This is a genomic window from Streptosporangium sp. NBC_01469, assembly GCF_036227305.1.
GTDB lineage: Bacteria > Actinomycetota > Actinomycetes > Streptosporangiales > Streptosporangiaceae > Streptosporangium.
Window position 1 is genome coordinate 1,379,727 of sequence record NZ_CP109465.1, and the last position, 230,686, is coordinate 1,610,412.

Here is a 230,686-nt window from a genome sequence, read left to right on the forward strand (position 1 = left end):
ATGCGCCGCACCTGCCTGCGCACCGCCGCTGCCCCGGCCAAAGCCGAGGTCGAGGTCGAGGTCGAGGTCGAGCAGCGCCGATTGAGTGACTACGATGCACTGCTCGGCGTCGAGGGGGTGGCGTGATGGCCACCGCCCAAACCCAGCCGAGCAGTGGACGTAACGTCGCGGCCGAGTTGGCCTATCTGACCCGGGTGCTCAAGGCCCCGTCCCTGGCCGCGGCCATCGATCGGCTGGCTGAGCGGGCCAGGGCCGAGTCGTGGACGCATGAGGAGTTTCTGGCCGCGTGTCTGCAACGCGAGGTCGCCGCCCGGGAATCACACGGCGGCGAGGCCCGGATCCGCTTCGCCCGCTTTCCGGCCCGCAAGGCGTTGGAAGACTTCGACTACGACCACCAGCGTTCTCTTAAACGCGAGGTCATCGCACATCTGGGCACGCTGGACTTCGTCACCGCCAAGGACAACGTGGTCTTCCTCGGGCCGCCCGGAACCGGCAAGACCCATCTGTCCATCGGGTTGGGCATCCGGGCCTGTCAAGCCGGCCACCGAGTCGCCTTCGCCACCGCCGCCCAATGGGTCGCCCGGCTGGCCGACGCCCACGCCGCCGGCACGCTGCAGGGCGAGCTCATCAAGCTGTCTCGGATCCCGGTGCTGATCGTGGACGAGGTCGGCTACATCCCCTTCGAACCCGAGGCGGCCAACCTGTTCTTCCAGCTGGTCTCCAGCCGCTACGAGCGGGCAAGTCTGATCGTCACCAGCAACAAACCCTTCGGACGCTGGGGAGAAGTGTTCGGCGACGATGTCGTGGCCGCCGCCATGATCGACCGCCTGGTCCACCACGCCGAAGTCATCAGCTTGAAGGGAGACAGCTACCGCCTCAAAAATCGTGACCTTGGCCGCGTGCCAGCGGCCAATCCCAGCAATGACCAGTAACAATCAAGTACACGACAGGGGTCAGCTTTCAGACGCCGATAGGGGGTCACGGTTCGGACGACGTCGACACCCGATCCCCCTGCGTCGCAGGTCGCAACACCTATGTGCTCCCCGCGCCCGCGGGGATGGTCCTCAGGCAAGGGGATCCTCCTCGGGAACGGTGACGTGCTCCCCGCGCCTGCGGGGATGGTCCCCAGCTGCACCAGGAGTTCGGGGTCGCGAAAAAGTGCTCCCCGCGCCCGCAGGGATGGTCCCCGGCATCACCGCCAAGACACACGCCGGATCACGTGCTCCTCGCGCCCGCGGGGATGGTCCCCGCTCGAACAGCAGGCCGTGTTCCAGGGGGTCGTGCTCCCCGCGCCCGCGGGGATGGTCCCGTCTTGGCGTCAGCTACGAGCTCCTCAGGTCCGTGCTCCCCGCGCCCGCGGGGATGGTCCCCACGAGGGCGAAGCGGCACCGTGGGAGTTCTTGTGCTCCCCGCGCCCGCGGGGATGGTCCCCACAGCAGCCTCAACTGTCATCCTCAGCCCCAGTGCTCCCCGCGCCCGCGGGGATTCCCACCCGTCACACCCGTCCGTACGGTATTGATAGGTGCTCCCCGCGCCCGCGGGGATGGTCCCCATGGCTACGGTCCGCATGACCATTCAGGGCGGTGCTCCCCGCGCCCGCGGGGATGGTCCCGCCACGTCGAACGCCGTACGGCCAGCCGCCTTGTGCTCCCCGCGCCCGCGGGGATGGTCCCACTCCGCCGGGTTTATGTGCCAGTGAGGTTCGGTGCTCCCCGCGCCCGCGGGGATGGTCCCGGGCAACGGTCCGTGGGTCAACCTGCCAGTAGGTGCTCCCCGCGCCCGCGGGGATGATCCCGGCCCCGACCTCTGGGACAAGCTCAGGCTCTCGTGCTCCCCGCGCCCGCGGGGATGGTCCCCCCGACCTGCAGAAGGTGGTGAAGCGCCGTAAGTGCTCCCCGCGCCCGCGGGGATGGTCCCCAAGGAGAGAAAGAATGGCAGTGAACGGAGTCGTGCTCCCCGCGCCCGCGGGGATGGTCCCGCGTGGCCCGTACCTCGGCCGAGTACCTCGCGTGCTCCCCGCGCCCGCGGGGATGGTCCCCGGTCGACGTCAAGGAAGGCACGAGTGGGGGCGTGCTCCCCGCGCCCGCGGGGATGGTCCCGGTCAGGCGAGGCTCCAAAGAGCCTGGCGACCGTGCTCCCCGCGCCCGCGGGGATGGTCCCGTGGCCAGGTAGACAACCCGCTCGGTGCCGCCGTGCTCCCCACGCCCGCGGGGATGGTCCCGCGCCGGACTGGCCGTGCCAGCCAATCTGACGGTGCTCCCCGCGCCCGCGGGGATGGTCCCTTCTGGCGGCCGCAGCCCGGGTTTCCCGCGCCGTGCTCCCCGCGCCCGCGGGGATGGTCCCATCGGCCAGTCCGTGATGAACTCAAGGACGTTGTGCTCCCCGCGCCCGCGGGGATGGTCCCGGTCCCCCACCCCCAGACGCTTATGCTCCTCCGTGCTCCCCGCGCCCGTGGGGATGGTCCCAACGGGGCGAGGCTGGCAACGCCGAAGTCTGGGTGCTCCCCGCGCCCGCGGGGATGGTCCCCACCTAGGACTCAATGAGCGTCGCGCCTTTGAGTGCTCCCCGCGCCCGCGGGGATGGTCCTCTGGTCGCCATGATCACGTCGATGCGCTTCCCGTGCTCCCCGCGCCCGCGGGGATGGTCCCTTGCTATCCCCCTTTGCGGGGGCGAGCGTCTTGTGCTCCCCGCGCCCGCGGGGATGGTCCCCAGCAGCTTGGCGTCACTATGAACGCCCTGGAGTGCTCCCCGCGCCCGCGGGGATGGTCCCCGGCGTTCAGGCCAATCAGGATGGCGAGCGCGGTGCTCCCCGCGCCCGCGGGGATGGTCCCTGCCGCTCGTCCTCGGCCGTCAGGTCAGCCTTGTGCTCCCCGCGCCCGCGGGGATGGTCCCTCACCGTCGACTACATCGCCACCCGGCTCCGCGTGCTCCCCGCGCCCGCGGGGATGGTCCCGTGGGGACGAATGAGCCCCGCACGCTTAGCCTGTGCTCCCCGCGCCCGCGGGGATGGTCCCCACATGGCCGACGTCAGCTTTGCGGTGACCAGGTGCTCCCCGCGCCCGCGGGGATGTTCCCCAGGCCGACATCGCCAGCCGACGTCTCCGCGCGTGCTCCCCGCGCCCGCGGGGATGGTCCCGGAGTGTTCCAGGTGGGTGTGTCCGGGGTGGAGTGCTCCCCGCGCCCGCGGGGATGGTCCCCAAGGCCAAGCCCAACACCCACGTTCGGCGCAGTGCTCCCCGCGCCCGCGGGGATGGTCCCCACCTCGACGAGGACCGGCTCCTTTCCGCGCTGTGCTCCCCGCGCCCGCGGGGATGGTCCCCACGAGGGCGAAGCGGCACCGTGGGAGTTCTTGTGCTCCCCGCGCCCGCGGGGATTCCCACCCGTCACACCCGTCCGTACGGTATTGATAGGTGCTCCCCGCGCCCGCGGGGATGGTCCCATCCGAGCCGCCATGTCGAGCCCGGCCGGAGAGTGCTCCCCGCGCCCGCGGGGATGGTCCCCGGCCTCGGCCAGACGTCTAGACGTCCAAGAAGCGCTCCCCGCGCCCGCGGGGATGGTCCCTTCGGCCTGGCGGGTGTCAGCGCCGTAGCGCCGTGCTCCCCGCGCCCGCAGGGATGGTCCCTTGGAGGGGCGGCCCCCGGTGAAGGCTTTCGTGTGCTCCCCGCGCCCGCGGGGATGGTCCCGGGCGCCCTCAGTTGTGCATTCCACACGATTCGTGCTCCCCGCGCCCGCGGGGATGGCCCCACCTCGCCCCCTGGCGCAGATGTTGTGACCAGGTGCTCCCCGCGCCCGCGGGGATGATCCCGAGCTCATCACGGTGACCTGCGTGCTGATCTGGTGCTCCCCGCGCCCGCGGGGATGGTTCCCACCAGAGAAGAGATCGAGATGGCGAAGAAGTGTGTTCCCCGCGCCTGCGGGGATGGTCCCGGGCCGTTCAACCCGGTGGCGCTGCAGACCGGGTGCTCCCCGCGCCGGTGGGGATGGTCCCTCCGAAGAAACCGCGTCGATGTACTCGGCGGTGTGCTCCCTGCGCCCGTGGGCATGGTTCGAGCCAGCCGGCGTGTCGGGGCTGTCGCGATATGTTGCTTCCCGGTCGACCGAAGGGGACGCTGTGGCAAGTCTGGGCTGGGAACTGAGGCAGGCAGATCGCGTGGTAGGGACTCTTACCTTTGAGAGCCAGGACATGTTTTGGTCCGATTGCCGCTTTCACCCAGGTCCCGTCTGGGAAGAGATTCGCCCTCTCTTCGTGAGATCGCGCAACGCGTGGCTTAGCGATGACACCGACGCTGCTCTCGAAGCCGATGAGGCGATTCGTGCGATTGGCCTTGTGCTTCTGCCGAACGATGGAGGCGTTCCGATCACGGACTTCCTGCTGAGAGTCGACGGCGAGAAAGCTCGCTTCCGTTTCTGATCTCTAAGCCCTACCCGAGCGTTCACCCAGCTAGACAGGGGTAGTGCAGAGAAGGTCGAGGGCGTCGACCCCGCGCCCGCTGGGATGGTCCCCGCGTCGGCCGGTCGGCGGGATCATACAAGTCGTGCTCCTCGTGCCTGCGGGGATGGTTCCTGTGGAGGTAGACCAAGTGGCCGCCGGAGGTGGTGTCAATTCAGCGGCGTGATCATCGGTTCACCGCAGTGGCTCGCATCGTCTCGATGGATTAGTAGTCGAGGGCGCGGTCGACCAGTTCGGCGACTTCGGTGGGGGAGGCGCGGAAGTAGCGGGCGGTGGTTTCGATGGAGGTGTGGCCGAGGAGGGCTTGGATCTGGGCGTGGTCGGCGTCGGCTTCGCGCAGCCGGGTGGCGTAGGTATGCCGCAATCGGTGCGGGCGCAGACCCGGTAAGCCGGCGTCTTTGCCGGCGGCGCGGACGACGTCGGTGACGCCGTCGACCGACAACCGTCCGCGTTGGCCAGCCCACAGCCCGTCCCCGACCGCCTCCGCCAGCACGGGCCGGGCAGCCATCAGCTCGGCGCGCACCGACAACCAGGCGGTCAGCCGTTCGCGGGCCGGGACCGGCAGCGGGACGGTGCGCACCTCGTCCCCCTTACCGTGCAGGCGGGCGGTGCCGCTGCGCGCGGTGATAGGGACGTCACCGACGCGCAGGCGCTGGCATTCCTCGGCGCGGGCTCCGGCGCCCAGCAGCAGGGCGATGAGGGCTGCGTCGCGGGGTCCGCGCCGGTCGGCGGCGCGGCGCACCGCGTTCTCCTGCGCACGCGACAACGCATCCGGGGCACCGGGTTTGGGCACCCGGGCGCGTTTAACCGCTAGGCGCAGCGCGGGGCCGTGTTCATACAGCAGCGTCACTGCGGCCAGTGCCTGGTTCACCGTCGCCGGCGACGCGCCTGCGGCGAGCAGGTGGCGGCGCCAGGCGGTGACGGCGGCTTCGGCGCCGACCAGGTCGACGAACGCGTCCGCGTGCTCGGCCGCCTGAGCGAGCAACCACTCCCGGTAGGCCAGCGCCTGGCGCCGGTAGGCGGTCACCGTGTTCTTCGCCAGCGCGCATCGATCGAGATGCGTGCCGAACGCGGCCAACGCCGCCTCCGCGGCGGCCGCCACCGACCCCGGCTCACGACCCGGCCGGAGCAGCACCACGTTGCCCGCCCCGGAGCCACCCTGATCGGCAACGCGGTTGTCGACTTGATCGCCGTCTCGCTCGCCATCGTGATCGTCAACCTGGTTGCCGGTCTCGCCGTCACCATCGTTGTTGATCTTGCCATTGGTGCTCGCGGTCACTCGCCGGACCCCCCTCCTTCTTATCCGGGGAGTTTTTCCGGCGTTAGCCCGGCCTGCGCCCGGTGGTTATCCGGGGAGATCATACTGAGACTCCCCGGATAATCCTACTTATCCAGGGAGTAAAGGTGCCAATGAAGCCCTCGAACCGGCTACCCCAGACCAAGGATTCAACGAGTTCGTTTACCTGGCACCCGTCGCGGAGCCAAGGAGATGCCAGCAGCATGGTGTGTTCTGCATCACATCGAGCGACTGTGGCCCGTCGTCGCCTTCCATCTCCAGCGGGCCCCCTTCTGTATTTCGCCGCCCAGTCGCGCTGGTTATGGAACGTCCCAAAAGCAGTAGTGACCCACCCTCGCCGTCTTTTCGCCGCGCCTCCATGGCCGCCACTACGCCCCAATGAGTGTGAACTGCACCTTTGAAGCAGCTCAGGGCGATGCGTGGAAGCCGAGCCAAAGGTCAGCGACCCTTTTTCTTTGTGTGATCGTTTCGGCCTACCCGATTGATAACTTATAGTCACCGTTTGGGTGCAAGTCCGATACGTCGTGCTTCTAAACCCCAAAACCGTGTCTGGTTTACCCTCTTCTGCACATATTGCGGACATAAAGGTTTTCTGGGTAATTTTCGATCGTTTGCTTGTCCTGCACTCCGAACCGTCGCCTCTGGCCTGGCCAGAGCGCTGTAGCGGGCTGGGGTAACGCGAGGGCGTTCGTGCTCGCGGTGACGTGTTCGGAGGATGACGGCGTATGCGCCGGAGTTTGTCGTGGTCGTTTTCAGCGCGCGTGAAAACGTGGGCATCGGTGGTCGTCATTACGGCTGTAACCCCAGGGCTGCTGCTTTTCCAGGCAGTACCGGTGTCCGCTGCGATGCAATCGGCCACGCTCTTTCACGGCACCCCTGACACACCAGACCAGTTGACCGGGTCGGCTGCAGGGTTCCCCTCTCTGGTGGATAGCAAAGCGACCACCGAGGTGTCGGCGATGGTGGTCCACGGCCAGTGGCGTTCGGATATCGAACCTCCCGAAGGCGCGGTCCCCGTCGAGGAGCGCTTCGTCGATCAGCAAGTGACCAGCACTCAAGCCGGAGCGTTGTCGAAGATCTCAGCCACCCCGGCGCAGTCGCAGGCCTCGCTGCTGGCCGGTGAACCGTCGTTGCTGAACACCTTCCCGCGCAGTGGGATGTTGATGGATTCGCTGACTCCCACCTTGCGGGCGCAAGGGCGCAGCACCGTGGGTGGGTCGGTGCGGTACGCGTTCAAGATCTGTGACAAGGACACGATGACCGGGACGGGGTGCACTTCCTCGGGCACCCTGGCCGCCGGGGTCAACACCTGGAAGGTGCCTGCGTCCAAGCTGGCGTGGAGCAAGCAGTACTGGTGGACGGTCACCGTCACCGACACTTCCAACTCGATGTCGACCCTCTCGCCGGTGCACACCTTCGTCACCGGGGTGCGCCAGCCCGTGGTGACCTCCCTGCTGGCCACCCCTGGTGTAAGCGGTCAGGAGTTTCACCAGCAGAGCGGCAACTACACCACCACCGCCACCGACCTGTCGGTTCCCACCGCCGGACCGCCGCTGTCGGTGACGCGCTCCTACAACAGCATGGACTCGCGCACCGGCGGCGTCTTCGGCGCGGGCTGGTCGACCCGCTGGGACATGAAACTCGTCAAGGAGGTACGAGGCGCGGCCGTCGCGGCGCTGGTGACCTACCCCGATGGCCGACAGGTGCGGTTCATGGGCAGTGGGGCGGGAGTCTTTCAGCCGCCGCCGGGCATGCACGCCACCTTGACCGAGGACAGCGGCGGCACCTGGCGGCTGATGGACAAGTCGGCCACCACCTACGCCTTCGACGCCCAGGGCCGGTTGACCGAGGTCACCGACTCCCGGGGCCGCGGCCAGGAGCTGACCTACGGTGCGGGTGGAAAGTTGTCGACGGTGACGGCCACGGGCGGACGGTCGCTGACGTTTACCTGGACTGGCGCTCACGTCACCTCGGTCTCCAGTGACCCGGTGGACGGTGCGCCGCTGACGTGGACCTACCACTACGACGGGGATCGACTGACCGGGGTGTGCGCGCCAGTGGCCGCTCCCAACTGCACCCACTACAGTTACGGCACCGGCTCCCAGTACCGCAGCGGGGTGCTGGATGCCGATCCGTACGCTTACTGGCGGCTGGGCGAGGCGTCGGGGACGGTGGCAGCCGACCAGGGTGCGGGTCAAAGTGATGCGACCTATCAGGCGGTCGGTTACGCCAAGCCCGGCGCGCTGGCCGGCAGCACCGACACCGCGGTGGAATTCACTACCGGCTCGGCGTTGAAGCTGCCCGCGAACATGGTGCCGCACCTGGGTGATCAGATCTCGGTGGAGGCGTGGTTCAAGACCAGCCAGTCCGGAGTGCTGATGGCCGCCGGAACCCAGGACACCTCCGGCATCCCGTGGGGGCCGATGCTGTATGTCGGCACCGACGGCAAACTGCGCGGCTCGCTGGCCGCGGTCGCCGCGCCCATCACCTCGGTCGGTGTGGTCAACGACAACACCTGGCACCACGTGGTGCTGACCGTCTCGGGTCAGAACCAGACATTGTTCCTGGACGGCGCGCCAGTTGGCACCTTGAGTGCGGCAGTGACCGCCTGGCGCGACATCGCGACGGTGGGCAACGGCGTGGCCGACCCGGCCACCTCCCCGGCGGTGCCCAGCCCGCGGGCGGCGTTCCCGTTCAAGGGGTTCATCGACGAGGTGGCGATCTATGACAAGCCGCTGACCGAGGCCGAGGTGAGCGCCCACCATGGCGCCCGGGCCGAAGCGGCGCACAAGCTCACCGGCGTCACCCTGCCTTCAGGGCGGGTGTGGGCGTCCAACACCTACGACGCCGCGACCGACCGGCTCACCACCCACGTCGATCACAATGGTGGCACCTGGAAGATCGGCGCGCAGACCTACGACCCGCAAAACGGCGCCGCCCGTGTCACCGTCACCGACCCGCGCAACAAGGAGTTGAAGTACCTCTACGATGCCTGGCGCGGGTATCGCATCATCGGGGAGACCGACCAACTGGGGCACACCTCCTGGCACGAGTACAACCAGTCGGGTTCGCTGGCCAAGCTGATCGATCGCAACGACATCGTCAACGACGTCTACTTCGATGAGCGTGGCAACCTCATCGCCCGCAAGTACTGCCGCGCGGCGGGTGAATGCGCGATCGAGACGTGGAAGTACCACCTCAACACCAGCGACGCCTTCGATCCACGCAACGACCAGGTGACCGTGTACCGCGATGGCCGCTCGGCTTCCGACACCGACACCACCTACGCCACCACCACCGAATACACCAGCCACGGTGAGGTGACGAAGGTAACCAGCCCGGCCACCTCGGACTTCCCGGCTGGCCGGTCGGTGATCTCCACCTACACCGACGGCACCGAGCCCGCGATCGGCGGCGGCACCACCCCGGCCGGACTGCTGGAATCAGCAAAGGATGCCAAGGGTAACGAGACAACCTACCGCTACACCGCCTCCGGGCAGGTGGCTGAGCAGACCAGCCCAGCAGGGTTGAAAACCACCTCCGTCTATGACGCGGTGGGCCGGATGACCTCCCGTACCAAAATCTCCCAAGCCCACCCCAGCGGGATCAGCACAACTTTCACCTACGACGGCCGTGGCCGCCTGCTCACCCAAACCGAGCCCGGGGTGAAGAACGAGGTCACCAACGTCACCCACACCGCCAAGACCACGCTGACCTACGATGTCGACGGCAGCCCGCTCACCATCACTGTGAGTGACCTGACCGGCGGCGACCCCGCCCGCACCACCATCTACACCTACGACGCCTTCGGCCGGGCTAAGACGGTCACCGACCCCGAGGGCGGGGTGACCGCCTCTACCTGGAATGGCACCGGTGCTCAGACGTCACAGACCGACCCGGCGGGCACAGTTGTCACCTTCGCCTACACCGATCGCGGGGAACCGGCCTCTCATACGTTGAAGAACTGGACCGGCAGCCCGGTCAGCCCGCAGGCCGCCCAAGACGTGGTGCTGGAGTCCTTCTCCTACGACTTCGGCGGCCGACTGGCCGGTCAGATCGATGCGATGGGCCGCAAGAAGGCTTACACGTATTGGATGGACAACCGCGCGGCGAAGACTATAGGCGACGACGTCCTCCTCAACAGCTTGACCACCCCGGACGATGTGGTGCTGCAGGAGAACGAGTACGACCCGGCCGGTAACCTCGTCCGGCAGGTCAGCGGCGGCGGCAAGGCTACCGTCGAGTCTGTCTACGACGCCGGCAACCGTCTCACCTCCACCACGTTTGACCCCGCCGCTCTCGGGCGCAAAACCGCCTTCGAGTACGACGCGGCCAACAACGTCACCAAGAAGATCTCTACTGCGACTGGCACCACCCGCACTGAGTCCACCTCCTACCTCCACAACGCGTTGAACCAGGTGACACGCCAAACGGTAGAAAACGGCGCCGACGACCTGGTCACCACCAGCGTCTACGACGACCGCGGCCTACTAAGCGCGACTACCGATCCACGCGGTAACGCCTCCGGCGCCACCCCTGCGGACTTCACCGCCACGCTGCGCTACGACCTGGCCGGACAGCTGGTGGAGACCAAGGCCGCGCAGGTGACGATCGAGAAGAACGGCACCGCCACCACCGGGCACCCCACCCTGCGATACGGCTACAACAGTGCCGGATTGCAAACCCAGGCCGTCGACGCTGAAGGGCGCACCACCACTTCCGTCTTCGACAAGGCCGGGCGCCTGACTTCAATGACCGGTGCGCCCTACACCCCGCCGGGCGGCAGCGCGATCACCCCTGCGGTCAGTTTCGGCTACGACGTAGCCGGTCGTCAGATCACGGTCACCGACCCGCGTAACAACGTCACCTCTACCGTCTACGACGCGTTGGGGCGCCCGGTCAAGGTCACCGAACCCGGCCCGTCGGGGCCTGGCGGCGTCCGGGTGGCCGAATACGACCTGCTGGGGGAACAACTCGCGGTGATCGACCCCACCGGGGCGCGCACCGAGGCCACCTACGACGGTCTGGGCCGCACGATCACGCAAACCCAGATCGAGCGCACCCCTGTCGCCGCCGCGCACATCACCGCCCTGACCTACGACAGTGCCGGTAACCTCATCAAGCGCGTCGCTCCGGGGCCAGGCAACAAGACCACCACGTACACGGTCAACGCCGCCGGGGAGGTCACCCACACCATCGCCCCGGCTACCCCTGCCACCACCAACCCGGCCACCCGCACCACCACCTTCGGCTACGACCTGATGGGCCGACAGACCAAGGTGACCGACGCCCTGGGCAACGCCACCGAGGCCATCTACGACCTCGCCGGCCGCAAAACCGCCGCCAAGGATCTCACCGGCACCGATACCAGCACGGTCGTGCGCACGGTCGGCTTCGGCTACGACCCGGCTGGTAACCCGACCAACACCACCTCCAGCGAGGGATACACCACTCAGCGCACATTCGATGCTCTTGGTCGGATGACCTCCCTGGTTGAACCGGTCTCCGCGAGCTCGTCGATCACCTCGACGTTCGGCTACGACGCAAGTGGGGCACGCACCCGCACCACCGACGGCCGTGGCAACGCCACCTGGACGAGTTACAACAGTCTCGGATTGGTCGAATCCGTTCTCGAACCGGCCACCACCGCCCACCCGAACGCGGCTGATCGGACCTGGACCAGCCTCTACGACACCGCAGGCAACGCCACCGCCACCCTGCAGCCGGGCGGGGTGCGCACCGATCGCACCTTCGATCACCTCAACCGGATGACCGCCGAGACCGGCAGCGGCACCTCGGTGGCCACCCCCGCGCGCGCCGTCACCTACGACGAGGCCGGGCGAGTGACCGCGATCGGCGACTACACCCTGGAATACAACGACCGTAGCCTGCTGACCAAGGTCTCCAAGGCCACCAACCAGATCGCCGCCTACACCTACGACGCCACCGGCAACCTCACCCAGCGCGTCGACCCCGCAGGGACGGCGAACTACACCTGGGATGCCGTCGACCGGCTCAACACCGCCAGCGACCCGGTGACCGGGCGCACCTGGACCTATGGCTACGACAACGCCAACCGGCTCACCAGCAAAACCTCCGCCACCCCGGTGGGCACCCAGACCTACGGCTACGACGCCGTGAACCGACTCACCTCCCAGACGGTGAAGAACAGCTCCGGCACCGAACTGTCGAAGATCGTCTACGGGTGGGACAAGGACGACAACCTCACCACCAAGACCACCACCGGCACCGCCGGAGCCGGCGTCAACACCTACGGCTACGACCACTCCGGACGCATCACCTCCTGGACCGCGCCCGGCGGCGTCGCCACCGCCTACGAATGGGATGCTTCCGGCAACCGCACCAAAGCCGGCAGCCAGACCTTCGCCTATGACCAGCGCAACCGGCTCACCTCCGGCGCCGGAACCGATTACACCTACACCCCCCGCGGCACCACCGCCACCGAGACCAAGGCTAGCGTCACCCGCAATCTGGCCTTCGATGCCTTCGACCGGCTCGTCTCCGACGGGGATGCCACCTACGGCTACGACGCCCTGGACCGAATGACCTCCCGCACCGAGGGCAGCGACCAGCAGCGCTTCGTCTACTCTGGCCTGAGCAACAACCTGGTCACCACCACCGACAGCGTCGGCGCCGTCCAGGCCAAATACGGCCGCGACCCCTTCGGCGGCCTGCTCAGCCTGCAAGAGGGCGCGAGCCCCGCGCTAGCCACGATGAACGACCTACGCGGCGACGTGGTCGCCACCTTCTCCGCCACCACCCTGGTCGACTCAGTCGCCTACGACCCCTTCGGTATCGTCACCCACCGCTCCGGCACCCAGCGCAGCCTCGGCTACCAGGGCGAGTACACCGACCCCGACACCGGCAAGGTCAACATGCACGCCCGCTGGTACCAGCCCGGCACCGGCGCCTTCACCTCCCGCGACACCGCCACCCTCAACCCGAACCCGTCGGTCCAGGCCAACCGCTACACCTACGCCAACGCCAACCCCCTCACCAACACCGACCCCAGCGGACACAACTCCATCCAAATCAACACCGTGGGCTCCTCAAACGGCGCAAGCGGCGGCTCCAGCTGGCAGTCCTTCGACATGAACGCATACCTGAGCAACTACTTCGACAGGCAATCCTCCTCCAGTTGGGACTGGACACCGCCAGAGGTCATCCCAGGACAGCCGTACAACGCGTGGGGCGGCTACGTCTCGGACCTGGTGTACACGGGCCCCGACGACGAGACGGATAATTTCTGGTGGTCGCGAAACTATGGAGCATACGCACAACTACCACAGCTCGGTGATGATGAGATCAAAAGGCTCGGTTACAAGTACATGCACAACGGCCGAGAAGTAGATCAAGTAAACTACTGGGACGCCGAAGAAGACGTGCAGCAGGAATACTTGGTCCGCTGGTCCCCCACAGCAGACGAGAGCCAACTAAACGATTACTGGGTGAGGGTTGGAGGGCTAGAAAGCCTCAAGCAAAAAAATGTCACGGTGACAGCAGGCGGAGTCGCTTACTACCAAAGTTCCGTCGGTAAGATAAAATTCAAAGATTATGATCAATTCAAACATGTCCTTAGGCACTATGACGCGATCAAGAGAGCAGCTAAAAATCACGGAATAGACAAAAATATTCTAGCAGCCGTTATCATGTGGGAAAGCAACAATTGGGAAGTAAAATTTGGGGGGATTGGCGCTATTGCAGCAATCGCTGATGATGCCAAAAATCCGAAAACTAAGGGATGGGGAGCATCTGTTGGCGTTCCCCAGCTTGAGCTCTATAAAGCCCGAATGATGCTGGAGAAGTATTATGGGAAAAAATGGGCTAACGCGACTGTGAGAAGTGTCATGTTAGAAATGTTGAAGCCATCCAGAGCTATACACCTAGCCGCTGCTTGGATGAAGCATCTGAAGGAAAATGTATGGTATATGAAGGACGGGGCCAAGCATTACCTGGATGACAAGGAGGCAGCAATCGCCTACTGCGGATGCGCGGGTGTATGGGTAGATAATCCTGCTAGTGGAAATACAGAGCTCAACACTAGGCGTTTTGTTGCGTGGGCAGAGAGTAACTTCCAAGACAATACGCTTATAGTTAAGCGCCCAGAAGACGGGATAAACCGTCGAAACGAGCTTATGGGGCTGTGGGCTAAAGATGGCGCCGCCGACCAATATTGGCACTGTAATAGCATAGGTTGGGATAGATGCTACTAAGCGTACCGTTCGCTGACCAAAAAGGCGCTATTCACCGAGTGGTTATCACTGTTATCGGGGTTATCCTTCTAGGATCGGGATGCATGTTATCACCCTCAACACTAAGGGTTCCTGCTGCCGCCCTTGACAGCGTTCGCGGGATAGGCAAGGTAGAGGCGGAGATCAGCATTGAAAACGAGAGGAACAACAGCATACAGATCGAGAATTTATTAGTGATCGATGTTAAAGCTTCGAGTGACCGAGAAGCACTCGATAAGGCTGTCAACTTTCTAAGTGACCGAAATTGGAGGATCACCGGAGAGAATCGACCAGTGATCGTCTCATTAGAGTCTACCGATTGGCAAAACACAAACTTGACTTTGCGTCCGTTCAATCCTATGTACTTTGAAGATCACCCAAATGTTCTAGAGACGCTTAAAAAGGCATCAATCAAGGAGGAATCACTTGTGTATCTTGAAGTGTTTGAAGGTGAAATATAAAGATTTTCCAGGTAAGGGTTTTAGCTCAGCGCGAACTTTGTTCGACCAAGATTGCGCAGCCGGCCTGGGGCGCTTTTAATAACCGTGTAAATTCCAGCGAACCTGTGCCTGGCTGCCTGGATTTATTCGGGTTTTCGGAACAGTAGAAGACTTTTGCCACTACGGTTCACGCTACGGCCCGTAGAGCCCGCCGGTGACGCTGGCTCAGAGGAAAGCAGCAGCGAAGGGTACTGAGCAAGAAAGCTGGGGGTTATGTCGGGTCGGGGATCATGATTCCGGTCTCGGCGATGAAGCCGTTGAGCAGGTCGGGCCGGTACTGCAGGGGTTTGAGTCGGTTCTTGATCAGGCGGGCGAGGTCGTCGATGCTGTGGGCGGTGAAGTTGAACAGCTTGGTGCGCAGGTTGGACCACACGCTTTCGGCCGGGTTCAGATCCGGAGCGTAGGCCGGGAACCGGTAGACCAGTAACCAGTCCTGCTGGGCGGCGATCCATGCACGCATCTGGGTGCTGACGTGCTCGGGCAGGCTGTCCCATACCAGCGAGATCGGGCCGCCCAGCTGGGTGTGCGCGGCCTGGAGCAGCCTCTGGAGGTCGGCCACGGTGAAGCCCTTGGGCTCGTTCTTGCGGTGGTGGCGGGTGCGGGTGCGGTAGATCAACCGTGTCCGCATCCCGGGTTTGACGCAGATCAGCGCGGCGATCGAGACCCGCCCACGGTCGCGGTGGGCCACCGGCAATACCAGAGTCCTGCCTTTGCGGGGTCCCAGTAGCAATGGCGGAAAATCCAACGGATATGGGTCTGACCTGCACGGATGGAGCTTGACCAGCTGGCCGTGATCGTGTTCCCAAAGAGTTTCCGCAGGTCAGCAGCAACATCATTGGATTCACAGCCATTACTACCGGGACCCCATGAGGGCAACGACGGTTTCAATCGTTCCCATCGCACCTATCATCGCCAACCGGTGCAATAGGTGCATGAACAGTCGATGGGGTCGCGTCCTAGTAGGAGCCTTAGCCTCGATCTTTCATGATCTTCGTGTGGTCGGCTGAGGCATTCGGCTGAGGGCTGTTTTCGCTTTCTGGTCAGCGTGATGGCCCGGCTGTCGCGTCGGGTGGGCGGGGTTCCACGGGCCCGTGGGTGTCCTTTCTTGGTTGGTGGAGCGGCTGGGTGCTGGTCAGGGCGGTGCCGGCAGGGCTTGCAGACAGGTGACGGCGGTGATGATGAGCGTGGCCCAGGGCCATCGGGCGGCGATGCGGAGCCGACGCCGTCGGCCGCCGCGGACCAGGCGCCCGGCGACGGCGAACAGGCGAAGCCGCAAACGCTTGGGCTCCCAGCGGCGGGCCGAGCCGTCCAGGGCGAGCATTTGCATCCAGGCGGTGAGGTCGTAGGCCAACGCGACGATCTCGCACCAGATCTGGTTCTGGGTGAAGTCGTGCAGCGGCAGGTTGCGCAGGCCGGTGTCCTTGGCGCAGCGGATGCGGTCCTCGGCTCGGGCGCGGCGGCGATGGCGCAACTCCAGGTCGGCGAGCTGGCCGCCGGTGGTGTTGGTGACAAAACAGGTGAAGCGGTGCCCGCCGGGGTCGGTGAAGCGCAGCCGCGCACCGGGATGCGGGCGCTCTTTGCGCACGATGAGACGCATCTTGGCGGGCCAGGAGGTGAGGTTCGACAGCCCGGTGATCTCGGCGATCCAGGCGCCGGGCCGCACGTGGCCGTCGGCGTCGTAGGCGGGGGTCCATGCCGTCGCGGGCAGGCGCAGGATCGCCTCGCCGATGTCGTCGGTGATGGTGAAGCCGATGGAGTATTTCAGCCACCGGCCCGGACGCGTCAGCCAGGTGAGGAACTCATGGGTGCCGCCGCCTGAATCGGTGCGGATCAGGACCTGGCGGCGTCGGGCCCGGGGCAGTTGAGCCAGGGCCAAGACAGTGGCGTTGATGTGGTCGGTGGCGGTGTTGGAGCCGGCGTTTCCCGGCCGCAGCACCAGGGCCAGCGGCTCACCGGCTCCGTGGGTGCCGTGATCGGCGAAGGCGGTCATGGGGTGAAAACCAAAGGTCTTCTTCCAGGTCGGGGTGGCGTTTTCCTTGTTGGAGTGGGAGATGACGACGGTGGCGTCCAGATCGATGGGGATCAGCTCACCGTCGGCTCCGGGCGCGGCTGACTCGGCGAGGGTCCAGGCGTGTTCACGCGCGATGGCGCGTGCGCGTCGAATCGCTTTCAGGGTTTTGGCGGTGTCGGCGGCGAGCCGGTCGATCAGCCGGGAGACGGTCGGGTCGGAGGCGATGGGGCCGAACAGCTCTGGTTGGGAGCGCAGGAGTGCGATGTCGGCCAGGCAGTCACCTCCCAGGGCGAGAGTGACGGCGAGATCAGCGACGATCTTGCCGGGGTCATGGATCGCGCGGGCCGGTCGCCATCGCTGTAGCTGCGTGGACAGGGCCTGGTCCAGGCCGGTGACGCGCAGCGTCTCCAGCAGCAACAGCGCGCCTGCTTGGGAGATGAGCCCGGAACCGTCGGCGGACATGACGATCTTGGGTCGCGAAGCGATAGTCTTCACGTGAAAAGTGCCTCTTGAGCTGGCGTGGACGGGACCTTAGACAAGTCCGATCATCCCAGTTCAGAGGCACTTTTCTCATTTAAACGATCAAGGTTGGTGATATTCACCGTGAAAGCCCGAGGTTAGCCTCGATCTTTCGTGAGTCTGGTGCGGTCGCGTAGTGACTGGATCAGACCTCGTTTTCAGCGAGTGGCCATGGTGGTGGCCCGACTGTCGCGTCGGGTGACGGGGTTCCACGGGCCCGGAGGTCTCCTTCCAGGGGTTGTCGGGGCGGGTTGGTACTGGTCAAGGTGCTGGAAGGGTTTGCAAGTGGGTGATCGCGGCAGCGATCAGGTCGGCCCACTGCCAGCGTTGGGACAGGCGGAGCCGAAGGCGTCTGCCGCTTTTGACCAGGCGTCCAGCAGCGGTGGGCTTTCCCTCGTAACGTAGAGACATCGCCTTAAAGGGGGAACGGCGATGTCTGAGACACGACGGAGGTTCGATCAGGACTTCAAAGACGGTGCGGTCCGGATCGTTGAGGAGACCGGTAGGCCGATCGTGCGGGTGGCCCAGGATCTGGGGGTCAATGCGGGCACTCTGGCCAACTGGGTGAACATGGCCCGGCAGCGGCGGCGAGCCGGAAACGGCGGCCTGGGCGAGGACGAGCGGGCCGAGTTGGTCCGGCTGCGTCGGGAGGTCGCCGAGCTGGCGATGGAGCGTGATGTGCTCAAGCGCTCGGTGGCCCTCTGGGTCAAGGACGCGATGGGCCGGTGAGCATGGCCGGCTTCATCGCCGCTCAGAGGGCCGAGCACGGTGTTGCGCACGCGGTTGCGTGCCGGGCGCTGGGGGTGTCGCAGTCCTGGTTTTATAAGTGGTCGCGGCGGGGGCGCGAGGGTCCTGGCGAGCGCGAACGCCGTCGGGCTGGTCTGATCGAGGCCGTCGTCTCGGCGTTTCATCAGCGCAAAGGCACTGAGGGATCACCGCGGATCACCGCCCGGCTGCGTCGGGCCGGTTGGCGAGTGAGTAAGAACACGGTGGCGAAGGTCATGGCTGAGCGCGCTTTGGCGGCCCGGCCCAAGACCAAGCGCAAGAACACCACCCGGCCGGGCCGGGGCCGGTGGCGGGCCGAGGACCATCTGCGGCGGGACTTCACCGCACCCGGGCCGGACGTGACCTGGTGCGGGGACGGCACCGAGATCCCCACCGCTGAAGGAGCGCTGTATCTGGCGGCCACCGAGGACTTGTTCTCCCGCCGAGTGCTCGGGTTCGCGATGAGCGCGCACAAGGGAGCCGCGCTGGCCACCGCGTCGCTGCAGATGGCGGTCGCCCTGCGGGGCGGTGGCGTCGCGGGTGTGAGGTTTCACAGTGATCAAGGGTCGGAGTACACCGCGGCCGACTTCCGGCGGGCCTGTGAGCGGATGGGCATCGTGCAGTCGATGGGGCGGGTCGGCTCGGCGCTGGACAATGCCGCGGCCGAGTCGTTCTTCTCCAGTTTGGAGTTCGAGTTGTTGCGCCGTGAGCCGTTCGCCACCCATGATCAGGCCCGTCGTGCGATCGCCGCCTGGATCGACGACTTCAACACGATGCGGCTGCATTCGACGAACGCGATGTTTTCGCCGGTGGAGTTCGAGCGGTTGGATCCGTCGGTTCAGCAGCGGTTGCGGGCCGCGGCACGGCAGCGCAAGGAGGACAAGAGGAAACGCAAGGCCGCTGCGCGGCACGAACGGAAGGAGGCGGCATGAGCCGCCGCGTTCTCCTGATCGAACACCTCGTGCGGGCCGGGGGATGCGCCGCGCAGTGTCCGGGGCCGCCTGCTCCGGCCTCAAGGGTCGCTGACGCGATCGCTGCGCGACGGCCTTCGGCCGCCCTTGACCCCGGAGACCTCTACGGCCCCTGGCGGCAGGAGTACGGGCAGGCCAGGGCCTGCCCCAGCGAGGACGCGCAGCGCACCAGCAAGATCCTAAAAGCGAAGATCACCACAACAGAAGTCTCTACGGTTCGAGGGGATTGCCAAATCCTCCCAGCTCAAGGCACTTTTCTCATGTAAATGATCAAGCCTGGCGATACTCACCGCGAAAGCCCCAGGCTAACGCCACTGGCCGTTCCGATGTCGATCAAGCCCCGTGTCGCGCCAGGGCCCATGGTCGCGGTCACGGCCGCCGTGCATCTTCCACGAGTTGGGCTTGGTCTGGCCGACGAGTTGGTCGCTGCAGGTCACCCTGGCGACCTGGGAGCGCGGCACGATCGGCTGAGGACTTCACCCGCGCCTGAGGCCTCCCGCGCCCGCGCGTAGACCCTGGTAGAACTCTTAAAACCCTCCTCTCTGGGGTGTCGATGCCCCGCTGGAATACCCTCGTGAAGGGGTCTCCTGCCCGCTGGTTGGGAAGCCGCGACCGGCAGGAGGCGGCCCCTCCACGCCCTACATGAAGGGGTCGACCGGGGGGACATCACCCGGGCTGAACACCACCCACAGGACCAACACCGCGCCCCTCAGGTAGACGAGGCGCGTACGCGCCCTCCAGTACCGCGCGGCCTCCTTGTCGGCCTCGGTCTCAGGCCGCGACGGTTTCTCGTCGGGGGATTTCTGATTCACGCTCTCTCGCTCCTCCCGGAATGGTGCCGGGTGCTATCAAGCCGCGCCCCGCGAGGGGCCATGCAGGGCAGGATAGACTAAAGGAAACCTTGATCGAATACGTTTGCGAGCGACGAACGTGCAGCCCAGGCGCTAAATGACTGTAAAAAATGAGGGCCACCTAAACGCTCCACCTCGAACAATGCGAGCAATTGATCTCGACCCGCGAGCGTCGATTCCCGGTCGAATCCTGGTCGAAATTTTTTGCGGTTCGCGACTTTCTCGCGAACCTTGTAGATCTGGGCAATCGGCCCGGCTCATGCGCTGGCCGAAGAGCTCCCGGACGTAAGGCACCCGCAGGGCACCATCACCAGCGTGCGGGTGCTCGCGTCCACGTGGGCCACCGTCTTCGACCCCAGGCAGTAGCGGCACCCCAGGAACGCGGCGGCGGCGGAGTCGGACCAAATGCGATGCTCCCAGGCAGGTGGCGGCTCGGCGGGCGGCGGGGGAGGTTCGGCGGGCTCGTGCTCGGCGCCGACCCAGCCCCGGCCGTGGCAGAACCGGCACGCGATCCGCAGACGGCCCAGCCGCTGGCCTCCCTCGCCCTCGCACTCGGGGCAGGTGATCGGGTCGCTCATCGCCGCCCCGTCCCGGCGCACAAGGGACACGCCACCCAGACGCTCTGCTTGGGACCGCTGCCGTTGCGGTCGATCCATTCGCCGCCCGCGCCCAGGCAGGTACCGCAGATCGGCGGGTCCTTGTGCTCCTCCTCGGCCATACCCCGACGCTACGCCGCCCCGAGAACCCCGTCAGGCTCTTCCCGGACCACCTTGCCCGCTTTCCTCCCCACCACGAAGCGCGAGGGACTGTTCTACCCCACCCCTCGCCTTACGACGTAGATTCATTTCCTCGTTTCGGGCCGCGTGGTCGTCGTGGTGGCCCGTAAGGCGGTCGGTGATTGCGGCGGTCAAGGCCACGGGGCGAGCGCAGCGAGGACCCGTGGCCTTGAGGGCCGCGGAGCCGACAGCCATACTTCGGGCCGCGACGACCACATTCCTGCCCCGAGGGCGGCTCCCATAGCCACTACCCACATTGAGTGGATCTTGAAGGCTGAGAGGTGGGTAGCCGCCCCCTGGTTGGTTCTAACCTGCGTGCCGACGAGCAGCGCCCGGAAGGCGGGTGATGTTGCTTTGGGTCCTACCCATGCGGATCCGGCGCCAGGACGTCGTCCAATGGGTCAGATCCTCTTCGCTACCTCCGCAGCCGTGGATGAAGGCCGTGACGACTTTGAGCGAGGGCAGACGGGCGGGCTTGTTGACGTCGAGCGCCTCGCACAGGGTGCTGGCTCCTACGGTCCTGCCCGCGTTGATGGCGATTTCCCGGTAGGACGGCTCGCCGGCCCAGATCTGGAAGTCCCTCATCAGTTCGAGGAGTTCCTCCTTGGTGGTAGCCGTCAACGGGTCCGGCTTCAGTCCATATCCGAACGCGTCTTCACGCAACCGGTGCAGGGAGTCCTTCTCCTGGAACGCGGTCCCCGCGTGGACACCGCCGGAGTGGGGGGCGGGAGGATCGGAATTCTCTGTCTCGGAGCTTTCGATCTCGGAGGGCTGTTCCGAGCGCAGTTGAAGATCCCTGAGCCGTTCCCAGGAGTATCGGATATCGAATCGCAGCATGGGAACGGCTTCGCACGCTTCCACGATGCTCTCGAGCGTCTCCTTGCGGGGGATCATGCGCCCGCTCATCATGGCCGACAGCGTGCTCGCCGGTATCCGCACCTGGGTGGCTATCTGGCTCGGGGTCAGGCCGCTGCCCAATATCGCCTGCTGGAGCAGGTTGCCCAGCACGTTTCGTTCCATCGCGAAGGTGTGCTCGGGAGCGAGCTTCGGCAGGCTCACCGAGGGGTTCGGATCCATCAAAGGGCCTTTAATGGATCTGCGGCGGGCTTGGTGAGCTGGAGCACCACACCGGTCATGGTGGTGATCACCAGCAGGGTCACCTCGATGGCCATGCCGAGGAGGTGGGCCGCGATCACGAAGATCAGCAAGACAACGATGAAGACCAGTCGCCACACCGGGAAGTTTCCGGTGTGGGGAGTGCGGATGCAGGGCGGCGCGTACACGCGCAGCACCACCTTTCATGGGCTCTCATGCCTGACCAGGCAGGGATAGGGGGAAGCGTGGCCTGGGGTTGCAGCCCTCATCTGGCCTCGCGTGCAAGTCATGATGCCGCACAGCCCGAGGCAAATCCGCCCTTCTAAGCAATCAGACAAATAGAACAAAAGCTCTCATTTTCCACTAATGACGCTTTTGCTGCTTCAGATCTGTCCATCGCTGTCCGCTGCCCGTCGAAGGTGTTCGGTGGCGTTCGGCAGCGTCCAAAGGTGCTCGGCTCCCCCTGAGGTACTGCCCGGGGTCAGCACAATGACGTCATAACAGGAACATCGCAGCTGAGCTCGGTGTTGTCTGCTCTGTCTCGCTTCGGCGGGACCCTTTGATGTCGCTCTTGTTCTGACCAGGCAGGGTGTCAAAGGACTACGGGGGTTCGCCATTGCAGTGGCGAACCCCCGCTTCACGCTCCCGCAATCGCCGGTGAGCCCACGCACCTGATTCGCGCCCGCCGGGGAGTTCGGAAACTTCCAGGAACTGCGCCGTCGTGGGTCACAGACCCAACCCCGGACGGGGTCCCTTAGTAGTGGGTGGGCGGTAAGTGGGTGTCCGGCGGGCGGAGCGGACGGCCGCCTGGCGCTGTTGCGCTTCGGCGTGCTCGCGGGCCTGTTCGTTTCGGGTACGGACTCGCTTGGCTGCGGCCGGATCTTGGCGGGCGCGGTCTTGGTCGCGCCGCACCTCCTGGTCGAGCCGACTGCGGTGGTCGCGCTCGTGGACCAGGGAGGCCAGCAGGCGGGTGGTGCGCTCGTACTGGCCGGCGGGGGAGTCGGCGATGGTGCGGAAGCTGAGCCGGGCGGCCGCGACGCGCTGGCGGTCGGCCAGGCCCGGCATCACCTGCTCCACGCGCTCCGCGATCGTCGTCTCCAGCACCTTGGCGAAGGACGTCGAGCCGCTCAGGAGACGGCGGCGCGCCTGCAGGTCGGCCACGCTCACACACGAGGGGGAAGCGTGGCGGGCGGCGTGCAGCGCGGCCTGCTCGGCGCGAGCGGCGGCTTCGGCTCGGCGGGCGGCCCTGGTCATCGCCTGGGAGACCTCCTGCAGCTTCTCCTGCAGCCGGGTGCGCTGGCTGCTGGGCAGTAAGCCGCGCAGCCCGCTGTTCTTCTCGGCCAGCGCCGCCTGCAGCTGGGCAACACGCTGTTCGGCCCGGTGGTGGGTGGCTTGGGCGTCGTGGCGCCGGTCGCCGGCGGTGCGGGCTTGGTCCAGGGCGTGGGCCAGGCGCTCGCGCTCGTCGGTGAGCTCGGTCTTCACCTGGGCGCGGAGGGCGGCGACCTGGTCGGCCTGCTCGCGCTCGCGGCGCTGTTGCTGCGCGACCTGCCCGGCCAGGGTCGTCGCTTGTGCGGCGGTCGCGGCGATGCGGGCGTGCAGGGTCTTGTCGCTGAGCAGGCCGTGCGGGCGGTCAGGGCGGGTGACCTCGTTCAGCGCCACGCGGGCGGCTACCACCCGGGCCGCCTCGGCCTCGATGGCGGCCAGTTCGCGGGCCCGCACCGCAGCGATCGGCTCGGGCTCGGGGGTGAGGAGCTGGTCGGCGCGGTCGCCTTGCAGGGTGGCGGCGTAGGCGTCCAGGGCGCGGTGCAGCTCCTCGGCGGGGTTGCGCGGCTCGCCGTGGCGGGCGCGGTCAGCATCGGATTCCAGGACGGTGCGCGGCAGGTACAGGCGAGCGGACAGGCGGTCGCGGCTCATCGCCGCGTACAAGGTGTGCGCATCCAGGCCCATGCCGTAGATCAGGGTGTGGTGGCTGGTCAGGCCCTGGGCGGCGGCGACCGTCATCGCGGTCCCATGGCTCAGGCCGCCGGCGGCGATGTAGGCGGGCGTCACCCGCTCGACGACCAGGGCCGGGCCATCGGCGCCCAGGCGTCGCCACTGCACGCTCACCGACCGGTCGGGGTGAATGGCGGTGATGACGCCGCGGTAGCCGTTGAGGACGTCCGCGCGCCGCCCCTTGCTCTTGCGGGAGCGGTAGTCGTTGGCGCGTACCCGGACGTGGTCGCCGACCGCCAGCGCCACCGTGCGCCCGCCAGGAAGCCGATACCGGGCATCTGGCCCCGACAGCTCTCCGGCCTCGCGGCGGATCGCGCGGGCGGCGGCGTTGAGGCGTTCGGCTTCGGCGTTCGTTCCGGCCAGCACCAAGACGGCGGCGAGCTCGTCGTGGACGTCGTCGCGGTAGCCGGTGCGCAACGCGGCCCAGTCTGCCAGCAGCGCGGCCAAGGTGTCGGTCGCGTCGCGTCCGGCGTGGACGTGCCCGCCGCGACTCCACGTTCGCAACGCCTCGGCGCGGTCGCCGTCGCGCCATTGGGCCAGGGCCTGGCGCTCGATCGGGTCGCGCTGGCGCCGGTTCTCCTCCAGGAGGAGGCCGTCGACTTGGCGGTGGAGGGCGGCGAAGGTGCCGCCGACGCCGATCGCGCGCAGCTGCAACGGGTCGCCGATCGCCACCACCTTCGTGCCGGTGCGGTGCGCCTCGCCCAGCACGACGGCCAGGTCGCGGTCGTCGACCATCGCGGCCTCGTCGATGACCAGGACGTCGACGCCCTCCAGGCCGCTGCTGTCGTGGTCGGTGATGCGGTGCATCCAGGTGGCGAGGGTGTGGGCGCCGATGCCGGATTCGGCGGTCAGGTTCGCGGCCGCCACCGCGGCGGTCGCGGCGCCGGCCACCACCAGGCCGCGACTTTCCCACCCGGCCCGGGCAGCGGACATCAGCATGGTCTTGCCCGCGCCTGGGACGCCGATGAGCGCGTCGACGCCGTGGCCGTCGCCGAGCAGGCGGTTCAGGGCGGCGCGTTGGGAGGGGGAGAAGGTGAGGTCGTGGGCGACCTCGAAGGCCTCCCGCGACAACACGACCGCCGCGGCGTCCAGGACGGCGGCGCCTTCCTCGTAGCGCTGACGCGTGAGGCGCAGGACCTGCTGCTCGGCGCGCAGGATGTCGACGGAGGTGTAGCGGGCGGAGTTCACCAGATGCCGCGCTCCAGCGTCGGCCAGGCGCACGACCGAGCTATGGGCCAGCGCCGCGTCCGTCAACATCTCGGCGTCGGCGCGGTCGGCGATGCCATCGGGGCAGGCGTCGACCACTGCAGCGAACACGTCCGCGCGGGTGACGACCTTGGTGTGCGCGGTCAGCCCGCCCTCGGCCCGCCAGATCCACGCGGCGATCTCCTCCGGGCTCGGTCGCTGCGGGAGGCCTTCGCCGGGGTGTAGACACGAGGTCATGACGGCGGCCGCGTCGACGCCGTCGGCGGCGCACTGGGCGTGCCAGTTCGCCGCTAGGCCCCCGGCCGCGACGTTGTCGCGTTTGGGTTGGCGGCTGGTGGCGCTGGCCACCCGGCGCGCGTGCTGATGCGCCTCCTCATAGGCGAGGCCGTGCTCAGCCAACAGCGCCTTCACCTGGGTGTCGCGTTTGGAGAAGCGGGTGCGCATCGCCTCGTCGACGCCGACGATTTCCCACGCCCCGGTGTGCGCATCACGCTCCCATCTCACCCCGAGGTCGGCGGTCAGGCGGCGTCGCAGCCGTGCCTTGAGGAAGGAATCAGCGGCATGGGCGTGGCGAAACAGGTCCCGGCCGCCGGCGGCCACCGCCGACCATTTACCGTCGACTCCACGCACCATGTTCGCGATCGACACATGCGCGTGCAGGTGCGGATCCGGTGCCTGGCCGTCGACCGGGCGGGCGGTTCGGTGCTCCAGGACCCAGCCCAGCAGGCCGCTGGAGGCGATGCGGTCGGCGAGCTCACCATCGCCCTGGTGGCCGCGCTGGCCGTAAGCCGCCCACTCCTGCACCGCGGCGACGGTCTCGACGACGCTCTCGGCGAAGACCGTGTCGACCACCGCGCCGACGTCCGGGCTCGACAGGGCGCCCAGCAGGCTGACGCTCTTGCTGACGTCCAAGGTGAGGTCATAGCCGCGGTTGCCGATCCGCACCCGCGCCTCGCGCCAGCGCCGCGCCTCGGCCAACTGCTCGGTGTCGTAGACGACGGCCAGATCCACCCCGGCCACGCGGGCGAGCTTGCGCGCCTCCTCATACGCCAGCACATACGCCTCGCCCTTGCGCTGCACGCCGCGCTCCAGCTGCGCCGCGCGTTTGGTCATCTTGTCGTTGCCGGCCACCAGGTCGCTGACCGCTGCGGCGCCGCGCTGGAGCGCGGCCTGCTGCAGCGCGGCCAGCAGCGGGACACCAGGCAGCATCGCGCGCGGATCGACGGCCGGTTTCGCCTTCACCAACACCTCACGGGTGTCGGGGTGGCGGCCGTCCATCAGGGCGCGGGCCGCGTCGTGCTGGTCGGCAGTGAGCAGGCTGCCGGGGGTGAGGCCAACCTCGCGCAGGCCGTCGCCGATCCACATCAACGGGCGCTCACCAGTCAGCCGGTAGGCCAGCTGCGCATCCGCCGACAACTCGGGGGCGCCGCAGCCGACGCCTTCCTGGAGGCGGTAGTCGACCTGCGCCTGGTCGGGGCCCAGGGTGCTCACCCACGCCACCGCACCCACCCCCTTCGCATCCGCCCAGCTCAGCGCCGTTCTTCCGGCCGAAGGCCGCCCGTATCGGGAGATACCTTTGTCCAAGATCCTTTTCTGTGATCTTTTTATTTTGTGATGATGAGTCTGACAAATGGTTTATATGGTGTCTATGGGTTGTGCTGCTGTGATGCTGTCCGATTGATCGTTGAGTGCTGTTTTTGTGCTCTTGATCGTTGGTCGTTGTCATGGCTCTTGTCATGTTCGGCGTCGGAAGGGCCGCCTCCGCCGTGCCGCTCGCTGGCTCTGCAGCCCTCGGCGGTGAGGCCGCTCTGGCAGGGTGGGCTGTCGTGAGTACCGACGAGCAGCATCTGGTTCCGGCCTCGCGTCGCCGCGGCGGCCTGGTGACCACCCGGGGTGGCCACCAGGAGGGTGAGCGGTCGTTCTTCTGCCGGATCTGCCAGCGCGCCGAGCGTGGGATGTGGGTGCCGGCGGGCTGGTATCTCCTCGAGCGCGCGCCCGGCGGCAAGGGCCGCCACATCCGCCTCGGCCTGTACTGCAGCGTCGCCTGTCTGGTGCGCGCGGGGGAGATGTTGGAGGCCGGGGCGGCCGAGCACGCCGCCCGGATGGACCTGCCCACCGAAGAAGACCGGCGCCGCGAACGCGCCCGCGTCGTCGACATCGCCCAAACCTTGCTGTCGGGCGGACTGACGATCCGCCAAGCCGCCGAGAGCCTGAACGTGGAGACCTTCACCCTGAAGACGTGGCTGAAGGAAGCGGGCATCCAGATCAGCCCGGCCGCGGCCGCACCGGTGGCGGCGGGGACGTCGGGGGCGTTGGTCGGGGTGGAGGCAGGGGGCGTCATCCGGTGAGCGTGTTGAACGAGCTGACCCAGCAGGGCCGCATCGAGGCAGTCGCCTGGGCGGTGGAATCGACCGGCCCGTCGCACGCGCCGGCCTTCACCGCGGCCGCCACCACCCGCCTGCTCACCACGAACACGCCGGTGCGCGGCCAGGGGAGCGGGGCCAATAAGGCGGCCGCTCGAGCGGCGGCTGCAGCCGCGTTGCTGGAGCAGCTCGATCCAGCCTGAGTGACTTGCGCTTCAAGGAACAGCGCTGCTGTCCGCACTCCGGTGCACCTCACGGCCTGTGCGATGTCCGGCGCGGCTCCAGCCGCGATAGTTCTTGATCGGGCGCGTCTTTGGCATACGAAATTCCAAATCGCGTGTGCCGTGCTGGAACGCCATCGGCGGGCGGAGAAAACTCAGCGGCTGATTTCTGTAGGCGGTGGGTTACCGGAGAACGTCGTGTTGAAGATTCCCCGCTGGGCGATGGAGGCCGCCGATCCCTTCCTGGAGGCAGGCTGGCGAATCAGCGATTGCTGTATGCGCTGGACCACTATCCGGACGGCAGCCCATGGCAGTACACGCCGTTTATCCACGGAACCCATGACTGGGCCAAGCAGCGTCTGAACGCCTGGCGGGATGGGCACGGCTATCCGCTCGCTCCGCGACATGTGGTGCTTGAGGAACAAGCAGAGCGCCTTCGTGCCGAACAGCATCAACAACGTCAGGAATGGGCGGCGGCGCTCGCGCAGGCCAGTGCGACGCCCCTGCAGGCGGCCCAGTGGGCGCGGTTCTTGCTGAGCAACGCCTCTCCCAGGGCCGCGCGGGTGATCCGCGCTCGGGAGCTGGCTGCGAAATGTAGTCCTGCTGAGGATTACCGCACGGACAAGGAGCGGTGGGATAAGGCCGACAAGGCGGCACAAGCAGCGGTAGAGAGCGCAGCAAAGTGGCCAGCCGAGCCGTGGTGCCCACCCGACCCCGACGATGAACAAGATCCGCGCATAATATCGCTGACTCGAGCTCGGGACCGAGCACACCGGGAACGACGCTGGCGAACCTGAGGGGCTCTTGTCAGCCATATCAGCACGGCGCGGTTCAAGGGCGCTTCACCCCACGCGCGCGCTTACCCTTAGGTCAGAAGTCGTCGTCGAGCTGGCGGCGCAGCTGCTCGCGTTCAGCATCAGTGATGCCGGTCAGCCATTCCCAGCGGGTGACCCGGCGCACCTTCCCCCGGGCTAAATCGTGGGCCAGCACAATGCGCGAAGCCCGCCCCATTTCCTGTTCGGCCACGACGTAGGGGTTGGTCGCCTCCCACGCCACGTCGCTCCAGGAGGCGTTCTCGGCGATGTCGACGGCCGCGCGGTAGGCCGGGGCGCCGTGCCCACGGGGCCGGTCTCCCATCGGCTCCCAGCACGAGGCGCAGCGCACGAACGCCACCTTCTCGACCGTCGCCGGGTCGGTGTCGGCCACGGCCGCCTGGACGCCCGCGGCAGGGTCGGCGGTGTTGACGAGCGCGATGACGACCGGGCCGGTGAAGACCACGTGCATGAACGAGCTGCGACAGCCTGGGCACACCGCGCCGCGCGCTCCGGCCGGTCGGCGCTCGCCGAGCGCGTCTCCTCGGCCCGGCGCCGCTGCTCGGCTTCTTGGGCGGCCAGGTGGGCATTCCAGACCTCGATCGCCGCGACGGGCAACTGCGGCTGCCACGAGCTGTCGAGCGAGGCGAGGCGCGCGCGGTGCTGATAGTCCCTGCGTGCGAACTGCACGTCGTCCAGGACGATCCAGTAGTCGGCGGTGAACAGCTTGGCCAGCGTCACCAGTCGGGGGAAGAGGTTGGGCTGGTGGATGGCGCACACCTCGCCGTACGGCAGGTCAGGGCGTAAGGAGCCTGCTGTCGAATCCGGCGCGGAGAAGAGCCTGGTAGGCGTCATGGACCTCTCCTGGGACGGGCTGCTCGACGGCGTAGCCGAGCTTGGGGTACTCGATCACGCGCTGGAGGTCGCCGACGAGCATGTCGATGACCAACTTCGGATCACCGATCGAGCTGACGTAGTCATCCAGCTCAAGCGGTTCGGAGGCGCACACCACCTCGACCTCGGGCCATACCTTTCGTGCCGTGGCGTAGGCCCGACGCTCCATGTACGGCTTGGAGATCAGGAGCACCGAACCGGGCCGAATACCCGAATCGGCCAGCACCTGGCGGGACAGTGCGATGTTCTGGCCGGTGTTGGTGGCGTTCGGCTCCAGCAGAATCGCCTCGTCGGACATGCCGAGGTCGAGCGCGTGCTCGCGGTAGTGGACGGCCTCGCCTCGGGGGAAGCGCGCCGCCGTAGTGGTGCTGGTGGCGCCGGAGAAGACGAGCAGCGGGAACCAACCGGCGCGGTGCAGGTCGACCGCCGCGCGTGCCACCCCCAGATCGTGGCTGCCCAGACCGATGGCCACGTCACACCGGCTCAGGTCGTGGTGCATCTGGTGGTAGTCCCAGATGGTGTGGGCGTGCTGCCAATGCTCGTCGGTGATGACCTGCTGCTTGACGCTCACCCGGTTGCTCCCTGGTCGCCGTGGCAGAGGGAGGCGGATCTCCCCCTGGATGGTCCGCTGGATGCCCTCGATGCTGCGCAGTTGGTGCGCGAGCCCGTGCTGCGCGGCCTCGCGTGCGGCACGGTCGAGGATCACCACCCATCATCCACGGTGGCCCGATCCGAAAGCAGGACGTGCCCGTAGGCCGTCTCCAGCCGGACCCGCTGCATGGGCGCATCGGTGACCGCGGTGGCGCGGGCGAGGTCGATCAGGCGTAGCGCCTCCGAGAGGTTCCCTGCGCCACGATGGGCCAGAGCGAGTTTCTGGTGCGCGACGGACCAGTCCTCGGGTTCACCGAGGTTCTCGAACTCGCGGATGGCGGCCGACAGGCGATCAACGCTTTCCACGCCAGTGACTACGGAGTCACACCGAGACCCGTGGCAGGGCCGTCCTCCGGCAGCGCCACAAGCGTGCCCCGGGTCAGGTCAAGCGGTTCAAAGGAGCTGCCCACCTGGCAGGAGCGGCGCCGGGCCAACGCCCGAGGCGCCGCGAAGGTCTCGGCGTGACGTACCAGACCGACGACAGCGAACCGGCCGAGCGAGTCATGATCCCCGCCCGGCCGGTTGACCGGCCCGCCCCCGCCGTCTCCGAGGAGGCCGCGCGCTCGGCCGCCGGACAAGGCGACGCCCCGGTCGGGTTAATCGCGGTCATCACCGGCTGCACCACGTCCTGGCAGCTGCTGGGGCCGTGGCCGACCGCGGGCATCGCGCTGTAGGCGGCCTGGCCGGTCTGCTATCGGCCGCCGCCCTGCTCAACGCCCCCGAGGTCGACGGCGAGGACCCAGACGCGGTCGCAGTTCTTGCAGTCACACACGAGGACGTGACGGTCGTCTGACCTCACCTCCCCAGCGCGGAAAGCACCGCTTCGCTGATGTCCAGCGCGGCCGAAAGGTCAGTAATGAGCCCTGAGGGGAGTGCCTGGCACCCCAGAGCACAAACGTCCAGCACTTCGGCGAGTTCGCGTGCTTGCACGTCGCTGAATAACTTGGCGCACCCCTCATGGGCCAGCACCTCGCGCGCCGCGTATCCATCCTGAGAGGCCCGCTGGATCAGTGTGGCGGCGATGCTCCGCGCGCCGGGATGCTCCGGACCTCCGGCGGCGTCGATGACGGACAGGCCCAGGCGCGTGCTGAACACCGCCAGGCCGGGTGCGGGAACGAGCCGCCGGTAATGCTCCAGCATCGCGGTGAGATCCGCTTCCATCGGTTGGTGGGCGCTGCGGCGGCACAGCACGGTCAGACACGCGGTCACCGCGTTCTCCCAGGGCTCACCGGGCATGGTGTCCGAGAGCAGGGCCAGGGCGCCGTCCGCGTCGCCCGCCGTGGCACTTGCGATGACCGCGACCTGGCGGCCGTCGAGCATCCGCCGGCCGACGCCGTGGTGACGCTGAAGGTGGACCAGTGCCTCGTGCCAGCGGCCCGCGCTGGTCAAAGCGCGGGCGCCGTCGGCCATCAGGACGCTCCACAGCCATCACCGCACCTCCCGATGGTCTTCCGTGGTCGAGGTGAGCGTTCCCGCGGGCACCGGCAGGCCGTCGAGGACGGTGTCGGTGCGGGTGGTGACGGCGTCGTACAGGTCGGTTAGGAGCCGCAGCGCGGCGTCACCGTCGCCGTCGCGGATGTGCAGGCGCGCGAGGTTGACGAGGGGTTCGAGCGCGCGGCGCGCGGTCCGCGCATCCAGAGGACAGGCGCGCAGGTACACCTCGGCATGCCGATGACACCAGGCTCGTGCGAGGTCGGGCAGCCCGACGTCGGACGCCAGCAGGGCGGCCTGGTTGAGGACGACGGAGCTCGACGACGGGTCGCCGTCGCGCTTGGCCGCGTTGGCGAGGGCGCACAGCTCGCCGACGCGGACACCGAGCGGTGTACAGGCCGGACGCGAGCGCGCGACAAGGGGGAACCGGAGCGCTACCGGCCCGGCCGGATCCATGCCGTTATTCCCAGATGACCGTTATGGGGTGGTGTAGCCGGTCCAGGACGAACCGACCCGCGACAGGGGCGGAGGTCTCGGGGGTATCGGGCATTTCGAAACGGACGGTACGGGTGCGGTACTCCGTATCCCAGATGCGGAGCTGCTCGGCCACCAGCTCCGCGAGGTCTCGTCCGGCGGGTCCGTGGCCGACGACACCGATCTCGTAGAGTTTTCCGCCGTCGTCGGCCGGCGGGCTGAATGGCGAGGTAGGCAAGGTCGGCTCCTCGGGTGGCGGCCATGGAGCCCCAGGGGAACATGGGGGTGACCTGGCCACGGTCTTTGGCCGCGGGCTCGACGTTCATCCGCATCAGGGCGTTGTCGAGACGCAGGCACAGCCACAATTCCATCCACTCCAGCGGCACCCCAGGGGGGAAGAACACTCCGGTCCAGGTTTCGTGTCGCTCGGTGTCCAGCACTCCGGCCAGGGCGTGGCCGTCGACGGTCTGGTCCTTGTGAACCTGAAGGGTCACGTCCTCCTCGGGGGTGAGGGGGACGATGCGCCGTGCGTCGTCGCCGATCCCGCGCAGCGGCATGAAGACCGCCAGTTTGCTGCCCACGCTGTGCCAGCGGTCTTCGCCGCGCTCAAAGGCGATGGTGCGCGAGTTGGTGCCGCGCAGGCGAAGCGGCACAAGCAGGCACCCGCCGGGGGCGAGTTGGTCCAGCCACGCGGTTGGCGCCTCGAACGCGCCGACGGTGGCGATGATCCGGTCGTAGGGGGCGCGCTGGAAGTGGCCGAGCGCGCCGTCACCGAGGACGACCTCGACGTTGTCGAACCCTGCGGCGGCCAAGTGCTCACGGGCGCCGTCCACCAGATCTTCGTCGATGTCGATCGTGACGACGTGGCCGCTTTCACCAACGATAGCGGCCATGATCGCCGCGTTGTAGCCGGTGCCTGCCCCGGCTTCCATGATTCGCTCGCCAGGGCCCGGGGCGAGCTGTTCGAACATTCCGGCGACGATCCACGGCTGTGAGGCGGCACTGATCCAGGTGCCGTCCTCGGTTGTCTTGGTGTAGACGGGGTTGTCGGTGTACGCCTGGTCGAGCGGTACGCCGGGAAGGAACAGGTGCCGGGGGGTCTGCCGGAAGGCCGTCTCGACGGCGGAGGTGCGAAGCACCTTCTGCTCATGCAGCCGGTCGGCCAGATCGGCGCGGAGCTGTTCGGCGGACAACGCAGGGTTATCGCTGAGAGTAGTCATTCGGTTGATCCTGGTGGTTTCGGAGGTGGAGGCAGGGCGAGACGCAATGTCCCGTCCCGCGGTGAACACGATGTCCAACGCCAGCACGGTCAAGGTGGTCCGGTCAGCCTGGGATCGGCCCCGAACACCACGGTCTTGGCGGTGGCGGCCAGAACGGCTTGAGTAGCGTGGGGCAGGCCGAAGCGGTTCCACACGAAAATGATGTGGTGGGCCAGGACGGCGCGCAGACCGCGGCGCAGCAGTCCGGCGGCTGAGAGACCGGCCAGGTCCTGACCGGCGACGGCAAAAGCCCCTGTCCACTCGGGAGCATGGGGCAAGGGCGAGCCTTCGCGCGTGAGACTCGCCGTATCCACGCTCATCAGGTGCTGCAGATCGGCGTGGAGCCTTTCGGAGAAGGTCGCGCCGGGCGGTTCACGATGGTCGGCGACTCGCGCCCACACATCCCCCTGCTCGTACCAGTCCAAGCCAGCTGTGCGCAGCAGGGTGCTGCACAGCAGGATCGACAATTCGCGGCGGTGCCCGGCGCCCGGCAGATGCCCGGTATCGGCGAGGTGGGCGAGCAAATGTCGGCTGTCGAGGTGGAACAGGCGGTGGGCGCAGGCCATACCCTCGGCGCCGCCGAAGGCGTGGGTTTCAGGCTCGTAGACGATCTCTCGCGCGTCGTCGATGTGCCGGTTTTTTTTGAGGTCCTCAAGGTGGTGGTGGATGTACGCCTGAGTCCCGGATGTGTCGCCGCCGGGCAGGAAACGCACCCGCCAGCAGGGCTTCTTGCGGATGAAGAACCAGGATGTGAGCAGCCCATCTCGCTCGGCCGCGATCAACAGCGGAACAAGATGAGCCAGGGCGGCATGCTCGGCGCCGGCCCAGTCGGGGAAGGCGACGTTGATCTGGTGCCACGAGCAGGGGTCCATAAGGTGGGCTCCAGTGTGATCAGGCCAGGAGGAGAAGCGCATCCCAGTCCGATGCCGGAGCGGCATCGGTACCGATGGTGTGCAAGACGAGCGCGGCCCCGGCGGCGCCGTCGAGAAGTTCGGGCTCGGTCGTGTGTCGGGATATCTGCACGGCCAGCCGGTTGGCCACGCCGGGGAGTTCCGCACCGATATAGGAGGTTTGGGCGTCGGCGGCCATCCGCCAGGCGGCTTGGAGCAGTCCGGCCGTGCCGTGGCACAAACCGATCTCGGGAAGCCGATCGAGCTGCACGGGATCGCGTAACGTCGCCAGCATGGCGGCTTCAGCGGCCTGCTTGCGGGTGACGTCGCCGAGCGCCATGCCTGCCAACTGCTGAACGCGGGCTGTGCCGCTGATCCCGTAGCACCACGACGGCCGGGGACGCCGCGCCGGGTCGATGCGCTTCGCGCGCACCTGCTCGATGGTGACCAGACCTGGCCACCACGGGGTTACGCCGTCCTGCTGCTGCCATAGGTCGGTCCAGGCGCAGATCCGTTCAATCGCTTCTTTCGCGTCGGCTACGTCTGCGTTGTGCAGAACAGCGAGCGACAGCAGGGCCAGGACGGAGCCGATGCCGTGGGACAGGCCCAGATTGCCGTGCCCGTCCGGATAGTCCGTGCTCGGCTCGCCATTGGGCGCGACATTCGTCCACCATGGGGGAAGAGCACCGCCCGTGGGCAGCGGTTCGGTCAGGCGCACCAGGTAGGACAGCACATCGTGGGTGACCCGGTGGTCCGGATGGCGCCTGAAGTGGTAAACGCCTAGGCCGGCCAGCCCGCGGATCAGATCGAATTCCTTCATCTCGGGTCGTTCGCCGCGGGCGATGCGAGCGTGAGCCGCAGCCAGACGTGTGCGGGTGAGTGCGGTCACCGCGTCGTCCAGGCGGGCCAGTGCGCCCCGATACCGGCCCGGGTCGTCGGCAGCCGCTTGTGTGACAAAGGCCAGGGCGGGAGCGCCGAAGAACAAGCCGGCGTTGGCCGCAGCCGTCAACGCGCCGGAGGCGGCCACTGCCAGCCAGGCGTGCGCGGTGCCGGGATCGCCGTGGCCGGAGCGGGCACGCTCGATATGCAGCAGGGCGATACCGGCCGCGCCGCCCGCCAGCGATTGCGGCCACACCCTGCCGGTGTTCGACGGCTCGACCGCCCACGGTCGAGGGTCGGCCAGCGCCGTAGCGATGGACTCTGCCACGGCCAGCGCGTTCCCATGCAGCTCGTTCATGACCTGCTTCTCCTGGGGCGGGCGGTCCAGCTCAAGGCGGCGGCGCGGGCCAGGTGCAGGCATGCCCGCTCGCTGACCAGCGACATCCCGGCCATGCGGGCATGGTGCAGGTGCAGCAGATCGGGCAGCACGACGACCGGAGGCAGCGCCTCCTCCAGCACGCTGCGGTAAGCGGCCAGCGTCTGCCGCCGCCGCGCCCAGCAGGAGGCGATCTGCTCGCCTGCCGGGTGCACGGCCAGGGCTTCGTGATCGTCCGGTTGGGCCAGACGTATGGCCTGGTCGTAGACGGCCCGGTCAGGCGGGGAGGCGGAGGGTCGGGTGTGGTCGATCAGCCACCGCATCGCCGTGGCGCGGTCGCCGAGGAGGACCGCGGCGATGTCGAGCAGGCTGGCGGCGGTCATGGCGTGCAGGTTGGGCCCTCCCCGGGAGGTGATCGCGGTCAACTGCGCGAGGGTTGTGGCCGAGTCGGCGGCGAAGTACGCCTCGGCCGCGTCCATGGCACCGGGGCCACCGAAACGGGCGGTCTCCGGAAAGTAGGTGTCCCACTGCACATGCGCCGTCAGCCCGGCCCGGCGCACCTGCTCACTCCACGCGGTGACCTGAGCGGCGGCGTCGGCGAACGCGCCGTCAGGCATGGTCAGGCGGACGCGGAGGTGATGGTCGGGGTCGTGGTAGCGCAGGAACCACCATCGGGCGTCGCCGCCGAGCGCGTCCACCAGGCGCGGCAGGTGACGAGTGAGAATGACGTCGTGCCGGTCGGGGTGGCTGTACAACTTGAGCGACAGCCGACCGTGCCGACCGGGCAGGTGACCGTGGTCGCGGGGGGTCAGCTCGGGCGGTAGCCGGGGCGGTTCGGCGGGCTTGCCGGTCATGGCGAGAGGGATCACGAACTCGTGGGCGCGGCCACCGCTCCACCCGGCCGCGTCCACGTCGGACGCGACGCGCAGCACGGCGGTGCCGGCGCGATCCACCTGGGCGCGCAGAAGGACGCGGTGCGCGGGCTGGGTGAGGTTCAGCCGGATGTACTGGTCGCCGCCCCCGAGAACAATGATCTCCGGTAGCGCGACGAGCTTTCGCCAGGCGGTCAGAGCTCTGTCCCATTCCGTCCAGTCGGCCGAGGGCGCGGGCAGGTCGGCCGCGGTGAGCCGCCATCGGGCGGGCGAGATGATCGTGCGCCGGTAGCGAAGCGCCGGAACGAACGGCAGCGCGGCCGCGGGGCCCCAGTCGAAGCTTGCGCACGGTGCCCGTAGTGCGTGTGGTGCTTCGAGAAGGAACCGCGCCAGCGGGTGCGTGTGCTGCACCAGGTTGACCGCGTTGAGGATGACCGGCTCGATCGTGCGTCGGCGCGAGCGTGACACCAGGTAGATGCCGCGCAGATCGGCGGTGACAGCGAGGTCGTCCAGCGCGATCACACGTGCGGCGCAGGGGTGGTCGCCGACCGGCAGCACATGCGGCAGCACCTGCGGGGCGCGGGCGACGTTCTCGGTGCCAGCGTACGGCGCGGGCGCCGAGATCTGAACCGCGAGTGCACTCCGGATACCCGTGGGCAGGCTCGCGTACGCCCGGTTCATTCGCTGCTGGTGCTCGTCATCGAACAGGTCCAGAAACCGGCCGGTGATCGTGCCCGCGGCGCGTGATGCCCCGGTGACAACAAGCGTGAACCGGCCCTTCGCCAATGCCTCGGCGGTGGGCGCGTCGATCCGTACGGTCAGTTCCGTGGTGGGCTGAACAGGCGTGTCAGAGACGACTGCGCCGAGGTCGGCGATCATGTCGTCATCGAGTACGATCTCGCGCTGGCCGCGTATCGCGGCGTTGTGCGCCAGCACCAGCAGTTTGCGGTCGCGATCCGTCAAGGCTTCACCCTCGGCGGCATGGGGGCTGCCACCGTACCCGGCCGGGTAGCCGAGCCCGATGTCGGCGTTGACGACGTCCAGGACCGGGACCAGGGCGCGCGGGCCATAGCGTGCCAGGAACCGTTCATGCCAGGCGACCCAGCCCATGTTGAGCGCGGGGCGCCGGGCCAGGCGGACGAGCGCGGACGCGGCTGTGGCCGCCTCTGCCGCCACGGTGACGGGTAACGTCGCCTCCCCGTCCAGGCGCAGGTCGACCGCGAGCGGCGGGCGTGCGGTGCGGTGGATGGCCGCCATCGCGGCCGCCGCGCGTGTGCGGTGATCGCCCGCCAGGGCGACCGGTTCACGATCGTGCTGGGCGATTTCGTCAGCGATGACGCGCAGGCCCTTCACGACCTCGGCCAGCTCGCCGATGCCTTCCGCGTTCACGACGTCCAGCTCCCGCAGGAGGTGCCCGAGCGGATCGCAGGCCGTCATGGGCGGGCGCAGGCCGGTGAGCAGGAGGCGCTGGGCCACCAGTTCGGCCACGAGCGCGTCGATGGTGCTTTCGGGAGTCCGGGGGGAGGCGGCGGACAGCCGGGCCATCAGGTCCGCCATAGGAAGGGGGGCACGTGCCAGCCGGAGAGCTTCCCGGACCGGGCCGGTGGCGCGCACGCTCACCTCCCCCGGCGCGCCGCCCGCCATGGCGCTGGCGCGGTGTTCGAGTACCACACGGCCATCCCGCTCGAACGCGAGCCCATTGGCGACGACGGTCAAGCGGCGACGGAGCGCCTTCGCACCTTCCAGTCGCCGAAGGACCGCACAGAGCCATTCCGCCGTGACGCGAGCTACGGGGCGGTGCGCGTCCCCGATGCGCGCCTCCGGCACATCGCGTCCTGTGCTGATGCGAGCCGGGGCCACCCCGGCGAACAGGCCGAACGGTGTCGCCCGGCCGGAGGCGCGCAGCACGTAGCGCATCACGGAGAGCAGCGCACGGCGCACGGCCGGGTCCGGCAACGATCGTCCGGCGCAGATCTCGCGCACCCGCTCCGCCAAGCTCGGGCTGGACTGCTCCACGGCCGCCGCGAAACCAGGTATCTGCCACGTGCGCGCCAGCCACGCCCGCCAGGAGGCGCAGTCCGCGTCCGGCCCAGTCAGATCAGGCCACGATGTGACCCGCTGATCTGGCCGCCACGCCGGGGCGCGCACCACTGCGGCATCAAGGTGGTGGTACATCAGCCGCTCCCACATCTGAGGCCCGGCCGGCCGGTGAGCCGTACCGGCCGGGCGCTTGGATCAGGCGTCGAATTCCGGCAGGGCGGCCTACGTGCCGCAGCTGACGCACGCGGTCGCGCACGTCGCGTTGCAGCCGTCGTCGGTCATCCGGATGAGCTGCTCGGCAGCCACACCGGACTCGACGAAGGACACGTCCAGGTCCTCCCAGGCGTCCGTGTCCCAGGCTTCGGCGGTTTGGGATTCGAGCGCGGGCGGTGTGAGCGTTGCCGCACCTCGGGCAGAGCAGATGGTCATGAAGGTTCCTCCTTACGTTGGGGCGGTTGGGTTTCCCCGGTGCCTGTCTCGGGAAAATCGCCAGATCTCCCCGAGGAGCCCGGCGGTCTACGGCCAAGTGACGACGACGGTCCCGTGCCGTTTGGCGATGACTCCGCTGGAGGGGGCCGACGGATTGGCGGGTTTGGGGAGGTACCGGATGGACGCGGCCCCGCGGCGGTGGTACTTGTCCGCCCACTGGCGCAGCAGCTCCACGTATCGGGCGGCGGCTTCCTCGGCTGAGGGCCCGTGAGCGTAGACGCCGCTCTCGTATCGGCCGGTGTCGCCGTCCGGCCTCGCGGCGCGGTAAGCGAAGCTGTCGCCACTGATCAGGACGGGCACACCCTTGAGGGTCGGACGTGCGAGCAGCTCTTGGTCGATGACCTTCTGGTCGGCGTGCAGCATCGCCATGTCCGGGTCGTTGGTGAGCAGGAACAGCGTCAGCTCGTCGGGCATGTCGAACTCGGCCCCGGACCAGCGTTCGATCCTCGGCAGGTGCAACGCTCGGCGCAGCCCCTCCACATCGACCTTGAGATCCTCATCGTCGAGGCGCAGCACCACCCCGTCGTCGAGCGTGATGTTCCGTTCGGTGTGGGAGCCGGCCCCTTGGAAAGGCACGAAGACGCACAACCCGTAGGTGCGACTGACCAGGCCCGAGCTGTCGCGGTCGAACGCGATCCAGCGGGTCGTCCCCTTCAGCCGGAGCGGGACGACGATCCGGCCGTCATCGGCGAGCTGGTCGATCCACGCGGGTGGAATGTCCCAGCTTCCGGCCGTGACGATGAGCCTGTCGAAGGGGGAAGCCTCAGGTACGCCGTCCTCCGCGTCGGCCAGCACTACGTCGACGCGGTTGTATCCGGTCTCGTTGAGGAAAGTGCGGGCGCGCTCGATGATGTCAGGGTCGATGTCCACCGTGGTGACGTGTCCGCCGTCGCCGACGAGCTCGGCCATCAAAGCCGCGTTGTAGCCACCGCTCCCCACCTCGCAGACGCGCATGCCTGGCTTGATGTCGGCCGCTTCCAGCATGGTGGCCTGGAGATGAGCGGCGGAAACGGAGCTGAGCGTCAGGCCGTTGCCGTCGCTTTTGACGATCGGCGCGTTGCTCCCGGCATAGGCGGCCTCCAGCGTCTCGCCCGGCGTGAACAGGTGGCGCGGCACGGCAACGAAAGCGGCCGCCACGGGCTCGGACTGGATCGCCTCCGCCTCGCGCAGTTCGCGCACCATGGCGGCCCGCAGGGAGGTTGCGTCGCCACCGTCGCCCTCTCGGAATGTAGTCATGCGGTCACCGTAATCGGTCGCAGCGACCGGGCGGACCCGCAGGACATGCCAATCATCTCGATCACGGAGCGCTCCTTATCCACTGATTCGCGATCTTTTACTTCTTGCCATCCTGAATTATTCTCGGGCCACCTATTCGCCCGGAAGCATGACCAGACAGATTGGAAGTTCTTCGTATTGCATGTCTTCCACTTGAAGTTGTCAAGAGCCTTCTTTTTGGCCACTTTTCGGCTCGGCGATATTTTCGGTCACCTTTCAAATTCCAGGCAGCCCAAAATGAACGACTAATCAAAACGCGGCACCCAGCTGCGGGCACGCTTAAAACAGCCCTTCTACTGGACGTTTATCGCAAGGGTTACGGAATGAGGTTGAAATTCAAACCATGTGGAACGTAACCCTACCCGCGAAAGCGGCATGTAGATATCTCGGTCAGATGCTGGCGCAAATAGCGTCTAAGTGACCGCTTGATTCCGCTGATGGAACACTCACGTACTCGCAGACATCCTGCTACGGGTTAGCGACCTTTAGGTTGAGGACCATCGAGTTATAAAGTGGCGCTTCGTCCCAGGGCCGTGACTGTCCGACCATCTGGTATCCCCACGACGCGTACGCAAATTGAGCCGGTTTTGCTTCCGGCTCGGGTCGCATCGTCAACGTCACCCGCTCAACTTCCAGCCCTTCTATCAGGTCAAAGTGGAGTTTTCTGGCGATGCCACGCTGCCGCCAGGGCTTTCGGACAGCTAGTTCGATGATGACGAATGTCCGGTTCCCGGTTTCCCGGGTGAATTCCTTCGACGCTGGCCGAAGTAGTCCTCGCCACCACTGGGTGTCCGGCGGCAATCGGTATCCGAATGTGAAACCGACGACTTCCGTACCGTCGCGCGCGACCGCAAGCCGGAACCCCTGACGCTCGGTCTGACGGTGGAACCGATCGATGAAATCTGCGACGTCCCGCGGCCCCTCTAGGTACGGAGGTTCGGCGTATACCTCTTCGTAGGCTGCAAGGATTGCGTCCAGCTGCACCGCTGCCCCGTTGCCGTCCCACCGCTGAGTGGTCACCTGATCAGTCATATCGCCCTTTCCTTTAAGTAATCCGACAAGACCTCTACCGGATCGGCTGTTGTCCGACTGTCGTTCTTCGCGAGGAGGTTGCGGACTTCTTTCAACCGCCGGATAACACGTCCGGATTCAACCTCTTCCAGGTGAGGCAGGGAGGCCACAGCCTCTGAAGCGGCCTCATCGATCTCTCCAGCCAGTACCAGACTGCGGGCCAGGGTGATCCGGTAAAGAGCACGATTACGGGTATAAGTGCGCTCTTGATGGGCCAAAGCAGCACGCAGAAACGGAACAGCAGCGTTATGGTGTCCTATTTCCGCATTGATTAACCCTTGCGTGTACCCAAGTTCAGCGTGTCCGTGAAAGGCTGCCCACGGCGGTGCCGGCCGCTCTTTTTCGGAACGCTCAATCACGCGCATCGCACAGGCAAGTTCTCGTCGCGCACCGCTGTTGTCTTGCATTTTTGCCAGAGCTCGGGCTTCACGTGCAACGATCATTGATACCAAAATCGGTGATCGCATTGCTTCAGCGCGCAGTCGGGCCGCACGAGCCAGATCATAACCGTCCCGAGGCCGGTCCTCATGAATGGCTTGCATGCTAAGACTGGCAAACACTAGCACTTCAAGACCCGGATCACGCAGCATAGTTGCAGTGGTTAATGCCTCACCCCAGAACCGGCGAGCCCCGTCTTGCTGATCGGCATCATAATGCAACCATCCACAATGCTCTGCCGTTTCTCCTGCTAAAAGCTGAAGTTGTCGGCCGATACTGTCAGGATAGCTACCAGTATTGATCACACGACGAATTCGCCGCAGATGCCGTATGGCAAGAGATCGGACATCACCTCCACCAAAAGCATCGTCGAGAGCATAAAGCGACCTCAACACCTCGCGAAGCTCAGCGATATCGGACGTGCCGACAGAAGCAGAACTGGAATCAGAACCGGAAAGAGTAATACTCGCAGCAGTACCTAGAGTATCGGCAAGAAACATTCTCCGATCCAACCCGGACGTTTCCCCGGATTCCCGTTCGATATATTCGATCTTATTCAGAGGTGGCGGCGGAAAACCCAAATCAACGGGACTCATGCCGAACATCGCGTGTAGTACTCGCCACGCCCGAGGACGAGGACGAGGCGGATTTGGCTTGCGCCAGCGTCGCAGCTGCCGTTCGGTCAAAGCCACCTCCTCTCCCACCACTCGCGCTGACTCCGCATATTTCTCAAGGAACGCAGCTGCTTGTCCCCAGCCACGCAGTCTGCACTCACGATCGAACGTCGTCCACTCTTCGGTCATGTCCGCCTCGGGGTAGTCACCGTTCTCCACGGTAGCGCAGGACTTTTCCCGCAAAAGTCCGCCCAGGGCCGGGAAAGTCCGGCGGAAAGTCCTCACTCGTGTCCGGTCCAGCGGCTCGCTCTCCCAGTTGCATGGAGGCGAAGGCAAGGAGGACAACACATGACGATGGCCAGCCGCACAGCTAGCTCGACGCCATCCGAGGCGCGCTACGAGCTAGCCCTGATGCGTAGTTGGCCTGCGTTATCGCTCGTACTGCCGTCCTCGCCGCCGGAACTCCTCAACGCGAACAGAAACCTTTCTCCCGCCGGCAGATGGCCCGCCGGACCGAGCCAGCAGCCCCCGTAACGGCTCCTTCCGGAATCTGCTGGCATCCCCGGGGCATCAGGATGATGCACGGCCCGGCCTTCTGCGGCCCTGGCTGGGCGATGAACCTCCTGGTGCCCCGGGCTCCTCCTTCTTGACGCTGAAGTAGCGCGCCGGTGGCGACCCTGCTGATGCCCTCACCTCATTCCGACTTTTCAACCCGAAAGGTCCATCATGACCGTTCCCGACCCTCTCGGCCTGGCCAAGGGCAACCGCGCCCGTGTTTGGGAAGCCCTCGGTGACGGCAAGGACACGTTCGTCCGGGACCGGGAGATCGCACAGCGCCTCACCAGCCTCATGCCCGGCATGCGCCACGTGGCCCGGGACAACCGCGGCTTTTTGGAGGAGGCCGTGGCCACGCTGACCCGGGCCCACGGCATCCGGCAGTTCGTCGACCTGGGAGCCGGGCTCCCCCGGATGGGTAAGAACCTGCACGACATCGTCCGCGAGCATGCTCCGGCTGCCCGGATGGTCTATCTCGACCACGACCAGATGGTCGTCGTGCACTGGCGGGCGCGACTCAAAACTCGGGGCTTGGCCGTGGTCGAGGGGGACGCCCTCCACCCGGAGAAGGTGCTGGCCGATCCCGAACTGCGGAAGCTGATCGACCTCGACCGGCCGGTGGGCCTCATCATGAGTGCCCTCGTGCACTTCTGGCCTTCCGAGGACGTGGCGCCGGTGATGGACGCCTACCTGACCGCGTTGGCGCCGGGCAGTGGCCTCGTGTTGTCGCATGCGACGACGCAGGGGCTTTTCCAGGATCTCCTCACCTTGGCCGTGCACGCTTACGAGCAGCCGATCCACCCGCGCTCGGCCGACGAGATCACCCGCTTGTTCGACGGGCTGGACCTTCTGCCGCCGGGGGTGGTGGCCGTTCGGGACTGGCCGCTACACCTCGGCGTTGACAGGCCTCCGCTGTTCCTCGGCGGAGTCGCCGTGACCCGGGAGGGTCAGCAATGAGCTCGCACGACGACCGTACCGACGACGCTGTCCTCGCCGCCCAGCAGGTACAGGCGCACGCGCTCACCTGGTGGGTCCGGTGGAGCCCGCAACACCGGCGCTTCGAGGCGTGGGAGCTCACCGACCCGGCGCAGTGCCGCATCGTCTGCGCGAGCAGCGCCGGCGAGCTGTGGGACCGCATGCAGCAGGTGGACCTTGACCTGTGGCGGGCCCGGCCCCGAGACGACCAGCCGCCCACGCCCGGGGCGGTTGATCGTCTGGGTTCGCCACTTCGAGTGGCCCCGGGGCGAATCCCTGACTTTCACGGCCTGCCGTCAGGCCGAAGGGGACGATTCCCGGGGCCACGCCTCCCATCGACGAAAGGACCCGGCGGTGACCCGCGTTCCGTCGCGACCGTCGCTTTTCAGCGCCTGCTGATCCATCCGGACACGCGGTCCACTCATGCGGGTGCGGTCGTTCACCGGGCGGCTCGGCCGGGCCCCTGACGCCGCCGAGCCGCGGCGCACTAAAAACCAGCGCGGGATCCCTTCCGGGCCACCGCGCTGCACCACCACCCGCGCGTCTGATCGTGAGGCGAGGAGACGCGCGGGTGGGCTCGCTGAGTGATCGGCGGGCCTGCACCATCCCCATCTGAGTGGGGTCCAGCCTGGCGATCATCCCTGCTGCCGCCGGTCTCTCCCCGGGCGGGAACGCAGGGGCGGCCAGGAGGCGCGCGCTCCAGGGGGCTCCGGGATCTCCTGGGGCGCGTAGCCACACACACCCTTCCCCCATCGAAATGGAGCCCTCCAGCCATGAGACGATTACTCATAGTTTTCATAGCGCCACTTATGGTTATTTTAGTGGCGTGTACGGCCGAGAAGCCGTCCGTCAGCACCGAGCGAGCCCTGATCCCGATCAAGGTCGGGGCGCTGCTTGTCCCGGACGCGGCCCCGGCCCACATCGCATTTCGTCGCGGACTCTTTCGTGATGAGGGCCTCGACGTTCGGCTGGAACCGATCCAGGCCGCCAGCGCGGCGCTGCCCGCGCTCGATGGCGGCAGCCTGCAGTTCGCGCTGCTCAACTACGTCACCGCGATCATGGCAACGGCGGAAGGCGACGCCAAGCTCCTCATGGTCGCCGACAGCTACCAGGCGGCCGACGGGACCTTCGTCGTCATGGTGAAGGGGGGCTCCTCCTACAAGACCATGGCGGACCTGCGCGGCCGGAAGATCGGGGTCGCAAGCCGCCGGAGCATCGGCTCCATCACGGTCGCTTCGGCCCTCAAGACGTTCAACATGGCAGAAAGCGACGTCGACCTTGTGGAGTTCCCACTCCCCGACATGCCGGCGCTGCTCGAAGCGGGCACCATCGATGCGGCGTGGATGACCCAGCCGTACGTTCTGAACGCCGCGCAGAAGACCGGGGCCCGCGAGCTACAGGACATGACCAAGGGCGGCCCGATGGCCGACTTCCCCATCGCTGGATGGGGGGTCACCGCCGCTTACGCCAAGGAGAACCCGCACGTCGTCGCTGCGTTCCGGCGGGCGATCGGCAAGGCCCAGCAGATCGCCGCGAACGACCGTAGGGCAGTTGAGGAGGTCCTGCCGACCTACACCAAGATCGACGCCGCGACCGCCGCGGTCATCCCCCTGGGCACCTTCCCCACCACCCTGGAGGAGGGGCGCCTGCAGCGCGTCGCCGACACGATGCTCGAACACGGCTACCTCACCGAGCCCTTCAAGGTGAGCGCACTGCTGGCAGCGCAGACACCGTCCCCCTCCTCGGCCCCACTGTCGAAAGGACAGCCGTGACCATGACCCAGAACGGCCTGCCGCAGCGCGCCCGCACCATCCCGCGGGGCGCCGAGACGGTGAACTCCCAGCACACAATCACCATCCAGAGCATCGTCGACGGCGTCCTGCTGTTCGGCGCGCTGAACGCCTTCTGCGAGCTGGACCTGCCCGACATCCTCGACCGCGCCGCCCACCGGACGCTGCCGTTGAAGGAACTCGCCAGCTGGTGCGGGGCACAGCCGGAGCTGCTGGAGCGCCTGCTGCTCCCGCTGTCGGCCAAGAGCATCGTGAACCTCACCAAGACGGTGGGCGAGGGGAGCGTCGTCACGCTCACCCCGCTGGGAGCCGCGCTTCGCAAAGACGTCCCGGGCTCCCTGCGGCACACGGTGACCATGACCGCCAGGCCCGCCTGGTGGGAGGTGATCCCCCAATACGGGCAGATCGCCCGTACCGGGAAACCCATCCTGCCCGAGGGACACCGGTCGCTGTATGAGTACCTGGCGGCTAACCCCGACGAGAACGAGGCGTTCGACGCGTTCATGGCGGCGCGGTCACATCCTGCGGCCATGGCGCTCACCACCGAGGACTTCTCCGGCGTGCAGACCGTGGTGGACGTGGGCGGCGGCACCGGCGGCACGCTGGCGACCATCCTCGAAGCGCACCCGCACTGCCGCGGCGTGCTCCAGGAACTCCCCCGGGTCGCCGTCCGCGCCGAGACCAACCTGGCCGCCCGCGGGATGGCCGATCGATTGCAGGTCCTGCCCGGCGACTTCTTCGAGGGCGTCCCGGCGATGCCGCATACGCCCGGGAAGACGGTGTACCTGCTGAGCAGCGTGCTCCACAACTGGTCTGACGAGGATTCGCTCCGGATCCTCGGGCAGGTGCGCGCCGCCATGGTCGCCACCGGCAGCCCGGCCGAGCTGTGGCTGGTCGAGAAACTGACACTCCACGCCCTGCTCGACCTGCGCATGATGGCGTTCTTCGAAGGCGGGCACGAGCGAACCCCCGACCAGTACACGCACCTGCTGGCGCGGGCCGGCTTCGTCCAGCAGCGCACCAGGCCGCTGGCGGGCGTGCTGACCCTGGTCACCGCGACGCTGGCGAGCTTGGTGGTGCCGCCTTCCTGAGCTGGCGCGGCGACAGGACCCCTCTCATGTCGCCGCGCCGTCCCCCCGCGAGCGGTGAAGAACGATCCGGGGACCGCTCGCGGGGTCATCATCCAGAGCTTCACCCGAGACCCTCGCGGATTCCTGGGGCCGACTCACCGTAGAGAGTGAGTCGGCCCCAGGAATCCGCGAGGGCACTCCCCTCCTTAAAACAGAAGCTATTAACGGTATTCATCTGGACGTCGCGAAAGGCGTTGGCCGTGGCGAACGAAAAATTGATCCTGGCTACTTTTAACTTCCAAGAGGGCGGATGGTCGCGGCATGACCGCGCCTACCGAAATCTCCCCCTTTTGAAAGAGGTGGTCGCCCAGGTTCCTGACCTGGACATCCTTTTTCTTCAGGAAGGATTCCGCTACGCCGAGGAAGGGCAAAGGGCCCTGTTCGAGGTCGAGAGGATCCTGGCGCCGGTGGCGCCGCTGCGCGGGTTCCTGACGCGCAGCGACCGCGGCCTGCTCCACGAGGTGATCTTCATGCGGTGGCCGCGGCTGATGCCCGTCCGGCACTACGAGCCGGGGCCGGGCATCTACCATGACCAGATCGGCTGGCTGCACGCCCACCTGGAGGGCGACCTCGACCGGTCGCTGGCGCTCAAGAGCGTGCACTGGCCACACTGGTCAGGAGACGCTCGCCTGGACGAAGCGCTGAAGCTCACCCGTCACGCCGCCCCGGGCTCCGCGGCGATCATCGCAGGTGACTTCAACTCGCTGTGGCCGGGCCCGCAGGAATTCGAACCCGACTGGCTGGCCCGGCCCCCGCATAAACGGCTGCACAAGACGATGCCGCCGGGCGCACGCGCCGACGGCGAGCTGCGATCCGATCGGCGAGCACTGACCGTGCTGTCCGAGGCCGGTTTCGTCAACGCGGGATCGGTGGACGGGGACTACACCGTCACCGTCAACGACGCCGTCGACGACGGCCAGGGAGCTCGGATCGACCACGTGCTGCTCAGCCCGTGGCTGGCCCCCAGCCAGGTGCCCGGCAGCTATCGGGTGTGGGTCAACGAGCTCGGTGATCGTGCGAGCGATCACCGCATGGTGTCCGTCGCGGTAGACCTCAAGGTAGCCAGGTGAGCCCGGGGCCAGGGCTACAAGCGACGTTCACGGACATCCAATGCGTGATAGTGGATTACGGGGCGACAATCACCGCGGTGGACTCACCGGTTGATCCCGAGCTGCGTATGCGCCGGGTCGACCCTGATGCGGACGTGGCACTGCGTAAACTTCATGAGCGCCGATTTCGCTTGGTGCTCGGAAGCAACACCAAAAAGGGCCAGAACCGACGGCAGGCGCTGGAACAAGCAGGGATTCTGCAGCTTTTCGCAGTCACCCTGCAGTCTGATGCATTGGGAGTGGCAAAGCCCAGCCGACTGTTCTACGACCTCGCGGTGACCGCCGCCCAGTTCCTCCCGCACGAGATCGTGTGGGTGGGAAACAACATCCGGCACGATGTGATCGGTCCGTTCATGCACGGGATGCAGTCGGTACTGGTGCGCCCGGCTCCGCTGAGCGAGCAGGAGGTTCAAGCTCTTCCACCTGGCGTTCCGGTGATCCCTCACCTCAGTTCCCTGCTTCCCATGCTGCCTGGCAGTCGCCTTAATGGCCGCTGACCATGAGTAACGGGCACCCATGTGAACAGGTGATGAGCAAGGCGATAAAGGTGGCCCACCAGGCTCGCGCCTCGGGAAACTACAAAATCGGGGCGGTTGTCGTGGACGGGCGGATGGAGCTGCTCTCCTCGGCTTTCACCGAGTTGAACTCGGAGCCGGATCCGACGGCCCACGCCGAGATGCTTGCGCTTCGCCGGACGTGTTCCAGGCCGTGTATGAGCGTTTGAACACCACCGGGCTGACCGCCCTGTTCGCCGTCCACCCCACCCCGGCCGAGGCCGTGCACTTCCTGCGGCGGCCCGCCACCGCCTGACGGCGGACACCTGAAGATCGGTGAGCGCGCGGGTGGAGGTCAGGAGCGGCGGGGTGCGACGGCTATCTCCAGGAAGAAAGCGTCGATGCTTCGGACGGCCTGGAGGAAGTCGTCGAGGTTGATGGGTTTTGTCACATAGGCGTTGGCGTGCTGGTGGTAGGCGGCGCGGACGTCGTCGGGAGCCGAGGAGGTCGTCAGGACCATGACGGGGATGCTCAGCAGGTGCTTGTCCTCCTTGAGCACGGCCAGCAGCTCACGCCCGTTCATGCGGGGCATGTTCAGGTCCAAGACGATCAGGTCGGGGCACGGGGTGCCGGGCGCGCAGGTACCGCGTCCACACCGTCATGGACGTGGTGGATGTCGCGGGCCATGCCGTGCTCGTGCAGAGCGGCGTCGATCAGTGCGGCGTCGGCGTCGTCGTCTTCGACCAGAAGGACGCTGTAGGTACGCGGGTCGGTGTTCACGCCGTGGTTTCTGTCATGGCCGCCGGGAAGGGGCCGAGTAGAGGGGGTGCGTTGCGAAAACCAGTCTCGGCCAGCGGCGGCGGGCTCCTTGCCGGGTGATGTACCAGGCCTCACCCAGTTGCGGGTAGCCGGCACCGAGCTGGGCGGCGCCGGCGGCCTCGCGGTGGGCGCGGCGCTCGATCGCGCGGCTGAGATGCGCCAGGATCCGTAGCCGGTTGAGCGCCGTCGCCGGACCCGGCGTCGGCGCCGTCGGGTCCTCGATGTCGGGGAGGATCGAGGCGAAGACCCGTTCTGCCAGGTCATCGGCCAGGCAGGCGACGGCTTCCTCCGCGAGATCGTCGAGTTGTCGTTCGGTGAGGCTGGTCGGGAAGTTGTTCCGCTTATGTGGGAGTTAGTGAGATTGCCGTGGCAACACGGCTGCGATGACCCGCACGCCTGCGGCGCTACGCGGCACCGGATGCCGTCACGTAGGAGCGGACCTCGTCACGCAGGGCGTCGACGTCCCATTTCGCGCGGTCCAGCAGGTGCTCGAACCGGTGGGCGGTGGCGTGCCCGATGTGGTCGGCCAACTGCCAGGAGTTCTTACGCGGCACATCGGCCAGCAGGGCGCGTGCCAGGTCGGCGAAGGCCTGCCGAGGCTCGGGCCGGGTGAACAGGGGGCCAGCGATCCGAGTGGCCAGCGCTGTCAGTTCCGTATCCCAGGACACGACCTGATCGTAGGAAAGGAAGGAAGTCACGCGCCGACCATCGGCCCACAACCACCCGTCAAGGACGGAGATTACCCAAGATCTACACGTTCAAGATCTTCGAATGTAGTACCGGTCACTCGGTACCGGTACCGCGGCAGCAAGATCCCCAACCCCTGGGGGAGGGCAGGTGTTTATGTGGGGAATGTAACGCCGACGTGTGTGGATCGCATCCATTCTTCGTCAATAGCGGCTTGCAGCAGCGCTTCGGCGGTGATAAGTACGGCGACGCCCCAGCGATTGTCCCATGTTTCCCTGCCGGCAGGCGTAGTGGCGATCCATTGTTCGACGCTGGCGAGATCGGGATCCGGATACCAGTCCCGACTACTTGCGTCGAACTTGATTGCGCGACCGTCTTGAGCGTAATAGGACACTATCGCCGGGACGTCGCCGCACCATGCAGCACTCAGACAAGGCCCGTACTGCGCTATGGTGGAAAGAGTCTCAGGTGTGGGGGAATCGACGCTGTAATCTATGATGATAGTGCCGTTGCCGAGACGCCCAATGAGCATATCGGTATCGCCGCCTAGAAAGTGCATCGGCTCCGTGATCCCGGGCGAGATGTCGTAGGCTGCAAGGACATCATCGGTCGTGGTGGCGGAGCACCATGTAAGCGCGAGGGCGTTAGTGGTGTACCGATGGAACCAACGAGAATAGCTCTCATCAATCATTGGTCTTCCTTTGGTTGATGTGCCCTGCTACCGGCCACGTTTATGATCGGCAGATTGGCGTGCCGTCCGCCGCTAGGATGATGAGGCTAGCGGCGGACGGCGACGCTTCAACTATCTACATCTCTCACCGAAGCCGGAGGTATCGACTTGAGCGATGTCTGGTGGAGGGACATTTTCGGGAACTGTGTCGCCCTTCTTGGTCGCATCGACCCAAAAGGGATCCTTCTCTAGGATGCGGTGCCGGTCATACCAGCCGTTGAGCAGTGCGCCCGCAGTGGTGTTGTCTTTGCACTCGACGATTGCGACCGACATGTTATAGCCCGCAGAGGCGGCACCCTCGTGTGTGGAGGCGAAGGGATACTCGTCGCATGATGGCTGTTGTAGGCCGCTTGGAACCCGGGCTAGTTTGCACACTTTTTTCCGGGCCGCGTCATTCTTCCCGGGGACGGTGTCTGGATCTTTACGGTCCCCCTCGGCTCTGGTCAGGCATCTGTTGTTTTCAGACATGCATCCAGGATCGTTCTTGCTGTAGCGGCCGGGGATTTTTTTCCTTACTGGAGACAGCGGCACTGTGTCGTCCGGGTCGTAGAGGGCTTTCCAGATGTGTGCTGCGGTTTGGTTCACACCACTTTTAGTTACGGGATCCTCTGCCCGGTTGCCGTCGAGGTGCCAGACTGGCCGCGAACTCCAGACGACACAACCGCCGGTGTGATTCAGGATTCTGGGTGAGCTGTCGCAGCGGAATTCGACGCGGTCAGGGGAGAGCCATCCGAACAGCTTAAGAGGGTTATCACTTTCCGGATAGCTAACCGAGGGCCTGAGACCACAGAATCCCTTACGGTCCGGCGCCGGAAACCAAGCCTCTGGCGAGGTTATGGTAATCAGTCGGTCAGCGCCCTGGATCCAATCACCGATATCATCGACGATGATCTTCTTATCGACGAAACATCCGCTGGAGTTGCTGAGACCTACCTTAACCGGGCGGCCTGCAGCACCCTCGAAGCCGCCTGGACGAAAGTCGTCGACCTTGATCCATGCCTTCATCTGACGGCTATGGATCCCCGCTTCGCCACGCGCTGCTGTCGGGTTCGCGGTGCCTGCCGAGTGTCCCACGTACGTGTGGACGACCATGCTGAAACGGGCTGACCACGCTATTCCGTTCGAAATGTCATTAACGGTCTCAGTTTCACCGATACGGCCAGTAAAACACACGTTGAATGAATTTTTGATCCAGCGCCACGTTGCTATACTCTGATGCCGTGACAGCTGGCAATCGCCCTGTTTATTAATGCGATCGTAGTTGAAAGGCTTCACGGCCGCTTGGACCGCTTGAGTGCCTGTGAGCGGACTCATCGTCTCGGCCAATGAGGCAGTGGATGCGCCGGCGCGAGTAGCCTTTTGCTTTGTCTCTGGTTCGCGATTAGGCAACGAACCGTCAACAGGCTCTTCCTTGGCCGGCGGTTGGGCCGACTGCGGCTGCTGAATGATGAGGTTCTGCCAGTGTGTCCAGCCTCCGGTGTCGGAGTCGGCGACGCGGGCGCGCCATCTGACCTTCTCACCGTCTTGAAGTTTGCCCTTGGGGATCTGCAGTGTCACCCGGGAGTCCCCTGGCTTGGCGGTGACCTGGCCGGACCAGAGCAGCCGCTTGTCCGTGATTACCCTGCCCGCCTTGAAGGACTTGGTGGGTGTGCCGGCGAGTTCCACTTCCACCTTCGCCTCGCCGTCGCGCCCGGCGGACAACCAGGTGGTCAAGCCAGGGGTCAGGGTGGAGGCGACAGTGATGCCGTCCACGGTGCGGGCACCTTCGATCGTCAGTTTGTCGATGGTGGGAGCAGCGTCCGCGGTGGCGTCCATGCGCCGCTGTTGAGCGGCCACGCCGGCCGGGGCGGCGCCGACGGGGGTGTTCATGTCGGTCTGGATTTCGGTCGCGGTTTGGACGCGGTTGTAGATGCGTACCTCGTCGATTCTGCCGTTGAAGAATTCACGCCAGGCGTTGTTGCCGCCGAGTCGCAGTACACCGCCGTCGTCGATGAGGTCGCCGGCGATCGGTTGCTCGTCGATCAGAGTGCCGTTGACGTACAGGGTGGCCGTGCTGCCGTTGTAGGTGACTGCCAGGTGGCTCCACTGGTTCAGTGGCAGTGCGCTTTCTCCCGCCGCCGCCCCACCACTCTCGGCCATCTGCAACCAGCCCTGTGGGACTGAACCGTTGGAGGAGTACAGGCCGTAGCTGCCGCCTTCGGCGAGTTCCTTCATCAGCACGGTGCGCCAGTTGTTGTTTGCCGCCGGCTGTACCCATGCCGAGAGAGTCAGTGCGTTCGTCAGGCGCAGTGACTCGGCGTGCGGGACGGTCACCCAGCTGGAGGAGCCGTTGAACGACAGCGCCGTGCCGTGCTTACCGGTCGTCCAGGTGGTGTCGGTGGCCGCTCCGGTGTTGTGCTGCCCGGAGGAGTCGCCCACGATTGTGCCCGAGCCCTCATCCATGCCGTACGCGGCCACTAGGCCCGGGTTCGTCGGCGGGGCCGTGACGGTGGCCGAGACCTCGTTCGATGACGGGCTGAGGTTGCCGGCCGCGTCGACAGCGCGGACCCGGTAGTAGTACGTCCCCGCCGCGAGGCCCGCGTCGGTGAACGTGGTGGTCGGTGACGAGCCGACCTGGTTTGCGGCCGACGGGGTGAATCCGGGCGTCGTGGATCGGTGGATCCTGTAGCCGCCCACGCCCACGTTGTCCGTCGAGGCCGTCCAGGTGAGCTGCGCATTGCCAGAACCGCCCATTACGGCGAGCGAACCGGGCGCGGTTGGCGCCTGGGTGTCCGGCGGCGCCTGCTCGCCGATCGGGGTGTTCATGTCGGTCTGGACCTCGGTCGCGCTCTGAGCGCGGTTGTAGACGCGTACTTCGTCGATCAGGCCACTGAAGTATTCGCCCCAGATGCCGTTGCCGCCGATGTGCAGCGGGCTACCATCGTCAATGAGGCTTTCGCTGAGCGGAGTATCGGCGATCTGCTGTCCGTTGACGAACAGCCGCAGGGCGGCGCCGTCGTAGGTGAACGCCAGGTGGCTCCAGGTGTTCACCGGCAAGGGCGAAACGCCGTTGGCCGTCGCATGCCCCGGAGCCGAGGCCTTCGCCCAGCCGGACGGAACCGAGTCGCCGTTGGCGGCGTACAGCAGGTAGGAGACGCCTCCAGCACTCAACTCCTTACCCACTACGCTGCTCCAGTTAGCGACCGTCGCCGGGTTGACCCAGGCGGACAACGTCATTCCGGTTGTCAGCCGAAGCGACGCGGCATCCTCGACGGTGACCCAGCTCGACGTGCCGTTGAACGACAGCGCCTTGCCATACTTCCCGTTCACCCAGTTGGTGGCGCTGGCTGTGCCGGTGTTGTGTTGTCCGGAGGAGTCTGCCACGCTCGTGCCCGAGCCCTCGTTGAGCCCATAGGCTGCTACCAGCCCCTGTGGCGGCGTGGTGGCAGATCCTGTGGTGAAACTCCACGAGTGAGGCGCTGTCATGGCGGCGCCGTCCATATCTGCCGCGGTGATCTCAGCCGTGTACGTCGTTGCCTCGGCCAGCAGTTGACCCGGTACGAAATTGGCCTGAGCGCCCTGGACGGATGTCTCGCCACTCACGACATCCCCAGCGGCATTTTTGACGACGAATGCCGGATTGGCTACCCACTCATCGAACGTCACATGCAGCGCCGTCGAGACCGGAATGTCAGTAGCTCCAGCAAGGGGAGTTGTGGTGACGACGACGGGCGGTACCCCGCCAGGTTCCGGCTCGTGAACCTCCTCGTCAGGGTCCAGTCTTTCCAGCCACTCCTCGCGAGTGATCTCCTCCACCTCATAGAAACCATCTGTGGCATCGGATATGACAGTATCCTGAGCGTTCTCCCGCAGTGCGCGTGCCTGCTCTTCGTTGAGGACAGGGAGGTCAGGAGCGTCGGCCTGGTCGGTGAGATGCTCCGTAATCTCGGCGGCCGTGGGGGTTGTACCGTCGCTGGGGCCTGGAACGTAGTACCCCCGCACCTCAGTCTTGATCTTGGGCTCGTACTTGATGATGAGGACGGGGCCGCGGGGGGTGAAGGGGTAGGTGTCGTAGCCACCGTATTCGTCGGAGCGGTACCAGCGCCAGTTGGTGGGCACGCTCTCGCTGGCGGAGGACAGTTGGACGCCGTAGTCGTTGGCGCCGTTCATCCAGGCTTGGGTGATGTCTTCCAGGGTGTGCCACAGCTCGCCTGGAGTTGGCCCGGTTTGGTGGACACCTGACCTCTGGGGAACCCTGGTTCCCGAAAGAAGGAGTTCACTGTGCCGAACAACTATCCGCCGGAGTTTCGCCGGCAGATGGTGGAGCTGGTGCGCGCGGGACGGTCGCCGGAGGAACTCGCCAAGGAGTTCGAGCCCTCCGCGCAGTCGATCCGTACCTGGGTGCGCCAGGTCGACCTCGATGATGGCCGCCGCCAAGACGGCCTGACCAGCGCTGAGAAGGACGAGCTGGTCCGGCTGCGCCGTGAGAACAAGATCCTCCGCGAGGAGAAGGAGATCTTGCGTAAGGCCGCGGTTTTCTTCGCGCGGGAGACGGATCGGCCGAGATGAAGTACCGGCTGATCGATGCGGAGAAAGACCACCACGATGTCTCCCTGCTGGCCCGGGTGCTGGGTGTGTCGCGCCAGGGCTACTACGCCTGGGCCAAGCGCGGCCCGTCCACTCGCGCCTGTCGTGATGCCGAGCTGACTGAGAAGATCCACCGGCACCATACGGCCTCTGATGAGGTGTATGGGGCGCCGCGCATCCACGCCGACCTGCGTGAGATCGACGGGGAGAAGGTGGGCCGCAAGCGAGTGGCCCGGCTGATGCGTGCGGCCGGGCTGGCCGGTGTCTCCCGGCGTAAGGGCTGCCGCACGACGATCGCGGATCGGCGGGCTGCAGCCGCGTCGGACCTGGTGAAGCGGAAGTTCGAAGCGGACGAGCCGAACCGGATCTGGACGGCCGACATCACGTATGTGCCGACCTGGCAGGGTTTCGTTTATCTCGCTGTGGTCTTGGACGTGTTCTCCAGGCGGATCGTCGGCTGGGCGATGGCCGACCATATGCGGACTGAGCTGGTGACCGACGCGCTGGCGATGGCGATCCATCAGCGCCGCCCCAGCGCCGGGGTGATCCATCACAGCGACAAGGGCAGCCAGTACACCTCGATCGCCTTCGGCCAGCGATGCGAGCAGGCAGGAGTTCGCCCCTCGACGGGTAGGACCGGGACGTGCTTCGACAATGCGATCACGGAGAGTTTCTTCGCCTCGCTGGAGTGTGAGCTGATCGACCGGCGGACCTTCCGTACCAGGTCAGAAGCCGAACGGGCCGTGTTCGCCTACATCGAGGGCTTCTACAACCCACGCCGCCGCCACTCCGCGAACGGCCAGCTCAGCCCCACCGAGTACGAACGCCGACACGCCCTTAAGAGCATTCAAGAAGACGGCTATGCTGCCGCGTAGCCGAAAGCCCTGACGTGTCTACTGAACCGGGGCAACTCCAGTTCCGCGCCAGTTTGGGGTGTTTTCGCCGGTGAGGCGGCGGGTCATGGTGTCGATCATGGCGAGATGGATCATGGCTTCGGAGCTGGTGGGCAGGGCCTCGTAGTCGCGAGCCAGGCGGCGATGCTGCATGAGCCAGCCAAAGGTGCGCTCGACGACCCATCGGCGAGGCAGGACGGTGAACCCGCAGGTGGCGGGGTCTCGAGGCACGACCTGGGCGTCGATGCCGAGAGCGGCGGCATGGTCGATGAAGTGTGCGCGATGGTAGCCGCCATCGACCCAGGCCTTGCTGACGGTGGGATGGCCGGTGGCGAGCTGGTCAAGCAGAGAGATGCCGGCGGCTGAGTCCTGCACGCCGGCGGCGGTGACCAAGACGGCGAGCAGCAGACCGAGCGTGTCGACCGCGATGCTGCGTTTGCGGCCGACGATCTTCTTGGCCGCGTCCGTCCCCTGGCCGGCGGCGGGGACGTTGGCGGAGGTCTTGACACTTTGGGCGTCGATCACGCACGCCGACGCTTCGAGGTTGCGGCCTTCGGCCTGGCGCACCAGACGGCGCAGCAGCCCGTTCAGCTCGGTGAACACCTCTTCGTCGCGCCAGGCGGCGAAGTACCAGTACACCGTGGCCCAGGGCGGGTAGTCACGCGGCAGGTAGCGCCAAGCGATGCCGGTGCGGTCCACATACACGATCGCGTTCATGATGGTGCGCAGATCGTGCTCGGCAGGCCGTCCGAAGCCTGGCGGCGGGCGCGCCAGGCGATCAGGACGGGTTCACGACAGGGCATGTCGGCCTTCGCGGTCTCCACCACCAGATCAAGCCGCAAATGTAAGCAAACGCTGACAGTGCCGCATGCATGGGCAGGAGCCCCAGATTCTGCACCTTGACGACTTCTCGACCGATAGGCTTGTCGATCTTCCACCGCACAAGCCGAGGACATCATGGGCGACGCCAGTCCACCGCCGACCCAATCAGCTCTCACCCACGAATGGAACACACAAGGGAACACGGACCGAGGCTGGCCCCTGTTCCTCGTATCTGTTCAGATCGAAGGCCTGAGAGGTTGGGCTGGAGAGAGCATCGACCTCCGGTATCCGGTCGTCGCCATCGCCGGCGAGAACGGCGCGGGCAAGAGCACGGTCCTCAAGGCTGCGGCCGCAGCGTATGGCGCGCAGCAGAGGTGGGCGGCGTTCAACCCGGACGACTTCTTCCCCAAGACCCCGTGGGACACCGTGCAGGGCGTAACTCTCAAATATGTGGTCATCCAGGGGAAGAAGATCTCCACACCGACGCTGCGAAAGCGCACGCACCGCTGGCGAGGCATGCCCGAACGACCGGTGCGGAATGTCCTGTTCTTAGACATCAGCCGAACACAGCCGATCAACACGGTCATCGGCTACGGCAAGCTAGTCGCCAAGGGGCTGGGGTTATCTGGCAAGCTGATCCAGGCCGAAGAGGGCGCCCGCATGATGCTTTCTCGGATCATGGGTCGGTCATACACGTCTAGCGGCATGGTTACATACGAGAACAAGCAGGTCGGCGTCGTCTCCACGTCCAACGCCGACTACTCCAACTTCCATATGGGCGCCGGCGAGGACGCAATCGTCGATCTCGTCGAACAGCTCTGGGCCGCCCCCAACAACTCCTTGATCGTTATTGACGAGGTTGAGGCGTCGCTTCACCCGCGGTCTCAGCGACGCCTGATGCGAGAACTCTTCGCTGTCGCAAACAAGAAGAGAATCCAGTTCATCTTGTCGACCCACTCGGCGATTGTCCTCGAACAGTTGCCAACCGAGGCCCGGGTCTTCATCCAGCGCCCCCGGACAGGTCCCCACAATGTCATGTACGGCGTGACTCCCGAGTTCGCCATGTCCCTCATGGACGACGTTCAGCACCCCGAGCTGGTCCTCTACTGCGAGGACCCCGAGGCGGTGGTCGTGATCGACGCGCTCATCAGAAAGGAAATGCCCGAGATCTTGCGACGGATCCGCCTGCTTCCAGTAGGCGCCGCATCCACAGTTGCCCTCTTAGGCTCGCTGGCCAAGAAGGACCAACTCGCTCAACGGTCTCTTGCGGCCGTGGACGGGGATCAGAAGCCAAGCGCCGGATGTCTGGCCATCCCTGGCGGATGTCCTCCGGAGAAGGTGGTGTTCGGCGGGGACGACGGCGACGCGTGGACGGAGGTCGCCCAACGGCTGGGGGTACGCCCGGCTGATCTTCTAGACGCCGTTGATGACGCTCGCCAACTCGAAAACCACCACCCCTGGCCAGGCCGGATCGCTGAACGGCTGGGACCTCACGTGCGGAAGAGCCGAGTTTGGGAAGACGCAGCGGCTGTCTGGGCGGACAGGCTTGTTGATCCGCAGGAGCGAGCCGACTTCGTGAATGCGATTGCGGGCGCCCTACAGGCATAGAGGAAAGATTGGCCCGGCAAGAGGTCAGGAACGCGTCACATGTCAGGCCTCTTCTGGAGCCGCCATGCGATGAATCAGGCCACCCGGACCGGCCATCTCCAGGCTGGGCGCATGGCTACCTGTCGTGACCGTCCAATAAAACTACTGTGACGACTGAAACCTTCGTCACAGATAATGACCTCATGGGAAAGAAGCTGCGCCCGGAAGAAGAGTGGGCTCTCGCATGCCTCAAGGCTGCCCTGCCGGAGCTCACTGTCTGTCCTTGGGATGACGGTTCGAAGCCTGGAATGCATGACATCAACCTCTACTCCCCGGACAAGGTTCTGCAGGGTGCCGTCGAGGTCACTGCAGCGGCCGATGGCGATGCCATCAAACTGTGGAAACTCGTGAACGGCGAGGAGCGCTGCGTCTACCCCGGACTTGCCGGAGGGTGGGTTCTCCGACTTAGGCCGTCCACGCGTGCGAAAGATCTCCTCCGGAACCTCCGCGCTCTACTCGCCGACTGGGAGCATCGCGGGGTTCAGGAATTCTCGGCATCATGGAACGACCAAGATCCGACGTTCGTACAAGCATCTCGTCTGGGCATCGTGACCGCTCGCCAGGGAGCTACGGACTTCGCCGGAAGTGTGTACTTCATCATCGAGTTGCCGCAGGACAGGACGGGTGGAGTCGTCGCCCCTAACGGCGACGCCTTGGCCCAATGGGTGGGCGACTGGCTCCACGGGACAGACCGGAAGGATGTACGCCAGAAGCTCGCCGCATCTGGCGCGCCGCGCGGCCATGCTTTCGTTCTGTTTCCCGGCTTCACCACCGCCCCTTTCGCGGTTTCGGATCTGCTCATGCGGGACTCGGCACCGCTTCCGACGATCACACCCAACCTCCCTGCGGAGGTGACAGACGTGTGGGCCATGAGCACGTTGAATACCGGCGACGGATTCCGGTGGTCACCCGATGGCGGCTGGGCAAAGTTTCCGAAGCTCGCGAAACCTTATGAGTCGACCTCTGCCGCCTGACTGATTCATCCCACGACAGCCGGAACCAATATGCCCAGGCGAGCAGAAGGTGGTGTCGGGCCGACATGAGGCTTCACCTCGTATGGTGAGCAGCCAGTCCACGGCTCCAAACCCAGCCAGGTCTTCCAGACCTGCGTCCGCGAACTGCTCGCCCTGGCCCATTGAGGGGCTACGGAGATTCCGGACAGCCGTCTTGTGGGCGTAGCCTATGCAGCTGGTTGGGATGAAAGGGACTCGTTGAGCACTTCGAGGGGCGGCCGGTAGCCGAGCGCGGAGTGCAGGCGCCGCAGGTTGTAGAACCCTTCGATATAGCGGATGACCTGCTGTTTCGCTTTGGCGCGGGTGGTGAACACGAAGCGATGGAGCCATTCGTTCTTGATCGCGGCGAAGAATGACTCGGCCATCGCGTTGTCGTAGCAGACACCGGTGCGGCCGACCGAGCGGCGGATGCCCAGGCCGGTCAGGAAGCGGCCGAACTCATCCGAGGTGTAGTTCGAGCCGCGGTCGGAGTGGAAGACGGTGCCGGGCTCGATCAGGCCTGTGCCGGCCGCCATCCGGACCGCGTCCTTGATCAGCTCGGTGCGGTAATGGTCGGCCATCGCCCAGCCGATGACCGCCTTGCTGTGGCAGTCGATGACGGTGGCCAGATAGAGGAAGCCTTTCCATGAGGTGATGTCGCCGACCAGCTTGGTGCCCGGCCGCGTCGCGGTGAAGTCGCGGCCGAGCAGGTCGGGGATGCCGCGAAAGTCGCCCTGCACGGTGGTGATGGGTCGAAACGCCCGCACCTGGGCCGGGATCAGGCCCTGCTCGCGCATTAACGCGCGGACCAGTTCGGCCGAGCAGTGCTCGCCCCGGCGCAGTAGGGCGGCGTGGACCCGCCGGTAGCCATAGGTTTCGTGCGAGTCGGCGAAGACCTCGGCGGCCAGCCGGGTGAGCAACGCGCGGCGTTGCGCGGTGGCCGAGGCCGGCCGTTCGCGCCATTCGTAGTAGCCCGAGCGGGACACGTTCAGCCAGGTGCACATCCGGGCGATGGCGTGGCAAGCCTTCTCCGCATCGATCAGCTCGTACTTGGCGAGCGTCATCGACTCTCGGCCGCGAAGAAGGCGGCCGCTTTTTTTCAGGAACGCCAGCTTCTCGCGCAGCTCGGCGTTCTCTCGCTCCAACTCCCGGATCCGGGCCCGCTCCGGCCCGGAGACCGGCTGCTCGTCTGGGCTGTGCACGACCCGATGCCGAGTCACCCAGCTGCCCAAGGGTGCCGGCGTTGATGCCGAACTCCCGGGCCACCGCCGCGACCGTGCGATCGCCCTCCAGCACCATGCGGACGGTTTCTTCCTTGAACTCGGGCGAGAACTGCCTGCGATGCCTCGTCACGTACCTACCTCTTCCAGACTTCTGTCAGCTTATGTAGCCGACTGTCCGGAATCCGCTAGGCACCTCAGTTCGTAACGGCGGCGAGGTAGGCCAAGCGCAGCAGCACGAGAGATCATCTTGCCATTTCGAACAGCTCGCACGACCCCCTCGAATTGAAGCGCATCATCGCCCGACGAGCCTGCGACCTGCACGGATGAATTTTCGGCGCCCGCAGGGCCACCTGCTTATCGATACTGCACTTCTTGATCAACCTTGAGCCACTTCTCTGTTCGGGCGACACCCGCTAGCGGTTTACGATCTTGAATATCGGCTGCGGCTACCCGTTGCGGCCCGCGCGCTGCGGGCGGGCCGCTGTCACTGGCGACGAGCATCTCAGAGAGCAACCCACTGGTAACTTTGACGGCCCCAACTCGTCGTGCCGTACGCAGCCCGGCTTCTCGTGCCGTACGCAGGTCGGCGTTATCAAGGCGAAGAGCCGCAATATTGACGGCACGCTGCCACCTGGCAGGCAGCGATTCCAGGAGCAGATCGTGCTCGTCCAGAAGCGCGTAGATGATGTCACTTTCTGCGATAGCCCAGAGGGCAAAGACCCACTCAGCTCGGGAATGATCGTCGTCGCATACTTCGAGCCGGTCACGCCACCAGGCGATGTCCCCCGCGTGCTTCCTCGTTTGTGCGATCAGCGCCGCCGGGTGGCCAGCAGCTCCCAGCGCCTGTGCCCCTAGTAGTACTACGTACCCTGAATTGAGCGGCATGGCCGCACCGATTACGGCGATCTCTGTTACGAGCCAGCAACGGCCAACCTCGTTGTACAAGGCGGTGGCGACATTGCACCAAGGGAAAGTGCTGCCCTTCTCGCCCCGCTGGAATCGTCGAAGACGTGCAACGTCCGCGATCGCAGATCCTGATCTGCGGAGTTGCTGGATCGCCTGAGCGCGACGATCCGGGGAGGAGGCTGCCGGCATGGGGATCGTGGTCTCTGCGCCGAATGAGTAGAATTCGGCCCCGCCGACGGCAACTGCCATGCTGGCCAGCTCAGAGCGGACCGAGGTTGTCTCCGAACACTGTCCATCAAGCACGGCGCGACGGAGTTGCTCCTCAAGGCCGCTGCCCTTCTTGGGCAGGCCCCCGGTGTTGAGGATCAGCTGGGCCCGCTCACCGTCCTGGGCGGAAAGGCCGGGGATGTCGATGACGTCGCCTGCGATGACCTCGCAGGCCGCTCCGAGCTTTAGCCAAGCGATCTCACTCTCGGTGCCGATGGCCTGTGTGAGCTGCTCCCCCCACCAGCGGGCGAACCTACGCTGAAGCCCGAGCAGATCGCGAACGACGCGCATCCGCGTGTAGTTTTCCGGATGTTCGGGGGCCAGGGCGATGGCCTGAGTGAGGCGCCCCCATGCCATGCCAGCGTGCGACTCCTCCGGCAATGCCGTGATCGCTCGGCCGTCCAGCGCCTCCAACAGGAGCTTGCTGCCGACGTCATCGGTCAGCGCGTCGACGATCGCGGCTGCCTCCATCGGCCGACTGTTGAACACACCGTCGGTGATGAGGCTCCACGATGCCACGCGGACGTGCTTCGATTGATTGGCCGCCAGTTCTTGAGTGATCCCTGCGCGCAGTGCGTAGATGTCGGCTCCTGTGGCATTGCCGCTGTAAAAGCGGGCCGTGTTGTGCCAATAGGGCCGCCGCAGCAGCTCGCGGAAGACGACTGTGCGGTCGAAGCGGTGGTCGCCCTCGCCGGCGTACCGATACAGATACTGCGCTGCGAAGTACTCCCGCAGTGACTGCACCTCGAACTCGTAGGTCTCCTGTTCCTTACCTGTCAACGCCCACAGCCGGTCGCTCGCGGCTTTGAAGAGCTCGTCGACAATGTTCTCGGGCTTGCCGTAGGTCCGCTGGAAGTGCTTCATAGCGGCCGTAACCTCATCGCGGCGCATGCGCCCGCTGTGGCCGTTCTCCTCCGCCCTGGACTGGACGTACCAGCCGAGGAACGGGACGATCTCCATCAGTTCCGCCCGATACTTCCGGACCGTTTCGGGGTGCTTGTTCGCCTCCCGAGCCAAGAGCAGATTCATGTACGCGTCGTACAGTTCCGTGCGTTGGCTCGGGGTCGCGTCCCCATATTGGCGCAGCAGATAGAGCAGGATGGTGAGCTGCATCGGGTTGCCGGCGAGTTCACCGATGTAGGGCTCACGGGTCTTTTCGTTGAAGTTGCGGCGCAGCGTACGGTTGTCGTTACCTCGGACATTGTGGACGTCGCACCACTTGCGAAGGAACCGGTCGCGAAGGGCGTGATCCAAAGGGCTGAGTGAGATGATCTCGAACACATCCGCGTCCGGCTCCGCAAGGCCGGCGGAGTTAGGGCGCGAGGTGACGATCACTCTGGGACCGACGGCGTAGGACCTGCCCCGGGTGCAGAACAGGTCGATCTCCTTCACAACGCGGCGCCGCTCAGCCGTACTGCCGACCTCATCCAGGCCATCGAGAACGATCAGACTTGGCATCCGGCCCAGTAGGTCCTGAACGTCTAAGGCTGTTACTGGGAGACCTCCCGACAAATACGACATCAGGGCAGCCAGGAAGCACTCGATGGTCGCCTCGTGAGCCTGCCGCCTCTTTCCCTTCTTGACGTTGGTGGCTTCGGACTTGTCGAAGACGTCGAAGCCTTGCGTCCAGGCCGCGTAGTCAGCGAGATCGACTCGGAGTGGAAATCTCGGCTCGCTGATCGCTGGCAGATCGGATATGGAGGGTTGTTGCGGCATGAATGCGGCCCGGAACGCCTGGCAGACGATCTGGCCCAGAGTGGATTTGCCCTGGCCGGGTGCGCCTCGTACAAGAGTGAACGGGTAGGGCGACTGGCTGGTGATGTAGGAGGCGGCACCCTCCAGCGGATGCGCGTCAGCGACCAACTGCGGCGCTCGGCGAGGCCTTTGGATCATCTCCGCCGGCACATCGACGAACAGGTCGGCCAGGCGCTCCCTGTCCAGATCCACCTGGCTGAACTTTACGCGCTCGTCCTCGTCCCACTGCGCGGCGGCAACCTTGCGAAGAAGAAGTCGCAGGGTCGAATTTTTTGTCGCTGCTGTCTCTTCGCTGAGGAGGTAGCGGATGAGATCCCATCCCGCCAACATTTCGGCGTAGGCCCATTTGAGCTCGTTCGGTGCCGCATCAACCATCGGATCGATTGCTTCGCGCCACATGGCGCTCATCTCAATGCCGAAGTTCTTTGAGTGCTCGGCCAGCTTCGCGTTGAGCTTGTCGAACGTTCCCGTTCTAGGCTTTGCGGTACTAGCGACACTCGTGACGATGATGTACTTTTTGGTGCCCTCTGCCGCGAGCCGCTTGATGTTCTCGGCTTCCTCGGTGATTGTCGCGTCTAGCCAGGTGACAGGGTTGTTTTCGGTACCTTTCCGAGACCACTTCACCTGATAGATCAGCCGTTTCTCAGGTGCGATGCCATCACGGCCCCCATCCGCTTGCCGCAGAGGCAGCGGAACGAAATCCGAGAAGCGCCCAGTCAGCAGCGCACCGATGAGCTGTTGGAAGTCATGATCCCCCAAGCGCTCGTAGAGATACTTATGGCGACTGTCAGGCAAAGGTCCTCCTAGCCGATGTTGTCACGATGATCTCACCTGCCGTTCAGTCTGCGGCACGAAGTGCCGTGTGCGACGTGGGGGCCCTCATGTTCGGCTTGGTGGGCGAAGAACGCTGGCCCCGTCTTGGCGTTGATTCCATCGGAATCGACGAGGAACTCGTCCGCGGCCATCCGATCAGAAGCACGGTGCGTCACACCGGCCTACGTTTCGGTCGCGGTGGTGCTGGCCGCAGCGACGTTCGCCCCGGTCATCGCAGAGGCTGAGGTGCGGCAGCCACTCAGGTCTCGCTAGCTCCACTTGGCGGAGTCCCTCAGTCGCAAGCGAAGTTCGGCTGCACGCGCCCATGCTCCGCGGAACCCAAACTGATCTTGGCGTCAATCCTGAGCCGCGATAAATGATTTATCGCGGCCCAGAACCTTGCGTTTCAGAATGGGAGACCGCCTGATGATCGAACTGGGCGATTGGAGGACGACCCGACCACCCCGTTACCGATGTCCTTTACTACGCGCCACAGGCCTCGCTCGTGCCGGTCGACCGGAGGCCTCCCGGCGGCGGCACGACACTCTCTGAATCGGCCACCTCGACGATGGCGTGGGCCCGCTCCTTCTCCACCTCGGCGATGATCTCCTCGGCCTCACGCTGTTCCAGTCCCCACCGGCTCATCAGCGGGCGTCGGCCGACCCGCTGATTGCCCTCACTGAGGCTCTCGATGTAGGTGAGCCGCGCCGCCTCGTACCGGTCGGTGGGCAGCAGCGGCACCACGCGTTCCACCTCAACGAGAGTCTCAACGGGCTGGCACACGTGGTCCTTGGCCAGCGTCTCGGTGGGCGGTTGCCGGGTGTTCCGGACGATCCACATGAGCAGTTCGTACGCGCCCGCGAAGGCCAGCGGTGCCAGAGCGCTGACCAGGCGCGATCCGAGTCCGCCGGGCCAGCCGTGCGCCACGTTCGCCGCCAGTGTCACCGCCCCGCCCAATGCGAGCGCCACCCATGCCAGCACCGGCACACGTAGCCGACGACGCGAGCAGTAGACCATCACCAGCGACGCCATGACGATCACGCCGTCAGACATCGCCGGATACAGGATGGCCATGTCGTGCCGCTCACCCAGAGCGATCGCCAGACCGTAGAAGTGGTGGTACGAGACGTAAGCGGCCGCTCCGGCGACCGCCAGCAGGACAGCCACCGCAAAGCCGAGAATGATCCGGTCCCCAGCCCGATCCCGCTGAGTACGCTCGACCCAAGCCCCTTCGACCGGAACCACCTCCCCGGCAATTTCCGGTGTCGAGGGGCGGCGCACGGCCTGGCTTCTGGGTTGATCAGGTTGCTGGGATGCAGGAAGGGGTTCGGTGCTGCGATCACCGAGCTCCTGCCCCCTTACCACCGCTGCCCTGAGCGCAGTTGAGATCGTCTGCTGAGGATCCTGAACTGGCGGTTGCCGGGCTTCCCCGGCATGGGCGTGTGCCGCGAGGTAGGACCCGATCTCGTTGAGGTGGGTGGGGGCACCGCCCCCTCTCCGCGCGCCTATTCCGGGCATGAGAGGTCCAGCCACGGAGCGTCGGTGCTGCTCAGGAGATGGGCGAACGGTTCAAGTCCCCCCTCGGACACGTAAGTTGGATACATCCGGATGATTCCGGGCATGGTTAACGGTCACCTGAGATCAACTGATCTCAGGTGATTTTGTTTTACGGCGCTCCTTCTTCCACTTCTGTGGTGGCCTGCCCTGCCCGGCGGTCCGCGACGACCGGCGCCGCTCCGATGACGTCGGCGTGCCCGTTCCCGCCCGAGACGGACACCAGCCCGGCGATGTAGGCGGAGACCGCGGCGACGGTCGGTCGCCGCCACAGCAGGGTCGTCGGCAGCGAGCATCGGAACCGTCGCTCCAGTCGCCGCCGGACGATCACCGTCAGCACCGAGTCCAGCCCCTGCTCGACCAGCGGCCGATACTGCGCAGGTAGATGTCTGGTGTACGCATCCGTCCTCCTTCAACGCGGCATGCTGCGGCGCGGGATGGGGTGGAACGAATAACCCTCTACTGGGGAAAACCAAATCTGCTGGAAGAGCAGCCGGGTTGCCGAATCACAGGCCGGGCTCTCGGGCGACGCGCCGACATCGGCGGGACCCGCGAGCACCGGGCCACCTCGGCCCGCGACGTCCTGTGCGCGAACATCTCAGCCGCGCGCAACCGCACCGCCTCACGCCACGCTCTCACGCCATGCTCGATTTTTGGCGGTCAATTTACCGCCTTCCGGATACCTCATAACTCTGGCACGGCGAACGCGTGATCATAAATAACCGTCGATGATCTAACTTCCGGACTTCAATCTCAGTGGTACGTCCGGGACGGAAATGTCGGCCCGCGAAACCCATTGTGGTCACCACCTGACTTGCTTTCCGGCATACTGATACGCTCTTACGGTGAGTCGGGATGAGAAGCGACTGGATGCCGCTCACAGCGGCCCAGGTTCGAGTGTGGATGCCAGCGGCAGCCAGGGCGTACTCATCGGCGACAACGCTCTTCAGGTGAACTACTTCGCGCACTCCCCCGCCGGGCCAAAATGGCCGATAGTGGTGGGAAATCCTCCCAGTGTCGCAACCGCGTACCAGGAACGATCTGCCCTGATGGCAGAACTCAAATCAGCCCTGAATTCCAACCGGACAGCGATTGTCACACAGGTCATGTCCGGCGACGGAGGCGTTGGCAAGACGCAGCTCGCAGCCTCGGTTTTCCACAATGCCTTCACCGCGAAGATGGCAGATCTTTCGATTTGGATCACGGCCACGTCCCGCCAGGCCGTGGTGTCGCAATACGCGGAGGCTCTTTCCCGATTGCAGCTGACCGCACCGGTCAATGATCCCGAGCTGTCAGCTCGAGCATTGCTGACATGGTTGCGTGAGACCGAACACCCCTGGCTGGTCGTGCTCGACGATCTTTCAGATCCGGGCGACCTCAACGGACTGTGGCCGGTCGGCCCGAACGGGCGCACGCTGGTCACGACGCGGCGGCGCGACGCCGTCCTCTCCGAATCGAACAGGATCTGTATCGACGTCGGCGTGTTCGAGCCCGAGGAGTCCGGTCGATATCTCAATATGCGGTTGCCCCGCGCGCACGCACCTGCCGAGGACTTGGCCGAGCGGGAGGCGCTGGCATCTGATCTAGGGCACCTGCCGTTGGCGCTGGCTCAGGCAAGCGCAGTCATCCTGGATGGCGGGTGGGCCTGCGGTGAGTACCGCAGGCGATTCCGCGATCGGACGCATACGCTTGTGGATCTGTTCCCGAACGCGGTGGAGGATTACCGGCAAAGGACGGTTGCGGCCACCTGGTCTCTGGCAACCGAGTCTGCCAATCGACTTGTTCCGGCAGGAGTATCGGCACACCTACTCAATCTGACGGCTTTTCTGAGCCCGAACGGAATCCCTGAGAAAATCCTCACGGCTGCTCGCGCCCAGGACTACGTTCGTGAAGAGTTTCAAGCGGAAAGTGCGCCTCCCCTCTCGGCCGAGAACCTCCGCACAGCCATTCGGAATTTGCACCGTTTGAGCATAGTGACTCACGATACCGCAGAAAAGTTCCGCCCCGTGAGAATACACGCTCTGGCTCAGCGCGCGACCCGTGAGTGTCTGAGCGGGGAGGCGAGGCTGAACGCTACCCGTGCGGCAGCTCGCGCACTTCTCTCTGTCTGGCCCAGCGTGGAGCGCGACGCCGACCTGTCGGAAATATTGCGGCAAAATGCGCGGGCGTTGGAGTACACCGCTGGAAACGACCTGTGGCTCGACGAAAGTTACCTGGCCTTGTTTCGGTCGGGCGAGTCGCTCGGTGAAATGGGGCTGGTGCGAGAGGCGCTGAGCTATTGGCAGAAAATCCACCAAACCGCCAATTCACTACTCGGGCCGGAGCACTCTTCCACCTTGCTGGCCCGCGAAAATATCGCACTGTGGCGAGGACGGTCCGGGAACGCGTCAGGTGCGACCGCCGCTCTCTCGGAATTACTCGCCGATCGCAGACGAATTCTTGGCCCCGACCACCCGGACACGTTGTCGACCCGTAATACGCTCGCCTACTGGACCGGTCGTACGGGCAATGCGCACGGTGCGGTCGAAGCCCTGACCGCACTGCTACCAGCCCTGCTGCGTGTTCTGGGTCGCGACAATCCCATGACCCTCGCGACCAGGAGTAATCTGGCCTACTGGAGGGGACGCGCCGGCGACCCCAGCGGTGCCAGGCTGGCATTTGCTCAAATCGTGGCAGACCGGGAGCGAGTCCTAGGATCTGATCATATCGACACGCTTTCGGCGCGCCATAGTGCCGCATATTGGCAAGGCCCTGCCGGTGACCCACAAGGCGCAAGAGACGCACTGCGTCACGTTCTCGATGACCGCATGCGGGTCCTCGGTCCGCATCATCCGGACACCCTGACCACTCGCCATGAGCTCGCCCGGTGGGTGGGCCGGTCGGGCGAACCGGCCGCGGCGGCGGCCGCCTTCGATGAGCTGCTGACGGATCGACTGCGAATACTTGGGCCGGATCACCCTGACACCTTGGCTGCTCGCGGAAACCTCGGCCTGTGGACGGGTGAGGCCGGCGACCCCCACACGGCCATGACTACTTTTGAGAAGTTGGTGGCCGACCGTATCCGGGTGCAGGGCCCCGATCACCCTGAGACCCTGACATCCCGGCATCACCTGGCATGCTGGCGCGGCAAAGCCGGTAACGCGCCGGCTGCCGTCCAAGGACTGGACATGCTCCTACCGGCTCGGCTGCGAGTCCAAGGGCCCAATCACCCGGATACCCTTACGACACGCCACGAACTGGGCTGCTGGCAAGCACGACTTGGTGACATCGCTACGGGGATAGCGCAACTTGAGAGTGTTCTCGTGGACCGTCTTCGCGTCCTAGGCCCGGAACACCCGGACACCCATGTCACACACCGCGAGCTTGCCGCGCTGAGACAGCTCCTCGGCGACCGGTGAACCTCTAAAGTGTCGCCGCGTTTCGTTTGATGAACGAGTCCAGAGCGTTGCGTGCCCGGTAGAACTCAACCTCTTCACGTGCCAGCTCGGTGCCCAGGCCAGGCTCCGCCTGTCCTTGCACCGCATCCAGCACGTATCTGTATTTGCGTCCCTGCAGCGATGCGAAACCGGGGTCGAGCTCCGGTATAGGAGGGTAATTCCCTGCGGCAACACCGTCGTTGTACACCGTGATAAACCCTCCCGGTGTCGCTTGCCGGTTGGAAATCTCCTTGGCGTCGCCGAGCGCAGCATGCCAGTCCGGGTGAAGTATCCGGTAGTAATCCCGGACGGACTGCTTGTTGAAGTGTACGTGGCAGGCGGCTTCTCCCGTCTGCACCACCCCTGTGATACGCATCGAGTCCTGATCCATGGTGTCGACGACGACGACCTCGGAACCGTCAACGGCGATCTCCCACTTCAGGTCCCACAGGTGCAGACCGGCGCGCGAGAACATCTGCTCCACACGAACCGTGCAGAGTTTGACCAGATCGACCACGTCATTCAGTTCGGAGACACTGATTCCGCTGATGTGCAGGACCTCCTGAAGGTCCAGGTGCCGATCGTAATGCTCGAACTTGGTTGCCCAGTCGCAGGCGAGTGACGGAAGGGCAGTCCACGCTGCGACGTCTTCCCCCAGGCCGTAGTAGCTGGAAAACTCAGCGGCGGCCGACTCATCTCCCTTGTGCTTCAGATCTCTGTATTGATCCAAAAGCCAGGACCCGCCGGCCACTCCAAGACGGACAACGTGCTCCAGTGCCAATACCTTTGATCGGGCCGTCGCATATTCGTGGTAATCGAATATCGATGATCCGAGAAATTGTGTGGCGACAGGCCTGACAACAGGATACTCGCGGATGAGAACGAGATCTGAGGCCACACCGGCGCCAGATAAAACTTCGCCTGTTTCGGGATGCACGGCGCCCAGATGGTGGGTTTTCACACCCTCTTGCCGGAGCCGGTCCAAAGTTTGCGATTTGTAAACCCTCTCCACCATCTCAGGGAGGGCAAAGTATCTCGACAGATCATCCCTCGTGAGAGCGCGCCAGCCCACCGGGTCCGCGAGGTTCGTAAAAACGGCATGCCTCAGCGAGTTTCTGACGAGGCCGCTTTCCGGGATGGAGAAAAAGTTCCCTACGTCGAAGATGGAGCCGACGTCAAGCGCCCGGCACAAGAAGGCGTCTTCACCCTCGAACTTAATTGAGTACATCTGCTGAACACTGCCTTGAAGCGTGGGGGCCGTGTTCAAAATCGCCAGATCAACACTATTCACGACGTTCATCTCCGAGGCGCTCGATACCTTGGGGGGTGATTTTATAGAACTCTTCCGGATACGGACACCATCGGATGTATCCCAAACTAGCTAAGAATTTCAGCCTGTCCGAACAAGGATCTGCTCGACCAAGATTCAGAGGAATGTAGTAATCCACCTGATTGTAAATATCATTGAGTAATGCCAGCATCTCAACGTCAAGATGGACGGAGATGGATTCATCAGACCTTGACGAGCCGCTCCGGAAGTCGTTGTCGCCCACTTCTGCTCCAATGGTCCGGTCCGTGCTTAAAGCAGTTCCCCTTACATGCTACACGCCACACCGGGCGCGGATCCCCGGGAGATCTGAAAGTGTTCGCCAACCCATAGGCGTCACACCACCTGACCAGCGAATGGTGGATGCGCGGGGGATCTACGTGAGAGCCGGGGCTCCTGAGCGCCAGTCGACGGTATTGCAATTTCTACCGGCCATTCACATCTCAGGCGCTTCAGGCATGCGGTTTGTCCACGAGAGCCCTCCCACTCCGCTGACCCTCTTCTGATCCGGGCTCTTACCACCTCGTGCATGGTCAGCCGTGACCTCTGAGGTCTTGGCTCGATGGGCCGGACGTGATGAGAACACTCCGTGATCCGGTCGCGGCCACCCGGATCGCACTGCGATCCCCGGCTACCCTCCTCCGGGCCGCACCAGCGCCACCGGCCCAACCACGGTGGCGACCTCAACCACGGTGGCGACCGAGTCGCCTGCCGCCGCGACGGGTGGCGCAGTCGATGGGCCAGGTCTGCCGCGCGGCTCGACAACGCCGCCGCCGAGGCGTTCAACGGCACGGTGAAGGTCGAGTTCGTCCATCGGCACCGATTCCCCGTACGCGGACCTGGGCCCGCCTGCGGATCGCGACCTGGATCACGGACTCACAGCACGCGCAGGCGGCACGGTGCCAACGACGGGCCGCCGCCGGTCATATTCGGGCGTCAGATGACCGAGAAGAGGCAAGCGTCATCGGCCCTGGTGATGGCCACCGTGACATAGAACCGTCTCCACGATTTCAGGGGATTGACGGCACTCATACTCAGCCGGCGAAACAGCTCCACGATCATCTCTCAAACACGCGCTCAACTTACGCGTGATCTCGCGTTGTGCCATGATGACCCTGTGCGGACACTGATGGTCGCCGCCGGCGGTGGTGGAGACGTTTTAGGAGCATTGCTGCTGCGCGGTCTACTCATTCCCCAAGACCCCGTGCCACTCATAGCCACATATGCATGGGAACGACTCCGGTTGGACCCATCCCCCGGTCCACGTGGGCTCGATGGATTTGTCGGACTTGGTCAAATTGGCAGCTATAACGCAGAGGTCTTCCCCACATCGGATACGATCCCGCCCGGTCGATCGACTCTTCCACGATTGGCCGCCGAGGCGAGCGCCCGGCTTTTCGTACTTGATCCGCAGAGCGGAATAGTCGGGCTGACCCTTCAGCTGAAGAATCTGGTTGATTCGCTCCAGGTCGAGAAAATCGTTCTCGTAGATATCGGGGGCGATGTCGTCGCATCCGGATCCGAGCCCGGTCTGCTGAGTCCTCTGGCCGATGCCATGTCGTTGGCGGCTTGTGCCGATTTGGGCGTTGACGCAGAAGTCGTGGTCGCAGGGCCTGGTCTCGATGGAGAGTTGGACGGTTCGGTAGTCCTGGAGCTTCTGCAAAGAATGACGGCGGTCAAGCTCGGCGACGTACAGGATGGCGACGTTCGTCACGTCGAAAGCCTGCTCACCTGGCATCCGTCCGAGGCGACCGCCCTCCTGTCCGCTGCCGCTCTCGGAATCAGAGGAACCGTAGAAGTACGCAGAAAGGGGAACCTCGTAACTCTGACGGGGACCGGCTCGTCGGTGTGGAGGGCGGACGCGCAGGCCGTTATACGCCATAGTCTGCTGGTGCCGGCCATCCAGAGCACCCGCACACTGGCTGAAGTGGACGAGGCGGTTGCCCGAATCGCCTACTCAGAACTCGAATATGAGAGAAAGAAGGCGCAGTCCCTCAAGTCCGGCAGCGACTCGGCGACAGACGACCAACTCGTCCGCCTTATGCTCGACTATGCCGCGGACGCGTCCTCACGGAACATAGATTACATAACCATGAGGCGCCTGGCCGAGGCGATCGGCATGCCGAGCCTTGATGCGGTGCGGATCAAGTCAGTCCTGAGAGCAACCGGCGCGTTGCAGTTGCGAGGCCCCCTGCTCAACGTCAGGCGGCAGGCGTAGGAAAGGGCATACGCCTCTGGATTCACAATGCGACTCGTTCAAACGGTCTCAGGACTGTGAACGCGGGCCTGTACCGAACCTGTTCACCTGTGAAGCCCGTTCTCCTATCTGCACACCCTGCGAACCGCGAGCATCGACCACGTATTTGCCGATGTGGGCGCCCTGTGGATCCTTCAGTGCCAACACTTCTTGAGCGAGCTCGAGAATTTCGTCGTCATCGGCTATCCGAGCAGCTTCTATCTGCTGCTGCAGCGGCGCTCGCCAGACTTCTGGGGCCTTCTCGTGCTCGGCCAGGGTGACCTTGGCAGTTTCACTGTCACCAAGCCTACGGAGAACACCCTCCTTGAGCTTGAGGTAGGCGTCCTTCACCGCGACATTCGCCGCGTCGGTCAAGCCTGTGGCGGCACCAACCGCCAGGGCCTCGAGGATCAATAGAATCGGGTCCACGTTACAGCCCTCCCGGCATCGGCCATATTGCGTTTGTAATCAGGCCACGCCCAGTCGTCGATGATCAGGCCGGATCGGCGAGGCCCAATTGGTCCCAGATATGCCGCAGATCGCGTACGCCGTCCTCAACGGGGGTTCCGCGGGTCTCGAACGCGACCACCCCGGTCCATTCGGTTTCTCCCAACAGGGCCACAAACTCCCCTACCGGCACCGAGCCGCGTCCAAGGCCGAGGTGGGCGTCCGAGCGTCCGTCGTTGTCACTTACGCTTACGGCCTTGATTGACCGGCCGAAGTCACGAAAGATCTGCAAAGGATATTTTTGATTGACGTTGGCGTGGCCGACATCGAAGATGAGCCCGATTTCGGGTAGACGCTCTCTTAGTGCCACGTAGTCGGCGTAGCGCGTGAAGACGTAGGTGAAGGGACGGTAGCGGGGATAGTGCGAGAGGTTCTCGACCCAGATCTCCACACCTACCGATTCGGCGGTCTGACAGAGCTGTTCCATGAAGTCGATGAATCTCTGAAGCGCCGACCACCTCGCCGACTCTGTCGGCCTCGGGTCCACCAGGCTCCCGCCGTGGACAATCAGAGGTGCTCCCAGATCGCCGGCCAAATCGATCTCCCGACCCATATAGTCGAGAACTCCGGATCGAATTTCGGGTATCTCTGTCGCCAGCGGGGCGCGGAAGTTGCCATGAACGATAGGGCGGACGCCGAGGTTTTTTGCCATCGAAATCAGTGCGCGAGTCCTGACGGCCGTCCATTGGTGAGTATGGTCGGAGGGCAGGCTCAGATCGATGTACCAGTGAGAACAGCCTTCCTCGTGCGCTCGGATCACGCCTTCCTCGGCGACGAGGTACTCCTGTGATGCCAAACCCGTCGAAAACGGAAGTGATAAATGCATGCCGATCTCCGGATCTACCAAATCGGTCGTCCGAATTCCCATTTTGGTACGAATATGACTCGCGCCTGCGTCATGTCATGGGTGCCCTGCCAGGTTACCGCGTACCAGTAGTGGTGACTAGATATAGAATTTCGCCTCTTCAATAAGATCTCTTACCAGGAGGACGACTCTGCTTCACCGGCCGATCTCGGCTTGCGCTCACCGTCGGCGACTGTGAAAACCGCCAGGAAGAGCGCGCATTCAACCGGACGCTCTGAGCTGTTGTGTGACAGTACGGTTTTTGGCATCGCAGATTCGGTAATAACGGAGAGTTTTGACGCGTCACGCCGAGTTCCGCATGATGCCGACGAGCTGGGGAGTGTGACGTTCGCGGGGTTATCACCGCTGGTCATGGAGGGTGTGGCGGACGAACGCGAACCCTGGACAGGCACGTCGCCGCCGGTCTGGCGTGAAGGGCGACATTTCGATCATTAAAAACGGTGAATTTCCGTTACCGTAAAGCGTTATGGATGCGGTCGAGGCCGCCGACCTCATCACCCGCCTACAGTCGCGGACCACGGGCCGGATCCGCCGCGCCACCGGCCCCCCGGCGGGGCTCACCCGGGCTCAAGAGCGGCACTCCGCCGGTGGTGCCGGCCCGCGAGGCCACCGACACGCGCTCCAGCTTCCACATCGACCAGAACACCCCGACCACGGCGGTCGGCGCGGTGCCGCCGCGGGTGGACGACGCCGGCTCCGCGGTCGAGACCGCCGTCCGGGCGTGCGCGACGGCGACCCGCTTCTCCATGCCGCTTCACTGGAGTTTCGACCAACGACCCTGGACTTTCGCCCGATAACGACAAAAGTTCTACAGATTCGACCGTAACATCTAGACAGTCTGTACGTAACAATTTAAGATCGCACCAGAATGACAGAATGAGCCGCAAAGTTGGCAAAAGTTCAGGAGGTGCAGCGACTTGCGACCGCAGCACCGCACCTCCGTCCCCTGCACGGCGAGGGGTGGCTGTCCGAGACCAAGATCGGCAGCCGGCTCGAATCGCCACGCGTGCGCGCGACCGTCGAGCCGGATCCGGAGCGGCCGGGAGCGAACCATCTCACCCACGGGGTTTGGCATCGTACGGCGGCGGCCGGGGCAGGCTCGCGGACCGTACCGATCACCGGGCTTCCACAACCCCGGCTCATTCGCATTCGTACCACCGCACCTGATCACGCAGTGCCACCGCCCGCGTCCCGACACCGTGGTCGGCGATCGGCCGGTCCCCACCCCCCACACCCCCCCTCGAACGGCCTGGAGGTCGTCATGCGACTGCTGATCCGTACCACCGCGACCTGCTGACGGCGGGCGCGACGCCAGGTGGTGCCGCGCCGCCGGCGCAAGAGAGATAGCCGGGTCGGCAGGAGCGGACGCCGACCGCTCCGCCGACCCGGCCCCGCCCGTCACCCGCCGGCGGAGACCGGTGGGCGCTGACGGCACCAGCGCTCACTGATTACCGGCTTCCCCTGCCGGCGAGTGGGGCGACCCCCGTGTTCCAGCGCCGCGTCCACCCGTGACGACCGGCGACGGTCACCTTCGTGATGCTCCTCAACGCGCCCGCTCTCGGCCGCTTGACGGCTTTGTTCCGGCCCCGCAGCGCTCGAAGCGAGGAGGCTCACAACCCCTGACAGAGACATGTTGACTGTTTTACTCACAACGGTCACAGTTTGTCCGAACGACTTGTCCGAACGACATCGCTGACGGATCCCCCCCTCTCCGCGTCGTTGGCGTGATCGGCGCACGCCTGTATGGACTCGTACTACAGGAAGCGAGCAGCACCGATCATGTTACGAAAACTAGTCTCATGCGTCGCCGTACTGGCGGCCGCCTTCAGCCTGGCCCCTCCAGCACAGGCCACACCGAACACCGCACCGAACACCGTGGCCAAGGCCGCGTCGAAGACCGCGGCGCTCGCGGCGCCCGGCTACACCCAGGTGACGCTGGCCAAGGGCGCGGCGGAGACCGGCGAGCCGATGGGCCTGACCGTCCTGCCCAACCGGGGCGTGCTGCACACCTCGCGCGACGGCACGATCCGCTACACCGACGCGCTGGGCAACACCAAGGTGGCGGGCACCATCCCGGTGTACACGCACGACGAGGAGGGCCTGCAGAGCATCAAGGCCGACCCGAACTTCGCGTCGAACCGGTGGGTGTACGTCTTCTACGCACCGCCGCTGTCCACGCCTGGCGGTGACGCGCCGGCCTTCGGGACGGCGGCCCAGTTCGCCCCGTTCAACGGGGTGAACCGGCTGGCCCGGTACACGGTCAACGCGGACCACACCCTCAACGCGGCCTCTGCGGTCACCGTCCTCGACGTCCCCACCAGCCGCGGCATGTGCTGTCACGTCGGCGGCGACATCGACTTCGACGCGGCCGGCAACCTCTACCTCTCCACCGGTGACGACACGAACCCGTTCGACTCCAGCGGCTACACGCCGATCGACGAGCGGACCGACCGCAACCCGGCCTTCGACGCGCAGCGCACCTCCGGCAACAGCAACGACCTGCGCGGCAAGGTGCTGCGGATCAAGCCGAGCGCGGCGGGCGGCTACACCGTCCCGGCGGGCAACCTGTTCCCGGCCGGCACCGCGAACACCCGGCCCGAGATCTACGCGATGGGATTCCGCAACCCGTTCCGGATGAACGTGGACAAGGCCACCGGCACGGTCTACCTGGGTGACTACGGGCCGGACTCCGGCACCGCCAGCGCCACCCGGGGCCCGGCGGCATCGGTCGCGTTCGAGCGCATCACCCAGCCCGGCAACTACGGCTGGCCGTACTGCTCGCAGTTCAACGTGCCGTACGTCGACTTCACGTTCCCGTCCGGCCCCTCGGGCGCCGCGTTCAACTGCGCCGGCGGGCCGACGAACAACTCGCGCAACAACACCGGCATCACCCAGCTCCCGGCCTCGCGCGCGGCCTGGCTGCCGTACGGAGTCGGCCAGGACAGGTCGGAGCTGTGCTGCGGAAGCTGGTCGCCGATGGGCGCCCCGGTCTACAACTACGACGCCGCGCTCGCCTCGGACGTGAAGTTCCCGGCGTCGATGAGCGGCAAGGTGTTCATCAGCGAGTTCGGCCGCCGGTGGATCAAGACGGTCACCCTGAACGGCAGTGGCGGGGTGGGCACGATCGAGCCCTTCCCGGCCTGGACCGGCACCCAGGTGATGGACTCGGAGTTCGGGCCGGACGGCGCGCTGTACGTGCTCGACTACGGCACCGGCTGGTTCGGCGGCGACGCCAACTCGGCCGTGTACAGGATCGAGTACAACTCGGGCACCGGCCAGGCCCCGATCGCGGCGATCAACGCCACCCCGAGGGCCGGAAACGCGCCGCTCGCCGTGCAGTTCAGCTCGGCCGGGAGCACCGACCCGGACGGCGACCCGATCACGTACGCGTGGGACTTCACGACGAACGGCAGCACCGACTCGACCGCGGCCAACCCGACGTTCACCTACACGGCCAACGGCACGTACACCGCGACACTGACGGTGAGTGACAACACCGGTCGCAGTGCCACGGCGAGCACCACCATCAGCGTCGGGCAAGCGGCGGTCACCCTCAACCTGCCGCTCAACGGGCGGGTGTTCAACTTCGGCGACGCGATCCCGTTCCAGATCACCGTCACCGACCCGAACTCCCCGACCATCGACTGCAGCCGGGTGAAGATGAACTACATCCTCGGCCACGACAGCCACGGTCACCTGCTGACCACCGCGACCGGCTGCTCGGGCACCATCCAGACCCCGGTGGACGGTGAGCACGACCCCAACGCGAACATCTTCGGCGTCTTCGACGCGGAGTACACCCCGGCCGGCTCGACCACGGCCATCCACGCGCCGCAGGCCGTCCTGCAGCCGCGGACCCGCCAGGCCGAGCACTTCAGCGCCCAGCAGGGCGTGCAGGTCGTGCCCAAGCCGTCGGCCAACGGCGGCAACGCGATCGGGTACGTCGAGAACGGGGACTGGATCTCGTTCACGCCGTACAACCTGAGCGGGGTCACCTCGTTCACGGCCCGGGTCGCGTCGGCCGGAGCCGGTGGCACGCTCACCCTGCGGGCCGGCTCGGCGACCGGAACGGTGGTCGGCACGGCCACGGTCGCGCCGACCGGCGGCTGGGAGACCTGGGCCAACGTCACCGGCACCGTGACGCCGCCGGCGGGAACGACGAACCTGTTCCTCGTCTTCACCGGTGGCGCGGGCTCGCTGTTCGACATCGACTCCTTCACGTTCGCCAGCGGCGGCACACCGCCGACGTCGACGAACCTCGCGCTGAACAAGCCGGCGACGGCGTCCAGCGTGGAGGCGGCCATCTACCCGGCCTCGGCGGCGGTGGACGCGTCGGCGACGACCCGGTGGGCCAGCACGTTCTCCGACCCGCAGTGGATCCAGGTCGACCTGGGCGCCACCTACACGATCAACCGGGTGCGCCTGGTGTGGGAGGCGGCCTACGGGTCGGCGTACCAGATCCAGACCTCGCCCAACGGCACGACCTGGACCAGCGTCAGGTCGGTGACCGGCGGCAACGGCGGTGAGGACGACAACACCGGCCTGAGCAACTCCGCCCGGTACGTGCGCATCTACGGCACCACCCGGGGCACGGCGTGGGGCTACTCCCTGTTCAACTTCGAGGTCTACGGAAGCTGATCACCACGGCGGACCCGTTCCGCCCTGTCAGATAACGCCGCCGCGGGGCGTCCGAACGACGGACGCCCCGCGGTTTCGTTCGTCGTCCGGGCTCCGCGGGATCCCCGGAGGCGGGGCGCGCGCCGTCATGCGTCGAGAGGAAGGCGTCAGGAGATGGTGAGCGTGCCGTTCGCGTTACGGGCGCACGTGACGACCGTGCGGGACGCGGCGGTGAGGGCGCCGGTCAGGCACTGGCCGAGGACGGTGTGGCCCGCGGCGTTGGGGTGCCACGCCTCCTGGCAGGTCTGGAAGTAGGTGACGCAGGTGTTCGCCACCCGCTGGACACCGATCTTGTCCCAGCCGGACAGGCTGGTGACGTACGTGCCGGACGGCCCGTCCTGCACCCGGACCGGCGTCGCGAGCGCGCCCGTCGGGCTGCCGGGGTTCTCGCAGAGCCGGGCCCCGTCGAAGGCCTTCTGGACGTCCAGCACGCGCAGGTCGGCCGTCGGACGCTCGGCCGCCAGCGTGGTGTAGGCGTTCTTGACCAGGGAGCCGAGGTTCTGGGAGAACACGTGCCCGGGGGCGAGGCTCGCGCGGTGGATCGGGCAGCCGGCGGCGTACCGCTCGGCGCCGAGGTCGCGGAACTTGTCGCGGGTGTCGGTGCGGTTGTCCTCGTCCCGGTACTGCGGGGCGACGTCGAGCGGCAGCGGGTTGGTGTAGGTCTGCAGGACCACACGGTGGACGCCGTCGGCGTCGACCTGGGCGAGGGTGTCGAGGATCTGGCGCAGGGCGGCGGTGGTCTCGGTGGTGGCGGTGGCGACCTCGGCGTCGGAGGCCAGGTCCGAGACGGTGCAGGGCTCCTGCGGCACGTCGCCGCCCAGGTAGGCCCAGAACTCCCACCAGCCCGTCCAGGCGTCGGCGATGAAGCGGTTGGCGCACAACGAGGCCACGTCGCCGAAGGTGAACTGGGTGTTGTTGGAGCCGAGGCCGATGAGCACGACGTCGATGTCGTGGGTCTGGGCGACGGCGCGCAGCTGGTCGAGTTGCGAGGCGACGGCGCGGCCCTTGGCGCGGGCGCTGGAGGGGTTGGCGATGTCGGCGGGCTGGCCGCCGGAGCACGCGAGGTTGAAGCGGTCCTGGATGCCGGGGAACGACGCCTTGAACAGCGAGGCGTTCGCCGACCGGTGGCAGAAGTAGGCGTTGCTGTTCGCCGCCGACCAGCCGGGGAAGGCCTGCGGCGTCCCGGAGGCGTCGGCGACGGGCTGGTAGTCCCCCGCGCCCTCCCCGCTGACGAAGCTGTCGCCGAGCGCGACCGCGGCGGTGGGCAGGGCCGCCTGCGCCGCTCCGCTCTGGACGACCTGGACGCCGACCGTACCCACCAGGAGCGCGACCATCGCGGCCACCCGCCGGAGAACCTTCACAACTGCCCCATTTCCCACTAAACGACCATGGAAGAACGAATGCCTAGATCGCAACATGCCGCGCCGATGGCGTCAAGATTTATATGAGGCTCGCTCGCATTCACTTGAGGGATCGCGTACCGCCCTACTGCCCCAGTTGCAGGCACCTGTTGAGCAATCATCTGCGCCGGGCGGATGGATCGTTCCGCGACTGGAGATGCGGTGCTGACTCCTAAGGACGGCGGTGGCCCCGCTTCACCCCCCAGGGGAAGCGGGGCCACCGTTTCCGACCGGATCCCGGCTGACAGCCGGGTGAGCGCCCGTCCGGTCGGAAGATCAGGTACGGCGGGACACGGCCGTGTACTGGGTGTTCCCGAGGTCAGCTCGCGCTGCAGGAGACCGTCGGCCAGGTCGAGTTGCCGTTGTGCTGGATCGTCACGCCCCAGTTGTTGCCGCTGCCGTTGGGCCTGGCGGTCAGCACCTGGGCGCTGGGGTAGGAGGCGCTGACGTTCCAGGTGGAGAGGACCTTCGCCGGGGAGGGGACGTTCATCGTCACGGTCCAGTTGCTCGAACCGCTGACCGAGACGTTGAGGTTGTACCGGTCACTCCACTGCTGACCCGCGGAGAGCGACGCGGTGCAGCCACCGCCACCACCACCTCCGCCACCACCACCGCCGGAGGAGCCGCCCACCGTGATGTTGGAGTTTCCGCTGCTCTGATATCCCTCTGTCGCGAGGATCATGTAATCGTGGCTGCCCAGACTCATGCCGTTACGGGCCCACGCGTCGAAGTGGTTGCCGGAGGTTATGGTCCCGCCGGTTTTCTTCGACTGCCGGACGCTCCAGTACTGGTTGAAAGTCCTGGTGCCTTCGATGGAGGGGGCGTTGACCCGCGTCGTCTGGTAGATGTCGTACGTGCCGCCGTCGCTGGTGACCGTGCCCTTGTACGTCCCCGTGGGCCGGTAGGTGCCCCAGTTGTCGACGATGTAATACTCCACCAGCGGGTTTCTCGTCCATCCATAGAGGGTGAGATACGCGTTGCCCGACGGGTTGAAGCTGCCCGAATAGCTCACGCTTCTGCGGCCGCCGGTGCTCCAGCCCTTACCGGCGACGAAATTGCCGGTGTTGCTCCATGAGGTGCTGTAATTGCCGCCGGATCCCAGCTCCATGGAGACCGTCCCCTGGCTGTCGGTCCAGAACGAGTAGAAGTAGCCGTTGTTGGTACCTGTCTGGTTGGTGGTGATGGCCGCGTGGGCGGGGGCGGGCAGCGTCGCCACGGCCATGGCCAGCGCCACGGCGCAGACACGGCTGATGAGCAACCTGGTGCGGCCACGTCCGCGGCTCTTGGGGGGTGCGGGGGCGTCGTTCATGTGCGCGCTTCCTCCTCGTGAAGGCTGGGCAGGCGGCGTGATACGACCCGGCGGGGCTCGCGGTGGCCAAGGTGAGGTCCACCGCGCGGTGGAGTCGTACGACGCGGCAGGGCTGGCCGGCCGTCGTGCGGTCGACGACCGGAGGACCAGGCCGCGCGGCGAGTGACCCGGATCGACGGCGTTGAGGGCTGTCGATGGTGAGAGTGTGAGTTTGACTCCGCCGAACTGTCAATAACTTTCAGAAACATATCGGAAATATGATCTTGGACGAGCTTTCCCGATAGGGCGTTTCACCTGCTCACGACCCCTTCCCGGCCGAGCGAGGCCAGACCGATCCATGAAAGCTTCTGCCGAGTGGCCAAATACAGGCCGCCGTCACCGAAAGCTTTCGTTACTTCCTTGACAGATTTCGTGACAATACACAGAATGACCACCAAACAGGCCCTACTCGCCTCACCCGGGTGACCCGGCGACGGAACCGCAGCTCAACGCGGTTTCCCGCATTCCGTACGCGTTACGCCGCAGCCGTACGGTGTCCGTCCTTACCGATCGGTGTTCCAGTGGAGGAACAGAGTGATCGACAACGCAATCGTCAGCGGTAGAAGCCAGGCACGCCGCGCACGCATCCGGACCTCACTCGTGATGAGCCTTCTCGTAACCCTTGGAGCGGTGTTCGCCGTGACCTCGTCACCCGCGGCACAGGCCGCAGACTGCAGCGCCGGATACGTCGGGCTCACCTACGACGACGGTCCCAACCCCGGCAACACCGCCAACCTGCTGAACGCGCTGCGGCAGAACGGCCTCCGGGCCACCATGTTCAACACCGGGCAGAACGCCCAGAACAACCAGGCCCTGGTCCGCGCCCAGCGAGACGCCGGCATGTGGATCGGCAACCACAGCTACACCCACCCCCACCTGACCGGCATGAGCGGCTCCCAGATGCAGTCGGAGCTCCAGCGGACCCAGCAGGCCATCCAGCAGGCCACGGGAACCGCGCCCAGGCTCTTCCGGCCCCCGTACGGAGAGACCAACGCCACCCTGAGGTCGGTCGCGCAGCAGCTCGGCCTCACCGAGATCATCTGGGACGTCGACTCCCAGGACTGGAACGGTGCCGGCACCGCCCAGATCGTGCAGGCCGCCGGACGACTGCAGAACGGCCAGATCATCCTGATGCACGACCAGTACGCGACGACGCTCAACGCGATCCCGCAGATCGCCGCGAACCTGAGGAGCCGCAACCTGTGCGCCGGCATGATCTCACCCACCACCGGCAGGGCCGTGGCACCCGACGGCGGCACCACCCCGACCGACCCGCCGACGAACCCGCCGGGCGGCAACTGCACGGCGAGCGTCACCGCCGGCCAGCAGTGGAGCGACCGGTTCAACCTGTCGGTCGGCGTCTCGGGAAGCAGCAGCTGGATCGTCACGGTGACCCTGCGGAGCGCTCAGCGCGTCACCGCCACCTGGAACGGCAGCCCGACCTGGGACGGCAGCGGCAAGGTCATGACGATGCGGCCCAACGGCAGCGGCAACACCTTCGGCTTCACCGTCCTGCACGGCGGCGACCGGACCTGGCCGGCGGTCTCCTGCCGGGTGGGCTGACGACCCCCTGAAACCCCGGACGGTGGCACCGCGAGCGGCGCGTGTCAAGGCTCGCGGTGCCACCGTCCGGTCGCGTGGGTTCCCGCGCCCGCGAACGCGCGAGCGCGGGAACCCGCGTCGTCTTCCGTCATTCGATCGAAAAATTTTCGGGGCCGATTCCGAGGGAGTTCGATGAAGCGTTTCCTGATCGTCGGTGCCACCGTGCTCATGCTGGCCGGTGCGCTGAACGCCGTACCCGTCCTGGCGGAGGAGCGGCACCCCACGGTCGCCGAGCAGAGCCTGCGCGCGCTCGCCGCCCGCCACGACCTCGCCATCGGCACCGCGGTCGACATGGACGTACTGCGCGACGCGGCCGATCCGCAGTACCGTGCGCTCGCGGCGTCGCAGTTCTCCACCGTCACCGCCGAGAACGTCATGAAGTGGGAGTCGCTCGAACCCACCCGGGGCGTCTACGACTGGGGCCCGGCCGACGAGCTGATCGACTTCGCCCGCAAGAACAAACAGCAGGTCCGCGGTCACGTGCTGGTCTGGCAGAACCAGCTGCCGGCCTGGCTCACCCAGGGCGTCAACGACGGGACGATCGGCAAGGCGCAGCTGCGTGACATCCTGCGCAACCACATCACCACCGTCGTCAAGCACTTCAAGGGCAAGATCTGGCAGTGGGACGTCGTCAACGAGGCGGCCAGCGACCCGTGGGACAGCCCGTCGTCGATCCACCTGAAGGGCTTCTGGGCGCAGCACCTCGGCCCCGGCTACATCGCCGACGCCTTCCGCTGGGCCCGCGCCGCCGACCCGAACGCCCTGTTGTTCTACAACGACTACAACATCGAGGCGTTCGGCGACCGCGGCCCCTCCGACAAGACCTGGTACGTCTACACCATGGCCAGGCAACTGCGCGCGAGCGGCGTCCCCATCGACGGCGTGGGCAGCCAGGGGCACCTCGGCACCCAGTACGGCAACTACGACGCCTTCCAGGTGCTCGAAGTGCTCGACGCCTTCTCCGACCTCGGGCTCGCCACCGCGTTCACCGAGGTGGATGTGCGCAGCCAGATGACCGACGGCGTGCGGGCGGGCGACTCCAACGAGATCAACCCCCGCCTCCAGGCGTCGGCGTCGAACTACAGCGTGCTCCTGCAGGCATGCCTGGCCAACCGGCACTGCCTGGCCTACACCGTCTGGGGATTCACCGACAGGCACTCCTGGGTGCCCGGCTGGTTCTCCGACCCCCCGGAGGGCATGGCCACCCTGTACGACGAGTCCTACCGGCCCAAGCGCGCCTACAACGTCGTCAAGGCCGACCTGGCCTTCTCCGGACCGCCTCACGTCCTGCCGAGGATTCCGCAGAAGCCCCGGCGATGAGCGGCGGCGGGGCATCCGCCGACTCGGATGTCCCGCCGCTCCCAGAAAGACCGCCCTAGAAAGACCACCCTCCTGGAACGGAAAAACCGGCTCACCCCCACGGGTGTGGGGATGAGCCGCAGGACGTGACGCGACACACGGGCCGGGCCGCGGGAACCGCGGCCCGGCCCGGCCCGGATCGGATCAGGGGCTGGTGCAGGTGGCCGTGGGAGTGGCCGCGGTGCCGTTGGCGGTGAAGCCGAAGGTGGTCGAGGAGCCCGCCGCGATGGAGCCGTTGTAGGCGGCGTTGCGGACGGTCACGCCGGAGCCGGACACGGTCTGCTGGCCGTTCCACAGGCTGCTGATGGTCTGCCCGCCGGGCCAAGTCCACCTCACCGTCCACCCGTTGACCGGCGAACTACCCGCCCGGACGGTCACCGTCGTCTGGAACCCTCCCTGCCAGCTGTTGACCGTCGCGATCGTCGCCGAGCACGCCCCCGGAACCGGGGTCGGCGTAGGCGTAGGCGTGGGGGTCGGAGTGGGCGTCGGGGTGGGGTCCGGGTCCGGGTTCGGGTCCGCGGCGTTGAGGGCGTTCAGCACGGCGGTGTAGGCGGGTTTCTTGTTGCTGCCGTCGAACAGCAGCGGGGTGTCGCCCGAGCGCCAGGAGTCCTGGTCGCGGACGCCCCACACCGTGATGCCGTTGCAGCGGGGGACGGCCAGGCAGTCGTTGGTCACGTTGGCGTAGGTCGTGGCGGAGGCGCCCTGGATGTCCAGTTCGGTGATCTGCACGTCGACGCCGAGGGCGGCGAAGCTGGAGATGGTGGTGCGGAAGTTGCTGTTGTAGGGGCTGCCGCTGTTGAAGTGGGCCTGGAGGCCGACGCAGTCGATGGGCACGCCGCGGGACTTGAAGTCGCGGACCATGTTGTAGACGCCTTGGGTCTTGGCCCAGGTCCAGTTGTCGATGTTGTAGTCGTTGTAGCAGAGCTTGGCGGCCGGATCGGCGGCGCGGGCGGTGCGGAAGGCGACCTCGATCCAGTCGTTGCCGGTGCGCTGCAGGTTGGAGTCGCGCCGGCCGCCACCGCTGTCGGCGTAGGCCTCGTTGACGACGTCCCAGGCGTAGATCTTGCCCTTGTAGTGGGCCATCACGCCGTTGATGTGGTCGATCATCGCCTGGCGCAGGGTGCTGCCCGACAGGGACTGCATCCAGCCCGGCTGCTGGGAGTGCCAGGCCAGGGTGTGCCCGCGTACCCGCTTGCCGTTCTGCACGGCCCAGTTGTAGACGCGGTCGGCGTTGGTGAAGGTGAACTGGCCCCGGTTGGGTTCGGTGGCGTCGATCTTCATCTCGTTCTCGGCCGTCACCATGTCGAACTCGCGGTTCGCGATCGTGGTGTACGCCGAGTCGCCGAGCTTGCCGGCGCTGATCGCGGCGCCGAAGTAGCGCCCGCTCTGCTGGGCCGCCGCGCCGAGCGTGGTCGCCGCGGCACCGGCGGAAGCGGCACCGGCGGAACCCTGGACGGTCACCGCCGTGAGCGTGCCGAGTACGAGGGTGCCGAGGGCGCCGGCGACCAGGGCCCGGCGGAGGCCGCCGAGGGGTCGCCGGGTTCCGGGTGGGGGTATGGCATTTGTGCCCATGCCTGAGCCTCCATAACTGCATCACGGGAACACGGGGGACACCCCCGCGAATTCGACGCCACGCCCATTGCCGGGGAGGCACGCACCGGGCGTCGCAGACGACGGCCCTGCTGTGCACCACCGACCCGGCCGTAGGAGAACGCCTTGGGGACTCAGTGTGGAAACCTCCCCGAAATACGTCAAGGTTGCTCAGAAAGTTTCGGCTGCCCTGCCCGGCCTTCACATCCGCATACGCTCTCAACCTCTGCCCCTGCCTCCTGAAACCTTGCGGCCCCGTCGCATCGGGGCGAGACGTGACCGATGTAAGTTTCAGCACGGCGCCGATCGGGTGCCGGCGGTCAGGGGAGGCGGGTGCCGACGTGCAGCCGTTCGCGGGCGCGGGACCGGCCCCGTGTCAACCGGTCCGGCGGGCAGCCGTTCGCGGGCGCGGGGCCGACCCCGTGTCAACCGGTCCGGCGGGCAACTGTTCGCGGGCGCGGGCCGACCCCGTGTCAACCGGCGCGGCGGCCGGCGTGAGGACCGGTGCGTGAGCGGTGACGGGCCCGCCGTGCGACGGTCCACAGATCAACATCGGGCCGGTTGATGTTTTACGATCGTTTCCTAGTGAGTTTTCTAGATTTTCGGCTGCGACCGGGCGAGCATAATCGCAGGTCAAAGGCGATTAGCATGCCCCTAACCACGAGCGCGTGGCGGGCGGCGAGGTGACTGGCTTTACCGGTTTGATCACTGGATATGTCGAATGTTTCTGAAACTGTTGACGACATATGTTCGTAACACCTAGCGTGGCAGCGATCGAGTTCATGGCCTGAGCGAAGGCCTCCGGCGAGGGCGGAGTGCCTGGTCCGGGGGCTGCGGCGACGGCGGTCGGGGACGGATGGGTCGCATGAGAGCCGCGCTGCTGGAACGTTTCGGTACCCCCCTTGTCATCAGCGACCTCGGGCTCGACGAGCCACACCCGGAAGAGGTCCTCGTCCGGGTCGAGGCGGCCGGTGTCTGTCACAGCGACCAGCACTATCTCACCGGGGATCTGCGGTGCCCGCTGCCGGTCGTCCCCGGGCACGAGGGTGCCGGTGTGGTCGAGGCCGTCGGGCCGGGCGTCACCCGGTTCTCGCCCGGGGACCGCGTCGGCCTGATGTGGCGGCCCCGATGCGGGCAGTGCCGCTACTGCCTCGTCGGACGGCCCGCGCTGTGCGAGGCGGCCGGCATACAGGCGAGCTCGGGTGGCCTTCTCGACGGGACCACGCGCCTGCGCTCCGGTGGGGAACGGGTCCATCACCTGCTCGGCGTCTCCTGCTTCGCCGAATACTGCGTCGTCTCCGAGCGCGCCCTGGTGCCCGTGCCGGCGGGGGTGCCGCCCGAGATCGCCGCGATCGCGGGATGCGCCGTCGTCACCGGCGTCGGCGCGGTGCTGAACGTCGTGGGCAGGTGCGCGGGCGACGGCATCGTGATCTTCGGTGCGGGCGGCGTCGGGCTGTCGAGCGTCCTGGGAGCGGTCCTCGAAGGCGCGAATCCGATCGTCGTCGTCGACGTCGTGCCCGAGCGCCTGGCGATGGCGGTGAAACTGGGCGCCACGCACACCGTCGACGCGTCCGGGGAGGACGTCGCCGAGGCCCTCCGGGCGATCCGCCCCGGCGGCATGGAGTGGGCGATCGAGGCGATCGGCCGCCCCGCCACGCTGGAGACGGCGATCGACGTGCTCCGTCCGGGCGGAACGCTCGTGGCGGTCGGCCTCGGCCCGGTCGGTACGACGTTCGACGTGCCCCTCAACGTGCTCGTGCAGCGGGAGAAGCGGGTGGTCGGCAGCCTGTACGGCTCGGCCAACCCGCTCATCGACCTGCCCAGGTTGTTCGACCTCTATCTCGCCGGACGCCTGCCGCTGGACGCGCTCATCGGCCGGCGGTATCCGCTGGACCACATCAACGAGGCCTTCGCCGACCTGACCAGCGGTTCGGTCGGCCGGGGCATCATCCTGCCCTGGGAGTCGCAGTGACCGTCACAGAAATCATCCTGCTCCGGGAGTCGTGGTGACCGTCACACACGACGAGCGTCGCTACGCCGTCTACCCGAGCCTGCGCGACAGGGTCGCCTTCGTCAGCGGCGGCTCGACCGGCCTGGGCGCGGAGTTCGTCTCCGCGCTGGCCGCGCAGGGCGTCCGGGTCGGCTTCGCCGACGTCGACGCCGCGGGCGCGGAGCGGCTGCTCGACCGGCTCGGCCGTACGGACTGCCCGAGGCCGCTGTTCGTCGAGGCCGACGTCCGCGACGTCGCACGGTTGCGGGCGGCGGTCGCGGAGGTGGGGGAAAGGCTCGGGCCCATCTCGATCCTCGTGAACAACGCCGCCAACGACGAGCGCCACGACTCGCGGGAGGTGGACGAGGCCTACTGGGACAACGCGATCGCGGTGAACCTGAAGCACCACTTCTTCGCGATCCAGGCGGTGGCGCCCGGCATGCGCGCGCTCGGCGGAGGTTCGATCATCAACCTGGGCTCGATCAGCGCGCACGCCGACTTCGTCGGGCTGCCCGCGTACGTGACGGCCAAGGCCGGGATCGAGGGCCTCACCCGTACGCTGGCCCGCGAGCTCGGCCCGGATCGGATCCGCGTCAACTGCCTCGTACCGGGCTGGATCTTCACCGAGCGGCAGCTCGCGCAGCTCGTCACACCCGAGACGCTGGCGAAACTCGACCAGGTCCAGTCGCTGAAGGACAACATCATGCCGGCCGACGTCGCGCGGATGGTGTTGTGGCTGGCGGCCGACGACAGCGCCATGTGTACCGGCCAGAAGTGGATCGTCGACGGAGGATGGATGTGAACGACATGACAGGATCCGCGCGGCGCAGCGCGCACTGGTTCGCCGCCGAGGGGCGGTCCGGCATGCTGTACCGGTCCTGGATGCGAAACCAGGGGTTCGGGCCGGAGGTCTTCGACGGCCGTCCGGTGATCGGCATCGCGAGCACCTGGTCGGAGCTCGCGCCGTGCAACTCGCATCTGGACCGGGTGGCGGACGCGGTCAAGCGCGGCGTCTGGCAGGCCGGCGGGTTCCCGCTGGTGTTCCCCGTCCTGGCCACCGGCGAGACGCTGATGCGCCCGACGGCGATGCTGTATCGCAACCTGCTCGCCATGGCGGCCGAAGAACTCATCCGGGCCAACCCGCTGGACGGCGTGGTCCTGCTGTCCGGCTGCGACAAGACCACGCCGGGGCTGCTCATGGGCGCGGCCAGCGTCGACCTCCCGGCCGTGATGGTGACCGGCGGGCCGATGCTCAACGGCAAGTTCCAGGGGCGCGACGTCGGTTCCGGCACCCACGTGTGGAAGTTCGAGGCCGAGATCAAGGCCGGACGGATGACCGCGGAGGAGGGGTACGCCGCCGAGGGCTGCATGGCGCGTTCGAACGGGCACTGCATGACGATGGGCACCGCCTCGACGATGGCCTGCGTGGCCGAGGCGCTCGGCATGCAGCTTCCCGGCTCCGCGACCTGGCCCGCCGTCGACATGCGCCGCATGGAGGTCGCGCAGGAGGCCGGGCGGCGGATCGTGGACATGGTCGAGCAGGACCTGCGCCCGAGCGCGATCCTCACCCGGGAGGCGTTCGAGAACGCGATCAGGACCAACGCCGCCATCGGCGGGTCCACCAACGCGATCATCCACCTGACCGCGCTGGCGGGACGGCTCGGCGTCGACCTGCCCCTCGACGACTTCGACGCCCTCGTGCGGGACGTGCCGACCATCGTCGACCTCATGCCGTCGGGCCGGTTCCTGATGGAGGACTTCTGCTACGCGGGCGGCCTGCCGGTCGTCATGCGCCAACTCGACGAGGCGGGCCTGCTCCACTCGGAAGCCGTCACGGTCACCGGCCGCGCCGTCGGGGAGAACGTCGCGGGCGCGGAATGCTGGAACACCGAGGTGATCCGCCCGCTGGCCGAGCCGTTGCTGCCGCCCGGTACCGGCACCGCGATCCTGCGCGGCAACCTCTGCCCGAACGGCGCTGTGATCAAGCAGTCGGCCGCGTCACCGTCCCTGATGCACCACGAGGGCAGGGCGCTGGTGTTCGACTCGCCCGAGGCCTACCACGCGGTGTGCGACGACGAGGACCTCGACGTCACGCCGGACGACGTGCTGGTCATCCGGGGCGCCGGGCCGAAGGGATACCCGGGCATGCCCGAGGTGGCCAACGTGCCGCTACCCGCGAAGCTGCTGCGCGAGGGCGTCGGCGACATGGTGCGCATCAGCGACGGGCGGATGAGCGGCACCGGATTCGGCACGGTCGTGCTGCACGTCTCACCCGAGGCGGCCGTCGGCGGCCCGCTCGCCCTGGTACGCACCGGCGACCGCATCGAGCTCGACGTACCGGCCAGGCGGTTGACGTTGCACGTGGACGACGAGGAGCTCGACCGGCGGCGCGCCGAGTGGAGCCCGCCCGCCACCGACGAGACAGGCGGATACCGGTGGCTGTACCGCGAGCACGTCCTGCAGGCCGACGACGGGGTGGACTTCGGGTTCCTGCGGGGCAGCCGCGGGAGCGAGGTCCCGCGCGACTCGCACTGACGCCCGGGGACGGCGTCGAGCCGAAACCCACCGCCATCACACCGGTATCCAGCACCAGGGAGTGACCGTGAACATCGTCAGATACCGCACGCGAGATTCCGCGGAGCCACGGGTGGGCCTGCACGACGACGACGGCGTCGCCGAACTCGCGGGCGTGCGGTCACTCGCCGAACTCTGGGCGTCGCCGCTCGCCGACCTGCGGGAGCGGCTGACCGGCGGCGCGCTCGGAGAGCGGGTGCCCCTGGAGGAGGTCGATCTCCTCGCGCCGATCGACGGCACGACCGAGGTGTGGGCGGCGGGCGTCACGTACGAGACGTCGCGTGAGGCGAGGGTCGAGGAGAGCGAGCGCGCCGCGACCGTCTACGAGCTGGTCTACGACGCCGAGCGGCCGGAGCTGTTCTTCAAGTCGGTCCCGTGGCGGGTCGTCGGCCCGGACGGCGGCCTGGGCATCCGCGCCGACTCGGTGGTGGACGTGCCGGAGCCCGAGCTGGCGCTGGTGGTGAACCGCTTCGGGGAGATCGTCGGCTACACGGTGTGCAACGACATGTCCTCACGCAGCATCGAAGGGGAGAACCCCCTCTACCTTCCCCAGGCCAAGATCTATTACGGCGCCTGCGGTCTCGGCCCCTGGATCAGGCCGGTCTGGGAGATCGAGGATCCGTACGACCTCACGATCGAGATGACGATCGGCAGGGAGGGCGAGCCGGAATGGAGCGGCGAGGCGAGCACCGCGCGGCTGCGCCGGCGCCTCGACGAGCTGGTCTCGTACCTGATGCGTGGCGACGTCCACCCGGACGGGGTCGTCCTGTCGACCGGCACGTGTCTCGTACCGCCGTCGCCGTTCACGCTCGCGGACGGCGACACGGTCGAGATCGGCATCGAAGGCGTCGGAGTGTTGCGCAACACGGTCGCGCGGAGAGCCGCGCGTGACGAGCAGCCGTTCGAAGGGGATCGGTCATGACAGGGAACATCCACGGTTTCGCCAGCGTCGACGCGCGGACGGGGCGTGAGGTCGAGCGGGTCGGCGCCGAGACGTCGCCCGCGGAGCTCGACGACCTCTGCGCGCGGGCGGCCGTGGCCGCGCGGGAGCTCTCCGGACTGGGGCGCGCGGGACGCGCCCGGCTGCTCCGCTCGATGGCGCGCTCGCTCGAGGAACGCCGGGCCGACCTGGTCGCCGTGGCCGACCGCGAGACCGCCCTGGGAGAGCAGCGGCTCAACGGCGAGCTGACCAGGACGTGCTACCAGCTCGACCTGTTCGCCGACGTGGCGGAGGACGGCGCCTATCTTGAGGCGACCATCGACCACGCGGGGGAAACCCCGATGGGACCACGCCCGGACCTGCGCCGGATGCTGGTCCCGCTCGGACCTGTCGCGGTGTTCGGGGCGAGCAACTTCCCGTTCGCCTTCTCCGTGCCCGGCGGCGACACCGCCTCGGCCCTGAGCGCGGGTTGCCCGGTCATCGCCAAGGTGCACACGGCGCACCCGGCGACGTCGGTGCTCAGCCACGAGGCGCTCGTCGCGGGCGCGAGGGCGGCCGGTGTCACCCCGGATGTGATCAACCTGGTCTGGGGACGGGAGGCGGGGGTCGGTCTGGTCGGGCATCCCGCCGTCCAGGCCGTCGGGTTCACCGGCTCCCTCGGCGCCGGGCGCACGCTGTTCGACGTCGCGTCGGCCCGGCCGTCGCCGATCCCCTTCTACGGCGAGCTGGGCGCGCTCAACACGCTCGTCGTGTGCCCCGAGGCCGCCGCGGCGCGCGGCGAGGAGATCGCCGCGGGGCTCGCGGCCTCCTTCACGCTCGGTGTCGGGCAGTTCTGCACGAAGCCGGGCCTGGCGCTGCTTCCCGCCGGCGCGTACGGCGAGGCGATCCGCCGCTCGCTGGCGAAGCACGTCGACGCGCTGTCCGCCGGCTTCATGCTCAGCGAGCGGACGGCCGACGCCTACCGACACGGCGCGGAGACGCTGCGCGGCATGGACGGCGTCCGGACGCTCGCCGGCGGCAAGGAGACCGGCGAGAGCGGCGAGGGCGGCGGCTGGACCGGCGCGCCGCTGTTGCTGCACGCGGACGCCGGCGCCGTGACGGGCGCGCTGCTTGAGGAGTGCTTCGGGCCGGTCCTGGTGACCGTCGAGTACACCTCCGAGGAGCATCTCCTCCGGCTCGTCGAGACCTTCGGCCCGGCTCTCACCGGGACGGTCCACGCCGACGCGGCGGACGGCGAGCTGTCGGCCCGGCTTCTCACGCGGCTGTCCGACATGGTCGGCCGTGTCGTGTGGAACGGCTTCCCGACCGGGGTGGCGGTGGCCTGGGGCATGCACCACGGCGGGCCGTACCCGGCGGCCACCAGCGCGCTGCACACCAGCGTCGGCAGCACGTCGATCCGCCGCTGGCTGCGCCCGATCAGCCTGCAGAACGTTCCGCGGGAGCTGCTGCCGGACGAGCTTCGCGACGCGCCGGCCGCCTCCACGGGGCTCGTCCGCCGGGTCGACGGCGTCCTCACCCACAGCGAATAACGCGAGCGGCGAACACCACGAGACAGCGAGGGCGGCCCGGAAGATCCCGGGCCGCCCTCGCCGTCTCGTGGTGCCGGTCCGCGGCGCCGCCCGTGGCCGGCGCCGCGGACCGTCGTCAGCCCTCGGCCGCCCCAGAGGTGACGGTCGCCTCCATGACCCGGTCGAAACCGACCTGGCGCCGCGGCCCGGTCATGGAGACGGAGATGGTCTCCCTGATGTCCGCGCTCGACGCGCCGACCCGCAACTCGACCGCGCCCGGGTCGACCTGCCGCTGTCCGGACGCTCCGGTGTAGGAGGTCTGGTCGGCGTGCAGCGTGATCGTGACCTCGCGCGTCTCCCCCGGCTCCAGATCGACCCGATGGGCCGTCAGCAGCGACTGCACCGGGCGGGCGACCTCGGCGACCGGGTCGTGGAGGTAGACCTGCACGACGTCCGACACCGAACCGGCCGCATCGTTGTGGAGTGTCACCCGCACGTCGAGGGTGCCGTCCGTCGGCCACGCCTCCGCGCCGGCGACGACGTCCTTCCACGTGATCGGGGTGTAGGACAGTCCGTGGCCGAACGGGAACAGCGGGGTGGGGTCCACCGAGCTCACCTCGCCACGCAGGCCCAGCGGCGCGGCCAGGTAAGTGGAGGGCTGGTTGCCGCCGTCGCCGGGGAAGCTCACCGGGAGCCGCCCCGCCGGATCGGCCCGGCCGGACAGCACGTCGGCCAGAGCACGCGCGCCCTCCTCACCGGGGAAGAACCCGCACACGACGGCCGCCAGGCGGTCGACCTGCCGGGCCAGCTCGTACGGTCGGCCGACCAGAAGCACCAGGACGACCGGGACGCCGGTGGCCAGCACGGCCTCCAGCAGCTCCTCCTGCCTCCCGGGCAGGCGCAGGCTCTCGGCGTCGCAGCCCTCCCCGGAGGTGCCGCGCCCGAACAGGCCCGCCTGGTCGCCGAGCACGGCCACGCAGACGTCGGCGTCCGCCGCCGCGGCGACGGCCGCGGCGATGCCCTCGTCGTCGCCGCCGAGGACGGGCACCCCCTGCTCGTAGCGCACGTCATAGCCGGCGGGGTCGGCGCGCAGCGCCTCGACCAGGGTCGGCACCTCGATGCCGATGGGCACCTCGGGGTGGTGCACGCCGACGTGCATCGGGAACGAGTAGCAGCCCATCATGGCCTGCGGGGTGTCGGCCCGGGGCCCGACCACGGCCAGGCGCAGGCCCGCCGCCAGCGGCAGCGAGCCGGTGTTGCGGAGCAGGACGACGGAACGGCGGGCCAGTTCGCCCGCGAGGGCACGCTGGGACTCGCCGTCCAGCACGGCGTCGTCCGTCTCCTCCAGAACGGCGGGCTCGGGCACCCACTCCTCGTCGAGCAGGCCCAGCCGGACCTTCTGCAGGAGCACGCGACGCAGCGCGCGGTCGACGAGGGCGACGTCGACCTCGCCGCGGTCGATCGCCTCGATCAGTGGCGGGCCGTAGGTGTTGACCGTGGGCAGTTCCACGTCGATCCCCGCCGTCAGCGCCAGCCTGGCCGCGTCGCCGGGGGACTCGGCCACGTTGTGGAGAGTCTGCAGGAAGGCGACGGAGAAGTAGTCGGCCACGACGGTGCCGGTGAAACCGTAGGTGCCGCGAAGCAGATCGGTGAGCAGGGTGGGGTCGGCCGCGACCGGAACGCCGTCGATGTCGGTGTAGGAGTTCATCACCGAGTCGGCCCCGGCCCGCAGCGCCATCTCGAACGGAGGCAGCAGCACGTCGGCGATCTCCCGGCGGCCCACCGACACCGGGGCCAGGTTCCGGCCCGCCTTGGAGGCCGAGTAGCCCACGAAATGCTTCAGAGTGGCGATCACGCCCGCCGACCGCACCCCGCGGACGTACGCGCCGCCGATCGTGCCGACGAGCACGGGGTCCTCGCCGATGGTCTCCTCGACGCGGCCCCATCGCAGGTCGCGGGCGACGTCCACGACCGGGGCGAGGCCCTGGTGGATCCCGAGCCGCCGCATGGTGGCGCCGATCTGCGCCCCCATCCGCTCGACCAGGTCCGGGTCGAAGCTCGCACCCCAGCACAGCGGTGAGGGGTAGACGGTGGCCTTCCAGGCGGCGAGGCCGGTCAGGCACTCCTCGTGCACCAGCGCGGGGATGCCCCACCGTCCCGCCGCGGTGATCGAACGCTGGGCGCCCGCGAGCGTGGTCGCCCCGGTCAGGACGTCGACGGGCCTGGTGCCGAACGGCCGGGTCAGCTGACCGATGCCGTTCCGGACGAGCTCGTCCCACCCGACCGGCAGTGACGTGAACTCGTGCTGGTGCGGGGCCATCTCACCGTCGTCGTTGTCGATGCCCACCCAGACGCCGTAGAGCTGCGCGACCTTCTCGGCCAGGCTCATCCTGGCCATCAGTGCCTCGACCCGGTCCTCGTCGGGGACGTCGGCGTCCCTCCACACCTCCGGCGGGGTGTCAGTGCTCAAAGCCACGGTCTTCTCCGTTTGTCGTTGGAATCGCTCGTACGGCCGTCGGTGGCATCAGTCCAGCCACCCTCCGGACGACGGCGTGTACTGGTCGAGCTCGTCCCACAGCTCGGGGGCGATCGGGGTGGTGGCGAGATCGAGAGTGGTCCTGATCCGCGCGGGTTCCGAGACGCCGACGATGGTCGACGTCACCCGGGGGTCGCGCAGCGAGAACTGCAGCGCGGCGGCGGCCAGGGGCACGTCGTGGTCGGCGCACACCCTCCGCATCGACCGGACCGCGTCCCTGACGGACTCGTCGGTGTCCCGGTAGGCGTAGCGGGGCTGGGCGTCCGGGCCCTTGACCAGCATGCCCCCGCCGTACGGCGCGCCGTTGACGAAGGCGACCCCCCGCGCGACGGCCTCGTCGAGCAGCGGGCCGGCCTCGCGGTTCACCAGGGTCCAGCGGTTGTGGTTGATCACCGCCTCGAACACGCCGGTCCCGACGAACCGCCGCATCAGCTCCACAGGGCCGCCGGCGATCCCGAGGTGGCCGACGACGCCGGCGTCGCGGAGCGCGACCAGCGCCTCGACCGGTCCGCCCGGGGCCATCGCCTCCTCGAAGGTGACGTGGTACTCCGGGTCGTGCAGGTACATCATCGGCACGTGGTCGACACCGAGCCGTTCGAGGCTCTCCTCGACCGAGCGGCGCACGCGCTCGCCGGAGAAGTCGCCGCTGTCGGGGTCGGCGTCGGCCTTGGTGGCCAGGACGAACCCGTCGGGGATCCCGCCACGGCGGCGCAGGACGGCGCCGATGCGAAGCTCGGCGCTGCCGCCGCCGTAGTTGTTCGACGTGTCGAGGAAGTTGAACGGGCCGTCGAGCACGGCCTCGATCGTCGACTCCGCCCTGTCCTGGCCGACCGCGTAGCCGTACAGCGCGGGCATGCTCGCCAGGGGGCTGGTCCCGATGCAGACGGGGGTCACCGTGAGCCCGGTGCGGCCGAACGCGCGGCGCTCCGCCGGGTCGGGCGACACGTGGCGCGGGTGGTCATCGGTCATGTCAGATCACGAATTCGGTCGTGCGGCGGCCACGGCATCCGGGCTCGGCCCGGAAGATCATGCCTGCCGTGGGCTGGCGCCGCAGGTCGTCGGGGGACAGTTCCTCGGTGGAGGTGCTGATGACGAGCAGGTCCAGATCGGGCCCGGCGAAGCAGCACGACGTCACCTGTGACACCGGCAGGCCGACGGTACGCTCGACCAGGCCGTCCCGGCCGAAGCGGCAGACGCGCGATCCTCCCCAGAAGGCCACCCACACGGCGCCCTCGGAGTCGACCGTGAGCCCGTCGGGCATCCCGGGGACGGCGGAGGTGTCCGCGAACACGCGCCGGTTGGACAGGGCACCCGTCGTCACGTCGTAGTCGAACACGTCGACGCGGCGAAGGGGGCTGTCCACGAAGTAGCACAGGGTGGCGTCGGGCGACCAGTCCACCCCGTTCCCGATCGTGACGCCGTCGAGCACGGTGTGCAGGGACCGGTCGGCGTCGAGGCGGTACAGGCGGCCCGCGCCCGGTTCGGAGTCGTACGCCATGCTGCCGGCGAAGTAACGCCCGGCGGGATCGACGCCCGCGTCGTTCATGCGGATCTCCGGCCGGCCCGCCAGCGGGGCGGCGAGCCGTTCGGTCAGCCCGTCGCGCGTGGCCAGGGCCACGCCGTCGCCGTCCGCGACGACGAGAGTCCCGGGCTCGGTCGTGGGATGCACGGCCGTGACCGGCGCCGGCAGGTCGAACCAGCCGACGTCGGCGCCGCCGGTGTCCACCCCGGCGTCGAAGACCCGTCCGCGGGGGATGTCGACGAACCGCAGCCGGCCCGCGGTGTCGTCCCACACGACGCCCTCGCAGTGGACCCCGGAGACGTCCAGCCAGGGCTCCGCCACCAGGTCGCCTCCCGTGCCCGGCGTCACGGCGCCAGCGCCGCGGCGGCGGCCCGGTACCCCTCGACCAGCCGGCCCAGGATCGCGTCCGTCTCGGCGTCGGGGCGGGTCTCCCCGGCGTGGGCGGTGCGCCATTCGTGCAGCCGCCGGGCCCCGGCCGACCAGGTGATCGTCGGCTGGAACGCCGGGACGAACCGCTTGATCTTGGTGTTGTCGAACACCGCGCTGTGCATCAGGTCGCCGACGATGAGGTCCGACCAGAACCAGTCGGGGGCGGCGACCCGAAGGAACTCCGAGGGCAGGTGCAGGAGCCGGGCCGGCGTCCCCGCGGTGCGCCCGATGATGCGGTAGATCTCGTCCCACGTCAGCGCCTCGTCGGAGGTGATGTGGAAGTCCTCCCCGACCGCCTGCCAGTTGCCGATCAGGCCGACGAGCCCCACCGCGAAGTCCCGCGCGTGCGTCAGGGTCCACAGGCTGGTGCCGTCACCGGGCACGACCAGCTCGTCGCCGCGGGCGATCCGGTCCCACGCGGTCCAGTCGCCGGGCAGCGGCGGGTGGGCGTCGTCGTAGGTGTGCGAAGGACGCACGACGGTGACGGGGAAGTCGCGCTCCTCGTAGGCCCGGTGCAGGACGTCCTCGGCGGCGATCTTCTCTCGGGCGTACCCCAGGTAGGGGTTGTGCCGGGTGGTCGACTCGACGATCGGCACCCGCCGTACCGGCTTGTGGTAGATCGAGGCGCTGCTGATGTGGACGTACTGGCCCGTGCGGCCTTCCAGCAGTTCGACGGCGGCGGCGGCGTCCTTGGCGTCGAAGCCGAGGAAGTTGACCACGCTGTCGAATGTCGTGCCGGCGAGGGCCCGGCGCACCGACTCCGGGTCCTGGACGTCGGCTTCGATCGTCGTGACCCCGGCGGGGAGCGGCCGACGGCCGGCGGTGCGGCCACGGTTCAGGACGTGGACGTCCTGGCCCTGACGCACCGACTCGGCGACACTGGCCGAGCTGATCGTGCCGGTGCCACCGATGTAGAGAACCTTCACTGCAGGACTCCGGATCTTGGATGGATCGTGGGCTCGTGGGGTGGGCGGGATGCGGTCAGCCGCGCGACTTGCCGGCGTACCAGTCCTCGAAGCCGTTCTCGACGACGCTGATCAGCAGGTCGTCCGGCCGGACACCGATCTCCTCCAGCCGTTTGGCGATCTGGTCGAACATCGCGTACTTGGTGGTCACGTCGTACATGTGCACCATCAGGATCTGGATGCTGACCAGCTGCCGCCGGTCCACGCCGTTGTAGCCCGGGTCGAAGACGATCTCCTCGGGCGCGTGCGTGCGGAAGATCTGGAACCTGTCGGTCGGGTCCATCCCCAGGCCGTCCACCAGGGCCTGGTGGACGCCGTCGCTGATCTGCCGGCCCAGCCGTTCGGCCAGGGAACGTTCGAGGTCGATCTGTACGAGGGGCACGGTGGTTCCTCTCAGCGCCGGGCGTCGACCGGTGTCCGGGCACCACGGCGGGGGTGTGCGCGAAAAGGGCGCTGAAAACTTTCGAAAACTCTATGAAACTTAAAGTCCGCAGCGACAAAGTAGAACGGCGTGTCGGGGAACGTCAAGGGTCATGACATGGACGAAAGGCTGACATAGTGACATCTTTGCCTGTCAGGAGGCCGGAGTGCTGATCGCTCCCGCTCCACGTCTCCGGCTGCGCGCAGGCGTGCCCGGGGCCGGGTGAAGGCACTCGATTGAAGCATTATCCCTGGTGAATGGCATGATCACTGAACTGGGTCGCGACCGTTCCCCGGCGGCCGCGGCTCGCGGCCACCCCGGAGAGGGGACTCCTTCGGCCGGGGACGGCCGGAGCCGAGTGTCGTGGACAACTTTCCATAAACTTTCTCACCACCCGGCCCGCGAGGACCTCTCAAGCCGGGACGACGCCATCCGAGAGTGGGACTGACCTGTGAGAATCGCGGTTACGGGCGCGAGTGGCAAGACCGGGCGCGCCGTGGTCGAGGACCTGCTCGCGCACGGGCACGAGGTACGCGCCGTCGACGTCGCCGGGACGCCGGGGGACCGGGGCGAACTCGCCGACCTGGGGGCGCCGCTGCTGCGCGCCGACCTGACGGACTTCGGCGACACGGTGGACGCGCTGACCTCGGTCGACGCCGTGGTCCACCTCGCGGCGATCCCCGCGCCCGGCTTCTTCACCGACGCCCGCACGTTCACCGCGAACACCGCGATGAACAGCAACGTCTTCCTCGCCGCGGCAAAGCTCGGGGTCGGCAGGGTGGTGTGGACGTCGAGCGAGACCACCCTGGGCTTCCCGTTCGGACCGCGGACCCCGCCGCGCTACCTGCCGGTGGACGAGGAGCACTATCCGCACCCGACCTCGGCCTACGCCCTGTCCAAGGTGGTCGGGGAGACGCTGGCCGAGCACATCTCCGCCTGGTCGGGGATCCCGATCGTCGGCCTCCGGCTGTCGAACGTCCATGACGCGGCCGACTACCCCAAAATCCCCGGTTTCTGGGACGACCCGTCGGCCCGGGTGTTCAACCTGTGGTCCTACGTCGACGTCCGCGACGTCGCGCGGGCCTGCCGGCTCGCCCTGCTGGCGGAGGTGACGGGCGCGCCCGCGTATGTGATCGCCGCCGGGGACACGCTGATGGACCGGCCTTCGGCCGACCTCGCCGCGGAGGTCTTCCCCGGAGTGCCGGTCCGCCGTCCGCTCGGGCCGTACGAGAGCCTGCTCAGCAGTGACAAGGCCCGTGACGAGCTGGGATACCTTCCGCGGGAGTCGTGGCGTGACGTGCTCGGCCTCCCCCTGGCATGAGCCGCGGCGTCAAAAAGTCAGCGGCGGCCGCGTGAGACGCGGGCCGGAGGCTGGTAGGGCGCGGTGCTGTTCCTGACCACCAGGCTGGTCGACAGTTCGAGACGCAACGGCTGCTCACCGGGGGTGTGCGTCGTCTCGAGCACGTTGCGGATGGCCAGCACGGCCATCTGCGCGAGCGGCTGCCTGATGGTGGTCAACCGGGGCCACATCCACTCGCACACCTCGGTGTCGTCGAACCCGACGACACTGAGGTCCTCGGGGATGCGCAGGCCCCTGGCGCGGGCCGCGTCGTACACGCCGGCCGCCTGCTGGTCGGAGCCGGCGAAGATCGCCGTGGGCGGTTCCGGCAGGTCGAGCAGCTCGGCGGCGGCCCGCCTGCCACCCTCGGTGTAGAAGTCGCCCTGCCGCACCAGGCTCTCGTCGAGCGGCAGCCCCGCACGCCCGAGAGCGGCGCGGTAGCCGTCCAGGCGCTCAAGACTGCACCGGACGTCCTCGGGCCCCGTGATCATGCCGATGCGGCGATGGCCCAGCTCGGTGAGGTGTTCCGTGGCGGCGAAACCGCCCGCCCAGTTGGTGGCGCCGATGGTCGGGACGTCGCGGTCGTATCCGCCGACCTGGTCGATGACGACGAAGGGCGTGTCGATCGGGCGCAGCTTCTCCGCCGACACCTGCCGGGTGTTGGTGACCACGAGGACCACGCCGTCGGTCGGCCGGGAGGCCAGCGCCTTGAGCCACTCGCGCGGCTGGGCCTGCCGGTCGTGGGTCACGGTCAGGACGAGGCTCGTGCCCAGCCGGTACGCCTCCTGCTCCGCGCCTCTCAGCAGCTCACAGGCCCAGGCCGTGTCCAGCTCGGTGATCACGAAGTCGACCACGCCGACCTTGCCCGCCTCGGATCTGGTCCTGCGCTGGTAGCCCGTCGAGACCAGGGCGTCCTGGACCCGGCGGCGGGTCTCCGCCCCGACGGCCTCCCTGCCGTTGAGCACCTTGCTCACCGTCGGGGCGGACACGCCCGCCGCCCGCGCGACCATCGCGATGGTCACCCGGTCGGCGTCGGCACTCCGGGGAGCCCCCGCCACCCGCTTCTGCGTCCTCGCCCGCTGCTCGGTCGTCACGACACCTCTTCACGCACTGAGCCAGTGTTGTCGAAAGTTTCCATAACGGTAGCACCGCTGATAACCGCTCGCCGGGCCGCGCAGCAGGTAGGCTTCTCGCACCATAAATACCGAATTGTCCGAATTCGGGCTGCAGTCTGGCCCGTAGGCACGCGAAGGCACCGGCCCACGCGGCGTCCCGGATCGTCCACGTTGCACAGCGGCTCGACGATGACCTGCGGATATCACACCGACGATCTCGATGTGACCGTCCTCTCCCGGGATGGGCACGCCCCGGCCCGGGACTGCGGGGCACATCCCGTGTAACCGAACGGAAACAAATTCGGCCGGAGTTATTGACACTGTTGCCGAGCTGGTGCTCTTCTCTCACCAGAACACTTTCCGAAACTTTCTGCTTTCTGAACGTGCAGCTTTCGACGATCGGCGATCCCGGCCGTGAAGGACGCACACCCCCTTCCGCGACCCGTGCCGACCTCGTCGCCACGTGCGAGCGGACCCCGTACTCATTCGTGAGCACGGGCCGTCGCGATCGTCCCCGTTCGGCGGAGGACGCGCGGCGTCGACACGACCAGTGCGTGCGAGTCACGTGCAAGGAGAGATCATGCTGGGATCCTCGCGAATCTGGAAGCGCCGCCTCCCCGGAGCCGCGGCCGCGTTCACCGCCGCGGTGCTGGCGCTCGCCGGATGTGCCGGCGGAGGCACGACCGAGACCACGGACAAGGGCTCGGCCGACTCGGGCGATATCACCTGGTGGGGGTGGACGCCCGACGTGGCTCCCGCCGAGGCGTACATCAAGGCGTTCAACAAGGCTTACCCGAACATCAAGGTCACCTACAAGAAGCTGACCATCGACGGCTACGACGCGGCGATCCGCCCCGCCCTGGCCTCGTCGGTCGGCCCCGACGTCTTCGACGTCGCACCGGGGGCCGCCAACGGTTCGGTCGGCATCTACGGCGTGAACGCCATCGACCTCACCCCCGCCGTCGAGAAGTCGCTCGGCGCGGACTGGAAGTCCAAGCTCGCCCCGATCGGGGTGTCCAGCCTGACCAAGGACGGCAAGCTCGCCGCGCTGTCGGTCGGCTCCAACTACGCCGGATCGGTCTGGGTCAACCAGGACCTGTTCGACAAGTACGGCCTGAAGCCGCCCACCACCTACGACGAGTGGAAGAGCGTCTGCGCGGCCTTCAAGACCAACGGCGTCAAGTGCTTCGTGCAGGGCGCCGCCCAGACGGCGTTCAACGAGGACACCCTGCAGGCGATCAGCAACAACATCAAGCCGGGCGTCTGGGCGCAGGCCCTGGAGAAGAAGGTCCCGTGGACCGACCCGACGATCGTCCAGGCGCTGACCATCTGGAAGAAGCTGTTCGACGACAAGATCATGCAGGACGGGGCACTGGGCGTGCAGCAGTACCCGGACGCCAACAACGACTTCATGTCGGGCAAGGCCGCCATGGTCATGATGGGCACCTGGTACATGCAGTACTCCACCGTGGACGGCAGCACGGCCGCCATCTCCGGCGCCGGCGTCGCGAACCCCAAGCCGTTCACCCAGTTGCCGATCGCGTTCCCCGACGTGGCGGGCACCGGCAACGTCGGGTCGCTCTACGGTGACGCGGACTTCGGCCTGGCCGTGAGCAAGAAGTCCAAGTCCATCGCCGCCGCCACCACCTTCGCGACCTGGCTCGGAACCTCGCAGGCCGGACAGCAGGCGGTCGCCAACATCCTCAACGACATCCCCGCCCTGACCAGCGCCCAGCCGGACTGGGCCTCGATCAAGCTGGTCAACCCGGCGGCGCAGCAGCCGGCGCTGGAGAAGCTGATCAGCGACGCGGGCAAGTCGTCCGAGCCGCGCCTCGCGACGGTGAGCGCCGACCTGCAGACCGCCATCGGTGTGGCGTCGACCACGGTGGCGGCGGGGCAGGCCACGCCGGAAGAGGCCGCCGCGACCCTGCAGAGCAGCGCCGAGAACATCAAGTAGAGCCGCTGACGGCCCGTCTCAAATCCCACCCGCGCAGGGAGATCCATGACTTCCACAACCTCGCCGAAGATCGGGGCGCGCCGTCCGTCGCCCGCCCCTCTTCCGGGCAACCCCCGGAAGAGGGGCGGGAGGCCCTCGGGCCTGCCGTGGATCCTGCCGGCGTTCGTCTTCGTCGTCGGACTGATCTATTTCTGCATCATCGAGACCGGCTACATCTCGACGCTCGACTGGGACGGCACCAGCCCGACTCCCACGTCGGTCGGGGGTGCCAACTACACAGCGATCATGCAGGACCCCATCTTCTGGAAGGCCATCTGGAACACGGTGGTCTTCTTCATCGTGACGTTCACCGTGCAGACCGCCATCGGGTTCGTGTTCGCGGCGCTGCTGCACTCGAAGGTGCGGCTCGCCGCCGTCTACAAGGTGCTCGTCTTCACCCCGGTGGTCCTCGCGCCGGCGACGATGGCGCCGGTGTTCCGGCAGATGTTCGCCGCGGACGGCCAGCTGAACTGGGCTCTGGACCACATCGGTCTCGGCTTCCTGTCCCAGCCCTGGCTGGCCCAGTCGACCACCGCGATGCCGGTGATCATGTTCATCACGGTCTGGCAGTTCACCGGCCTCACGTTCGTCCTCTACTACGCCGCGATGGGGCAGGTCGATCCCGAGACGCTCGAAGCGGCGCGCACCGACGGGGCGAGCAACCTCCGCGTCCTGAGAAGCATCGTCTGGCCCGGCGTGCGGGGCACGACGGTGGCCCTGGCGATGCTGGGCGTGATCGGTGCGCTGAAGACCTTCGACGTCCCGTATCTGGTGACCATCGGCGGACCGAACTACAGCACCGAGTTCCTCGGGACCTACATCTACCGGATCAGCATCCCGTCGGCCCACGTCGGCTACGGAGCGGCCCTGTCGATCCTTCTGCTCATCCTGGCGTTGCTCGGCGCGATCATCGTCGCGACCCGCGCCAACCGTAAGGACGGTGAATCCGGTGTTTGAGGCGCGTCGGCTGTCGACCAGGCTGCTACTTCAGATCCTCGTGACCCTGATGATCATCCCCTACCTGTTCCCGCTGGTGGTCATGGTCCAGGGATCGTTCGCGGGTGAGGGACTCGGCAACTACCAGGCCGTCTTCGCCGTCGGCACCGTGGGGACGTTCTTCAGGAACAGCGTCATCATCTCCGTCTCGACGATTCTGATCGTCTACGTCCTCACCATGTTCGCCGCCTTCGGGTTCTCCAAGCTGCACATCCGCGGCAAGGAGGTCTACTTCTGGATGATCCTCGCCGCCCTCACCCTGCCCGAGGTCGTGCTGCTCACCCCGCTGTTCGCGACGACCCTCAGCCTGGGCGTGTACGACACGTACTGGGCGGTGGTGTTGCCGCTGGCCGCGCTGCAGATCCCCTTCACCGTCCTGCTGGCCCGCAAGTTCATCGACGGCGTCCCCGACTCGCTCTTCGACGCGGCGCGGGTCGACGGCGCCAACGTGTTCACGGCCTTCCGCTACATCGTCGTGCCGATGACACGGCCCATCGCGGCGGCGATCGTCGTCCTGACGCTGATCAGTTCCTGGAACGACTATCTGCTGCCGCTGGTGCTCATCCAGGACCCGGCCAAGCAGACGGTCACGCTGCTGCCGCAGTTCTTCGTCAGCCAGTTCAGCAACGACCAGACCAAGGTCCTGGCCAGCGCGGTCATCACCGCGATCCCCGAGATCGTGGCCTACCTGTGCCTGCAGCGCCTCTTCGAGAAGGGCCTGGCGGCCGGCGCGCTGAAGTAGCCCCACCCCCGAGACCACCCCATGATCCACCGCGCTTCCAGATTTGAGGAACAGAACACATGACGTCGAACAACACGGCCTTCCTCCGCACGGCAGGTCGCGAATTCGTCGACCAGACGGGCACCGTCGTACGCCTGCGAGGCGTCGCCGTGGGTGGTTGGCTGAACATGGAGAACTTCATCACCGGCTACTCCGGCAACGAGTCGCTGATGCGCGGCACGCTCCGCGAGGTCCTGGGCGAGGAGAAGTACGAGCTGTTCTTCGAACGGCTGCTGACCGCGTTCTTCGACGAGGACGACGCGAAACTGCTGGCCGGCATGGGCATGAACTGCGTGCGGTTCCCCGTCAACTACCGGCACTTCGAGGACGACTCCAAGCCGTTCGAGTTCAAGGAGGACGGCTTCCGCCACCTCGACCGGGCCGTCGAGGCGTGCGCGCGGCACGGGATCTACTCGGTCATCGACCTGCACGCGCTGCCGGGGTCGCAGAACCACCACTGGCACTCCGACAACCCGACCCACCGGCCGGCGTTCTTCGACCACCCTCACTTCCAGGACCGCGTGGTGGCGATCTGGGAGCGCATCGCCGAGCACTACAAGGACAACCCCTGGGTGGCGGGCTACAACCCGATCAACGAGCCCGCGGACGAGTCGCGCGAGGTCGTCGGCCCCTTCTACACCCGCCTGGTCGACGCGATCCGCGCGATCGACGACCGCCACATCCTGTTCCTCGACGGCAACACGTACTCCACCGAGTTCGACGTCTTCGACAAGGAGTGGGACAACACCGTCTACGTCTGCCACGACTACGCCGCCCCGGGCATGGGCAACGGCGGCGACTACCCCGGGGTCACCGACGGCAAGTACTACGACAGGGCGGCGCTGGAGGAGAAGTACCTCAAGCGCACCGAGTACAGCCGCCAGACCGGGACCCCGGTCTGGGTGGGCGAGTTCGCGCCGATCTACACCGGCGACGAGCGCAAGGACGCCATGCGCCGGCAGGTCCTTGCGGACCAGCTTGAGATCTACCGCCGCGAAGGGGCGAGCTGGTCGAGCTGGATGTACAAGGACCTCGGGCGGCAGGGGGTGGCCATGGTGCGGCCCGACTCCCCGTACCTGAAGCGCTTCGGCGACTTCGTGGCGAAGAAGAACCGCCTGGGCGCCGACAACTGGGGCAGCGACGGGAACGGGATCGTCGAGGTGACCAAGCCGTTCCAGGACATGATCGCGCATGAGTTCCCCGACTTCGATCCGTACCCGTGGGGCCGTTTCGACTGGGTCCGCACGCTCATCCTGAACCTCGCGGTCGCCCAGCCCCTGGCCTACGAGTACGCCAAGCTGTTTCAGGGGCTGGGCGAGGACGAGCTGATCGCCCTGGCCGACTCGTTCGCGCTCCGCAACTGCGATGTCCGGACGACCCTCGTCGAGCAGCTGCGCAACGGCTGAGGCCCCGGACCCGGCGCCCGGGTGCCGCCGGTCAGGGGAGGCGGGTGCCGGCGAGCAACTGTTCGCCGACGTCGAGCAGGCGTTGCCGCAACGGCATCGCCCGCTCGGCGAAGCCCCGCTGCTCGGCGGCGTACTCGGCCCGTCCCTCGGGCGTCTCGACCCGGATCGCCCGATGGCCGAGCGAGCTCAGGTCGTACGGGCTGGCCCGCATGTCCACCGCGCGGATGTCGCGGGCCAGCGTGAAGCAGTCGGCGACCAGCTCACCGCTGACCAGCGGTGACAGCTTGTACGCCCACTTGTAGAGGTCCATGTTGGCGTGCAGGCAGCCCGGCTGCTCCAGCTCCGGCTGCCGCTCCCGCGTCGGCTGCAGCGCGTTGAGCGGGCGCGCCTCGGGGGTGAAGAAGCGGAACGCGTCGAAGTGGCCGCACCGCACGCCGCGCTGCTCCACGACCTCCGCGATCTCCTCCCCACCGAGCCGCAGCGGCCAGGAGCCGTGCCGCACCTCGGCGGTCCGGTAGACCATCGCCCACTCGTGCAGGCCGAAGCAGCCGAAATACCCCGGCCGGGCCGCGGTGGCGGCGAGCAGCCGCGTGATCCACTCGATGGAGGACCCGCGCCTGTCCATCAGCGCGGCGGTGTCGAGCGTGGCCCCCTCGGGGGTGTCGAGGTAGTCGCGGCCGAAGTCACGCGCCCCCCGCAGGACGACCCCGGCGCCCGGATGCCACTTCCGCAGCCGCGCCGGCCGGTGCCCGTAGTAGGTGAACAGGAAGTCCTCGATGGGATGGGCCTCGCCCCGCGCCCTGCGCGCCAGGTGCGGCTCCGCCCACACCTCGATCCGCAGCCGGTGGGCCTCCGCCCGCGCCCGCCACTCCTCCGATTCCAGAACCTCCACCGCTGAATGGTACGCGTGAGCCGGTGGTGCCCGGCATGGCGGCCCGTGCGTCCGCGACGGCGAGTGCCGGTTGAGCGGCACATCGGTGAACGGAAAGTGAATTGTCAATACATTGCTAGTGCCCCGCTCCGTACTGTCGTCATTAATCACATAATTCAATTACAACCGCTATTTCATAGCGATACGGGGCAAGCTTTCGAGGAATCACATGAGGCGTTGGATCGGTGTCGGGCTGGCGCTGCTCCTCGGCGCCGCCGTGGTGGCGGCGATCGTGGTGGGCAACGGTGGCGGGGGCGCGGAGGCACGGGAACCCGCCCTGGTCCGCGGGGTGATCGGCTCTGAGAAGAAGCCGTTCTTCGACGATCCGAGGGTGCGGGCGGCCTTCGCCGGGCACGGCCTCCGGGTGGAGGTCGACACCGCAGGATCGCGCCAGATCGCGACCTCGGTGGATCTGGGGAAATACGGCTTCGCGTTCCCGTCCAGCGCTCCGGCGGCCGAGAAGATCAGGCGTGACCGGGGCGCCACCCGCACGTTCGCGCCGTTCTCCTCGCCCATGGCGATCGCCACTTTCACCCCGATCGTGGACGTACTCACCAAGGCGGGCGTCGTACGGGACTCCGGCCAGGGGTATCAGGTGCTCGATATCCAGAAATATCTGGATCTGGTGGCGAAAGGCACCCGGTGGGACAAGCTGCCGGGCAACACCGCCTACCCGGCGCGCAAGCGCGTGCTGCTCACCACCACCGACATCCGCACCTCCAACTCCGCGGCGATGTACCTCTCGATCGCCGGTTACGTGGCCAACGGCGACGACGTGGTCACCTCGGATGAGCAGGGTGCCAGGGTCGCCGGGACCGTCGCCCCCCTCTTCCTCGACCAGGGATACTCCGAGACCTCCACCGAGGCGCCGTTCGAGGACTACCTGTCCCTGGGGATGGGGAAGACGCCCATGGTCGTGATCTACGAGGCGCAGTACGCCTCGCGGCTGTTCGCCGGGGACGGCTCGATCCGTCCCGACATGCGGCTGCTCTATCCCGCGCCCACGGTCCTGAGCAAGCACACGCTCGTACCGCTGAGCGCGCGGGGCACCGAGGTCGGACGGCTCCTGCAGGAGGACCCGGAACTCGGGCGCCTCGCGGCCCTGTACGGCTTCCGTACCGCTCACGCCAAGGCGTTCGACGACCTCGTGGCGAAGGTGAGAGCCCCGTTGCCACCCGGCCTGATCGACGTGGTGGAGCCCCCCGACCACGAGCGGCTGGAGGGCATGATCTCCGCGGTCGAGACGCTCTACCGGTCCGGAGCGGTCCCCTCGTCCACCCCCTGACCTCACCTTCCCGGCTTCCCAGCGCTTCGAGGAGAGAACCACCGTGAGCGATCTCGTGCTCAGCCCGCCGGAACCCGTGGCCAAGGTGCCCGCGGAGAAGGCGGCCACCATGCTGCCGATCCCGGAGGGGCGGGACGCGGAACTGGCGGAGAAGGCAGGCGGCTTCGCCGAGGAACTGAGCGGCCTGGACCCGAGGTCGCCGGAGTTCACCCGGAAGGTGCACGACATCACCTCCATGGGCGACACGGAGATCCGGGCCTCCTCCCAGGTGGCGAACCGTATGTTGAAGCGTCCGGTGGCCGCGCTGGCGTCCGCCAGGGGCGAGGGCCGGGACGCGCAGGCGGCGGTGGCGGGGCAGCTGGTCGCGCTGCGCCGGACGATCGTCGACCTCGACCCCAAGCAGACGTCCGGCCCGGCCAGGAAGCTTCTGGGACTCATCCCGTTCGGGGATAAGTTGCGCGACTATTTCGCGAAATATCACTCGGCGCAGAAACACCTCGACGACATCATCCGCGCCCTCAAGTCCGGGCAGGACGAGCTGCGCAAGGACAACGCGGCCATCGAGGGCGAGAAGACCAACCTGTGGGAGTCGATGAAGCGCCTGCAGGAGTACGCCCTGCTCGCCGCCGCCCTCGACACCGCGGTGGAAGAGAAGATCATGTACGTCGAGGCGGCCGAGCCGGAGAAGGCCACCGCCCTGCGCTCGGACGCGCTGTTCGGCATCCGGCAGAAGCACCAGGACCTGCTGACCCAGCTCGCGGTGTCCGCCCAGGGGTATCTCGCGCTGGACCTGATCCGCAGGAACAACCTCGAACTGATCAAGGGCGTGGACCGGGCGACCACGACGACGATCGCGGCGCTGCGCACGGCCGTGACCGTGGCCCAGGCCCTCGCCAACCAGAAACTCGTGCTCGACCAGATCACGGCGCTGAACAGCACCACCTCCGACCTGATCGTGGCGACCAGCGAGATGCTGCGCACGCAGGCGGCCGACATCCAGACCCAGGCGGCGTCGACCACGGTCGGTATGGACGCGCTGCGCAAGGCGTTCGACAACATCTACGCCACCATGGACATGATCGACACGTTCAAGGCCAAGGCCGTGGAGAACATGGCGATCACCGTGGACAGCCTCACCGTCGAGCTGGACCACGCGCGCACGTACCTGGATCGCTCACAGCGGGGCGACGAACAGGGGCTCACCCGATGAACGAGCCGACACCCGGCGTAGGAGCGGACGCGCTTCAGGCCGGACGGGCGGGTGCGCGTCCGGTGAGGCGGGCGCTCGTCGTGCTGGCCCTGCTGGTGGCGTCGGCCGCGTGCGGCGGGGCCGACACGCCCGCCGGTTCCGCGAACGGCCCCGCGAACGGCCCCGACGTGCTCCGCGTCCTCGCGGGAAGCGAGGTCGGCGACCTGGAACCACTGCTCAGACGGGCTCAGGACGCCGTCGGCGTGCGGGTCACGCTGTCGTACGCGGGAACGCTCGACGGGGCCGACCAGGTGGCGAGCGGCGGCGCGGACGGGCGGTACGACGCGACGTGGTTCTCCTCCAACCGCTACCTGTCGCTGATCGACGGGGCGGCCGCGCGGCTCTCGACCCAGACCAAGGTCATGGTCTCGCCCGTGCTGCTCGGGCTGAAGGCGTCCAAGGCCCGCGAGCTCGGCTGGGACGGCAAGGCCGTGACCTGGAACGACATCGCCTCGGCCGCGAGCGCCGGGAAGTTCACCTTCGGCATGACCAGCCCCGCGGCGTCCAACTCCGGATTCTCGGCGCTGGTCGGCGTGACGGCGGCGCTCTCCGACGCCGGTGAGGCCCTGGAGGAGGCCCAGATCGCCTCGGCGACCCCCAGGCTGAAGGAGTTCTTCTCGGCGCAGACGCTCACCTCCGGCTCCTCCGGCTGGCTCGCGGACGCGTACGTCAAGGAGGGCGCGGTGGACGGGCTCGTGAACTACGAGTCGGTGCTGCTCGGCCTCAACGCCTCCGGCAGGCTCGCCGAGCCGCTCACGCTGGTCTACCCGGGCGACGGGGTGGTGACGGCCGACTACCCGCTCACGCTGCTGAGCTCCGCGCCCCCGGAGAAGAAGGAGCTGTACGGGAAACTCGCCGCCTGGCTGCGCACGCCGGAGATCCAGCGGGAGATCATGACCACCACCCACCGCAGGCCCATCGTCCCCCAGGTCCGTCCCGACCCGCGTTTCGGGACCGCGTCGCTGGTGGAACTGCCCTTCCCCAACCGGCGCGGCGCGGCCGACAAGCTGATCGGCGTCTACCTCAACCAGGTGCGCAGGCCGTCGCGGACCCTGTTCGTGCTGGACACCTCCGGTTCGATGGGGGGAGGACGGATCGACGCGCTCAAGCAGGCGCTGACCGCCCTGTCCGGCGCCGACACCTCCGTCAGCGGATCGTTCTCGCGCTTCCGCGACCGCGAGACGGTCACGATGATCCCGTTCAACACGGGCCCCGGCACCCCGGAGACCTTCACGCTGCCCGACCGTGATCCCGAACCGGTGCTCCAGCGGATCCGCTCGTACAGCGAGGGGCTGCGGGTCGACGGCGGGACCGCGATCTTCGACAGCCTGCGGGCCGCCTACGAGCAGGCGGGGGCGTCGGCGTCGGAGGACTTCACCTCGATCGTGCTGATGACGGACGGCGAGAACACCGACGGCAGCTCGTACGACGACTTCGCCGGCTACTACGCGTCGCTCCCCGTGAAGTTCAGGACGTTCGTCGTGCTCTTCGGCGACAGCGACGTCGACGAGATGAGGCGGATCGCCGAGCTCACCGGCGGGGCGACCTTCGACGCCAGGAAGGGGTCGCTGGCCACGGCCTTCAAGGAGATCCGTGGCTACCAGTAGCCCGGCGGGGCGGATCCTCGCCTACGCCGGGTCGACCAGGAACATCGCCGGGTGCGCCCTGGCCCTCGCCGGGGTGGTCCTGGTCTTCCTCGACCTCGCCGGGACGTACTGGCCCGTCGTGGTCGCCGGGCTGTACGGCGTCGGGGCGCTGCTCGCCCCGGCGGACCGGGTGCGGCTCACGATCTCGCACGCGGAGGTGGAGTCACGGCAGCTGGGAGCCGACCTGGACGCCCTGCTGGCCGAGGTCGGCGGGAACCGGTTCCCCGACGACGTGGTGACAAGGGTCGGCGCGCTCGCCGAGGTGCTGCGCGACATCCTCCGGCGGGCGGACACGCTCACCTCCTCACCCGACCACCTGCACATCGTGTCGCAGACGATCAGGGACTACCTGCCGTCCAGCCTGGAGGCGTACGCGAACCTGCCCCGCTCCTACGCGCTCACCCGGCGCGGCGAGCGGGAGCGCAGCGCGCACGAGGAACTGCTCGCCCAGCTCGACCTGCTGGACACCCAGCTGCGCAAGGTGGCCGAGTCGGTCTACCGGGGCGACGAGCAGGCCCTGCGCGACCAGGGCAGGTTCCTGCGGGACCGGTTCGGCGGCTCCGGCCTGGACCTCTGACCGCCCGACGAGGCCCTTCGGCGGCGTGAGAGGTTCCGGCATGTGACCGGGAGCTCTCCGGGACGCCCGCGCCTCACCGCCCGCGACAATCCGATTACCGTCACCGTCCTTTTCTCATCTCCTGTCAGTTCAAGCTCAACGGCATCGGCGGACGAATCATTCTCGTGGAATATGACTCCGGGGAATATTGACGAATTCATCGCCGGAGTACACCGTCGTGAAAACCGGAGAGGTGGCGGCCCGCCGGGAGGCGAGGGACGGCCGCCGCGCCGGACGCGGGTTCGCCAACCACACGGAGAACCATGTCATGACGGTGTACATGCCGATCCTGAGAGGGCGGGCCGGTGAGTTCCTGGCCCTGGGAAAGGTCGCCGCGGAGCTCCGGCCCTCCGTGCGACCGCTGATCGAAGTGATGCCGCTGGAGTCGGACACCGGCGACGGGAAGCGGTCGGTAATCGAGAGTGTGGCCGCTTTCGAGAAACGCGTGGAGGAGCATCTGCCCACCGATCGCGTTTTCGCGGTGGACTGCCGCCGCGTGCTCGGCAAGTACAAAAGCCCGGACGACCCCGGTGTCATGTCAATGGTGTCCAACGCCGTGGGGAAGCTCGGCTATCGCATGATCCCGGTGGTACGGCCGGAGGACGACGAGTGCGCGTTCCGGAGCGCGGGGTACGCCGCCGCGCAGCATCGGAAGGGTGTCTGCCTGCGCGTGCCCTGGTCCGGGCCGCGCACCTCCGCGGACGACGCCCGGCTGTCGCGCCGGATACGCGACCAGTTGGGCCTGCGGTTCAGGGACATCGATCTCGTGCTCGACCTGTGGGCGGTCGACTCCGACGCCCTGCTGGAGGGCCACAAGGCCGCCGCCTGGCAGGCGCTCACCTGGGCGAAAGGAATACCGGTACGTTCGGTCACCCTGGCCGCCGGCGCGTTCCCCAAGTCCCTCGCCGACGTCCCCTTCGACACCCCGATGGCCATCCCCCGGCGGGACGCCGTCCTGTGGACGGACGTCGCGGGCTCGTACACCGCGACCGAACTGTCCTACGCGGACTACGGCGTGTCCAGCCCGCGGGTGTCACAGGGGCGAAACCCGCACCCGAACCTGCGGTACGCGGTCGACGGCCAGTGGTACGCCTACCGATGCGAGCGGCGCGAGGGCCCCGGTGCCCTCGCGGGTTTCGACAACCTGTGCAAGGCGGTGGTCGCGGATCTCTGGCCGCCCCGGGGAGCGGCGTTCTCGTGGGGCGACGAGCAGATCGAGCGCTTCGCCAACGGACAGCCGTTGTTGCCGAGGAGACCGGAGTCGTGGCACGCCTGCAGCCTGTCGCACCACTTCGCCACGGTGCTCGAACGGCTGACCCACCTCAGACGGCCGTGACCCCCGAAGGCCAGGCCCGGCAGGCGGGGTCGGCGGAGGCAGCCGGGAGTCAGCGGGGGACGACCTGGTCGGCGCGGGCGTCGCCGTCGTGTACGTCGTCGCGTGCGTTGTCGGGGATGTTCTCGCGGGCGCTGACAGGGCCGTCCCCACGGGCTTCCTCGCGGGCGCCGACAGGAACCTCCTCGCGGGCTTCCTCGCGGGCGCCGACAGGAACCTCCTCTCGGACGTCGACGGAAACGTCTTCGCGGGTGTCGTCCGGAATGTCCTCGTGGGCGTCGGCACGGGCGAGGATGCTCTCCATCCATGCCACCGCGGTGGCGGCCACCTGCGTGAGCTGGGAGTACAGGCGCCCGTCGAGTTCCTCGCGGCCGGTGCGGAACCTGTCGCGGCCGAACTCCCGGCCGATCCCGCCGACCTGTTCGACCAGACCGGCCAGCTTCGCCACCTCGACCAGGTGGGGACTCGACGGGTCCAGCGCGTCGCCTTCGGCCCGCTGCCTCCGGCGTTCCCGCTCGACCTCGGCCATCGCACCCTCCAGACGTAGCCGGTGCGTGTGGTCGGTGACCGCCTCGACGATGAACTCGGCGACCTCCCTGGGCCGCTCGGCGTCGAGAACCTCCGCGTAGAGGGTGTAGTCGTCGCCGTCGCCACCGGCGATCGCCCAGATGCCGGTCTCCTCTTTCTCGTGGTTGGTCTCGCCGGGGACGACCCGCCACGTGGTGAGATCGACGGACCCTAACTGCTCGCACCTGGGAACCACGATGTCCTCCTGCTCATGTTCGCGAACGGGGCGGTTGTGCCTGAAGGGGGTTTCCCATCGTGCCGGGCTTGATGATCGGTCAGGCCGGAACCGCCGGATTCGTCTGCGTCGCCCGGATCGCAGGGGTCACGCGGGCGAATCCAGCTGTTGTTCCGGAACGCACACCGTTTGTTCTCCACACCTGAGAATCGACGCGTTCTCCACGCTCACAAAGATCAATACGTTCTCCGTGCTTGAGAATCGACGCGTTTCCACGCCCGAGGACCGGCCGTCGACACCGCCTCGCCCGGCCCCGCCTCGGTGTCCGGCCCCCCCGCTAACCGAGGCGTACGGTGACCGTGTTCGAGGCGCCGCCCCGGCCCGCAAGGCGTCCGAAGGTGAGCGTGAGTCTCACGCCGGTCGTGGCGCTCGCCAGGAGAGGGTGTCCGTGGACCACCTCGGTCACCGGCCGGCTCCAGGTCACGGTCAGCTCGCTCAGGTCGCGCCGGGGGTCCGACACGGTCAGCGTGGCCGTACCGTCGCCGCGCTCCCTGACGAGGACCGCGCACGGGGCGGAGGCGGCGAGGTCATCGACGGTTCCGTCGTTCCAGAAGGTGACGGCGGTGATCCCGAGTGACGGGACCCGGACACCTTGCTGCCGGGCGGTGTTGACGAGCACGCGCGCCCAGCCGGGGTCGGCGGCGCGGGCCCGGGTCTCCGCCAGGCTCGCGCCCGGCAGGAGGAGATAGACGTAACCGGCCGAGACGGGGTCGACACCGTGGTCGAACCAGAGGGTCACGTAGCTCCGGGTCACCTGGTCCGGGCCGCCGGTGCGTACCTCGCCCAACGTCGGGTTCGGGCCACCGGCGCCTTCCTTGCCCGCTGCCGGGGCCGGACCGCCGGTGCGTACCTCACCCAGCGCTGGGGCCGGGCTGCCGGTGCGTACCTCACCCAGTGCCAGGTCTGGGCCGCCGGTGCGTTCCTCGCGCAGGGTGCGCAGGCGGGTGCCGCAGGGCAGGACGTAGCCGCCGTGCCCCTCCAGGTGCGCCCAGCCCTTCCCCTCGTCCACGGTGAGGAGCGCATCGGTCCTGCGGTTGTCCACGACGGTCTCGACGGGCACGCCGTCCTCGCCGGTGATCCCGGCACCGAGGCAGACCACCGCGTCGTCGAGGAAGAACCACGACTTGAAGGCCTCCAGGGTGCTCTCGAAGCCGTTCAGGTGCTGGCCGACCGTCGCGTGAACGCCGTCGGTGGCGCCGCCCACCCAGCGGCCCGGCGGGCAGGTGTCCCCCCACGCCTCGCCGGCGCCGTCGGCCAGCCGCCGGGTGGAGACGGTCGTGCCCGGCAGGCGGTAGGGGTCGACGGTGGTCCAGAAGGAGTCGGAATACTGGTCGCCGTGGCCGTCGGCCCACCAGTAGAGCATCCCCGAACCGGTGTGCCAGCCTCGGAGGTTCTCGCCGTTGCCGTGCTCGTAGTGGCCGATGCGGTGGGAGGCCATGCTGAGGCCCGCGCACCAGCCCGGCCCGCGGTGCGCGGCGCGGGCGCTCATCGCCAGGAGCCGGTGCCCCGCAGGCTCGTCGGCCGCGGGGACGGCGTCGTCGTCCAGGACCGCGGCGAGGCGCGCGTGGAACCCCAGGTCGTCTTTCTCGGCCGCTTCGAGCATGGGCCTGTGGGTGTTCCGCAGCGCCCACCCCTTGACCATGCCCTGCCAGCGGGACCGCTCGGCGGCGGAGGCCGTCTCCCCCAGCAGCAGGATCGCGGAGGCGATCGCGCGCCCCCTCTCGTGGTCACCGTACGGCTGCCTGCCGATCGCCCGGCCGCTGACCAGGTCCATGCAGAAGCCGTCGTGGACGAACGGCGCGAACGTCCTCTCGACGCTGTCGAAGACGACCTGCCGGTTCGGGTCGGTGATCTCCCAGGGCGAGCCGCGCAACACCGCGAACAGCGTCGCGAGACCGGACAGCAGCGACGCTCCGTACGTCCCCTGGTAGGGGACGGTCGTGTGCTGGACGAAGGAGCCGTCCCGGTAGAACCCGTCGCCCTCGGAGACGTAGGGGAAGACCGGGGAGAGCGCGGAGACGGCCAGCGCGGCCTTCGCCGGGTCGGAGCCGAGGACGGCGCGCAGCAACGTCACCACGCACAGGTCCACCCGGTTGGCCCCGGTGCTGGTCCCGCTGTAGTCGTCCAGACGGCACTCGGGCAGGAAGTGGTCCACCGCCTCCCGCAGCGCCGCGCTCTGCCGGTCCGTCAGGTGCGGGCCGATCAGCAGGGCCGCGTCGAGGAGGTTTTTGGGGGTGCCGATCCGCCAGTACCACCAGTTGCCGACCTCGTCGGCGCCCGCGGCGTACACCCGCCGCCGGTAGTGGTCGAGGCCGTCCGCTACGGCCGCGGCCAGGTTCGCGTCGCCGGTCAGGCCGGTCCCCGGCAGGGCGTACGCGCGGGCCATGGTCCGCAGCCGGGCCGGGGTGGCGCCGAGCGAGGGGAACGCCAAGTCTGGCCAGAGCGACGCGTCGGCCGGCGCCATGGCGTCCCGGTATCCGGCCGCCCTCGCCCCCAGCCTCGCCAGCCGGGTCCGGTACGGCTCTGCCGTCGCGTCGAACCCCGACCCCGCCGTCACGTCCCGCCACCAGTGGCGCAGCGGGACGAAGGGGTCGATCGACGCGCGCGGCGTGGTCTCCGTGTCCGCGGCGTACGCCGGGATCAGCGCTCCGGCCGTGGTGACACCGCCGAGCCGGAGAAACGATCTCCGGGAATGTCCGTTCACACCTAGATTGTCAGGCGGAAATCACCCGCGCCGCGGATACCACGCCGTACCGCCCTCCACCCGGCCGGTCCTTCGGTGGACGTCACCCGGCTCCCGGCGGCCTCCCCGGCCGGGCGCGTGCCCCGGGCCGCGGGAGCCGTCCTCGGAGATCAGAGGTCCACGTCACGGGAGGCGACCACGCGGACCCCCTCGGGTTCGCGGCCCGCCGGGGTGACCACGACCCGCCTTCCCCGCTCCTCGTAGCCGTGCTCGGTGAGCCACAGCAGGGTGTACGGGTCGAGTTGGCCGAAGTCGACCGGGGAGGCGGGCGAGAAGATGTCGTCGCCGGACGAGACGCCGCCGGTGTCGCCTTCGACGATCGACAGGGTGTACGCGGTCATGGCAGCCCCCCGAGCTGTGGTTGTCCTCGGGGAGTCCCATACCCGGTCGTGGAGGGTTCCGCCCCGGACGCGGGCACGGTCCGCTGCCTTCCGTGCGGCCGGTCACCTGTAACACGTGTCACACAGAGATGCCGACAAAATGCCTTAAGCGTATGTAAAGGTATATAACGGACAAATCTTTCCCCTCCGAGGAGCCCCCGGGGCGCGTGCGGCCGATCGCGAAGAGCGGTCCGGGCGGACCCGCGTCCCTCCCCGGTGCCGTCCGAACGCCCCCGACCACCTCTCCGACACGCTCGCCGGCCGACCGGGAAGTCATGCGATGAGCCAGGAAAACACCAGCCCGCACACCGATTTCGAGATCGACCTCACCCTTGAGGAGACTCGCCGCCGCGCCGCGGTCATGGCGGCGCTGGAGCCCGGCTGGGACCCGGTGGCGGCGATGCGGGCCGAGGAGGAGGCGTACGGCCTCCTCTACTCCGATCTCGACGAGCGGCAGCGGGAGACCTACGACATGCTCGTGGCCGCCGGCGTACTCCCCCGGAGGGAGCACGGTCGTGCTGCCACTTGACCCGTACGCCGACCTCGGGCGCAGGGCGTGGGTGCCCTGCCCCGCCTGCCAGGACCACCTCGACTGCGGCGACTGTCTCGGCGGGCGCAACTGCGGGGAGCACTGGCGCTATCTCCTCGGCAACACCGGGAGCCTGCTGCACCTGCAGTGCCCGGGGTGCACCCACCTATGGAACCACGAGACGGGCTTCGGCGCGGGTGGCGGCGCCCTCCGCCGCTGACCCCCGGCGCCCCTCGCCGCTGACCCCCGGTGCCCCTCGCCGCTGACCCCCGGTGCCCCTCGCCGCTGACCCCCGGCCCCCGAAGGTGTCAGCCGGACGAGACCGGGGCGGGGATCGTCTCGGTCGCGAGCGTCACGCGCCGGCCGGGGCGACCGGAGCGAGCGAGGCGAGCGAGGCGAGCGAGGCGTCCGGCGAGGTGGCGCGGCGCCGCCCGGAGGGGCCTCCCGGCCGGCCGATCGCGCGCCCGCGCGCCCCGTCCGGCGGGCGCCCGGGGGCGGAGGGCCGCCGTCCGCGCGACCCCGGAAAAGCGGGGGTTCCAATTAGCCGAACGCGGGCCGGGAGCCGAACGGCCAAACAGAGGAAACGCATACATATCAAGTTGCTATGACGGCTTGCGCCAATCCGGAGTGGGAAACGGTTGCGCGATCGTCCGTACGCGGACGAGAGCGCCGACTCCCGCCGGAAAGCCCAACGGGAGACGAACGACCGGCCTGCGCCAGGGAAATGGCAGTTCAACAAGAAACGTGAAGGATCATCCGAAACCTCGGGATGGCCGGATATCTCTAGAGAACCAGTGGCACGGTCCACCCGCAGGAGGGCAGCAGGTGGGGGCGTTGCCCGTTTCGGACGGCCCATATATCCACTTAGGTGTTATTTATAACCCAATAACCATAAGTGGCAATTACTGGGCCCTTTACCTTCCAAATAGATCACGGTCAGTCTAATATTTGGACCTATGTCATGGCGTGCATCAGATTTCCCAGATGGACAGGCTGGGTCCTCTGGCCGTGGCAGTGGTTCCTCTAGGCACGATTCCGAACACGCATCCGACTGGCATCCCGAACGCCTCCTGTCATTCGATTGGCGGAAGGTTATTCTGTTCACGGTGGTTTTAGCGATCATCGCCGTGGCCGCGTTCTGGCTCGCGACCAGAGCGCCCTCCGGTTCGTCCCTGGCGGCGAACCCCACTCCCGACCCCTCGGACACCGGCTGGGAGAAGGCCGCCTCCTCGCCCTCACCGACACCGACGCCAACCTCCTCCCGTTCCACCCCCACATCGACCCCGAAGCCCACCCGAAGCGGCACGGGCAGGTCCCCCCGCCCCGAGACCACTCCCACGGAGAGGCCGCGGGCCGAGACCAGGACCACCCCGCCACCCGCCGACCCGCCGGCCGGGTCCCGCTCGCCCCAGCTCACCGCCAAGGAGGCGTACGGCATCCACGGCCGCTACCAGCGGGGGCTGTCGGTGGCCCAGGCCAGGAAGGACGAGGCGGCCATGGCGAAGCTGGAGCACGGGCTCGCGCTGGAGATGACGCGGGCGGGCTTCAAGACCGCCGAGATGCAGGGGACCTCACTGGCGACGGGGATATGGCCCAACCCCCAGGTGTGGATCCCGCGCCACGTGGAGGGCACCGCCGACTGGTTCGTGGCGGTCTCGTACGAGCCCGGCGTCGCCCGGATCGTCGACGTGATGAGCTCGGCCCCCGGCGGCTGGCGGCTCGTCGCCTCGGCCGCCGACACGCGCGCCACCCCGGCGCGGTTCCCCAAGATAGCCACCGACGGCGAGGGGTACGCGACGAGCCTCCCGGAGAGCGCCACCGGGCTGAGCGCGACCCCTCGGCAGATCGCCCGCGCGCACCTGGCGAGCCTGGAGAACGCCGAGATCGACGCGCGGTTCGACGAGGGGCCGTGGACCAGCGAGGCCGCGCTGTTCTGGCAGCAGGAGCGCGCCCGGCTGGACCAGGCCGACTGGAGGCTCACGCTGTCGTACCGGCTTGAGGGACCGGTACGCGCGCTCAGGACCAGTGACGGGGGCGCCCTGGTCTGGTACGGAGCCCGATCCACCGAGCTCCGCGAGGCGGTGCGGGAAGGGGCGAAGGTCAAGCTGAAGGGCTCGGCCGCCGTCCGTACCCGCAACAAGTCCTTCGCCCGCTCGGTGAACGCCACATACGGACGCATGTATGTGACACACATCCCCCCCGCCGGCTCGAACGAGCCCGCTCGCGTGCTGGGCGAGTGGAGCGACGTCCTGGAGAGCCACGGCGACTGACGTTTTCACCGGAAGAAAAGGACCATTCAATGACACCCTCACGTAAGCCATCGCGCGCGACGGTGATCACTGCGAGTGTCGCGATCGGCGTCTTCGGCGCCGGCGCCGGGCTGGGAACCGTCATCGCCATCCGCCCCGACCCCGGCGAGGGGCAGGTGATGCGGCTGGCTGCGGGAACGTACCTCCTCGACGACCAGGCGGGAGCCTGGACGTCGAGCGGGGCACCCGGCGGTGACCAGCCGCTCCCCCTCTCCGGCGCCGACGCGGGCAGCACGATCGCGGACGGCGCCAAACCGGCCGCCGCCGCCGGGGACCAGCGGGTCTGCCTGACCACCACCACCGACGGGCACGCGATCGGGGGCGCCGGGGAGGGCTGCGTCGCCCTTCCCGTCCTGGGCGTGGCCGCCGCGGCGGGCGCGCTGGTCCAGCGGCCGGGAAACCCCAAGAGCACGCCGACCCCGCCGTCGGCTCCCAAGACGAACGCGCCGACGAAACCCGCGACGACCAAGAAGGCCGACCCGCCCGCCCAGCCCGCCCCGCCCGCTCCGGCGCCGGTTCAGCCCGCCCCCAACCCCGGGCCGGCGCAGCCCCCGCCGGTGAACAACCAGCCCGTCAACCCCCCGGCCCCGCCGCCTCCGACCCCGACGAAGAAGATCAGCGGCAACGTCTCGGAGAGCGAGAACGAGAGCGGCAGCGTCATCGAGCGCCCCGCGGAGAAGAAGATCGAGGTTGTCGCGCCGCCCAAGCCGGCCCCCGAGGCCGGCGGGACGAGGTCCTCGGGCCCCTCGCGGCCGTCGCAGCCGTCGCAGCCCCAGCCCAGCGGGGGGAACGGACGCTCGCAGCCCCCGGCGACCAACGGCGACAGGCAGCCGCAGCCCCAGCCCACGGGCGGAAACGGGCAGCAGCCTCCCGACGGGAACAGGGACAGGAACGGGCAGCAGCCCTCTGAGGGAAACAGAGACAGGAACCGGCAGCAGCCCCCCGAGGGAAACAGAGACAGGAACCGGCAGCCCCAGCCCACCGGTGGTCTCAAGCCCCCGCAGACCCAGCCCACCGGAGGCAACGGGCAGCAGCAGCCCCGGCCCACCGGTGACGTCCGGCCCCCGCAGCCCGGGGACAACGCGAGGAACCCCCGGCCGACGGGCACCCTGAGGCCGGCGGTCCGGTCGGGCACCGGGCGGCCGATCGTGCCCTCGGGCGAGATCATCCTCCCCACCGCGCCTCCCGAGACCAGGCCGACCGGCGACCCGGGCACCCCCTCGACGGCGCCGACCGCGCGAAACGGCAACCCGGGGCCGGTCCAGCCGCCCGGTGGCCACAAGCGCACGCAGGCGCCGAGCCCGTCGCGGAGCCTTCCCTCGGCCGGGCCGTCCCGGCCCGTACAGCCGCGGCCTTCCGTCGGCCCCGGTGAGAACACGTCGCAGGGCCCCGACGGGACCGTGCTCATGCCGGCCACCCCGCAGCTTCCCGGCGGTGGCCCGGACGGCGGTGTCTCGCTGCCGGTCTTCGAGAACCCCGAGCTCCTGCGACGCGCCTACGAGGCCCTCGGGCTGGACAGGGGCATGCGCTACACCGACGAGAACGGCGTGTGGGACCTCAACATCGCCCCGCCGGGCACCCCACCGTGCCGTAACTACACCACCGAGGAGATCCAGGCGCTCAGCGCGACCAGTGGGCCGAGCCCGTCCCAGGGCGGCCAGGCGACGATCCCCCGTGACTCGTGCCTGTGGCCCGCCTTCATCCGCTGGCTCTACGCGGAGCCCGCAGCCGGTCAGATCAGCAACTGGACCAAGTTCACCGGCCTGCCCCAGCGGAACCTGGAGCTCGTGGTGACCGATCCCCCGCCCGTCCCGCTTCCCAGCCCGATCCCCAGCGAGAGCACCCTCCCGCAGCCCGACCAGGTACAACCGGACCAGGGACAGCCCGACCAGCGACAGGGCGTCCCCGGCCAGGAGGAGCCCTGGCAGCCGGACACGGGCGGGCTGAACCCCGCCCAGCAGCCGGTCCCCGAGGACGCGGTGGCCCCCAGAGACCCCGGAGGCAGCGGAGACGACGTCCCCGAGCAGTGGCCGGGCGAGAACACCGCTCCCTTCCAGTCCGACCAGGGCCGGACCGACCAGGGCCAGGTCGAGCCGGACCCGGTCGAGTACGACGGCCGATGAGCACACCCACCGGAACCGGGCGGCTCACGCCCGGCCCCGGCCAGGGGGCGGCCTGGGTGCGCGAGCATGGCGCGCACCTGATGGACTACGCCGCCTCCCACCTCGAACCCGGCCGGGCGCACGCGGCGGTCGTCTCCGCGCTGGTGGCCGGCCGGGCCGAGGCCGCTCCCGGAGGCGTCACGGCCCGGGGACGACTGCTGGCCGCACTGCGACGTGACTGCCGCACCTCTCCGGGGTACCGGGAGCGGTACGTGCCGGGTTCCGGACCCGGCATGCCCGAGGCCTCGCTGATCGAGCGGGTGTGGACGATCGTCGACCCCCTGGGCACGGAGACGCTCAGGTTGACGTACCGCCACGCGCTCGGCATGGAGGATCTCTCCCACGTGCTGGCGATGCCCGTCGACGAGGTCGCCAGGCTCGCCACCCGCACCCAGGATCTGATCGAGACGCTGGTGAGCGGGCTGGACGCGCTCGCCCACGGGCGGCGTACCTGCCCGGACCTCGCCCCGCTGGTGGAGACCGTCTTTCCCGGCGTCTTCCCCGACGGCCTGGCCGGCGGGCGGGCGGCGTCCGCTCCGGCCGACCCGGGGGGCGCCCAGGCGAGCCTGCTCTCTCACATGATCAGGTGTTCCGTGTGCACGCGGCCGATCAACATCCGCTACACGGTGCCGCAGATGATCTCCCATCCCCCGGTCGCGCCGCTCTCCGCCGAGGAGCGGCAGCGGCTCACGGATTCGCTGCCTCCCGAGGTCGCCCGCGAGGCGGCCGCGGGGGTGGCCCCCGAGGTGATCCCGCCCGCACGCCCGGCCCGTGGCGGGTCTCCCGTCCTGTCCGCCCCTCCGGGAGGGGGGCGGTCCCCGGTCCTTCCCGCGCCCCCGCCCGGGGGCCGGACCGCCGCCCCACCCGGGCACCGGTCCCCCACACCACCCGCCACCCCGGCACCGCCGGCCGTGGCGCTGCCCGCGCCCAGGGTCGGCACGCCTCCCTACCCGCCGGTGGCGTCGAAGCCTCCCGCGAAGCCACCGGCCGCGACGCCGTCGAGTACGGCGTCGGGTGCGGTGGCACCGGGGGACGGGCCCGCGGCGCCCGCCAACCCCTCGGGCCTGCCCCCGCTGCCCGCCCTGCCGCCCCGCAGGACCCGGCCGTCCCGGCCGCCGTCCGCGCCACCCGTACCCGGACACGACACCCCGCTCTACGACGCCCTGCTCACCCAGGCGTGGGCGCGCGAGGTGCTCGCCCAGAGTGAGGAGCTCACCGGCACCATCCCCAGGCAGGAGCCGCCCGCTCCCAAACCGGTCGCCAGGGCCGAGCCCGTCGTCATCGCCGGGCAGGCGTCCGTCGAGATGCGTGACACCGGGGTACGCGAGGCCGGGGTACGCGAGGCCGAGGTGCATGACGACGCCCAGGTTCCCGCGCTGCGCTTCCACACCGAACCCGACGACCGCCCCGACGAGGAGCGGATCGAGATGGGGATCCGCGTGCTGGAGGCGCTCAGCTGGGCGGGCGCCCGGATCAGGAACACCACGATCAAGATCGTCATCATCGTCGTGGCGGGCGCGGCGGGCACCCTGACCGGCATGAACCTCCTCGGCCCGGCGATCGAGCCCGAAGAGCCCGCGAGGTCGCTGCAGGCGTCCACCAGCCAGGCCACCCGGTCCCCGCCCTCCGCCGCCGCCGGCGCGCCGGCGCGGCAGGACGGGCTCGCCTCCCGCCTGCGGGTCCCGCCCGTGGTGACGCTGGACGAGTTCGGCCTGGGAAGCATGGTCCTCACCATCTCGGGAGAGCCGTTGAAATGGCGGATATCGGCTCCCGGCCTGGCCGTGACCCCTTCCAGCGGCACGCTGCGGGAAGGGGTCACCCAGGTGATCAACCTGCGTGCCCACCGGGTCCGCAACTGGTGCGGCGCACCCGCCTCGGTCACCGCCCCGATGACCGTTCACGGCCTCGACGACTCGATCAGTACGACGGTGCGCTGGCGGACCTGCTGACGATCCATCCCCCCAAGATCGCTTTTCGAGAAAGGACCAAGGCAGTGACGGATACCTCTCCCCACATCCACGCATCACCGCCCACTCCGCCGACCCCACCCGAGCAGTTCCACGAAACGGTCCCGCTCACCGCGGAACACCTGCTCACCAACCGCCGCCCGGAACCCGCCGGGGGGTGGCGCCGTCTCGTCTGGCAGCTCTCCGGCAAGCGCATCATCCCCGCGGAGTCGGCGGCGGAGCTGGAACGGCGCACGCTGATGGCGCAGGCCCAGACCCCCGTCGCGAGCGGGCACCACCGGATCGCGGTCATGAGCCTCAAGGGCGGGGTCGGCAAGACCACGACGACCGTCGCCCTCGGCAACACGCTGGCCTCCCTGCGCGGCGACCGGGTGATCGCGATCGACGCCAACCCCGACCGCGGGACCCTCGGCATCAAGGTCAAGTCCGAGACGGCCGCGACCATCCGCACCATGCTGGCCGAGGCCCCCCACATCCTGCGCTACGCCGACGCGCGCGCCTTCACCTCCCAGTCACCCGCCCGGCTGGAGGTCCTCGCCTCCGACACCGACCCGGCGGTGAGCGAGGCGTTCAACGCCGAGGACTACCGCACGGTCGCCGGGCTCATCGAGCGCTACTACTCCATCTGCATCACCGACTGCGGGACCGGCCTGCTCCACGGGGCCATGGGCGCGACGCTGGAGCTGGCCGACCAGATCGTGCTGGTCAGCCTGGTCGCGGTGGACGGGGCGAGTTCGGCCGCCGCGACGCTGGACTGGCTGACCGCCCACGGTCACGCCGACCTCGTCAAGAACGCCATCGTCGTGCTGAACGCCGTGGAACCCAAGTCCGACGTGGACCTGGACCTGCTGGAGCGCCACTTCACCTCCCGCTGCCGCGCGGTGATCCGCATCCCCTACGACCCGCACCTCAAGGAGGGCGCCGAGGTGGACCTGGTCCGTCTCCGGCCCACCACCCGGGGCGCGTACCTCCGCCTGGCCGCGGCGGCCGGGCAGACCTTCGGGCAGCGCCCCGACCGGGGTCACTAGTGCGGCCGGTCGCCGACGATCCCACGCTGAACTGGGATCTGGGCCCGCCGCCGAGCGCCCGGCGGCGGATGCTCATCGTGGTCGTCTCGATCGTGGGGACGATCCTGCTGGCGGCCGGCGCATGGCAGCTCCTTCGACCCGACCCCACCCCCGTGAACGCCTCCGCGCCGAAGGCCGTCGGGGACACCGTGCTGCTCGCCCCGCCCTCCGCCTACGAGGGCGCGGCCGGCTACCCCGTCGGGTTCCCCCGCACCGAGCTGGGCGCGGTCTCCGCCGCCGCCGCGGCGCTGGAGGCGGCGTGGACCCTGGACGCCGAACAGGCCGAGCAGGCGGCGGTGCTGTACGCGCGGCCCGAGGAGCACGACGCGGCGCGGGCCGGTGCCCGCGAGGCCGTCGCGGGATGGCGGGAGATCCTCGGCCTTCCCCAGGACGGGGCGCTCCCCGACGGCGCCGCCATGCGGACGCGCACGATCGGCGTCCAGTGGAAGCCCCGCGCCCAGGATCAGGTGCAGGTCTCGGTCCTGGTCCAGGTGACCGCGACCAAGGGCGTCGGCGACACCGATCCAACCTATTCGAGCCCATACGCCATGAGCCTGCTCATGGTCTGGCAGCCCGGCATGCGCGGTGCGAACCAGGGGGACTGGGTCAACGTCCCCGACCCCCTCGCCACCTCCGTGCCGCAGGTCGCCCTCCCGGGCACCCCGGAATTCACCGCCGCGGGCTGGAAACCCATCTCCGGCCCAGAGCCCACCCCATAGATCCAGGAAGAGCGATCAATGCCCCCACGCAGCTCGTCCCGGCGTGTCACCTTACTCTCCGGCCTTCTGCTGGCCGCGGTATCCGCGACGACAAGCGCGGTCATCGCCCAGCCGTGGGCCGCCGTGGCGGATCCCGGCGTGAGCTCCGGCTCATCGTCGCAGGAGTTCGCCGGTCCTCCCGCCGGGCCTCCCCCCGCACAACAGGAGTTCCCCCCCGAGGCCGAAAACCCCTCCCCGCCGGACGAAGGTCCCCCCTCGGACGGCGACTCCCGCTCGACACCCGACGAGAACCCGTCCACGGACGGCGACTCCCGCTCGGCACCGGACGAGAACCCGCCCGCGGACAGCGGCTCCCCCTCCGGGCCGGACGGGGACCCGTCCACCGAGACGAAGACCGACCGCGCCCCCGTGGAGCGAACGTCGCCCCCCAAGACCGGCGACTCCCCTCCCACGTCCCACAACCGTCCCGGCGAGAGGAACAGCGCGCCGCGCACGGAAGAGGTTCCCGCCGAGCAGTTCTCCGCGCCCGCGCGGGAGCCACAGACGAGGGAAACCGTCCAGCCCAGGAACGCGGTGCCGTCGGACCCGCCGTCCAGGAAATCGCGTCCCACCGAGAATCCGCCCGTGAACACCAGGTCCACCGAAGGGCCGCCGAGGACGTCCGAGCCGACGCCCTCGGGGAACACCAGGCCCACCGACACGCCTCCGGAGACCGAGAGGAAGGTCTCCCCGGCACCGCCGAAGAACGCGGCGCCCAACCCGGCGCCGTCCGGTAACACCAAGCCCACCACCAGCGCACCCCCGGCGACCAAGAAGCCCACCCCGGCACCGCCGAAGACGGCTCCCGTCCCGCTGCCCACCCCGGTGCCGTCGGCGACGTCCACCGCGACCTCCACGGCGACGTCCGCCCCCGCCACCCCGGCGCCGTCGCCCAGCGCCACCTCGTCGTCCACGGCGAGCCCGGCGCCCACCTCGACCGGGACACCGCGACCGCCGAAGGTGACACCGACCCCCTCCGGCACGGCCACCAAGCCCGCGCCGACCCCGACCCCCACACCCCCCGCTCCCACCGCGACGGCCACGGCAACGCCCACCGCAACCACAACGGCCACCGCCACCGCCACCGCCACCGCAACCGCAACCGCAACCGCAACCGCAACCGCAACCGCCACAGCGACGGCAACGGCAACGGCAACGGCAACGGCGACCCCCACCGCGACGGCGACGGCGACCAAGCCGGCGCCGAGTGCCACCCCCGCGCCCAAGCCCACCCGGTCGACGACCCCGAAGCCCACCACCCCGCCGAAGGGGACGCCGAAGCCCTCGGCGAGCCCGACCCCCACGCCCACCGCCACCCCCCCGCGCACCGGTCCGCCGCGCTGGGTGACACACGCGCCCCGGCCCGCACCCACGCGGACCGGCGTCTACGAGCCCTCGCTCCTGACCGAGCCGGTCCAGAGCACCCGATCCCCGGTGGCGGTCCCGTCCCCGGCGCCCTCGACCCACACCGTCCTGCCCCTGCCCCCGCTCAGGCGCTCCACCTCCGACTTCTGTAAGCCGGAGGACATCGCCTCGTGCTGGAGCCTCGCGCCCTGGCGGGGCCGTACCGCGGAGTTCCCCGGCGTCCGGCTGATCGCCAACCAGGGGCCGGCGGGCGCACCGCGCTGGGTGTTCGCGCCGCCCACCTCACCCGCCCAGCCGCCGCCGAACCCGACCGCACCGTCGATCCCCAGCCCGACCAGCACCGGCTGCTGGAGCTTCAGTCCCTCCACACTCTGCGCCAGATCCTGGGAGGAGTAATCATGATCACCAGATCCCACGTGCGGGTGGCCGTACTCAGCATGGTGGCCGCGCTGGCCGTGAGCACCCTCAGCGCGGCCCAGGGAGAGGTGGTCTCGGCGGCTCCCTGCGCCCCCGCCGCCACCGGCGAGGCCAGCGCCGCGCAAGCCCTCAACTGGGGCGCGCCGTCCTGGTGCGCGGAGTTCGACGACTACCTCGACGAGTCCGACTGGGTGTTCTACGACTCGGCCGGGCACGCCGGCAACGGCCGCCGCTCCCCGCAGCAGCTCTACCTCGGCAACGGGGCGCTCTACCTGTACGGCCGCGAGGACGGGACCACGGCCGGCCTGGCCGCCCGTCACGACCAGGCCTACGGGCGCTGGGAGACCCGCATCCGCCTGTACCCGGGCGCCGGGTCGTACCACCCCGTCGCCCTGCTGTGGCCCAAGGAGGGCGGCGGCAACGTGCGGAGCTCCACGGGAGAGGAGATCGACTTCCTGGAGGTCATCGACGATCCGGAGAGGCAGCGCCCGAACTTCTTCCTGCACACCCCTCAGGGGCAGGAGCAGGCCCACGCCAACATCGACATGACCACCTGGCACACCTACGCCGTGGAGGTCACCCCCAGTAGCGTCGTCGGCTACATCGACGGGCAGGAGTGGTTCCGCTCCGGCAACGCCACCAGCAGCTCGATGTCGGTCTGCCTGCAGCTGGACTGGTTCCCCGGCCAGGGCAGCTCCGGAGAGGCGTGGATGGAGGTGGACTGGCTCCGCATCTACCCGTCCTCGACGGGCACCGCGGGCTGAACCCACCCCGCAGGGCAGGAGGGTGCGGGACCCGTCACGGGTCCCGCACCCTCCTCGCGTCTCAGGCCCTCCGAGTCGTTCCCGCCCGCGGGTCGGCGCCTTCTCCCGTTCTCCGGCTTCTCCCGTTCTCCGGCTTCTCCCGTTCTCCGGCTTCTCCGGCTTCTCCGGCTTCTCCGGCTTCTCCGGCTTCTCCGGCTTCTCCGGCTTCTCCGGCTTCTCCGGCTTCTCCGGCTTCCCGGAGGCTCAGGCGAGCTGGGCGCCCTGCAACCCGGCGTAGGCGCCGCGCAGCCGCATCAGCTCCTCGTGGGTGCCCACCTCCTCGATCCCGCCGTCGCGCATGACCACGATGCGGTCGGCGCCTCGGATGGTCGACAACCTGTGGGCGACGACGAGGACCGTACGCCCGGCGACCAGGCGGGTCAGCGCCTCCTGGATGAGCGCCTCGGAGCGGGTGTCCAGGGCGGAGGTGGCCTCGTCCAGGATCAGCACGCGCGGATCGCGGATCAGGGCGCGGGCGATGGCCAGGCGCTGGCGCTGCCCGCCCGACAGGCGGGCGCCCCGCTCCCCGACGACCGTGTCGAGGCCGTCGGGGAGCCGGTCGATGAACTCCAGCGCGTTGGCGTCCTGGAGCGCCTGCCGCACCCGGTCCTCGGGAACGTCGGCCATGCCGTAGGTGACGTTCTCCCTAATGCTGCCCTCGAACAGGATCGACTCCTGCGGCACGACGGACAGGAACCTGCGGTAGGTCCGCAGGTCCAGCGTCTCCATGTCGCGCCCGTCCAGCAGGATCCGGCCCGAGGTGGGCCGCAGGAAGCCGATGACGAGGTTGAGCACGGTCGACTTGCCCGCTCCGGAGGGGCCGACCAGCGCGATCGTCTCGCCGGGGGTCACCGTGAGGTTGAACCCCGTGATCGCGGTCTCCTCGCCGTAGGAGAACTCGACGTCGCGGAACTCGACCTCGCCTCCGACGGAGGCGACCTCCTCCTTGCCCGCGTTGTGCTCCAGGTCGGGTGCCTGGAGGACCTCGCCGATGGACCGTACGGACGCCAGTCCCTTGCTGATCATCGGGGTGAGGGTGAGCAGGGAGGTGACGGCGGCGGTGAGGGTGGCGAAGAAGCTGGTGAGCATGACCACGTCACCCGCGGTGATGGGGATGACCTGGTAGTAGGCGACGAGCGCGGAACCGGTGAGGAAGGCGACGCCGAGCGCGTTGAGCAGGATCCAGGCCAGCGCGCCGAAGCTGCCGTTGAGCAGGTCGAGCCGGAGACCCTTGCGCAGCACCTTGGTCAGCGTGCCGTCGACGCGGTGCAGGGCGTCCTGCTCCAGGCCGTGCGCGCGGGTGATCGGGATGAGCGTGGTCATCTCGCTGACCCGGCTGGACAGCTGCTCGACCTCGCGGCGGAAGCTCTCGTTGTCGTCGCGCAGCCGGGTGCGCATCCGCATCACGAGCAGGGCCGCGGTGGGTACGACCACCAGGAAGACGGGGATCGCGGCGGGCACCTGCACGGCGATCACCACCAGGCCCCCGGCCAGCATGGTGAGCGCGGACAGTCCCATGTCGGCCGCCTGCTGGCTGGTCTGCTCCACGCTCTCCACGTCTCGAATGACCTTGGTCTGGAGTACGGCGGCGCTGACCCGCGCGTGGTAGCCGATGGAGAGCTGCTGCATGCGGCGGCAGAGCGCGGAACGCAGGTTCGTCCCCATCCGGCGGATGGCACCGTGCAGGCAGCGGACGTAGAGCAGGTGCAGGGGGTAGTTGAAGAGCAGCAGGGCGAGCAGCACGCCCGCGTTGACCCACAGGTGGGCGATCGGGGCGCGGGTGACCACGATGTCGACGACGTTGGCGGTGATCAGTGGCAACAGCCAGGTCGGGCTGTGCTTGACCAGGAAGGCGAAGACCGCCACGAGCAGCCTGAGGCGGTCCTCCCGGAAAAGGTAGGCGAGCGTGCGGATTGGATGCTCACCGCGATAGCGGTGATCGAGAGCGCCAACCACAAATCCCCCAAGTAGTGGTAAATCTCCGGCAATCCTCTCGTACGGAGATTTCGCGCGCGTGACGCCCCCGGGTGAATCGACCGTGACACCCACCGCGGGACCGGTCCCGGCACGGGCCACTCGCCCGGCACAAACCGCCCGGCAGCCGCGAACCGGCGGATCGTAACAGGGCACGCATTCCATCCGGGACATGTCCGTACCGGATCCACCACACCGGGAGATCAGTAAACTCGGCGACGGCCGGAGTACGGCTCCTCGGTCACGGGCCCACGCCGTGGCCTCTTCCCCCCGGGAGTCACGTGAGCAGCGGGTTGATCGACGCGTTCCCAAAACCGCCCACCGAGCCGCCTCCGGGGTCGCCCGGCCGGCGCTCGTCCCAGCCGCGCCGCAGGTGGCTGTGGTGGCTGGTGATCACCGTCACCGCCGTGTTGCTCGTGGCGGCGGGGACGATGGCCGGCGCGTACGTCAAGCTGACCGGCAACGTCAAGCACGTCGAGGTCACCGCGGAGGACCTCGGGCGGCGCCCGGCCAAGACCGCGGGCAAGGCGCTGAACGTCCTGATCGTCGGCTCGGACCAGCGGGGCGGCAAGAACGCGAGGTACGGCCGGGTGGCGGGCGAGCGGACCGACACGATCATGCTCGCGCACATCTCGCCGAAGCGGGACAACGCGATGGTCATCAGCTTCCCGCGCGACTCGATGGTCCAGCTTCCGGCCTGCCGGGCCAGGCAGGGACTGCCCGGCCAGCAACCGCACGTGGGCATGATCAACGAGTCGTTCAACTCCGGCGGAATCACCTGTACCTGGAAGACCGTCGAGTCGCTCACCGGTATCCACATCGACCACTTCGTGAAGGTCGACTTCACCGGCTTCAAGGGCATGGTCGACGCGGTCGGCGGCGTGGAGATCTGCGTACCCGAGGCGATCGACGACAAGAAGGCGCTGCTCCACCTGGCCGCCGGACGCCAGAACCTCGGGGGCGAGCAGGCCCTGGGCTACGTGCGAGCCCGCTACAGCCTGGGCGACGGCTCGGACATCGGGCGCATCCAGCGCCAGCAGATGTTCATCGCCTCCATGGTCAAGAAGGTCATGAGCGGCGAGACGCTCACCGACCCCACCCGGCTGTTCGGCTTCCTCGACGCGGCGACGAAGTCGGTCACCACCGACCCCGGCCTCACCCCGGGCGTCATGAGGGACCTGGCGACCAGCGCGCAGGGGCTCGCCGCGGGGCAGATCCACTTCATCACCACCCCGTGGCGCTACTCGCTGGTCCACCCGGGCCGGGTGGAGTGGGTCCAGCCGCAGAGCGGCAGGCTGTTCAGGATCGTCGCGACGGACCGGGCGATCACCGGCTCCGGGGTCAAGGGCGGTCAGACCAGGGTGCCCCGGTCGAAGATCCAGGTCGAGGTGCGCAACGGGACCATGCGGTCCGGCCTGGCCACCCTGGTGGCCGTCCAACTGGAGGAGCGCGGCTATCACGTCGCCAGGATCGGCGACGCGTCGCGCAAGCCGTACCCGACGACCACGATCGCCTACTCGCCGAACGGCGCCGCCAAGGCGCCCACCCTCAGCCGCGACCTGCTCGCCTCCAGGCCGCTGCCCGTCCGCCGGGCGACCACCGGCAGGCTCGTCCTGACGATCGGCGACGACTGGAAGGGTCTGAAGCCGCTTCCCCGCAACGACACCGAGAGCCTGAAGGGTTTCGACGCGACCCACGACTCGTGCACCGGCGCCTGACCGTCCCCATCGGGGAGACCTCACGGCGATTCGCAGGGGAATGACCTACCTGCCACCGAGGGGCCGGAGCCGTGACGACACCCTCCCGGCCCCGGTCGGGTGGAACCATTGCCCTTCGCCGCCGAACGGGTGTGAGAACTTGGCCGGATTTTACCTGTCGATTAATACCGACCACCTATAAATAGTAAAAAGCGGGCCTTTTAGCAAGAAAAACCGCTTTTTCAGGGGGTATCCGTATTGCGACATCCGCGGTCGATCCGGGGTCGGGTGACACTCATCGCGATCATCGTGTTCGCCCTGGCACTGGGGACGGGCGCGTTCGCGACGTGGCAGGTCGTGCAGAACAGGTTGTCGACCGACCTCGTCAGCGCGGCGGCCGTGGCGGCCAGGAAGGCGAGCCTGGAGATCGAGAAGGGCCCCGCGGACACCGTCGTCCTCCCGGTCAACCGCATCAACCGCATCCAGGTCGTCGCGAACGACGGCCGGGTGGTCGCCGCCAGCCCCGCCATGCGCGGAATGCCGCCGATCACCCGGATGCGCCCGGCCAACGGCGACACCCGCGTGGACGGGACGGCGTGCGAGGGCTTCTCGACGACGGAACGGGCGTGCTACATCACCGTGGGTTTCCGGGTGGCTCACAGCGTCTACGGCGACGTCATGGTCTACGCGGCGGTACCGGAACCCCCGTCGCTCCGCACCAACTTCCTTGAGATCACGCTGGCGCTCTTCTCCTCGGGGCTTCTCACGCTGCTCGGCTGGGGTACCTGGCATCTCGCCGGCCGTACGCTCGCGCCGGTGGAGCGGATCCGCGCCGAGATGGCCGAGATCACCGCCTCCGACCTCAGCCGCCGGATGCCCGTCCCCGCCTCCGGGGACGAGATGGCGCAGCTCACCACGACCATCAATTCGACCCTTGAAAGGCTGGAGCACGCCGTGGAGAACCAGCGCCGCTTCGCCTCCGACGCCTCCCACGAACTGCGCACCCCTCTGACCGGGCTGCGCACCAAACTCGAACTGGCGATCTCCGATCCGGAGTCGGAGAACCCGCTGGAGACGATGCACTCCGCGTTGGCGGACGCGGAGCGGCTCCAGGCCCTCATCGAGGACCTGCTGCTGCTCGCCCGCCTCGACGCCGGCGTACGGGGCCCGCCGGAGCCGATCGACCTCGCCGCGCTGGTCACCTCCGAGGTGGAGCGCCGGTCGTCCCGGCACGAGGTGCTGCTGAAGCTCGACCCCGGCGTCGTGGTGCGGGGCAGCAGGGTCCAGCTGGGCCGGCTGCTGGCCAACCTGCTGGCCAACGCCGACCGGCACGCGGTGAGCGAGGTGCGGGTCCGCGTCTGGAGCGAGCGGGGCGAGGCCGTGCTGGAGGTCACCGACGACGGGCTCGGCATTTCGGCGGGAGAGCGGGAGCGGGTCTTCCAGCGGTTCACCCGCCTGGACTCGGCGCGCAGCCGCGACGCCGGGGGCACCGGCCTGGGCCTGCCCATCGCCAGGGACATCGCCGTGGCGCACCGCGGCCGGCTCTACGCCGCCGACAGCACCACCGGCCGCGGCGCCCGGCTCGTCCTCCGCCTGCCGCTCTCGGCCGCGGCCCCCTCCTGAGCCCACCTCGTGGCGGGAGGACGGGCGTCGCGAGGAACCACGGGAGGCGCCCCGGCGAAGATGGCCCGTACCTTGCCATATGTGAGAATCGGGTCATGCACAGGATCGTCATGCTCGCCATGGACGGTGTGATCCCCTTCGAGCTGGGCATCCCGCCGCGGATCTTCGGCGGTGCCAAGACCTCGGACGGCGAGCCGCTCTACGAGGTGATCACCTGCACGATCGACGGCGCCCCCGTACACACCGACGCCGACTTCGCGATCACGGTGGAACACGGGGCCGAGGCCCTGGAGGGCGCGGACACCGTGGTGATCCCGGCCACCCACGCCCTTGGCACGATCTCCACCGAGGGGCGGCTCCCCGAGTCCCTGGCCGGCGCGATCGCGCGCATCCGGCCGGGCACCCGCCTGGTCTCGATCTGCACCGCCGCCTACGTGCTCGCGGCGGCCGGGCTGCTCGACGGCCGTCCCGCGACCACCCACTGGAGCAGCACCGACCACTTCCAGAAGCTGTTCCCCCTGGTCAAGGTCAACCCGGGCGTGCTGTTCGTGGACGACGGGGACGTACTCACCTCGGCCGGGGTGGCCGCCGGGGTCGACCTCTGCCTGCACATCGTCCGGCGCGACCACGGCACCGAGGTGGCCAACCGCGTGGCCAGGCGGTGTGTCGTCCCGCCGTGGCGCGACGGCGGCCAGGCCCAGTTCATCGAGCGCCCGCTTCCCGCCCCGACCGCCTCGACGACCGCCTCGACCAGGGCCTGGGCGCTGGAACGGCTGCACGAGCCGCTTCCCCTCAGCGAGCTGGCCGCCCACGCCCGGATGAGCCGCCGTACCTTCACCCGGCGCTTCCGCCACGAGATGGGCCTCAGCCCGGGACAGTGGCTCATCCTGCAGCGGGTCGAGCTGGCCCGGCGGCTCCTGGAGACCAGCGACCTGCCGGTGGACGGCGTCGCCCTGCGGTCGGGGTTCGGCACCGCCGCCTCGCTCCGCCAGCACCTGCAGGTGGCCATCGGCGTCTCACCGATGGCCTACCGCCGCACCTTCCGGCCCGTGGACGCCTGATCCGGCCGGGCGCCCCGGTGAGAGGAGCCGTCACCGGCCGGACGGCGGGAGGCCGTCGAGGAGCCGTCACCGGCCGGTGGAGAAACCGGGCGGGCGGCGAAAAGCGGCGGGAAAGCCGGGCGGCGGAGCGGCGGGGAAACCGGTTTGGGGGCCGTTCGAAGCCGGGCAAGGCCGGGTGGGGCCGTCACTGGCCGCGGGACCACTCCTTCTGCAGGCGGTCGGCCGCCTTCTTCGCGGTGATCCGGCCGCGGGCGACATCGAGGATGGCGTCGCCCTCCGCGCGCTCCAGGAAGGCCTCGTCGGGGACGTTCAGGGAACCGCCGTTCCTGACGAGCTCCTGGATCGCGGCGTAGCCGTCCTTGCCCTCCGAGGTGGCGAAGACGGACGAGTCCATCCGGAAGTCCTCGCGCGCGGGAACCAGCGCCAGGTCTCCGGCCCAGCCGGCGACGCCGTCGCCCGCGGTCAGGAACTCGATCAGCGTGGCCGCCTCGGCCACGTGCTTGGAGCTCTTGGGGACGGCCAGGCCCACTTCGGCCGTACTGCGGACGGCGGGCTTGGCACCCGGCAGGATGGTCGGGAAGGGCCCGGCGCCGATCTGCTTGACGGAGACCTTCGCGGTCTCGCGGTAGGACGCCGACAGCATCGGGCTCTGCCCCGAGCCGTCCACCAGGAACAGGGCCTTGCCGGAGCGGAAAAGCTCGGCCGGGCGGTCGCCCTTGAGGGTGAGTGCCGACTTCGCCAGCACGCCCCGATCGAACAGCGACCCGTAGGCGGTCAGGGCCGAGACCATCTCGGGGCCGTTCCACGGCTTGCCGCCGGTCAGCAGGTCGTCGGAGAGGGTCGGGTGGGTCTGGCCCGCGATGGTGAACAGCAGCTCCTCCTGCCTGCGCGGCTCGCCGGAGAAGACGACCGGCTGGAGGTCGGGGATCTCCTTCTTGACCCGCATGACGACGGACTCCAGATCGGCGGCCGTCTCGGGGAAGGAGAGGCCGAGCTCGGACAGGAGACCGGCGTTGTAGTACATGACCGCGCCACCACTGGAACCCATCGGGACGGAGTAGAGCGTGCCGCCCTTGGCGGCCTTCTCCGTCTGCTCCACCGCGTTCTCGTCGAGTTCGTCGACCCAGTCGCCGGAGACCTTGTCCTTCCACTCGTCGACCGGGCGGAGCCGGTCCGCGACCGAGCGGGTCATCGTCGGGATCGGGAGGCCGACGACGTCGAGCGCCTCGTCACCGGCGAGCGCCTCGGGCAGCCGCTTGCGGTAGTCGGCCTCGGCGAAGGCGCGCAGCTCGACCTCGATACCGGGGTTCGCCTGCTCGAACGCGGTGACCGCCCTCTTCAGCGCAGCCTCGGGCGGGGAGGAGGTCCAGTACTTCAGCGTGACGGGTCCCGCCGGCTTCTCGGGCTTCTTGGTCTTCTCACCGGCCTCGGGAACGGCCTGCTTGACCGGCCGGCCGTCTGCCGATCCGCCCGTGCTGCAGGCGGTCAGTCCGAGGGCGAGGGCGGCGGTGGTGGTCACGGCGAGCGCACGAGCTGTACCACGCATGCATACCTCCAGCAGAATCACGGTGCGGGTGACGGTGTTCAGCCCGGCAGGTCGATCACGGTCAATCCGATCGATCACGAAAAACGATCTTATGTGGTCCTCTGCCGCGACAGGGGACCGTCAAACTCCCGGCGGAGCCGTGCCTCTCAGCCCGGGGTGGCGCTCAACGGCCCGGCGACGTCGTCTCAGCCCGGCGTGGCACCCAGGGCTCGACGACGTCCCCCTCAATCGGGAATGGCACCTCGACGGCCCGGCGACGTCCTCTCAGCCCGGGGTGACGCTCAGGGCTCGACCGACGATGTCACTCTCGATCCGAAGTGGCGCTCAACGGCTCGGCGATGTCCTCCAGGCCCCTGCCCTCGGCCTTGACCCCGAGGAAGAGCTCCACCAGCCCCGCGGCGATCATGAGAACCGCGCCGATGCCGAAGGCCAGCGCGGTGTCACCGGGCCTGCCGCTCTTGACGAGGTTGGCGAAGATCAGCGGCCCGGACACGCCGCCGATGAAAGTGCCGATCGCGTAGAAGAACGCGATGGCCATGGCCCGGGTCTCCATCGGGAAGATCTCGCTGACGGTCAGGTAGGCCGCGCTCGCCCCCGCGGAGGCGAAGAAGAGCACGACGCACCAGCAGGCGGTGAGCGTGACCGCGGTGAGCACCTCCTGGTCGAACAGCCAGGCCGTACCGAGGAGGAGCACCCCCGAGCCGATGTAGGTGCCGGAGATCATGGGGATGCGACCGACCGTGTCGAAGAGCCGCCCGAGCAGGAGCGGGCCGAGGAAGTTGCCGAACGCGATGACGGCGAAGTAGTAGCCGGTCTCGGTCTTGATGCCGAAGAAGGTCGACAGGATCTGCGCGTACCCGAAGGTGATGGCGTTGTAGAGGAACGCCTGGCCGATGAAGAGCGACAGGCCGAGGACCGTGCGCTTGGGGTAGCGGGCGACCATGGTGTGCGCGATCTTGCCGAACCCGATGGACCTGCGCTGGTGGATGGTCATCGACTGCGAGGGCTCGTCGAGCTTGACGCCCTTCTCGCGCTCGATCTGCTTCTCCACCCCGTCGACCAGCCCCTCGGCCTCCCGGTCGCGGCCGTGGATGAACAGCCAGCGGGGACTCTCCGGCACGTGCCTGCGCACCAGCAGGATGGCCAGGCCGAGCACCACGCCCATGCCGAACGCGACGCGCCAGCCGATGTTCAGCGGCAGGTTGTTGAGCAGCGGCACGGTCAGCAGCGCGCCGCCCGCGGCGCCGAGCCAGTAGCTGCCGTTGATGATGATGTCGATCCTGCCCCGGTGGCGGCTCGGGATGAGCTCGTCGATGGCCGAGTTGATCGCGGCGTACTCGCCGCCGATGCCGAACCCGGTGAGGAACCGGAACAGGAAGAACCACCAGGCGGAGAACGAGAACGCCGTCGCGGCGGTGGCGACCAGATAGACGACCATCGTGATGATGAACATCTTCTTGCGGCCGAACCTGTCGGTGAGCCAGCCGAAGAACAGCGCCCCCAGGCACGCTCCGGCCACGTAGAGGGCGGCGGCGGTACCCGCCACCTGGGCCTGGGTGATCGCCAGGCCGCTGCCCTCCCTGGCCAGCTGGGCTGAGAGGTTTCCGACGATCGTCACTTCGAGACCGTCGAGGATCCAGACGGTGCCGAGTCCGATGACGACCATCCAGTGCCATCGTGACCATGGCAACCGGTCCAACCGCGCGGGGACCTTCGTGGTCACCGGCCCCGTCCGAACGTCGCTCATGGCGGCACCCGCTACCCCTTCACGACCGGCTTATACCGAAGAGAATCTCCTCCCTCTCATCTGCCCCACCGTCCCCGCGCGACCAGGACAAACCACCAGGTTTTAGATACATTGCGCGAGCATGGGGAGACTTGACGCTGTTTAGGGAGATCAATGAAAGCCCGGATCACGGGCGTCGCGACGTATCTGCCGGAGCGGACCGTTTCCAGCACGGACGTCGAACGGCGGATCGAGGGCTACGTGCCCCACAAAGGCGTCGTCGAGCGGCTGACGGGAATCCGGCGTCGCCACGTGGCCCGCGACGACCAGCAGGCGTCGGACCTGGCCGCGGCGGCGGCCCGCGAACTCGACCACTCCGACGTGGACCTGCTCGTCTTCGCGTCGGCCTCGCAGGACATGGTCGAGCCCGCCACCGCGCACATCGTGGCGGCCAAGCTGGGGCTCTCGTGCCCGGTCTTCGACGTCAAGAACGCCTGCAACAGCATGCTCAACGGGATCCAGATCGCCGAGGCGCTGATCCTGACCGGCGCGCACCGCAAGGTGCTGGTCTGCTCGGGCGAGATCCCGTCACGGGCGATCCGGTGGCGGGTCAGGGACCGCGCGCAGTTCGTCGACTCCTTCGCGGGCTACACACTGTCGGACACCGGGGCCGCGGTCACGGTCGCCGCCGATGTGGAACGTGGCATTTTCTACCGCGACTTCGCGGCCGACTCCACGGCCTGGGCGGTCGGCACCCTGCCCGGAGGCGGTTCCGCGCACCCCCGCGACCCCGAGTACTCCTACTTCCGCGGCGACGGGCGCGGGCTGAAGGAGGCCTTCGAGGCGATCGGCCCGGACATCTTCCTCAACGCTCTCAAACGGACCGGCCTGACCTGGGACGACTTCGCCATCGTGGCGGTACACCAGGTGGCGCTGCCCTATCTGCGATTCCTGGCCCAGGTGCTCGACATCCCCGAGGACAGGCTCGTGGTCAGCCTGCCCGAACACGGCAACTGCGCCTCGACGACGCTGCCGCTCCAGCTCGCGCTGGGCGGCTGGCGGCCGGGCGACCGGGTGGCGCTGCTCGGGCTGGGCGGCGGGATCAGCACCGGTGTGATGCTGGCGGAGATGTGATGGACCTCTGGGTGATCATTCCCGCCTACAACGAGGCCCCCGGCATCGAGGCGACGCTGAGGGCGCTGGCCGAGCAGGACGACCGGGACTTCACGCTGCTCGTGGTGGACAACGCGAGCACCGACGGCACCGCCGAGGTCGTACGGCGGCACGGCGTCCAGGTGGTCGTCGAGACCAGGAAGGGCACCGGCGCCGCCTCCGACACCGGCATGCGCCACGCCATCGCGCACGGGGCGACCCATCTGGCCAGGACCGACGCGGACTGCCTGCCCCGCCCCGACTGGGTGCGCAACATCCGGCGGGCCTTCGGCGACGGGCTGGAGATGGTCGGCGGACAGCTGCGGCCCAGGACCGACGAGTTCCGGCTGAAGTTCTGGGAGCGCCACCTCATCCCGTTCGTGGTGGAGGTGGCGGCGACCTTCGGGCGCTTCCGGCCGGGCAACAGGGACCCGCGCTACCGGGGCCCGTACGTGATGATGCCCGGCGCCACGCTGGCCATCACCGCGGACCTCTACGAGCGCGCGGGCGGCTTCCCCAGGACCGCGATCGAGGAGGTCCACGAGGACCGCGCCCTGGTCAACCGGGTCCGCACCCTCACCCCCGCGTACGCCTCGCGCCGCGACGTGGTGGTCTTCGGCTCCGTGCGCAGGCTGCGGGCGTACGGCCTCGCGGGCACCCTCGCCTGGTACGCCGACCACCACTACCGGCCCGACGTGATCGACGTCCGGTGAACCACGAGACCCGCCTCTACCTGGCCGCCCACCCCTTCGCCTACCCGCTCATGCGGCTGCTGGCCCGCCTCGGGCCCGTGGTGCGCGTACCCGGGCTGGGCGTGGTGGTCAACGACACCGCCGTCGCGCGGGCCGTGCTGATGGACGAGCGGTTCCGCAAGGACGGCCCCGGCTCGCCCGGCGACCTGTGGACACCCGTGCTCGGCCCCTCCGTGCTGCTCAACATGGAGGGACCCGGCCATCTCGCGCTCCGCAGGAAACTGATGCCGCTGTTCACCACCGGGTACGTGTCCGCGCTGGTGGACGACGTGCTCCGCGGGCCGCTCGACGATCTCTCCGCACGCCTGGAGCGGGGCGAGACGGTCGACCTGGTGGACGCCATGCGGCTGATGGCCGGGGCGGTGATCTGCCGGGTGATCGGGCTGGGCGAGGTCTCCGAGACGCGGGCCAGGGAGCTGTTCGCGGACGGGGAGCGGGTCGTCTCGATGGTCTCGCTGCGCTCGCGGCGGCTGTCGGCCCGGCAGGTGGCCGTCGCGAGGCGGGTGCTGGACCGGATCGGGGACATCGCGCAGGCCGCCTACGAGGCCGGGGACGAGTCCACGGTCATGGGCCGGATGCGGGCGCAGGGACTGTCCGTGGCCGAGGCCAGGGGCGCGGCCGGGGCGTTCTTCCTGACCGGTACCGAGACCGTCGCCACGTTCGTCCCCCGGCTCGTCGCCCTCCTGCACGACCACCGGACCCCGGTCGGCGACCTGGACAGGGTCATCGAGGAGGCCATGCGGGTCACCACGCCGACCCCGCTGATGCTGCGCTCGGTGGCCACCGCCGCGCACGTCGGCAGCACGGCGGTGCGCCCCGGCGACCGGGTGCTGATCGTCACCCACAACTGCGCCAGGGCGTACGGCCCGTTCGATCCCTCCCGCGCCCACCCGCCCGAGCTGCGGAGGCTCTGGTTCGGCGCGGGCCCGCACTTCTGCATCGGCTACCCGCTGGCCCTGGCGGAGATCCGGGCGGTGGCCTCCGTCCTGCTCTCCCACCGGGTGCGCGTCGTACGGCGACGCGCGGCCAGGCGGGTCCTCATCCCCACCTACGAGCACCTGTGGGTCGACCGGGCCGGTGCCGCGTGAACGACATCGTCGGCGGGATCATGGAAATCGCCGGGCGGGAACCGGGGCGCACCGCCATCGTCGACGGCCGGGGCCGTGAGATCACCTACGGCGAGCTGGCCCGCCGGGTGACGGCGGTCCGCGACGCGATGGGCGGACCACGACCGGAGAACGGAACGCGACCGGAGAACCGGGCACGGACGGCAGACCGGGGGCGCCCGGGAGACGAGGCACAGCCGGAAAACCAAGCCCTACCGGGAGACCAGGCACGGCCGGCAGACCAGGCACGGCCGGAGGACCGGGCACAGCCGGAAAGCGAGGCGCGGCCGGGGGCCGGGGTGCTGTTCGCGGTGCGGCCCGGGGTGGACGCGGTGACGCTGGCGCTGGGGGCGGTGGCGGCGGGCGGGACGCTCGTCCTCGCGGACCCCGGCCTGGCGCCCGACGTGCTCGCGGCCCGCATGGCCGCGACCCGGCCCGCGTGGGTGGTCAGCGAGTCCCTGCTCTATACGCTGAGCGGCCCGCTCAGGGGCCTGGCCCGTCGCCGGGGTCTGCTCCTGCCCCACCTCGCGGACCCGCTTCCCGGCCACCCCGTCCGCCACCTGTACACGGGACCGTGGCTGCCCGGAGTCCCCCGGGGGGCGCTGTGGCTCTCCCGGATCCTCCGATCGTCCGGCGGCCCCGCCGTCCCGGCGGGCCGGAAGACCGGCCGGGAGACGTACGGAACGGACCCGGACCAACCGGCGGCGGTTCAGGAGGCGTACGGAACCGACCCGGACCAACCGGCAACGCTTCAGGAGGCGTACGGGACCGATCCGGACCAACCGGCAACGCTTCAGGAGTCGTACGGGACCGACCCGGACCAACCGGCGGCGGTGATCTTCACCTCGGGGACCACGGCGCGCCCGCGAGGGGTGGTGCACACCCGGGGGTCGCTCGCGGCCGGGCTGGAGATGTTCAGGAGCGCGTTCCCGTTGGGCCCCGGTGACGTCGTGCACACCGACCAGCTGATGCTCGGACTCCCCGCCCTGCTGGCCGGGGCGACCTGGTCCCTGCCCGGAGGCGGTGACCTCGCCGCGGAACTGGCCGCGCGGCGGGCCACCCACACCTTCGCCGTGCCGGTGCACCTGGACAGGCTGCTGCGCGAGACCCCCAGGCTTCCCGGAACCCTCCGCTACCTCCTGCTCGGCGCCGCCCCCGCCCCGCCGGGCGTGCTCCGCCGCGCGATCGAGGCCGGGCCCGAGGTCCTGTCGGTCTACGCGATGACCGAGGCGCTCCCCATCGCGATCGCGTCCGCCCGGGAGAAGCTGGCCCAGGCCGAGGGGGATCTGCTCGGGGCGCCCCTGCCCGGCGTCGGCGTCCGGATCGCCGAGGACGGTGAGCTGTTCGTCTCCGGCCCCCACCTCGCGCGGTGCTATCTGGGTGAGGAGCCACTACGGGAGATCGCCACCGGCGACCTGGTCCGGCTCGAAGGGGACCGGCTGGTGCTGCTCGGCCGGAAGAAGGACATGATCCTCCGAGACGGGGTCAACATCTACCCCGGCCTGTACGAGTCCGGCATCGCGGCGCTGCCCGGGGTGGCCGAGGCCGCGATCGTCGGGCTCTCCGACCCCGAGACCGGAGACGAGGAGGTCGTGCTGGCCGTCGTTCCCACGGACGGCTACGACGAGGGCCTGCTGCGCAAGGCGCTTCCCGAGATCGTGGACGCCGCGGCCCTGCCCGACCGGATCGAGTCGCTCGACGCCTTCCCCCGTTCGGGACGGGCCGACAAGCTCGACCGGGCCGCCCTGCGGGACCTGGTCTCCCGCCGTGCCTGAGCGACCCGCCGGGGCGGACCCGCGAAGGCGGAAGATCGCGGTGACGGGCGCCTCCGGATTCGTGGGAGGCGCGGTCTGCCGGGCGGCCGTGGCACGGGGCTGGACGGTGTGCGCCTTCGGCAGGCGTCCCCGGGTGGACGGCGGGCACGTCGGCGGCGCCCCGTACACGTCGTGGGATCTTCTCGGCCCCCGGCCCGTGACGCTCCCGGGGAAGGTCGACGTGGTGATCCACTGCGCCGGGAGCGTCACGGACTGGGGGCCGCCGCGTGACATCTGGGCCGCCAACGTGGACGGCACCCGCAACGCCGCCGCCGCCTTTCCCGGCGCCAGGTTCGTACACGTCAGCACGGCGAGCGTCTACGACCCGTTCCGGCCGACCGTGATGGCCGCCGAGGAGGCCGCCCCGGTCGGACGGTACGCCAACGCGTACGGCGCCTCGAAGGCCGCCGCGGAGAGGTGTCTGGAGCGGGCGGTCGTCCTGCGGCCGCACGCGGTCTACGGCAGGGGGGACACCACGCTGCTTCCCCGGGTCCTCGGCGCGGTCAGGGGCGGCAGACTGCTCGCGGTGGGCGACGGGCGCCAGCGGATCAGCCTGACCTCGGTGGACAACCTGGTCCAGGCCTGCCTGCTCGCCGCCGAGGGCCCGGTCGACCACGGCGTCTTCAACGTGACCGACGCCGAGCCCGTCGTGCTCGACGACGCCCTGCGCGCGATCCTCGGGGAACGCGGCATCGACGCCGAACCGTACTACCTGCCGCTCACTCTGGTGGACCCCCTCGCCGCCGTCGCCGAGACCGTGTCACGGCTGCTCCGGCGCCCGCGCCCGCCCCGGCTGACGCGCTACGCCGCGGGCCACCTGGCCGTCGAGCGGACCCTCGACATCACCGCCGCGCGCACCCGGCTCGGCTATCACCCCTCGGGGACGTCCTTCGAGGGCTCCGCGGACTGGTGAGGGCAGGCTTCGAACGCCGCGGCCGCGAGCCTGGAACGGATGCGCCTGCCCCTGACGACGAAGGCCGTCGCCGCCACGATCAGGCCCAGCGTGAAGAGCACGCGCAGGCTGTCCCTCAGGAAGGCGGTCAGCGCGTCGAATATCGCGACCACGGCGGCGTACGACAGGCCGGTGACGGACTCGGGCAGGTAGACGTTGCGGATCGCGGACATCGCGATCGCCAGCGCGAGCATGCTCGCGGCCAGGCCGAGTCCGGCGCCGATCAGGGCGGTACACCGGTCACGTATCAGGAACACCCCCGCGGCGATCAGGATCGGTGACAGGACGATCAGGACCCATCTCAGCGAGATCAGCTTGTCGTAGACCCCGTCGATCATGACTATGGCGGAGTTGGGCAGCAGCAGGGTGACGGGGTGCGTCTTGGGCAGGCGCGAGGCGGCCCCCAGGCCGGTGACCTGCAGTCTCCGCTTGACCAGCTCGTACACCGGGGCGAGGTCGTAGCCGATGCCCTCGCCCTGCACGTTGAGATTCGGGGTGTGGCCCAGGACCGCGAGGAGCCGGCGGTGCGTCAGCCGGTTGATCTCCACCCAGGCGACGGCGAAGTCCTCGTCGACGCCGGTCTTCACCGTCTCGCGGATGATCTCCCCGCCGACCGAGATGCCCAGCCCGCGCAGCCGCACCATGATCTCGTCGGTGACGCGATCCGTGACGGCGTTCTTGACGGCCGGGTGAGCGGACAGCGGAGCCACGTTCCGGATGTAGCGGTTGGGGTCGGCGATCTCGTTCGCCGCCCAGTAGGCGGTGAGGGCGAAGGGAGCAAGGAGGCATCCGAGCGCGATCAAAATTGAACCGATCACTGTACGCACGGGGCCCCCTAACCGCTTTACCTGGAAATCCCCGCGTTTGCCTGGCAAAACCAGTTACGGGCTCTTTTTGACGCGAACTTGGAAATCAGTGTCATCCCGACGGCGAAATCTGGTTTACAAACCTTGACCCACCACCCCCAGCGCGTCGAACAACCACATAGCCGATTCAACCGAAAACCGTTACTAACCTGCGACGTATTGGGCTGACGGACAGGAGAATTCACGGCTATGGCAGGCAATACGCGGCGAACAGGCGTCGGATCGAGCCTGGCACTGACACTGGGCTCAGCCGTTCTGTGGGGCCTAGCCCACGTCTGGGTGGGCCGCCGTCTGACCGGCGCCTTCCTGATGGGCATCGAGCTGGTCCTCGCCGGAGCCGCCGCGACCGCCGTCCTGACCGCGGGACCCTCCCTGCTCTCCCTCGCCGTACAACCCGCCTGGCTCTGGGTCTTCGCGCTCACCGCGATGCTGGTCGCCGTCGTGACGGTCGCCGTGGTCATCCGCTCCTACCTGCTGGTGCGGCCGGAGTCGGCGCACCCCGCGGCCCGGTACCTCTCGGCCGCCTCCGTCGGCGTGCTGTGCGTGCTGACGATCGCCCCGATGATCTACGCGGTCCGGCTGGCCTACGTCTCCCACAGCGTGGTGACCTCGGTCTTCGCCGAAAGCGTCACGCCGATCCCGGTGGACCCGTGGGAGGGCGTGGACCGGCTCAACATCCTGCTTGTCGGCGCGGACGCGGCGGCCAACCGGGTCGGCGTGCGCACCGACAGCATGACCGTGGCCAGCGTCGACACCCGGACCGGCGACACCGTGCTGTTCGGCCTGCCCAGGAACCTGGAGGACGTCCCGATGCCGCCGGGCCCGGCCCGCGACCGCTTTCCCTACGGCTTCCAGGGCGAGGGGCCGTACACGCCGGGCATGCTCAACGAGGTCTACCAGTACGCCGAGGACTATCCCGAGATGGTTCCCCGGCAGAACAAGCGGCACCGCGGCCCCACGCTCCTGAAAAGGACGATCGGCGGCATCCTCGGCCTCGACATTCCCTATTACGCGATGGTCGACATGAGGGGCTTCGTGGAAATCGTCAACGCGATGGGCGGCGTACGGGTCCGCATCAAGGATCCCATCGTGTACGGCAGGCAGAACGAGGGCCTGATCGAGGCGGGCAGACGGAGACTCTCGGGCGAGGAGGCGCTCTGGTACGGCAGGTCCCGCACCTACAGCGACGACTACGTGCGGATGGGCCGCCAGAAGTGCCTGCTGAACGCCGTCGCCAAGCAGGCCGACCCGGTGACGGTTTTCAGCAGCTTCGAGAAACTGGCCACCGCCGCCGTCGACGCCATCTCCACCGACATACCGCAGCAGTTGCTGCCCGACCTGGTCGAACTGGCGGAGAAGGTGAAGGACTCCAGGATCAGGAGCCTCCAGTTCGTCCCCCCGCTCATCTACTCGGGGGCACCCGATTACCACCTGATCAGGCGTGAGGTCATCGCCACCCTGGCGGCGCCGCCCGCCCCGCCCCGCTCCGTGCCCGCCGTACAGGCCGGGGACCGGATGAGCGCGGACGAGCGCGTTGAGACGAACGCCGTCGTCCTCGACTCCGCCTGCCACTGACGGACCGGCGGACCCGACGAACCGGTGGACCCGCGGACGACATGCCCGGCGCGTCCGGCGCGTTGAGAGCGCCCACGAGTGTCGGAATGCTGTTATGGAGTGATTACTTAGCGTCACCATGGAGGTTCGAGGATGAAACGTCACCTGGCGAGCGTGGGCCTGCTCGCCGCAATCGCCGCACCCGCGCTTGGATGGCCGACCGCCTGGGCCGATCCGGTCCCCTCGGTCTCCATCTCCCTCGACGACGGAGCGAGGGATACCACTCCCGGCGCGGAGAACACGTACACGCTTCGTCTCAGCAACCAGGGGACCGCCCGGCTGAAGCGCGTCCTCCTGGTGCAGTCCCTGCCACCGTCGATGACCTTCGTGAAGGCCGACGCCGGGGGGCATGTGGAGCAGGACAAGGTGGCGTGGACGGTGAACGTCCCGCCGGAGAAGGACACCATTGTCCATCTGAGCGCCCGGGTGGGCGCGGTGGCGGGGGCCGCGGTGCAGAACCTGGCGACGACGGCCTGCGCCCGCAGGAGCGCCACCGGCCCCGTGCTGGTCTGTGCCACGGACATCAACACCGTGACCCCGCCGGAGAAGACGGCCGGCTGGGTCCTGCCCGTCTCGCTGGCCTCCGCCGCCGTCGCGGGGCTGGCCACCACCGCGCTCCTGCTCCGCCGCCGTCGCCGGGTCCAACCGGTCTGATCCGGTGCGATGCGTGCCCGGCTAGGGTCTCCCCGGCCGGGTACGCAGCCGCAGGACCAGACCGAGACCGGAAAGCAGGAGTCCCACCAGGACCGGCCCGAACGGCAGCCCCGTGAACGGCAGCGAGGGACCGGCCGATACCTCGCGGGACCCACCGGCGGGACAGGGAACCGAGAAGGACCGCCCCCGGCCCGGCACGCACGACGGGTCGGAGAGCGGCTTCGGCACCCGCGCGGGCACGGGTGCCCGCTCCGGGCCGGGAACGGGTGCGGGCCCCGAGGGGGAGACCGACGCCTGCGCCGGATCGGGAACCGGCGAGGGCACCGAACCGGGAGCGGGAATCGGCGCGGAATCCGGATCGAACGCCGATGCGACCTCGGGACCGGAACCCTGACCGGGCACGGAACCCGGACCGGAACCCTGACCGGGCGGCACGGAACCCTGACCGGGCACGAAACCCGGCACGGAACCCTGACCGGGCGGCACGGAACCCGGAACGGAACCCTGACCGGGCGCCGGACCGGAACCCGGAACGGCTGCCGGAGACGGAGCCTGGGCGGAACCGTCAACGGCCCCAGACACCGGCGCCTGGGCGACGGCGGTCTTCACCGGCCCCGTTCCGCAGCCGGGTTCGGCCGATCCCGCCGGGCAGTCGGATCCGGGCCTCACGCCCGCCCCGACGTCATCCGGCTCGGAGACCTCGGGCGTGAGCGTCCCGGTGGCCGTCGTCCCCAGCACGGCGACCCGCTGCGCGCAGCCGAGGCCCGCACCGGGAACGGGAGCGGCGCGCCTGGCGGACCACGGCGCCGGGTCCGGGCAGTTCGTCCCGCCCCCCGGGGCCTGGACGGCGCTGTCCAGCACCCCGTCCCCGGTGGCGGGGGTGCCGACGGTCACGCTGTAGGTGATCGTGACCGTCTCGCCCATCGAGATGTCTCCGGCCCAGGTCAGCTTCGGCGCGCCGTACGAGACGGTGCCGCTCGTGACCCGTGCGTCGCCGTTGTAGGCCGCGTCGTCGAGGACCCGGGAGAGCTCCCCGGTGAGCGTGGCACCCGGATAGTCCTCGTTACCGACGTTGCCGACGGTGATCGTGTAGCCGACCGTCTGGCCGGGGCCGGCGGTCTCCCTGTCGGCGGTCATGAGGACGTACAGCAGCGGCAGGCCGGGCCCGCCGAGGTTTCCGCAGGCGGCATCGGTGGACCCTGCCTCGCAGTTGGAGCCCTCGGGACCGACCAGCTTGCCGGAGAGACGCAGGTCCCCCGCCGGCGGGTCGTTCACCGTGACGCCGTAGGTGACCGTCACCGTCTGGCCGGCGGCCACGTCACCGGTCCAGGTCACCTCGGGCTCGGCGAAGGCGACCGTGCCCGACGTGGCCGACTGGTCGTGGTCGAAGTCCGCGTCGTCGAGCAGGCCCGACAGGTCGTCGGTGAAGGCGAGGCCCGGGTGGGCGGTGTCACCGGTGTTGCGTAGCTTGACGGTATAGGTGACCTTCTGGCCGGGCTTGGCGAGGACGGGCGAGGCCGTCTTGGTGATCTCGACCTCCGACTTCCCGGCCCCCTCCACACGGCTCTCGCCGCCGGAGGCGCCCCTCGCGACCCGCCTTCCCGTCTCGGACGCGGGCGAAGACACCCCGTTCCCCACCGGCGCGGACGCGCTCTTCCCCTCCGCCCCGGACGCGGGCGAAAGCACCCCGTTCCCCCCGGGCACTTCCTTCTCCTCGGGTACGGACGCGGACACCTCCTCGGCGGGCACGTGCGCCGGCACCTCATCCGTTCCCTGGACGGGCCGGGACATCTCTATCGCCGTCGGGGCGGAATCGGACGTTCCACCCGCCGGCGAGGGAGCCTCGACCACAGCGGGCGACGCCGCCCCGCCTCCCTTCCCCGTGGGAGAGCTCCCCGCGCGTACGGGCGAGTTCCCCATGCGTACGGGCGAGTTCCCCGCGAGTACGGGCGAGGGCTTCCCCTTCGCCGCCCGCGCAGGCGGAGACTTCCCGTCCGCCGTCACCCGGGGAGTCCCGGCCCCTGTCCGGACGGATGACGAGGACGCCTCCGCCGCGTCCGTCCGGGGTGCGGCGAGAGCGAGCGACGGCGTCACGAGCATCGCGAGCGCGACACCCCACACGGCGAACCCACCGGCCCGCCGTCCTGAAAAACGCCGTCCCGAGAAACGCCTTCCGGAGAAACCCCGTCCTGAGAACCACCGCTCGGAGAACCACCGCTCGGAGAACCACCGCTCGGAGAACCACCGCTCGGAGAACCGTTCAGGAACCCGCCGTTCAGGAACCCGCCGTTCGGAAACGCGACGCGACCAGGTACCGGTACGTACCACCAAAGCCCCTTGCTGACCTTTGTCCACGATCTCGCCGGGGGGTCAAGATCAACCAACTCGGGGTGGGATACCCGGACTGGCCGGATCTCATCGGCGCCGATGGCAAACATCCGCCCCACCGATCCCCAAGGCAGCTGTCGAGTCCGTACAGGAGACCGCGAAGCGGTAACAGCGGATCTTCGGCACCGGTCATGACATGGCGGGCGTTTTCTCTCACACCTTTCACCCGTATTTGTCGTGAGAGGTCACCTTTATCGGCATTCGCGAAGCGAGCACACCTCCCCACTTCCCCGCGATACGCGCCACGCGCCCCCGCCCGTCGTGGCATGATGGGTCCCTCCAGGGATTGAAATGATTTTCATAACCAGATTGGACGGTCGTCGTGAGGGTGGCATTCGTCGGCAAGGGCGGCAGCGGCAAAACGACTCTGTCGGCGCTGTTCGCGAGATACACAGCGAGCCGGGGCGGTCCCGTCGTGGCCGTCGACGCCGACATCAACCAGCACCTGGGCATGGCACTGGGGCTGGCCGACGGTGCGCTGCCGAGGCCGATGGGCTCGCACCTGACCGAGATCAAGGAATACCTGCGGGGCGACAACCCCCGCATCTCATCGGCTTCCGCGATGGTCAAGACCACCCCGCCGGGGTCCGGCTCGCGGCTGCTCCGCCTCGACGAGCGGGACGACCCGATCCACACCGGATTCTCCGTCGCCACGGCCGAGGGCCCCAGCCTGATGGTCACCGGGCCGTTCAGCGAGGACGACCTGGGGGTGGCGTGCTACCACTCCAAGGTCGGCGCCGTGGAGCTCTATCTCAACCATCTGCTCGACGGCGCGGGCGAGTACGTCGTGGTCGACATGACGGCCGGAGCCGACTCCTTCGCCTCGGGACTGTTCACCCGCTTCGACATGACCTTCCTGGTGGCCGAGCCGACCCGCCAGGGCGTGAGCGTCTACCGGCAGTACCGCGACTACGCCGCCGACTACGGCGTGCCGGTCGCGGTGGTGGGCAACAAGATCCACGGCCCCGGGGACGTGGCGTTCCTGCGCGATCAGGTCGGCGACGACCTGCTGGTCTGCCTGGAGCACTCCTCGGCGATCCGCGCGATGGAGCAGGGCCGCCCCTTCACCCTCCGGGACCTCGAACCGGCCAACTCCCGGGCCCTGGGCACGATTCTCGACCATCTCGACGCCCAGGAGAAAGACTGGTTCCGCTTCGGGCGCCAGGCCGTGCAGTTCCACCTCCGCAACGCGGAGGCCTGGGCGAACAGGGCCACGGGCGAGGATCTGGCGGCCCAGATCGACCCCGGCTTCGTCTTCGGGCCCACGCGAGTGTCGCTCTCCCGCTAGATGGAGCGCTCAGTAGGCCCGACCTAGTGTCTGATGAATCCCCTTCTGTGAGGAGAACGCAGCATGTCGCTGACCGTTTCGAACGATCTTCTCGACCAGGCCAAGGCCGGTGAGGTGGACGACGCGGCATTCGTCACCTGTGTCAGAGACTCCCTTCCCTACGCCTGGTCGCTCATCAGCGAGCTGGTCAAGGAGCGCGAGCACACCGGTGCCGAGTTCGCCGACAACACGGTGCCCCCGCCGGACGAGGCCGCTCGCGGCCAACTCCTGCGCGCTCTCGCCAGCGACGCCATGCGCGGCGCCCTGGAGCGCCACTTCGGGGTGAGGCTGGCCTTCCAGAACTGCCACCGGGTCGCCGTCTTCGACCCGTCCGCCACCGGCGCCCACGCGGAGTTCGTCACCGCCAGGTCGCAGATCCTCAACCAGACGCCCGAGCTGGTCGACTGCTGACGGCCTCGTTCCGAGACGGACCGCCTTCCCCGGTCTCATCCCGGTCTCCGGACCGGTCTCATTGCGGGCGGGCGGGCGGTCCGAAGAGCCCGAGCTGGCCCTCTCCTGCCAGCGGGTTGCGATGCCTCTTGAGGTGGCGCCACCGGGGAAGGTCGTCCAGATAGGACCAGGACAGGCGGTGATGCTCCGTCGGGCCGAGGGAGGCCAGCGCCGCCTGGTGGACCGGCGAGGGATAGCCCGCGTTGTCGGCGAACCCGTACTCCTCGAAACCCAGCGAGGCCATGTAGGTGTCCCGCCGGACCTTGGCGATCACGGAGGCCGCGGCCACGGAGACGCAGGAAAGGTCACCCTTCACCTCGCACCTGACCGGCCAGGGCGCGCCCAGATAGTCGTGCTTCCCGTCCAGGACGACCACGTCGGGCCGGACGGGCAGCCCGGCCAGTGCCCTTCTGGCCGCCCTGCGCAGGGCCTCGGTCATCCCGAGCGCGTCGATCTCCTCATGGGACGCCTCGCCGTACCCGATCCCGGCCGCCCAGGCGGTGATCTCGGAGACCATGGCGACGCGGCGGGCGGGGCTGAGCAGTTTCGAGTCGGTGAGCCCGGCGGGCGGTTCCGACAGGTCGGTGACCACGGCGCAGACCGCCACCGGGCCGGCCCAGGCTCCGCGCCCGACCTCGTCCACCCCGGCGACCAGTTTGGAACCGCCGTCGTTCAGCAATCGCTCGAGCGCGTAGGTGGGAGGCACGTGCCGACGTTACCGGGACGCGAGACCCCGGGAGCCATCCTGGTAAAGCATCACCTTGACGCGGACCCCCGGGCGTCGCACCGGTCGCACACCACCCTGGTCAAGCATCACCTTGACGCGGACCCTCGGGCGTCGCACCGGCCGCACCCCGGTCGAACACCACCCTGGTCAAGCATCACCCTGACGCGGACCCCCGGGCGTCGCTCCGGCAGGGTCCTCGAACTCCGGCCGGGCCCCCGGGTGTTCCCTGGACGCCGGCTCGACCCCCTCCAGGTCGGCGGCGAGGAGCCGGGCGGCGACGTGGACGGCCCGGAGGGTGACGGAGACGGCGGGGCGGTGGACGCTGGACGATCGGGCGACGGCGTGCACGACCCGGCCCACCGGCGGGCCGGGAAACCGGCGGACGGCGATGCCGCGGACCCCGGCGGCCAGCGCCAGGGCGGGGACGGCGGCGATGCCGATGCCCTTGGCGACCAGGCCGATGATCGTGCCCAGTCCCTCGAACTCCCAGGGCACCGGCCGGTGACCGCCGACGTCGGCCATCAGCCGGTCCACCGCCAGCCGGGAGGGCTCGCCGTCCGGGGTGGCCATCCAGGGCTCGTCGCGCAGGTCCCGCAGGTCGACCGGGACGTCGGGGGAGGCGAGCCGGTGCCTGCGCGGCACCACGAGCACCAGCGGGTCGCGCAGCAGCGGGAAGACCCGCATGGTGTCGGGCTCGCGCATCCGGCCGTGCCAGTCGTCGATCAGGGCGATGTCCACCTCGCCCGACTGCACCTCGCGCATCCCGCGCCCCGAACGGCTCTGTCCCATCCGCAGGGTGAGCTCGCCGTGCCGTCGCAGCGTCCTGGCCAGCGCGGGCGCGAAGGCCACCGCGGCGGTCGGGAAGGCGGTCACGGTGACCCGCCCCGACGGGGTCGCGGCCTGGGCCGACAGGTCGGACTCGGCGCTCTCCACCATGGCCAGGATGCGCTCGGCGTGCTCGACCAGGCGGCGCCCCGCGTCGGTCAGCTCCGCGCTTCTGGCGGTCCTGTCGATCAGCACGGCGCCCGCCTGGCGCTCCAGCGCGGCCAGTTGCTGCGAGACCGCCGAGGGGCTGTAGCCCAGGGAGGTCGCGGTGGCCGCGATGCTGCCCCGGCGAGCGAACTCACAGATCAGGACGAGCCTCCGCAAATCAAGCATCAGTTTTCCTTACGCCCACCCATGACAACCGAAGCTTGTCCTGATGCACCCCATCCCACCAGGCTGAGAGGCGTTCCACAACGTCCCGCAGTGTTCCGCAGTGTTCCGCGACGAGTAAGGACCCCGCGATGAGCGTCACGCTTTCCGCCACCCTGGCGGCCAACGAGGACATCGAGCGAAGACGGCGCGCCGGTGAGCGCGTGCTGCACCTGGCCTTCGGTGAGGCCGGCCTGCCCGTGCATCCGGTCCTGCGTGAGCGGCTGGCCGCGGCGTCCGGGCTCAACGGGTACGGACCGGTCGCCGGCGCGCCCGCGCTGCGCGAGGCGGCCGCCGGCTACTGGTCGCGGCGCGACCTGCCCACCGACCCCGGCCTGGTGGTCTGCGGCCCCGGAAGCAAGCCCCTGCTGTACGGCCTGCTGCTCGCGATCGGCGGCGACATCGTGCTGCCGATGCCGAGTTGGGTCAGCTACGCCGCCCAGACCGAGCTGGTCGGGGCGCGTTCCCTGCTTGTTCCGACGCCCCCCGGCGAGGGTGGGGTGCCGGATCCCGAGCGCGTGGCGGCGGCGGTCAGGCACGCCCGTACCCAGGGGCGCGACGTGCGCTCGCTGCTGGTCACGCTTCCCGACAACCCCACCGGCACGCTGGCCGGGGCGTCCACGATCCGGCGGATCGCCGAGGTCGCCCGCGAGCTCGACCTGACGATCGTCTCCGACGAGATCTACCGCGACCTGGTCCACTCCCCGGCCACCGGTTTCCTCAGCCCCGCCGACGTGGCTCCCGAGCGGACCGTGATCACCAGCGGGCTCAGCAAGAGCCTCGCCCTGGGCGGCTGGCGGATCGGCGTGGCCCGGCTCCCGTCACCGCTCCTGCGCGACCGGCTCCTGGCGGTGGCGAGCGAGATCTGGTCCAGCCCGGCCGCACCGGTCCAGCAGGCGGCGGCGTACGCCTACACCGAGCCGCCGGAGCTCGTCGAGCGGGTGGCCCGGAGCCGCGAGCTGCACGGTGCGGTGGCGCGGGCGGTGTACGAGCGGTTCGTCCGCGCGGGCGTGCGGGTGGACGCGCCCCAGGGTGGTTTCTACCTCTACCCCGACTTCATCGGGTTCGACTTCGCGTCCTCCGCCGATCTGGCCACGCACCTGCTCGACCGACACGGCGTCGGGGTGCTCCCCGGCCACGTCTTCGGCGACGACCCGGCGGCCCTGCGGGTACGGGTGGCGACCAGCCTTCTGTACGGCGAGACGGCGCGGCTGCGGCTGGCCGCGCTCGACGCCCCGGACCCCCTGGAACTGCCCTGGATCTCCGCCTCGCTGGATGATCTGAGCGAGGCGCTGACCGGTCTGCGCGCGACGGGGCGGGCGCCCCGGTCCCGGGTGCGCGTCCCGCTCGTCACGGCGCCCGCGACGGGGTGATCGCACCCTCGCCGGGAACGCTCCCGCGGCGGGTGTCCCGGGGTGGTTCCAGCGGCTCCCACCTGGGATTTCTCGCCGTGAAGGCCCACCGGTCACGGGCGTCCCTCGATGCTCACCAAGATGTCTCGTATCGTTTGGTATCAAGCATGGGAAAGAGCCCTCATTATGTGCTCATGCCCGCTTTTGTCACCCTGTCCGGGCGCCTCGTGCGCCTGGAACCGCTCAGCCTCGCGGTCGTCGACGACCTCGTCGCCGCGGCGAGTGAAGACCGTTCTACCTACGCCTTCACTCGCGTCCCCAATGGCCGGGACGAGATGGTCTCCTACGTGGAGGCCGCTCTGGCTGAGCAGGCGGAGGGCCGCACGATGCCCTTCGCCATCCGGTGGCTCCACACCGATCGCGTGGTCGGTGCCACCCGTCTCATGCACCTGGAGTACTGGCAGGGCCCCATGCCCTGGCCGCCGGGCGCTCGTGGGGCGGTGGGCGATGTCCCGTCCGTGGCGGACATCGGTTACACCTGGCTCTCCGCCTCCGCGCAGGGAACCGGTATCAACCGCGAGAGCAAGTATCTGATGCTCTCCCTCGCCTTCGAGACCTGGCAGGTCCACCGCATAACCCTCAAGGCCGATATACGGAACGTACGCTCCCGGGCCGCCATCGAAGCCCTCGGCGCGCACCTCGACGGTGTGCGGCGGGCGGAGAGCCGAGGCGCCGACGACACGGTCCGAGATACCGCGTACTACTCGATCCTGAGCGACGAATGGCCGATCGTCCGAGAACGGATGCACGCGCGGATGGGGCTGGTCGAGGCCGCGTGAGACGGACACCCGAGGTGTGGGATATGAGGAGAAACGGGTAGCCGAAAAGGCTATGTTTCTACAAACAGTACATAACATCAAAAACAACGCTTCAGTCACTTAATGGAACAAAAGGCCCGCCCGGAATCCGGGCGGGCCTGGTGTTCGTCCGGCGCCGCACGCGAGTCGCGGCTCGCGGGGGCAGCGGGTCGGATGGAGATCGCGGGTGGACGTTCACGGATCGGTGTCACCGGTACGACTACCGGAGGGATCCGCCGGAGGCCCCGGGGTCACTCCTCGTCGTCGGACTCGATCTCGTAGATGTAGCGCCACTTGCCGCACAGCGTCCTCTTGGCGTCGTGCCTGTCCCAGTAGCAGACCCTGACCTGCAGGTTGTCGATATCGTCCGCGACGTAGTGGAAGCGCTGGTAGCCGCTGGTGCCGCACTTGCGCGACCAGGAGTAGTTCTCGTCGCCGTCGTGGGTCTCGAACTTGAACTGGGCGTAGCCGCACAGCCAGTTCGGCGAGTTCTTGTCGTAGAGCCTGCCCTGGACGTGGAGGCGGTCGTCCTCGTCGAGCCGCACGGTGCCCCGGGCAGCGGCGCGGGAGTCGTCGTAGAACCTGGAGTAGTAGTAGCCCCAGGGCTCCTCGTCGTAGCCGCTCGATGCGGCGGGGGCGGCGGTGAGGGTGGCGGCGGAGGCGGGGGAGGCGAGGGCGGGAACACCGATCGCGATGACGGCGGTGGCGGCGGCGAGGCCGAGAAGTTTGCTGATCGAGCGGCGCATGGTGGTTCTCTCCTTGAGGGGTGCGGCTCCCGTCTTCCGGAGGAGCCATGGCTCATTGATAGGCGCGTGTGCCTGCATCGCGCTTACAGCCCCTTTATCCCTGCCTGCAATCCGCTGACATGTCGGGCATGGCCGCCCCCGTATGGGGCCATGCCCGACAGCACCCAGCATTGAGCGCGCGACTCAACAGCCGATTGACGTGCAATCAACGTCTCGGCGAACAAGCAAGCCTCTACCTACGTGGTAAGCAAGGGAGGACCTATCATTTGGCCATAAAACTTTCCATTGGGCGGAGATTCGAGACATGGCTGTTCAGGACAGCGGAGACGGACTGCGGTTCGCCGTGCTCGGTCCTGTCCAGGCATGGCGCGACGGTTCCGAGCTCGACCTGGGAACCCCGCTGCAACGTTCCATTCTGGCGATGCTCCTGCTGAGGGAGAGCCGGGCGATCACACCGGCCGAGATGATCGACGCGATCTGGGGGGACGACGCCCCGCCCCGCGCGCTCGGCGCCCTGCGCACCTACGTCTCCCGGCTGCGCGCGGTGCTGGAGCCCGGCAGGTCCCCGCGCACCCGCCCCGAGCTGCTCACCTCCGTCGGCAGGGGGTACGCGCTGCGGCTGAACGGCGGTTCCCTCGACCTGCTCCTCTTCGAGCGCGGCGTCCAGGAGGCCGAGGCGGCGCGCCGCGAGGGCGACCCGGCGCGGGCCGCGGAGAGCCTGCGCGTGAGCCTGGCGCTGTACACCGGCGAGCCGCTCGCCGGGGCCGTCGGCCCGTACGCCGAGCACCAGCGCGGGCGGCTCGCCGAGCGCCGGATGAGCGTGCTCGAGGTCCTGATGGACCTGGACCTGGAGCTGGGCAGGCACGCCGACGTCCTGTCCGAGCTGATCGCGCTGACCGCCGACCACCCGCTGCGCGAGCGGCTGCGAGCCCAGCTGATGCTGGCCTACTACCGGTGCGGGCGCAAGGCGGAGGCCCTGGCGGCCTTCGCCGACACCCGCGCCACGCTGATCGAGGAGCTGGGCATCGAGCCGGGCTCCGACCTGACGAGCATGCACCAGCGCATCCTCACCGGTGACCCGGCCCTCGCACCGGCCCCGGCCGGCCCCGCGCGGCCCGTGCCCGCCGAGGTCACCGAGGTGGCGGAAGCCGCCGCGCGGGAAGGCCCGGAAGCGAAGCGTCCCGAGCCGGATCCGGAGCCCGCGAGGGCGGCGAAGGCCCGGACGACGGCGATCACCCCGGAGCTGCCGCGACCCGCGCAGCTGCCCGCCGCCGTGAACGACTTCACCGGCCGCCGCCAGATCATCGCGCGGCTGCGCACGCTGCTGTCGTCCCACGACGGCTCCGAGGGCGTGCCGGTGGCGGCCATCTCCGGTATCGGAGGCGTGGGCAAGACGGCCCTGGCCGTGCACGTCGCCCACGCCATGCACGACCTGTTCCCCGACGGCCAGCTCTACGCCGACCTGCGCGGGTACGGCGAGGAGCCGACCGCGCCCGAGTCGGTGCTGGCGGCCTTCCTGCGCGGGCTCGGCCTGCCCGCCGACGCCATCCCCGACGGCATGGCCGAGCGGTCCGCGCTGTTCCGCTCGCTCCTGGCCGACCGGCGGATGCTCGTGCTGCTGGACAACGCCCGCGACGCCGCCCAGGTGGGCCAGCTGCTCCCCGGCTCGGCCGGGTGCGCGGCGATCGTGACCAGCCGGGGCAAGCTCGCCGACCTGGCCTCGGCCAGGCTCGTCGACCTGGACGTCATGGAGCCGGACGAGGCCCTGGCGCTGTTCGGCATCGTCGCCGGCGTGGAGAGGGTGGAGGCCGAGCGCGCCGCCGCCATGGACGTGGTCGCCGCCTGCGGTTTCCTGCCGCTCGCGGTGCGGATCGTGGCGGCGCGCCTGGCCGCCAGGCCGTCCTGGACGGTCGCCTCCCTGGTGCCCCGGCTGGCCGACGAGCGCCGCCGCCTGGACGAGATGCGCGTGGGCAACCTCGCGGTGGAGGCGACCTTCGCCCTCGGGTACGGCCAGCTCAACCCGGCCCAGGCCCGCACGTTCCGGCTGCTCTCCCTGCCCGGGGGCCCGGACATCTCGGTCGGGGCCGCCTCCGGGTTGCTCGCGCTGGACCCGATGGACACCGAGGACGTCCTCGAGTCCCTGGTGGACGCCAGCCTGCTCGAAGCCCCCGCCCCCGGCCGCTACCGCTTCCACGACCTGCTCAAACTCTTCGCCCGCCGCGTCGCGGAACGGACCGAGAACGCGACGGAGGAGAGCTGCGCCGCGGGTGAGACGAGGCGGGGAGAGCGGCGCGGGTCCGGTGTGAGCGTGACCATCGGCGGGGAGGGCGAGGCGGCGCTGCGCCGGCTGCTCGACTTCTACCTGGCGTCCGCGCGCTCGGCGCACCGCCTCGCCTACGAGGGCAGCACGATCGCCGACCAGCTGGGAGTCACCGGGACCGGTCACACCTTCGCCTCCGCAGACGAGGCGGTGGCCTGGCTCTCGGTGGAGGCGGAGTCGCTGTTCGCGTCGATCGCCCAGGTGACCTGCGCGGACGAGGCCGACGAGCTGCTGCCGGGGGCCGACCTGCTGCTCGCCATGGAGCCGCTGCTGGAGTCGGGGAGCCACGCCCGTGAGTTCGAGAGCCGGACGCGGGAGATGCTGGCCGTCGCGCGGCGGCTCGGCGCCGTCTCCAGCGAGCTGCGCTGCCGCTACGTGCTCGGGCGGGTGCTGTTCGGCGCCAACCGGCTGGCCGAGGCGGAGGAGGAGTTCCGTACCTCGCTGGAGCTGTCCGCCGGAGGCGACCGCATCGTCATCGGCGAGGTGTTCAACGCGCTCGCCGTCGTGGCCGGGCGCCGGCGCCGCCACGTGGAGGCTTTGGCCTGGTTCGAATCGGCGCGCGAGGTGTTCCGGGAGGTCGGGGCGCGGGGCGGGGAGGCCCTGACGCTCAGCTACTCCGCCCGCGACCACCTTTTCCTGAACCAGCCGAAGGAGGCGATCGCCGCCGCCGAGCAGGGGCTGGCGGTGTTCATCGAGATGGGCTTCAGCGCGGGCACCGCCAGGGCCCGCTACCACCTGGGGATGGTCCTGTCGCGGGTCGGCCGGCTGAACGAGGCCGTCCATCACCACGCCGAGTGCCTCGCCTTCTTCAGGGCCAGCAAGCAGCGGGTCTGGGAGCAGCGGGTCTGCTCCCGGCTGGCCGAGACGTTCATCAACGCGGGCCGCTTCACGGACGCGGCCCGTCACGCGGAGCAGGCGCTTACCGTGAGCCGGGAGATCAGCCACCCGTACGGCGAGGCGCAGGCCCTGTGGGTGTTAGGCAAGGCGCTCAACGGTCTCGGCAGGGTCGAGCGCGGCCGCGACTGCCTCGTCCGGGCCCACGACCTGTTCGGCAGGCTCGGAGCACCCGAGGCCGAGGATCTGCGTCTTCTGCTGGAGCGTGACCAGGTCGACAGCTGATCCCAGGCCGTCGTACAGGTCGTCGTCGAGACGCGTCATCCAGACGTGGTTGATCACCGGTGTTCCCCTCGAAGTCAGGCCCCGCGATTCGGAATGGGTGTGGAGGTCCGGCCGGCCGTCTGACCCGGGCGACGCGTAGGGGGCCCGGTCATCCGGTGCGTCGCGCGCGGGTCGGCCGCCTCACTGTGACGGTCGGCCGGACGTGGCACGGACCCTTCACCCCCCGGGTCCGTGCCCCACGACCAGAGCCTCTCCCACGGCGTTTGCCATCCGATTGACAAGCGATAGCGACGATATCCACAGCCTGTGGACAGTCACCCTGTGGATATGTGGAAAAACCCTTCGGCGATCAGTGGACGGAGCGCACCGGGAGTCTTCGCCCGCAGGTCGTCGTGGTCCTCACCGGTCAGTTCCGCGATCGCGGCGAGCAGCGGATCCAGTGGATAATCGCCGTCGCAGACCCCCGCGAGGGCGGCTTCCACGGTCCCGACCACCGCGCTGCGGCGCAGCCCCCCGGTCTGCCTCAGCACGATCCGCGCCGGGTCCTCGGCACCCGGCGGCCCGACCCGCTCCTCCAGCACCCCCTCGGCCACCGCGAGCCTGGAGCCGAGCAGCTCGGCGTCGGTCAGCCGGTGCGCCGTGGTGATCGCGCCGAGCACCTCGTCCACGTATCCGCCGACCGGCAGTTCCACCGGCCGCCCGTACTCCTCCACCCGCACGACCGGGTCGAGGCTCCCGGAGTCGTTCAGCGTGATCCAGCCGAAGCCGATCCCGGTGACGTTCTCCGCCTCGAACCAGCCGAGCCAGTCGTCGTAGAGCTCGCGGTGGCGCGGGGTGCCCTGCTCGGCGGCGTCCCTCAGCCACAGCTCGACGTACTCGGCGGGATCCTGGACGTCGCGCTGCACCGCCCAGCCGTCGCAGCCGGTCCCGGTGAGCCAGCCGCCCACCCGGTCGCGCCAGTCCTCGCCGTCGACGTGCAGCCAGTTGGCCAGCAGGTGACAGGTGCCGCCGGGGGCGAGGTGGCGGGGCGCCCGCCGTACGAGGTCGCGGCAGAAGTCGTCGGCGTGGAAGCCCGACTCGCGGTAGGTGAACCGGCCGGCCGGAGAGATCACGAACGGCGGGTTGGCGACGACCAGGTCGAAGCGGTCGTCCTCGACGGGGTCGAACAGGGAGCCCAGCCTCGCGTCGACACCGGTGATCCCGGACAGCGCCCAGCTGAGACGGGCCAGTTCCAGGGCGCGCGGGTTGACGTCGGTGGCCGTGATCTCCTCGGCCCTGCCGTCCAGGTGGAGGACCTGCACCCCGCACCCGGTCCCCAGGTCCAGGGCGCGCCCGACGGGGCGGCGGGAGGCCAGCTGGGCCAGGTTCGCCGAGGCGCCTCCCGCGCCGACGACGTGGTCCGGGCGCAGGGCCGGATCTCCCGGCCTGACCTTGCGGTCGGAGACGACGTAGCCACCGGCGCCACCGGTCTCCCAGGGCTGCAGATGGACCGCGGAGACGACCCGGCCGCCCTCGACGGTCACCAGGCCCGCGGCGGCGAGTTCCTCCACGGGAAGGCCCGCCGGCACCCCCCGCGCCTCCACGGGGGCACCGAGCCACCACAGCCGGATCAGGGTGGCGAGCGGGTCGCCCTCCGCGGTGGCGCGCAGGGCGGGCACCGTCTCCTCGCGGGACAGCGCGGTGGCGGCGACGTCGCCGAGACGCTCGCGGACACCGTCGATGGTGTAGCCGGTGTCGAGCAGAAGCCCCCTGAGCCGGCCAAGCAGATCGTTCACCGGGCAATCCTCGCACCGGGCACGTCCGAACGCTCCCGGTGATGAGACTGTTACCCATCGGGGTAAGCGTTCTGCAAGCGGACTTCAAGTGGAAAGCGGTACTTCTTGGTAACCGCACCACCCGCTCCCAAGGATCCATGATGCTGATCCCCTGCTTCGCCTGCGAGTCCCGTTTCCATCCTGACGAATATTTCCGCGCCTGCCACGACTACCACCGTGGCAAGGATCTGGTCGCATGGACCTGCCCGCGGTGCGGCAATCAGGATGAGTTACGGGTCTTTCCCGGAGAGCTGGGGTTCGGCTACGCCCGGCGTGGCGGGTTCGACGTCTCCGACCGGGTGCGGGTGCCCGGCCTGCGGCGCCGGCGTCAGGACCTGCGGTTGGACATCTCGCTGGACGAGGACGTCTGGCGGGTGTCGACGCGGACACGTCAGCTGGTGGGAGCGCACTGAGACCGCTCCGGCCCGGAAAAGCCCCCGTGATCCGGGCCGGAGTATCAGTGACACCGGCCGAACAGGCGGCGGATGGAGCGGTCGAGCGGCGGCCGGGGCGTTCGACGCGGCTGGACGGTGACGCCGGTCGGAACGATCGAAGTGCGGAGCGGCCGGGCGGGACGGCCGATCAGGAGCTCTGCTGCCGCAGGCTCTGCCAGGCCGCCTCGCAGAGGCCCCTGATCTCGTCGGGGGTGGGCTGGTGCGCGCCGGCGAACCACAGGCGGCACATCTCGGTGGCCGGTCCCAGCCAGAGCACGTAGCACATCGTCGGGTGGACGGGCTGGAGCAGGCCGTCCTTCATGTGCGGGCGCCACCAGTCGGAGACCTTCCTGAAGAACGCCCTGCGCGACTCCGACACCTCGGTGCCACCCGGCTCGTCGCGCCTGGGCGGACGCTCGCTGATCAGCAGGTGCGCACGCTCGCGGTGCTCACCGCTCCAGGACATGTGCAGCGCGACGATGGCCTCGATGCCTCCCCGCGCGCTCTCGTGGCGCTGGAGTTCGGCGAGGAACGCGTCCTGGTACATGCGCAGGGTCTCGGCGTACAGGACGCCGAAGACGTGTTCCTTGCTGGCGAAGTGGTGGTAGAAGCTGCCGACGCTGACACCGCTCTCCTCGCGGAGGCTGGCCAGCGTGGTGGCCGAGACCCCGTCCTGGCTGAATCGGCGCAGGGCACCCTCGACGATCCTGGTGCGGCCGTCGCGTCCGTTCTTGGCGGTCTTCACGGATCCATGGTGGAGCAACAGAACCTTGTTCCGCAAACTGCCCGGGAAACAGCTTGGACCACGTCGATCGTACCGGCGTGATCGTGGGACCGCGCCGCCACCCCGAGGTCCGGTCCGCACGGTTCCCGAGCGGCGCCCGCCACGCCTCCGGCCCGGAGCCCGCGCCCGGCGAATCCAGCCACGGCCCGCCCGGCGAATCCGGCCACGGCCCGCACGGGGAACCGGCCGGGGCGTCGCTCAGCGGAGGACCTTCGCGGTCACCTCGACCGTGCCGGAGGAGACGCGCATGGTCGCCTCCGGCCATGCCCTGCGGACCATCGACAGGACCTTGCGGTTGTCCCCGAGCACGTCCATCCCCACCGTTCTGGCACCCCTGCCCTCCGCTCGGCGCATCAGCGTGCGAACGAGCCGGGAGCCGAGTCCCATCCCCTGCCACTCGTCGCCCACCACCACGGCGATCTCGACGTCGGTCTCCTCGCCCCGGTAGCTCATCGCGTGCCCGACGAGAAGGTTCCCGTGCACGGCGAGCAAGGCGTCGCGCCGCTCGTCCACCGCGAGCAGCGTCCTGACGAAGCCGGCGCTCGGGCGGCCCATCCCGGCGAAGAACCTCCGCGCCTGCGTACGAGGCGACAGCCCCCCGAGGAAGCGGCGGACCCCCTCCTCGTCGTCCGGCCGCGCGGGCCGGATCTCGACGGCACCCCCGGGCACCGCCGTGACGTCCCCGGACACGGCCGTGACATCCCCGGGCACCGCCGTGACGTCCCCGGGCACCTCGGGGGCGTTCCCGTACATGACGTTCCCGTACACGACGGGGACGTCTCCGGGCGCCGGGACGACACCCGGCGACACCAGCTGAGTTCGCATCATGGACTCAGAGTGTCGCAGGACATCTGAGTATGTCAACTAGACTTAGGTGAACGTTGGAGGTGACGCCATGTCGACCTACGATTCGCACATGAACGAGGCTGCTCCCGGCAACCTGCCCCTGCGGGTGGACAACTGCTCCATCGAACGCGCCCTGGGCGTCGTCGGCGAGAAGTGGACGTTCCTGGTACTGCGCGAGGCGTTCCGCGGCGTGCGGCGCTTCGCCGACATGCAGGCCGCCACGGGAGCGCCCAGGCAGGTGCTCAGCGCCCGGCTGACCCGGCTGGTGGAGGAGGGACTGCTGCGCAAGGTCCCCTACCGCGAGCCCGGCCAGCGGCAGCGCGACGAATACCGGCTGACCCAGATGGGTCTCGACCTCTATCCGACCCTGGTGGCCCTGATGCAGTGGGGCGACCGGTATCTCAGCGACCACGAGGGGCCGGCGGTGCGCATCACCCACCGCGGCTGCGGCGCCCCGGTCGAACAGCACTTCCACTGCGCCGAGGGGCACGAGGTGTCCGGCCCGAGAGAGGTCACCCCGGTGCCCGGCCCCGGAATTCGCCCCCGCGCTACAGCGCCCGCGCTTCCAGGTCCGGTGTCGGCGGTTCCGGGTTCTCCGCCCCTCGCGTCTCCAGCCTCCGCAGGCAGTGCCTGAGGCTGAGCACCGAGACCAGCGCCACGCCGCCGAGCAGCACCGCGACCGCGGAGGTGCGCACGAGAAGGTAGGTCTCCAGGGTCTGGCTGAGCAGCAGCCACAGGCTCAGTGCCCCGTTCAGCAGTTGCGCGCAGCCCCACAGCACCGACTGCGACACGAAGAAGCGGCGCATCCGCGGATGTTCCATCACCTGGTCGGGCAGCGGCACGAGGTCGGCCACCACCCGCTGGATCAGCGGTCTCTGCAGCGGCGCGGTGAGCAGGAAGCCCATGCTCACGCAGAACACCCCGAGGCAGGGCTGCAGGAAGAACACGATGGGATTGCCCGTCGCCACCGTGAGCACCACCCTGACGGTGATCGTGCCCGCCGCCAGCAGCAACGTGCCGGGCGCCTCGCCGCCCCTCACCAACCGCCAGGCGACACCGCCGTAGACCCAGGCCGCCGCCACCGCCAGCGCGCCGTTCGCGCTGGTGAAGACCAGCGCGACGTAGAAGACGAGAACGGGAAGGATCATGCTCTCGAACACCCTGGGGGCGGCGTGCCGCAACAGGACCCCGATGCGGGGGAGTACGAGCGGAGCCGCGGGGGCGGGCATGAGCACAGTCATCAGGGGCGGGCTCCGGAGGTGGTGGAACATCCCGGGGGAAATCTCACATGACCGTATGCGATGTCCGGAGTGTCCGGTGAGCTTTTCCATGACATCCGAGGATCGGCCGGTCCCGGGCACCTTACTACGCCCAAAGGCGCACCCGGCTACTCCCAAAGGCGCACTCGGAGGACGGGGCGGTGCCCCCGGTGCCTACCCTTGATGACGTGTACCGGTTCCTGCTGACTCCCCGATGGCTGGCTCTCCACGTGGTGGTGCTGCTGGTCATCCCCGCTTTCGTGCTGCTGGGCCAGTGGCAGTTCGGGCGTTTCGAGGAGAGGTCCACCAGCAGCGACCAGATCACCGGCAACCTCCGCGCCGCCCCCGTCTCCGTGGAGAGGCTCACCTCGCCCGGCGGCACCGTCCCTACGCAGGACAAATACCGCACCGTCACGGCCAAGGGAACATACGACGCCAGTGCCCAGTTCCTGGTCCGGCGCCGCGTCCAGGACAGGGCGGTCGGCTTCTACGTGCTGACCCCGCTGGTCACGGCGAACGGCACCGGCGTGCTGGTGAACCGGGGCTGGGTCAAGGCGGGCAGCACCGCCGACGCCCTCCCCGAGGTCCCCGCGCCGTCCTCGGGTGAGGTGACTGTCACCGGCCGGCTACGCCCGGCCGAGACCGAGGAGACCTCCGGCATCCGCGACCGGGCGGGCCTGCCCGCGGGACAGGTCCTGCTGATCAACACCGAGGCGATCGGGCGCCGCCTGCCGTACGGACTCCTCGGCGGGTACGTCGAGCTGACCGGGCAGTCGCCCGCGGCCGCCGCCGCGCCCGCGCCCGTCCCCGCGCCGGACGTCGGCGAGGGAGGCGGCCTCAACCTGGCCTACGGCGTGCAGTGGTGGCTGTTCATCGGGGTCGCGATCGGCGGCTGGGCGCTGCTGATCCGCCGGGAGGCCGCCGACCTCAAGGCGGCGGCCTCGGCACCGGCCGCGACCGGCGGTCCGGATCCCGGCGCCCCCTCCGGACGCGACGAGTCCGGTAAGCCCGGTGAGTCGCCGGACACCGCCCCGCGAGCCACGACGGCACCGACGGCGGCACCGGCGGAACGTGCCGGGTCCTGACCGGGAGAACCTCCGGAACACGGAAACCCGGAAGGCGAGAGCCCGGAGACGAGCCGCCGAGAGCTCGCCGGGGCTCCGCCGGCACCTAGCTGAGCACGAGGTTCAGAAGGTAACCGACGGCCAGCGTCAGGGCCGTGGAGAGCAGAGCCAGAAGAATTCCCAGCAGGAAGCCCCGCCCGCCGCCCAGCCGCCCGCGCGGCGCGGGGGTCCGTCCGGCCTCGAACCAAAACGGGCGGGGTTCGAGCAGCAGGAACAGGATCGCGCCGATCCACCCGGCACCGAGGATCCAGAACCAGGCCCACCGGTTGCCCAACCGGGGCGTCGAGCCGAGCATGATCAGGAAGGTGAGCACCCAGGCCGCGAGCAACCAATCACCGCCGACGGGTGCCGGCATCTCAAGAACCCACTGGGGCCCGAGACGGATTTCCCCGGAGTCGCTCAGCTCGGTCACCTTGGCGCCGCTGCGACCCATGTCGCTCTTGAGGTCCGCCATCGTGTAGGGGGGCGGTGCCGCCCCGAACGTCTCGGCGTCGAGCTCGCGCCAGGTCAGCGGTCCCTCGGCCCATCGGACGTAGCGGATCGCACCGTCCTGCTCGTCGTACTCGACGAGGGAGATGCGGTCGGCCGCGGCCGCGGCGCGGAACTCGGCCCGCGTCTCCGGCAGGGGCGCGCGGTTCAGCACGGTGATCAGGACGCCGAAAATCAGGACGATCAGGAGAACCGCCCGGATGGTCAGCCCGACGATCCGCCAACCACGACGGACCTCCAACGCTTCAGGAGCCATACCCCCTATTTGCTACTCGACGATCACGCGTTGACCATCGCCATGCCGAAAAGAAGCGCCACCGCGATCGCGAACCCGCGTGTCCCGTCGAGCCTGGCCGGCGCGGGCAGCGCCTCGTACGGATCCCGCCACAGGGGCCTCGGCTCCAGCAGGACGTAGAGCAGCGAGCCGCCGGTGAGGAACATCCAGAACCACGCCCAGCGGCTGGCGTAGCGGGGGTTCGGGCGGGCCAGCATGAGCAGCCAGGCCAGGATCTCCGCCACCACCGCCACCGGGCCGAACGGCTCCCACCACCGCCCGTAGGCGGGTGAGCCCGCCAGTGCCCCGAGGCCGTCGGTGCGCACGATCTCCACGGAGGGGTCGGCGACGGCGCGCACCTGGGCCAGGAAGGCCGCCTGGCGGCGTTCCAGGGCCTCGGGGACCAGCCGGGTGGTCCGGGGATCCCAGACGTCGTCGGGCTGGTCGAAACGGGCCTGGCTCCAGGAGAGCGGCCCGTGGGACCACGTCAGCGTGCCGTAGGCGGGCCAGTTGCGGTCGTAGACGACCTTGGTCACCTCACCCGCCCGCAGGTCCGCCACGAGTTCCCCCGCGGGCCGCAGGGGAGGGGCCTGGTTGATGTGGACGATCACCGTGGAGAGCGCGAGCACGAACAGCAGCACCACCCGCACGGCGTACGGGATGTCGTCCCGTGCCGGAATCACCACTCGCATCCCTGTCCCATCGCGCGAGACCCGCCACTGGATAGGTTAGAGGGCGTGATCCGGCATATCGAGTTCGCGCGGCTGTACAACTTCCGCGATGTGGGCGGCTACCGGACGGACGACGGGATGGAGGTGCGCTGGCAGCGACTCTATCGCTCCGCCTCGCTGCACATGCTCGCCGACGACGACCTCGACCGTTTCCACGCGCTCGGCGTACGCACCGTGATCGACCTGCGCCATCCCAACGAGGTGGCGCGCCGCGGCCGTGCCCCGCAGGGGCCGGGCTACCACAACCTCCCCGTCGAGCACCGCAGGTGGGACACCGTTGGCGACTACCACCCCGACGCCGGGATCGCCAGGTTCTTCGCCGACCGCTACCTGGAGGTGTCCCAGGACGGTCACGCCGAGCTCAGAAGCGCGCTGGAGCTGATCGCCGAGGCGGAGAACGCGCCCGTGGTGGTCCACTGCGCGGCGGGCAAGGACCGCACGGGGCTGCTGGTCGCCCTGGTCCTGCGGCTGCTGGGGGTGTCCGAGGAGGACGTGATCGCCGACTACGCGCTGACCGGGCTGGCCAAGCCCCAGATGATCGCGTACTGGGAGAAGGAGCATCCTGGAGAGCCGCAGTGGGCGGGGTTCGGCGAGGCGCCCGCCGACGCGATGCGCCTTTTCCTCGGCGAACTGGGCCCGGTACGGGACTACTGCCTGCGAACCTTGCGCTTGGACGAAAAGGTCATATCCACTCTCAAGCATCATCTTCTGAAAAATCCTGATACTGCGGCGATCTCTGGGTAGGCGCACCCGCAGGGCCCGCCACGGGCAGCACCCTCCGGCGGGCCCGTCCCCGGGGCCGCCCTCACCCCCCTCTCGGGTGGTCCCGGGGCCCGCCCGTGAAAGACACCGCGGGAGGCACCGCGAACGCCACGGAAGGCGGCCGTGGCAGGCGTCACGGAAGGCGGTCGTCGGAAGTGTCACGAAAGACGGTGGCGGGAAGGGTCACGAAAGACGTGATGGGGACATCGCGGGAGACGTCGTGAGAGACAGAGATACCAAGCGGAGACCTTGCAGCTTGATGAGTGTTATTCCAGCGGAATACGGTTGACCGTGTGACTACGCCGCTGCTCCCCGACCCCGAGCCCAGGCGGCGGGACTATGTGATCATTTCAGCCGACGACCACCTGATCGAGCCGCCCGACATGTTCGACGACCGGCTGCCGGAGAAATACGCCGACATGGCGCCCAAGGTGGTCGAGACCGACTCCGGTCACCAGGTCTGGCGTTACGGCGGGGCCACCTACCCCTGTGCCGGGCTCGACGTGGGCGCCGGCCTGCCCCGCGAGCAGTGGACGCTCGACCCGGTCCGGTTCGAGCACATGCGTCCCGGCTGCCACGACGTCGAGGCCCGGATCGAGGACATGGACCGCGCCGGTGTCTGGGCCGCGCTGTGCTTCCCCGGCATGCTGGCCGGGCAGTCGGGCATGGTCTTCGCCAAGACCCGCGACCAGGAGCTGGGCCTGTCGGTCCTGCGCGCGTGGAACGACTGGCACGTGGAGGTCTGGGCGGGCACCTACCCGGAGCGGATCATCGCCCTGCAGCTGCCCTGGCTGACCGACCCCGAGGTGGCCGCCAAGGAGATCCGCGACAACGCGGCGCGCGGTTTCAAGGCGGTGCTCTTCCCCGAGTTCCCCACCCGGCTGCGCCTGCCGTCCATCCACAGCGACCACTGGGACCCGTTCTTCCAGGCGTGCGAGGAGACGGGCACCGTCGTCTGCCTGCACGCCGGTGCCGGTTCCTGGGCCCCGGTCCCCTCCCCGGACACGCCGATCGAGGCGATCACCACGCTGATGCCGGCGAGCGCCATGTTCGCCTGCGCCGACTGGCTCTGGTCGGGCATCCCGCTGCGCTTCCCCGCGCTGCGGATCCTGATCGTGGAGGGCGGCGTGGGCTGGCTGCCGATGCTGGCCGAGCGGGCCGACTACGCGCTGGACCACCCGGTGGCGGGGGAGGCCTCGTGGGAGGGCGGACTGAAGCCCAGCGAGGTGCTGCGGAGAAACTTCTTCTTCGGCACGCTCAACGACCACGCCCTGTCGGGGGTGCGGCTCGCCGTCGGGCTGGAGCACGTGCTGCTGGAGAGCGGCTACCCGCACTCCGACTCCACCTGGCCCGACACCCAGCAGGCCGTCGCGACGAACCTGGGCAGCCTGCCGCCCGCCGACATCGCCCGGGTGGCCTACGGCAACGCCGCCCGCCTGTTCGGCCACCCGCTGCCCTCGCGCGCCTGGCTCAGGATGGAACAGATCTGACCCGTCCCCACTCCCGCCCGGGGCCGGGCGGACAGGACACGGCGGAGCCGACCGCTCACACCCTCCGCTCGGAACCGGGCATCCGGCCCGCTCAGGACCGGGCGGACAGGAGGGAGCGGATCCGACGGCTCACACCCTCCGCTCGGAGCAGGACGGATCCGGCCCGCTCAGGACCGGGTGGACGGGACGCGGCGGAGCCGACCCGCCCGCGCCCTCCGTTCAGGGCTGAACGGACCTGACCCGCTCGCGCTCCCAGTCGACGTAGCGTCCGCCCTCGCCGAGCAGGGAGCCCATCAGCCACAGGAACACGCCGAAGTCGTCGGCCACCCCGATGAGGACCAGGAAGTCGGGGACGATGTCGATCGGCGAGATGATGTAGAGCACGCCGATACCCAGCATGGCCAGCTTGCCCTTGCCCATGCCGGGATACTGGCCGCTCATGACCGCGCCGATCATCCTGGGGAGGGCGCGGAGCCGGGCGCCGAGACCGGGCGAGCCCGGCTTCGTCACGTCCCTGTACGTCCGCCACGCCTGCGCCGCGCGCGCCGCCTTCGCCATGGAATCCTCCTCGGAACCACGTTCGCCTGGCGGCGTACTACCCCGCCGCCTCACGATATAACGCGTAGCTTCCCGGCAGGGTTCCCGGACGCCGCCCCGAGCCGGAAGGACCGCGACCTCTCACCGCGACCTCTCACCGCCTCCTCCACCCCTTCCGGCGACCTCGGCCACGCCCGTACTCCCGGATCACCAGCCTGCGGGATGTGCGCCGGCGGTCGCGTCCCCGACCTCACGGGGCAGGACGGCTAGCGCATCGCCGTGTGCCGGAAGGGCCGCTCCTCCTCGATCTGGGCGGCCACCCGGACGAGCAGGTCCTCCCGCCCCGCGGCGGCGACCAGCTGCACCCCCACCGGCAGGCCCTCCGCGGTGCGGTGCAGCGGCAGGGAGATCGCGGGCTGCCCGGTGGCGTTGACGGGCGAGGTGAACGACACCGCGCGTCTGGCGCGGCCCGGCGAGGTGCTGACGTCGTCGTCGGGCAGCCAGCCGAGACGAAAGGGCGCCACCCCCAGGGAGGGCATGAGCAGCAGGTCGTGCGACTCCCACCAGGCGGCCATCCGCCGCCTGAACCCGTCGATCCAGTCGCGCGAGGCCACGTAGCCGACCGCGTCGAGCCTCCGGCCCGCCGCTCCCAGGATCCGGTTGCGCGTCTCCAGCTCGTCGAGCTCGACGGGCCTGCCGCGCCAGCGCCCGATGTCCTCCAGATCGGCGGCCACGTGGGCGGCGACGATCGTGCCGAAGTGCGTGGCGAAGCCGTCCTCGGCGAGTGCGGAGGGCCCTCCCGGCTCGAGGTGGTGACCCAGCGCCTCCAGCAGCCCGGCGGCCCCGGTGACCGCGTCCACCAGGTCCGGATCGGCCGGGAGGCTTCCGTCCGGGTGCCCGGCGAGGAAACCGATCCGCAGCCGCCCGGGATCCGCCCCGACCTCCTCGGCGAGCGGGCGTCTCCAGGCGGGCGCGCCGTACGGGTCGCCCGGCATCGTCCCGGCGATCACGTCGAGGGTCGCCGCGCTGTCCCTGACCGTGCGGCAGAGCAGGCCGGCGGCCGAGAAGCCCGCCCAGGGCTCGCCCCCGGAGGGGCCGGAGCTGACCCTGCCCCTGCCGGGCTTCAACCCGACCAGCCCGCACATGCTCGCCGGGATCCGGATCGACCCGCCGCCGTCGCTGGCCGTGGCGACCGCGACCATGCCCGACGCCACCGCCGCAGCGGACCCGCCGCTCGACCCGCCACTGCTGTAGCGGAGGTCGTACGGGTTGCGGGTGGGGCCGAACGCCACCGGCTCGGTGGTGATCGCGGTGCCGAACTCCGGGGTGTTGGTCCGGCCCAGGATCGTGAACCCCGCCCGGCGCAACTTGGTCACCGCGTAGCCCTCGCGCTCGGTGAAGATCCCGTCAAGGGTGCGCGACCCCGCGCGGTACGGCTCCCCGGCCATGCTCCAGCCCAGGTCCTTCAGCAGTGTCGGCACGCCCGCGAAGGGGGCGTCGAGATCGGCCTCGCCCGCCTCGGCCAGTGCCCGCTCGAACCTGCGGTGGACGACCGCGTTGATCGCGCCGTCGCACGCCTCGATCCGCGCGATCGCCGCCTCGGCGAGCTCCCTCGGCGAGATCTCTCCCTTCCGTACGGCTTGCGCCTGCCCGAGCGCGTCGAGCCTCAACAGGTCGTGCAAGGGTCACTCCTCGACGGGGGCCAGGTCTCGTACGGCCTGGGCGATCGGGACCTCACCTCCGGGGATGGGGGCGAGCACCGGGGTGTTCAGGCCGTTGCGCACATACTCGCGGATCCTGGCCCGGCACGTGGCGGCGTCGCCGTGCACGATGAGCTCGTCCACGACCTCGTCGGGGATGGCCTTGAGCGCCGCCTGCCGGTCTCCGGCCGCCCAGGCCTCGTGCATCGGCCGCAGCACCTCGCCGCGCCCCAGCCAGTCGTGGAAGGCGGCGTAGACCGGGACGGTCAGGTAGCTCGCGAGCATCCAGCGCCCGAGCTCGCGCACCTTCTCCGCGTCCTCGCTGACGCACACGAACAGCCGGGCGATCAGCTCGGTCTCCGGGCCGACCTCGGCCCTGACCTTCCGCACGTCCCCGGGCGAGAGCCAGTTGGTGATCGCGCCGTCGGCCTCCTCGGCTGCCAGGCGCAGCATGCGAGGGCGCAGCGCGGCGAGCACGATCTTCGGCGGGATCCTGGGGGCGCGCTCCAGCTTGAAGCCCTTGACCTCGAACGTCTCGTACCGCTCGGTGACCTTCTCGCCCGCGAGTGCCCTGCGCAGGAAGCGCAGGGTGTCTCTGGTCCTGGCGAACGGCTTGACGAACTCCCCGGCGTTCCAGCGTTCCACGATGGCCGGGGAGGAGGCTCCGATGCCCAGGACGAAGCGCTCGGGGGCGAGGTCGGCGAGCGTGGCGGCGGACATGGCGAGCAGGCCTGGCCCCCGGGTGGAGACCGGGACGATCGCGCTGCCGAGCCGCACCCCCGGGGCCCACTCCGAGGCCATCGCCAGGGGGACGAAGCCGTCGACGCCGTTGACCTCGGCGGACCAGGCGTCGGTGTAGCCGAGTCCGGGAAGCTCGGCGATCAGGTCCCTGGAACCGGCCAGCGAACGGTCGTAGAAGGGGATCGTCATACCCCAGCGTGGGCCCGTGGTCATCGTGCCGCCTCCGTGTCGGTGATCGCCGCCGGGGACCTTTCCCCAGAACGATATTCTGATGTAGCTTGCCGTACCCGTTCGGGGTCCCGTCAACAGCTCGACCGTACCAACCGGACGGTATGACAACAAAAGATGATCTACGTCGACCGACCGCTTACCACCCTGTCACTGTCCGTATGATGCTAGAAACTTTACGTGACGAAGCATCGGCGGAGGAATCGACGACGAGGCCCGCTCGGCGTGGCGGCCCTCGCGACCTGCATGGCGGCCCCCGTTCTGGCCGGGACGCACCCCCTCGCGGCGGAGGGCGGCGCGGGGCCGCCCGTCCCGCGCCTCGGGACGTCGTACGCGACCCTGAGCCTGGTCGCCGACCGGACACCACTCCCGGAGCCCGGTCCGTCGTCCCCGGCCTCCCTGCACGCCGGGCCGGACCGCCGGCCGAAGCCGGAAACCGGCCGCTCGACCGCCTCGCCCCCCGCGCCGAAGCCCGAACCGGACTATCCGACCGTGCCACCGCCGGTGACCGGCGACCGGAAAGCCCCCTGGTGGCACTGGTGGCACTGGTGGAAGCCGAAATCGGACTACCCGGCGGACGTCCCGGCCAAGCCGACACCCAAGCCGACACCTAAGCCGACACCAGAGCCGGTACCGAAACCGGAACCGGAACCGGCGCCCGAACCCACGCCGGAGCCGCCCCCCACCGTCTCCTCCCCGCCCGCGCCGGAGCCCTCCGCACCGTCCTCCCCGCCCGCGCCGGAGCCCTCCGCACCGCCCAGGCCCCGGCCCGCCCCCCGCGTCCCGTCCGTCGCCGTTCCCGTCTCCCAGGTCGTCGTCACGCCGACACCGACACCGACGCGGAGCCGCACCCCCCGCCCCAGGGCGACGCCCTCCGGTGTGCCTCTCCTCCTTCGGCAGCGGCCGGTGTTCGACCGCTACGCCGAGCGGCGCAAGGGCACCGACAGAAAGCTGGTCCTCCTGGTGATGTTCACCGGCGTGATCTCGGTCACCGCGGTCACCGCCCTCAACCGCAGGGGCCGCGGATAGCCCGGCCGGCACACCGTACGGACGACGAAGCCCGCCGATGGGAGATCCACCGGCGGGCTTCCGCATCACCGTCCGCGCCGGGTCGCGGCCGACCGGCGACGAGAACTACGGCTGCGCGGGGAACCGGCCGTCGATCTGGTCGTACTGCCGCTGCGCGGCCTTGAACGCGTCGGGCTCGACGGCGCCGAGCCCGCTGAACGGGTGGCTGATCAGGATGATGAAGCACACGCCGATGACGACCACGCTCACCCGGACCAGGTCGGCGATGATCGACGCGGTCGTGGGCCGCACCCCGAGCGTCCAGGGCAGCGCGACCACCAGGAGCCCGGAGAGGATCAGCAGGATCACGAAGGTGCTCTCCAGGCCGGTGCTCGCGTCGTCACTCCGTACCACGCGGGCGTGGGAGACCTCGGAGATCCGGTCGAGCGTGTCCTGCTGGAGGTTCTTGCTCTCCTCGCCGAGCGGACGGAGCCTGAGCACCGTGGTCCGCATGTCCGCGAGGGTCTGCCCGGGGATCGGGGACATCTCGCTTCCGGCCATGAGCGGCCAGTCGAGGTCGATGCTCTGCGCGGTGTACTGCCGGATCTGGGACCGGACGGGCGCCGCCTCGGGGATCGGCGCCACCGACCAGTACATCTCGGTGAGGCTCTCGGCCTCGGCCTGGACGTCGGCCTCCGACACCGAGATCCCGTCCCGGCACAGGACCGCGGCGTAGGCCAGCACCAGCAGGTAGACGGCGAGGGCGAGATTGGCGGAGAAGTCGACGGACGACGCGACGTGATCACCGTCGTCGCGCCCCTTCCTCCTGAGGACGCGGAACGCGATCAGCGCGATCGCGACGGACACCACCACCAGCACGGCTATCCAGCCCATGGGACTCCCTTGAATCCGTCATCGAATCAGCTACTCAGGGTAATCAGATCGATACGGTGATTCATGGAGTTCCGCCGGGATTCACTCGCGAAGTTCGTGAACCCCCGCGATGAAGTCACGGGCCACCCCGCGCAGGCCGGGCAGGTGCGAGAGCCCAACCAGGCGGTCCACCAGCGGAACGGTGAGCTCGATGAACCGGTGTGTCCGCCGGCATCCCTCCGATTCGTCGTGCACCCAGAACAGGACGACGCCCATCGACATCAGCCAGAGCAGCTCGGGCAGCTCGGCCCGCAGCTCGCTGTCCATGCGGTCGGAGGATCCCTCCACGACCCGCCGGTAGATCGCGATCGACGCGTCCCTGGCGGGCGAGGACTCGGCGCTGAACGGGTTGAGCGGGTTGCTCGGCTCGGCCGCGTGCTTGAAGAACTTCACCGCGAACTCGTGGTACGGCTCGGAGACCCGCACCCACTCCCGCAGCACCCCCGCCAGCCGCGCGGCGAACCGGTGCTCGGTGGCCAGCAGCTTCTCGCACGCGGCCTCGTGCTCGGCCTGGGCCCGGTCGTAGTACGCCTGGACCAGGATCTCCTTCGAGGCGAAGTAGTAGTAGGCGTTGCCCACCGACACCCCCGCCTCGGCGGCGATGGCCCGCATGGTGGTCGCCTCGTACCCTCGCTCGCGAAAGAGCCGCAGGGCCGTCTCCACGATGACCTCACGGGTCCTGTCCGATCCACGGGTTCTCGGGGTCGGCTCGGTCATAGGGCGCTCGTCACCTGTCGATTGGAGCTGGGAGAACGGGCTCATCTGGTCTTTCTCCACTGGACGAACCCTAGATCATCCATCCCACGCCACCAGGTATGAGCCCCAGTGAACGACCCTAAGCGCGCCACATTGCCCCCGCCACTCATATCCGTGATTGCTCCACCGCTCTCGTCCCTGCCCCGCTCCACGCCGCCCGGCGACGACGTGACGACGGTGCCGTATACGACAAATTCTGACATGTCGACTATCGCGGGAATCGCCGTCTCAGCAGGTCATCGAGCTGCCCGATCATTCCCACTACCGGGCAAAAATCACTCTTCGTGAGGGATCATCCGGGTTCGGGAGTGGGATTGATCCGTTTGGCGGAAGGGCTCCCGCGACAAGGGATACATAGATGGGGACACGTCCCTGTAGACAGCGGGCTGCCTGGTTCACGACCGGAGCACTGCTCGCTCTGCAGCTATCTTTCATCGCATCGGCTCCGCACGACAGCGCGACCGCGGCAAGCGGGAACGCGTCGGCCGGCACCGCGATCGTGAGCCGGCCCGGCGCGGCCGGCCCGGCGGAGGCCCGCCGGTCCACGATCATCGGAGTGTACGACATCACCACCCTGGAAACCGCCCGGCGCTACATCGGGGAGCTGTGTCACCCGACGGCCGCCCGGCGGGGCCGGGAGATCACGGTCCCCCTCTGGCCGGAGGACACCACTCCCGCGGGCACGACACCCCGGCCCCCCGAGACCACCGCGCGAACACGCACCGCCGCCCTGGCGGGCAAGCACCACGAACAGGCGCCCCCCCAAACGCCGGAGACCACCGCACGAACGCGTACCGCCGCCCTGGCGGGCGCGCCCAGGAGACAAACGTCCCCCGCGCAGGAGACCACTCTCCAGAGCCCCGGGAAGGCGCCGGCGTCCGAGGCCCGGGAATCCGAGGCCCGGGAAAGCGAGGCCCGGGAAAGCGAGGCCCGGGAAAGCGAGGCCCGGGAAAGCGCGCGGGCCCCGGTCGCCGCCGCCTCGGAGGAGCAGACCTCCGCCGCTCTCGAGAAGCCGGCCGAGGCCCACCCCCCACAGGCGCAGCAGGCCCGGCAGCCCATGCGGCTCCAGCAGACGGACGCCAAGCGGCTCCTGCGGGAGGCGGGCCTGACCTGGACCTCCTCGGGCAAGTGCGCGAACCGCAAGGGGCTGAACTGCACCTCGCTGGAGGCCGTGCGATCCACGACCGTCTCCAGCGCCATCGAGCTGAAGCGCCGCAGCGGCTGTCCCCTCGTCGTCACCGGTGGCACCGAGGTGGGCCACGCCCCCGGCCCCTACAGCCACTACGAGGGCTACAAGCTGGATATAAAGCCCAACGCATGCATCAACCGCTACATCACGAAGAACTATCCGCCGCAGGGTGTGCGGGGGGACGGAGCCCGCCTGTACGGCCAGTCGGCGACGTCGGGCCCCCTCTTCGCCCGCGAGGCGGACCACTGGGACATCCTCTTCCGCTGACCCGGCCCGCGCCGCCCCGGTGGATGCCCACGACCGTGCGGGCCCCGCCGGTCCTCGAAGGGTCACGCCCGCGCTCGACGTCCCACCGCCGCGCGGGATCCCGCCACCCCGGGGTCCGAGCCCCGGGGGACGCGAGGGCCGTACGACGGCATGACGTCACAGGACGCCACACCGCCGTACGGCCCGGGAGAACTACGCGAACTCGGCCGCGACCAGCTCGGCGATCTCCGCCGCGTTCAGGGCCGCGCCCTTGCGAAGGTTGTCGCCGCAGACGAACAGGTCGAGGGTGTTGGGGAAGTCGAGCGCCTGGCGGATCCGGCCCACGTAGGTGGGGTCGGTTCCGACGACGTCGGCCGGGGTCGGGAAGACGCCGTTGGCCGGGTCGTCCATGACGACCACGGTCGGGGCGGCCTCAAGAATCCGGTGGGCGTCGGCGACGGTGATCTCGCGCTCGAAGGTCGCGTGCACGGCCAGCGAGTGGGTGGTGATCACCGGGACGCGGACGCAGGTCGCGGAGACCTTCAGGTCGTGGATCCCGAGAATCTTCCGCGACTCGTTGCGGAGCTTGATCTCCTCGGAGGCCCAGCCGCCGTCCTTGAGCGAACCCGCCCACGGCACGACGTTGAACGCCACCGGCGCCGGGAACGGCGACTCCCCGTCCCCGAGCTTGTTCTGCAGGACCTTGCGCACGTCACCGGCGGTCTGCCCGATCGAACGGTCACCCGCCAGGGCCTCGACCTCGTCGTAGAGGCGGGCCGAGCCGGCCACGCCCGCGCCGGAGACCGCCTGGTAGGAGGCGACCACCAGCGCCCGCAGACCGTACTCCTCGTGGAGGGCGCCCATCGCGGCCATCATCGACAGGGTCGTGCAGTTGGGGGTGGAGATGATCCCCAGCGGCCGCTCGCGCGCGGCCTCGGGGTTGACCTCCGGCACGACCAGCGGGACCTCGGGGTTCATCCGGAAGGTGCCCGACTTGTCGATGACGACGGCCCCGCGCTCGGCGGCGATCGGCACCCAGGTCGCGGAGACCTCGTCCGGCACGTCGAAGATCGCGATGTCGACGCCGTCGAAGACCTCGGGGGCCAGCTCCTGGACGACGAGGTCCTCGCCGCGGACCCGCAGGACCTTGCCCGCCGAGCGGGCGGACGCGACGAGCTTGATGTCGCCGTAGACGTCCTCGCGGCCGGAGATGATGTCACGCATCACGGTGCCGACGGCACCGGTCGCCCCGATCAGGGCGAGGGTGGGCTTGCGGCTCATCGCCCGCTACCTCCGTAGATCACGGCTTCAACCTGGTCCGCGTCGAGATCGAACGCGCGGTGCGCGGCGCTGACCGCCGTGTCCACCTCGTCCTGCCCGACGACCACCGAGATGCGGATCTCCGAGGTGGAGATCATCTCGATGTTCACCCCCGCGTCGGCGAGGGCCGCGAAGAACGTCGCGGTGACGCCGGGGTGCGAGCGCATGCCCGCACCGATCAGCGAGACCTTGCCGATCTGGTCGTCGAAGAGCAACGACTCGAAGCCGATGCGCTCCTGGATCTTCTTCAGCGCGGTGAGCGCGGCCGAGCCGTCACTCGTGGGCAGCGTGAAGGAGATGTCCGTCCGGCCGGTCGTCGCCGCCGACACGTTCTGCACGATCATGTCGATGTTGATCTCGGCGTCGGCGAGTGTTTTGAAGATCGTCGCAGCCTCGCCGACCTTGTCGGGCACCCCGACAACGGTGATCTTGGCCTCGCTCCGGTCGTGCGCGACGCCGGAGATGATCGGCTGCTCCATCTCTGTTCCTTCGCTGTCGGGGTCGGAGACGACCCACGTGCCTTCCTTGGTGCTGAACGAACTTCTGACGTGGATCGGCAGGCTGAAACGGCGAGCGTACTCGACACAGCGCAGGTGCAGGATCTTCGCACCGCACGCCGCCATCTCCATCATCTCGTCGTACGAGATCTTGGGGATCTTACGGGCGGCGGGGACGATGCGGGGGTCGGCGGTGAAGACGCCGTCCACGTCGGTGTAGATCTCGCACACGTCGGCGCTCAGGGCGGCGGCGAGCGCGACCGCGGTGGTGTCGGAACCGCCCCTGCCGAGCGTGGTGATGTCCTTGGTGTCCTGCGAGACGCCCTGGAAACCGGCCACGATCGCGATCTGGCCGCTGTCGAGCGCCCCGCGGATCCGGCCGGGCGTCACGTCGATGATGCGCGCGCGGCCGTGCGAGGAGTCGGTGATCACGCCGGCCTGGGACCCGGTGAACGAGCGCGCCTCCTGGCCCAGGTTGGCGATCGCCATAGCCAGCAGCGCCATCGAGATGCGCTCACCGGAGGTGAGCAGCATGTCGAGCTCGCGGCCCGGTGGAAGCGGCGAGACCTGCTGGGCGAGATCGAGCAGCTCGTCCGTCGTGTCGCCCATGGCCGAAACGATCACCACGACGTCGTTGCCGGCTTTTTTCGTCGCGACGATCCGCTGGGCGACCCGCTTGATGCAGGACGCGTCGGCGACGGACGAACCACCATACTTCTGAACAACGAGCGCCACGAGATGTCTCCGAAGCAATCTAGGGCTGTGGAGCTCACAGTCTACTGGCGCCCTTGCTGAGGCCCTCTGATCAAACCAGTATGTGGACGATCACACCGTTGTGCGCTCCTCCGCGACATCGAGCCGCGTGTGGGCGACAAGCGCCTGAAGTGCCCGCATCGCCGCTCCGGCGTGGTTGCCCCAGGTGTTGAAATAGGAGTACTGCCACCACCAGAGCGCCTCGAGGGGGCGCCCCGCCTTGTGGTGCCGCAGACCGTGCAGAAGGTCGGCGGCCACCGCCGTCAGGTCGTCCGACAGGCGGTACGGGGTGACCACGGTGTCCTTGTAGGGGTCGAAGACCTCGGCGTAGTCGTCGACCGGCCCCAGCCTCTCGGCGAGAGCCGTACGGACGGCGTCGACGTCCGGGTCCTCGCCCAGATGCGGCTCCCAGTTGCCCGACAGGATCACGTCCCGGCTCGCGCCGAGCTGCGCGCCCGCCGAGCTGACCTGCGCGACCTCCACCAGCAGCAGCGGCAGGATGGCGTCGCCGCCCTCACCGCCCGCCAGCCGGGTCAGGCCGTCGATGTAGTTCTTGGCGTGCTCCGCGATCCGTTCCGCGAGACCGCTCCACGCATCGTCGGACATCAAATCGTCAGACATCAAGGAGCCTTCTTCCTTCGAACGCGCGGCCCAAGGTGACCTCGTCCGCGTACTCGAGGTCACCGCCTACCGGCAGACCGCTGGCCAGTCGTGTCACTTTCAGTCCCATCGGCTTGACCAGACGGGCGAGATAAGTCGCCGTCGCCTCCCCCTCAAGGTTGGGGTCGGTGGCGAGGATCAGCTCGGTGACCTGGCCGTCCGCCAGGCGGGTCATGAGATCCCGGATGTTCAGGTCGTCGGGGCCGACGCCGTCGATCGGGCTGATCGCCCCGCCGAGCACGTGGTAGCGGCCCCGGAACTCACGGGTCTTCTCGATGGCCACGACGTCCTTCGACTCCTCGACGACACAGATCACGTGGAGGTCGCGCCTGGTGTCGCGGCAGATCCGGCACTCCTGCTCCGCGGCGACGTTGCCGCAGACCCGGCAGAAGCGGACCTTCTCCTTGACCTCCAGCAGAGCGTGCGCGAGCCGCTTCACGTCGGCCGGCTCCGCGGCCAGCAGGTGGAACGCGATGCGCTGCGCGCTCTTGGGACCGACGCCGGGAAGCATCCCCAGCTCGTCGATCAGGTTCTGGACGACCCCTTCGTACATGACCTAGAACCCGGGAAGCTGGCCGAGCCCGCCCCCGCCACCCAGCCCCTGCGCGAGGGGACCGAGCTTCTCCTGCTGCAGGTCGGCGGCGGCGCGCACGGCGTCGCGAATGGCGGCGATGACCAGGTCGGCGATGGTGTCGGCCGTCTCCTGGGGATCGCCGGGGTCCACGGCCTCGGGACTGATCTTGAGTTCGAGCAGCTCGCCCCCGCCGTTGACCGTGGCCACGACCAGTCCGCCGCCCGCGGAGCCCTCGACTTCCGCGTCGTTCAGCTCCTGCTGGGCGCTCACAAGCTGCTGCTGCATGAGCTGTGCCTGCTCCAGCAGCTGCTGCAGGTTGACATCCCCTGGGTTCACCGTCGTTGTGCTCCTCGTCCGTGACATCGGTCGTCACGAGCCTACGGGGTTCGGGCCGGGTGTTGTACTGGAGCGAGCACGCGTTCCCCCAGGATGGGGATTAAACCCCCGTCGGGCCCCGGGCCCCCCTCCAGACGTCCGAGACCCGACGCGACACGCGCCGGAGCGGCCGCACACGACGGCGTGTGATCGGAAGGTAACCCTTCGAAGGTTGCACACACGTTGCGATCGTTCACTCACCCTTCGCACACCCTCTTTGGCCGAACGGGTTGCGGGCGGGGTCTCGACCGCCGATGCTTCGGCCATCGGCTCTATTCCGGGGGGATATGTGCGCGACAGCCACCGGGGAGCTGTCCAGATGGCCAACCTCGACTCCTACTCGTCGCGGCTGCGGCGCCTGCACGAGGCACTGATCAGGGGCGAGCGACCGACGGGCGAGGGCCCCAGAGGCGTGATCTCCGCGTCGTGGCGGCGTTCACTGGACGCCGGGGTCGACCCCGACACCAGATCGGCCCCCCTCGCCTTCGAGGGCGAGGACATCCGCGAGGTCCGCTCGGCGCACCCGATGAGCAGGCTTCTGCCGATCATCACCGGGACCCTCCTGGAGGCCGCCGACGCGGACGACCAGATCCTGCTCGTCACCGACGCCCACGGCAGGGTCCTCTGGCGCGACGGCAACCACCGGACGATGGAGAGCGCCGACGAGGTGGGGCTGGCCGACGGCTTCGACTGGAGCGAGGACGCGATCGGGACCAACGGCCTGGGCACCGCGCTCGCCACCCGGCGGCCCCTGCACGTATTCTCCGCCGAACACCTGGTCAGGGCGCTCCACCTCTGGTCGTGCTCCGCCGCGCCGATCGTCGACCCCGACAGTGGCGACCTGCTGGGCTGCGTCGACGTCAGCGGCAGGACGCGCGCCATGCACCCGGCGAGCGTCGCCCTCGTCGAGGCCGCGGCGCGGCTGGCCGAGAGCCACCTCACTCTGCGCATGCTCGAACGCGACGAGCGGCTCAGACGCCGCCACGAGCGGCACCTGAGCACGCTGCGCGGCGAGCCCGGCGCCCTGGTCACCACGACCGGGCGGATCATCGCCGGTAACGACGCGCGGCAGTGGGACACCCGCGTACGCCTGCCGGGGGCGGGCGACCGGGTGACCCTGTCCGACGGGCGGAGCGCCTTCCTGGAGAATCTCGGCGACGACGGCTTCCTGCTCCGCCTCGCGGGCCAGGCCCGGGGGGCCGTGCTCGCCCTGTCCTTCCTCGGCGCCGAACACCCTTCGGCGCACCTCGACGGGATCCGCCTGTCGCTCTCCCTGCGCCACGCCGAGATCCTCGCGATGCTCGCCCTCAACCCCCGGGGAATGACCGCCGCCCAGCTCTCCTTCCACCTGTACGGCGACGCGGGGAACCCTGTGACCGTCCGCGCCGAGATCCACCGCCTCCGCGCCCAGCTCGGCCGTACGATCGCCGCCAAGCCGTACCGCCTGGCCTGCGTCGTGGAGGCCGACTTCCTGGAGCTCAAGCGGCTGCTCGCGACCGACGAGGCCGCCCAGGTCGCCCGCGCCTACCGCGGCCCCCTGCTGCCCCGCTCCGAGGCACCCGCCCTGCGCCTCGAACGCGAGGAACTGGAGGGGCAGGTACGGGCCCGCCTGCTGCGGCGGGGAGGCCCCGAGGACCTGTGGGCCTACGCGGAGACCGAACACGGCAGGAACGACATCCAGATCCTCGAACGCCTCGTCGTCGCGCTGCCCCGCCACGACCACCGCGCGGTGGCCGCCCGGATTCGCCTCGGCGGCGTCGACCTGCCCTGATCCCACCACGCCGACGCCCCTGAGCCGGGCCTCGGGCAGCGGGTTCGTACGCGCGATCGCGAAGACCCCGCGCGGGGAAACCGGGCGGCGGACACAGGCGGCGGAAAACCCGTCAGGCGCGGCGGATCGTCAGATGAGGCCGATCATGGTGGTGCCGATCGATTACGGCGGTGCCGATCGTCAGGTGTGGTCGATCTCGCCGATGACCTGGCCGCCCAGCTCGCGCTGGAGGAGGGCCATGCCGGTGAGCGCGTCGACGTCGGCGTCCGCGTCGTTGAGCGGGTCGACCTCGTCGGGGTCGGGGGCGGTGCCGCGAGCACCGCGGGCGGGCACCGCGTCGGGCCAGGCCGCCGCCTTGGCACCGGTCTTGGCCGCCGTCCTGGGACCGGCCTGGGCCGCCGCTCTGGCCGCCGAACGGGCGGCGGCCAGACCGGGGGTCGGCATGGAGCTCGGCGGGGGAGGCGAGCCCGGATCCTCCGGCATGGGGGCGTCCGGCCAGGACTCGTCCGTCGCGGGCGGGGCCTGCGTGGGCGGAGCCTCCCGCGGAGCCGCAGGGGCGGGCGCCTGGGACGGAGACTGCGGTGCCGGCGCCTGCGGTTCCTGGCTCTGGGGGGCGGGGTGCTGGGGAGCGGGACGCTGGGGGGCCGGGGGCTGCCTCGGAGCCGGGGTGCGGCCCCCGCCGGAAGGAGCGGGCCCGCCACCGACGACGGCCTCGACCTTCCAGTTTCCGCCCAGGACCTCCTGCAGCACCGCCGCGACGACCGCGTCCTTGCCACCGCCGGTGAAGTTCCTCATCGCGCCGACCTGAGCGAACCCGAGAGTGACGATCTTGCCCTCGACCCCGACCACCTGGGCGTTGGTGTTGACGTTGGCCCACACGACGATGCTGCGCCGCTTGAGCGCCGCGAGCACCTGGGGCCACGCCTGCTGCACGGTCCCGGCCCCCGAACCGGACGCCGTCACCGTGTCGACCGGCGCGGACGCGCCGGGGGCCTCGGGGGACTGCTGGACGGGCGCCTGTGCCCGCTGCCCCTGATCCGGCCCCTGCCGTCCCTGACCCTGCTGCCCCTGAGCCGGTGCGCCGGGCCTGACCGCCGCGGGCCAGTCGTCGCCCTGGCCACCGGACCGCTCGGCGGGCGCGGCGGCGGAGGCCGGAGCGGCGGGCGTCTCCGGCTGCGAGGGGGGCGCCGCGTGAACCGCCGGTGTGGGGGCGGGAGCCTGGTGCGGGAGGGGCACGGGGGCGGGAGCCGCGACGACTCCCCCCTTCTCCAGCCGCTCCAGGCGGGTGAGCAGCGCCGCCTCGCCCTGGGCGGCGCCGGGAAGGAGGATCCTGGCGCACATCAGTTCGAGCAGCAGCCGGGGCGAGGCCGCCCCGCGCATCTCGGTCAGCCCCGCGTTGAGGATCTCCGCCGCGCGGGTCAGCTCGGCCGGGCCCATCGAGGCCGCCTGGACCTGGAGCCGCTCCAGCTCGTCGCCGGGCCGGTCGAGCAGCCCGCTGGTGGCCGCCTCCGGCACGTTGGCCAGGATCACCAGGTCGCGGAAGCGCTCCAGCAGGTCCATCGCGAACCGCCGGGGGTCGTGACCGCCCTCGATCACCCGGTTCACGACCTGGAACACCAGCGCGCCGTCACGACCGGCGAAGGCCGCGACCACGTCGTCGAGCAGGTCGCCGTCGGTGTAGCCGAGGAGGGAGACCGCGCGGGCGTACGTGATGCCCGCCTCGTCCGACCCTGCGAACAACTGGTCGAGGATCGACAGCGAGTCGCGGGCCGAGCCCGCGCCCGCCCTGACCACCAGCGGGAGCGCGGCGGGCTCGAACGGGACCTTCTCCGAGGTGAGGATCTCCTCCATGAGCGCGCGCAGCGCGGCCGGGGGGATCAGCCGGAACGGGTAGTGGTGGGTCCGGGACTTGATCGTCCCGATGACCTTCTCCGGCTCGGTGGTCGCGAAGACGAACTTCAGGTGCGGGGGAGGCTCCTCGACGAGCTTGAGCAGCGCGTTGAAACCCTCGCGGGTCACCATGTGCGCCTCGTCGATGATGTAGATCTTGAAGCGCGACGACACCGGCGCGAAGAAGGCCCGCTCGCGCAGGTCGCGGGCGTCGTCCACACCACCGTGCGAGGCGGCGTCGATCTCGATGACGTCGAGGTGGCCGGGGCCGGTGGGCGCCAGCGCCACGCAGGACTCGCACTCCCCGCACGGGTCGGGGGTCGGGCCCTTCTCACAGTTCAGGGAGCGGGCCAGGATGCGCGCGCTGGACGTCTTACCGCATCCCCTGGGCCCGCTGAACAGGTAGGCGTGGTTGATGCGCCCGCTGCGCAGCGCCTGGCGCAGCGGGTCTGTGACGTGTTCCTGCCCCTTGACCTCGGAGAAGGTCCCGGGCCGGTACTTGCGGTACAGCGCAAGACTCATGCGGCGATCCCACCTGCGAGGGGTCTGAAACGAAGAGACCCCTCGCACACCCGCCAGAGCCCGCTTATCCTTGCTGCCTTCCGGCCCTGGGGAGGTTCACAGGATGACGCCGCGCGAGGGGTCGATGTTCAGTCTAGCCTCAGATCCGAGTGGTCGGTGTCGGAAATCAATGGTCCGTACCGCTCCGAAAGTTCGGTAAGCTTCTCCACGGAGGATTCGCCTAGTTGGCCTAGGGCGCACGCTTGGAAAGCGTGTTGGGGGCAACCCCTCAGGAGTTCGAATCTCCTATCCTCCGCCAGCACCACCAGCCGTAACACGAAAGCCCGCTCCATCTCGGAGCGGGCTTTCGTGCGTCAGGGTCTCAGTTTGGGTCTCAGTTGGCCTGTTTGGAAGGGTTTTCTCCCCCATCCGACGCGTCTTCCTCGGCCTGCCAGAGCAGCCCGCCAACCTGCTGCGCGACGGCCTGCCGGATGGGGTCGGTGACGTGTTGGTAGCGCTTGGCCATGTCGGCGCTCGCCCACCCCATGATCGACATGACCGTGGGCATGGGTACTCCCAGGATCAGGAGAACCGTCGCGGCAGTGTGCCGGGCGTCGTGCAGCCGGGCGTCTCGGAGTCCGGCGGCCTTGAGTAGATCTTTCCACTGGTGGTAGTCAGTGTTCGGGTTGAGCGGCTGGCCGGTCGGAGTGGCGAACACCCATCCCCCGTCTTCCCAGAGCTGCCGGGCGTCCGTCCGATCCCTGGCCTGTTCCTCCCGATGCCTGCGAAGCAGCGTGACGAGCTGGCCGGGAAGCCCGATCGTGCGTCGACCTGCCCGCGACTTGGTATCGGCCGTGTCGGGGTTGGTCTGCTTACGCTCCGGGCAGTACCCCGCCTTCCTTCCACAGGTCTCCCCGCACCCATGGGCGTACTTCGGGCGCTGGCGCCCTCGCCGGACGCGGAGGGTCCCCCGGTCGAGGTCCACATCTACCCACCGCATGCCTAAAACCTCGCCCTGCCTGAGTCCGAGGGCGAGCGCGACGGCCCACCGCGCACTGTTACGGGGCAGCGCGCCAGCGGCCTTGAGCAGCCGCTGAATCTCGGCGAGGTCGTACGGCTCCACCTCCTCCTCACTGAGCGTCGGAGCCTTGGCGAGGGTGGCAGGGTTCCGGATGAGATATCCGCGCCGTACGGCCACGTTGAGAGCCGTACGGACCGTTCTGTGGACGTGATGGGCGGTCCCTGCGGACTTCCCTGCTCGCTGCATATTGGCGTAGAGCTTTTCGAGGTGCTCAGGAGTCAGCTTTTCGAGCCGGTGTGCTCCGATGCCGGGGATCAGGTGGGTGTAGACGTCTACCCGGTAGCCCGAATGTGACGTCGCGCGGATGGCCGGCGGAATGGCGATGGTCTCGATCCAGTGGGTGAGCCACTTCGCGACGGTCCACCGGCCGGTCTTACGAACGGCTCCACTGTCGCGTTCTCGCTCCAGCTCGCGAACCGCCTTGATGACCTCGGACTCATTCTTACGCTTCACGTGCCGACGATCCGGGGTGCCATCGTCCTTGACACCCATGGTCACCCGCCCGTGCCATTTACCGTCTTTGCCCAGGTAGATCGATGAGGCGCCGTTCGGCTTACGTCCCATTCAATCCCCCTCAGGCCGCGGTCTTCTGGCGCTGGCCGTTGTCGGCCAGCAGCTTGGTCACATACTCGTGCAGGCACTCGATCGGCACTCGGCGGAGTCGGCCGATGAAGACGGACCGCACGGTGCCGCTCGTTACGAGGTGCCACATCCGGGTTCGGCTGATCCTGAGCTGTTCCGCGGCCTCTTCGACCTTGAGCAACAAGGGCATGTCCCCCGGGTCTGTGCTGGCGGCCAGGGCGGGCCGGACACTGTCCGGCGCTGGGGTGGTCATGGAGAGCGGTCCTTCCAAGGGCGAATGAGCGGGGCCGGAATGTCGGGCAGGTGCGGCTCTTGCAGGGAGGGCTGAAACATCTCCGCATCTCCGCATCTCCGCAAAAATGCCTCTGAGCTGGGGTGATGCATGCGGAGATAGAGATTTCCCGATCGGGCCATCTCCGCAAACGGCCTCCATCTCCGCAAAAAGTGCGGAGATGCGGAGATGTGCGGAGATAGCAGATCCGCATCTCCGCAAGAGTTTTCGCTGGTCAACGACTGGTTGCGGAGATGCGGAGATGTTTCAGCGGTTTTGAGGGGTGAGAGAGCCGTGAGACTCGACCCAAAACGTGTTTCGGTCGCCACGGTCGTTCTTGGCCGAGCGGATTACGTAGTCACCACGCCACCGGCCGATCTGCCCGGTGAGCAGCCGTCCCAGGGCCAGGGCGTTGGGCATGCGGCCGGTGGCGGTGGTGATGAACTGACCGTCCCAGCTGTCGTGTTCGTCGAAGCCGACCCGGGAAGGCTCACCCGAGCGGCGCAGGTCGGCGGCGGTCATGGGCGCCGAGCCGTGCTGGCCGTGCCAGCAGGACAGGAACGCCCGCCAGCGGCTCTCGTCTTCGTCGATGTCGCGGATGTCGGCGGCGTTGGCCAGGAACCCGTCAACGTGGTGATGGGCCAGGAATCCGCCAAGGGATTGCGCCCAGGGGGTGAACTGGCGCATTGACACCGTGGCGGCCCGGGGAGCGCCGTGGCCGGTCCAGTCCAACACCAGGATCAGCAGATGCCACAGCACGGTGAGCTGGTTGGCCGGGACGGTGATCCACTGGTCCAGGTGCGGGATGCCGAACCGGGACTGGTCGCGCTGCTCGGGCCGCGGCATGTTCGGGTCGAGATGAACGCGCACGGTACGGGACGCCATGTCTCCGCCGACTTGGAGATTGTTGCCGGTGGCCATCCAGAGCCGGTCGTTGACGGTGGCGATGTTCCGGGAGGCGCCCAACTGGCGGTCCGACCAGACACCGGCGGTGACGAGCAGGGCGAGGGTGGGTGAGTCGATGACGGTGCCTTCGGCGAGGTTATCCCACACCACCACCCCGACCTGCTCTGCGAACACGGCGGTGATGCTCTTGCGGAGTTCTTCCTCGGCGTAGGCCCAGGGCATGACGCGCTGGCCATACAGCATGCCGGGGCCGCCGGTGAGGATGCTTTTACCGGAGGCGGGCATGGTGGCGTCGATGAGGGCGAATGGGGTGAGGCTGCGGGTGTAGTGCCGCAGGATCGGCGTGGCCAGCAGGGCGAGGTAGTTAGCCCGGTCGGCTTCGCTGGCCCAGGGGAAGTCCCGTAGTAACCGGTTGAGCAGGAAGTCCCGCGCCGCATGCACCTGCTCGGCGCTCGGGGCATCGGGCACCGGCGGCAGCGCGACCTTCGCGGCCAGGTAGAGGCCGGTGGCCGGATCGTAGCCGGGATGTTGGAGCAGGGTGCCGTCTCGGCGTAGCACCGGGGCGCCGATCACGCCGCGCAGCGTCGGCACACCGGGCCAGGTCTTGCCCGCAAGTACCGAGGACAGGATCTCGCGGGGCGGGGTGACCTCCTCCTCATAGGTCTCCACCCCGCCGGCGCCGTCCTTGCGCGAGCGCATCCGGTAGACGTAGGCGTGCTCTGCCAACAACCCGGCGAGCGTGGAGGGGGTGAGCGGGCTGGCGGTGACCGGCAAGGGCGAGTCCTCATCGGCGGCGGGGCTGGTCTGCCCGCCGGAGATGGTCTCCATGTGGACCAGGGCGCCGCCGGAGACGTAGGTGTCGGGCAGCAGCTCATCCACCAGCGCGGCCTTCAGGACGCGGATGGTTTCGGGTCCGGAGCCGACTTGGACGCGGGTCGTGGTGGTCATGCGGGCACGCTCCGAGGCCGGTTGGCGCCCTTGCGGAACCCGGATCGGATGGTACGGCGCGCTGCCGTCTCGGGGTGGCCGGCGCGGACAGCGGCCTCGGTCAACAGGTCTTCGGTGGCGGTGGCGTTCAGGGCGCCGCCGGCCACGAGTTGGCCGAGGGAGACCGCGGCCCCCCACAGGGTGAGGTTCAGGCTTCCCTCAGGGGCGGCGGCGATGGCCTCCAGGCTGGCGCGGGTGGCAGTGTCCAGGTAGGAGCCGCGGCGGCCTGGACTGAGGGTGAGCACGATGGGCTGTTGCGGCGGCAGCGACTCCGGGCGCAGCCGCTCGGCCAGCCAGCCGGGCAGCGGCGCGGGGTCGACGGTGTGGATCGGTTCGTAGGTGCCGGCGCCGTCGGGCAGGTCCACGAAGCTGCCGGGGCCGACGACGTAGCCAATTCCGGCGCGGGTGTCGATCCGCCAGCCGAGTCCGTTGCCCTGATCTCCGGAGGTGTTGGTCAAAGGGATGTCGTCGGGGGCGGTGAAGTACAGGTGCAAACCACCGCGGCGGGTGCGAACCTGGAAGGTCTCCAGCGGCACCGGTTGCCCGGCTTCCTCGCACAGCAGGGCGAAGACGTCGGCGCCGTCGTTGACCCCGGGCCGCCTCCACCGCTCGGGGATCTGCTCGTCGGGTTTGGGCAGGTCGAGATCTACCACCACCAGGCGCGACGGGCCGCAGGAGATGCCGATGTTGAGCGGCTGACGCGCCCAGATCCGGCCGATTACCTCGGGGTCGGTGGTGGCGTGCTGCTTCCACCGAAACCCGGTCAGCGGCACCTTGTCGCCGATGGTGACGGGGAAGATGTGCCAGCCGCGGGCAGCGGCGGCTAGCGCATAGCGCAGCGTTGCGGGCGGGTTCATGCGGCCACCTCCGGAATCGGAACTGGAACGAGGGCTGGCGCGGGGGTGGTGGTGGGGGTGAGGAGACCGCTTTGGGCCCATAGGTCCATCAGGTCCATCTGTTGGTCGGCCAGCGGTGCCGGACACGATGAGCACAGCCGGCCCGGAACACTGCCGGGCTTGGGCTGTTTGCCGCCGGGTGGGGCCTGGCCCCATTTGCACGCCGGCATCCCGGCGGCTTCGACCTTCTTTTCCAGGGAGCGGATGCGGTAGGCGGTGCGCGGGTAGAAGAACTCGATCTCATCGAGCTCGCCAGGTTTGGCATAAGCGCCGCACAAGCATTCCCCGGACATGTGCAGGTGTTCGGCGACCGGGTTGCGGGGGATCAGGTGGAGCTCGCGGTATTGGCGCATCTGCTCGTTGGTCCAGTGCACCAGGGGTGAGCACCAGATGATCCCGCCGTCGGGGTCGATTTCAGCGGCGTTGCGAAAGCGCCGGTCGGACTCTCCCCAGCGCATCCCGGCTAGGTAGAGGACTTTTTGGGAGCGGCCGTGGGTGCCGATGATGGCGGCGCGGTTGCGTTGCAGGGGTTCGTTCTTCAGGCGCCGGTACATCACGCCGTGTCCGCCCGGGCCGGGGAAGCCTTTCCATACTGAGCGGATGCCGGCGTTGGGTCCGGTACGGGCGATGACCTGGCCGAGGATGAGGTCTTCGTAGGAGTCGCGCGGGTGCAGCTCGCGTAGCGGCAGATTCCATGCCGCGGTGAGGTCACGCACGTGCTGGCGGGTGTCGTCGATCCCGATCCCGGTGTTGACGTGCACTACCGCGTCGTGGGGTGAGGAGTCGAGGTAGTCGCGCACCAGGTGCAGCAGGACGGAGGAGTCATTGCCGCCCGACACCAGTGCTTGCCGGGCAACGATGGGGTAGCGCTCCAGGGCTTCGGCGATGATGTCGCGGCTCCGGGCAATGGCTTGCTCCAGGGTCCGCAGGGGCGGCCGGGCGTGGGCTTTGGCGGGTCGGCCGGCGACGGCGTCGGGCATGCCGGGCAGCATCGGCATCAGTACCTGGCGGCGGCCCATCAGATGCTCCTCGTGGAGGGGGCGGATGTGGTGGGGGTGGGGCGGCGCAGGCCGCGGAAGGGGCGCACCACGAGGGAGTTGTCTTCGCGGCGGATCAGGACGTTGCGGGGGCCGGGGCCGCTCCAGCGGATCAGGACGACGACGGGCTTGCCGCGCTCCAGGTAGGTGCGGCCGATCATCGGGTGCCGTCGCGGTGCAGGCGGCGGAAGTGGACGAACAGTTGCCAGCCGAGGCGGGGGCGCATGCCGGTGCCGTTGCAGGCGCGGCAGGTGCGGTTCCTGCCGCCGGGCCGGCACCGGGTGCAGGTGCCCCACGGGGATATCAGGCACCGAAGCAGGTAGCAGAGAGTGACGATGATTAGGCAGAGTCCTAGCAGGACGATGACGGGGCTCATGGTGGCCTCCGGGGCCGTTTTCGGGGTTTTCGCAGGTGGCGCTCTAGGCGCTAGGTCGCTGGTAAGTCAGCGAATGGGGCTCTAGGCGGGCCTCTAGGTCTAGAGGGGGCAGCCTCTAGACCTAGAGGCGAATCCGGGCTCAGGAACCGGCGCCGGACCCCTTCTTTCCGTCACGCTCGGTGATGGCGCTCAGGATGTCGTCGCGGACGATGCCGATCCGGTTGGCGCCCTTACCGCCCCCGGCCGGCGTGCCCCACACCTGACCCGACTTGATGCCGTAAGGCTTCAGGGCACCGGTGAGCTGAGCGGTCTTGGCGCTGCCCTCCTGCTCGGCCCACAGCCCGTAGACCTCCGGCCGCAGTTCGGCCAGCCGGTCCACCACCACCTCATTCCAGATCTTGGCCTCACCCGCAGCCAGCACGGCGGCGATATCGGCCAGCAGGTCGTAGGCGGGGGCAGTGGCTTCGGGCTGCTCGCCAGCGGCGTGACCGGACAACACGCCCACCGCGACGCGCAGGACGTGCGCGCGGTCGGCGATGCGCTGGGTGGCGGGGGTATCGAGGTAAGCGGCCTTGACGACCTTGGGCATCGGGGTCGCGCCGACCAGGTAGCCGGTCCCGGCATCAGCCTCGGGCACGAACACCGTGGCGCGGATGCCGTTCTTGTAGGCCGAGGTGCCCAGGATCATGTCGTTTTCGATCTGCCCGGCGACCCGCAGGCAGAACCGGATGGAGACGTTGGCAGAGATGCCGGTGGGCAGGCTGTCTTTGTCGGGGCGCTGGGTGGCCAAGATCAGCACCACGCCCAGGGCGCGACCGAGTTTGATGATGAACTCGGCGTCTTCGCCGGCCTTGGCGCCGTACTGGGCGTGGGCGAACAGGTTCTGGCACTCGTCGATGATGCACACCAGCGGGTGCAGGCCCAGGGAGCGCTTGTCGGCGATCTGGCGGGTGACGCGCTTGTCCGGGCATAGGTCCGGCGGCAGTGCCTTGAGCGCGGCCGAGCGGCGCATGACCTCTTTGCGTAGCAGCGCCAGGGAGTCGGCGGCATAACCGATGGCGGCGTCTTCGATGCCGGAGACGTAGCGGTGGCAGACCTTCTCGTACGGGTCGAGGTCACCGGTGCCCTTGAGCTCGTGAAACCACGGCTCGGTGGTGGGGTCGAGCACGATGCCGGCGGCCAGCTCGCGCACCGAGGCGGTTTTGCCCTGGCCGGGCAGAGAGCCGATCAGGATGTTGTGCTGGATCAGCGGCACCGTGACCAGGCGGCCTCGGGGGTCGTTGCCGAACGGGATGCCCTTGAACACATCGTGTGAGCCGGCCTTCTCGAACGGGGACTTGACGATGGTCTTGGACAGGTCCTTGTCGCCGACCCACAGAATCAGCCGGCCTTCGTGGATGCTGGAATCGCCCTCGGGCCAGATGCAGCCCAGCGGGCGACGCAGCGCGGAGGCCAGGCGTTCGCGCTTGTCCATGACGTCGGTCACGGTCACCCCGTAGGGCAGGTCCACATCTGCTCGCCACCCGGGGCCGTCGCGGGTGATCGGCGCGACGAACGACACATCGGCCTTGGCGTTCAGACCGGACACCCCCAGCACGGTCAGCGCGCGCACCACGATGTCGCTGGTGAGCTTCTCCACCCGGGTCGGGATGACCGCGCGATCGATGAGGGGGCGGTCGGCGGGCCGGCCGATGATGCCCAGCACCGCCAGGGCGACCGCGAGCGCCGACCACTGCGCGGCGGTGGGCGCGGACGCGACGATGAGGGAGGCGATCAGCAGCGTGACCAGCGCGGTCCCGGTCACCCACACCCGCAGCCGCACGCGGGAGTCCCGTTGGCGCGACAGTTTCAGGTACGCCTCGGGGTCGGCCTTCTGCACGGCGGTCAGCCGGACGGGCTCGCCTTCCAGGTCGAAGGTCCAGCGGACCATGCCGTAGATGAGGCGGGCCAGGCCGCGCGGGGAGCGGGCGGCCAGCCGTCCGGCGTACAGCGGGGTGCGGGACAGCTGGTAGCCGGCCACGTAGGCGCCGTACTGTCCTGCCCAGGTCAGGGTCTCGATCGCCTCGGTGCGCGAGCGCAGCCACAGCGGGACGACCGGGCGGCGGGTGCGGTTCTTCTCCTCCAGCTCGGCCCGCCAGTCACGATCGACTCCGCCGGGCAGGTCCACCCGGATGACCTCGCCCTGCAACACCCGGGGGTCCTGCTCCGGGGCCGCGGGGGTGGGCGGGTAAGGGTGGCGGCGCTCACGGGCGGTGTCGAGGGACACCACCTCGGCCACCTCGGCCACGTTGACCACGTCTGCGCGCGGGTCGTTGTCGACCGGTCCGCCCTGCTCGGGGATGGGGGTGAGGTCGAAGGGCCATTCCGGGCGGTGGCCGTTGGTCTCGGTCGGGATGTCGGTCATGATGAGGTCACCTCGTGCTGATTGATGGTGGCGGGGTTGCGGGGCGCGGCCACTGTTCTTGGCGGAGTGGGGGCCGCGTCCCGTACGGGACGGTTCGGGGACGACGTGCGGTTGGGGGTCTCGGCGTCGGCGGTGATGAGGTCGAGGCCGTGGGCGGTGGGGCGGAAGCGGTCGAGCAGGATGCGCGTGGTGGAGCCGCGCATGTCGCGGGTGTTATGCAGTGGGCTGTCCTGGGGGCGTTTGGCGGCCAGGGTGAGTTGCCGCTGTACCTCGTAGGAGTTGGTCAGCGTGACGCAGACGGCGCGTCCGTTCTCGATGCGCTCCACACGCAGCGTGCGTGAGCCGAACAGGTCGCGGCGGTCGCGCCAGATGCTTCCGGGGGTGACGGGGTGGGTGGGCGGGATCTTCGTGGTCATCGGGTTTCTCCTTCGATCAGTGCGTCGCGTACGGCGCGGGCGGTGTCCATCCCGCACCGGGCAGCGCGGCGGATCGCCGCGGCGCTGGGATAGGGAGGGAGCTCTCCGGCGGCGATCAGGGAGCGCACGTGCGCGGTCACGAAGTGGAAGCCGAGGCCGTCGGAGCGCTCGCCCGGGTCGGGATCGAGGTCGAGATCGGCGGTGGTGTTCTCCCTGTACTCCAGGGGAGTAAGGGGGTTACCGGATCTTGCCTCTGTGCCGTGGTCGAGGCGGGTGAAGGCGGCCAGGATGATCGGCAGCGCGGTGACGATGGCGACCGCGACGACCGGGCCGAGGATGTGCAGGACCAACCGGGAGATGCTGAACTCGGTGGCGACGCCGGGAAGGTAGGGCCAGGCGTTCATGCCGAGGGTCAGCGCGAGGAACAGCCACTCGATCCGGACCAGGGTGGGCGAGTCGATGGGCTGTCCGCGGGTGCCGAGGTAGGCGCGGGCGCCGACGACGACCAGCAGGGCCAGGGACATGAACGGCTCGACCAGCCAGGCGAACACCCATGAGGGTGACCAGGCCGGGGCGCCGTCGGCGGCGAAGGTCTGCACACCGGCCGTCGACCACGCCAGCGCGAGGGTCAGCGACACCATGGCCGCGGCCACCAGCAGGCGGCGCATCCGGGCGGCCTGCCAGGCGCGCATCGCCGGGTCCTGGCCCAGCTCGTGCAGCCGGGCCGCTTCCCGTGCCTGCTTGCGACGCTTGCGCACCTTGGCGGTGTCCACCAGCAGCGGCGCGTCATCGCCCTGCAATAGGGCGAGCTGGTGAGCCTCGGCGACCTCGGCGCGCAACCGCTGCACGCGCTTGGTCTGGCCGTCGGCTTCGACCGGCCGCGACGGCGGGGTGACCGGGAGGTGCGGGGCCTGCTCGCCGAGATGACGCTCCAGCTCGGCCAGGCCACGCGCCACGTCCTCGGGGGACGGTTCGGGGGTCGGGGTGGTGGTGCTCATCGGTCCTCCATCCGGGAACAAGCGGCACCGGACAGCGCGCCATCGGCGGCCAGCTGGTCGATTCGGGCCAGGTCGTCGAGCGGGACGGTGACCAGGCCGGCGGCCATCAGCCAGGCCACCCACACCGGCTCGATCCCCGGCAGCTCGGCGAACGCGGCGTCGGTGAGGTGGCCGTGAGCGTAGGCGGCGGTGCGCTCGGCCAGGGCCTGGAGCTGGACGGTGGTCAGCCAGCGAACGTTGCGAGTCTCGCGCGCCGAGGGCGCCAGGGTGCCGGCGGTCTGGGCACGGTAGAGGTGCCAGCGGTGACCGACGCCGGAGGGGCCGGGCAGGCGGCGGCACCGGTTGTCGCGCCACGGGGTGGCCACCGGCCAGTTCAGCGGCACCGGGGTCAGCGAGAGCACGCTCAAGCCGAGTTCCTCGCTGACCTCGGCGCGGGCGGCGTCGAGGAAGCTGCCGTGCTCATCGACGTGTCCGGCGGCACCGGCCACGCCCGGAGGGAAGGTGTTGCGGTCGAACATCAGGTACCGGCCGGCCTGGTCGGCGATCAGGACGCCGACGCTGCGGTTGTCGCACTGTTTGGTCACGGCTCAGTTCTCCTCATCGGTGTCGCGGGTGTCGTCGTCGGTGGTGGTGTCGAAGGTGAGGGCGGTGATGCCGACCTGCTGGCCGTCGATGATGATCCGGCCGTTCTTGGTGACCTTGACCGGGCCGTGGTGGTTGTGGACGGGCATGGAATGCACCTGCCTTTCAGGCGGCGATGATGAGGGCGGCGATGAACAGGAACCCGATGTGCCAGGACTGGTCGAGGGCGTAGGCACCGGTGCCCAGATGCGGGGCGTCGTCGGTGCCGGGGCGCGGGGCGCCGAGGCGGTAGAAGCCGCCCTTGCCGAGGGCCTCGGCCAGCCGAGCCAGCGTCATGCGCCGGTCAGCCCAGTAGTGCGACAGGGCGTCCACTCCCAGGCCAGCCAGCAGCGCGATCGGGTGCAGGGTCAGGCCGGTCACCAGGGCGAGCGCGGCCAGCGCGGCGGTCTTGGTGGCGGTGAGGGTGACCACGTGGCGCAGGCAGGCCAGCCGTCCGGCGGCGGTAGGCGCTCCCTTGGCGCACGCCTGGTGATGGGTCTGCACCCAGTGATCCCCCACCGAGTGGGCAGCGAACAGGGCGACGAAGACGGCGGCGAACACGGCCATCACGCACCCGCCCCGGTGGCCGAGGGCAGGACGGGCTTGCCGATGTCGCGGTGATGCACGGTGGCGGTGATTCCCTCGCGGCGGATCAGCCGGGCGATCTCCTCGGCCAGGACGACGGACCGGTGGCGGCCACCCGCGCACCCTGTGGCGATGGTGACGCGCCAGCCGGTGGCGAGCATCAGGTCCAGGGCGCTCACCACGGTGTGGCGGATCAGCTCACGGGCGCCCGGGGTCGTTAGCACGTGCCGCCGGACCTTCGGGGACCTGCCGGTGCGGCGGCGCATGCCGGGGCTGGTGTGCGGGTCTCGGAGGTTCCGCCGCACGTCGAGGGTGATGTCCGCCTCAGGCGCCGCGGCGTGGCGGTAGCCGAACGAGGTGATCACGACCTGAGGCGGCGAGGCCGACGACCCTTCCGGGTTGGCCCAGTGGTCGACGACGCTGCCGGTGGCGCGGGTGACCAGCAGTGCGGCGGGGACGGGGGCGGTCATGCGGTCACCTGCCCGGCGCCGTTGCACGGGCTGCACATCTGGCGGGTGAGCTGGCCTGTCTGCTTGCTGAGGTACTCGCTGCCGACGCGGCCCGCTCCGTTGCAGATGCGGCAGGTCACCCGGCGCTCGGGCTCGGCCTTGGGCTCGGGCGCGTTCTTGCGGCCGGCGTTGCGGATCGTCGCCTTGAGCGCGGCCTTGTCGGTACCGGCGGTGTTGGTGCGGTTGAACATGTCAGTTGGCCTTTCCGGAGGTCTGGATCACGGGCTTGTTGGTGTCGGCCACGGCGTTCTTCTCCTTGAGGAGTCAGGCGGACAGGGAGCGGGTGAGAGTGCGGCACAGTCGGCAGGCGGCTCGGCAGCGGGCGCCGTGGACGGGGCAGCGCTGCACCTGACGGCCGGTGGTGGTGCCGCAGCGGCGGCACCCGATGGCGCTGGCCGAGCGGGAGCGGCAGTCCAGGCAGAAGAAGCGGGCCATCTTCAGGCCACCTCCTGTCCGCTGCCGGCCGGGGAGCGGCGGTACAGGGACAGGGCGCGGATCTCGTCGGCGGTCAGTCCCGCCCACACGCCCTCGGCGGGGCGGGTGAACAAGGCGTAGGCCAGGCACTCGGCGCGGGCCGGGCAGGCGGCGCAGATCTGCTTGGCCGCGGCCTCCCGCTCCTCGCGCACCGCGTCCGGCTCGGGCTCGAAGGCGTCGGGGGCGGTGAACAGGTCGGCGGTGGTGTCGTCGCAGGCCGGTCCGGCGGCGAACATCGCCACCCGCAACGCCTTCCGGTGCGCCTTGTGGGCGAGGTAGACGCGGCGCAGCGTGGGCAGGGAGGTCATCGCCGGCACCTCCGGCACGTCGTCGAGGTACGCGGGTTGATACCGCCGCACCGGCATACCCAGGTGCTCGCGGTGCCCGGCGGCAACCAGGGAGAACCGCTGGCGGTCCTCTTCCTGATGGACTGGTGGGTCATGATGGTGGTGCTCCTTTTCGGGGAGTTCGGGAGCGGCCCATGTCCTGGCAGATGGGGGCCGCTCCCTCTCGTTTGAGCAGGTCAGCCGAGGGCGCCGGCGAAGGTCACCAGCGAGTCGGTCACCGTCATCAGGCCGGTGAAGGCACTCGTCGCGAACTGCGCAGCGTGGGTGGGCTCGCGGACGATGAAGAACAGCGCCAGAGCCATGAGCAGGAACGGGACGAAACGACTGGTCTTGGGGGCGGGGAGCATCGTCGTTCTCCTTGCTGGTTGGTTATTGAGGGGACGGCTCGTGTCTCAACGGGCCGGGCTGTTCCCGACCTGAGTGGATTCGGTGAACGAAAGATCAGGGCGCAGGGTCGTGACCTGCGCGGGCCGCCTTTTCGCGGGAGGCGGTAACCCATGAAGTTGTCAGGCGTCGAGTGCGTTCGGCCCGTCGGTCGAAGCGGCTTCGTCGGCGTCAGCGCGCGATCCCGTCGGACCGCCTTCCGAGTGCCTCCGGTGACTCGCCCTGTGCGGAGGAGTCACAAGCAGGAGCGTATACGTAGTTACGTATACGCACAAGACCTCGGTATACGATGATGCGTATACGTTGAAGGCATCACCGGAGAGCAGTCGAAGGGATGATCACCAAGTGCCAGAACCGGCCTACGTCCGCATCGCAGGCGAGTACGCCCGACGTATTCGCGCGGGGGAACTTCCTCCCGGCATGCAACTACCGAGCCACACCGAGATCGCCCAGAGAGAAGGCGTGTCGGACATCGTGGTTCGGAAGGCCCTCGAACTGCTCCTGAGCCAGGGGCTCGTTCGATCCGTACGACGGCGAGGCATCTTCGTCGCCGATCGGCCCAACCTCGTTCGCGTTTCTCCCGAACGCCAGATGGAAACCGCCGAGCGCACGTTCCAGAACGAATCCGATCGAGACATCCAGGTAGAACGGGAGACTGAGCAGATTCCAGCCACCAGCGAGCTTGCGGAGGCCCTCGGCCTCTCGGTGGGCGAGCTGATCGCCCATGTCATCACTCGGGCCACCGAGGACGGCCGGCCGATCTCGGTCTCGGACACCTACCATCCGGTGGATGTTGCCGATGTATCGGGCGCGGACTTCCTGGAAGAGACCATCTCTGACCAGCTACCGACAGCGCCTCACGCCGAGTGGCTGCGCACACCCCCTGGCGATCTCGTCAAGACGGTCCACCAGCGGTTTCTGTCCGCAAATGACCGAATCATCATGATTTCCGATGTGTCGTATCCACGAGATCGCTACGACGCGTTCGTGTTCCGCATGGCCCTCAAGTAGCAAAGGAGGACATAGCGAAGGGGGTGCCGACCTAGTCGGCACCCCCTTCGCTATGTCCTCAGCTTCGAACCCAGCCCTGCGCGACGTCTGTCTCCGTCCACCACGAAACGAAGTGTGGATCTACAGAGTCCAACTTCCAGCGGGCCGACAGGGCATCAAAGAAGGCATTATTGCCGGTCTTTCCGCCCTTCGGCTCTCCGATGTAGACGAGTCGCTCGCCCCCCGCTTTCTCGAACGAAGCCAGCGCCTCGGACGACATCTTGTCCCCCCAGCCGGGCGGCCAGCAAAGGAACAACGCATGATCCGCTGCTCGGGCGCTAGAAGCGAACTCATCCAGATCGCCGACTGGGTGCCACACGTCCGTCTGGCCGGCGGCTCCAAGGAATGAGGGGTTCTTGGCCTTGTTTGGCGGCTCCAGGTCGTACGCCTCAACGACCAGTCCCGAGCGGGACAACTGGGCCGCCCAATATCCCCGTCCTGCCCCTAGCTCCACGATTGGGAGATCGGCACAGAAACTGGACACCCATTCGATGGTCTGAGGGGAGGGCACCGCGTATGCATAGGTCGCTTGTAAAATCATCTGCGCAAAGGCGAGTCGCGTGCTTCCTTCCGCTCGACCGCCGTTCACCACGCGGCGGCCCTCGTGCTCGAACACGAACGGCTCAACGATGTCCCAGTAGGGATTCGGGCTCACAGTGCTTCCGCCGGTCATGTAGTGCACGAACCGCAGGTCGAACGCCGCGTCAGCGTCAACATCACCGGTCCCCGACAGCCCTGCTGCCAGATCCAGGTACTCAGCCACCTTGGGATACTCGGCCTGAAGTCGCGGCTCATCGTTCAGCAGCGCAGTGAGTTCGTTCCATCGCGCTGATGTCATTGCCAGTTTAGCCATGCAGACAAGTTTCTCGCACTGGACCCGCCTGCGCCATGCTTCCTGACACATTCGAAGCCAGCCTTCCACTACCTTGACTGAGCCCGGCCCCATTCACCACGAGAGCCCCGGAGAATGGCCTCCAGGGCTCTCAATTGTCAAACAATCCTAAGAACTGGCCGCGTATCGTCTATTCCCAATAGTTGTCGGACACGATTGGGCTTCCAAGCCAATTCGGAGGCTAGGCGGGTAATGGTAAGGCCGACATGTTTTTCTGCTAGTTCAAATGCCTTGTGTAACATGGTGGGCTGTTCGCCAGGGTAACTACTTGCTGGATCCGGCAAAAATCCAGGAAGATGCTCTAGGCTGCTCAAGCGTTGATAAGCGCGACTGATGGTTGCGTCAGAGACTAGGCCGAAATCTCTGTAACGGTAGATTAGTGAATTTACCGAAACACCCCAAGTTTTCTGCAGGGCAACCAACTGAGCGAAATCGATTCGCGGAGATAGCAAGGGCTGAAGACTTGTCCGGGGAGTCAGAAACTCGGCAGCGAACATGTTCGCTTCCCGTTCCTGTTGAATCTCTCCTGTAGCCACAGCATGGAGCACTAGATGGCCTAGTTCATGAGCTGCACTGAACCTATGACGATATACATTGTCACTTCGATTCGGTGTCAGTATAGCTATGGGCCTCGGCAGGCCACCACTGGAGAATGCGTCTGTTTTAGCAGCAGATTCATCGGGACCCGGCGTTACCACAACTATTCCGCGCGACTCCATTTGCCGGACTAAATGCCTGACCGGCCCTTCTCCAAGGTCCCAGTACTTACGTAGTTGTATAGCAGCCTCTACCGGATCCCGCGATAGTTCTATTCCTGGGTGCACCTCTCCACCGGAAAATCCGGGAAGATCCACCGAAGGAAGCTGGACTCTTTTCTCAAGCGCGTAAGTTAACTCCCATACTTGCTCAGTGAAACCTAGCGCCTTGTTTCGTTGCACTCCGGAGGTAGAACGAAGAGTACGAAAATGTGCCATCGAAGAGTCTAGCTTCCCGTGTGGCCTTCCAGCCAGAAAAAACGTAATTGGCACATCAAGCACTTCCGCCAGTCGAGGGATGAGGTCAGGACGCGGGCGGGTGCTTCCAGTTTCGTACTGACCTACCGCAGCAGGTGAAACACCGATTCCCGCCGCAATATCCTTTTTCGTCATCCCCGCGAGATGGCGCGCCTGGGTCAATCGTGAAGGATCAAACCCTTCCCAGACCGCTTTAGGCGTAATACGGCCCTGGTCGAGTCCGGGAAGGGAGAGCTGATTATCCTTCATCGTTTTCGGCAGTATCTGCATCTGCAGATTCTCGTTCGGTAGTCGGCGGAACATTCAGTTTACGGTCGGCTTCTGGCCTAATCTTCATTTCAGTCTCGGGCAAGTCCCCAGTGTCGAAGCCAGCGGCCTGCTTGGGCACCCTGGTTGACTTCGGCTTGCCAGCCGAAAGGAGCGAATCAGGACCGCCGACCCATTTGAGTTCGCCACTACTGTTAAGCATGGTTCCTTGTCCCCACCAAACCCGTCGAGCACCTGAAAGGTTCATCACGTAGGGAATGAGGACGAGCTGAGGACTAGGCGTTAGGTTCGCTAACGCTTTTCGCACTTCGATTTTATCGTCATCCTCCATCCCTTCGAGGGGCGGAGCTTCCCAGGAGGGGGCGGGCGAGAAGGTGAAAAGCTCTCTAACAATTTTTGTTACCTTCTTGGGCCACTTGTCGCCGGGCTCGGCCCTGTCCTTGGTGTCATCCCGATAAGGGAAAAGAAGTACATCGTGGACAACAACGAGTTCGTACCAGACACCCAAACGTTCCACAATGTACGTATTCGGGATTTTCAGGTCCGTGATGTTTTTCACCAGCTGATCGAACTGATTGGTCATTCGAGCACCAGCGGCGGCGAACTGGCGCTTGGATTCCGCTTGTGCGTGAGTGTTAAGCATCGCGTTCTCGGTAGCGAGCAGGCTCATGACGACGGCTTCGGCGATGCGGGAGGCATCTTCCTCGCCGAACAAGCTGACAGCCCACGGGGGCGTGATCTTCTCCATCTGGGCCTGCTCTCTCTGGGTAAGCTTCCGGACGATCCCGGATCCTATCACCCCAGCTTCAGTTGATCTATCAAAACTTGCATGACAGCTATCGGATGACGTGTTGTGGCATCACTGAGGTCTCCCGGTCATCCGTAGGTGACGCCTCACGGCGTTCCCGAGCAGCCCAGATAGCTCACTGTGGTCCACCAGGTAGCGGAACTTCCGAAGAGACAACCTCCTGGAAGTTCCTCAAGAAGCCTGAGAGCGGCTGGAGGAGCAGGGTGCCCTAGAGACCCCCATCCCCTGCTCCTCCAGCCGCTCTCAGGACCTGTGGCGGGTCGCCGGGCTGTGTGAGTTCGCGGTCTCAGTTTGGGTCTCAGTTCACGCCCGTACAGGCACGTTCAACAGACCCCATCCGGAACACAGTTGCCTGCTCAGAGTCTCCACAGAATTTGCCTGTACGGAGATCCACAGTCTTGGAAAGCGTGTTGGGGGCAACCCCTCAGGAGTTCGAATCTCCTATCCTCCGCCAGTTCGCAAGGGGTGTGCCGTGACCACGGCACACCCCTTTTGGCCTTTTCGGAGGGCTTACGAAGCCTCCGAACAGGAGGCCAAGGAGCGGGACGGCCCAAGGGCTGCCGTAGCATGCGTGCGGGCTGACGGCAGAGATCGTGGAGGAACGGTGCCGCAGGAAGGGCCGCGAGCTCCCTCCCCGCCCGACGCCTGGAGGGTTCCCTTCCTCAACTCCATCAACGCCGAAGAAGGGCGCTGGGCGTGTCGCGGCCCGGTGATCTCGCTATGGTTTGACCGACGCGTCTCAAGAGTTCGGGAGATGTTGCTATGCGGGAGATCGACATCTCGTTCAGAGATTTTGACACGGCAGTGTCGGAGTTGCGCCGGTTGTCCGACACCATGCATGGCCACACGACCGCCCTGCAGGCCGACCTGTCAGCCACGGAGGATTCCTGGGGGAGTGGCGAGTTCGGAAGCGAGGCGGGAGCGATGTACCGCGGCCTCGTCGAACGGCTGCTCGCGAAGGGGCACGGCATCGCCGACGGGTACGGCGCGGTGTCGGAACAGGTTCGGGGCATGTCCGGCGACTACAGGGGTGCCGAGCACGCGTCGGAGCAAGCGGTTGAGGCCATCGAACGCCTGCTGTGACCGATCGCGGGCACGTGGTCAGGGACGGAGCCGGTCGAAGTCGGCTCGGGGAAGGTGTATGCCGAGCGTCGCGGGGTTGATCGCGATGCCGATGCCTGCGGGGAGCAGGGCGACCAGTTCGCCGCCGCGGATGTGGCGCCACTCTCGTACGCCTTCTGGGAGCATCGCCGGAAGGTGGGGCCGGGCCGTGTAGGCGTGCGCGGTCTGATCGCCGTGGTCGCCGAACAACGGGATGCGGTCGTCCTCTCTGATGCCGGTCAGCACGTCGGCGTCCATGAAGAGTGGGGCGATCTCGGCGTCGTTGAGGTAGTCGGCGGAGCCGAGCTGAATCGCGGCGTCCAGTTCGTCGGTCGGCTCGGGATAGCCGAGAGCGAGCGGAGAAGGGCGATAGCGGGGATTGGGTTGGAATTCTCCTATTTGGCCGTGCTCGTCCACCTGCCAGGCGCCGGCCACGCCGAACGGGGGCACCTCGCCGTCGGGGTCGAAGAACTCGTCGATGACATAGAGCCACCGGCCAGGGTTGGCGCGGGCCGCCTCACGCAGTTCGTCGTCGACGGACGGCGATTCCGCCATCGGTGATCAGCTCCCAGGGTTGTAGTGGGGATTCGGGACGAACCCGCCGTAGCTGCCGTCGCGCCTCCGAACCTTCTGAGCGCCGACGATGTACTCCCGACGGATGCCACCGGGAAAGTCCACTTCCCGCTCTCGCCGAAACTTGGCCCTCACCCCGTTCTGATACATCGTCCGGTTCATGTCGATGCCCCCAGGGGCGTCAACGAGGTAGCGGTACTCGTACCGGCTCATATAGGCCCACGGAACGCCCCTCGTTGTCGACACGAAACCAGAATTAGTGTATGTGGTCTGATGCTCTTTCAAATCTAATCTGTCGCCCCGTTGATGGAATCCGCTCTCGAAGATCTCGTCGGGAGAGCGATCGTCGCCACGCCACAGAGGTCGGCGGTCGGTGCGCCATGCGACGTCCTGGGGCTCGAGCCTGCGAAGATCGACAGGGCGTACGGCGGCGCGCAGGGGGTCGCTTCGGAAGGACACCGGCCACCGCGCCGGCCTTCGGACCATAGGAGTGTTGAGTAATTCGCCCGCCTTGGCCAAAGGACGCAGCACCATGCGCCCGAACAGGTCCCCGATAGTGCCGCGTAGCTTGGTCGCCGCGATACTCTCGGCCGCGAACACCGCCGGCCCGGAGCCCGGCAGGAATGCCGTCGCCAGGAGCCGCATCATCAGCCGAATGAGCGCGGAGATGATGCCCAGCTTGTAGAGGAACACGATGAGGGAGGCGGCTATCATCGCGTACGCCATGAGCCGGATCGCCGCGAGGGCGTCATTCCCCTCGGCTGCCAGACCGGTCTCGTCTCGCCAGTCGTCGTGGAAGGCCCGCACGCCCTCGCTGTCGTTGCGGCTGTGCACCCAGCTGATCAGGTCGTCGGCCTCGTCGGAGGTGCGCCTGGAGTCGTCGCCGAACCCGCCCAGCCGTACACCCTCGGCGGCCAGGCCCATCTCGTCGATGTCGGGCCAGGTGTGACCGCTTAGCGGCAGTAACGGTTGGAGTGCTTGCGGTAGTTCCAGCCCCATCAGCCGTCCGCTTCCCCGGACGCCGAACAGCCGCTCGACCTGTCGCCGCCGCGAGCCCGCGCGGCGGCGGGGAGCCGGGAGCCGAAGGCGATCGGGATCTCGTCGGACCTCTCGCTCACTACCGCTTCAACCGATCCAGGCGCCGGGTCAGCTCGTTGGCCGCGGACAGCAGCTCGTCCAGTTCCGCCTGGCTGTCGGCCTTGACCTTGTCGATCAGGTCGTGCAGCTCCAGCGGGTCCTGCTTCAGCACCTTCGGGACAGCCTCCGTGGCGCGCTGCTGCGCCGCCGCGCGGGCCCGCCCGAACGCCTCCCTGATCGCCTCGGCCAGCTCGGCCGCGGACAGTCGCAGGGCTCGCGGGTCAAGCTTCAGCCCGGTGAGGTCGGAGGTACCGTCCACCTCCACGCTTACCAGCCCGTTCGCGGCAGTGGCGGTCTCCCGCATCGCCGCGACCTCGTCCAGGAAGTCCATGATCTTCGATGCTAGGAACGCGGGCCGGAGTTCGCAACACAAGATCATCGGCGTTCACGCGCATTTCACCCGCAGTGCATGCACGTCCCCGCCCTGAAACGACCGGGACACCGGTCACAGGGCCTGCTCGCCGGGGATCAGAGGTGGCGGCCCGCGACGTCGCCGATGCGGCCGTCGCGGACGTTCCCGGGCCCGCAGGGCGGCCTGGAAGCGGGTGGCAGCTCGCCGGCTGGTCGCGGCGTACCGCCACGGTGGTGACGAGCTCGCCCACTGTAGGCCGCGGCGGCAGCTGACCGATCAGGCGTCCCGGGTGCCGGTCACCTCCCCCGGCACCCGTCGGCATGTCAGTGCCCTCCCGGGGCAGGGGAAGCGCCCCAAGCGGATCGAAGGGACGTCGGGCGATGGATTTCAAGGATGACGCCCAGCTGGACAGCTCGCAGGTCGAGAGTCGCGGCGGAGGGAGGATTCCCGGTGGCGGTCTCGCGATCGGCGGCGGCGCGGCGGGAATCGTCGCGCTCATCGTGGCCCTGATATTCGGGATCAACCCCGGGGACATCACCGGCGGCTCCGCCCAACCGGCCCCGGTGGGCCCGAGCTCCGACCTCACCGCCCAGTGCAAAACCGGACAGGACGCCGACCAGAACGAGGAGTGCCGGGTGGTCGGCGTCGTCAACAGCATCCAGGACTACTGGCCGAAGGCCGTCCAGGGGTACGAGCCGGCCAAGACCGTCATGTTCTCCGGCCAGGTCGACACCGCCTGCGGCGCCGCCGACGCCTCCGTCGGCCCGTTCTACTGCCCGGCCGACCGCCAGGTCTACCTGGATCTCAGCTTCTTCAAGGAGCTGGAGAGCAAGTTCGGCGCCAAGGGCGGCCCCTTCGCCCAGGCGTACGTCATCGGCCACGAGTACGGTCACCACGTCCAGAACCTCCTCGGTACCAACGCCAAGGCCCAGGAGGGCCCGGAGCAGGGTCCGGAGAGCGGCTCGGTCCGGCTGGAGTTGCAGGCCGACTGCTACTCGGGCGCCTGGGCCAAGAACGCGTACGAGACCGGCCTGTTCGAGAAGCCGTTCACGAAGACGGACATCGAGGAGGCGCTCAGCGCGGCCTCGGCCGTGGGCGACGACAGCATCCAGGAGCGGACCCAGGGCCGGGTGAATCCCGAGGGCTTCACCCACGGGACGTCGGCGCAGCGTGTCAAGTGGTTCACCACCGGTTACGAGAGCGGCGACCCCGGCAGGTGCGACACCTTCGCCGGAAACATCTGAGAACGGCCCGTGACCTGCGACGAGGGGAACCTGCCCGGCGAAGGGCGGGATTCTCTCCTAAACTACATACTGTGATCTTCAAGTTGGTCGGCGACGAACGGCCCTATCCCGAACACGGTCTCTCGCATCGCGAGTGGGCGCAGATACCGCCGCGGCAGGTCCGGCTCGACACTCTGATCACCACGAAAGCGGTGCTCGACCTTCACTCCCTGCTCGCCAAGGACTCCACGTTCTACGGCGACCTGTTCCCGCACGTGGTCCAGTGGCGCGGTGACCTCTATCTGGAGGACGGCCTGCACCGGGCGCTGCGGTCGGCCCTGCACCAGCGCTCGGTCCTGCACGCGCGGGTCCTGGACCTGCCCGCCGAGAGCTGATCCTCACCACGTGGCGCCCGAGAGGCTCTCCGCGACCGCGACACGTGATCACCAGTGGTCCAAGACCGGGGGCGCGAGGCTGACGGGCATCGCCCTCGCGTTGATCGGCCCGGCCGGCGGCAGCCTGTCTCGACGCACCCGACGCGGAGAACGGGACGCGTGGCCGCGTCCGGAGCCGAGGTGGCGGCACACTCGCCGGGCGTCCACGGCGGACGCGGCGATCCGGAATTACCGGTCGTACGCCGTCGGCGGCGCGGGCCGTGTTCACGGCCGCTTCGGTGTGATTGTGGATACGCGAAGAGCCCCTGAGCTGCTCACGCAGCCCAGAGGCTCTTTCTGTGGCGGTGGAGGTGGGATTTGAACCCACGGATAGGTTGCCCCATCACACGCTTTCGAGGCGTGCGCCCTCGGCCACTAGGCGACTCCACCGCGGAGCAGCTTACCGGATAACCGCTATTGCTCGCGCATCCGTCGAGCAGTGAAGAACTCGGTGAGAACCGCCGCGCATTCGCCGGCCAGGACCCCCCCGAGGACCTCGGGCCGGTGGTTGAGGCGGCGGTCCCTGAGCACGTCCCAGAGTGACCCCGCGGCACCGCCCTTGGGGTCCGTGGCGCCGTAGACGACGCGATCGACCCGGGCGAGCACGGCGGCCCCCGCGCACATGGTGCAGGGCTCCAGGGTGACCACCAGCGTGCAGCCGCTCAGCCGCCACTCGCCGCGCGCCCTCGCGGCCTGCCGCAGGGCGAGCGTCTCGGCGTGCGCGGTGGGGTCGGCCGAGGCCTCCCTGTCGTTTCCCGCGCGCGCCAGCACCGAGCCGTCGGGGCCGAGGACGACCGCGCCGACGGGCACGTCACCGCGGGCGCCGGCCTCGGCGGCCTCCGCCAGGGCGAGCCGCATCTCCCGGACGTAGCCCACCGGCACCTGGCCGGTCACGGCGCGTCCGTCACCGCAGCCGGTCGAGCTCGTCGGAGAACGCCAGCCGCTCGGCGATCACCGAGAGCGTGTCCGCGGGGAGCGCGCCCTCCTCCATGCTGAGCTCGACGAGCTCATCCGAGCTCAGCCCGAGGTCCTCCAGCAGCTCGAAGTCACCCGCCGGCCGCACGCCCAGGTCGGGGGTGTCCTTGTCCACCGCCACCCCGGCGAGCTCGGTGAAGAGCTCGCCCAGGTCGTCGGAGAGACCCGCGTGGGCGTCGGACAGGAACGTGCGAGGCTCCAGGTCGCCCTGGTATCGGACGATCGCGAACCACTCGTCCTCCACCTCCACGCACAGCAGGGCGAGCTCGTCGCCGGTGAGCCCTAAATGCTCCTGGACGGCGTCGCCGAGGTCGTCGGCGATCTCCGCCTCGCTGAGGTCGACCTCCGCACCGTTCCAACCATCCGTCGTACGGACGAAGGCGGCGGAGAACACACTGTTGGATGGTCTGGAGGGCATGGCCGATCTCCCGAGGTCAGCCGAACACAGAGTCGATGGCGCGTTCGAACGGCTCGGAGAACCCCAGCCGCGCGGCGATGCTTGACAGGACGTCCTCGGGGAGGAGGTCGATATCCCCTGACAGGATGCCGAGCTCCATCTCGTCGAGGCCCAGGTCCGCGAAGATGGAGAGATCGCCCGCGGGGAGCGCCGTCTCCTCGTCCTGGAGGATCGCGTCGAGTTCGTCCTCGTCGGGAACCGGCACGTCCAGGTATTCCAGCGCCTGCTGCGCGAGCGGGAAATCCCAGGACGCGGCGATGTCGGAGAGGAACACCTCGACCCTCTCGCCGAACACCCGTAGCGCCACGAAGAACTCATCCCCAACGGCGACCAGGCCAATCGTGCCGTTCATGCTCGGCTGCTGGCGCAGGGCGTGGATGAGACCCTCGAGGTCGGAGGTGAGGGACACCGGGAGCATCTCCGCCTCCCAGCGGCCCTCCTCGCGGTAGATCACGATGGCAAAGTCCAGCGAGTCTTCGTCTGACATGGCCATCCCCACCGAATGCTTTCTCTACGGAGGTCAATGCTTTCAGAAGCGAAGCACCGACGTGGGCCTCTCCGACCAAATTGTGATCAAATCCGAGTGAGCGGGCGATGTCGAACGAGTGTGGCCCACCGTCCCCCGGCTCATCGTCGCCCGCCGGCCCAGGATACCTTTGACCACCATGGAAACCCTGGTCGTCGACCATCCCCTGGTGGCCCACAAGCTGACCGCGCTGCGGGATGTGAACACGGACTCCCCCACCTTCCGGCGTCTCGCCGACGAACTGGTGACCCTGCTGGCCTACGAGGCGACCAGGCACGTCCGCGTCACCGAGTGGTCGGTGGAGACCCCGGTGGCCCCCGCCAGGGGCGTGCGGCTGGCGCACCCGTACCCGCTGGTGGTCCCGATCCTGCGCGCGGGACTGGGGATGCTGGAGGGCATGACCCGGCTGCTGCCGACGGCCGAGGTCGGCTTCCTCGGGATGATCCGCAACGAGTCCACGCTGGAGGCGGAGACCTACGCCACCCGCCTGCCCGAGGACCTCTCCGGCCGCCAGGTCTACGTGGTCGACCCGATGCTGGCCACCGGCGGCACCCTCGCCGCCGCGATCAAGTTCCTCTTCGACCGGGGCGCCGACGACGTGACCGCGCTGTGCCTGCTGGCCGCGCCCGAGGGGATCGCCCACCTCGACGACGCCTTCGCCGGCACCGGCAAGCCGATCCGCCTGGTGACCGCGGCCCTGGACGAGCGGCTGAACGAGAACGGCTACATCGTCCCCGGGCTGGGCGACGCGGGAGACCGCCTCTACGGCGTCGCCTGAGGCGCCTCCCGGCTCCCCACGGCGTCCGTCCGAACGCTCCGGGATTCGCCTCCGGGGATTCCAGCACCATCCTTTTCCCTTAAAGGATGGTTCTTCTACTCACCGACCGTTACATAATGTGGTTCCCCGGGTACTAAGCGTGGCGAAGACATCTCTTCTGTGTCCCCGGTCCGCCGAGGCCGCGGGCGCACACCAGGGAGAACCATGAGCGAGCGAATCATCCCGGACACCGAGCCGGACCCGTACGCGGACTTCAGCGCCGCGCTCAGGGACGAGTTCTCGGAGATCCATCCGGCGACCACGGTGACCCGCTGCATAGAGGCGGCTCACTACGGAGCGCTGGAGGTCGTCGGCCACGCCCATCCGGCGCTGGTCGAGCGGATCGCCCGCAAGCACCTTGAGGTCCTCGCGCTGGTCGCGAGCGAGCGCGGGTGACGCGGGCGACCGAGGATGGCGGGTGCGACGGGCGGGAGGTGCGCGCGGGGGCCTCGGACAGGATCCTCGCGACGCGCACGAGACCGAATCGGCCGATGCGCTTTACCTCGGCATGGCCCTGGGTAATGTATATGGCGGGTGCAGTGGGTGAGCGGTAGTAGGAGGCCAAGATGCAGGTCAAGAAAGTCCTAACGTACGGCGCTGTCGGATTTGTGGCGTTTTTCCTGTTCACCCGACCAGGTGACGCGGCCAATGCTGTAAGGGGTGCCATGGACACGGTTTACACGGCGGCCGATTCTCTGGCCCAATTCGTCTCACATCTGTCATGAGGCTCGTGACCCACGGGGACTCCGCTCCCTCGTCGGTCAACCGCTACCTGCTCCCCCACGAACACCAGGTCATCATGGTGCGGCGTCACCCGGCCGTGCTGCTTCGCGCTGTCGCCGAGGTCTTCGGCGGCCTGATCCTCGCCGGACTGCTGAGCAAGTGGTTCGGCGACCAGGGCGGAGGCGGCGCGCTCGTCGTCGTCTGGTGGGCCTGGCTGCTGTTGCTGATCCGCTTCGTCTGGAAGGTCGCCGAGTGGTCCGTCGACTACTTCGTCGTCACCTCCAAGCGAATGCTGCTCACCACCGGGCTGATCACCCGCAAGGTCGACATGATGCCGCTCGGCAAGGTCACCGACATGAGCTTCCAGCGCTCGATTCTCGGCCGCATGCTGGGATACGGCGAGTTCGTGCTGGAGTCGGCCGGTCAGGACCAGGCCCTGTCGAGGGTCAACTACATCCCGTACCCGGAGACCCTCTATCTGGAGGTCTGCCAGATGCTCTTCCCTGGGGGTAACGACTCGGACGACTAGCATCCGTGTCCGGGACACGAGAGCCGTTGACACTTTCCGGTGAGGATTTTTCACTCGGGGTTACCTGATTCGACCGCTTCATGCAATCATGGCGAGAACATTGACCGCCCCCCGCCCTGAGAGATCAGATGCCGAGTCAGGGAACCATCGGTGACCGCGTCCGCGGACTGCGCCTGAGCAGGCGTATGTCCCAGGCCCAGCTCGCAGGGCCGGACCTTTCCGACAGCTACGTCTCCCTCATCGAGTCCGGCAAGCGAACGCCGACCCCCGTGGTCGCCCGTCTGCTGGCCGAGCGACTGGGATGCACCACCGAATTCCTGCTGCACGGGATCGAGCCGCGCCAGCGCATCGACACCGAACTCGGGCTGCGCCACGCGGAGCTGGAGCTTCTCCACGGGGACCCGTCCGTCGCGGCGGACCGCTTCGGCGAGATCGTCAAGGTCGCCGGCGAGGAGAACGTCATGCTGGCCGCGCACGCGCGGTTCGGCCGTGCCCGCGCGCTGGAGGTCCAGGGCAAGATCGGCCCGGCGGTGAAGGCGTTCGAGCGGCTCCGCCGCGAGGCGGCCGCCCACCCCGAGCGTCTGGCCGACCTGCCGCTGGCGGTGGCGCTGAGCCGCTGCTACCAGCGCGCCGGAGACATCCTTCGCGCCCACGACCTGGCCGTCCACGCGCTCGGCGAGATCAACCGGCTGCCCCTGTCGCAGGGGGAGATCGCCGTCGAGCTGGCCGCCTCCCTGATGGAGACGGTGGGCACCGGCGGCCCCGGCTCGCCGAACATGTCCTACGTTCGGAACGTTCTGGCGGTCAACGGCGTCCCCACCGCGGTCAACCGCACTGCGGAGATCCACGCCCTCTGGCAGGCGAGCGTCATCGCCGCCGACGGCGAGGACTCGGCGCTGGCCGTCCGTCTCGCCGACGACGCGATCGCGACCGGGCGCCCGGCGCGGATGGCCTCGCAACTCGCCCTCATCGCGATGGACTGGGCACGTCTCGCCGCCTCCACCGGTGACGAGCCGCTCGACGAGGCCCGCGAGCTCGCGATCGCCGCGAGCGAGGTCCTCTCCGTGTTCCCCGAGCACGTCCACGCGTACGTCAGAAGCCTCGTCGTGCGCGCCCACGTCCAGTTGGGGGTCGGCGACGCCCAGGGTGCGGTCACCCTGGCCGGAACCGCCCTCGACATGCTGGACGGCCAGGCGAGCCCCATCGGGGCGACCGCGCAGCTGGTCCTCGCCCGTGCCGCGCTCGCCGACGGCCGGGGCGGCGACGTCGCGACGGCCCTGAACACCGCCAAGCGGTCGCTGAGCGATGTCCGGCACGAGCTCTCCGGCCCCGACCGGGAGACCGCGCGGGTCTGGCGTGACCTTGGAGACCTGTACGGCCAGGTCGGTGTGGTCGACGAGCAGACCAGTGCGTATCGTAAGGCTCTTGAGGCTGCCGGAGTGCGCGATGCGATGGTGGGCGTGACAGTCGATTCGGCTCTGGTCCGTTAAGACGATCCCACTTCTGGAGTTCCAGATTTGTTTTTGCGCCTCCGGAATAACTAGGGTCTACCAGTCATTGATTCGTAGGATGATTGGTTTCTCCGGAGGAGGCGGACGGTGAGTCTGCGTACGGCGCAGCGAGCATCCCTCGTCGACCAAGTGATCGATCAACTCAAGGAGCAGATCACTTCTAACTCCTGGCAGATGCACGCGAAGATTCCTACCGAGACCGTGCTCGCCGAACAGCTCGGGGTCGGGCGCAACACCGTGCGCGAGGCGGTGCGCGCGCTCACACACGCCGGTCTGCTGGAGTGCCGCCAGGGCGACGGGACGTACGTCCGTGCCACGAGCGAGCTCTCCGGGGCCATGCTGCGACGGCTGCGCACCGCCGAGCAGCTCGAGATCCTGGAGGTGCGGCGCGCGCTGGAGGTGGAGGCCGCCAGACTGGCCGCCACCAGGCGCACCGACGCCGACATCGCCGGGATCGAGGCGGCGCTGGCCGAGCGGGAGCGGGCCTGGGAGCTGGGGGAGCCCGACGCGTTCGTCGAGGCCGACCTCGCCTTCCACATGGCGGTCGTCCGCGCCACCCACAACCTGGTGCTGATCGATCTCTACGAGGACTTCTCGGCGGCGCTGCGCGCCAGCATCACCGCCGCGGGCACCTCACTGAACAGCACCCTGAACAGCACGTACATCCCGCACGAGGCGATCGCCCGCGCCATCTCCGTCGGTGACGCCGCCGCCGCCGAGCGCGCGGGCCACGCGTGCATGGAGCACATCCTGATCGCCCTGACGGAGGAGCAGGAACTCTCCCTCTGACCCCCTCCTCCTTCGCCTTCTCATGACTGGGGCCCCTCACCGTCCGGTGAGGGGCCCCAGTCATGAGCGCGCCGTCCCGGGCGCGGCACGGGTTTCCGGGCTGATGCGGGGAGGCGCTCATGTGAGTACGGCGTCGTCTCGGGGCTGAGCTCGCGGGCGGGGCGATCAGGTCAGGCGCAGGGACATCACGAGGTAGCGGAAGGAGGGGCCGGCGTCACCGGGAACCTCCGTGATGAGGGCCGGGCGGCTCGGCGACTCCATGTTGAGCCGGACGAGCTCGGTCTCGACCCCGCTCAGGCCGTCGAGCAGGAACTGGGACTGGAAGGCGATCTGGATGTCGCCGCCGGACAGCTCGGCGTCGACGACCTCGGTGCCCCGGCCGATGTCACCGCCGCCCGCCTGGATGAGGACCTGCCCCTGGGCGAAGGAGAGCCTGACCGCGGTGTTGCGCTCGGCGACCAGCGCGACCCGCTTGATCGCGTCGATGAACGGCGCCACCGGCAGGTCGGCCCGGATCGACCAGTCGTCGGTCAGCCGCGAGCGGTAGTCGATGAACTGCTCGTCGAGCAGGCGGACCGTGGTGGCCCGGCCGACGCTCTCGAAACCGGCCACGCCGTCGCCCAGCGCCACCGACACCTCGCCACCACGCAGCGATTTGGCCACATCGACGAGCACCCGCGCGGGCACCATCGCGGCGGCCGTGCCGTCGGCCGCCTCGGGGCGCCAGCCGAACTCCCTGGCCGCGATGCGGTAGCGGTCGGTGGCGGCCATGGTCACGTCGTCACCGGAGATGTCGATCCGGATGCCGGTCAGCATGGGAAGGCTCTCGTCGCGGCTCGCCGCCGGGGCGACCTGACCGACCGCGCTCGCGAAGACCACGCCGCCGACCGCGCCGATCTTCGGCGGCATCTCGGGAAGCGAGGGGAAGTCCTCGACCGGCATGGTCAGCAGGCCGAACTCCGCGCTGCCGCAGGTCAGAACCGCTTCCGAGCCGCTGGTGAGGACCTCCACCACGTCGCCGGGCAGACTCCGGGTGATCTCCGCGAGGATCCGGCCGGGGATCAGCACCCGGCCGGGCTCCGCCACCACCGCCTCGACCGAGACGCGGGCGGAGACGTCGTAGTCGAAGGCCGACAGCACGAGGTCGTCGTCGGCCTCAAGGAGCAGGCCGGAGAGCACGGGAACGGCCGGCCGGTTGGGCAGCACCCGGGCCACCCAGGCCACGGCGTCGGCCAGGACATCACGGTTAACCTGGAACTTCACCTGATCATCCCTTCGTCCCGAACGGCACACCGGGCGCGGAAGCCGTACTTCAACAGCACGTTATCCGCTGAGACCGACAGAACCGGTACCCGGCCGGGGAAAAAGGGGAAAGGGGAGCGTCAGCCGCGGGCGGCGTTGAGGTAGGTCAGGACGGCGAGCACGCGGCGGTTGTCGTCGTCGGAGGGGGCGAGGTCGAGCTTGGCGAAGATGCTGGCCGTGTGCTTGCCGACCGCGCTCTCGCTGAGGAACAGCCGCTGGGAGATGGCCGCGTTGGAGCGGCCCTCGGCCATCAGCTCCAGCACCTCGCGCTCGCGCGGGGTCAGCGCGCCGAGCGGCTGGTGGCGGGCGGTGCTGGCCAGCAGCTTGGCGATCACCTCGGGATCCATCGCGGTGCCCCCCGCGGCGACCCGGCGGACCGCGTCGACGAACTGCTCGGCGTTGAAGACCCGGTCCTTGAGGAGATAGCCGATCGCCCCGGAGCCGTCGGCCAGGAGCTCGCGCGCGTACAGCTGCTCGACGTGCTGGGACAGCACGAGCACCGGCAGGCCGGGGACGGCCCGGCGCGCCGCCAGCGCGGCCTGGAGCCCCTCGTCGGTGAACGTGGGCGGGAGACGCACGTCGACCACCGCCACGTCGGGCCGCAGCCCGGTCAGCGCCCCCAGCAGCTCGGGCCCCGACTCGACGGCGGCCACCACCTCGAAGTCGTGTGCCTGGAGGAGGTGGACCAGACCGTCCCGCAGCAGGTAAAGGTCTTCGGCGATGACGACTCTCAGGCTCACCGGCCCAACCATAGGCGGGTCGGCAGGACCCCCGCCAGCCGCTGCTGGCGGGCGTGCATGACGGGGATGAGCATGCCCGCGGCGTACATGGACAGGCCCAGGAGGATGTTGAAGACGATCAGCGGCCACTGCAGCAGCTCGGGCAGGTAGAGGGCGAGGAACCAGCTGCGCTGGTCGGTGTCGACGATCTTCATGATCATCGTCACCAGTCCCTGCGGGAAGAGCGGGAGCCAGCCGATCCCCCAGCAGATCCCGACGATGGTGGCCTTGCCGCGGGGCAGGTTCGGCTTGCAGTCCGGCCCCTTCTCCCTCAGGGCGTTGGGCAGGTCGAACGTGGCGGTGGTCGGGCCGCCCCGCGGGCTGCTGACCGCGAGCACCCCGTCGAAGGCCGCCAGCCTGCGCTCGATGCCGCGCAGGCCACTGCCCAGGGCCGGGTCGGCGCCCCCCGAGCCGTCATCGGTGACCACCACGCGCAGCGCGTGGTCGTTGCTGCTGATGTCGATCCACACCCGCTCGGCGCCACCGTGGCGGGCCGCGTTGGCGAGGAGCTCGCTGATCGAGAAGTAGGCGGCCGACTCCACGGGCGAGTCGGGGCGGGTGTTCAGGTCCACGGTGACCGTGACCTTCAGCGGACTGTCCAGCGCGAGGGCGCGCACGGCGTCGCCGAGGCCGCGCTCGGCCAGGACCGGCGGGTGGATGCCCTTGACGAGGTCGCGCAGCTCGACGAGCGCCGTGGAGGAGGCCTCCCTGACCTTGCCGAGCAGGGCCTTGGCCGCCGCGGGGTCCTTGTCCATCAGCTCCTCGACCGCGCCGAGCGTCATGCCCATCGCGACGAGCCTCGCCTGCGCCCCGTCGTGCAGGTCGCGCTCGATCCGCCGCAACTCGGAGGCCTGGGAGTCGACCGTCGCCAGGCGCGCCTGGTCGAGCCGCTGGACCCGCGCCGCGAGCACGGACCTGGCCGTGGGGGACAGCAGCAGGTGGTTCCACCACGCGTACGCGCGCAGCAGGCGCGGCGTCGCGGCGAGCGCGACGGCCGAGGCTCCTCCCAGGGCGAGGGGCAGCGCCACCGGGGCCGCGGCCAACGACGTCAGGACGGCGCATCCGGCCAGGGTGAGGGACAGCAGCGGGAGGCCGCAGACGACCACCGGGTTGAGGAAGAGCCAGAGCCCGTCCCGCCAGGTGGCCGGGTCGCCGACCATCCACTTCCAGCGGTTGTTCCAGTCGGGCCACTTCGGCGTCTTGTAGAGCTGGCGCTCGTGGCGGTACCAGCCGTCGGGCTGGGGCCGGGTCGGCAGCGGCGGGGGCAGGTAGGGCACCGGCACGGCGGTCCCGAGCCACGTGCCGTTCAGCCTCCTGGCGAGCGCGGTGCGGTGCCGGATCAGCCGGGCCGTGGGGAGAAACATGAAGACCATTCCCAGGCCGAACGCCAGCACGACCCCGACCAGGGTCAGCGCCACCAGGACGACGTCCACCAGCGCCGTCGCCCCCAGGGCAAGCGCCTTTCCCACCGCCACCGCGTATGTCCTCATGGGTCCAAGTGTCGGCGATCCGGCGGGGCGTGCCCAGTGGTGGCGAGCGCCGTACGAGGGTGGAGGTAGCCACACCCCCAGCGGGTGCCTGGCCCGCCCCCGCCGGGGGTGTAGACGGATTCTCCGCGCGCGGCGCGGCTCGTAGCGTCGGTGAGCATGAAGGTCATCGAGGTCAGCAACCTCCGCAAGCAGTACCGCGACCAGCTGGCGGTGGACGACGTCTCGTTCACCGTGGAAGAGGGCGAGATCTTCGGCGTTCTCGGCCCCAACGGCGCCGGCAAGACGACCACCGTGGAGTGCGTCGCCGGCCTGCGCGTCCCCGACTCCGGCACCGTCAGCGTGCTCGGGGGGCTGCACCGCACCGAGCTCAGGGAGCAGCTGGGAGTCCAGCTGCAGAGCTCCACGCTGCCGGGGAAACTCAAGGTGTGGGAGGCGCTCGACCTGTACGCGTCCTTCTACCGGACCCCGGCGAACTGGGGGGAGCTGCTGGAGCGCGTCGGGCTCGCCGGCAAGCGCGACACCCCCTACGACAAGCTCTCCGGCGGCCAGCAGCAGCGGCTCTCGATCGCGCTGGCCCTGGTCGGCAACCCCCGGGTGGCGATCCTGGACGAGCTGACCACCGGCCTGGACCCCCAGGCCCGCCGCGACACCTGGGAGCTCATCGAGCGGATCCGCGAGGACGGCGTGACGATCCTGCTCGTCACCCACTTCATGGAGGAGGCCGAGCGGCTCTGCGACCGGCTCGCGCTGATCGACTCCGGCCGGGTGGTCGCGATGGACAGCCCGTCGGGCCTGATCGCCAAGGTCGGCGGGCGGCAGACCGTCAGGTTCCGGCCGTCGGGGCCGCTCGACGACTCCCGGCTCGAAGCCCTGCCCGAGGTCACCGAGGTGAGCCGCAGCGGCGGGCAGGTCGCGGTCACCGGCACCGGCAACCTGCTCCTCGCGGTCACGACCGTCCTCTCCGCCGCGGGTGTCGTACCCACCGACCTGCGCGTGGAGCAGGCCACCCTCGACGACGCCTTCCTCAGCCTCACCGGAAAGAAGATCTCCTCGTGAACAAGATGCTCCTGACCGAGGCCAAGCTCTTCCTGCGGGACCCGGCCGGCCCGATCTTCGCGGTGATGTTGCCGCTCGTCCTCCTGCTCGCGCTGGGGAACATCCCCGGCTACCAGGAGGCGGTCCCCGAGCTGGGCGGGGAGCGGGTCGTCGACACCCAGCTGCCCGGCATGATGGTGATCCTGGCGGTGGTGACGATGGCGCTGACCGTCCTGCCGGCGACGCTGGTGACCTACCGGGAGAGCGGCGTGCTGCGCCGGATGTCCACCACCCCGGTCAACCCGGTCCGGCTGCTGGTCGCCCAGGTCGCCAACAACCTCGTGGTGGCGATCGTCGCCACCGTCCTCCTGATCGTTCTGGGCTATCTCGTCCTTGGTTCGGTCCCGCCCAAGAGCCCGCTGGCCTTCGCGGGGGTGTTCGTGCTCGGCACGGCCTCGATGCTGAGCCTGGGGTTGCTGATCGCCGCGGTGGCGCCCAACGCGAAGGTGGCGCCGGGTATCGGCTCGCTGCTGATGTTCCCGCTGATGTTCATGGCGGGGATGTGGATCCCCCGGGAGCTCATGCCCGACCTGGTGCGGCGGATCGGGGACTTCCTGCCGATGGCGCCGTTCGCCGACGCGCTCCGCGACACGTGGGCCGGGCACGCGCCGCAGACGCTGCACCTGGTGGTGATGGCGGTGACCGTGCTGGTCACGGGTGGGCTGGCCGCACGGTTCTTCCGCTGGGAGTAACGGGTGCGGCCTCTGATCCGCCGGGGTCCGTCCCTTACGAGGGGCAGGGACGGACCCCGGCTTAGCTGACGGCCAAGGGAACGTCGGACCCGGTACGGCTGCGCGGCGCAGCCGCCCAGGCACTCATCATTCTGGACTGATCAATCTACTATGGAGGCATCATGAAATTTCAGGACAAGGTGGTTCTGGTCACCGGGGGCGGGACGGGCATCGGCAGGGCCGTGGCACGCGGGTTCGCCCGCGAGGGCGCCCGCGTCGTGGTGGCCGCCCGGGGCCCGGAGGCGCTGGAGCAGACCGTGAAGCTGATCGAGTCGGACGGCGGCCGGGCCTCCGCCCTCGTCGCGGACGTCTCCGACTCCGCCTCGGTCGCCGGGCTGGTCGAGCGGATCGTGGAACGGCACGGCGGGCTGGACATCGCGATCAACAACGCCGGGGTGTTCACCATTGGCGAGGTCGCCGACCTGCCCGAGGAGGACTTCACCCGGGTCGTCGCCGTCAACCTGACCGGCACCTTCCTCGCGATGAAGCACGAGATCCCGGCGATGCTGGCCGGGGGCGGCGGGGTCATCGTCAACGTCGCCTCCCAGGTGGGGACGCACAAGCGCATACCGGGTCTTGGCGCCTACGCCGCCTCCAAGGCCGGGGTGACGGCACTGACCCGCACCGCCGCCCTGGAGTACATCGGCCGGGGCGTCAGGATCAACGCGCTCAGCCCCGGCCCGCACGACACCTCGATGTCCATGCGGCCGGGCGAGACGGAGACCGACCGGGCCGAGCGGATCAGCCGGCAGCTCCCGATCGGCAGGGTCGGCTCCCTCGACGAGATCACCGGCACCGTCCTGTGGCTCGCCTCCGAGGAGGCGGCCTTCGTGGTCGGCGCCGACATCGTGGTGGACGGCGGCTCCACCGCCTGATCCGGCGGCGTCGCCCACCCCGCCCGGCTCTCCCGTCCGCACCCGCGCGGCCTTCCCACGCGGCTCTCCCTGGGCCCCCGACCCGGCGTCGCCCCGCCTCCCCGGGGCTCTCCCGCTCACACCGGCCTTTCCCGCCCGGTGCGTTCCTGCTCTCCGCATCGGATGCCCGGCGACAGGAAGCCGGATATGTCACTCTTGATTGATGCTGATCCTGGCGCACGTAAGTGACGTCCACATCGACGGTTCCCCCCGCAGCATCGACAGGACCCGATCCGTCATGCGACACCTGGAGAACCTGTCCGGTCCCCTGGACGCGGTCGTGGTGACCGGCGACATCGCCGACAACGGCCTGATCGAGGAGTACGAGATCGCGCGCGAGCTGCTGGCCACGCGCTATCCGACGATCATCTGCCCCGGTAACCACGACGTCCGTCCGGCGTTCCGCAAGGCCCTGCTCGACCTCGACGAGGACGGCGACGGGCCGATCAACCAGGTCCTCAGGCTCGACGGGCTCACCGTCGCGCTGGGCGACTCCAGCGTCCCCGGGCGGCCGGAGGGCTTCCTGGAGGACGAGACGGTCACCTGGTTGAACGGTGTGCTCGCCGAGACCCCGGACACCCCGGCCATCGTCGGCATGCACCACCCGCCGGTGCCGCTGGGCATCCCGTACGTGGACGCGATCCGGCTGCGGAACCCGGAGCGGCTGGAGGCGGTCGTGCGGCGGCACCCGCAGGTGGTGGCCGTCATCGCCGGCCATGCCCACACCGCGGCGAGCACCACCTTCGCGGACCTGCCGCTGTCGGTCGCCCCGGGGGTCGTCTCCACGCTGCGGCTCACCCGGGAGCTCGACGCCCCGGTCCCCGTCGACTACGACCTGCCGCCGCAGATCGCCATGCACGTCTTCGACGGCGGCCGTCTCATCACCCACGTCCGCCCGGTCCTGTGACATCGCCGCGGCCCGCCCCCACGGCGTGCCGCGGCCTGAACGAGACCCGGCCGGCCGATGTCCGCACGCCTCGTGGGCCCGGCCCGCACCCCCGTGTCCGGCCCGTGTCCGGCCGGAGGGGTGCCGCGGTGACCTACCGGTTGGGATAGGTAACCTTCGCCCGAAATTAGCCTGCTTTTACCCTCATGCGAAGCTAGTTCGGCTAATAATCGGAAAATCACGCGATCTGTTGAACCCTCGGGGATCCGGCGCCGTACTGCCAGCCGACACCGGAAAACCGTCCGGCGGCCGAACCCGGGAGGGCACAGCGTGATCGTGGACGCCCCGTGGCGACCCGCTCCAGCGGGCACCGCCGTGATCGCGGAACCGCCATCCGGCCCCCGCGACCACGGAGAGGCGGGCGATGCCGCCCCGCGCACCGGTCACGACCGCCCGGTGCGAACCGCGGGACGCGCGTGATGACGCGGCAAGCCGCCTGCCCCTCCCCGCCGGCCGATTCCCCCGGAGAGAACCTCGACGTGAAAGCCTCTTCCTGGTCCGGTGACCGGCGGAGCCGGTCCCGGCTGCGACCGGTCGACGCCCCCGACGACGAGCTGGTCGTCGCGGAGCTGTACCGGGCGTACCACCGGCTGCTGCTCTCCTTCGTCGTACGGCTCACCCGTGGCGACGTGCAGTGGGCCGAGGACGTGGTGCAGGAGACCATGGTGCGTGCGTGGCGCGGCGCGGACCGGTTCGACGCCGACGCGTCGTCCCTGATGCCTTGGCTTGCGACGGTCGCCAGACATATCGTGATTGACGACCAACGCCGTAAGGACGCGCGTCCCCACGAGGCGGGTGAGGGACCACTGGAGAGTGTGCCCATGCCCGATCAGATGGAAGATCTTCTGCGACAGGTCGTCGTGTCGGACGCGCTCAACTCGCTGTCCCCCGCCCACCGCGAGATCCTCAACGAGACGGTCCTGCGCGACCGGTCGGTGAACGACGCCGCCGAAGTGCTCGGCATCCCCGTCGGTACGGTGAAGTCGAGGGCGTACTACGCCCTCCGCGCGCTGCGCGTCGCCCTTGAGGAGAGAGGGGTGACGGCGTGACCTCGCAGGTGGAACACACCGACGTGGGCGCGTACGCCCTGGGCATCCTCGGCGAGCCCGACCGGACGGCCTTCTCGGACCACCTGGCCACCTGCCCGTCCTGCACCGCGGAGCTCCGGGAGCTGTCCGGGGTGGCGGACGCGCTCGCCGGCATCGGGCCCCTCAGGGACAACGACGGCGCCGACGCCGACGCCGGCACCGGCACCGGCACCGGCGGCAGGGGGCCCGCCGAGGTGGTCAGCCTGCTGCGCCGACGCAAGGCGGCCGACCGGCGTGCCCGCAGGGGCACCTTCGTGATCGGCGCCGCCGCGGCCGTCACCCTGGTCGCCGGCGGGATCGCCGTGGGCACCTCGATCTCCGGCGAGAGCGGGAGCGTTCCCGTCGGCCACTCCGCGCACGGCCCCGCGGAAGACGCCTACCGGGCCGGCACGCCGCTCGCGGGTACGGGCGCCTCCGGTGTCACCGGCGGCCTGGTGCTGGAGACGAAGGGCTGGGGCACCCACGCCGTCCTGGAGCTCAGGGGCGTCAAGGGACCGCTGGAGTGCGAGCTGATCGCCGTCTCCCCGACCGGCGAGCGGCGGGTGGTCACCGGATGGGCGGTGCCCGAGCGGGGCTACGGGGTTCCCGGCTCTCCCGAGCCGCTCTACGTGCACGGCGGGGTCGCCTGGGAACCGGCCGGGATAGACCGCTTCGAGGTGCGCACGACCGGCGGGGACACGCTGCTCACCGTCACGGTCTGACCGGGCATCCTAGCCCTCCCCCGGATGGGGAGGGCTTTTCCGGGGCTGTTTCCGTATGTGTACTTTTACGTATTTGAAGATTGAACCTTCGCTGGCCGTGGCGCCGTACAACCGGCTGAAGAACGCAGCAGCCCCCTTACAGCTACGAGAGGTTCACGATGTCCAAGCGCACCCTCACCGTCTCCGGCGTGGCCATCGCCGCGGCCCTGCTCTCCGCGGCCCTCGCCCCGGTCGCGCAGGCCGGCACAACCGCGGCCACGCGCTCCGATACCGCGAGTACAGCGGACGCCTACTTCGCGGGCACCCTGCTCGGGAAGAACGAGGTGCCGACCAGCGGCGGTCCCGCCGTCGGCGACAAGAACGGCAGGGCCCTCGCCGTGGTCCGCATCCGCGGCAACGAGGTCTCCTACGCCGTAAGGTGGGAGGGGACGGCCACCCCCACCGCGTTCCACATCCACCAGGGCAAGGCCGGTAAGAACGGCGACGTGAAGGTCGGCTTCTTCATGGAGGCCCTGCCCGGCGGCAGCAAGGCCATCCTCGGCAGCGTCAAGATCAACGACGGCGGCCTGCTGTCCGGGATCAAGAGAAACCCGAAGAACTGGTACCTCAACCTGCACACCGCCGAGTTCCCGGGTGGCGCGGTGCGCGCCCAGATGCACCGGATCAGCCCGACCAACCTGGCCAACGTGCTGGCCGACGGCGTGCACCCCGTCTACCACTCCAACGCCGACGGCCGCCAGGAGGTCCCGGCTCCCGGCAAGAAGGTCGGCGACCCGAACGGCCGCGCCGAGTGGCTCGTCGGCATCAAGGGGTCGAAGGTCTACTACGCCACCATCTGGGAGAAGCTCGCCGCTCCCACCAACGGGCACATCCACCGTGGCAAGAAGGGCAGGAACGGCGATGTCGTGATCGACTTCTTCGCCGACACGAACGGCCTGCCCAAGGGTGTCACCGGGATCGCCGGCACCGCGTCGGTGAAGTCCGACGTCGCCCGGGGCATCAAGCAGAACCCGAAGAACTGGTACACCAACCTGCACACCACCGAGTTCGGCGGCGGCGCGGTGCGCGGCCAGCTCTACCGGTCCGGCAGCGGCTGGTAGGACGACGTCCGGGATCACGCGGCGGCGGCGAGTCCGGACGCGGAGGGGATCCACGGTGACCACGAGCCACCCGTGACCCCGGAGACGACGACGCCCGCCACACGGAACGAACTCCGTGTGGCGGGCGTCGTCGCGCGTGACTGCCGGTGACGCGCCCGGGTCCGCTCAGGTGGTGCAGGGACGGGCGGTCCTGCCCTCGCGCAGGTCCGCGCCCCGGAATCGGTGGCCCGGCGGCCCGGCGGCGGGGGCATCGACGGTGAGCGGCACCGGCGGGGCGGTGACGGTGCGTACGGAGGGACCCGCCTCTCAGGTGCGATCTCTCAGATGCGATGTGAAAACAGTGGACCATGCCGTGATTGCCAGGGAACCCGGCTCTTGATCCCGGAATATGCGAAGGTATCGTGATGGTTCGTGACGACGTTTCGGATCAGCGAGGCCGCCGCACCGCTGAGCGTCAGCCCCGACACCGTCCGCCGGCGGGGCGACGCCGGACGGCTCGCGGCCCGGCGCGATGAGCGCTGATGAGCCGCCGGGCCGCGGATGAGCCAATCCTGGAGGTGGGGGTGGTGGCGATCGTCGTGATCAAGTCCATCAACGTCGTCGTGGAGATCGCCGATCCCGCTCGCGCAGCGAGCCAGTAAGGAGCCCTTGTTGTTCAGGCGCGTTTCCCGATGGGCCGTCGCAGTCCCCCTCTCCCTCACGCTGGCCGCCGGTCTGTCCGGCTGCGGCTCCAGTGATCCGGCCACCTCCGCCTCCCCGGCCGCGTCGGCGCCGGCGTCCTCGAACGCCGCCACGACGCTGACGGTGTTCGCCGCCGCGTCGCTGACGGGCACGTTCACCGAGCTGGGCAAGACCTTCGAAGCCGCCCACCCGGGCACCACGGTGCGCTTCAACTTCGGCTCCAGCGCCACCCTGGCTCAGCAGATCGTCGCGGGCGCCCCGGCCGACGTCTTCGCCGCCGCGAGCCCGGCCACGATGAAGACCGTCACCGACGCCTCCCTGGCCGCGGCCCCGGTCACGTTCGTGCGCAACACCCTGCAGATCGCCGTCCCGGCCGACAACCCGGCCAAGGTCGACGACCTGGCGGACCTGGCCGACTCGAAGGTCAAGGTCGCCCTCTGCGCCGAGCAGGTGCCCTGCGGCGCCGCCGCGGTCAAGGCACTGGACGCGGCCGGCCTGAAGGTCACCCCCGTCACCCTGGAACAGGACGTCAAGGCCACCCTGACCAAGGTCGAACTCGGCGAGGTGGACGCCGCCCTGGTCTACAAGACCGACGTCATCGCGGCCGCGGGCAAGGTCCAGGGCATCGAGTTCCCCGAGGCCGAGAAAGCCGTCAACGACTACCCGATCGCCTCGCTGTCCCAGGCGCCCGCTCCCGAGGCCGCCAAGCAGTTCGTCGACCTCGTGCTGTCACAGCAGGGCAAGGACGTGCTGACCAAGGCCGGCTTCCAGGCCCCCTGAGACGGCGATGACACCGTCCGTCACCTCGGCGGGCCCGGGAGGCGCACAGCGCTCCCCGGGCCCCCGCGGTACCCCTGCAGGCGCCTCATCCCGCCGCCTGCCCGGCGGTGCGGCGGGCGGGCCGTCATGACCGCCGCGCCGCCGCGCAACGCCATCTGCCTGGGCGGTCCCTGCCACGGCATGCTCACCCACATCGACCAGGACATCGGCACCCTCACCGTGCCCGTCCCGCGCCGCTCGCCCGAAGAGCCCGAGACCGTCGCCCGCTACCGCATCACCCGCGAACGGGTGCACCACCCCTGCCGTACCGAGCCGTTCATCGCCCTGCACTGGGCCGACCCCACCGAGCCGTCCGGCTCGTCCTGCTCGTGCGGGTGCGGTGACTAGAGGTTCTGGCTCCACAACCGCGCGTCCGCGCAGACGCGGATCTCGACGACCTCGCTGATGTGCCGCCCTCCGCACCGGTCCCCTGGCACCACCAGGTGCGGCCCGCGCGCGTCAAGGTCGTCGTCGTCCATCTGGACGCTCACCAGCACCGGGACATCGCCGAACTCCGGGTCGATCTCCCCCCACGACAGCACCGCGTGATGACCGTCGCGCCCCAGCACCGACACCAGGAACCGCAGCCGGTCCTTGCGCTCGGAGGCATCGAAGACCGGCCCGGCCGCGCGGGCCACGTCCAGGAGCAGGGGGCCGGTGAAACGGTGGTGCCGCGTGCCCGACGTGCGGCAGGCGAAGCCGACCTCCACCGTCCGCTGCGGCAGGGCCCGCAGATCGGCCATGCTCAACAGCCCGGGAACGGACAGGTCACCCGACAGGCGCAGCCGCCCGCCGTCGCAGACACGATCGGGGACGTCGATCGACGTGGTCCGCATCAGCTCTCCCTCACCCGTGATCAGGTCATGGGCACGGATCTTTACCGCAGCATTCCCGCCTCATGTCTTAATCACACGCATATGCGAGGGTCAGGAAACAGAACTGTGGCAGACGCGAGAGCCATCCGGCGCTTCTTCCCGCATACGCATCCGCATCCCGATCCGGCCGCAATCCCGCGCCGGGGCTGTCGCCCGACAGTTGAACCGCCGACGTCGGCCCGGGGCCGCGGAATCGCCCAGCGGAACGCGGCCCCTGCCCGCTGCGGGGTCTCTCATCCGCCCCTGGGAGCGTAGCGCTCCAGAGCCGGCCCCGGACGGTTGAGATCAGCGCTTCAGGAGCTGGGAAACGCGCGGCAGCACGTCGCGGGGTTCGCCGCTGAGCCCGCATTCCATCGCCAGCCAGCCGTCATACCCGATCTCCTCGAGCGCGGTCAGCGTCTCGTCCCAGTCGTAGTGGCCCGCGCCCGGTTCAAGCCGGTTGCTGTCGCCCAGCTGGACGTGCGCGATCCTGTCTCCGGCGGCACGAATGGCCGCGCCGATGTCGGATTCCTCGATCGACATGTGGAAGGTGTCGGCGATCACGCGTACGGCCGGGGAGCCGATCTCGTCCACGACCCGCGACGCCTGCGCCAGCGTGTTGACGAGGTAGTCCTCGAACCGGTTCAGCGGCTCGAGGAAAACGGCGCTTCCGTGCTCCTCGCCGACGACGGCCACCTCACGCAGCGCCTCGACGAGCAGCCGGTGGGATTCGTCGTCCTCACGCGGCACGGCAAAAGGCGGAAGGCGCTTGGAGAAGACGCCGAAGGCGTTGGGGGACACGATTCCGGCCGCCCCGGCGAACGGCAGCGTGCGCAGCAGTTCGCTCAGTTCGGAAATCCCCTTACGCCTGCGCTCCGGGTCGAAGTCGCCCAGGAACGGGACCTGTGCGACCACGGCGCTCGGCATCACCACTCCGGCTTCGCGGGCGCGGGCCAGCTCGTCGGCACGGGCGGCGAAGACGCCGTCTCCCCGCCCCGACAGCTCGATGCCGTCGAATCCCACCGAAAGCGCGAAGGCGTACTTCTCCTCCAGGGTGTCGCCTTCGAGCATTCGCTCCTGCGCGGCCAGTCGGAATGTCATTTCTCAGATCTCCGGTCGATTGGTGGTACGCATGGGGTCATCCCTTGCTTCCGCTCGCGGCCAGACCGGCGATGAAACGGCGCTGCATGAGCAGGAAGAGGATGATGAGCGGGACGACGATGATGACGCCCGCCGCGTTGACGAGGTTGTAGAGCTGGGTGTGGCCCTGGCTGAACTGCAGGAACGATGTCGCCACCGGCATCTGTGCGGGGTCGACCAGGAAGGTCACCGCGAACAGCAGCTCGGAGTACGCGCCGAGCCCCGAGACCAGGCCGACGGTCATGAAGCCGGGCCAGCTGAGCGGCAGGATGATGCGTGTGGCGATGCGCCATTCGTTGGCTCCGTCCAGCCGGGCCGCCTCGTCCAGTTCCTTCGGGATGCCGACCAGGAACGTGCGCAGCAGCAGCACCGAGAACGGGGTGTTGAGCGCGACGTAGATGATGACGAGCCCGGGGAGCGTGTTGATCAGGTCGAGCTGCACCCAGAGGAAGAACAGCGGCACGATGAACATCTGCACGGGCAGCGAGATGAGAATGAACAGATAGGTCTCGACCTTGCGTTTGCCCGGCAGGTTGAGCCGCGCGAGCGAGTACGCCGCGGTCCCCGCGCAGAGCCAGGTCCCCACGACCGTTCCCACCACGAGGAACACGGTGTTGGCGAAACCCCGGGCCATGTTGCCCCGCCGCCACGCCTCCGCGAAGTTCGAGAAGTCGGCGGACGACGGCAGGCCGAGCGGATTGCTGCCGATCTCGAGACTCGACTTGAACGAGTTGAAGACGAGCACGAGCACCGGAAGAATCGCGAACAGCGCGAGCAGGGTGAGCACGGTGTACGAGATCGGCGTGGGGCCCAGACCGCCGGGCGGCCTCATTACGGATCGCTCGCGGCGGCGACCTCGGACAGCGGCGAGAATCGCCATCAGACCTCATCCTCCCGACGACGCAGGAATCCGAACAACATCAGGAAGATCGCGCTCAGGATGGACAGCGCCAGGGCGAGCGCCGAGGCGTAGCCCGCCTCCCGCGCGACGATGCCCGTCCTGTTGACCAGGAGCGACGCGACATCCGTGGCGCCCGCAGGACCGCCCCCGGTGAGAATGAAGGGGTAGTCGTAGACGAGCAGGCTGCCGATCGCGACGATCGTCAAAGCGAAGGTCAACGTCGGCCGGATGCCCGGCAGCACCACGTAACGGAACTCCTGCCAGGCGTTCGCGCCGTCGATGCGCGCGGCCTCGTACAGGCTCCCGTCGATGCCCTGCATGGCCGCGAGGAAGAGCACGACGAGGAAGCCCCAGAAGTGCCAGTTGTCGACGAACGCGACGCTGTAGAGCGCGAAACGCTCGTCGGCGAAGAAGAAGACGCCGTCAAGCCAGTGAATGCCGATGCCGTTCAACGCCGACGCGATACCGAACTCGAGATCGAGTATGTTACGCCAGATCTGCGCCGTGATCACACTGACGAGCAGATAGGGGATGAAATAGAGCACCCGGAAAAGCGCGGCTCCGCGGCGGACGCGCGAGAGCATGAACGCGCCGAGAAGGCCCATCGCCATCGGCACGGTCAGGAAAATGATCAGGTAGATGAAGTTGTGGCCGATCGCCCGCCAGAACCTGTCATCACCGACCAGGCGAATCCAGTTTTCCAGTCCCGTGAACTTCGGGGCGGTGATGCCGTTCCAGTCGGTGAACGAGTAAAAGATGCTGCTGACCGTCGGTCCGCCGATGACCAGGAGGTTGACGGCGAGCGCGGGCAGCATGAACGCGATCGCGACGAGACGGGAATTCATGTGGAATCGAACGCGACGAGGAGGGGACCCTTGCGCCTCCCATGCCGCCGATTCCGCCTGCGCCGATGCGGATGCCGTTGTCATCGCGCCGCGAGCGAATTGGCTCGAGTGGTCATTTGGACTCCATGATGGTCTTCATAAATCCGCAGTTCTCCGCGGTGGCAGGTCGCCACGCTATGTCGGTGTCCGGGACGTTTCCATGCGGTATCGCTCCGACTTCCTTAGATTCCTTACACCGACGTAAAACGCCTGGACCTGCGGAAATGTGAGTTGAAGGCGTCGGAGCCGCCCCCCTTCCCGGGAACGGCTCCGACGCCGCCGAACCGGTGGTGCTACCTCGCCGTCGTGTCGAAGACCGGCGGGATGCGGCCCGCGTCATGGTCCTGCTTGAACGCCTCGGAGACACCCGCGAGGAAGTCCTTCGACGTCAGGTCGCCGGTCAGCAACCGGTCCTCGTTCTCGAGGAGGTAGGCCTCCGCAGAGGAGCCGAACGACGTCCACGTCACGTAGCCGACCTTCTTCGCCAGCGACGCGTCACTGATGGCCGTGTACTGCGAGATGAATCGCGGGTCGATGCCCTCGGGCGCCGCGGAGGGATCGAACTTGACGGGAAGGGGCAGGTCGCCGAATTCCTTGATCGCCTGCCAGTTGGCGTCGGAGTCGGAGAACTTCCACTTCATGTACGCCGAGGCCGCGCCGAGGTTCGGGCTGGCGGCGTTGAGGGCCATGGCGTCGCCGACCGCGAGCGGGAAGACGTCGCTCGGCACTCCGGGCGCGAGCGGCGGGAGGGGAGCCCAGTCCCACTCGCTTCCGCTCTTCTCGAAGTACTCGCTCATCACGCCGATCTCCCAGCTGCCCGACAGGAACATGCCGGACTCGCCGTTGGCGAGCTTGGCCATCTTCTGCGGGTCGGACGTCGCGAAGTACTGCTTGACGCCGCCGCTGAAGTAGCCCTTCTTGAAGTAGTCGACCATCAGGTCGATCGTGTCGACGAACGCCTGGTCGGTGAACTGAATCTTGCCGGTGAGGGCATCGTGGATCTTGCCGGGGCCCGCGACCATGTTGAAGAAGCACGAGAGCACGTGCTCGGTGGCACCGACGTAGTCGGCGTTGGCGTTGCTGAAGGGCGTGACTCCGGCCGCCACCATCTTCGCCATGAGAGCTTCCAGCGAGGCGCGATCGGTCGGCGGGGTCCAGCCGTTCTTCTTGAAGAGCGTCTTGTTGTAATAGAGCACGAGGGTCTCGTAACTCACCGGCATCACGACGAGTTTGCCGTCGATGACCCCGATGTCCATGGCCCAGGGAAAGATCTTTTCTTTCCACTTCTCCGCCGCGGCGATCCCTCCGAGATCGGCGAGGTAACCGGCACCGGCGAAGGGGATGGCGATCGCCGAGTTCAGCGGGAGGATGTCCGGGCCCTGGCCCGCGGCGAGCGCCGTCTGGACCTTTTGGGTGAGACCTTCGTTGTTCTGGGGCTCGAGCTTGAAATCGGCCTTCGGATACTGCTTCTTGAACGGCTCGATGTAAAGGCGGTTGAATTCGGCGACACCGGCGTCGTCGACGGAGTCCAGACCGACCCAGTACTTCAGGCTGCCGCCGATCTCGCCGGTCGGCACGCTCGCGACGGGTTGTTCGGCCGACGCGCAGCCCAGGAGCAGAAGCGGCACCGTGGTGACCGCCGCGAGAGCTCTCGTCCAGCGCGTCCGACGGAGTGATTCGTATATGCCGCGGTGAGATAGATCGGTCATCTTGACTCCGCTGTGTTTGTGCTGTGCGTTGTCGCGAGAGCGCGACGATTCCTTCGAAGCTAGGACGCACGATCCGGCGAAACCATGCGATATCCTGCCGCTTTCCTGATTTTTCTTACACTGCGGCTAC

Annotated in this window: 199 protein-coding genes, 2 tRNA genes, 1 other RNA gene, 4 pseudogenes and 1 CRISPR repeat array (2 of these 207 only partly in view); of the genes and pseudogenes, 90 read left to right on the forward strand and 116 right to left on the reverse strand. The window is 68.6% G+C overall.

Annotated elements, in window-relative coordinates; genetic code table 11:
* The 3 genes from istA to OG587_RS06170 all read left to right on the forward strand — a co-directional run.
* Positions 1–126, forward strand: partial view of an IS21 family transposase gene (gene istA / locus OG587_RS06160; protein ID WP_329083819.1) — the 3' portion only. Its footprint begins 1,116 nt before the window's first position; only the last 126 of its 1,242 coding nucleotides appear in the window; the start codon falls outside the window, past its left edge; its stop codon occupies positions 124–126.
* Positions 126–932: an IS21-like element helper ATPase IstB gene (istB, locus tag OG587_RS06165; RefSeq protein ID WP_329093758.1), complete on the forward strand. Its 807-nt coding sequence runs from the start codon at positions 126–128 to the stop codon at positions 930–932. The genes istA and istB overlap by 1 nt, the downstream gene beginning before the upstream one ends.
* Before the next feature lie 104 nt (positions 933–1,036).
* Positions 1,037–4,049: a CRISPR direct-repeat array (repeat unit 29 nt; unit sequence GTGCTCCCCGCGCCCGCGGGGATGGTCCC).
* Between the two features lie 62 nt (positions 4,050–4,111).
* Positions 4,112–4,411: a hypothetical protein gene (locus OG587_RS06170; protein ID WP_329087692.1), complete on the forward strand. Its 300-nt coding sequence runs from the start codon at positions 4,112–4,114 to the stop codon at positions 4,409–4,411.
* Positions 4,412–4,655: 244 nt separating this feature from the next.
* Here the strand turns inward: OG587_RS06170 and OG587_RS06175 are convergent, their stop codons facing one another.
* Positions 4,656–5,729 carry a tyrosine-type recombinase/integrase gene (locus tag OG587_RS06175; RefSeq protein WP_329087693.1) on the reverse strand — a complete coding sequence of 358 codons (1,074 nt, stop codon included), beginning with the start codon at positions 5,727–5,729 and terminating at the stop codon, positions 4,656–4,658.
* Between the two features lie 743 nt (positions 5,730–6,472).
* On the opposite strand from OG587_RS06175, the gene OG587_RS06180 reads away from it, so the two are divergent.
* Together OG587_RS06180 and OG587_RS06185 are read left to right on the forward strand one after the other, a co-directional pair.
* The gene (locus OG587_RS06180; protein ID WP_329087694.1) at positions 6,473–13,981 is read left to right on the forward strand and encodes an RHS repeat-associated core domain-containing protein; all 7,509 of its coding nucleotides are present in this window, start codon (positions 6,473–6,475) and stop codon (positions 13,979–13,981) included.
* A 38-nt stretch (positions 13,982–14,019) separates the two neighbouring features.
* The gene (locus OG587_RS06185) at positions 14,020–14,460 is read left to right on the forward strand and encodes a hypothetical protein (protein ID WP_329087696.1); all 441 of its coding nucleotides are present in this window, start codon (positions 14,020–14,022) and stop codon (positions 14,458–14,460) included.
* A 250-nt stretch (positions 14,461–14,710) separates the two neighbouring features.
* Here the strand turns inward: OG587_RS06185 and OG587_RS06190 are convergent.
* A pseudogene (locus OG587_RS06190) lies at positions 14,711–15,214 on the reverse strand (transposase); the annotation flags it as partial.
* A gap of 417 nt (positions 15,215–15,631) precedes the next feature.
* The gene (locus OG587_RS06195) at positions 15,632–17,005 is read right to left on the reverse strand and encodes an IS1380 family transposase (RefSeq protein ID WP_329087700.1); all 1,374 of its coding nucleotides are present in this window, start codon (positions 17,003–17,005) and stop codon (positions 15,632–15,634) included.
* Between the two features lie 456 nt (positions 17,006–17,461).
* Here OG587_RS06195 and OG587_RS06200 point away from each other — a divergent pair, with 456 nt between their 5' ends.
* A complete protein-coding gene (locus OG587_RS06200; RefSeq protein ID WP_329087702.1) occupies positions 17,462–17,758 on the forward strand; it encodes a transposase in 297 nt (98 codons plus the stop codon).
* Between the two features lie 2 nt (positions 17,759–17,760).
* Positions 17,761–18,726 (forward strand): IS3 family transposase, encoded by a 966-nt coding sequence (locus OG587_RS06205; RefSeq protein ID WP_329093759.1) that lies wholly within the window; start codon positions 17,761–17,763, stop codon positions 18,724–18,726.
* Between the two features lie 677 nt (positions 18,727–19,403).
* Here OG587_RS06205 and OG587_RS06210 read toward each other — a convergent pair.
* From OG587_RS06210 to mobF, 6 genes are all read right to left on the reverse strand, one after another.
* Complete coding sequence (locus OG587_RS06210) at positions 19,404–19,577, reverse strand: hypothetical protein (RefSeq protein ID WP_329087704.1); 174 nt, start codon at positions 19,575–19,577, stop codon at positions 19,404–19,406.
* Positions 19,578–19,873: 296 nt separating this feature from the next.
* Entirely contained in the window at positions 19,874–20,194 is a 321-nt protein-coding gene (locus OG587_RS06215; RefSeq protein WP_329087706.1) for a hypothetical protein, read from the reverse strand.
* Entirely contained in the window at positions 20,191–20,334 is a 144-nt protein-coding gene (locus tag OG587_RS06220) for a hypothetical protein (RefSeq protein WP_329087708.1), read from the reverse strand. The genes OG587_RS06215 and OG587_RS06220 overlap by 4 nt, the downstream gene beginning before the upstream one ends.
* A gap of 364 nt (positions 20,335–20,698) precedes the next feature.
* On the reverse strand, positions 20,699–21,469 hold the full coding sequence (locus OG587_RS06225) for a helix-turn-helix domain-containing protein (protein WP_329087710.1): 771 nt from the start codon (positions 21,467–21,469) through the stop codon (positions 20,699–20,701).
* On the reverse strand, positions 21,469–21,684 hold the full coding sequence (locus OG587_RS06230; RefSeq protein ID WP_329087712.1) for a hypothetical protein: 216 nt from the start codon (positions 21,682–21,684) through the stop codon (positions 21,469–21,471). The genes OG587_RS06225 and OG587_RS06230 overlap by 1 nt, the downstream gene beginning before the upstream one ends.
* 529 nt (positions 21,685–22,213) lie before the next feature.
* Positions 22,214–26,176, reverse strand: a complete 3,963-nt coding sequence (mobF, locus tag OG587_RS06235) for a MobF family relaxase (protein WP_329087714.1) — start codon at positions 26,174–26,176, stop codon at positions 22,214–22,216.
* Positions 26,177–26,511: 335 nt separating this feature from the next.
* Here mobF and OG587_RS06240 point away from each other — a divergent pair, with 335 nt between their 5' ends.
* The 3 genes from OG587_RS06240 (at position 26,512) to OG587_RS06250 (ending at position 28,066) form a co-directional block, all read left to right on the forward strand.
* On the forward strand, positions 26,512–27,033 hold the full coding sequence (locus tag OG587_RS06240) for a hypothetical protein (protein ID WP_329087716.1): 522 nt from the start codon (positions 26,512–26,514) through the stop codon (positions 27,031–27,033).
* Between the two features lie 2 nt (positions 27,034–27,035).
* Entirely contained in the window at positions 27,036–27,251 is a 216-nt protein-coding gene (locus OG587_RS06245; protein ID WP_329087717.1) for a putative dsRNA-binding protein, read from the forward strand.
* A gap of 287 nt (positions 27,252–27,538) precedes the next feature.
* Entirely contained in the window at positions 27,539–28,066 is a 528-nt protein-coding gene (locus OG587_RS06250) for a hypothetical protein (protein ID WP_329087718.1), read from the forward strand.
* A gap of 73 nt (positions 28,067–28,139) precedes the next feature.
* On the opposite strand, the gene OG587_RS06255 is transcribed toward OG587_RS06250, so the two are convergent.
* Positions 28,140–28,553, reverse strand: coding sequence for a hypothetical protein (locus tag OG587_RS06255; RefSeq protein ID WP_329087720.1), 414 nt, complete (start codon positions 28,551–28,553; stop codon positions 28,140–28,142).
* Here OG587_RS06255 and OG587_RS06260 point away from each other — a divergent pair.
* Positions 28,548–28,748: a hypothetical protein gene (locus OG587_RS06260; RefSeq protein ID WP_329087721.1), complete on the forward strand. Its 201-nt coding sequence runs from the start codon at positions 28,548–28,550 to the stop codon at positions 28,746–28,748. The genes OG587_RS06255 and OG587_RS06260 overlap by 6 nt on opposite strands.
* Here the strand turns inward: OG587_RS06260 and OG587_RS47060 are convergent.
* From OG587_RS47060 to OG587_RS06270, 3 genes and pseudogenes are all read right to left on the reverse strand, one after another.
* Positions 28,739–28,936 (reverse strand): annotated as a pseudogene (locus OG587_RS47060) (WbqC family protein); the annotation flags it as partial. The gene OG587_RS06260 and the pseudogene OG587_RS47060 overlap by 10 nt on opposite strands.
* Positions 28,878–29,684 (reverse strand): YdcF family protein, encoded by an 807-nt coding sequence (locus tag OG587_RS06265; protein ID WP_329087722.1) that lies wholly within the window; start codon positions 29,682–29,684, stop codon positions 28,878–28,880. The gene OG587_RS06265 and the pseudogene OG587_RS47060, both read right to left, overlap by 59 nt.
* Positions 29,678–29,932, reverse strand: coding sequence for a hypothetical protein (locus OG587_RS06270; protein ID WP_329087724.1), 255 nt, complete (start codon positions 29,930–29,932; stop codon positions 29,678–29,680). The genes OG587_RS06265 and OG587_RS06270 overlap by 7 nt, the downstream gene beginning before the upstream one ends.
* A gap of 155 nt (positions 29,933–30,087) precedes the next feature.
* Between OG587_RS06270 and OG587_RS06275 the strand changes: the two genes are divergently transcribed.
* Entirely contained in the window at positions 30,088–30,300 is a 213-nt protein-coding gene (locus OG587_RS06275; RefSeq protein WP_329087725.1) for a hypothetical protein, read from the forward strand.
* 121 nt (positions 30,301–30,421) lie between these two features.
* On the opposite strand, the gene OG587_RS06280 is transcribed toward OG587_RS06275, so the two are convergent.
* The 10 genes from OG587_RS06280 to OG587_RS06325 all read right to left on the reverse strand — a co-directional run bounded on the left by OG587_RS06280 (position 30,422) and on the right by OG587_RS06325 (position 41,725).
* The gene (locus OG587_RS06280; RefSeq protein ID WP_329087727.1) at positions 30,422–31,036 is read right to left on the reverse strand and encodes a hypothetical protein; all 615 of its coding nucleotides are present in this window, start codon (positions 31,034–31,036) and stop codon (positions 30,422–30,424) included.
* A gap of 18 nt (positions 31,037–31,054) precedes the next feature.
* On the reverse strand, positions 31,055–31,513 hold the full coding sequence (locus OG587_RS06285) for a hypothetical protein (protein ID WP_329087729.1): 459 nt from the start codon (positions 31,511–31,513) through the stop codon (positions 31,055–31,057).
* On the reverse strand, positions 31,492–32,820 hold the full coding sequence (gene fxlM, locus OG587_RS06290) for a methyltransferase, FxLD system (protein ID WP_329093760.1): 1,329 nt from the start codon (positions 32,818–32,820) through the stop codon (positions 31,492–31,494). The genes OG587_RS06285 and fxlM (OG587_RS06290) overlap by 22 nt, the downstream gene beginning before the upstream one ends.
* Before the next feature lie 20 nt (positions 32,821–32,840).
* The gene (locus OG587_RS06295) at positions 32,841–33,662 is read right to left on the reverse strand and encodes a thiopeptide-type bacteriocin biosynthesis protein (RefSeq protein WP_329087731.1); all 822 of its coding nucleotides are present in this window, start codon (positions 33,660–33,662) and stop codon (positions 32,841–32,843) included.
* A 19-nt stretch (positions 33,663–33,681) separates the two neighbouring features.
* On the reverse strand, positions 33,682–34,917 hold the full coding sequence (locus OG587_RS06300; RefSeq protein ID WP_329087733.1) for a lanthionine synthetase C family protein: 1,236 nt from the start codon (positions 34,915–34,917) through the stop codon (positions 33,682–33,684).
* Positions 34,914–37,982 carry a lantibiotic dehydratase gene (locus tag OG587_RS06305; protein ID WP_329087735.1) on the reverse strand — a complete coding sequence of 1,023 codons (3,069 nt, stop codon included), beginning with the start codon at positions 37,980–37,982 and terminating at the stop codon, positions 34,914–34,916. Before OG587_RS06305 ends, OG587_RS06300 begins: the two co-directional genes overlap by 4 nt.
* An 87-nt stretch (positions 37,983–38,069) precedes the next feature.
* On the reverse strand, positions 38,070–38,276 hold the full coding sequence (locus OG587_RS06310) for an FxLD family lanthipeptide (RefSeq protein WP_329087736.1): 207 nt from the start codon (positions 38,274–38,276) through the stop codon (positions 38,070–38,072).
* Between the two features lie 87 nt (positions 38,277–38,363).
* Entirely contained in the window at positions 38,364–39,572 is a 1,209-nt protein-coding gene (gene fxlM / locus OG587_RS06315; protein ID WP_329087738.1) for a methyltransferase, FxLD system, read from the reverse strand.
* A 507-nt stretch (positions 39,573–40,079) separates the two neighbouring features.
* Positions 40,080–40,643: a GNAT family N-acetyltransferase gene (locus tag OG587_RS06320; RefSeq protein WP_329087740.1), complete on the reverse strand. Its 564-nt coding sequence runs from the start codon at positions 40,641–40,643 to the stop codon at positions 40,080–40,082.
* Positions 40,640–41,725, reverse strand: coding sequence for a hypothetical protein (locus OG587_RS06325; RefSeq protein ID WP_329087742.1), 1,086 nt, complete (start codon positions 41,723–41,725; stop codon positions 40,640–40,642). The genes OG587_RS06320 and OG587_RS06325 overlap by 4 nt, the downstream gene beginning before the upstream one ends.
* 735 nt (positions 41,726–42,460) lie before the next feature.
* Between OG587_RS06325 and OG587_RS06330 the strand changes: the two genes are divergently transcribed.
* From OG587_RS06330 to OG587_RS47065, 6 genes are all read left to right on the forward strand, one after another.
* On the forward strand, positions 42,461–43,246 hold the full coding sequence (locus OG587_RS06330; RefSeq protein ID WP_329087744.1) for an SAM-dependent methyltransferase: 786 nt from the start codon (positions 42,461–42,463) through the stop codon (positions 43,244–43,246).
* Between the two features lie 839 nt (positions 43,247–44,085).
* A complete protein-coding gene (locus tag OG587_RS06335) occupies positions 44,086–45,036 on the forward strand; it encodes an ABC transporter substrate-binding protein (RefSeq protein ID WP_329087745.1) in 951 nt (316 codons plus the stop codon).
* A 2-nt stretch (positions 45,037–45,038) separates the two neighbouring features.
* Positions 45,039–46,145, forward strand: a complete 1,107-nt coding sequence (locus OG587_RS06340; RefSeq protein WP_329093762.1) for a methyltransferase — start codon at positions 45,039–45,041, stop codon at positions 46,143–46,145.
* Between the two features lie 239 nt (positions 46,146–46,384).
* Positions 46,385–47,254: an endonuclease/exonuclease/phosphatase family protein gene (locus OG587_RS06345; protein ID WP_329087747.1), complete on the forward strand. Its 870-nt coding sequence runs from the start codon at positions 46,385–46,387 to the stop codon at positions 47,252–47,254.
* 77 nt (positions 47,255–47,331) lie between these two features.
* Positions 47,332–47,790, forward strand: a complete 459-nt coding sequence (locus OG587_RS06350; RefSeq protein WP_329087749.1) for an HAD family hydrolase — start codon at positions 47,332–47,334, stop codon at positions 47,788–47,790.
* 32 nt (positions 47,791–47,822) lie between these two features.
* Positions 47,823–48,017, forward strand: a complete 195-nt coding sequence (locus tag OG587_RS47065) for a hypothetical protein (RefSeq protein WP_443075489.1) — start codon at positions 47,823–47,825, stop codon at positions 48,015–48,017.
* A gap of 125 nt (positions 48,018–48,142) precedes the next feature.
* On the opposite strand, the gene OG587_RS06355 is transcribed toward OG587_RS47065, so the two are convergent.
* The 5 genes and pseudogenes from OG587_RS06355 to OG587_RS06375 form a co-directional block, all read right to left on the reverse strand.
* Positions 48,143–48,370, reverse strand: a complete 228-nt coding sequence (locus OG587_RS06355) for a response regulator (protein ID WP_329087750.1) — start codon at positions 48,368–48,370, stop codon at positions 48,143–48,145.
* 26 nt (positions 48,371–48,396) lie between these two features.
* Complete coding sequence (locus OG587_RS06360) at positions 48,397–48,567, reverse strand: hypothetical protein (protein ID WP_329087751.1); 171 nt, start codon at positions 48,565–48,567, stop codon at positions 48,397–48,399.
* A 464-nt stretch (positions 48,568–49,031) separates the two neighbouring features.
* A pseudogene (locus tag OG587_RS06365) lies at positions 49,032–49,304 on the reverse strand (IS701 family transposase); the annotation flags it as partial.
* A gap of 143 nt (positions 49,305–49,447) precedes the next feature.
* The gene (locus tag OG587_RS06370; RefSeq protein WP_329087754.1) at positions 49,448–49,984 is read right to left on the reverse strand and encodes a hypothetical protein; all 537 of its coding nucleotides are present in this window, start codon (positions 49,982–49,984) and stop codon (positions 49,448–49,450) included.
* Positions 49,985–50,095: 111 nt separating this feature from the next.
* On the reverse strand, positions 50,096–54,172 hold the full coding sequence (locus OG587_RS06375) for a LamG-like jellyroll fold domain-containing protein (protein WP_329087755.1): 4,077 nt from the start codon (positions 54,170–54,172) through the stop codon (positions 50,096–50,098).
* Between the two features lie 147 nt (positions 54,173–54,319).
* On the opposite strand from OG587_RS06375, the gene OG587_RS06380 reads away from it, so the two are divergent.
* Positions 54,320–55,464 (forward strand): IS3 family transposase gene (locus OG587_RS06380; protein WP_329083762.1). Its coding sequence is split into 2 segments (ribosomal slippage): positions 54,320–54,533 and positions 54,533–55,464, totalling 1,146 coding nucleotides; the frame shifts between segments, so codons are not numbered across the junction.
* Between the two features lie 18 nt (positions 55,465–55,482).
* Here the strand turns inward: OG587_RS06380 and OG587_RS06385 are convergent.
* A pseudogene (locus tag OG587_RS06385) lies at positions 55,483–56,268 on the reverse strand (IS5 family transposase); the annotation flags it as partial.
* A 171-nt stretch (positions 56,269–56,439) separates the two neighbouring features.
* Between OG587_RS06385 and OG587_RS06390 the strand changes: the two are divergent.
* Positions 56,440–57,912 (forward strand): ATP-dependent nuclease, encoded by a 1,473-nt coding sequence (locus OG587_RS06390; RefSeq protein ID WP_329087756.1) that lies wholly within the window; start codon positions 56,440–56,442, stop codon positions 57,910–57,912.
* A gap of 182 nt (positions 57,913–58,094) precedes the next feature.
* Positions 58,095–58,925 carry a hypothetical protein gene (locus tag OG587_RS06395; protein ID WP_329087757.1) on the forward strand — a complete coding sequence of 277 codons (831 nt, stop codon included), beginning with the start codon at positions 58,095–58,097 and terminating at the stop codon, positions 58,923–58,925.
* Between the two features lie 206 nt (positions 58,926–59,131).
* On the opposite strand, the gene OG587_RS06400 is transcribed toward OG587_RS06395, so the two are convergent.
* The 4 genes from OG587_RS06400 to OG587_RS06415 form a co-directional block, all read right to left on the reverse strand.
* A protein-coding gene (locus tag OG587_RS06400; protein ID WP_329087759.1) for an IS3 family transposase occupies positions 59,132–60,296 on the reverse strand; the annotation gives its coding sequence in 2 pieces (ribosomal slippage) (positions 59,132–60,175 and positions 60,177–60,296; 1,164 coding nt in all).
* A gap of 224 nt (positions 60,297–60,520) precedes the next feature.
* Positions 60,521–63,889, reverse strand: coding sequence for an NACHT domain-containing protein (locus OG587_RS06405; protein WP_329087761.1), 3,369 nt, complete (start codon positions 63,887–63,889; stop codon positions 60,521–60,523).
* A gap of 501 nt (positions 63,890–64,390) precedes the next feature.
* Positions 64,391–65,074: a DUF2637 domain-containing protein gene (locus OG587_RS06410; RefSeq protein ID WP_329087763.1), complete on the reverse strand. Its 684-nt coding sequence runs from the start codon at positions 65,072–65,074 to the stop codon at positions 64,391–64,393.
* A gap of 499 nt (positions 65,075–65,573) precedes the next feature.
* Positions 65,574–65,825: a phosphopantetheine-binding protein gene (locus tag OG587_RS06415; RefSeq protein ID WP_329093763.1), complete on the reverse strand. Its 252-nt coding sequence runs from the start codon at positions 65,823–65,825 to the stop codon at positions 65,574–65,576.
* Between the two features lie 481 nt (positions 65,826–66,306).
* Between OG587_RS06415 and OG587_RS06420 the strand changes: the two genes are divergently transcribed.
* Complete coding sequence (locus OG587_RS06420; RefSeq protein WP_329087765.1) at positions 66,307–68,859, forward strand: tetratricopeptide repeat protein; 2,553 nt, start codon at positions 66,307–66,309, stop codon at positions 68,857–68,859.
* Positions 68,860–68,863: 4 nt separating this feature from the next.
* On the opposite strand, the gene OG587_RS06425 is transcribed toward OG587_RS06420, so the two are convergent.
* On the reverse strand, positions 68,864–70,177 hold the full coding sequence (locus OG587_RS06425) for a phosphoribosylaminoimidazolesuccinocarboxamide synthase (protein WP_329087767.1): 1,314 nt from the start codon (positions 70,175–70,177) through the stop codon (positions 68,864–68,866).
* Positions 70,161–70,430, reverse strand: coding sequence for a hypothetical protein (locus tag OG587_RS06430; protein WP_329087768.1), 270 nt, complete (start codon positions 70,428–70,430; stop codon positions 70,161–70,163). Before OG587_RS06430 ends, OG587_RS06425 begins: the two co-directional genes overlap by 17 nt.
* Before the next feature lie 903 nt (positions 70,431–71,333).
* On the opposite strand from OG587_RS06430, the gene OG587_RS06435 reads away from it, so the two are divergent.
* Complete coding sequence (locus OG587_RS06435; RefSeq protein WP_329093764.1) at positions 71,334–72,422, forward strand: DUF1152 domain-containing protein; 1,089 nt, start codon at positions 71,334–71,336, stop codon at positions 72,420–72,422.
* A 48-nt stretch (positions 72,423–72,470) separates the two neighbouring features.
* Here OG587_RS06435 and OG587_RS06440 read toward each other — a convergent pair whose 3' ends face one another.
* The 3 genes from OG587_RS06440 to OG587_RS06450 all read right to left on the reverse strand — a co-directional run bounded on the left by OG587_RS06440 (position 72,471) and on the right by OG587_RS06450 (position 74,560).
* Positions 72,471–72,869, reverse strand: a complete 399-nt coding sequence (locus OG587_RS06440) for a hypothetical protein (RefSeq protein ID WP_329087769.1) — start codon at positions 72,867–72,869, stop codon at positions 72,471–72,473.
* 64 nt (positions 72,870–72,933) lie between these two features.
* Positions 72,934–73,815: a sugar phosphate isomerase/epimerase family protein gene (locus OG587_RS06445; RefSeq protein ID WP_329087771.1), complete on the reverse strand. Its 882-nt coding sequence runs from the start codon at positions 73,813–73,815 to the stop codon at positions 72,934–72,936.
* Between the two features lie 499 nt (positions 73,816–74,314).
* Entirely contained in the window at positions 74,315–74,560 is a 246-nt protein-coding gene (locus OG587_RS06450; RefSeq protein ID WP_329087773.1) for a hypothetical protein, read from the reverse strand.
* A 1,031-nt stretch (positions 74,561–75,591) separates the two neighbouring features.
* Here OG587_RS06450 and OG587_RS06455 point away from each other — a divergent pair.
* On the forward strand, positions 75,592–78,450 hold the full coding sequence (locus OG587_RS06455) for a carbohydrate-binding protein (protein WP_329087775.1): 2,859 nt from the start codon (positions 75,592–75,594) through the stop codon (positions 78,448–78,450).
* A gap of 146 nt (positions 78,451–78,596) precedes the next feature.
* Here the strand turns inward: OG587_RS06455 and OG587_RS06460 are convergent, their stop codons facing one another.
* Together OG587_RS06460 and OG587_RS06465 are read right to left on the reverse strand one after the other, a co-directional pair.
* Complete coding sequence (locus tag OG587_RS06460) at positions 78,597–79,850, reverse strand: hypothetical protein (RefSeq protein ID WP_329087777.1); 1,254 nt, start codon at positions 79,848–79,850, stop codon at positions 78,597–78,599.
* Positions 79,851–80,208: 358 nt separating this feature from the next.
* Positions 80,209–81,198: a glycoside hydrolase family 11 protein gene (locus OG587_RS06465; protein ID WP_329087778.1), complete on the reverse strand. Its 990-nt coding sequence runs from the start codon at positions 81,196–81,198 to the stop codon at positions 80,209–80,211.
* Positions 81,199–81,840: 642 nt separating this feature from the next.
* Between OG587_RS06465 and OG587_RS06470 the strand changes: the two genes are divergently transcribed.
* Together OG587_RS06470 and OG587_RS06475 are read left to right on the forward strand one after the other, a co-directional pair.
* Positions 81,841–82,800 carry a polysaccharide deacetylase family protein gene (locus OG587_RS06470; protein WP_329087781.1) on the forward strand — a complete coding sequence of 320 codons (960 nt, stop codon included), beginning with the start codon at positions 81,841–81,843 and terminating at the stop codon, positions 82,798–82,800.
* A gap of 171 nt (positions 82,801–82,971) precedes the next feature.
* On the forward strand, positions 82,972–84,159 hold the full coding sequence (locus tag OG587_RS06475) for an endo-1,4-beta-xylanase (protein WP_329087783.1): 1,188 nt from the start codon (positions 82,972–82,974) through the stop codon (positions 84,157–84,159).
* A 183-nt stretch (positions 84,160–84,342) separates the two neighbouring features.
* Here the strand turns inward: OG587_RS06475 and OG587_RS06480 are convergent, their stop codons facing one another.
* On the reverse strand, positions 84,343–85,770 hold the full coding sequence (locus tag OG587_RS06480) for an endo-1,4-beta-xylanase (protein WP_329087785.1): 1,428 nt from the start codon (positions 85,768–85,770) through the stop codon (positions 84,343–84,345).
* 883 nt (positions 85,771–86,653) lie between these two features.
* On the opposite strand from OG587_RS06480, the gene OG587_RS06485 reads away from it, so the two are divergent.
* The 5 genes from OG587_RS06485 to OG587_RS06505 all read left to right on the forward strand — a co-directional run bounded on the left by OG587_RS06485 (position 86,654) and on the right by OG587_RS06505 (position 92,821).
* Entirely contained in the window at positions 86,654–87,760 is a 1,107-nt protein-coding gene (locus OG587_RS06485) for a Zn-dependent alcohol dehydrogenase (protein WP_329087787.1), read from the forward strand.
* A gap of 34 nt (positions 87,761–87,794) precedes the next feature.
* Positions 87,795–88,580, forward strand: coding sequence for an SDR family NAD(P)-dependent oxidoreductase (locus tag OG587_RS06490; protein WP_329087789.1), 786 nt, complete (start codon positions 87,795–87,797; stop codon positions 88,578–88,580).
* 5 nt (positions 88,581–88,585) lie between these two features.
* Complete coding sequence (locus OG587_RS06495) at positions 88,586–90,313, forward strand: IlvD/Edd family dehydratase (protein ID WP_329087791.1); 1,728 nt, start codon at positions 88,586–88,588, stop codon at positions 90,311–90,313.
* Positions 90,314–90,380: 67 nt separating this feature from the next.
* Positions 90,381–91,274 carry a fumarylacetoacetate hydrolase family protein gene (locus OG587_RS06500; RefSeq protein ID WP_329087793.1) on the forward strand — a complete coding sequence of 298 codons (894 nt, stop codon included), beginning with the start codon at positions 90,381–90,383 and terminating at the stop codon, positions 91,272–91,274.
* Positions 91,271–92,821, forward strand: coding sequence for an aldehyde dehydrogenase (NADP(+)) (locus OG587_RS06505; RefSeq protein WP_329087794.1), 1,551 nt, complete (start codon positions 91,271–91,273; stop codon positions 92,819–92,821). The genes OG587_RS06500 and OG587_RS06505 overlap by 4 nt, the downstream gene beginning before the upstream one ends.
* A gap of 115 nt (positions 92,822–92,936) precedes the next feature.
* Here OG587_RS06505 and OG587_RS06510 read toward each other — a convergent pair whose 3' ends face one another.
* Genes OG587_RS06510 through OG587_RS06530 form a run of 5 tightly spaced genes read right to left on the reverse strand, consistent with a single transcriptional unit; the run spans position 92,937 to position 98,634 of the window.
* Positions 92,937–95,276, reverse strand: coding sequence for a beta-glucosidase family protein (locus tag OG587_RS06510; RefSeq protein ID WP_329087796.1), 2,340 nt, complete (start codon positions 95,274–95,276; stop codon positions 92,937–92,939).
* Between the two features lie 48 nt (positions 95,277–95,324).
* The gene (locus OG587_RS06515; protein ID WP_329087798.1) at positions 95,325–96,305 is read right to left on the reverse strand and encodes an aldo/keto reductase; all 981 of its coding nucleotides are present in this window, start codon (positions 96,303–96,305) and stop codon (positions 95,325–95,327) included.
* Between the two features lies 1 nt (position 96,306).
* Positions 96,307–97,206: an SMP-30/gluconolactonase/LRE family protein gene (locus tag OG587_RS06520; RefSeq protein ID WP_329087799.1), complete on the reverse strand. Its 900-nt coding sequence runs from the start codon at positions 97,204–97,206 to the stop codon at positions 96,307–96,309.
* The gene (locus tag OG587_RS06525; RefSeq protein WP_329087802.1) at positions 97,203–98,213 is read right to left on the reverse strand and encodes an NAD-dependent epimerase/dehydratase family protein; all 1,011 of its coding nucleotides are present in this window, start codon (positions 98,211–98,213) and stop codon (positions 97,203–97,205) included. The genes OG587_RS06520 and OG587_RS06525 overlap by 4 nt, the downstream gene beginning before the upstream one ends.
* 55 nt (positions 98,214–98,268) lie before the next feature.
* Positions 98,269–98,634, reverse strand: coding sequence for a tautomerase family protein (locus OG587_RS06530; protein ID WP_329087803.1), 366 nt, complete (start codon positions 98,632–98,634; stop codon positions 98,269–98,271).
* Positions 98,635–99,124: 490 nt separating this feature from the next.
* On the opposite strand from OG587_RS06530, the gene OG587_RS06535 reads away from it, so the two are divergent.
* Entirely contained in the window at positions 99,125–99,994 is an 870-nt protein-coding gene (locus OG587_RS06535; RefSeq protein WP_329087804.1) for an NAD-dependent epimerase/dehydratase family protein, read from the forward strand.
* Between the two features lie 17 nt (positions 99,995–100,011).
* Here the strand turns inward: OG587_RS06535 and OG587_RS06540 are convergent, their stop codons facing one another.
* Positions 100,012–101,106 (reverse strand): LacI family DNA-binding transcriptional regulator, encoded by a 1,095-nt coding sequence (locus tag OG587_RS06540; protein WP_329087805.1) that lies wholly within the window; start codon positions 101,104–101,106, stop codon positions 100,012–100,014.
* 601 nt (positions 101,107–101,707) lie between these two features.
* Here OG587_RS06540 and OG587_RS06545 point away from each other — a divergent pair.
* From OG587_RS06545 to OG587_RS06560, 4 genes are read left to right on the forward strand one after another with little or no spacing between them, the layout of a single operon-like run.
* Entirely contained in the window at positions 101,708–103,084 is a 1,377-nt protein-coding gene (locus tag OG587_RS06545) for an ABC transporter substrate-binding protein (RefSeq protein ID WP_329087806.1), read from the forward strand.
* 45 nt (positions 103,085–103,129) lie between these two features.
* Positions 103,130–104,080: a carbohydrate ABC transporter permease gene (locus tag OG587_RS06550; protein WP_329087808.1), complete on the forward strand. Its 951-nt coding sequence runs from the start codon at positions 103,130–103,132 to the stop codon at positions 104,078–104,080.
* Positions 104,073–104,861, forward strand: coding sequence for a carbohydrate ABC transporter permease (locus tag OG587_RS06555; RefSeq protein ID WP_329087810.1), 789 nt, complete (start codon positions 104,073–104,075; stop codon positions 104,859–104,861). The genes OG587_RS06550 and OG587_RS06555 overlap by 8 nt, the downstream gene beginning before the upstream one ends.
* A gap of 59 nt (positions 104,862–104,920) precedes the next feature.
* Positions 104,921–106,306, forward strand: a complete 1,386-nt coding sequence (locus OG587_RS06560; RefSeq protein WP_329087812.1) for a glycoside hydrolase family 5 protein — start codon at positions 104,921–104,923, stop codon at positions 106,304–106,306.
* A 31-nt stretch (positions 106,307–106,337) separates the two neighbouring features.
* Here OG587_RS06560 and OG587_RS06565 read toward each other — a convergent pair whose 3' ends face one another.
* Positions 106,338–107,198: a 3-methyladenine DNA glycosylase gene (locus OG587_RS06565; RefSeq protein ID WP_329087814.1), complete on the reverse strand. Its 861-nt coding sequence runs from the start codon at positions 107,196–107,198 to the stop codon at positions 106,338–106,340.
* Positions 107,199–107,406: 208 nt separating this feature from the next.
* Here OG587_RS06565 and OG587_RS06570 point away from each other — a divergent pair, with 208 nt between their 5' ends.
* The 5 genes from OG587_RS06570 to OG587_RS06590 all read left to right on the forward strand — a co-directional run bounded on the left by OG587_RS06570 (position 107,407) and on the right by OG587_RS06590 (position 113,369).
* A complete protein-coding gene (locus OG587_RS06570) occupies positions 107,407–108,522 on the forward strand; it encodes a hypothetical protein (protein WP_329087816.1) in 1,116 nt (371 codons plus the stop codon).
* 43 nt (positions 108,523–108,565) lie between these two features.
* Positions 108,566–109,732, forward strand: a complete 1,167-nt coding sequence (locus tag OG587_RS06575) for a toxic anion resistance protein (RefSeq protein WP_329087817.1) — start codon at positions 108,566–108,568, stop codon at positions 109,730–109,732.
* Complete coding sequence (locus OG587_RS06580; RefSeq protein WP_329087819.1) at positions 109,729–111,378, forward strand: VWA domain-containing protein; 1,650 nt, start codon at positions 109,729–109,731, stop codon at positions 111,376–111,378. The genes OG587_RS06575 and OG587_RS06580 overlap by 4 nt, the downstream gene beginning before the upstream one ends.
* Positions 111,365–111,994: a hypothetical protein gene (locus OG587_RS06585; RefSeq protein WP_329087821.1), complete on the forward strand. Its 630-nt coding sequence runs from the start codon at positions 111,365–111,367 to the stop codon at positions 111,992–111,994. Before OG587_RS06580 ends, OG587_RS06585 begins: the two co-directional genes overlap by 14 nt.
* A 217-nt stretch (positions 111,995–112,211) precedes the next feature.
* Positions 112,212–113,369: a beta family protein gene (locus tag OG587_RS06590; RefSeq protein WP_329087823.1), complete on the forward strand. Its 1,158-nt coding sequence runs from the start codon at positions 112,212–112,214 to the stop codon at positions 113,367–113,369.
* A gap of 49 nt (positions 113,370–113,418) precedes the next feature.
* On the opposite strand, the gene OG587_RS06595 is transcribed toward OG587_RS06590, so the two are convergent.
* The 3 genes from OG587_RS06595 to OG587_RS06605 form a co-directional block, all read right to left on the reverse strand.
* Positions 113,419–114,129, reverse strand: a complete 711-nt coding sequence (locus OG587_RS06595) for a hypothetical protein (protein ID WP_329087825.1) — start codon at positions 114,127–114,129, stop codon at positions 113,419–113,421.
* 316 nt (positions 114,130–114,445) lie between these two features.
* A complete protein-coding gene (locus OG587_RS06600; RefSeq protein WP_329087826.1) occupies positions 114,446–116,872 on the reverse strand; it encodes a polysaccharide lyase 8 family protein in 2,427 nt (808 codons plus the stop codon).
* A gap of 149 nt (positions 116,873–117,021) precedes the next feature.
* Entirely contained in the window at positions 117,022–117,252 is a 231-nt protein-coding gene (locus tag OG587_RS06605) for a hypothetical protein (protein WP_329087827.1), read from the reverse strand.
* Positions 117,253–117,571: 319 nt separating this feature from the next.
* Between OG587_RS06605 and OG587_RS06610 the strand changes: the two genes are divergently transcribed.
* The 6 genes from OG587_RS06610 (at position 117,572) to OG587_RS06635 (ending at position 125,286) form a co-directional block, all read left to right on the forward strand.
* Positions 117,572–117,820: a DUF6400 family protein gene (locus OG587_RS06610; RefSeq protein ID WP_329087828.1), complete on the forward strand. Its 249-nt coding sequence runs from the start codon at positions 117,572–117,574 to the stop codon at positions 117,818–117,820.
* A complete protein-coding gene (locus OG587_RS06615; RefSeq protein WP_329087830.1) occupies positions 117,807–118,040 on the forward strand; it encodes a hypothetical protein in 234 nt (77 codons plus the stop codon). The genes OG587_RS06610 and OG587_RS06615 overlap by 14 nt, the downstream gene beginning before the upstream one ends.
* 886 nt (positions 118,041–118,926) lie before the next feature.
* Positions 118,927–120,090, forward strand: a complete 1,164-nt coding sequence (locus tag OG587_RS06620) for a hypothetical protein (RefSeq protein ID WP_329087831.1) — start codon at positions 118,927–118,929, stop codon at positions 120,088–120,090.
* Between the two features lie 62 nt (positions 120,091–120,152).
* Positions 120,153–122,252 (forward strand): hypothetical protein, encoded by a 2,100-nt coding sequence (locus tag OG587_RS06625; protein WP_329087832.1) that lies wholly within the window; start codon positions 120,153–120,155, stop codon positions 122,250–122,252.
* The gene (locus tag OG587_RS06630) at positions 122,249–124,240 is read left to right on the forward strand and encodes a hypothetical protein (protein ID WP_329087834.1); all 1,992 of its coding nucleotides are present in this window, start codon (positions 122,249–122,251) and stop codon (positions 124,238–124,240) included. The genes OG587_RS06625 and OG587_RS06630 overlap by 4 nt, the downstream gene beginning before the upstream one ends.
* 44 nt (positions 124,241–124,284) lie before the next feature.
* Positions 124,285–125,286, forward strand: a complete 1,002-nt coding sequence (locus OG587_RS06635) for a MinD/ParA family ATP-binding protein (RefSeq protein ID WP_329087836.1) — start codon at positions 124,285–124,287, stop codon at positions 125,284–125,286.
* A 568-nt stretch (positions 125,287–125,854) separates the two neighbouring features.
* Here OG587_RS06635 and OG587_RS06640 read toward each other — a convergent pair.
* Both OG587_RS06640 and OG587_RS06645 read right to left on the reverse strand, forming a co-directional pair.
* Positions 125,855–127,456: a hypothetical protein gene (locus tag OG587_RS06640; RefSeq protein ID WP_329087838.1), complete on the reverse strand. Its 1,602-nt coding sequence runs from the start codon at positions 127,454–127,456 to the stop codon at positions 125,855–125,857.
* A 12-nt stretch (positions 127,457–127,468) separates the two neighbouring features.
* Positions 127,469–127,816 (reverse strand): hypothetical protein, encoded by a 348-nt coding sequence (locus OG587_RS06645; protein ID WP_329087840.1) that lies wholly within the window; start codon positions 127,814–127,816, stop codon positions 127,469–127,471.
* Between the two features lie 30 nt (positions 127,817–127,846).
* Here OG587_RS06645 and OG587_RS06650 point away from each other — a divergent pair, with 30 nt between their 5' ends.
* Entirely contained in the window at positions 127,847–128,629 is a 783-nt protein-coding gene (locus tag OG587_RS06650; RefSeq protein WP_329087842.1) for a glycoside hydrolase family 16 protein, read from the forward strand.
* Between the two features lie 243 nt (positions 128,630–128,872).
* On the opposite strand, the gene OG587_RS06655 is transcribed toward OG587_RS06650, so the two are convergent.
* On the reverse strand, positions 128,873–130,624 hold the full coding sequence (locus OG587_RS06655; protein ID WP_329087844.1) for an ABC transporter ATP-binding protein: 1,752 nt from the start codon (positions 130,622–130,624) through the stop codon (positions 128,873–128,875).
* A 299-nt stretch (positions 130,625–130,923) separates the two neighbouring features.
* On the opposite strand from OG587_RS06655, the gene OG587_RS06660 reads away from it, so the two are divergent.
* The 3 genes from OG587_RS06660 to OG587_RS06670 all read left to right on the forward strand — a co-directional run bounded on the left by OG587_RS06660 (position 130,924) and on the right by OG587_RS06670 (position 135,023).
* Complete coding sequence (locus tag OG587_RS06660; RefSeq protein WP_329087845.1) at positions 130,924–132,360, forward strand: LCP family protein; 1,437 nt, start codon at positions 130,924–130,926, stop codon at positions 132,358–132,360.
* A gap of 267 nt (positions 132,361–132,627) precedes the next feature.
* Complete coding sequence (locus tag OG587_RS06665; protein WP_329087847.1) at positions 132,628–133,962, forward strand: sensor histidine kinase; 1,335 nt, start codon at positions 132,628–132,630, stop codon at positions 133,960–133,962.
* A gap of 95 nt (positions 133,963–134,057) precedes the next feature.
* Entirely contained in the window at positions 134,058–135,023 is a 966-nt protein-coding gene (locus OG587_RS06670; protein WP_329087849.1) for a GlxA family transcriptional regulator, read from the forward strand.
* A gap of 184 nt (positions 135,024–135,207) precedes the next feature.
* Here OG587_RS06670 and OG587_RS06675 read toward each other — a convergent pair whose 3' ends face one another.
* A complete protein-coding gene (locus OG587_RS06675; protein ID WP_329087851.1) occupies positions 135,208–136,647 on the reverse strand; it encodes an ABC transporter substrate-binding protein in 1,440 nt (479 codons plus the stop codon).
* Positions 136,648–136,870: 223 nt separating this feature from the next.
* On the reverse strand, positions 136,871–138,316 hold the full coding sequence (locus OG587_RS06680; RefSeq protein ID WP_329087853.1) for an MFS transporter: 1,446 nt from the start codon (positions 138,314–138,316) through the stop codon (positions 136,871–136,873).
* Between the two features lie 153 nt (positions 138,317–138,469).
* Here OG587_RS06680 and OG587_RS06685 point away from each other — a divergent pair, with 153 nt between their 5' ends.
* The 5 genes from OG587_RS06685 to OG587_RS06705 are packed head-to-tail and all read left to right on the forward strand — an operon-like array spanning position 138,470 to position 144,032.
* A complete protein-coding gene (locus tag OG587_RS06685) occupies positions 138,470–139,429 on the forward strand; it encodes a 3-oxoacyl-ACP synthase III family protein (RefSeq protein WP_329087855.1) in 960 nt (319 codons plus the stop codon).
* The gene (locus OG587_RS06690; RefSeq protein ID WP_329087857.1) at positions 139,429–140,160 is read left to right on the forward strand and encodes a glycosyltransferase; all 732 of its coding nucleotides are present in this window, start codon (positions 139,429–139,431) and stop codon (positions 140,158–140,160) included. Before OG587_RS06685 ends, OG587_RS06690 begins: the two co-directional genes overlap by 1 nt.
* Positions 140,157–141,287: a cytochrome P450 gene (locus tag OG587_RS06695; protein ID WP_329087859.1), complete on the forward strand. Its 1,131-nt coding sequence runs from the start codon at positions 140,157–140,159 to the stop codon at positions 141,285–141,287. The genes OG587_RS06690 and OG587_RS06695 overlap by 4 nt, the downstream gene beginning before the upstream one ends.
* On the forward strand, positions 141,284–143,080 hold the full coding sequence (locus OG587_RS06700; RefSeq protein WP_329087860.1) for a class I adenylate-forming enzyme family protein: 1,797 nt from the start codon (positions 141,284–141,286) through the stop codon (positions 143,078–143,080). The genes OG587_RS06695 and OG587_RS06700 overlap by 4 nt, the downstream gene beginning before the upstream one ends.
* Positions 143,073–144,032: an NAD-dependent epimerase/dehydratase family protein gene (locus OG587_RS06705; protein WP_329087861.1), complete on the forward strand. Its 960-nt coding sequence runs from the start codon at positions 143,073–143,075 to the stop codon at positions 144,030–144,032. Before OG587_RS06700 ends, OG587_RS06705 begins: the two co-directional genes overlap by 8 nt.
* Here the strand turns inward: OG587_RS06705 and OG587_RS06710 are convergent.
* Positions 143,990–144,874, reverse strand: a complete 885-nt coding sequence (locus tag OG587_RS06710) for a hypothetical protein (RefSeq protein WP_329087862.1) — start codon at positions 144,872–144,874, stop codon at positions 143,990–143,992. The genes OG587_RS06705 and OG587_RS06710 overlap by 43 nt on opposite strands.
* A gap of 252 nt (positions 144,875–145,126) precedes the next feature.
* On the opposite strand from OG587_RS06710, the gene OG587_RS06715 reads away from it, so the two are divergent.
* A complete protein-coding gene (locus tag OG587_RS06715; protein WP_329087863.1) occupies positions 145,127–146,512 on the forward strand; it encodes an LCP family protein in 1,386 nt (461 codons plus the stop codon).
* Between the two features lie 132 nt (positions 146,513–146,644).
* A complete protein-coding gene (locus OG587_RS06720; protein WP_329087866.1) occupies positions 146,645–147,205 on the forward strand; it encodes a hypothetical protein in 561 nt (186 codons plus the stop codon).
* A gap of 21 nt (positions 147,206–147,226) precedes the next feature.
* Here the strand turns inward: OG587_RS06720 and OG587_RS06725 are convergent, their stop codons facing one another.
* Complete coding sequence (locus tag OG587_RS06725) at positions 147,227–148,966, reverse strand: DUF7927 domain-containing protein (RefSeq protein WP_329087867.1); 1,740 nt, start codon at positions 148,964–148,966, stop codon at positions 147,227–147,229.
* Positions 148,967–149,915: 949 nt separating this feature from the next.
* On the opposite strand from OG587_RS06725, the gene OG587_RS06730 reads away from it, so the two are divergent.
* Positions 149,916–150,881 carry an ATP-binding protein gene (locus OG587_RS06730; protein ID WP_329087868.1) on the forward strand — a complete coding sequence of 322 codons (966 nt, stop codon included), beginning with the start codon at positions 149,916–149,918 and terminating at the stop codon, positions 150,879–150,881.
* Positions 150,882–150,944: 63 nt separating this feature from the next.
* Positions 150,945–151,331, forward strand: coding sequence for an SCO5389 family protein (locus OG587_RS06735; RefSeq protein WP_329087869.1), 387 nt, complete (start codon positions 150,945–150,947; stop codon positions 151,329–151,331).
* 58 nt (positions 151,332–151,389) lie between these two features.
* On the opposite strand, the gene OG587_RS06740 is transcribed toward OG587_RS06735, so the two are convergent.
* Positions 151,390–152,076, reverse strand: coding sequence for a ribonuclease HII (locus OG587_RS06740; protein ID WP_329087870.1), 687 nt, complete (start codon positions 152,074–152,076; stop codon positions 151,390–151,392).
* 168 nt (positions 152,077–152,244) lie between these two features.
* Positions 152,245–153,255, reverse strand: a complete 1,011-nt coding sequence (locus tag OG587_RS06745) for a LysR family transcriptional regulator (protein ID WP_329087871.1) — start codon at positions 153,253–153,255, stop codon at positions 152,245–152,247.
* A gap of 128 nt (positions 153,256–153,383) precedes the next feature.
* Between OG587_RS06745 and OG587_RS06750 the strand changes: the two genes are divergently transcribed.
* Both OG587_RS06750 and OG587_RS06755 read left to right on the forward strand, forming a co-directional pair.
* The gene (locus OG587_RS06750; protein WP_329087872.1) at positions 153,384–154,664 is read left to right on the forward strand and encodes a pyridoxal phosphate-dependent aminotransferase; all 1,281 of its coding nucleotides are present in this window, start codon (positions 153,384–153,386) and stop codon (positions 154,662–154,664) included.
* 173 nt (positions 154,665–154,837) lie between these two features.
* Positions 154,838–155,482 carry a GNAT family N-acetyltransferase gene (locus OG587_RS06755; RefSeq protein ID WP_329087874.1) on the forward strand — a complete coding sequence of 215 codons (645 nt, stop codon included), beginning with the start codon at positions 154,838–154,840 and terminating at the stop codon, positions 155,480–155,482.
* A gap of 269 nt (positions 155,483–155,751) precedes the next feature.
* Here OG587_RS06755 and OG587_RS06760 read toward each other — a convergent pair whose 3' ends face one another.
* Positions 155,752–156,246 (reverse strand): hypothetical protein, encoded by a 495-nt coding sequence (locus tag OG587_RS06760; protein ID WP_329087876.1) that lies wholly within the window; start codon positions 156,244–156,246, stop codon positions 155,752–155,754.
* Positions 156,247–156,550: 304 nt separating this feature from the next.
* Between OG587_RS06760 and OG587_RS06765 the strand changes: the two genes are divergently transcribed.
* Positions 156,551–159,685 carry an AfsR/SARP family transcriptional regulator gene (locus OG587_RS06765; RefSeq protein WP_329087878.1) on the forward strand — a complete coding sequence of 1,045 codons (3,135 nt, stop codon included), beginning with the start codon at positions 156,551–156,553 and terminating at the stop codon, positions 159,683–159,685.
* Between the two features lie 314 nt (positions 159,686–159,999).
* Here OG587_RS06765 and OG587_RS06770 read toward each other — a convergent pair whose 3' ends face one another.
* Complete coding sequence (locus OG587_RS06770; protein ID WP_329087879.1) at positions 160,000–161,460, reverse strand: DUF7059 domain-containing protein; 1,461 nt, start codon at positions 161,458–161,460, stop codon at positions 160,000–160,002.
* 137 nt (positions 161,461–161,597) lie between these two features.
* On the opposite strand from OG587_RS06770, the gene OG587_RS06775 reads away from it, so the two are divergent.
* The gene (locus tag OG587_RS06775; protein ID WP_329087881.1) at positions 161,598–161,912 is read left to right on the forward strand and encodes a hypothetical protein; all 315 of its coding nucleotides are present in this window, start codon (positions 161,598–161,600) and stop codon (positions 161,910–161,912) included.
* A 169-nt stretch (positions 161,913–162,081) separates the two neighbouring features.
* Here OG587_RS06775 and OG587_RS06780 read toward each other — a convergent pair whose 3' ends face one another.
* Positions 162,082–162,678, reverse strand: coding sequence for a TetR/AcrR family transcriptional regulator (locus OG587_RS06780; RefSeq protein WP_329087883.1), 597 nt, complete (start codon positions 162,676–162,678; stop codon positions 162,082–162,084).
* Between the two features lie 237 nt (positions 162,679–162,915).
* Positions 162,916–163,545 carry a GNAT family N-acetyltransferase gene (locus tag OG587_RS06785; protein WP_329087885.1) on the reverse strand — a complete coding sequence of 210 codons (630 nt, stop codon included), beginning with the start codon at positions 163,543–163,545 and terminating at the stop codon, positions 162,916–162,918.
* Between the two features lie 67 nt (positions 163,546–163,612).
* On the opposite strand from OG587_RS06785, the gene OG587_RS06790 reads away from it, so the two are divergent.
* Entirely contained in the window at positions 163,613–164,197 is a 585-nt protein-coding gene (locus OG587_RS06790) for a winged helix-turn-helix transcriptional regulator (RefSeq protein WP_329087887.1), read from the forward strand.
* Here OG587_RS06790 and OG587_RS06795 read toward each other — a convergent pair.
* Positions 164,112–164,804, reverse strand: a complete 693-nt coding sequence (locus OG587_RS06795) for a VC0807 family protein (protein ID WP_329087889.1) — start codon at positions 164,802–164,804, stop codon at positions 164,112–164,114. The two genes, OG587_RS06790 and OG587_RS06795, sit on opposite strands and share 86 nt — an antisense overlap.
* Before the next feature lie 188 nt (positions 164,805–164,992).
* Here OG587_RS06795 and OG587_RS06800 point away from each other — a divergent pair, with 188 nt between their 5' ends.
* Entirely contained in the window at positions 164,993–165,907 is a 915-nt protein-coding gene (locus OG587_RS06800; protein ID WP_329087890.1) for an SURF1 family cytochrome oxidase biogenesis protein, read from the forward strand.
* An 85-nt stretch (positions 165,908–165,992) separates the two neighbouring features.
* Here the strand turns inward: OG587_RS06800 and OG587_RS06805 are convergent, their stop codons facing one another.
* Complete coding sequence (locus tag OG587_RS06805) at positions 165,993–166,691, reverse strand: hypothetical protein (RefSeq protein ID WP_329087891.1); 699 nt, start codon at positions 166,689–166,691, stop codon at positions 165,993–165,995.
* Between the two features lie 23 nt (positions 166,692–166,714).
* Positions 166,715–167,392: a hypothetical protein gene (locus OG587_RS06810; protein ID WP_329087893.1), complete on the reverse strand. Its 678-nt coding sequence runs from the start codon at positions 167,390–167,392 to the stop codon at positions 166,715–166,717.
* Between the two features lie 54 nt (positions 167,393–167,446).
* Between OG587_RS06810 and OG587_RS06815 the strand changes: the two genes are divergently transcribed.
* Both OG587_RS06815 and OG587_RS06820 read left to right on the forward strand, forming a co-directional pair.
* A complete protein-coding gene (locus OG587_RS06815; protein WP_329087895.1) occupies positions 167,447–168,184 on the forward strand; it encodes a tyrosine-protein phosphatase in 738 nt (245 codons plus the stop codon).
* A 311-nt stretch (positions 168,185–168,495) separates the two neighbouring features.
* Positions 168,496–169,692, forward strand: coding sequence for an amidohydrolase family protein (locus OG587_RS06820; RefSeq protein ID WP_329087897.1), 1,197 nt, complete (start codon positions 168,496–168,498; stop codon positions 169,690–169,692).
* Between the two features lie 219 nt (positions 169,693–169,911).
* Here OG587_RS06820 and OG587_RS06825 read toward each other — a convergent pair whose 3' ends face one another.
* From OG587_RS06825 to OG587_RS06835, 3 genes are all read right to left on the reverse strand, one after another.
* Positions 169,912–170,250: a YkvA family protein gene (locus OG587_RS06825; RefSeq protein ID WP_329087899.1), complete on the reverse strand. Its 339-nt coding sequence runs from the start codon at positions 170,248–170,250 to the stop codon at positions 169,912–169,914.
* A 245-nt stretch (positions 170,251–170,495) separates the two neighbouring features.
* Positions 170,496–171,911, reverse strand: coding sequence for an amidase (locus tag OG587_RS06830; RefSeq protein WP_329087901.1), 1,416 nt, complete (start codon positions 171,909–171,911; stop codon positions 170,496–170,498).
* Between the two features lie 3 nt (positions 171,912–171,914).
* Positions 171,915–172,883 (reverse strand): LLM class F420-dependent oxidoreductase, encoded by a 969-nt coding sequence (locus OG587_RS06835; protein WP_329087902.1) that lies wholly within the window; start codon positions 172,881–172,883, stop codon positions 171,915–171,917.
* Between the two features lie 195 nt (positions 172,884–173,078).
* Here OG587_RS06835 and OG587_RS06840 point away from each other — a divergent pair, with 195 nt between their 5' ends.
* Positions 173,079–173,927, forward strand: coding sequence for a hypothetical protein (locus tag OG587_RS06840; protein WP_329087903.1), 849 nt, complete (start codon positions 173,079–173,081; stop codon positions 173,925–173,927).
* 105 nt (positions 173,928–174,032) lie between these two features.
* On the opposite strand, the gene OG587_RS06845 is transcribed toward OG587_RS06840, so the two are convergent.
* Together OG587_RS06845 and OG587_RS06850 are read right to left on the reverse strand one after the other, a co-directional pair.
* The gene (locus OG587_RS06845; protein WP_329087905.1) at positions 174,033–174,800 is read right to left on the reverse strand and encodes a bestrophin-like domain; all 768 of its coding nucleotides are present in this window, start codon (positions 174,798–174,800) and stop codon (positions 174,033–174,035) included.
* Between the two features lie 81 nt (positions 174,801–174,881).
* Positions 174,882–175,556 (reverse strand): TetR/AcrR family transcriptional regulator, encoded by a 675-nt coding sequence (locus tag OG587_RS06850; protein WP_329087907.1) that lies wholly within the window; start codon positions 175,554–175,556, stop codon positions 174,882–174,884.
* A 595-nt stretch (positions 175,557–176,151) separates the two neighbouring features.
* On the opposite strand from OG587_RS06850, the gene OG587_RS06855 reads away from it, so the two are divergent.
* Positions 176,152–177,051 (forward strand): hypothetical protein, encoded by a 900-nt coding sequence (locus OG587_RS06855; protein WP_329087909.1) that lies wholly within the window; start codon positions 176,152–176,154, stop codon positions 177,049–177,051.
* Positions 177,052–177,243: 192 nt separating this feature from the next.
* Here OG587_RS06855 and OG587_RS06860 read toward each other — a convergent pair whose 3' ends face one another.
* The 5 genes from OG587_RS06860 to OG587_RS06880 form a co-directional block, all read right to left on the reverse strand.
* Positions 177,244–178,311, reverse strand: a complete 1,068-nt coding sequence (locus OG587_RS06860; RefSeq protein WP_329087910.1) for an aspartate-semialdehyde dehydrogenase — start codon at positions 178,309–178,311, stop codon at positions 177,244–177,246.
* Positions 178,308–179,582, reverse strand: coding sequence for an aspartate kinase (locus OG587_RS06865; RefSeq protein ID WP_329087912.1), 1,275 nt, complete (start codon positions 179,580–179,582; stop codon positions 178,308–178,310). The genes OG587_RS06860 and OG587_RS06865 overlap by 4 nt, the downstream gene beginning before the upstream one ends.
* Positions 179,583–179,672: 90 nt before the next feature.
* Positions 179,673–180,221 carry a DUF5063 domain-containing protein gene (locus OG587_RS06870; protein WP_386260759.1) on the reverse strand — a complete coding sequence of 183 codons (549 nt, stop codon included), beginning with the start codon at positions 180,219–180,221 and terminating at the stop codon, positions 179,673–179,675.
* Complete coding sequence (gene recR, locus OG587_RS06875) at positions 180,214–180,813, reverse strand: recombination mediator RecR (protein WP_329087914.1); 600 nt, start codon at positions 180,811–180,813, stop codon at positions 180,214–180,216. Before recR ends, OG587_RS06870 begins: the two co-directional genes overlap by 8 nt.
* A gap of 3 nt (positions 180,814–180,816) precedes the next feature.
* A complete protein-coding gene (locus tag OG587_RS06880) occupies positions 180,817–181,170 on the reverse strand; it encodes a YbaB/EbfC family nucleoid-associated protein (RefSeq protein WP_329087916.1) in 354 nt (117 codons plus the stop codon).
* Between the two features lie 358 nt (positions 181,171–181,528).
* Here OG587_RS06880 and OG587_RS06885 point away from each other — a divergent pair, with 358 nt between their 5' ends.
* Positions 181,529–182,980 (forward strand): GAF domain-containing protein, encoded by a 1,452-nt coding sequence (locus OG587_RS06885; RefSeq protein WP_329087918.1) that lies wholly within the window; start codon positions 181,529–181,531, stop codon positions 182,978–182,980.
* A gap of 180 nt (positions 182,981–183,160) precedes the next feature.
* Here the strand turns inward: OG587_RS06885 and OG587_RS06890 are convergent, their stop codons facing one another.
* Positions 183,161–185,392 carry a DNA polymerase III subunit gamma and tau gene (locus tag OG587_RS06890; RefSeq protein ID WP_329087920.1) on the reverse strand — a complete coding sequence of 744 codons (2,232 nt, stop codon included), beginning with the start codon at positions 185,390–185,392 and terminating at the stop codon, positions 183,161–183,163.
* Between the two features lie 30 nt (positions 185,393–185,422).
* Positions 185,423–185,518, reverse strand: an RNA gene (ffs, locus tag OG587_RS06895) — signal recognition particle sRNA small type.
* Between the two features lie 83 nt (positions 185,519–185,601).
* On the opposite strand from ffs, the gene OG587_RS06900 reads away from it, so the two are divergent.
* Positions 185,602–185,690: transfer RNA gene (locus OG587_RS06900), tRNA-Ser, on the forward strand.
* A gap of 75 nt (positions 185,691–185,765) precedes the next feature.
* Here OG587_RS06900 and OG587_RS06905 read toward each other — a convergent pair.
* From OG587_RS06905 to OG587_RS06990, 18 genes are all read right to left on the reverse strand, one after another.
* Positions 185,766–186,905: a tyrosine-type recombinase/integrase gene (locus OG587_RS06905; protein WP_329087921.1), complete on the reverse strand. Its 1,140-nt coding sequence runs from the start codon at positions 186,903–186,905 to the stop codon at positions 185,766–185,768.
* 121 nt (positions 186,906–187,026) lie between these two features.
* Entirely contained in the window at positions 187,027–187,287 is a 261-nt protein-coding gene (locus OG587_RS06910) for a helix-turn-helix domain-containing protein (RefSeq protein ID WP_329087923.1), read from the reverse strand.
* Positions 187,288–187,572: 285 nt separating this feature from the next.
* Positions 187,573–189,159: a hypothetical protein gene (locus OG587_RS06915; protein ID WP_329087925.1), complete on the reverse strand. Its 1,587-nt coding sequence runs from the start codon at positions 189,157–189,159 to the stop codon at positions 187,573–187,575.
* Complete coding sequence (locus OG587_RS06920; RefSeq protein WP_329087927.1) at positions 189,156–190,055, reverse strand: bifunctional DNA primase/polymerase; 900 nt, start codon at positions 190,053–190,055, stop codon at positions 189,156–189,158. Before OG587_RS06920 ends, OG587_RS06915 begins: the two co-directional genes overlap by 4 nt.
* Entirely contained in the window at positions 190,052–191,113 is a 1,062-nt protein-coding gene (locus OG587_RS06925; protein ID WP_329087929.1) for a phosphoadenosine phosphosulfate reductase family protein, read from the reverse strand. The genes OG587_RS06920 and OG587_RS06925 overlap by 4 nt, the downstream gene beginning before the upstream one ends.
* Positions 191,113–191,292, reverse strand: a complete 180-nt coding sequence (locus OG587_RS06930; protein WP_329087931.1) for a hypothetical protein — start codon at positions 191,290–191,292, stop codon at positions 191,113–191,115. The genes OG587_RS06925 and OG587_RS06930 overlap by 1 nt, the downstream gene beginning before the upstream one ends.
* Positions 191,289–191,507: a hypothetical protein gene (locus OG587_RS06935; protein WP_329087933.1), complete on the reverse strand. Its 219-nt coding sequence runs from the start codon at positions 191,505–191,507 to the stop codon at positions 191,289–191,291. Before OG587_RS06935 ends, OG587_RS06930 begins: the two co-directional genes overlap by 4 nt.
* A 139-nt stretch (positions 191,508–191,646) precedes the next feature.
* Positions 191,647–193,911, reverse strand: a complete 2,265-nt coding sequence (locus OG587_RS06940) for a cell division protein FtsK (RefSeq protein ID WP_329087935.1) — start codon at positions 193,909–193,911, stop codon at positions 191,647–191,649.
* On the reverse strand, positions 193,908–194,327 hold the full coding sequence (locus OG587_RS06945; RefSeq protein WP_329087937.1) for a hypothetical protein: 420 nt from the start codon (positions 194,325–194,327) through the stop codon (positions 193,908–193,910). Before OG587_RS06945 ends, OG587_RS06940 begins: the two co-directional genes overlap by 4 nt.
* Positions 194,324–195,325, reverse strand: a complete 1,002-nt coding sequence (locus OG587_RS06950) for a hypothetical protein (protein WP_329087938.1) — start codon at positions 195,323–195,325, stop codon at positions 194,324–194,326. Before OG587_RS06950 ends, OG587_RS06945 begins: the two co-directional genes overlap by 4 nt.
* Positions 195,322–195,909, reverse strand: a complete 588-nt coding sequence (locus OG587_RS06955) for an NUDIX hydrolase (RefSeq protein WP_329087940.1) — start codon at positions 195,907–195,909, stop codon at positions 195,322–195,324. The genes OG587_RS06950 and OG587_RS06955 overlap by 4 nt, the downstream gene beginning before the upstream one ends.
* A 3-nt stretch (positions 195,910–195,912) precedes the next feature.
* Positions 195,913–196,056 carry a hypothetical protein gene (locus OG587_RS06960; protein ID WP_329087942.1) on the reverse strand — a complete coding sequence of 48 codons (144 nt, stop codon included), beginning with the start codon at positions 196,054–196,056 and terminating at the stop codon, positions 195,913–195,915.
* A gap of 16 nt (positions 196,057–196,072) precedes the next feature.
* On the reverse strand, positions 196,073–196,513 hold the full coding sequence (locus OG587_RS06965) for a DUF3307 domain-containing protein (RefSeq protein ID WP_329087944.1): 441 nt from the start codon (positions 196,511–196,513) through the stop codon (positions 196,073–196,075).
* Entirely contained in the window at positions 196,513–197,001 is a 489-nt protein-coding gene (locus OG587_RS06970; protein WP_329087946.1) for a RapZ C-terminal domain-containing protein, read from the reverse strand. Before OG587_RS06970 ends, OG587_RS06965 begins: the two co-directional genes overlap by 1 nt.
* Positions 196,998–197,231, reverse strand: coding sequence for a hypothetical protein (locus OG587_RS06975; protein WP_329087947.1), 234 nt, complete (start codon positions 197,229–197,231; stop codon positions 196,998–197,000). The genes OG587_RS06970 and OG587_RS06975 overlap by 4 nt, the downstream gene beginning before the upstream one ends.
* A gap of 73 nt (positions 197,232–197,304) precedes the next feature.
* Complete coding sequence (locus OG587_RS06980; protein WP_329087949.1) at positions 197,305–197,475, reverse strand: hypothetical protein; 171 nt, start codon at positions 197,473–197,475, stop codon at positions 197,305–197,307.
* A gap of 2 nt (positions 197,476–197,477) precedes the next feature.
* Positions 197,478–197,873 carry a WhiB family transcriptional regulator gene (locus OG587_RS06985; protein WP_329087951.1) on the reverse strand — a complete coding sequence of 132 codons (396 nt, stop codon included), beginning with the start codon at positions 197,871–197,873 and terminating at the stop codon, positions 197,478–197,480.
* Positions 197,874–198,037: 164 nt separating this feature from the next.
* Positions 198,038–198,208, reverse strand: coding sequence for a hypothetical protein (locus OG587_RS06990; RefSeq protein ID WP_329087952.1), 171 nt, complete (start codon positions 198,206–198,208; stop codon positions 198,038–198,040).
* 382 nt (positions 198,209–198,590) lie between these two features.
* On the opposite strand from OG587_RS06990, the gene OG587_RS06995 reads away from it, so the two are divergent.
* Positions 198,591–199,256 (forward strand): GntR family transcriptional regulator, encoded by a 666-nt coding sequence (locus OG587_RS06995; RefSeq protein WP_329087954.1) that lies wholly within the window; start codon positions 198,591–198,593, stop codon positions 199,254–199,256.
* Positions 199,257–199,314: 58 nt separating this feature from the next.
* Here the strand turns inward: OG587_RS06995 and OG587_RS07000 are convergent, their stop codons facing one another.
* From OG587_RS07000 to OG587_RS07010, 3 genes are all read right to left on the reverse strand, one after another.
* On the reverse strand, positions 199,315–200,148 hold the full coding sequence (locus OG587_RS07000; protein ID WP_329087956.1) for a hypothetical protein: 834 nt from the start codon (positions 200,146–200,148) through the stop codon (positions 199,315–199,317).
* A gap of 137 nt (positions 200,149–200,285) precedes the next feature.
* Positions 200,286–201,470, reverse strand: coding sequence for a helix-turn-helix domain-containing protein (locus tag OG587_RS07005; RefSeq protein WP_329087958.1), 1,185 nt, complete (start codon positions 201,468–201,470; stop codon positions 200,286–200,288).
* A complete protein-coding gene (locus tag OG587_RS07010) occupies positions 201,439–202,215 on the reverse strand; it encodes a hypothetical protein (RefSeq protein WP_329087960.1) in 777 nt (258 codons plus the stop codon). Before OG587_RS07010 ends, OG587_RS07005 begins: the two co-directional genes overlap by 32 nt.
* A gap of 822 nt (positions 202,216–203,037) precedes the next feature.
* Between OG587_RS07010 and OG587_RS07015 the strand changes: the two genes are divergently transcribed.
* A complete protein-coding gene (locus OG587_RS07015) occupies positions 203,038–203,358 on the forward strand; it encodes a hypothetical protein (protein WP_329087961.1) in 321 nt (106 codons plus the stop codon).
* An 18-nt stretch (positions 203,359–203,376) separates the two neighbouring features.
* On the opposite strand, the gene OG587_RS07020 is transcribed toward OG587_RS07015, so the two are convergent.
* The 3 genes from OG587_RS07020 to OG587_RS07030 all read right to left on the reverse strand — a co-directional run bounded on the left by OG587_RS07020 (position 203,377) and on the right by OG587_RS07030 (position 205,417).
* Positions 203,377–203,931 carry a type VII secretion system-associated protein gene (locus OG587_RS07020; protein ID WP_329087963.1) on the reverse strand — a complete coding sequence of 185 codons (555 nt, stop codon included), beginning with the start codon at positions 203,929–203,931 and terminating at the stop codon, positions 203,377–203,379.
* Positions 203,932–203,937: 6 nt separating this feature from the next.
* Complete coding sequence (locus OG587_RS07025) at positions 203,938–204,948, reverse strand: scabin-related ADP-ribosyltransferase (RefSeq protein ID WP_329087965.1); 1,011 nt, start codon at positions 204,946–204,948, stop codon at positions 203,938–203,940.
* A 118-nt stretch (positions 204,949–205,066) separates the two neighbouring features.
* Entirely contained in the window at positions 205,067–205,417 is a 351-nt protein-coding gene (locus OG587_RS07030; protein WP_329087968.1) for a YbaB/EbfC family nucleoid-associated protein, read from the reverse strand.
* A gap of 401 nt (positions 205,418–205,818) precedes the next feature.
* Here OG587_RS07030 and ypfJ point away from each other — a divergent pair, with 401 nt between their 5' ends.
* Both ypfJ and OG587_RS07040 read left to right on the forward strand, forming a co-directional pair.
* On the forward strand, positions 205,819–206,682 hold the full coding sequence (gene ypfJ, locus OG587_RS07035) for a KPN_02809 family neutral zinc metallopeptidase (protein WP_329087969.1): 864 nt from the start codon (positions 205,819–205,821) through the stop codon (positions 206,680–206,682).
* 71 nt (positions 206,683–206,753) lie between these two features.
* A complete protein-coding gene (locus OG587_RS07040; protein WP_329087971.1) occupies positions 206,754–207,056 on the forward strand; it encodes a type II toxin-antitoxin system VapB family antitoxin in 303 nt (100 codons plus the stop codon).
* Between the two features lie 339 nt (positions 207,057–207,395).
* Here OG587_RS07040 and OG587_RS07045 read toward each other — a convergent pair.
* From OG587_RS07045 to OG587_RS07060, 4 genes are all read right to left on the reverse strand, one after another.
* Positions 207,396–207,485 (reverse strand) — tRNA-Ser (locus OG587_RS07045).
* A 24-nt stretch (positions 207,486–207,509) separates the two neighbouring features.
* Positions 207,510–207,953 carry a tRNA adenosine(34) deaminase TadA gene (tadA, locus tag OG587_RS07050; RefSeq protein ID WP_329093768.1) on the reverse strand — a complete coding sequence of 148 codons (444 nt, stop codon included), beginning with the start codon at positions 207,951–207,953 and terminating at the stop codon, positions 207,510–207,512.
* Between the two features lie 46 nt (positions 207,954–207,999).
* Entirely contained in the window at positions 208,000–208,488 is a 489-nt protein-coding gene (locus OG587_RS07055) for a tRNA adenosine deaminase-associated protein (RefSeq protein ID WP_329087973.1), read from the reverse strand.
* A 16-nt stretch (positions 208,489–208,504) separates the two neighbouring features.
* The gene (locus OG587_RS07060; protein ID WP_329087975.1) at positions 208,505–209,014 is read right to left on the reverse strand and encodes a tRNA adenosine deaminase-associated protein; all 510 of its coding nucleotides are present in this window, start codon (positions 209,012–209,014) and stop codon (positions 208,505–208,507) included.
* 178 nt (positions 209,015–209,192) lie between these two features.
* On the opposite strand from OG587_RS07060, the gene upp reads away from it, so the two are divergent.
* The 5 genes from upp to OG587_RS07085 all read left to right on the forward strand — a co-directional run bounded on the left by upp (position 209,193) and on the right by OG587_RS07085 (position 213,422).
* The gene (gene upp / locus OG587_RS07065; protein ID WP_329093770.1) at positions 209,193–209,831 is read left to right on the forward strand and encodes a uracil phosphoribosyltransferase; all 639 of its coding nucleotides are present in this window, start codon (positions 209,193–209,195) and stop codon (positions 209,829–209,831) included.
* Positions 209,832–210,035: 204 nt separating this feature from the next.
* On the forward strand, positions 210,036–210,266 hold the full coding sequence (locus OG587_RS07070) for a hypothetical protein (RefSeq protein WP_329087977.1): 231 nt from the start codon (positions 210,036–210,038) through the stop codon (positions 210,264–210,266).
* Positions 210,267–210,591: 325 nt separating this feature from the next.
* On the forward strand, positions 210,592–211,122 hold the full coding sequence (locus OG587_RS07075) for a PH domain-containing protein (RefSeq protein ID WP_329087979.1): 531 nt from the start codon (positions 210,592–210,594) through the stop codon (positions 211,120–211,122).
* Positions 211,123–211,250: 128 nt separating this feature from the next.
* Positions 211,251–212,612, forward strand: coding sequence for a helix-turn-helix domain-containing protein (locus OG587_RS07080; protein WP_329087981.1), 1,362 nt, complete (start codon positions 211,251–211,253; stop codon positions 212,610–212,612).
* A gap of 108 nt (positions 212,613–212,720) precedes the next feature.
* On the forward strand, positions 212,721–213,422 hold the full coding sequence (locus OG587_RS07085) for a FadR/GntR family transcriptional regulator (protein WP_329087982.1): 702 nt from the start codon (positions 212,721–212,723) through the stop codon (positions 213,420–213,422).
* Positions 213,423–213,587: 165 nt separating this feature from the next.
* On the opposite strand, the gene dnaN is transcribed toward OG587_RS07085, so the two are convergent.
* From dnaN to OG587_RS07100, 3 genes are all read right to left on the reverse strand, one after another.
* Positions 213,588–214,685, reverse strand: a complete 1,098-nt coding sequence (dnaN, locus tag OG587_RS07090) for a DNA polymerase III subunit beta (RefSeq protein ID WP_329087983.1) — start codon at positions 214,683–214,685, stop codon at positions 213,588–213,590.
* A 119-nt stretch (positions 214,686–214,804) separates the two neighbouring features.
* On the reverse strand, positions 214,805–215,458 hold the full coding sequence (locus OG587_RS07095) for a response regulator transcription factor (RefSeq protein WP_329093772.1): 654 nt from the start codon (positions 215,456–215,458) through the stop codon (positions 214,805–214,807).
* Positions 215,459–215,460: 2 nt separating this feature from the next.
* Positions 215,461–216,993 (reverse strand): sensor histidine kinase, encoded by a 1,533-nt coding sequence (locus OG587_RS07100; RefSeq protein ID WP_329087985.1) that lies wholly within the window; start codon positions 216,991–216,993, stop codon positions 215,461–215,463.
* Between the two features lie 156 nt (positions 216,994–217,149).
* Between OG587_RS07100 and OG587_RS07105 the strand changes: the two genes are divergently transcribed.
* The 9 genes from OG587_RS07105 (at position 217,150) to OG587_RS07150 (ending at position 225,416) form a co-directional block, all read left to right on the forward strand.
* The gene (locus OG587_RS07105; RefSeq protein ID WP_329087987.1) at positions 217,150–218,049 is read left to right on the forward strand and encodes an ABC transporter ATP-binding protein; all 900 of its coding nucleotides are present in this window, start codon (positions 217,150–217,152) and stop codon (positions 218,047–218,049) included.
* 5 nt (positions 218,050–218,054) lie between these two features.
* Positions 218,055–218,780, forward strand: a complete 726-nt coding sequence (locus OG587_RS07110) for an ABC transporter permease (RefSeq protein ID WP_329093774.1) — start codon at positions 218,055–218,057, stop codon at positions 218,778–218,780.
* A gap of 161 nt (positions 218,781–218,941) precedes the next feature.
* Entirely contained in the window at positions 218,942–219,694 is a 753-nt protein-coding gene (locus OG587_RS07115; protein WP_329087989.1) for an SDR family NAD(P)-dependent oxidoreductase, read from the forward strand.
* Between the two features lie 202 nt (positions 219,695–219,896).
* Positions 219,897–220,640 carry a phosphodiesterase gene (locus tag OG587_RS07120; RefSeq protein ID WP_329087991.1) on the forward strand — a complete coding sequence of 248 codons (744 nt, stop codon included), beginning with the start codon at positions 219,897–219,899 and terminating at the stop codon, positions 220,638–220,640.
* A 518-nt stretch (positions 220,641–221,158) separates the two neighbouring features.
* On the forward strand, positions 221,159–221,728 hold the full coding sequence (locus OG587_RS07125; RefSeq protein ID WP_443075496.1) for a sigma-70 family RNA polymerase sigma factor: 570 nt from the start codon (positions 221,159–221,161) through the stop codon (positions 221,726–221,728).
* Positions 221,725–222,468, forward strand: a complete 744-nt coding sequence (locus OG587_RS07130) for an anti-sigma factor family protein (RefSeq protein WP_329087993.1) — start codon at positions 221,725–221,727, stop codon at positions 222,466–222,468. Before OG587_RS07125 ends, OG587_RS07130 begins: the two co-directional genes overlap by 4 nt.
* A gap of 158 nt (positions 222,469–222,626) precedes the next feature.
* Positions 222,627–223,568: a CHRD domain-containing protein gene (locus tag OG587_RS07135; RefSeq protein ID WP_329087995.1), complete on the forward strand. Its 942-nt coding sequence runs from the start codon at positions 222,627–222,629 to the stop codon at positions 223,566–223,568.
* A 651-nt stretch (positions 223,569–224,219) separates the two neighbouring features.
* Complete coding sequence (gene modA / locus OG587_RS07145; RefSeq protein WP_329087997.1) at positions 224,220–225,029, forward strand: molybdate ABC transporter substrate-binding protein; 810 nt, start codon at positions 224,220–224,222, stop codon at positions 225,027–225,029.
* A gap of 126 nt (positions 225,030–225,155) precedes the next feature.
* Positions 225,156–225,416 (forward strand): hypothetical protein, encoded by a 261-nt coding sequence (locus tag OG587_RS07150; protein WP_329087999.1) that lies wholly within the window; start codon positions 225,156–225,158, stop codon positions 225,414–225,416.
* Here the strand turns inward: OG587_RS07150 and OG587_RS07155 are convergent.
* From OG587_RS07155 to OG587_RS07180, 6 genes are all read right to left on the reverse strand, one after another.
* On the reverse strand, positions 225,413–225,904 hold the full coding sequence (locus OG587_RS07155) for a hypothetical protein (RefSeq protein ID WP_329088001.1): 492 nt from the start codon (positions 225,902–225,904) through the stop codon (positions 225,413–225,415). The two genes, OG587_RS07150 and OG587_RS07155, sit on opposite strands and share 4 nt — an antisense overlap.
* Before the next feature lie 324 nt (positions 225,905–226,228).
* On the reverse strand, positions 226,229–227,023 hold the full coding sequence (locus tag OG587_RS07160; protein ID WP_329088003.1) for a sugar phosphate isomerase/epimerase family protein: 795 nt from the start codon (positions 227,021–227,023) through the stop codon (positions 226,229–226,231).
* Positions 227,024–227,060: 37 nt separating this feature from the next.
* Positions 227,061–227,942: a carbohydrate ABC transporter permease gene (locus tag OG587_RS07165; protein ID WP_329088005.1), complete on the reverse strand. Its 882-nt coding sequence runs from the start codon at positions 227,940–227,942 to the stop codon at positions 227,061–227,063.
* Positions 227,942–228,778, reverse strand: a complete 837-nt coding sequence (locus OG587_RS07170; protein ID WP_329088007.1) for a carbohydrate ABC transporter permease — start codon at positions 228,776–228,778, stop codon at positions 227,942–227,944. Before OG587_RS07170 ends, OG587_RS07165 begins: the two co-directional genes overlap by 1 nt.
* A gap of 362 nt (positions 228,779–229,140) precedes the next feature.
* The gene (locus tag OG587_RS07175) at positions 229,141–230,475 is read right to left on the reverse strand and encodes an ABC transporter substrate-binding protein (RefSeq protein WP_329088008.1); all 1,335 of its coding nucleotides are present in this window, start codon (positions 230,473–230,475) and stop codon (positions 229,141–229,143) included.
* A 207-nt stretch (positions 230,476–230,682) separates the two neighbouring features.
* A protein-coding gene (locus tag OG587_RS07180) for a zinc-binding dehydrogenase (protein ID WP_329088010.1) crosses the window boundary here: on the reverse strand, positions 230,683–230,686 show its 3' portion. 1,043 nt of this gene lie beyond the right edge of the window; 4 of the gene's 1,047 nt are visible here — the last part of the coding sequence; its start codon lies beyond the right edge, outside the window; its stop codon occupies positions 230,683–230,685.

Bases quoted from the DNA above. Each gene is read 5' to 3' on its own strand.
- istB (WP_329093758.1), top strand. From the start codon at position 126: ATGGCCACCGCCCAAACCCAGCCGAGCAGTGGACGTAACGTCGCGGCC.
- OG587_RS06180 (WP_329087694.1), top strand. From the start codon at position 6,473: ATGCGCCGGAGTTTGTCGTGGTCGTTTTCAGCGCGCGTGAAAACGTGG.
- OG587_RS06200 (WP_329087702.1), top strand. From the start codon at position 17,462: ATGTCTGAGACACGACGGAGGTTCGATCAGGACTTCAAAGACGGTGCG.
- OG587_RS06205 (WP_329093759.1), top strand. From the start codon at position 17,761: ATGGCCGGCTTCATCGCCGCTCAGAGGGCCGAGCACGGTGTTGCGCAC.
- OG587_RS06215 (WP_329087706.1), bottom strand. From the start codon at position 20,194: ATGAGCGACCCGATCACCTGCCCCGAGTGCGAGGGCGAGGGAGGCCAG.
- OG587_RS06220 (WP_329087708.1), bottom strand. From the start codon at position 20,334: ATGGCCGAGGAGGAGCACAAGGACCCGCCGATCTGCGGTACCTGCCTG.
- OG587_RS06225 (WP_329087710.1), bottom strand. From the start codon at position 21,469: ATGGATCCGAACCCCTCGGTGAGCCTGCCGAAGCTCGCTCCCGAGCAC.
- OG587_RS06255 (WP_329087720.1), bottom strand. From the start codon at position 28,553: ATGCACGTGGTCTTCACCGGCCCGGTCGTCATCGCGCTCGTCAACACC.
- OG587_RS06280 (WP_329087727.1), bottom strand. From the start codon at position 31,036: ATGGCCGACGGCGCCCGCGCTTTGACCAGCGCGGGCCGCTGGCACGAG.
- OG587_RS06285 (WP_329087729.1), bottom strand. From the start codon at position 31,513: ATGGATCCGGCCGGGCCGGTAGCGCTCCGGTTCCCCCTTGTCGCGCGC.
- OG587_RS06295 (WP_329087731.1), bottom strand. From the start codon at position 33,662: ATGGACCCCTGCTCGTGGCACCAGATCAACGTCGCCTTCCCCGACTGG.
- OG587_RS06300 (WP_329087733.1), bottom strand. From the start codon at position 34,917: ATGAACGAGCTGCATGGGAACGCGCTGGCCGTGGCAGAGTCCATCGCT.
- OG587_RS06305 (WP_329087735.1), bottom strand. From the start codon at position 37,982: ATGTACCACCACCTTGATGCCGCAGTGGTGCGCGCCCCGGCGTGGCGG.
- OG587_RS06310 (WP_329087736.1), bottom strand. From the start codon at position 38,276: ATGACCATCTGCTCTGCCCGAGGTGCGGCAACGCTCACACCGCCCGCG.
- fxlM (WP_329087738.1), bottom strand. From the start codon at position 39,572: ATGACTACATTCCGAGAGGGCGACGGTGGCGACGCAACCTCCCTGCGG.
- OG587_RS06320 (WP_329087740.1), bottom strand. From the start codon at position 40,643: ATGACTGATCAGGTGACCACTCAGCGGTGGGACGGCAACGGGGCAGCG.
- OG587_RS06325 (WP_329087742.1), bottom strand. From the start codon at position 41,725: ATGTTCGGCATGAGTCCCGTTGATTTGGGTTTTCCGCCGCCACCTCTG.
- OG587_RS06330 (WP_329087744.1), top strand. From the start codon at position 42,461: ATGACCGTTCCCGACCCTCTCGGCCTGGCCAAGGGCAACCGCGCCCGT.
- OG587_RS06340 (WP_329093762.1), top strand. From the start codon at position 45,039: ATGACCCAGAACGGCCTGCCGCAGCGCGCCCGCACCATCCCGCGGGGC.
- OG587_RS47065 (WP_443075489.1), top strand. From the start codon at position 47,823: ATGAGCAAGGCGATAAAGGTGGCCCACCAGGCTCGCGCCTCGGGAAAC.
- OG587_RS06355 (WP_329087750.1), bottom strand. From the start codon at position 48,370: ATGAACGGGCGTGAGCTGCTGGCCGTGCTCAAGGAGGACAAGCACCTG.
- OG587_RS06370 (WP_329087754.1), bottom strand. From the start codon at position 49,984: ATGATTGATGAGAGCTATTCTCGTTGGTTCCATCGGTACACCACTAAC.
- OG587_RS06375 (WP_329087755.1), bottom strand. From the start codon at position 54,172: ATGAACGGCGCCAACGACTACGGCGTCCAACTGTCCTCCGCCAGCGAG.
- OG587_RS06390 (WP_329087756.1), top strand. From the start codon at position 56,440: ATGGGCGACGCCAGTCCACCGCCGACCCAATCAGCTCTCACCCACGAA.
- OG587_RS06395 (WP_329087757.1), top strand. From the start codon at position 58,095: ATGGGAAAGAAGCTGCGCCCGGAAGAAGAGTGGGCTCTCGCATGCCTC.
- OG587_RS06425 (WP_329087767.1), bottom strand. From the start codon at position 70,177: ATGAACGTCGTGAATAGTGTTGATCTGGCGATTTTGAACACGGCCCCC.
- OG587_RS06435 (WP_329093764.1), top strand. From the start codon at position 71,334: ATGGTCGCCGCCGGCGGTGGTGGAGACGTTTTAGGAGCATTGCTGCTG.
- OG587_RS06445 (WP_329087771.1), bottom strand. From the start codon at position 73,815: ATGGGAATTCGGACGACCGATTTGGTAGATCCGGAGATCGGCATGCAT.
- OG587_RS06450 (WP_329087773.1), bottom strand. From the start codon at position 74,560: ATGGAGAAGCGGGTCGCCGTCGCGCACGCCCGGACGGCGGTCTCGACC.
- OG587_RS06455 (WP_329087775.1), top strand. From the start codon at position 75,592: ATGTTACGAAAACTAGTCTCATGCGTCGCCGTACTGGCGGCCGCCTTC.
- OG587_RS06465 (WP_329087778.1), bottom strand. From the start codon at position 81,198: ATGAACGACGCCCCCGCACCCCCCAAGAGCCGCGGACGTGGCCGCACC.
- OG587_RS06470 (WP_329087781.1), top strand. From the start codon at position 81,841: ATGAGCCTTCTCGTAACCCTTGGAGCGGTGTTCGCCGTGACCTCGTCA.
- OG587_RS06475 (WP_329087783.1), top strand. From the start codon at position 82,972: ATGAAGCGTTTCCTGATCGTCGGTGCCACCGTGCTCATGCTGGCCGGT.
- OG587_RS06480 (WP_329087785.1), bottom strand. From the start codon at position 85,770: ATGGGCACAAATGCCATACCCCCACCCGGAACCCGGCGACCCCTCGGC.
- OG587_RS06485 (WP_329087787.1), top strand. From the start codon at position 86,654: ATGAGAGCCGCGCTGCTGGAACGTTTCGGTACCCCCCTTGTCATCAGC.
- OG587_RS06495 (WP_329087791.1), top strand. From the start codon at position 88,586: ATGACAGGATCCGCGCGGCGCAGCGCGCACTGGTTCGCCGCCGAGGGG.
- OG587_RS06505 (WP_329087794.1), top strand. From the start codon at position 91,271: ATGACAGGGAACATCCACGGTTTCGCCAGCGTCGACGCGCGGACGGGG.
- OG587_RS06515 (WP_329087798.1), bottom strand. From the start codon at position 96,305: ATGACCGATGACCACCCGCGCCACGTGTCGCCCGACCCGGCGGAGCGC.
- OG587_RS06545 (WP_329087806.1), top strand. From the start codon at position 101,708: ATGCTGGGATCCTCGCGAATCTGGAAGCGCCGCCTCCCCGGAGCCGCG.
- OG587_RS06550 (WP_329087808.1), top strand. From the start codon at position 103,130: ATGACTTCCACAACCTCGCCGAAGATCGGGGCGCGCCGTCCGTCGCCC.
- OG587_RS06560 (WP_329087812.1), top strand. From the start codon at position 104,921: ATGACGTCGAACAACACGGCCTTCCTCCGCACGGCAGGTCGCGAATTC.
- OG587_RS06570 (WP_329087816.1), top strand. From the start codon at position 107,407: ATGAGGCGTTGGATCGGTGTCGGGCTGGCGCTGCTCCTCGGCGCCGCC.
- OG587_RS06580 (WP_329087819.1), top strand. From the start codon at position 109,729: ATGAACGAGCCGACACCCGGCGTAGGAGCGGACGCGCTTCAGGCCGGA.
- OG587_RS06605 (WP_329087827.1), bottom strand. From the start codon at position 117,252: ATGACCGCGTACACCCTGTCGATCGTCGAAGGCGACACCGGCGGCGTC.
- OG587_RS06610 (WP_329087828.1), top strand. From the start codon at position 117,572: ATGAGCCAGGAAAACACCAGCCCGCACACCGATTTCGAGATCGACCTC.
- OG587_RS06630 (WP_329087834.1), top strand. From the start codon at position 122,249: ATGAGCACACCCACCGGAACCGGGCGGCTCACGCCCGGCCCCGGCCAG.
- OG587_RS06650 (WP_329087842.1), top strand. From the start codon at position 127,847: ATGATCACCAGATCCCACGTGCGGGTGGCCGTACTCAGCATGGTGGCC.
- OG587_RS06670 (WP_329087849.1), top strand. From the start codon at position 134,058: ATGCACAGGATCGTCATGCTCGCCATGGACGGTGTGATCCCCTTCGAG.
- OG587_RS06680 (WP_329087853.1), bottom strand. From the start codon at position 138,316: ATGAGCGACGTTCGGACGGGGCCGGTGACCACGAAGGTCCCCGCGCGG.
- OG587_RS06685 (WP_329087855.1), top strand. From the start codon at position 138,470: ATGAAAGCCCGGATCACGGGCGTCGCGACGTATCTGCCGGAGCGGACC.
- OG587_RS06690 (WP_329087857.1), top strand. From the start codon at position 139,429: ATGGACCTCTGGGTGATCATTCCCGCCTACAACGAGGCCCCCGGCATC.
- OG587_RS06715 (WP_329087863.1), top strand. From the start codon at position 145,127: ATGGCAGGCAATACGCGGCGAACAGGCGTCGGATCGAGCCTGGCACTG.
- OG587_RS06720 (WP_329087866.1), top strand. From the start codon at position 146,645: ATGAAACGTCACCTGGCGAGCGTGGGCCTGCTCGCCGCAATCGCCGCA.
- OG587_RS06735 (WP_329087869.1), top strand. From the start codon at position 150,945: ATGTCGCTGACCGTTTCGAACGATCTTCTCGACCAGGCCAAGGCCGGT.
- OG587_RS06745 (WP_329087871.1), bottom strand. From the start codon at position 153,255: ATGCTTGATTTGCGGAGGCTCGTCCTGATCTGTGAGTTCGCTCGCCGG.
- OG587_RS06750 (WP_329087872.1), top strand. From the start codon at position 153,384: ATGAGCGTCACGCTTTCCGCCACCCTGGCGGCCAACGAGGACATCGAG.
- OG587_RS06755 (WP_329087874.1), top strand. From the start codon at position 154,838: ATGCCCGCTTTTGTCACCCTGTCCGGGCGCCTCGTGCGCCTGGAACCG.
- OG587_RS06760 (WP_329087876.1), bottom strand. From the start codon at position 156,246: ATGCGCCGCTCGATCAGCAAACTTCTCGGCCTCGCCGCCGCCACCGCC.
- OG587_RS06765 (WP_329087878.1), top strand. From the start codon at position 156,551: ATGGCTGTTCAGGACAGCGGAGACGGACTGCGGTTCGCCGTGCTCGGT.
- OG587_RS06775 (WP_329087881.1), top strand. From the start codon at position 161,598: ATGATGCTGATCCCCTGCTTCGCCTGCGAGTCCCGTTTCCATCCTGAC.
- OG587_RS06785 (WP_329087885.1), bottom strand. From the start codon at position 163,545: ATGATGCGAACTCAGCTGGTGTCGCCGGGTGTCGTCCCGGCGCCCGGA.
- OG587_RS06790 (WP_329087887.1), top strand. From the start codon at position 163,613: ATGTCGACCTACGATTCGCACATGAACGAGGCTGCTCCCGGCAACCTG.
- OG587_RS06795 (WP_329087889.1), bottom strand. From the start codon at position 164,804: ATGACTGTGCTCATGCCCGCCCCCGCGGCTCCGCTCGTACTCCCCCGC.
- OG587_RS06805 (WP_329087891.1), bottom strand. From the start codon at position 166,691: ATGGCTCCTGAAGCGTTGGAGGTCCGTCGTGGTTGGCGGATCGTCGGG.
- OG587_RS06825 (WP_329087899.1), bottom strand. From the start codon at position 170,250: ATGGCGAAGGCGGCGCGCGCGGCGCAGGCGTGGCGGACGTACAGGGAC.
- OG587_RS06835 (WP_329087902.1), bottom strand. From the start codon at position 172,883: ATGACCACGGGCCCACGCTGGGGTATGACGATCCCCTTCTACGACCGT.
- OG587_RS06845 (WP_329087905.1), bottom strand. From the start codon at position 174,800: ATGGGCTGGATAGCCGTGCTGGTGGTGGTGTCCGTCGCGATCGCGCTG.
- OG587_RS06850 (WP_329087907.1), bottom strand. From the start codon at position 175,556: ATGACCGAGCCGACCCCGAGAACCCGTGGATCGGACAGGACCCGTGAG.
- OG587_RS06860 (WP_329087910.1), bottom strand. From the start codon at position 178,311: ATGAGCCGCAAGCCCACCCTCGCCCTGATCGGGGCGACCGGTGCCGTC.
- OG587_RS06870 (WP_386260759.1), bottom strand. From the start codon at position 180,221: ATGTCTGACGATTTGATGTCCGACGATGCGTGGAGCGGTCTCGCGGAA.
- recR (WP_329087914.1), bottom strand. From the start codon at position 180,813: ATGTACGAAGGGGTCGTCCAGAACCTGATCGACGAGCTGGGGATGCTT.
- OG587_RS06885 (WP_329087918.1), top strand. From the start codon at position 181,529: ATGGCCAACCTCGACTCCTACTCGTCGCGGCTGCGGCGCCTGCACGAG.
- OG587_RS06890 (WP_329087920.1), bottom strand. From the start codon at position 185,392: ATGAGTCTTGCGCTGTACCGCAAGTACCGGCCCGGGACCTTCTCCGAG.
- OG587_RS06910 (WP_329087923.1), bottom strand. From the start codon at position 187,287: ATGACCACCCCAGCGCCGGACAGTGTCCGGCCCGCCCTGGCCGCCAGC.
- OG587_RS06915 (WP_329087925.1), bottom strand. From the start codon at position 189,159: ATGACCACCACGACCCGCGTCCAAGTCGGCTCCGGACCCGAAACCATC.
- OG587_RS06920 (WP_329087927.1), bottom strand. From the start codon at position 190,055: ATGAACCCGCCCGCAACGCTGCGCTATGCGCTAGCCGCCGCTGCCCGC.
- OG587_RS06925 (WP_329087929.1), bottom strand. From the start codon at position 191,113: ATGGGCCGCCGCCAGGTACTGATGCCGATGCTGCCCGGCATGCCCGAC.
- OG587_RS06930 (WP_329087931.1), bottom strand. From the start codon at position 191,292: ATGATCGGCCGCACCTACCTGGAGCGCGGCAAGCCCGTCGTCGTCCTG.
- OG587_RS06935 (WP_329087933.1), bottom strand. From the start codon at position 191,507: ATGAGCCCCGTCATCGTCCTGCTAGGACTCTGCCTAATCATCGTCACT.
- OG587_RS06940 (WP_329087935.1), bottom strand. From the start codon at position 193,911: ATGACCGACATCCCGACCGAGACCAACGGCCACCGCCCGGAATGGCCC.
- OG587_RS06945 (WP_329087937.1), bottom strand. From the start codon at position 194,327: ATGACCACGAAGATCCCGCCCACCCACCCCGTCACCCCCGGAAGCATC.
- OG587_RS06950 (WP_329087938.1), bottom strand. From the start codon at position 195,325: ATGAGCACCACCACCCCGACCCCCGAACCGTCCCCCGAGGACGTGGCG.
- OG587_RS06960 (WP_329087942.1), bottom strand. From the start codon at position 196,056: ATGCCCGTCCACAACCACCACGGCCCGGTCAAGGTCACCAAGAACGGC.
- OG587_RS06965 (WP_329087944.1), bottom strand. From the start codon at position 196,513: ATGGCCGTGTTCGCCGCCGTCTTCGTCGCCCTGTTCGCTGCCCACTCG.
- OG587_RS06970 (WP_329087946.1), bottom strand. From the start codon at position 197,001: ATGACCGCCCCCGTCCCCGCCGCACTGCTGGTCACCCGCGCCACCGGC.
- OG587_RS06975 (WP_329087947.1), bottom strand. From the start codon at position 197,231: ATGTTCAACCGCACCAACACCGCCGGTACCGACAAGGCCGCGCTCAAG.
- OG587_RS06980 (WP_329087949.1), bottom strand. From the start codon at position 197,475: ATGGCCCGCTTCTTCTGCCTGGACTGCCGCTCCCGCTCGGCCAGCGCC.
- OG587_RS06990 (WP_329087952.1), bottom strand. From the start codon at position 198,208: ATGCTCCCCGCCCCCAAGACCAGTCGTTTCGTCCCGTTCCTGCTCATG.
- OG587_RS07000 (WP_329087956.1), bottom strand. From the start codon at position 200,148: ATGGCTAAACTGGCAATGACATCAGCGCGATGGAACGAACTCACTGCG.
- OG587_RS07005 (WP_329087958.1), bottom strand. From the start codon at position 201,470: ATGCAGATACTGCCGAAAACGATGAAGGATAATCAGCTCTCCCTTCCC.
- OG587_RS07010 (WP_329087960.1), bottom strand. From the start codon at position 202,215: ATGGAGAAGATCACGCCCCCGTGGGCTGTCAGCTTGTTCGGCGAGGAA.
- OG587_RS07015 (WP_329087961.1), top strand. From the start codon at position 203,038: ATGCGGGAGATCGACATCTCGTTCAGAGATTTTGACACGGCAGTGTCG.
- OG587_RS07020 (WP_329087963.1), bottom strand. From the start codon at position 203,931: ATGGCGGAATCGCCGTCCGTCGACGACGAACTGCGTGAGGCGGCCCGC.
- OG587_RS07025 (WP_329087965.1), bottom strand. From the start codon at position 204,948: ATGGGGCTGGAACTACCGCAAGCACTCCAACCGTTACTGCCGCTAAGC.
- OG587_RS07030 (WP_329087968.1), bottom strand. From the start codon at position 205,417: ATGGACTTCCTGGACGAGGTCGCGGCGATGCGGGAGACCGCCACTGCC.
- ypfJ (WP_329087969.1), top strand. From the start codon at position 205,819: ATGGATTTCAAGGATGACGCCCAGCTGGACAGCTCGCAGGTCGAGAGT.
- tadA (WP_329093768.1), bottom strand. From the start codon at position 207,953: ATGCGGCTCGCCCTGGCGGAGGCCGCCGAGGCCGGCGCCCGCGGTGAC.
- OG587_RS07055 (WP_329087973.1), bottom strand. From the start codon at position 208,488: ATGCCCTCCAGACCATCCAACAGTGTGTTCTCCGCCGCCTTCGTCCGT.
- OG587_RS07060 (WP_329087975.1), bottom strand. From the start codon at position 209,014: ATGTCAGACGAAGACTCGCTGGACTTTGCCATCGTGATCTACCGCGAG.
- upp (WP_329093770.1), top strand. From the start codon at position 209,193: ATGGAAACCCTGGTCGTCGACCATCCCCTGGTGGCCCACAAGCTGACC.
- OG587_RS07070 (WP_329087977.1), top strand. From the start codon at position 210,036: ATGAGCGAGCGAATCATCCCGGACACCGAGCCGGACCCGTACGCGGAC.
- OG587_RS07075 (WP_329087979.1), top strand. From the start codon at position 210,592: ATGAGGCTCGTGACCCACGGGGACTCCGCTCCCTCGTCGGTCAACCGC.
- OG587_RS07080 (WP_329087981.1), top strand. From the start codon at position 211,251: ATGCCGAGTCAGGGAACCATCGGTGACCGCGTCCGCGGACTGCGCCTG.
- OG587_RS07100 (WP_329087985.1), bottom strand. From the start codon at position 216,993: ATGAGGACATACGCGGTGGCGGTGGGAAAGGCGCTTGCCCTGGGGGCG.
- OG587_RS07105 (WP_329087987.1), top strand. From the start codon at position 217,150: ATGAAGGTCATCGAGGTCAGCAACCTCCGCAAGCAGTACCGCGACCAG.
- OG587_RS07110 (WP_329093774.1), top strand. From the start codon at position 218,055: ATGCTCCTGACCGAGGCCAAGCTCTTCCTGCGGGACCCGGCCGGCCCG.
- OG587_RS07115 (WP_329087989.1), top strand. From the start codon at position 218,942: ATGAAATTTCAGGACAAGGTGGTTCTGGTCACCGGGGGCGGGACGGGC.
- OG587_RS07120 (WP_329087991.1), top strand. From the start codon at position 219,897: ATGCTGATCCTGGCGCACGTAAGTGACGTCCACATCGACGGTTCCCCC.
- OG587_RS07135 (WP_329087995.1), top strand. From the start codon at position 222,627: ATGTCCAAGCGCACCCTCACCGTCTCCGGCGTGGCCATCGCCGCGGCC.
- OG587_RS07150 (WP_329087999.1), top strand. From the start codon at position 225,156: ATGACCGCCGCGCCGCCGCGCAACGCCATCTGCCTGGGCGGTCCCTGC.
- OG587_RS07155 (WP_329088001.1), bottom strand. From the start codon at position 225,904: ATGCGGACCACGTCGATCGACGTCCCCGATCGTGTCTGCGACGGCGGG.
- OG587_RS07160 (WP_329088003.1), bottom strand. From the start codon at position 227,023: ATGACATTCCGACTGGCCGCGCAGGAGCGAATGCTCGAAGGCGACACC.
- OG587_RS07165 (WP_329088005.1), bottom strand. From the start codon at position 227,942: ATGGCGATTCTCGCCGCTGTCCGAGGTCGCCGCCGCGAGCGATCCGTA.
- OG587_RS07170 (WP_329088007.1), bottom strand. From the start codon at position 228,778: ATGCTGCCCGCGCTCGCCGTCAACCTCCTGGTCATCGGCGGACCGACG.